This window comes from Sandaracinobacteroides sayramensis, from assembly GCF_022014495.1.
Taxonomy (GTDB): domain Bacteria; phylum Pseudomonadota; class Alphaproteobacteria; order Sphingomonadales; family Sphingomonadaceae; genus Sandaracinobacteroides; species Sandaracinobacteroides sayramense.
Window position 1 is genome coordinate 1 of sequence record NZ_JAKLSQ010000013.1, and the last position, 189,201, is coordinate 189,201.

The 189,201-nt window shown below is 67.2% G+C and carries 173 protein-coding genes, 2 tRNA genes and 2 riboswitches; of the genes, 73 read left to right on the forward strand and 102 right to left on the reverse strand.

The features are described 5' to 3' along the window. The 11 genes from L6Q21_RS10740 to L6Q21_RS10790 form a co-directional block, all read right to left on the reverse strand. Positions 1-2,328 (reverse strand): strawberry notch-like NTP hydrolase domain-containing protein (locus tag L6Q21_RS10740; protein ID WP_237830757.1); only part of this gene is annotated, 2,328 nt, incomplete at its 3' end. A gap of 282 nt (positions 2,329-2,610) precedes the next feature. After that, positions 2,611-3,441 carry a DUF7007 domain-containing protein gene (locus L6Q21_RS10745; RefSeq protein WP_237830758.1) on the reverse strand — a complete coding sequence of 277 codons (831 nt, stop codon included), beginning with the start codon at positions 3,439-3,441 and terminating at the stop codon, positions 2,611-2,613. Then, positions 3,438-3,938, reverse strand: coding sequence for a hypothetical protein (locus tag L6Q21_RS10750; RefSeq protein WP_237830759.1), 501 nt, complete (start codon positions 3,936-3,938; stop codon positions 3,438-3,440). Before L6Q21_RS10750 ends, L6Q21_RS10745 begins: the two co-directional genes overlap by 4 nt. 108 nt (positions 3,939-4,046) lie before the next feature. Next, a complete protein-coding gene (locus tag L6Q21_RS10755; protein ID WP_237830760.1) occupies positions 4,047-6,200 on the reverse strand; it encodes a ParB/RepB/Spo0J family partition protein in 2,154 nt (717 codons plus the stop codon). A 128-nt stretch (positions 6,201-6,328) separates the two neighbouring features. Further along, positions 6,329-7,285: an ArdC family protein gene (locus tag L6Q21_RS10760; protein ID WP_237830761.1), complete on the reverse strand. Its 957-nt coding sequence runs from the start codon at positions 7,283-7,285 to the stop codon at positions 6,329-6,331. A gap of 265 nt (positions 7,286-7,550) precedes the next feature. Next, positions 7,551-7,826 carry a hypothetical protein gene (locus L6Q21_RS10765; RefSeq protein ID WP_237830762.1) on the reverse strand — a complete coding sequence of 92 codons (276 nt, stop codon included), beginning with the start codon at positions 7,824-7,826 and terminating at the stop codon, positions 7,551-7,553. A gap of 82 nt (positions 7,827-7,908) precedes the next feature. Then, positions 7,909-8,160: a hypothetical protein gene (locus L6Q21_RS10770; protein WP_237830763.1), complete on the reverse strand. Its 252-nt coding sequence runs from the start codon at positions 8,158-8,160 to the stop codon at positions 7,909-7,911. Between the two features lie 154 nt (positions 8,161-8,314). After that, complete coding sequence (locus L6Q21_RS10775) at positions 8,315-8,755, reverse strand: DUF411 domain-containing protein (RefSeq protein WP_237830764.1); 441 nt, start codon at positions 8,753-8,755, stop codon at positions 8,315-8,317. A 70-nt stretch (positions 8,756-8,825) separates the two neighbouring features. After that, a complete protein-coding gene (locus L6Q21_RS10780; RefSeq protein WP_237830765.1) occupies positions 8,826-9,275 on the reverse strand; it encodes a DUF305 domain-containing protein in 450 nt (149 codons plus the stop codon). A gap of 186 nt (positions 9,276-9,461) precedes the next feature. Next, complete coding sequence (locus L6Q21_RS10785; protein ID WP_237830766.1) at positions 9,462-10,025, reverse strand: RNA polymerase sigma factor; 564 nt, start codon at positions 10,023-10,025, stop codon at positions 9,462-9,464. Beyond that, positions 10,022-10,462 carry a Spy/CpxP family protein refolding chaperone gene (locus tag L6Q21_RS10790; protein ID WP_237830767.1) on the reverse strand — a complete coding sequence of 147 codons (441 nt, stop codon included), beginning with the start codon at positions 10,460-10,462 and terminating at the stop codon, positions 10,022-10,024. Before L6Q21_RS10790 ends, L6Q21_RS10785 begins: the two co-directional genes overlap by 4 nt. A gap of 420 nt (positions 10,463-10,882) precedes the next feature. Here L6Q21_RS10790 and copC point away from each other — a divergent pair, with 420 nt between their 5' ends. Beyond that, positions 10,883-11,269 carry a copper homeostasis periplasmic binding protein CopC gene (gene copC / locus L6Q21_RS10795; protein ID WP_237830768.1) on the forward strand — a complete coding sequence of 129 codons (387 nt, stop codon included), beginning with the start codon at positions 10,883-10,885 and terminating at the stop codon, positions 11,267-11,269. A 3-nt stretch (positions 11,270-11,272) separates the two neighbouring features. Beyond that, positions 11,273-12,193 carry a copper homeostasis membrane protein CopD gene (gene copD / locus L6Q21_RS10800; RefSeq protein ID WP_237830769.1) on the forward strand — a complete coding sequence of 307 codons (921 nt, stop codon included), beginning with the start codon at positions 11,273-11,275 and terminating at the stop codon, positions 12,191-12,193. A 225-nt stretch (positions 12,194-12,418) separates the two neighbouring features. Here copD and cueR read toward each other — a convergent pair whose 3' ends face one another. Together cueR and L6Q21_RS10810 are read right to left on the reverse strand one after the other, a co-directional pair. Further along, a complete protein-coding gene (cueR, locus tag L6Q21_RS10805) occupies positions 12,419-12,832 on the reverse strand; it encodes a Cu(I)-responsive transcriptional regulator (RefSeq protein WP_237830770.1) in 414 nt (137 codons plus the stop codon). Continuing rightward, positions 12,829-15,195, reverse strand: coding sequence for a heavy metal translocating P-type ATPase (locus L6Q21_RS10810; protein WP_255696850.1), 2,367 nt, complete (start codon positions 15,193-15,195; stop codon positions 12,829-12,831). Before L6Q21_RS10810 ends, cueR begins: the two co-directional genes overlap by 4 nt. 156 nt (positions 15,196-15,351) lie before the next feature. Between L6Q21_RS10810 and L6Q21_RS10815 the strand changes: the two genes are divergently transcribed. The 4 genes from L6Q21_RS10815 to L6Q21_RS10830 all read left to right on the forward strand — a co-directional run bounded on the left by L6Q21_RS10815 (position 15,352) and on the right by L6Q21_RS10830 (position 18,905). Beyond that, the gene (locus L6Q21_RS10815; RefSeq protein ID WP_237830772.1) at positions 15,352-15,690 is read left to right on the forward strand and encodes a hypothetical protein; all 339 of its coding nucleotides are present in this window, start codon (positions 15,352-15,354) and stop codon (positions 15,688-15,690) included. 30 nt (positions 15,691-15,720) lie between these two features. Beyond that, positions 15,721-15,999 carry a hypothetical protein gene (locus L6Q21_RS10820; protein ID WP_237830773.1) on the forward strand — a complete coding sequence of 93 codons (279 nt, stop codon included), beginning with the start codon at positions 15,721-15,723 and terminating at the stop codon, positions 15,997-15,999. Between the two features lie 84 nt (positions 16,000-16,083). Continuing rightward, entirely contained in the window at positions 16,084-17,892 is a 1,809-nt protein-coding gene (locus tag L6Q21_RS10825) for a copper resistance system multicopper oxidase (RefSeq protein WP_237830774.1), read from the forward strand. Beyond that, entirely contained in the window at positions 17,889-18,905 is a 1,017-nt protein-coding gene (locus tag L6Q21_RS10830) for a copper resistance protein B (RefSeq protein ID WP_237830775.1), read from the forward strand. The genes L6Q21_RS10825 and L6Q21_RS10830 overlap by 4 nt, the downstream gene beginning before the upstream one ends. 331 nt (positions 18,906-19,236) lie before the next feature. Here the strand turns inward: L6Q21_RS10830 and L6Q21_RS10835 are convergent, their stop codons facing one another. After that, entirely contained in the window at positions 19,237-19,689 is a 453-nt protein-coding gene (locus L6Q21_RS10835; protein ID WP_237830776.1) for a MerR family transcriptional regulator, read from the reverse strand. A gap of 66 nt (positions 19,690-19,755) precedes the next feature. Between L6Q21_RS10835 and L6Q21_RS10845 the strand changes: the two genes are divergently transcribed. Next, a complete protein-coding gene (locus L6Q21_RS10845; RefSeq protein WP_336246241.1) occupies positions 19,756-20,607 on the forward strand; it encodes a cation efflux transmembrane domain-containing protein in 852 nt (283 codons plus the stop codon). A gap of 179 nt (positions 20,608-20,786) precedes the next feature. Continuing rightward, a complete protein-coding gene (locus tag L6Q21_RS10850; RefSeq protein ID WP_237830777.1) occupies positions 20,787-21,080 on the forward strand; it encodes a hypothetical protein in 294 nt (97 codons plus the stop codon). Positions 21,081-21,455: 375 nt separating this feature from the next. Here L6Q21_RS10850 and L6Q21_RS10855 read toward each other — a convergent pair whose 3' ends face one another. The 15 genes from L6Q21_RS10855 to L6Q21_RS10925 all read right to left on the reverse strand — a co-directional run bounded on the left by L6Q21_RS10855 (position 21,456) and on the right by L6Q21_RS10925 (position 38,736). Continuing rightward, complete coding sequence (locus L6Q21_RS10855) at positions 21,456-21,662, reverse strand: hypothetical protein (RefSeq protein WP_237830778.1); 207 nt, start codon at positions 21,660-21,662, stop codon at positions 21,456-21,458. After that, positions 21,659-24,169, reverse strand: coding sequence for a heavy metal translocating P-type ATPase (locus tag L6Q21_RS10860; protein ID WP_237830779.1), 2,511 nt, complete (start codon positions 24,167-24,169; stop codon positions 21,659-21,661). The genes L6Q21_RS10855 and L6Q21_RS10860 overlap by 4 nt, the downstream gene beginning before the upstream one ends. Before the next feature lie 61 nt (positions 24,170-24,230). Next, a complete protein-coding gene (locus tag L6Q21_RS10865) occupies positions 24,231-24,383 on the reverse strand; it encodes a hypothetical protein (protein ID WP_237830780.1) in 153 nt (50 codons plus the stop codon). A 118-nt stretch (positions 24,384-24,501) separates the two neighbouring features. After that, positions 24,502-25,104: a cation efflux transmembrane domain-containing protein gene (locus L6Q21_RS10870; RefSeq protein ID WP_237830781.1), complete on the reverse strand. Its 603-nt coding sequence runs from the start codon at positions 25,102-25,104 to the stop codon at positions 24,502-24,504. After that, a complete protein-coding gene (locus L6Q21_RS10875) occupies positions 25,101-28,319 on the reverse strand; it encodes an efflux RND transporter permease subunit (RefSeq protein ID WP_237830782.1) in 3,219 nt (1,072 codons plus the stop codon). Before L6Q21_RS10875 ends, L6Q21_RS10870 begins: the two co-directional genes overlap by 4 nt. Positions 28,320-28,333: 14 nt before the next feature. Then, positions 28,334-29,539: an efflux RND transporter periplasmic adaptor subunit gene (locus L6Q21_RS10880; protein WP_237830783.1), complete on the reverse strand. Its 1,206-nt coding sequence runs from the start codon at positions 29,537-29,539 to the stop codon at positions 28,334-28,336. Beyond that, positions 29,536-30,732 carry a TolC family protein gene (locus tag L6Q21_RS10885; RefSeq protein WP_237830784.1) on the reverse strand — a complete coding sequence of 399 codons (1,197 nt, stop codon included), beginning with the start codon at positions 30,730-30,732 and terminating at the stop codon, positions 29,536-29,538. The genes L6Q21_RS10880 and L6Q21_RS10885 overlap by 4 nt, the downstream gene beginning before the upstream one ends. Positions 30,733-30,847: 115 nt before the next feature. Beyond that, on the reverse strand, positions 30,848-31,222 hold the full coding sequence (locus L6Q21_RS10890) for a hypothetical protein (protein ID WP_237830785.1): 375 nt from the start codon (positions 31,220-31,222) through the stop codon (positions 30,848-30,850). 643 nt (positions 31,223-31,865) lie between these two features. Continuing rightward, on the reverse strand, positions 31,866-33,245 hold the full coding sequence (locus L6Q21_RS10895; protein ID WP_237830786.1) for a YncE family protein: 1,380 nt from the start codon (positions 33,243-33,245) through the stop codon (positions 31,866-31,868). A gap of 819 nt (positions 33,246-34,064) precedes the next feature. Further along, positions 34,065-34,141 (reverse strand) — tRNA-Arg (locus L6Q21_RS10900). 305 nt (positions 34,142-34,446) lie between these two features. Next, positions 34,447-34,947 carry a L,D-transpeptidase family protein gene (locus L6Q21_RS10905; protein ID WP_237830787.1) on the reverse strand — a complete coding sequence of 167 codons (501 nt, stop codon included), beginning with the start codon at positions 34,945-34,947 and terminating at the stop codon, positions 34,447-34,449. Beyond that, positions 34,944-36,017 (reverse strand): GTP cyclohydrolase II, encoded by a 1,074-nt coding sequence (gene ribA / locus L6Q21_RS10910; RefSeq protein WP_237830788.1) that lies wholly within the window; start codon positions 36,015-36,017, stop codon positions 34,944-34,946. The genes L6Q21_RS10905 and ribA overlap by 4 nt, the downstream gene beginning before the upstream one ends. Further along, on the reverse strand, positions 36,014-36,802 hold the full coding sequence (locus L6Q21_RS10915) for an exodeoxyribonuclease III (protein ID WP_237830789.1): 789 nt from the start codon (positions 36,800-36,802) through the stop codon (positions 36,014-36,016). Before L6Q21_RS10915 ends, ribA begins: the two co-directional genes overlap by 4 nt. 603 nt (positions 36,803-37,405) lie before the next feature. Next, on the reverse strand, positions 37,406-38,047 hold the full coding sequence (locus L6Q21_RS10920; protein ID WP_237830790.1) for a LolA family protein: 642 nt from the start codon (positions 38,045-38,047) through the stop codon (positions 37,406-37,408). Continuing rightward, positions 38,044-38,736, reverse strand: a complete 693-nt coding sequence (locus L6Q21_RS10925; protein WP_237830791.1) for an HAD family hydrolase — start codon at positions 38,734-38,736, stop codon at positions 38,044-38,046. Before L6Q21_RS10925 ends, L6Q21_RS10920 begins: the two co-directional genes overlap by 4 nt. A gap of 96 nt (positions 38,737-38,832) precedes the next feature. On the opposite strand from L6Q21_RS10925, the gene glmU reads away from it, so the two are divergent. From glmU to L6Q21_RS10960, 7 genes are all read left to right on the forward strand, one after another. Beyond that, positions 38,833-40,197 carry a bifunctional UDP-N-acetylglucosamine diphosphorylase/glucosamine-1-phosphate N-acetyltransferase GlmU gene (glmU, locus tag L6Q21_RS10930; RefSeq protein ID WP_237830792.1) on the forward strand — a complete coding sequence of 455 codons (1,365 nt, stop codon included), beginning with the start codon at positions 38,833-38,835 and terminating at the stop codon, positions 40,195-40,197. After that, positions 40,198-42,021 carry a glutamine--fructose-6-phosphate transaminase (isomerizing) gene (glmS, locus tag L6Q21_RS10935; RefSeq protein WP_237830793.1) on the forward strand — a complete coding sequence of 608 codons (1,824 nt, stop codon included), beginning with the start codon at positions 40,198-40,200 and terminating at the stop codon, positions 42,019-42,021. After that, positions 42,018-42,350: a tRNA-binding protein gene (locus L6Q21_RS10940; protein ID WP_237830794.1), complete on the forward strand. Its 333-nt coding sequence runs from the start codon at positions 42,018-42,020 to the stop codon at positions 42,348-42,350. Before glmS ends, L6Q21_RS10940 begins: the two co-directional genes overlap by 4 nt. A 99-nt stretch (positions 42,351-42,449) precedes the next feature. Then, entirely contained in the window at positions 42,450-42,764 is a 315-nt protein-coding gene (locus tag L6Q21_RS10945) for a hypothetical protein (protein ID WP_237830795.1), read from the forward strand. Between the two features lie 59 nt (positions 42,765-42,823). Further along, positions 42,824-44,164 carry a glutathione-disulfide reductase gene (gorA, locus tag L6Q21_RS10950; protein ID WP_237830796.1) on the forward strand — a complete coding sequence of 447 codons (1,341 nt, stop codon included), beginning with the start codon at positions 42,824-42,826 and terminating at the stop codon, positions 44,162-44,164. A gap of 249 nt (positions 44,165-44,413) precedes the next feature. Beyond that, positions 44,414-45,784: a class II 3-deoxy-7-phosphoheptulonate synthase gene (locus L6Q21_RS10955; protein WP_237830797.1), complete on the forward strand. Its 1,371-nt coding sequence runs from the start codon at positions 44,414-44,416 to the stop codon at positions 45,782-45,784. A gap of 152 nt (positions 45,785-45,936) precedes the next feature. Then, positions 45,937-47,316 carry a cytochrome P450 gene (locus L6Q21_RS10960; protein WP_237830798.1) on the forward strand — a complete coding sequence of 460 codons (1,380 nt, stop codon included), beginning with the start codon at positions 45,937-45,939 and terminating at the stop codon, positions 47,314-47,316. Here L6Q21_RS10960 and tgt read toward each other — a convergent pair. From tgt to phaR, 13 genes are all read right to left on the reverse strand, one after another. Then, a complete protein-coding gene (tgt, locus tag L6Q21_RS10965) occupies positions 47,297-48,421 on the reverse strand; it encodes a tRNA guanosine(34) transglycosylase Tgt (protein WP_237830799.1) in 1,125 nt (374 codons plus the stop codon). The genes L6Q21_RS10960 and tgt overlap by 20 nt on opposite strands. 4 nt (positions 48,422-48,425) lie before the next feature. Continuing rightward, on the reverse strand, positions 48,426-48,914 hold the full coding sequence (locus L6Q21_RS10970) for a DNA-deoxyinosine glycosylase (RefSeq protein ID WP_237830800.1): 489 nt from the start codon (positions 48,912-48,914) through the stop codon (positions 48,426-48,428). Then, the gene (queA, locus tag L6Q21_RS10975) at positions 48,911-49,921 is read right to left on the reverse strand and encodes a tRNA preQ1(34) S-adenosylmethionine ribosyltransferase-isomerase QueA (RefSeq protein WP_237830801.1); all 1,011 of its coding nucleotides are present in this window, start codon (positions 49,919-49,921) and stop codon (positions 48,911-48,913) included. Before queA ends, L6Q21_RS10970 begins: the two co-directional genes overlap by 4 nt. A 21-nt stretch (positions 49,922-49,942) precedes the next feature. Beyond that, a complete protein-coding gene (locus L6Q21_RS10980) occupies positions 49,943-50,662 on the reverse strand; it encodes a peptidylprolyl isomerase (protein WP_237830802.1) in 720 nt (239 codons plus the stop codon). Positions 50,663-50,703: 41 nt separating this feature from the next. Further along, positions 50,704-51,192 carry a pantetheine-phosphate adenylyltransferase gene (gene coaD, locus L6Q21_RS10985; protein WP_237830803.1) on the reverse strand — a complete coding sequence of 163 codons (489 nt, stop codon included), beginning with the start codon at positions 51,190-51,192 and terminating at the stop codon, positions 50,704-50,706. Positions 51,193-51,195: 3 nt separating this feature from the next. Then, on the reverse strand, positions 51,196-52,092 hold the full coding sequence (locus tag L6Q21_RS10990) for a polyprenyl synthetase family protein (RefSeq protein ID WP_237830804.1): 897 nt from the start codon (positions 52,090-52,092) through the stop codon (positions 51,196-51,198). Positions 52,093-52,105: 13 nt separating this feature from the next. Beyond that, positions 52,106-52,348, reverse strand: coding sequence for an exodeoxyribonuclease VII small subunit (locus L6Q21_RS10995; RefSeq protein WP_237830805.1), 243 nt, complete (start codon positions 52,346-52,348; stop codon positions 52,106-52,108). An 83-nt stretch (positions 52,349-52,431) separates the two neighbouring features. Next, the gene (locus tag L6Q21_RS11000; protein WP_237830806.1) at positions 52,432-52,980 is read right to left on the reverse strand and encodes a YceI family protein; all 549 of its coding nucleotides are present in this window, start codon (positions 52,978-52,980) and stop codon (positions 52,432-52,434) included. Then, complete coding sequence (locus tag L6Q21_RS11005) at positions 52,977-53,555, reverse strand: cytochrome b (protein WP_237830807.1); 579 nt, start codon at positions 53,553-53,555, stop codon at positions 52,977-52,979. Before L6Q21_RS11005 ends, L6Q21_RS11000 begins: the two co-directional genes overlap by 4 nt. Further along, positions 53,552-54,163 carry a YceI family protein gene (locus L6Q21_RS11010; RefSeq protein ID WP_237830808.1) on the reverse strand — a complete coding sequence of 204 codons (612 nt, stop codon included), beginning with the start codon at positions 54,161-54,163 and terminating at the stop codon, positions 53,552-53,554. Before L6Q21_RS11010 ends, L6Q21_RS11005 begins: the two co-directional genes overlap by 4 nt. Positions 54,164-54,360: 197 nt before the next feature. Continuing rightward, positions 54,361-55,110 (reverse strand): SapC family protein, encoded by a 750-nt coding sequence (locus tag L6Q21_RS11015; RefSeq protein WP_237830809.1) that lies wholly within the window; start codon positions 55,108-55,110, stop codon positions 54,361-54,363. A gap of 252 nt (positions 55,111-55,362) precedes the next feature. Then, a complete protein-coding gene (locus tag L6Q21_RS11020) occupies positions 55,363-56,763 on the reverse strand; it encodes an FAD-binding oxidoreductase (protein WP_237830810.1) in 1,401 nt (466 codons plus the stop codon). Next, positions 56,760-57,320 (reverse strand): polyhydroxyalkanoate synthesis repressor PhaR, encoded by a 561-nt coding sequence (phaR, locus tag L6Q21_RS11025; protein ID WP_237830811.1) that lies wholly within the window; start codon positions 57,318-57,320, stop codon positions 56,760-56,762. Before phaR ends, L6Q21_RS11020 begins: the two co-directional genes overlap by 4 nt. A 108-nt stretch (positions 57,321-57,428) precedes the next feature. On the opposite strand from phaR, the gene L6Q21_RS11030 reads away from it, so the two are divergent. The 8 genes from L6Q21_RS11030 to L6Q21_RS11065 all read left to right on the forward strand — a co-directional run bounded on the left by L6Q21_RS11030 (position 57,429) and on the right by L6Q21_RS11065 (position 64,770). Further along, positions 57,429-58,499: an alpha/beta fold hydrolase gene (locus L6Q21_RS11030; protein ID WP_237830812.1), complete on the forward strand. Its 1,071-nt coding sequence runs from the start codon at positions 57,429-57,431 to the stop codon at positions 58,497-58,499. 33 nt (positions 58,500-58,532) lie between these two features. Next, positions 58,533-59,705 carry an acetyl-CoA C-acetyltransferase gene (locus tag L6Q21_RS11035; RefSeq protein WP_237830813.1) on the forward strand — a complete coding sequence of 391 codons (1,173 nt, stop codon included), beginning with the start codon at positions 58,533-58,535 and terminating at the stop codon, positions 59,703-59,705. A 5-nt stretch (positions 59,706-59,710) separates the two neighbouring features. Continuing rightward, positions 59,711-60,403, forward strand: a complete 693-nt coding sequence (locus tag L6Q21_RS11040) for a hypothetical protein (protein ID WP_237830814.1) — start codon at positions 59,711-59,713, stop codon at positions 60,401-60,403. Positions 60,404-60,788: 385 nt separating this feature from the next. Beyond that, positions 60,789-61,322 (forward strand): GNAT family N-acetyltransferase, encoded by a 534-nt coding sequence (locus L6Q21_RS11045; protein ID WP_237830815.1) that lies wholly within the window; start codon positions 60,789-60,791, stop codon positions 61,320-61,322. 32 nt (positions 61,323-61,354) lie between these two features. Beyond that, positions 61,355-61,954 carry a DUF1285 domain-containing protein gene (locus L6Q21_RS11050; protein WP_237830816.1) on the forward strand — a complete coding sequence of 200 codons (600 nt, stop codon included), beginning with the start codon at positions 61,355-61,357 and terminating at the stop codon, positions 61,952-61,954. Then, complete coding sequence (locus L6Q21_RS11055) at positions 61,938-62,534, forward strand: CoA pyrophosphatase (protein WP_237830817.1); 597 nt, start codon at positions 61,938-61,940, stop codon at positions 62,532-62,534. Before L6Q21_RS11050 ends, L6Q21_RS11055 begins: the two co-directional genes overlap by 17 nt. 10 nt (positions 62,535-62,544) lie before the next feature. Beyond that, positions 62,545-63,741: a CCA tRNA nucleotidyltransferase gene (locus L6Q21_RS11060; RefSeq protein ID WP_237830818.1), complete on the forward strand. Its 1,197-nt coding sequence runs from the start codon at positions 62,545-62,547 to the stop codon at positions 63,739-63,741. A 45-nt stretch (positions 63,742-63,786) separates the two neighbouring features. After that, entirely contained in the window at positions 63,787-64,770 is a 984-nt protein-coding gene (locus L6Q21_RS11065) for an LLM class flavin-dependent oxidoreductase (protein WP_237830819.1), read from the forward strand. Here L6Q21_RS11065 and L6Q21_RS11070 read toward each other — a convergent pair. The 10 genes from L6Q21_RS11070 to L6Q21_RS11115 form a co-directional block, all read right to left on the reverse strand. Beyond that, entirely contained in the window at positions 64,743-65,063 is a 321-nt protein-coding gene (locus tag L6Q21_RS11070; protein WP_237830820.1) for a hypothetical protein, read from the reverse strand. The two genes, L6Q21_RS11065 and L6Q21_RS11070, sit on opposite strands and share 28 nt — an antisense overlap. Before the next feature lie 47 nt (positions 65,064-65,110). Next, complete coding sequence (locus tag L6Q21_RS11075; protein WP_237830821.1) at positions 65,111-66,274, reverse strand: alpha-hydroxy-acid oxidizing protein; 1,164 nt, start codon at positions 66,272-66,274, stop codon at positions 65,111-65,113. 74 nt (positions 66,275-66,348) lie between these two features. Continuing rightward, complete coding sequence (locus L6Q21_RS11080; protein WP_237830822.1) at positions 66,349-66,828, reverse strand: Lrp/AsnC family transcriptional regulator; 480 nt, start codon at positions 66,826-66,828, stop codon at positions 66,349-66,351. 407 nt (positions 66,829-67,235) lie between these two features. Then, positions 67,236-68,441, reverse strand: coding sequence for an ABC transporter permease (locus L6Q21_RS11085; RefSeq protein ID WP_237830823.1), 1,206 nt, complete (start codon positions 68,439-68,441; stop codon positions 67,236-67,238). Continuing rightward, a complete protein-coding gene (locus L6Q21_RS11090; RefSeq protein ID WP_418895824.1) occupies positions 68,442-69,167 on the reverse strand; it encodes an ABC transporter ATP-binding protein in 726 nt (241 codons plus the stop codon). After that, complete coding sequence (locus tag L6Q21_RS11095; protein WP_237830824.1) at positions 69,167-70,522, reverse strand: efflux RND transporter periplasmic adaptor subunit; 1,356 nt, start codon at positions 70,520-70,522, stop codon at positions 69,167-69,169. The genes L6Q21_RS11090 and L6Q21_RS11095 overlap by 1 nt, the downstream gene beginning before the upstream one ends. Continuing rightward, positions 70,519-71,913 carry an efflux transporter outer membrane subunit gene (locus L6Q21_RS11100; protein ID WP_237830825.1) on the reverse strand — a complete coding sequence of 465 codons (1,395 nt, stop codon included), beginning with the start codon at positions 71,911-71,913 and terminating at the stop codon, positions 70,519-70,521. The genes L6Q21_RS11095 and L6Q21_RS11100 overlap by 4 nt, the downstream gene beginning before the upstream one ends. Positions 71,914-71,976: 63 nt before the next feature. Continuing rightward, positions 71,977-72,855 carry a pyridoxal kinase gene (gene pdxY / locus L6Q21_RS11105; RefSeq protein WP_237830826.1) on the reverse strand — a complete coding sequence of 293 codons (879 nt, stop codon included), beginning with the start codon at positions 72,853-72,855 and terminating at the stop codon, positions 71,977-71,979. Continuing rightward, positions 72,852-73,604 (reverse strand): YggS family pyridoxal phosphate-dependent enzyme, encoded by a 753-nt coding sequence (locus L6Q21_RS11110; protein WP_237830827.1) that lies wholly within the window; start codon positions 73,602-73,604, stop codon positions 72,852-72,854. Before L6Q21_RS11110 ends, pdxY begins: the two co-directional genes overlap by 4 nt. A gap of 18 nt (positions 73,605-73,622) precedes the next feature. Then, a complete protein-coding gene (locus tag L6Q21_RS11115; protein ID WP_237830828.1) occupies positions 73,623-74,090 on the reverse strand; it encodes an Lrp/AsnC family transcriptional regulator in 468 nt (155 codons plus the stop codon). Positions 74,091-74,198: 108 nt separating this feature from the next. Here L6Q21_RS11115 and putA point away from each other — a divergent pair, with 108 nt between their 5' ends. Both putA and L6Q21_RS11125 read left to right on the forward strand, forming a co-directional pair. After that, positions 74,199-77,795 carry a trifunctional transcriptional regulator/proline dehydrogenase/L-glutamate gamma-semialdehyde dehydrogenase gene (gene putA, locus L6Q21_RS11120; protein WP_237830829.1) on the forward strand — a complete coding sequence of 1,199 codons (3,597 nt, stop codon included), beginning with the start codon at positions 74,199-74,201 and terminating at the stop codon, positions 77,793-77,795. Positions 77,796-77,909: 114 nt separating this feature from the next. Beyond that, complete coding sequence (locus L6Q21_RS11125) at positions 77,910-78,782, forward strand: pirin family protein (RefSeq protein ID WP_237830830.1); 873 nt, start codon at positions 77,910-77,912, stop codon at positions 78,780-78,782. Positions 78,783-78,844: 62 nt separating this feature from the next. Here the strand turns inward: L6Q21_RS11125 and L6Q21_RS11130 are convergent, their stop codons facing one another. Both L6Q21_RS11130 and amaB read right to left on the reverse strand, forming a co-directional pair. Then, on the reverse strand, positions 78,845-79,342 hold the full coding sequence (locus L6Q21_RS11130) for a GAF domain-containing protein (protein ID WP_237830831.1): 498 nt from the start codon (positions 79,340-79,342) through the stop codon (positions 78,845-78,847). A gap of 5 nt (positions 79,343-79,347) precedes the next feature. Beyond that, positions 79,348-80,886, reverse strand: coding sequence for an L-piperidine-6-carboxylate dehydrogenase (amaB, locus tag L6Q21_RS11135; RefSeq protein ID WP_336246242.1), 1,539 nt, complete (start codon positions 80,884-80,886; stop codon positions 79,348-79,350). Between the two features lie 121 nt (positions 80,887-81,007). Here amaB and L6Q21_RS11140 point away from each other — a divergent pair, with 121 nt between their 5' ends. Together L6Q21_RS11140 and L6Q21_RS11145 are read left to right on the forward strand one after the other, a co-directional pair. After that, a complete protein-coding gene (locus L6Q21_RS11140) occupies positions 81,008-81,346 on the forward strand; it encodes a gamma-glutamylcyclotransferase family protein (protein WP_237830832.1) in 339 nt (112 codons plus the stop codon). A gap of 1 nt (position 81,347) precedes the next feature. Continuing rightward, positions 81,348-82,244 (forward strand): bestrophin family protein, encoded by an 897-nt coding sequence (locus L6Q21_RS11145; protein ID WP_237830833.1) that lies wholly within the window; start codon positions 81,348-81,350, stop codon positions 82,242-82,244. Between the two features lie 86 nt (positions 82,245-82,330). On the opposite strand, the gene gdhA is transcribed toward L6Q21_RS11145, so the two are convergent. From gdhA to trxB, 4 genes are all read right to left on the reverse strand, one after another. After that, the gene (gdhA, locus tag L6Q21_RS11150) at positions 82,331-83,680 is read right to left on the reverse strand and encodes an NADP-specific glutamate dehydrogenase (protein WP_237830834.1); all 1,350 of its coding nucleotides are present in this window, start codon (positions 83,678-83,680) and stop codon (positions 82,331-82,333) included. A 152-nt stretch (positions 83,681-83,832) separates the two neighbouring features. After that, the gene (locus tag L6Q21_RS11155) at positions 83,833-84,510 is read right to left on the reverse strand and encodes a DsbA family protein (RefSeq protein ID WP_237830835.1); all 678 of its coding nucleotides are present in this window, start codon (positions 84,508-84,510) and stop codon (positions 83,833-83,835) included. A 598-nt stretch (positions 84,511-85,108) separates the two neighbouring features. Continuing rightward, positions 85,109-86,017: a LysR family transcriptional regulator gene (locus tag L6Q21_RS11160; RefSeq protein ID WP_237830836.1), complete on the reverse strand. Its 909-nt coding sequence runs from the start codon at positions 86,015-86,017 to the stop codon at positions 85,109-85,111. A 4-nt stretch (positions 86,018-86,021) separates the two neighbouring features. Further along, positions 86,022-86,978 carry a thioredoxin-disulfide reductase gene (gene trxB / locus L6Q21_RS11165; RefSeq protein WP_237830837.1) on the reverse strand — a complete coding sequence of 319 codons (957 nt, stop codon included), beginning with the start codon at positions 86,976-86,978 and terminating at the stop codon, positions 86,022-86,024. A 165-nt stretch (positions 86,979-87,143) separates the two neighbouring features. Between trxB and L6Q21_RS11170 the strand changes: the two genes are divergently transcribed. From L6Q21_RS11170 to L6Q21_RS11200, 7 genes are all read left to right on the forward strand, one after another. Next, on the forward strand, positions 87,144-87,638 hold the full coding sequence (locus L6Q21_RS11170; RefSeq protein ID WP_237830838.1) for an Lrp/AsnC family transcriptional regulator: 495 nt from the start codon (positions 87,144-87,146) through the stop codon (positions 87,636-87,638). Next, positions 87,628-88,605, forward strand: coding sequence for a pseudouridine synthase (locus tag L6Q21_RS11175; protein ID WP_237830839.1), 978 nt, complete (start codon positions 87,628-87,630; stop codon positions 88,603-88,605). Before L6Q21_RS11170 ends, L6Q21_RS11175 begins: the two co-directional genes overlap by 11 nt. A 3-nt stretch (positions 88,606-88,608) precedes the next feature. Next, positions 88,609-89,148: a 16S rRNA (guanine(966)-N(2))-methyltransferase RsmD gene (gene rsmD / locus L6Q21_RS11180; RefSeq protein ID WP_237830840.1), complete on the forward strand. Its 540-nt coding sequence runs from the start codon at positions 88,609-88,611 to the stop codon at positions 89,146-89,148. Between the two features lie 21 nt (positions 89,149-89,169). Then, on the forward strand, positions 89,170-91,494 hold the full coding sequence (locus L6Q21_RS11185) for an ATP-dependent helicase (protein ID WP_237830841.1): 2,325 nt from the start codon (positions 89,170-89,172) through the stop codon (positions 91,492-91,494). A gap of 45 nt (positions 91,495-91,539) precedes the next feature. Beyond that, a complete protein-coding gene (locus L6Q21_RS11190) occupies positions 91,540-92,148 on the forward strand; it encodes a DUF1345 domain-containing protein (protein WP_237830842.1) in 609 nt (202 codons plus the stop codon). A 409-nt stretch (positions 92,149-92,557) separates the two neighbouring features. Then, positions 92,558-94,297, forward strand: a complete 1,740-nt coding sequence (locus tag L6Q21_RS11195) for a DEAD/DEAH box helicase (RefSeq protein ID WP_237830843.1) — start codon at positions 92,558-92,560, stop codon at positions 94,295-94,297. Beyond that, positions 94,294-95,463, forward strand: a complete 1,170-nt coding sequence (locus L6Q21_RS11200) for a BaiN/RdsA family NAD(P)/FAD-dependent oxidoreductase (protein ID WP_237830844.1) — start codon at positions 94,294-94,296, stop codon at positions 95,461-95,463. The genes L6Q21_RS11195 and L6Q21_RS11200 overlap by 4 nt, the downstream gene beginning before the upstream one ends. A gap of 74 nt (positions 95,464-95,537) precedes the next feature. On the opposite strand, the gene L6Q21_RS11205 is transcribed toward L6Q21_RS11200, so the two are convergent. Next, positions 95,538-96,158: a PEPxxWA-CTERM sorting domain-containing protein gene (locus tag L6Q21_RS11205; protein WP_237830845.1), complete on the reverse strand. Its 621-nt coding sequence runs from the start codon at positions 96,156-96,158 to the stop codon at positions 95,538-95,540. A gap of 158 nt (positions 96,159-96,316) precedes the next feature. Between L6Q21_RS11205 and L6Q21_RS11210 the strand changes: the two genes are divergently transcribed. Beyond that, positions 96,317-97,873: a winged helix-turn-helix domain-containing protein gene (locus L6Q21_RS11210; protein WP_237830846.1), complete on the forward strand. Its 1,557-nt coding sequence runs from the start codon at positions 96,317-96,319 to the stop codon at positions 97,871-97,873. A gap of 9 nt (positions 97,874-97,882) precedes the next feature. Here the strand turns inward: L6Q21_RS11210 and L6Q21_RS11215 are convergent, their stop codons facing one another. Then, positions 97,883-100,018 (reverse strand): PQQ-dependent dehydrogenase, methanol/ethanol family, encoded by a 2,136-nt coding sequence (locus L6Q21_RS11215; protein WP_237830847.1) that lies wholly within the window; start codon positions 100,016-100,018, stop codon positions 97,883-97,885. A gap of 190 nt (positions 100,019-100,208) precedes the next feature. On the opposite strand from L6Q21_RS11215, the gene L6Q21_RS11220 reads away from it, so the two are divergent. Together L6Q21_RS11220 and cysK are read left to right on the forward strand one after the other, a co-directional pair. After that, complete coding sequence (locus L6Q21_RS11220; protein ID WP_237830848.1) at positions 100,209-101,462, forward strand: MFS transporter; 1,254 nt, start codon at positions 100,209-100,211, stop codon at positions 101,460-101,462. 11 nt (positions 101,463-101,473) lie between these two features. Continuing rightward, positions 101,474-102,394, forward strand: a complete 921-nt coding sequence (cysK, locus tag L6Q21_RS11225) for a cysteine synthase A (protein ID WP_237830849.1) — start codon at positions 101,474-101,476, stop codon at positions 102,392-102,394. Here cysK and L6Q21_RS11230 read toward each other — a convergent pair. Beyond that, a complete protein-coding gene (locus L6Q21_RS11230) occupies positions 102,358-103,200 on the reverse strand; it encodes a metallophosphoesterase (protein WP_237830850.1) in 843 nt (280 codons plus the stop codon). The genes cysK and L6Q21_RS11230 overlap by 37 nt on opposite strands. Positions 103,201-103,214: 14 nt before the next feature. Next, on the reverse strand, positions 103,215-104,654 hold the full coding sequence (locus L6Q21_RS11235; protein ID WP_237830851.1) for an aldehyde dehydrogenase family protein: 1,440 nt from the start codon (positions 104,652-104,654) through the stop codon (positions 103,215-103,217). Positions 104,655-104,809: 155 nt separating this feature from the next. Here L6Q21_RS11235 and L6Q21_RS11240 point away from each other — a divergent pair, with 155 nt between their 5' ends. After that, complete coding sequence (locus L6Q21_RS11240) at positions 104,810-106,414, forward strand: leucyl aminopeptidase (RefSeq protein ID WP_237830925.1); 1,605 nt, start codon at positions 104,810-104,812, stop codon at positions 106,412-106,414. 70 nt (positions 106,415-106,484) lie between these two features. Here L6Q21_RS11240 and L6Q21_RS11245 read toward each other — a convergent pair whose 3' ends face one another. The 5 genes from L6Q21_RS11245 to dapF all read right to left on the reverse strand — a co-directional run bounded on the left by L6Q21_RS11245 (position 106,485) and on the right by dapF (position 110,819). After that, positions 106,485-107,213: a PEPxxWA-CTERM sorting domain-containing protein gene (locus tag L6Q21_RS11245; RefSeq protein WP_237830852.1), complete on the reverse strand. Its 729-nt coding sequence runs from the start codon at positions 107,211-107,213 to the stop codon at positions 106,485-106,487. Positions 107,214-107,333: 120 nt separating this feature from the next. Then, positions 107,334-107,945, reverse strand: coding sequence for a septation protein A (locus tag L6Q21_RS11250; protein ID WP_237830853.1), 612 nt, complete (start codon positions 107,943-107,945; stop codon positions 107,334-107,336). Continuing rightward, positions 107,942-108,886 carry a signal recognition particle-docking protein FtsY gene (ftsY, locus tag L6Q21_RS11255; protein ID WP_237830854.1) on the reverse strand — a complete coding sequence of 315 codons (945 nt, stop codon included), beginning with the start codon at positions 108,884-108,886 and terminating at the stop codon, positions 107,942-107,944. Before ftsY ends, L6Q21_RS11250 begins: the two co-directional genes overlap by 4 nt. Beyond that, complete coding sequence (locus tag L6Q21_RS11260) at positions 108,883-110,028, reverse strand: radical SAM protein (protein ID WP_237830855.1); 1,146 nt, start codon at positions 110,026-110,028, stop codon at positions 108,883-108,885. Before L6Q21_RS11260 ends, ftsY begins: the two co-directional genes overlap by 4 nt. Next, positions 110,025-110,819: a diaminopimelate epimerase gene (gene dapF, locus L6Q21_RS11265; RefSeq protein ID WP_237830926.1), complete on the reverse strand. Its 795-nt coding sequence runs from the start codon at positions 110,817-110,819 to the stop codon at positions 110,025-110,027. Before dapF ends, L6Q21_RS11260 begins: the two co-directional genes overlap by 4 nt. A gap of 118 nt (positions 110,820-110,937) precedes the next feature. Between dapF and L6Q21_RS11270 the strand changes: the two genes are divergently transcribed. The 3 genes from L6Q21_RS11270 (at position 110,938) to L6Q21_RS11280 (ending at position 113,740) form a co-directional block, all read left to right on the forward strand. Next, a complete protein-coding gene (locus L6Q21_RS11270) occupies positions 110,938-111,216 on the forward strand; it encodes an acyl carrier protein (RefSeq protein ID WP_237830856.1) in 279 nt (92 codons plus the stop codon). 180 nt (positions 111,217-111,396) lie between these two features. Next, on the forward strand, positions 111,397-112,614 hold the full coding sequence (locus L6Q21_RS11275) for a type III PLP-dependent enzyme (RefSeq protein ID WP_237830857.1): 1,218 nt from the start codon (positions 111,397-111,399) through the stop codon (positions 112,612-112,614). Between the two features lie 76 nt (positions 112,615-112,690). After that, positions 112,691-113,740, forward strand: a complete 1,050-nt coding sequence (locus L6Q21_RS11280; RefSeq protein ID WP_237830858.1) for a 1,9-bis(guanidino)-5-aza-nonane synthase — start codon at positions 112,691-112,693, stop codon at positions 113,738-113,740. Positions 113,741-113,773: 33 nt separating this feature from the next. Here the strand turns inward: L6Q21_RS11280 and L6Q21_RS11285 are convergent, their stop codons facing one another. The 3 genes from L6Q21_RS11285 to L6Q21_RS11295 all read right to left on the reverse strand — a co-directional run bounded on the left by L6Q21_RS11285 (position 113,774) and on the right by L6Q21_RS11295 (position 117,174). Beyond that, positions 113,774-114,682 carry a DMT family transporter gene (locus L6Q21_RS11285; RefSeq protein WP_237830859.1) on the reverse strand — a complete coding sequence of 303 codons (909 nt, stop codon included), beginning with the start codon at positions 114,680-114,682 and terminating at the stop codon, positions 113,774-113,776. Further along, complete coding sequence (locus tag L6Q21_RS11290) at positions 114,682-115,860, reverse strand: class I SAM-dependent RNA methyltransferase (RefSeq protein ID WP_237830860.1); 1,179 nt, start codon at positions 115,858-115,860, stop codon at positions 114,682-114,684. The genes L6Q21_RS11285 and L6Q21_RS11290 overlap by 1 nt, the downstream gene beginning before the upstream one ends. Before the next feature lie 273 nt (positions 115,861-116,133). Beyond that, on the reverse strand, positions 116,134-117,174 hold the full coding sequence (locus L6Q21_RS11295) for a hypothetical protein (protein ID WP_237830861.1): 1,041 nt from the start codon (positions 117,172-117,174) through the stop codon (positions 116,134-116,136). Between the two features lie 295 nt (positions 117,175-117,469). Here L6Q21_RS11295 and sppA point away from each other — a divergent pair, with 295 nt between their 5' ends. Together sppA and L6Q21_RS11305 are read left to right on the forward strand one after the other, a co-directional pair. Beyond that, positions 117,470-119,347 carry a signal peptide peptidase SppA gene (sppA, locus tag L6Q21_RS11300; protein ID WP_237830862.1) on the forward strand — a complete coding sequence of 626 codons (1,878 nt, stop codon included), beginning with the start codon at positions 117,470-117,472 and terminating at the stop codon, positions 119,345-119,347. 37 nt (positions 119,348-119,384) lie between these two features. Then, positions 119,385-120,629 (forward strand): APC family permease, encoded by a 1,245-nt coding sequence (locus tag L6Q21_RS11305; RefSeq protein WP_237830863.1) that lies wholly within the window; start codon positions 119,385-119,387, stop codon positions 120,627-120,629. A gap of 2 nt (positions 120,630-120,631) precedes the next feature. Here L6Q21_RS11305 and L6Q21_RS11310 read toward each other — a convergent pair whose 3' ends face one another. From L6Q21_RS11310 to sdhC, 16 genes are all read right to left on the reverse strand, one after another. After that, a complete protein-coding gene (locus tag L6Q21_RS11310) occupies positions 120,632-121,261 on the reverse strand; it encodes a trimeric intracellular cation channel family protein (RefSeq protein WP_237830864.1) in 630 nt (209 codons plus the stop codon). 26 nt (positions 121,262-121,287) lie between these two features. Further along, the gene (lpdA, locus tag L6Q21_RS11315; RefSeq protein ID WP_237830865.1) at positions 121,288-122,679 is read right to left on the reverse strand and encodes a dihydrolipoyl dehydrogenase; all 1,392 of its coding nucleotides are present in this window, start codon (positions 122,677-122,679) and stop codon (positions 121,288-121,290) included. 62 nt (positions 122,680-122,741) lie between these two features. Continuing rightward, complete coding sequence (gene odhB, locus L6Q21_RS11320) at positions 122,742-124,034, reverse strand: 2-oxoglutarate dehydrogenase complex dihydrolipoyllysine-residue succinyltransferase (protein WP_237830866.1); 1,293 nt, start codon at positions 124,032-124,034, stop codon at positions 122,742-122,744. A gap of 10 nt (positions 124,035-124,044) precedes the next feature. Then, positions 124,045-126,885: a 2-oxoglutarate dehydrogenase E1 component gene (locus L6Q21_RS11325; RefSeq protein WP_237830867.1), complete on the reverse strand. Its 2,841-nt coding sequence runs from the start codon at positions 126,883-126,885 to the stop codon at positions 124,045-124,047. A gap of 149 nt (positions 126,886-127,034) precedes the next feature. Then, a complete protein-coding gene (sucD, locus tag L6Q21_RS11330; protein ID WP_237830868.1) occupies positions 127,035-127,919 on the reverse strand; it encodes a succinate--CoA ligase subunit alpha in 885 nt (294 codons plus the stop codon). 3 nt (positions 127,920-127,922) lie between these two features. After that, a complete protein-coding gene (sucC, locus tag L6Q21_RS11335) occupies positions 127,923-129,122 on the reverse strand; it encodes an ADP-forming succinate--CoA ligase subunit beta (RefSeq protein ID WP_237830869.1) in 1,200 nt (399 codons plus the stop codon). Between the two features lie 13 nt (positions 129,123-129,135). Then, positions 129,136-130,098 carry a malate dehydrogenase gene (mdh, locus tag L6Q21_RS11340; protein ID WP_237830870.1) on the reverse strand — a complete coding sequence of 321 codons (963 nt, stop codon included), beginning with the start codon at positions 130,096-130,098 and terminating at the stop codon, positions 129,136-129,138. A 129-nt stretch (positions 130,099-130,227) separates the two neighbouring features. Continuing rightward, a complete protein-coding gene (locus L6Q21_RS11345; protein ID WP_237830871.1) occupies positions 130,228-131,829 on the reverse strand; it encodes a DHA2 family efflux MFS transporter permease subunit in 1,602 nt (533 codons plus the stop codon). Positions 131,830-131,839: 10 nt separating this feature from the next. Continuing rightward, on the reverse strand, positions 131,840-132,883 hold the full coding sequence (locus L6Q21_RS11350) for an HlyD family secretion protein (RefSeq protein ID WP_237830872.1): 1,044 nt from the start codon (positions 132,881-132,883) through the stop codon (positions 131,840-131,842). A gap of 260 nt (positions 132,884-133,143) precedes the next feature. After that, positions 133,144-134,262 (reverse strand): cell division protein ZapE, encoded by a 1,119-nt coding sequence (gene zapE / locus L6Q21_RS11355; protein WP_237830873.1) that lies wholly within the window; start codon positions 134,260-134,262, stop codon positions 133,144-133,146. Continuing rightward, complete coding sequence (locus tag L6Q21_RS11360; RefSeq protein WP_237830874.1) at positions 134,259-134,699, reverse strand: PaaI family thioesterase; 441 nt, start codon at positions 134,697-134,699, stop codon at positions 134,259-134,261. Before L6Q21_RS11360 ends, zapE begins: the two co-directional genes overlap by 4 nt. Before the next feature lie 64 nt (positions 134,700-134,763). Further along, positions 134,764-135,570 carry an SPOR domain-containing protein gene (locus L6Q21_RS11365; protein ID WP_237830875.1) on the reverse strand — a complete coding sequence of 269 codons (807 nt, stop codon included), beginning with the start codon at positions 135,568-135,570 and terminating at the stop codon, positions 134,764-134,766. A 253-nt stretch (positions 135,571-135,823) separates the two neighbouring features. Then, positions 135,824-136,609, reverse strand: coding sequence for a succinate dehydrogenase iron-sulfur subunit (locus L6Q21_RS11370; RefSeq protein ID WP_237830876.1), 786 nt, complete (start codon positions 136,607-136,609; stop codon positions 135,824-135,826). Positions 136,610-136,619: 10 nt separating this feature from the next. Then, positions 136,620-138,434: a succinate dehydrogenase flavoprotein subunit gene (gene sdhA / locus L6Q21_RS11375; protein WP_237830877.1), complete on the reverse strand. Its 1,815-nt coding sequence runs from the start codon at positions 138,432-138,434 to the stop codon at positions 136,620-136,622. After that, positions 138,427-138,828, reverse strand: coding sequence for a succinate dehydrogenase, hydrophobic membrane anchor protein (gene sdhD / locus L6Q21_RS11380; RefSeq protein ID WP_237830878.1), 402 nt, complete (start codon positions 138,826-138,828; stop codon positions 138,427-138,429). The genes sdhA and sdhD overlap by 8 nt, the downstream gene beginning before the upstream one ends. Then, the gene (gene sdhC / locus L6Q21_RS11385) at positions 138,828-139,226 is read right to left on the reverse strand and encodes a succinate dehydrogenase, cytochrome b556 subunit (RefSeq protein WP_237830879.1); all 399 of its coding nucleotides are present in this window, start codon (positions 139,224-139,226) and stop codon (positions 138,828-138,830) included. The genes sdhD and sdhC overlap by 1 nt, the downstream gene beginning before the upstream one ends. Positions 139,227-139,565: 339 nt before the next feature. Between sdhC and pnuC the strand changes: the two genes are divergently transcribed. The 3 genes from pnuC to L6Q21_RS11400 are packed head-to-tail and all read left to right on the forward strand — an operon-like array spanning position 139,566 to position 141,600. Further along, positions 139,566-140,132: a nicotinamide riboside transporter PnuC gene (pnuC, locus tag L6Q21_RS11390; RefSeq protein ID WP_237830880.1), complete on the forward strand. Its 567-nt coding sequence runs from the start codon at positions 139,566-139,568 to the stop codon at positions 140,130-140,132. Then, on the forward strand, positions 140,129-140,641 hold the full coding sequence (locus L6Q21_RS11395) for an AAA family ATPase (protein ID WP_237830881.1): 513 nt from the start codon (positions 140,129-140,131) through the stop codon (positions 140,639-140,641). The genes pnuC and L6Q21_RS11395 overlap by 4 nt, the downstream gene beginning before the upstream one ends. A 5-nt stretch (positions 140,642-140,646) precedes the next feature. Next, a complete protein-coding gene (locus L6Q21_RS11400; protein ID WP_237830927.1) occupies positions 140,647-141,600 on the forward strand; it encodes a 50S ribosomal protein L11 methyltransferase in 954 nt (317 codons plus the stop codon). A gap of 62 nt (positions 141,601-141,662) precedes the next feature. Here L6Q21_RS11400 and ligA read toward each other — a convergent pair whose 3' ends face one another. Then, a complete protein-coding gene (gene ligA, locus L6Q21_RS11405; RefSeq protein WP_237830882.1) occupies positions 141,663-143,759 on the reverse strand; it encodes an NAD-dependent DNA ligase LigA in 2,097 nt (698 codons plus the stop codon). Continuing rightward, positions 143,756-145,906 carry a ComEC/Rec2 family competence protein gene (locus L6Q21_RS11410; protein ID WP_237830883.1) on the reverse strand — a complete coding sequence of 717 codons (2,151 nt, stop codon included), beginning with the start codon at positions 145,904-145,906 and terminating at the stop codon, positions 143,756-143,758. Before L6Q21_RS11410 ends, ligA begins: the two co-directional genes overlap by 4 nt. A 58-nt stretch (positions 145,907-145,964) precedes the next feature. Between L6Q21_RS11410 and gltX the strand changes: the two genes are divergently transcribed. Both gltX and L6Q21_RS11420 read left to right on the forward strand, forming a co-directional pair. Further along, positions 145,965-147,407 carry a glutamate--tRNA ligase gene (gene gltX / locus L6Q21_RS11415; protein WP_237830884.1) on the forward strand — a complete coding sequence of 481 codons (1,443 nt, stop codon included), beginning with the start codon at positions 145,965-145,967 and terminating at the stop codon, positions 147,405-147,407. Between the two features lie 58 nt (positions 147,408-147,465). Continuing rightward, the gene (locus L6Q21_RS11420; protein WP_237830885.1) at positions 147,466-148,749 is read left to right on the forward strand and encodes a citrate synthase; all 1,284 of its coding nucleotides are present in this window, start codon (positions 147,466-147,468) and stop codon (positions 148,747-148,749) included. Between the two features lie 143 nt (positions 148,750-148,892). Here L6Q21_RS11420 and L6Q21_RS11425 read toward each other — a convergent pair whose 3' ends face one another. Next, complete coding sequence (locus tag L6Q21_RS11425) at positions 148,893-149,258, reverse strand: winged helix-turn-helix domain-containing protein (RefSeq protein WP_237830886.1); 366 nt, start codon at positions 149,256-149,258, stop codon at positions 148,893-148,895. A 267-nt stretch (positions 149,259-149,525) separates the two neighbouring features. Between L6Q21_RS11425 and L6Q21_RS11430 the strand changes: the two genes are divergently transcribed. Then, entirely contained in the window at positions 149,526-149,804 is a 279-nt protein-coding gene (locus L6Q21_RS11430; protein ID WP_237830887.1) for an antitoxin of toxin-antitoxin stability system, read from the forward strand. Then, complete coding sequence (locus L6Q21_RS11435) at positions 149,801-150,082, forward strand: type II toxin-antitoxin system RelE/ParE family toxin (protein WP_237830888.1); 282 nt, start codon at positions 149,801-149,803, stop codon at positions 150,080-150,082. Before L6Q21_RS11430 ends, L6Q21_RS11435 begins: the two co-directional genes overlap by 4 nt. A gap of 93 nt (positions 150,083-150,175) precedes the next feature. Here the strand turns inward: L6Q21_RS11435 and L6Q21_RS11440 are convergent, their stop codons facing one another. Then, complete coding sequence (locus L6Q21_RS11440) at positions 150,176-151,234, reverse strand: sigma-54 interaction domain-containing protein (protein ID WP_237830889.1); 1,059 nt, start codon at positions 151,232-151,234, stop codon at positions 150,176-150,178. A gap of 353 nt (positions 151,235-151,587) precedes the next feature. Here L6Q21_RS11440 and L6Q21_RS11445 point away from each other — a divergent pair, with 353 nt between their 5' ends. The 3 genes from L6Q21_RS11445 to L6Q21_RS11455 all read left to right on the forward strand — a co-directional run bounded on the left by L6Q21_RS11445 (position 151,588) and on the right by L6Q21_RS11455 (position 154,147). After that, on the forward strand, positions 151,588-152,442 hold the full coding sequence (locus L6Q21_RS11445; protein WP_237830890.1) for a helix-turn-helix domain-containing protein: 855 nt from the start codon (positions 151,588-151,590) through the stop codon (positions 152,440-152,442). Positions 152,443-152,675: 233 nt separating this feature from the next. Beyond that, on the forward strand, positions 152,676-153,977 hold the full coding sequence (locus tag L6Q21_RS11450) for an FAD-dependent oxidoreductase (protein ID WP_237830891.1): 1,302 nt from the start codon (positions 152,676-152,678) through the stop codon (positions 153,975-153,977). A 93-nt stretch (positions 153,978-154,070) separates the two neighbouring features. Further along, positions 154,071-154,147 (forward strand) — tRNA-Pro (locus L6Q21_RS11455). A gap of 252 nt (positions 154,148-154,399) precedes the next feature. Here the strand turns inward: L6Q21_RS11455 and L6Q21_RS11460 are convergent. From L6Q21_RS11460 to L6Q21_RS11470, 3 genes are all read right to left on the reverse strand, one after another. After that, positions 154,400-155,758 (reverse strand): DUF1254 domain-containing protein, encoded by a 1,359-nt coding sequence (locus L6Q21_RS11460; protein WP_237830892.1) that lies wholly within the window; start codon positions 155,756-155,758, stop codon positions 154,400-154,402. A gap of 41 nt (positions 155,759-155,799) precedes the next feature. Continuing rightward, entirely contained in the window at positions 155,800-156,753 is a 954-nt protein-coding gene (locus L6Q21_RS11465; RefSeq protein ID WP_237830893.1) for a DUF1254 domain-containing protein, read from the reverse strand. Between the two features lie 135 nt (positions 156,754-156,888). Continuing rightward, on the reverse strand, positions 156,889-158,031 hold the full coding sequence (locus L6Q21_RS11470; RefSeq protein ID WP_237830894.1) for a hypothetical protein: 1,143 nt from the start codon (positions 158,029-158,031) through the stop codon (positions 156,889-156,891). A 209-nt stretch (positions 158,032-158,240) separates the two neighbouring features. Between L6Q21_RS11470 and L6Q21_RS11475 the strand changes: the two genes are divergently transcribed. Together L6Q21_RS11475 and L6Q21_RS11480 are read left to right on the forward strand one after the other, a co-directional pair. Then, the gene (locus tag L6Q21_RS11475; protein ID WP_237830895.1) at positions 158,241-159,035 is read left to right on the forward strand and encodes a DUF2092 domain-containing protein; all 795 of its coding nucleotides are present in this window, start codon (positions 158,241-158,243) and stop codon (positions 159,033-159,035) included. 31 nt (positions 159,036-159,066) lie between these two features. After that, entirely contained in the window at positions 159,067-159,636 is a 570-nt protein-coding gene (locus tag L6Q21_RS11480) for a hypothetical protein (protein ID WP_237830896.1), read from the forward strand. Between the two features lie 31 nt (positions 159,637-159,667). Here L6Q21_RS11480 and L6Q21_RS11485 read toward each other — a convergent pair whose 3' ends face one another. The 4 genes from L6Q21_RS11485 to L6Q21_RS11500 form a co-directional block, all read right to left on the reverse strand. Next, positions 159,668-160,273, reverse strand: a complete 606-nt coding sequence (locus L6Q21_RS11485; protein WP_237830897.1) for a response regulator transcription factor — start codon at positions 160,271-160,273, stop codon at positions 159,668-159,670. A 90-nt stretch (positions 160,274-160,363) separates the two neighbouring features. Then, positions 160,364-160,714 (reverse strand): DUF1622 domain-containing protein, encoded by a 351-nt coding sequence (locus L6Q21_RS11490; RefSeq protein ID WP_237830898.1) that lies wholly within the window; start codon positions 160,712-160,714, stop codon positions 160,364-160,366. 4 nt (positions 160,715-160,718) lie between these two features. After that, positions 160,719-161,162, reverse strand: a complete 444-nt coding sequence (locus L6Q21_RS11495) for a YidH family protein (RefSeq protein ID WP_237830899.1) — start codon at positions 161,160-161,162, stop codon at positions 160,719-160,721. After that, positions 161,159-161,581, reverse strand: coding sequence for a hypothetical protein (locus tag L6Q21_RS11500; RefSeq protein ID WP_237830900.1), 423 nt, complete (start codon positions 161,579-161,581; stop codon positions 161,159-161,161). The genes L6Q21_RS11495 and L6Q21_RS11500 overlap by 4 nt, the downstream gene beginning before the upstream one ends. Before the next feature lie 250 nt (positions 161,582-161,831). Between L6Q21_RS11500 and L6Q21_RS11505 the strand changes: the two genes are divergently transcribed. Beyond that, complete coding sequence (locus tag L6Q21_RS11505) at positions 161,832-164,195, forward strand: arylsulfatase (RefSeq protein WP_272492461.1); 2,364 nt, start codon at positions 161,832-161,834, stop codon at positions 164,193-164,195. An 80-nt stretch (positions 164,196-164,275) separates the two neighbouring features. On the opposite strand, the gene L6Q21_RS11510 is transcribed toward L6Q21_RS11505, so the two are convergent. Further along, positions 164,276-165,919: a sensor histidine kinase gene (locus L6Q21_RS11510; RefSeq protein WP_237830901.1), complete on the reverse strand. Its 1,644-nt coding sequence runs from the start codon at positions 165,917-165,919 to the stop codon at positions 164,276-164,278. Positions 165,920-166,106: 187 nt separating this feature from the next. Between L6Q21_RS11510 and L6Q21_RS11515 the strand changes: the two genes are divergently transcribed. From L6Q21_RS11515 to L6Q21_RS11525, 3 genes are all read left to right on the forward strand, one after another. Further along, a complete protein-coding gene (locus L6Q21_RS11515) occupies positions 166,107-166,910 on the forward strand; it encodes a transporter (RefSeq protein ID WP_237830902.1) in 804 nt (267 codons plus the stop codon). Between the two features lie 107 nt (positions 166,911-167,017). Continuing rightward, entirely contained in the window at positions 167,018-167,512 is a 495-nt protein-coding gene (locus L6Q21_RS11520; protein WP_237830903.1) for a hypothetical protein, read from the forward strand. 128 nt (positions 167,513-167,640) lie between these two features. After that, the gene (locus L6Q21_RS11525) at positions 167,641-168,012 is read left to right on the forward strand and encodes a hypothetical protein (RefSeq protein WP_237830904.1); all 372 of its coding nucleotides are present in this window, start codon (positions 167,641-167,643) and stop codon (positions 168,010-168,012) included. Here the strand turns inward: L6Q21_RS11525 and L6Q21_RS11530 are convergent. Next, positions 168,009-168,818, reverse strand: a complete 810-nt coding sequence (locus tag L6Q21_RS11530; RefSeq protein ID WP_237830905.1) for an ABC transporter substrate-binding protein — start codon at positions 168,816-168,818, stop codon at positions 168,009-168,011. The genes L6Q21_RS11525 and L6Q21_RS11530 overlap by 4 nt on opposite strands. Positions 168,819-168,912: 94 nt before the next feature. Next, positions 168,913-169,100, forward strand: a riboswitch (cobalamin riboswitch). A gap of 111 nt (positions 169,101-169,211) precedes the next feature. Here L6Q21_RS11530 and L6Q21_RS11535 point away from each other — a divergent pair. The 5 genes from L6Q21_RS11535 to cobS are packed head-to-tail and all read left to right on the forward strand — an operon-like array spanning position 169,212 to position 173,804. Beyond that, the gene (locus tag L6Q21_RS11535) at positions 169,212-171,101 is read left to right on the forward strand and encodes a TonB-dependent receptor plug domain-containing protein (protein ID WP_237830906.1); all 1,890 of its coding nucleotides are present in this window, start codon (positions 169,212-169,214) and stop codon (positions 171,099-171,101) included. 24 nt (positions 171,102-171,125) lie between these two features. Continuing rightward, complete coding sequence (locus L6Q21_RS11540) at positions 171,126-171,536, forward strand: DUF1636 domain-containing protein (RefSeq protein WP_237830907.1); 411 nt, start codon at positions 171,126-171,128, stop codon at positions 171,534-171,536. Then, positions 171,533-172,543 carry a nicotinate-nucleotide--dimethylbenzimidazole phosphoribosyltransferase gene (gene cobT / locus L6Q21_RS11545; protein WP_237830908.1) on the forward strand — a complete coding sequence of 337 codons (1,011 nt, stop codon included), beginning with the start codon at positions 171,533-171,535 and terminating at the stop codon, positions 172,541-172,543. The genes L6Q21_RS11540 and cobT overlap by 4 nt, the downstream gene beginning before the upstream one ends. Next, complete coding sequence (locus tag L6Q21_RS11550) at positions 172,540-173,094, forward strand: histidine phosphatase family protein (protein WP_237830909.1); 555 nt, start codon at positions 172,540-172,542, stop codon at positions 173,092-173,094. The genes cobT and L6Q21_RS11550 overlap by 4 nt, the downstream gene beginning before the upstream one ends. Beyond that, entirely contained in the window at positions 173,091-173,804 is a 714-nt protein-coding gene (cobS, locus tag L6Q21_RS11555; RefSeq protein WP_237830910.1) for an adenosylcobinamide-GDP ribazoletransferase, read from the forward strand. Before L6Q21_RS11550 ends, cobS begins: the two co-directional genes overlap by 4 nt. Here cobS and L6Q21_RS11560 read toward each other — a convergent pair. Genes L6Q21_RS11560 through L6Q21_RS11570 form a run of 3 tightly spaced genes read right to left on the reverse strand, consistent with a single transcriptional unit; the run spans position 173,789 to position 177,160 of the window. Further along, a complete protein-coding gene (locus L6Q21_RS11560) occupies positions 173,789-175,243 on the reverse strand; it encodes a cobyric acid synthase (RefSeq protein WP_237830911.1) in 1,455 nt (484 codons plus the stop codon). The two genes, cobS and L6Q21_RS11560, sit on opposite strands and share 16 nt — an antisense overlap. After that, positions 175,231-176,169 carry an adenosylcobinamide-phosphate synthase CbiB gene (cbiB, locus tag L6Q21_RS11565; protein ID WP_237830912.1) on the reverse strand — a complete coding sequence of 313 codons (939 nt, stop codon included), beginning with the start codon at positions 176,167-176,169 and terminating at the stop codon, positions 175,231-175,233. Before cbiB ends, L6Q21_RS11560 begins: the two co-directional genes overlap by 13 nt. Continuing rightward, a complete protein-coding gene (locus L6Q21_RS11570) occupies positions 176,162-177,160 on the reverse strand; it encodes an aminotransferase class I/II-fold pyridoxal phosphate-dependent enzyme (RefSeq protein ID WP_237830913.1) in 999 nt (332 codons plus the stop codon). Before L6Q21_RS11570 ends, cbiB begins: the two co-directional genes overlap by 8 nt. 58 nt (positions 177,161-177,218) lie before the next feature. Between L6Q21_RS11570 and cobU the strand changes: the two genes are divergently transcribed. The 9 genes from cobU to cobO all read left to right on the forward strand — a co-directional run bounded on the left by cobU (position 177,219) and on the right by cobO (position 189,094). Beyond that, entirely contained in the window at positions 177,219-177,740 is a 522-nt protein-coding gene (gene cobU, locus L6Q21_RS11575; protein WP_237830928.1) for a bifunctional adenosylcobinamide kinase/adenosylcobinamide-phosphate guanylyltransferase, read from the forward strand. Between the two features lie 55 nt (positions 177,741-177,795). After that, positions 177,796-178,022, forward strand: a riboswitch (cobalamin riboswitch). A gap of 196 nt (positions 178,023-178,218) precedes the next feature. After that, positions 178,219-180,132, forward strand: coding sequence for a TonB-dependent receptor plug domain-containing protein (locus tag L6Q21_RS11580; RefSeq protein ID WP_237830914.1), 1,914 nt, complete (start codon positions 178,219-178,221; stop codon positions 180,130-180,132). Beyond that, positions 180,132-181,025, forward strand: coding sequence for an ABC transporter substrate-binding protein (locus L6Q21_RS11585; protein WP_237830915.1), 894 nt, complete (start codon positions 180,132-180,134; stop codon positions 181,023-181,025). Before L6Q21_RS11580 ends, L6Q21_RS11585 begins: the two co-directional genes overlap by 1 nt. Next, positions 181,022-182,005 carry a FecCD family ABC transporter permease gene (locus L6Q21_RS11590; RefSeq protein WP_237830916.1) on the forward strand — a complete coding sequence of 328 codons (984 nt, stop codon included), beginning with the start codon at positions 181,022-181,024 and terminating at the stop codon, positions 182,003-182,005. Before L6Q21_RS11585 ends, L6Q21_RS11590 begins: the two co-directional genes overlap by 4 nt. Beyond that, positions 182,002-182,763: an ABC transporter ATP-binding protein gene (locus L6Q21_RS11595; RefSeq protein ID WP_237830917.1), complete on the forward strand. Its 762-nt coding sequence runs from the start codon at positions 182,002-182,004 to the stop codon at positions 182,761-182,763. Before L6Q21_RS11590 ends, L6Q21_RS11595 begins: the two co-directional genes overlap by 4 nt. 11 nt (positions 182,764-182,774) lie before the next feature. Continuing rightward, positions 182,775-183,743: a DUF6925 family protein gene (locus tag L6Q21_RS11600; protein WP_237830918.1), complete on the forward strand. Its 969-nt coding sequence runs from the start codon at positions 182,775-182,777 to the stop codon at positions 183,741-183,743. Continuing rightward, positions 183,686-184,771 carry a cobalamin biosynthesis protein CobW gene (gene cobW, locus L6Q21_RS11605; RefSeq protein WP_418895825.1) on the forward strand — a complete coding sequence of 362 codons (1,086 nt, stop codon included), beginning with the start codon at positions 183,686-183,688 and terminating at the stop codon, positions 184,769-184,771. Before L6Q21_RS11600 ends, cobW begins: the two co-directional genes overlap by 58 nt. Then, the gene (cobN, locus tag L6Q21_RS11610) at positions 184,771-188,505 is read left to right on the forward strand and encodes a cobaltochelatase subunit CobN (protein ID WP_237830920.1); all 3,735 of its coding nucleotides are present in this window, start codon (positions 184,771-184,773) and stop codon (positions 188,503-188,505) included. Before cobW ends, cobN begins: the two co-directional genes overlap by 1 nt. Beyond that, on the forward strand, positions 188,495-189,094 hold the full coding sequence (gene cobO, locus L6Q21_RS11615) for a cob(I)yrinic acid a,c-diamide adenosyltransferase (RefSeq protein WP_237830921.1): 600 nt from the start codon (positions 188,495-188,497) through the stop codon (positions 189,092-189,094). The genes cobN and cobO overlap by 11 nt, the downstream gene beginning before the upstream one ends. Positions 189,095-189,201: the final 107 nt, after the last annotated feature.

Here is a 189,201-nt window from a genome sequence, read left to right on the forward strand (position 1 = left end):
AAGGAAAACAAAAATGAATCCTGGACACCTTCGCATTATCGCGTCCTCGCGATTAGCTGTCTTATGCGCAGCTGCGCATAACGTCCGGAAAGCGCCGGCATAGGCGTCGTAGATGCCGATCTGGCCGGGCGTCAGCCTGTGTTCGAGCATCTCATATTCGACGCCGTCGAACGACAGCGAGCGGGCCGCATAGAGGCCGAGCGCCTTTAGGTCGCGTGCGAGAACCTCCATCGCCGCGACCCCGCCATCCTCGATCGCGGCGATGAACTCCGAGCGCGTCGAGAAGGGGAAGTCTTCACCGCCCCACAGGCCGAGGCGCTGGGCGTAGCCGAGGTTCTGCACGGTGGTCGCGCCGGTCGCCGAGACATAGACGATGCGGGCATTCGGCAAGGCGTGCTGGAGTCTGAGCCCGGCACGACCCTGTTGCGAAGGCACCTGATCGCCGCGCTCGCCTTTGCCACCGGCCGCATTGGTCATGGCGTGCGCCTCGTCGAACACGATCACGCCGTCAAAGTCCGCCCCCAGCCAGTCGACGATCTGCTGGACGCGGCTGACCTTCTCGCCGCGTTCCTGCGACCGCAGCGTGGCGTAGGTCGTGAACAACACGCCCGCATCGAGCCTGATCGGCGTGCCCTGGCGGAACCGGGACAGCGGCGTCACCAGCAGCCGTTCTTGCCCGAGCGCTTCCCAGTCGCGCATCGCGTCCTGATGCAGGGTCTCCGACCGGCTCACCCAGACCGCGCGGCGGCGGCCTTTGAGCCAGTTGTCGAGGATGATGCCCGCAACCTGGCGGCCCTTGCCGGCGCCGGTCCCGTCGCCCAACATCCAGCCACGCCGGAAGCGCACCGCGCTCTCGGCATCGTCTGGCGCGGCGGTGACGACATCCCAGGTCGGATCGACGCTCCACGATCCCGCCAGATGGTCGCCATGCGCTTCGCCCGCGAGAATGATGGATTCGAGCTGGGCATCAGACAATATGCCGTCAGCGATCAGCCGGGACGGCAGCAGCGGACAATAAGACGGCCTGGGCGGCGCGACCGAGGCCATCGCCGCCGACTGGACCAGCGGCGTGGGGTGCGGCTTCGCGCCAGGGATATGGATCGACTGGAGCCCATAGGGCTCATAGATCGCCTCGGTCAGCCGGCCGGCTTCGGCGGGAGTCCAGTCGATGGTCTCATAGGCCAGTTCGACGGCATCGGACGCGCTGACCGGAACCGGCGCGGGGACGGTCACGATACGCGAGCCTGTGAGCTTTGCCGTCATCGCCGGCAGGGCGATCGGCGTGGCGGGCGGCGGTGCATTGGGCGTGGGAGCGCGCGGCGGCATGAGGTCGAGCACCCAGCGTAGCAGCGTGGCGGTATCGGGCGCGACGCCCGGCGAGACCGGGAAGACCGTGAGGTCGTCGGCGGGGACGCGGTCGATCACGGTCAGCCGCGTGTCGATGGTGGTGCCGTGCTTCGCATAGACCCCGCCGTCGATCGCCGCCGAGAAGACCACGCGGCCGCGCTCCTGAAGTCGGAAAAAAGCTTCGGTCCAGGTGGGATTGTCGGGCGCGCAGCTTGCGCCGGTGATCGCGACCAGACGGCCGCCCGGCGCCAGACGCGCCAGCGCCGAGCCGATATGGCGCAGCGCTGCGTCCTTCATGGTGCGATCGACATGCGCAACCGCCGAGAATGGCGGGTTCATCAGCACTACGGTGGGAATCAGGCTCGCGTCCAGATGATCATGGATATGCGCGGCGTTATGGCGGGTGACGGCGCAGTCGCCGAACAGCCCCGCCAGCACCTCGGCGCGGATCTCTGCCAGTTCATTGAGGATCAGACGCGCGCCCCGGCTCTCGGCATGGACGGCGAGTAGCCCGGTGCCGGCCGATGGTTCCAGCACGACGTCGCCGGGCCGGATGGCGGCGGCGAGCGCCGCGACGACGCCGAGTCCGGCAGGCGTTGAGAATTGCTGCAATGTCTGGGAGGATTGGGATCGACGCGTGTGGGTCGGCAACAAGGCGCCGATCTTCTCGATCATCGCCAGCGCGGCTGCCGGAGAAGCGGATTTACGGAAAATCGCAGATCCGTATTTACGCAGGAACAGCACTTGCGCCGCCTCACAGGCGTCATAGACGGTCTTCCAGTCCCAGGTGCCGTCAGCATCGGAACCACCGAACGTCGCCTCCATGGCGAAGCGCAACGCACGCGCGTCGATGGCGCGGCCGCGTTCGAGGTCAGGCAGGATGAGATTGGCGGCGGCAAGGATCGCCTGGCCAGTCGCGGCGAAACCGGGCGCGGCAGGAAATAACGCCGCCGAACGGGTAGCGGATGCAGATGGAGTCATGAGAAATGTCCGAGGAGAGCGGGACTGGAGCAAGCCAGCGGATGCTCTCTCTCGATCCGGCAGGCTCGCCCCTTCCGGCCTGCCTCTTGCTCTGGTCGAGGCTCCAGCACCGCTAGCTATTGGCGTCGCCAGCGCGACGCTGTGCACACTCGATCAGTGGCACGAGCGGCCCTTGGCGTATCCACGCTGATGCCCTGAACGGGGCCGCGATGATGATGAAGCCGCCTGACACAAAAATCCGGGCGATCCCACGCTGGAGATCGCCCGGTTGATGTCTGACGTTTAGGCGGCGCTGGCGGTGGAACCATCCCAGGCCCGGTGCCGCTGTTCGTCGATCACGAATCCGTGCGGGCCCGCACGATACTCATCCTCAGGAACCAGAAACCGGCGACGGGTGGTTGCCGCACGGCCGCCCCCGAGTGTGGCGACACAATCCACGAACCCCGGCCGCTCCTTCGAGGTGATCGCCGAGATCACCACCCAGTCATGGGCGTGGGCCTCGTGGAAAAGCCGGCGATCATTGGCGAAGGATTCCCCTGATTCGAGGGTGCGGCCATGCACCGCCTCCCAGCACTCGGGATAATAGTCGCGCAGCGTGCGATCGGCGTGGCGACGCTCGCAATCGGTGAACAGGTCGGGAAAGCCGATGGCGACCTTGGCCCATTCGCAGTCTTCTTCATACCATCCGCCTGAAACGCGCAGCACGGTAGGCATCGCCGCATTGCGTGTCCGGTCGAGCTTGATCCCGCCATGGCTGGCGGTCGAATGGAAGGCCACGCCGTCGGCATAGATCTCGCTCGACTGCGCCATGCCCCAGGGTGTGGAGATTCGCTGACGATCCTCACGGCGGCCAAGCGTTCGAAGCTGGCGGCGATGTTCGGCGTTCTCCTCGACATGGGCGCGAAAGGTCGCTTCATCGGCGACGCTGGCTGACGCGCCGAAGACATTGCTTGTCGTCCATTGGTCGATCGGCCGGGTCAGACGCCAGCCGGTCGCCACCCTGAACCCGTTTTTCGCCGGGATAGCGATGAAGCCGATATCCTCGACCCGTGCAGCGAGATGGCCATCGGCGGAACGGCCAAAGACGGCGGCGATAGCATCACCCGCGTTCATGCCGCCCTCCCGATGTCTGGAAGGATGGCGTTCGCCTCGTCGCCGACGACCTCGAACCGGGCGTTCGAATAGCGATGGCTGGCGAACCAGCTTTGCGCGGTCGCCATGTCGGGCGCGAGGTGACGCAGTTCGTCCACGCCCTCCCACTGGGTGAGCACGCGTACCATCCCGTCTGTCGGTTGTTCTACGATCTCGAAATGCAGCGCGCTGGTGACATGCCAGGTCATCGTCACCACCATCACGATGACGCCGCCGCTGCCAAAATCGCCATGATGGAGTGTGAAGCCTTCCGGGATGGAATAGGTCGGCCGCACGATCGCCGGGGTCTTCTTGATCAGACGCCCGACGCCATTGTTGCGCTCCCAGGCGGCGAGTTTCTTGTTGAACCGGGCCGGCGGTCTCGGCTGGCCGTCGGAATAGCGCAGGAGCGCGCCGAGCGGCGCGGTGCGGATAAGATCGCTCAGCGCATTGGCGCCGAATATGCGTGGTGAAGTCATGGAATATCTCCAGATATGCAAAAGCCCGGCGCAATGGGCCGGGCTTCTGGTGATGGGTGTTGGAAAAGGGTGGCGGAGCGACCGGAGCCGCCCCGCCAGAGTGGGCGGCTATTCGGCTGCGATCGCATAGCCTTCGGACAGATCGTCCTCGTCAGCCGGTTGGTCGTCGTCCCCGCCGAGGAACGCGGGCAGTGCCTCGGCATCGGCATCGGCGGCCTCGTCCTGATCGACCGCCGCCGGATCGAACGCATCTTCGATCGCCGGCGTGCGGAGCGGTTCGGGCAACCAGTCCGCATCGGCCAGCAGGCGCTCGGCTTCGCGGGCCATGTCGCCCTTCTTGAGATGATCGATCAGGCCGGCCGTATGGTCGTCCCTGGCTTCGGCCACCGCGATCAGGATGCGCGGCTTGGCGACCCGGCCGAGATAATTCTCAACCGTCGGCTTCCAGCCCGCCGCCACCATGTCGAGACCGACCGCACGCGCCAGCACATGGCTGTGCGCGAGCCGCCGCTCGACGCCATGTGCCGAGACGCGGCCGTCATAGCGGCTGGTCGCCTCCCACAGCGCATTGACCCCGAACGCGGCGCAATGCGCGAACAGCGCCGCCTGATCGACGCCGTCGAGCAGCATCAGCGCGTCCCACAGGTCCTTGTCGGAATCGGGCAGCCGCTTCTCCCAGGCCTCATGGCGTGCGGCAATCGAGCGGGCCGATGAACTGTCCTTCATGCCCGGCGCCTGGTTCGCGAAGCTGGTGCGCGTGACCGAGATGCCGACACAGGATTCGGTGCGGCCATGATAGAAGCTGGACAGCACCATGGCATGCAACACGGCGGCGAACGCCGTCGAAGGACTGGCGGCGAACGCATCCTGCAAGGCAAGCGTGCGATGCGCGGTGAGTTCGGAGACCAGACGATCGGGCAGTGGCTTGATGATCTGCTCGTCATCATCATCCGGTTCGTCCACAGCGACCCCGCCGACCGTGACGACGGTGGATCGGGCAGCCGGCTGCTGCGGGCCGATCGGGTCGACGGACTGATCGCCCTCAGCCTCATCGTCGCCCGGTTCGGCGACCTGCGGTTCATCCTCGGCGCGGACCCAGCCCCGTTCAACAAAGAGCGACCCGTCGGTGTCGAGGCTGACGAAAGCGCCGGCGATACCTATTTCCCGCGGATCATAGGTCCTCGGCCGTTCGATCAGGCCCGCCAGTTCCTCATCGATCGCTTCGATCCGCGCCGCCACGTCCTCCGGCAGTTCCTCGACATCCTCATAGTTCGCCTCGATGGCGTTGCCCTCGGCGGTCAAGGCCTCGGCGCGCGCCGATTCCGCATCGGTGAGCGCCGCCGGATCGCTGTCGATCTCGCGCAGGCTGTTGAGATGGCCATAGGGCAGATCCACGGCCGCCGTGACCCACTTCCAGCCTTCGCCGCCGATCCGTTCGGCATCGGCCTGAAGCTTCGCAGCGACCAGCGTGTCGAGAAGCGCGGCGTCCTGAAGCCAGCCGCCATCGTCGGCCTCGAACAGGTCGCGCAGCACGCACCCGCCGGCCTCGGCATAGGCGTCGATGCCGACGAACAGCACCCGCTTGTCCGACGCGCGCACCGTGTTCTCGGTGAGGCGCGAGCGGATGAACGAGGATTCCTTGTTCCAGCTATGTGCGAGCAGCTCCCACACCTGTTCCTGACGGGCATGATCCTCGCTCACCGAGAAGGCCATCAACTGATCGAGGGTCATGCCGTCCTCGGCATAGATCTCGTGCAGCGCGGGCGACACCGACGCCAGCTTCAGGCGCTGGCGCACCACGGCGGGCGTGGTCATGAAGGTGGCGGCGATCGCCTCGATATCGTCGCCCTGGTCGACAAGGCGCTTCATGGAGCGGAACTGATCGAGCGGGTGCAACTGCTCGCGGTGCGTGTTCTCGGCAAGCGAGTCTTCCTCGGCCGAGATGGGATCGTTCGCATCCTTGACGATGCACGGCACCGGGGCGTTCTTCGCCAGCCGCTTGCGCTTCACCAGCAGTTCCAGCGCGCGAAAGCGCCGGCCGCCGGCAGGCAGATGGAACCGGCCGGTCTCCTGTCCCTCGTCATTGAGCGTCGGGCGGACGTTCAGGCTTTGCAGAAGACCACGCCGGGCGATGTCGTCGGCAAGCGCCTCGATCGAGACGCCGGCCTTCACGCGCCGGACATTGGACTGGGACAGGTCGATCAGATCGAGCGGGATGTCCCGCGCGCTGCTGAGGACGATCTTGGGGGCAGCTTTTGCCATGTCGGTTACTCCATGACGGGTCGCCGGGAGACTCTCTCTCGGCTGCAAGCCCGTCACAAAGCCGAAGGCCATCCCCTCACTCTCCCTCCGGCCTGGCCCCCGACGCCAGCGCTGGAAGGATGAGCACCTCACGCCGCCTTCCGCTGGATTTCCGCATCCGCGACCGCAGACTGATCGGCGGCGTCCTCGTCCCGGAAGTCGAGGAGGAAGTTGGCGGCCTTCGAGGCGGCTCTGGCGGCGCGGACGATGGCCCGATTGTCCTCGCGGATGATATCGAGCCAGGAGCCCAGGTAATCGGCGTGCCGGACGGTGGGCACGATACCGAGCGCGGCGCAGACGAAAGCACCCGCCATTTCCGCGATCAGCTCCTCGCGTCCATATTCCTTGGATCCGAACGCGCCGGTCTGATCGCGGTCGAGCCGGCTTCGGCCCCCGACCCAGTGCGATAGCTCGTGAAATGCCGTCCGATGCCAGTTTATGGGGTCGAAATATGCGTCCGGTCGCGGCACCTGCACATAATCCTGACCCGGAGCATAGAAGGCGCGGTCGCCGCCAATACGGAAGTCGGCGCCGGTCGCGGCGATCAGCGTCTCGGCTTCGGGCAGAATAAGCCCTTCGGGCAAGGGCGGCGGCGGAGCGGCGATCCGTTCGGGCAATCCCTCGCACTGGTCCGTCGAAAAGACGGTGTAGCGCTTGAGGAAGGGGATCGAGCCGGGTTCGCGGCCATTTTCGCTGGCGCGGCGCCGTTCGCTGTCCGGCGTGAAACGATGGGCATAGACGACAGTCGTGCCGTGCTCGCCCTTGCGGACATTGCCGCCCAGCGCGAGTGCCTGGCGGAAGGTCAGAAATGTGTTGGTTGAGAAGCCATTGGCGACCACGGTGTCCCAGAGGATCAGGATGTTGATCCCGGAATAACGATCACCGGTCTTGCCGTTGCGCGGCATGTCGAGGGACGCCTTCGACGTGGCCCAGGGCTGAACCCACGGCACCCGTCCGGCCTCTAGTTCGGCGATGATCTTGTCGGTGATGGACTGATAGAGGTCTGTCCGTTCGCCGTTGGTGCGAGATGTGGTGGTGCGCGCCATTGCGTTTCTCCGCGACGGGCCGGCATCGGGCCACTCCCTCTGCCTTTCAACCCGTCACGGATAATCCGGTCATCCTCTCACTCTCGGGGCGTTGCGGGGCGCCCCCGCTGATGGGGTATGCCCAGTTTGCGGCGGAGCGATCGCGTGCTGGCACGGCTGTCCAGACACCCGTCGCCCGCGCCCTCTGTATGGCGACGAAACAGGGGGCGTCCCGCCGCCACCGCCAGCCCGGCAATGATGCGACCCGAAAGCGCCGGGGCTGATTTTAGTCGGCCGATGGCATGGAATGACCATCATGCATGGACTTCATGCAATCAGCGGCATTCATCTTCATCATGTCGCACGAACAGTTCGCCATCTGTGCCTGATCAGGCACCCACACGCGCTTCTGCGCAGGGCCGGTAGCCCGCGGGCCGTATTGAGGCGCCGACTGCCACTCCCAATGCCCTTGAGGCGTGGTCGGGGCGTTGTCGGTCACCCATACGGGCGTGATGAAACTGAGGGCCGCCAGCAATGCGGCCGAAAGCAACTTCATAGTCATCACGAATATCCTTTGACTGAATGGAAACGGATCGGGTTCGGGGCGCGGTGCTGCCGCGTGCCGAACAAACGCGATCGGTCAATCAGCCAAGGTTCATGGGAGGATCGGGATCGGGGGCGAAGTTCTTGCCAGTGAGTACGATCGTCGCCGACCAGAAAATCGGCCTGCCGTGGATGTGAGGTGCCGCGAGGTTTCCAGGAAGATCGACCGCCATCAACGGCACGACGCACCCCATGGCGGCGATGCAATCAAGGGTGAGACCCTTGCATGGCTTTTCCTTTGGCGCCGGCTGTTGCATGGCAATCATGGCCATGCAATCCGCGTCCATCGCCATTGTCCTGGCCGGCGCGGTCGCGGGAACGCTGCGCGCATAGGCCCACTCAGCTCCGAAGAAGGCCGATCAGGGCTCCGATGAGGAGCAGCGAGGCAAGGAAACGCTTCACGATGGAATTTATCTATAACAACCCTGTCCTGACGGCAATCGCCGCCTATCCTTGATGCCGCGCATATATACGGGTGCCGTTGGAGCCAAAGGCCGTGACCACATAGGGATCGCCGCGCCGCCCCGGCACTTCCATTCCTGGCGATCCAATCGGCATTCCAGCGACAGCCAGTCCCGATACGCCTCTCGGGCGCTGGGCAAGCACCCGCTTCATGTCTGCGATGGGAACATGCCCCTCGAAGACCATGCCGTCGATGAGAGCGGTGTGACAGGAGGAAAGCGAGACAGGAACGCCACGCGCACGCTGAAGGGCGGATCGCTTCTGATCATCGACCATCCTGACAGGCCTGTCGAATTGCGTCCGGGCCTGGGCAGCCCATTGCTCGCAGCAGCCGCAACCTGGGTCGCGATGCACCACAATCGGTCCTGCCGCGCTCGCCGCCGTTGCGGATAGCATCAATGCCGCCGCAGCTAGATGAAATTTCATGCTCCGAGTCCTCTCATATTCCACGACCTTTACGCACCCGCGGCGCGGACCCCTCGAAATTTGTCGATTGTCAGTCGAGGCGATCGAGAATCGCCTTCATCTCGTCGATTTCCTGGCGTTGCGATGCGATGATTTGGCCGCATAGACGTTGGACTTCGCCATCGCGCAGATCCGCTTCACGGCACATCAGGATCGCGCCTGAATGATGGGGGATCATTGAACGCAGAAAGGCACGATCGCCGATCGTCGTCTGGATTCGGATCAAAGCAAACGAACCAAAAAAGGCGATCAACGACAACGTAATGATTGCGAGATTGGTCGCCCTCGAAGCGAACATGTGCTTCATCGCCAAGATCATTAGCACCACCATCGGCGCAATCATCATTAGCGTCATATAGAACATGTTGAGGTTGTTGTAGAAGCTGTCGAGCCCGTCGATCATGACGAACATAACGAGATACATGATGACACCGCTGACTAGGGTTTGCAGCATGAGACTGGCGTAGGCGTTTTTCATCATCGCGCTTCTGTCCTTGGCTATTCGGTTTGTCCCTGTCGAACCTGTCATTCCTTATGCGTCGTCGTACCCATCCTTCATGTCTTGCATCATCGCATGGTTCTCCGGCGCACCCGCCACCAGAGACGTCCCAGCGATCGAGGTTCGAAAAGTCCTGCCCGCATTTCCAGGGAGTACGCAGTGCCCGCCTCAACCCCTCAACATTTCTGCAAGCTTGGCACGGGCGCGATAGAGCCTGGTTTCCACGGCCTTCCCGCTAATCCCAAGCGCTCCTGCCGTTTCGGCCTGACTTAACTCCTCGATCGTGCGGAGTACGAGCACTTCTCGGAGATTGGACGGCAGTGTGCCGATAGCCGCCATCGTGCGTTCCAGTTCGTGTCGATCGGTCAGTTCGACATCGGCGCCTGCGGCGCCGTCCGCGATGTGCCACGCTTCTTCAATAGGGCGGGCAAAGGTAAAGAAACGGCGGACGGCGCGGCGTCGTGCCCAATCCCGCGCCTTGTTGATTGCAATGCGCGAGATCCATAGCCGAAACGGGCGTTCGCCATCATAGCTGTGTAAAGCCGAAAATGCGGCGATGAAACTCTGCTGGGTAAGGTCGACGGCGGCGTCCGCGTCACCGACATGACTGCGCAGCAAGCGGAACACGCTGCCTCGGTGACGCTGCATCAATTCACTATAGGCGAGTTGTCGTCCGCCCAACGCGAGCGCTGCCAGCTCGCCATCCGAGCAGGCGGCGAGATCGAGACTCACCGTTCCTTAGCCGTCAGCGCCTTGACTACTGTGGCGTCAAACTTGGCGGCCTGTTCAGGTGTGAGAACGGCCCGCATGGCGAAGATATGTTCAAGCGTTTCTTTCTGAAGCTCGCCCATCGCCTGATGTGAACGATGAATCGCAGCGCCAACAGCAGGACCATAACCATGTTCGGCCTGAATGGCATCGGCAAGCCTGGCATTATCAGCGCGCAACTCCAGCTCCAGTGCCTGCCTACGTATAGCGAAACGGCGCTCGATCTCGTCCATTTGCGTTTGCTGTGCGCGGTCGAGTTTAAGCTCATGGTGAAGCAAGGCGTGAAGTTCATTTTCGACTGGTGCCGGCCCTGCGATGAAGGCGCGGCCAATAAATGCGCCCGCTATCGCCGCGAGAAAGGCAATTACCGCGATGAGCAATAGACGACGACGGTCCGTCATTCGCTTGCGCCGAGAAGCGTCGAAGGAGCCAATGCCGGCGGTGCGCCGAGGGGGGCAATCGATGTGGTGCGAGTTTCATGTGTTGGTATCACTGAGCCAAACAATCCGATCGAGAGCGCAAGGACGGCCGCTATGCCGAAAGCCGTGCTCGGCAACGGAGTGCCATACCGTCGTTGGAAGATAACCGCTTCCATCACGGCGCCATCGATTTGTTCCAACCTGGGATTTACCGGAAGTTCTCTTAAGCGCCTGAGCGCCGCATCTATGTCCATCGTCTCACTACTCCCGCCCCAATCCGCCACATTACGCATGGCAGTTTACGCACAGTAGCGGAAAACCCCTCATCGCCAATCGGCGCTTGATAATGAGGGGTAAGCGGCCAGGCTGCGTAAAAAACATCGAGCCCGACGGAGATGTTCGATGAAGACAAAGACCACATTCGCAGCCCTGCTGGCAATTCTGTCAATCGGCCTGTCAACGCCTGCGCTGGCCCATCCCAAGCTCGTTAGCTCTACGCCGGCGGCCAGTGCGACGGTTGGCGCCACAAACCGCCTGACGCTTACATTCAGCGAGCGACTGATGCCGCGCCTGTCCGGTGTCGATCTTATGATGACCGGTATGCCGGGCATGGCAAACCATGCCCCGATGAAGATTGGTGGAGCGACAACTGCGGTTGGAGAGGATGGCAAGACGCTCATCGTGACCCTGGCGCGTCCGCTGACCGCTGGTAGCTACAAGGTCGACTGGCATGCCGTCGCAGCCGACACTCATCGGATTACCGGCAGCTTGACCTTTACGGTGCGCTGAAAAATGGACGGTTCGCTCGTCGCGATCCGCTGGTCTCTCTATGCGGATCTTGGACTGTTGTTCGGGTTGCTCCTCTTCGCGCTCTGTGCCCTGAAGGGGTCTGAGCGCGAGGAGTTGCTCCCGCTCCGCTGGTTGACAACAGCGTTGGCCGGGTTGGGTATCGTGCTGAGCGGCTTGAGCTTCGTTCTTGCCGTTGCCGCGATGCTTGGCGTCGATCTGAAGGACGTCGATCATGCCTCGGTCATGATGGTATTGACCGAGACGCCCGTCGGTTGGGCACTGCTCGCGCGTATATTGGCGCTGGCCATATTATGCGCTGCCGTTCATGCTCCCTGGGCGTTCCGGGGGGCCGGGATAACAATTCTTGCCCTTATTGCCGCTATCCCCGTCGCTAGCCTTGCCTGGTCAGGTCATGGAGCCGCGTCGGAAGGTCTCACCGGGATGGTCCACCTTGTCGGTGACATCCTTCATTTGCTTGCCGCATCGGCGTGGATTGGTGCCCTGGCCGCCTTTATCCTGATCCTGTCACGCCACTCCCCAATGTTTGAGCCGTTCGATACGGCACATCGTGCGCTTGCCGGTTTCGCCACTGCTGGCACGGTCATCGTCGGCTTGATCCTCGTGACGGGCCTTGTGAACAGTTACGCGCTGATCGGGCCGCAAAATATGTCGGGGCTATTCCAGAGTGCCTATGGCCGGCTGCTCCTCATCAAGCTCGTCCTTTTCGGACTGATGCTTGCGCTGGCAGCTAGTAATCGCTTCAGTCTGACCCCAGCACTGGCGACAGGAATCAAAGACGGCACCATGCAAGGAGCCGTGTCGCGGCTGCGTCGAAGCCTCTGGCTTGAAGTTGGCATCGGAATCCTCATCCTCGCTTTGGTCGCATGGCTGGGAACGCTGCTGCCACCAGCATCCGCAGGGTGAAGAGAAGCACCTCCAACAAGCGCGACGACCGGCGTTCGGTAGACGCCGGGCGCTCAAAAAGATCAGCTAATGACATCGGTTAATTGGGCACGCTGTACTGGCTCTGATTTCGCCGATCCTGTTTCATACACGAACGGCCGCCAGCGATTGCAGGTTGAGAGATGTCGCCCCGATTCCGGCAGCGGGGTCCAACACGCTCACCTACATTGTCTGTAGCCCAAAGCTTCACATGTTACTGACTGCACCGTCCGCGTCTCCCGATATACGCTCGATAATTGGACAGTCGGGCCGATCGTCGCCATGGCAACGCTCCGCCAGTTCCAGCAGCGTTTGGCGGAGCGCCTGAAGCGCCTCGGCCTTGCGGCCCAATTCTTCGGCGCGGGCAATGGCGAGGGCCTTGACCTCGGCGCTGGCGCGCTGGCTGTTGCTCCACAGCCCGAGGAGGTCGCGGATATCCTCGATTGGAAAGCCGAGATCGCGGGCATTGGCGATGAAGCGCAGGCAATGGACATCAGCATCGCCATAATCGCGATAGCCGCTGTCGCGGCGCGGCGGCGGCGGGATCAGGCCGATCTTCTCATAATGGCGAATCATCCGCTGCGAGACGCCGCTTGCCTTCGAGGCCGCACCGATTTTCACAGTCGAACCCGGTTGAGGCGCAGCGCGTTTGCAACGACGCTCACCGACGACAAGGCCATCGCGGCCGCCGCGATCATCGGCGAGAGCAGGATGCCGAAGAACGGATAAAGTAATCCGGCCGCGATCGGCACGCCCGCGGCGTTGTAAACGAAGGCGAAGAAGAGGTTCTGGCGGATGTTGGACATCGTCGCCTCGCTGAGCTGACGGGCTCTGACGATGCCGTTGAGATCACCCTTGAGCAGGGTCACGCCCGCGCTTTCCATGGCGACATCGGTGCCATGCCCCATCGCGATGCCCACATCGGCGGCCGCCAATGCCGGGGCATCATTTACCCCGTCGCCAGCCATGGCGACGACACGTCCTTCCTGCTTCAGCCGTGCGACGACGGCGGCCTTCTGATCGGGAAGTACATCGGCCTCGACGTGATCGATGCCGAGTTGGCGCGCGACCGCTTCGGCGGTCGTGCGGTTGTCGCCTGTCAGCATCACCACCTCGATGCCGTCGGCGCGCAGGGCGGCCAGCGCCTCGGGCGTCGTCGGCTTGATCGGATCGGCGATGGCGAAAATCCCGACGGCCCGATCGTCCAGCCCCATGAAGATGGCGGTCGCGCCATCACCGCGAAGCGCATCGGCCTCGGCGGCAAGCGGCGCGGTGTGGATTCCCGATTCCGCCAGGAAACGTGCATTGCCGAGCGTGACGCGCTTGCCCTCGATCACGCCCAGCGCGCCCTTGCCGGTGGGCGAATCAAAGTCGATGACGGACGGAATTTCGATGCTCCGGTCCGTCGCCGCGTCAACGATCGCCAACGCAAGCGGATGCTCCGACGCGCGCTCCACACCGGCGGCGATCCGCAGAATTTCCGCTTCGTCATATCCGTCTGCGGCGATGATCCGGGTGACGGCGGGCTTGCCTTCGGTCAGGGTGCCGGTCTTGTCGACAACCAGCGTGTCGACCTTCTCCATATGCTCCAGCGCTTCGGCATTCTTGATGAGGACGCCAAGCCCCGCGCCGCGCCCGACGCCGACCATGATCGACATCGGTGTCGCCAGTCCCAGCGCGCAGGGGCAGGCGATGATCAGCACCGAGACCGCCGCGATCAGCCCATGGGCAAAGCGCGGCTCCGGCCCCCAGACGCCCCATATCACGAAGGCGAGGATAGCGACCCCGATGACCACCGGCACGAACCAGCCGGAGACTTGATCGGCCATGCGCTGGATCGGCGCGCGCGACCGCTGCGCCTCGGCGACCATCTGGACGATGCGCGAAAGCATGGTGTCGCGCCCGACCTTGTCGGCGCGGATGACCAGCGCGCCGCTCTGGTTCATCGTGCCGCCGATCACCGTGTCGCCATCCGACTTGGTGACGGGCATGGATTCGCCGGTCACCATCGATTCATCGAGCGCCGAGCGCCCATCCTCGACCACGCCATCGACCGGCACCTTTTCACCCGGCCGCACCCGCAGCCGATCGCCCACCGCCACATCCTCCAGCGGGATTTCCGCTTCGCTGCCATCTTCGGCGATGCGCCGCGCGGTTTTTGGCGCAAGATTGAGCAACGCCTTGATCGCGCCGGAGGTGCGCTCACGCGCGCGCAGTTCCAGCACCTGACCCAGCAGCACCAGCACGGTGATAACGGCGGCTGCCTCGAAATAGACCGCGACGGTCCCGTCGGCGGCGCGGAAGGCATCCGGGAAGATACCCGGCGCCAGCGTCGCGACGACGCTGTAAGCCCATGCGACGCCGGTTCCCATCGCGATGAGCGTGAACATGTTTAGATTGCGGGTCTTCAGCGAAGCCCAGCCACGCTCGAAAAAGGGCCAGCCCGCCCACAGCACGACCGGCGTCGCCAGCGCGAACTGAATCCAGATCGACAGTTTCATGGGCACGAGATGATGCAGCGCCGGGAACAGATGCCCGCCCATTTCAAGGATGAAGACCGGGATCGCCAGCACGAGGCCAATCCAGAAACGGCGGGACATGTCGGTCAGTTCGGCGCTCGGCCCGGTGTCGGCGCTGACCATTTCCGGCTCAAGCCCCATGCCGCAGATCGGGCAGGCACCGGGATGATCCTGCCGGATTTCGGGATGCATCGGGCAGGTCCACATCGCGCCCGGAGGAGCATCGACGGCGCGGTCGGCCGCCGACTTGTTCAGATATTTTTCCGGGTCGGCGATGAACTTCTCGCGGCAGCCGGCGCTGCAAAAATGGTAGTCATGGCCGGCATGGCTTGCGTGATGCGTGGTGGTTTCGGGATCGACCGTCATGCCGCAAACCGAGTCGATGACCAGTCCAGCGGAATGCTTGTCGTGGCCACCACAACAACTGTGGCCCCCGGAATGAACGCTCTGATTCGACTCGGCCATTACACCGTCTCCTTCCATCGCACGGCAACATGCGAGCTTGACACTATGTCAGAGTCAATATGCACCTTGACCTTGCCATAATGTCAGGGCGCATTGAGAGTTCGAAAAGGATTCGAATCGTTGTCACCCGCGGCCCAACCATCCAGCAGGATTGTGGTGAAGTTGCTTTCGTCACTCCTGATCGCGCTTGCCATGCTCGTCTCGTCTGTATCCATGGCGTGCGGCATCGCAGCAGCTATGCCGCACGAGGGTGCGATGGAAGTGGCCTCGGCGGCGGGGCATTGTGCCGGCAGCGAGTCTCCCTCCGATCGTAAATCCTCCGAATCCGGCAAGCACTGCGCCGTTGCCTGCGCGGCGTTTCCGGCAATGCCCCCCTTTATCGACCAGCCAGATCAGCCAACAAAGACGCTGCATCCTATTGTGGGACCGCAACATCTCGCCGTGATCGCGCTTGAGGGAGAAACGCCGCCGCCGCGTATGACTCCGAGGAATTGAGGTTCATCCGCTTTCTTTCGGAGATTAGTCATGAAGTTGATAATTGCCGCGATCACGATGATGATCGCCACGCCTGCCTTCGCCCAGAGCGGCGCACCGGCCGATGTGCATGCCCAACACACCAGTCAGGGCGGAACGACCGGCCAAGGCAGGCATGAAGGCCACGATATGTCCAGCGGCTGCTGCGACAAGGGTCCCGATGGCAAAATGGCCTGCTGCGAGAAAATGAAGGCCGAAGGCAAGACGATGTCCCCTTCGGAGGCGCCTGCCGCCGATCTGCATGCCGGACATGGCATGGGTCAGCACTGATCGGACGCGAACCGGGAGGCGCCTTCTCGCCTCCCGGTCCATCCAGCACATAGAGGGCTCCCCGGTGGAGCCGAGGACAACATCATGACACAGACGATCGATCGACGATCCCTACTGCGTGCCGGCGCGGTCGGTGCCGCTGGACTGGGCTTTTCAGGCCTGTTTCCAGCCTGGGCGCAGACTGGCTCGTTGGGGCTGACGCCGCAGATGCCCACGCTTTCGGGTCAGGATATCCACCTCAAAATCGCGAACACACCTTTCACCGTTGGCGGGCGCACGGGTCATGCCGTCACAATGAACGGCGTGCTCCCAGCGCCGTTGATCCGTTTGCGCGAAGGGCAGAATGTTCGGCTCCATGTCGAAAATACGCTGGATGAGGACAGTTCGATCCACTGGCATGGACTGATCGTGCCATTCCAGATGGACGGGGTTCCCGGCGTCAGTTTTCCCGGCATCAAGCCGCGCACCACCTTCGTCTATGAGTTCCCGATCGTTCAGAGCGGAACCTACTGGTATCACAGCCACTCGGGCCTTCAGGAGCAGCAGGGCCATTACGGGCCGATTGTGATCGATCCGGCCGAACCCGATCCAGTCGCCTATGATCGCGAGCATGTGATCGTGCTCAGCGACTGGACCTTCCTGCATCCCCATCAGCTCGTCACCAAGCTCAAGGCGGAGGGCGGCTATTTCAATCGCCAGAGGCAGACGCTATTCGGTATGCTGCGCGGTGGTCCCGAAGAGAGCATGTCCGCGTCCGACCGCGCCATGTGGGGCAAGATGCGGATGGACCCCACCGACATCGCCGATGTGACGACCGCCACCTACACTTACCTTGTGAATGGCCATGGACCGCAGGAAAACTGGACGGGCCTCTTCCGACCCGGCGAACGGGTGCGGCTGCGCTTTATCAACGCCGCGACCATGACGATCTTCAATATCCGCATTCCCGGCCTGCCCATGACCGTGGTCAGCGCTGATGGGTTGAATGTCCGCCCGGTGGCCGTGGACGAATTCCAGATCGGCAATGCCGAGACCTATGACGTCATTATCCAGCCAACCGAGGACAAGGCGTTCACGCTCGTCGCGGAATCGATCGACCGGTCCGGCATGGCGCGCGCTACGCTCACGCCGCGCTTGGGAATGACCGCGCCCGTTCCACCGCTTCGCCCACGGCCGACGCTCACCATGAAGGATATGGGCATGGGCGGCATGGATCATGGTTCAATGGCTGGAATGGACCATGGCGCCATGGCCGGGATGGATCATGGTGCCATGGCCGCCGGGGCCAGCGCGGCGACAGCAGATCATGGCAGTTCCCACGCGATGGGCAGCATGAACATGCGCGACAAGTCTTTGGTGCCCGACAGCGTCAAGGTCGGTGTTGGCGTGGATGCCATCGCCATGTCACCGGTCGATCGCACCGGCGATCCGGGCGTCGGGCTGGAGAATGTCGGCCACAAGGTGCTGACCTACCGTGACCTCATGTCGCTCACCCCCAACCCTGACACACGCCCGCCGCAACGCACGATCGAGGTTCATCTCACCGGCAACATGGAGCGTTTCATGTGGTCGTTCGATGGCGAAAAATTCAGCGAGGGTGTCGAACCGATCCGCTTCGAGCGTAATGAGCGCGCCCGTGTCGTCCTCATCAACGATACGATGATGACCCACCCGATTCATTTGCACGGCCATTTCTTCGAGGTGGTGAACGGCCACACCGGCAGCTATCCGCGCAAGCACACGGTCAATGTGCTGCCCGGCGGCAAGGTCAGCTTCGACCTGACGGCGGATGCGCCCGGCGACTGGGCCTTTCACTGCCATTTGCTGCTGCACATGCACGCGGGGATGTTTCGCGTCGTCACCGTCCGTCCGCTTGAGGGAGAAGCAGCATGAAGTCTCTCCTGGGCATATTCCTCGTCGGGATAGCAACGCCTGTCCTGGCACAGCAGGATCATGGCGCCGCCGTGCAGCAGGAACCGGCCGAACCGCACGCTCAGCATCAGGTCGATGAGCCCGGTGGCGATCCGCATGCCGGGCACGACATGTCGCCGAAACCTTCCGAGCCGACAGATCCGCATGCCGGCCACCAGATGCCTTCGACCCCGGCAAAGGACGCGCACCAGGCTCATGCCGGGCATGAACCCGGCATTCCCGATCCGCCGGTGGCGCCGCCGTCCGCGGCGGCATTAGGTGGCCCCACTCATGCCGCTGATGCCGTTTTCGGCGTTGCGACCATGGCCCCCGCGCGCGAAACCGTTCGCAAGGAGCATGGCGATATCAAAAGCGGCATGATCCTGATCGATCAACTGGAAGCAGTCATTGGCAAGGGCAAGGACGGTTATGCGTGGAACGCGCAGGGCTGGTATGGCGGCGATATCGACCGACTCTGGGTCAAGACCGAGGGCGAGAGCCGCTTCGGCGAAAGTCTTGAAAGCGCCGAGGTGCAAGCGCTCTGGAGCCGTGCGCTCGACCCGTGGTGGAATCTTCAGGCCGGTATCCGTCAGGATTTTGGCGCGGGGCCTGATCGGACTTACGCTGTTGTCGGCGTGCAGGGCCTTGCTCCCTATTGGTTCGAAGTCGACGGGGCCCTGTTTCTCTCGGACAAGGGCGATGTCACCGCGCGGTTGGAAGCAGAATATGATCAGCGCTTGACCCAGAAGCTGATACTTCAGCCGGCGGCTGAGTTGAACTTCTCGGCACAGGATGTTCCCGAACTGGGCGTAGGCGCTGGTCTCACCACCGCCGAACTGGGATTACGGCTGCGCTATGAATTCGTGCCCGAGTTCGCGCCGTATGTCGGCGTGAAGTACGAACGCGCCTTTGGCGATACGGCGGATTTCCGGCGTGCCCGGGACGAGAAGGCGGGGGGATGGCAGCTCCTGATCGGAATCCGCTCCTGGTTCTGAAGAGGGTATCGTTTCAGGACCGGCCTGCCTCATTGAGACAGGCCGGTCCCGTGCCTTCAACCACAAGGCTTTGTAGTTTAGTATGGAAGTATCTGAGTGGGTGGGGACGTCAGAAGCGCGCGTGCAATTTCTGGATGGCGTGCTCGGTCGTCTAAAAAGCGCTCGACAATCTCGGCGCGTTCCAACGCTGGTTCGGATTCCAACCTAATATCAATGCACAACGTTCCCGTCTGGGCCGGGGCGCGACAAGCATTTCGCGTCACCTCCGGTCGACCCCTGACCCGCTTCGGAAGCTCATTGGCCCCTAATTCCACGTTCAAGGGTCGCGCGACTACCGACTACCAAATGTATTCGCGATATTCCTTCCACGGCCGAGCTTCGATAAGCCCTCCCCGACAGGGTTTGCTAACGTCTCGATCACACGGCACTCTGAAACCACGCCCCGGCTACACTCATCTACCATGCGAGAGAGTTCGTCCCGCAGCTTGAGTAAGCGGTCGATGCGTTCCTCGACCGCTTCAAGTTGCTCTCGCGCAATCTTGCTTGCATTTTCACAAGATGCTTCCGGCTGCTCCTGCAAGGCCAGAAGCGTCCGCACCGCTGAAAGATCGAAACCAAGATCGCGGGCATGGCGGATAAAGCCAAGCCGTTGCGCGTCGATCTGGCCATAGCTGCGTCTGCCGTTCGATTGGCGGACAGGTTGAGGCAAAACTCCGATGCGCTCGTAATAGCGGATTGTTTCGATGTTCACGCCTGAACGAACGGATAATTCGCCAATCTGCATTTTTTTCTCTTGCTCCTGTAGTCGCTACAGATTGTAGCACCCTCAGAACAGAGAATCGAGGAAGCCATGAGGACCAACGCCGACCTAATCCGCTATGCCGTCACTGGCATGGATTGTTCGTCCTGCGCCGCGAAGATCGAGGGCACGGCGCGTAAGGTCGAAGGCGTCCGGGATGTTAGCGTGTCGATCGCTACCCAGGTCATGACCCTCGATATCAATGATCCGGCAAAGAATCTGCGTCAGCTGGAGGCATCGGTGCAGAGCCTTGGTTATCAACTCGATCGTCTCGGCACTGCTCAGGGGGAGGATGATAGCCAAATTCCCGATCTGTCGCATGTCAATCCCGCTTACAAGCGCGCCTTGTGGATCGTCGTGCTGCTCAACGCAGGCTATGGCGTGGTGCAGATTGCAGGGAGTTTCCTGGCTGGATCTCAAGCCTTGCAGGCAGATGCTCTCGACTTCATTGGCGATGGTCTCATTTCTTTCCTGGGGCTAATTGCAATCGGATGGGGTCTAGTGGCGCGTGCCCGGGCAGCGCTGCTACAAGGCATTTTCCTGGCTCTGCTTGGCTTCGGCGTCATCGGCTCCACTGTTTATCGCGTGTTTGTCGAATATGAGCCGCAAACTTTGCTGATGGCTGGATTTGCGCTGGCGGCTTGCGTCGTAAACATTCTCGCAGCCGTAGTGCTGATCCCGCACAGGAAGGGCGATGCCAACGTGCGAGCCGTGTGGTTGTTCTCGCGCAACGATGCGATCGGAAATCTCGCGGTGGTCGCTGCGGCCGGCCTTGTCTGGTGGCTAGACACGGCCTGGCCCGATCTGCTCGTGGCGTTCATAGTCGCAGCACTGTTCCTGCAATCTGCCTGGTCGATCATACACGATGCGCGGCGAGAACTCGCACAGGTCGGCCGCGCATGAGAATGATCGGGAACAGCAACAGCCCAAACCGTTGGAAGAAAGCTTTGGGCTGCAGAACAAAAATGGCCAATCGGGGCAACACGTCACGGTTGCGGTCCAGGCTTTCAGATGACAGAAAGGGTATCAACGGCTATGGGAGATCCATGCTGCGCCGGAGCCTACTCCTTTTTTGCCTTCTGATGACGTCACTGGTTGTGTCGACGACGGTGCATGCCAGCGAGCTTTCAATCGCCGGAACGCTCGACTGTTCGGGCGAACTTCATACCGAAGGCGACGCGGACCAGTCACCTGGCGACTCCGATAGGGGGGTGCCGCACCATCATGGCAGTTGCCATGGCCATTGCCTTGTTGCCCCTGTTTCCGGCCCATCCCAGACCGTTATGGATGAGGCGTCGTCCGGGTTCCGTTTTCCGGCTTCCGATGCCTTTGCGCGATGGTCAATCGACCCCGCGTTACGACCTCCCAACGCCTGATTGATCTGTAAGCGGGTCGTCTGAGCCTCGCAATGCGAGGCGGCGAGCCTGATTCGTTTCAATCTGAAAAATCAACATGCACAGAATGTTTGCAGCTTTGCTGGCTGCCGCGTCTTGCGTCTCCGTGGCGCAGGCACAGGATATTGTCTCGGCAGTTCCCTCAGCGGGACCATCGCTTAGAATGTCGGCCGGTCGCTCGCTGCGCGCCGCCTAGGGAATGAACGTGCCATCGCATATCTCCGCGACGGATTGATCTGGAGCCTCTCTCCAGACGCTCAACCCGTCGCGAAATCCCGGCCTTCCTCTCACTCTCACGGAGGCGTTGCGGGCGGGCTGTGCGAGAACTCCCGCCTTGGTGAGCTGCCCCGGGGCCCTTCAGAGTCTCACGACCTCGCCAGCTTCCTTTGTGAAGCTCACCGGCGTGCGATCGAGAAGGTCGAGCACGGTTTCGGATAGCTGCGCCGGCGCGCCCCTCGAAGCCAACATCTTTGCCGCGATCGGTGAGGTAATCATCTGGATCACCGCGAAGAAGGCGGCAGGCACGGCGATTTCCGATGGCAGGCCGGACGCCGCCACGTTCACGGGTGCGCGCGGTCACGGTAGCCGAGAAGGCGCAGGGCGTTGAACACCACCAGGAGGGTGGAGCCTTCATGCAGCGCCACGGCCGGGCCGATCCCGAGACCAAGGACGGTCGCCGGCACGAGGAAGGCCACGATCCCGAGGCTGACCACCAGGTTTTGCAGGATGATGCGCCGCGTCTGCCGGCTAAGCCCGACGGTGAATGGCAGCTGCGACAGGTCGTCGCCCATGAGGGCCACATCGGCGGTCTCCAGAGCGACATCGGAGCCGGCGGCGCCCATCGCCACGCCCACAGTCGCGGTGGCCATGGCCGGTGCGTCGTTCACGCCGTCGCCGACCATAGCCACCTTCGCTTCGGCGCGCAGCTTCTTGATCGCGTCGACCTTGTCCTCGGGCATAAGGTCGCCCCAGGCTTCGGTAAGGCCGACCTGGCCGGCAATGGCCTCGGCCGCCTTCTGGTGATCGCCGGATATCATGATCATGCGCTTGACGCCGAGCGCACGCAGCACCTCAAGGGCGGGTCTTGCAGCCGCGCGGGGTGTGTCGAGCAACCCGATCACGCCCAGGTCGCGGTTTCCTTTTCGCACCACCATCAGCGTCCGGCCTTGATCCCGCAGCCGGGTCACCGCCGCCGCCGCTTCGCCGGTTAGCGGAGCCAGGCCATCCGCGCCGAACATCTCGGGCTTGCCGATCCAGACGGGCTCGCCGCCCAGCTGCGCTGTTACACCCTTGCCGGTGAGGCTTTGAAGAGCCGAAGCTTGAGGAATCGACGCGCCCTTGAGCCGCTCGGCGCCGTCTCGGGAGATCGCCGCCGCCAGCGGGTGGTCGCTCAGCCGCTCCACCGCGACGGCGACCGACAACAGCTCGGCCTCTTCCACGCCATCTAACACGGCGACATCGGTGATGCGCGGCTGGCCCTCTGTCAGGGTGCCGGTCTTGTCGAAGGCAATGGCGTCCAGCGAGCCCAGATTCTCCAGCGGCGCCCCGCCTTTGATCAGAACGCCCGCGCGGGCGGCGCGGGCCACGCCGGACAGGACGGCGCTTGGCGTGGCGATGGCGAGCGCGCAGGGGCTGGCGGCGACCAGCACCGCCATGGCGCGGTAGAAGCTGTCGCGGAACGGTTCGTCGACGACGACCCAGGCGAACAGCAGGACGAAGGCCAGCGCCAGGACCAGCGGCACGAAGATGCGCTCGAACCTGTCGGTAAACCGTTGGGTCGGGGATTTCTGGGTCTCGGCCTCGCTGACCATGCGCACGACCTTGGCCAAGGTGGTGTCGCTGGACTTGCGGGTGGTCTCGATTTCGATCGCGCCGGACCCGTTGATCGTGCCGGCGAAAACAACCGACGCCGCCCCAATCGAGGCCGGACGGGCGCGCGCCTCCCCGGGGTCGCTGACGGCCTGCTTGTCGATCGGCATGCTCTCGCCGGTGACCGGCGCCTGGTTGATGCTGGTCGACCCGGCGACCACGAAGCCGTCGGCGGGCAGGCGCTCGTTGGGCCGGACGATCACGATATCGCCGACCACCAGGTCCTCGACCGGGAGTTCGACCACCTGGCCGTCGCGGCGGACATGGGCTGTGCGCGGGGCGAGTTCGGCCAACGCCTCGATGGCGCGCTTGGCGCGTCCCATGGCGTAGTGCTCCAGCGCGTGGCCGAGGCTGAACAGAAACAGCAGCAGCGCGCCTTCCGCCCAGGCGCCCAACGCCGCCGCACCGGCGGCGGCGACCAGCATCAGGGTGTCGATCTCGAACCGCTTGCGCCGCAGATTCTCGATGGCCTCGCCGACGGTGAAGAAGCCGCCGAACCCGTAGGCCGTGAGATATAGGGCGAGCGGGAGCCAGGCGGGCAGGTCGGGCGCCAGCCATTCGAGGAGGAAACCAAAGGCCAGGGCCGCACCGCTGGTCAGCGCGAAGATGAGCTCGGTGTTGGGCCCGAGGAAGCCGCCATGGGCGTGACCGTGCCCGTCATCAGGACCGTGGCCATGGTCGTGATCCTCTCCGGGCGCATGCGCATGCTTGCGTGCATCCTTGCGCTCGGGCGTCGCGGCCGTCGTTCGCGCGAGCGGCGTGTCGGAGAAGCCCAGCTTGTGGACCGCGAGCAGGCGGTCAATCTCGGCGCGGTCCAGACGGTCGCGCTCAAACTCCAGGCGCACGGCGCCAGACGGGTCGACCACGGCCTCCAGCACGCCGGGATGCTCGGCCAGGACCGCCTCGATCGTCCGGGCGTGCCGGGCATGACGCACGCCGTCGAGCCAGCCCACCAGGTGGCCGTAGCGTCCGGTGATCTCGGCGCCGGCCGCCCGCGCCCGGCGGCGGACCTCGGCGAGGGTGAGCCGGTCGGGATCATAGTGGATGCACAGGCGCGAGGCGGCGGCGTCCTCGACCACATGGACCTCGGAGACGCCCGGTTCGTCGCGGAGCAGGGAGATGAGCCGCCCGACACAAGCGTCCGAGGCGTCGGGCGCGCCGGGCAAGAGGATCGGAAGGTCGAGTTTCATCGTGTCGGACATGTCGGGGCTCCGGGGCGGAGGATGTGTTCGCGGCGGCGGGCGGCGGCGGGCGGCGGCCGGGTCAGGGTGGCGGCCTATCAGACGCCGTCGGCGGCGCATGCGCGCTGCCGTGATGGCCCCACTCGATCCACAGGGCGCGCGCGGCCATGCCGAGCAGCAGGGCGAGGACGAAGATGACGGCTGCGATGACGGTCGCCGGCTGGGAACGCTTCATGGCCGGATCTCCTGTCGGCAGGAAAAGGCTTCGGACATCGCGCGACCTCCTGCTGACACCATAGCCATCGCGGCGCGATCCCGCGCCCGCTGCGGAGACCGCTGCCGACCCCGCCGATTCATGTCGCGTCTCGCTCGGCCGGTTCCGGGTGGGCGGCATCGCGAAGGATATCGACGCCGCCCTTGACGGCGATGGCGGCGACGAGGACGCCGACCACGAGGTCGGGCCAAGCCTGGTCCAGCCACATGACGAGGCCGCCAGCAACGAGGATCCCGCCGTTGGATGCGAAGTCGTTGAAGCTGAATGTCTCGGCCGCCCTCATGTTCACATCCTCGCTGTGCTGACGCTGGATCAGCAGAAGGCAGATCAGGTTCACGACCGCCGCAATGACCGCGAGCGCCATCATGGTAAGGCCGATCGGCTCCGCGCCGAACCACCAGCGCCGTCCGGCGTCGATCAACACGACCACGGCGAAGATCAGTAGCAGTACCCCGGAGAGCCGCGCCGCCCGTTGTTTCCAGATCATCGCACGGCCGATGGCGAGGAAGCTGACCAGATAGACGAGCGCGTCAGACGCATTGTCCAGCGCATTGGCGATGAGGGCGCTGGAATCGGCGGCGAGGCCGCCGATTCCGAGCATCACGAACAGACCCGCGTTGAGGAAAAGGACGACTAGCAGCGTGCGTTTCTCAATCTGTAACGATCCGTGACAGCAACTCATGCTTCTATCTCTGCTTTTCTTGGCTGCATGATCCGAGCAGCGAAGGTCGGCAATACCATGAGCGTCAATGCCGTAGCAGTTATTAGTCCGCCGATCACGACGGTTGCGAGCGGCTTCTGCACTTCCGCGCCGGCTCCATAGGCAAGCGCCATGGGGATGAAGCCGACGATCGCGACCAGCGCCGTGGTCAGCACCGCGCGCATGCGGCTGGACGCGCCCTGGATCGCAGCTTCATGCGGTGGCAGCCCGCCATCGATCCGTTCGCGAATCGCCTGCATCAGCACGAGCCCGTTCAGGGTCGCGACGCCGGAGACGGCGATGAACCCCACCGCCGCCGAGACCGAGAAGGGCATGCCCCTCAGCAACAGCGCAAGTGCACCACCGACCAGCGCAAGCGGCACGCAGGCGAACACCAGTCCGGCCTCCCTGAACGAGCCGAGTGCCATGAACAGCAATCCTCCGATCATCACGAATACCAGCGGCACCACCAGGCCCAGGCGTTGCTCGGCTCGCTCAAGATTCTCGAACTGGCCGCCCCAGTCGAGCCGCACGCCGGTCGGCAGCGCGATCTCTGCCACCTGTTTCTGCGCATCGGCGACAAAGCCGCCCAGGTCACGACCACGGACATTGGCCTGCACCACGACGCGGCGGCTGCCGTCGTTGCGGCTGATCTGGTTGGCGCCTTCCGACACCTGGATGCGGGCCACCGACGATAGCGGTACGGTGATCCCCGAAGGCGAGACGACCGGCAGGGCCGCGAGCGCCGCCGGATCGTCGCGCAGGGCGTCGGGCAGACGGACCATGACATCGAAGCGGCGGTCGCCCTCGAAGATCTGGCCGGCCTCTGTCCCGCCGATTGCGGTGGAGACCGCCTCGGAGACATCGGCCGCCGCAAGGCCGTAGTTGGCGGCGGCGAAGCGATCGACACTGACGGTGAGCGTTGGCAGACCCGTAGTCTGCTCCACGCGCACATCGGCGGCGCCCTCGGTCTGGCGCAGGGCGTTCGCCACCTGATCGGCGACCTCGTTCAGCGCGGCAAAGTCTTCGCCATAGACCATGACCGCAAGGTCGGTGCGCACGCCCGAGATCAGTTCGTTGAAGCGCAGCTCGATCGGCTGGCTGAACTCGAAGGCATTGCCGATCTGGCGCGCGGCCAGACCCTCGATCCGTTCGATCAGAGCCTCCTTGGTCAGGCCGGGGTCGGGCCAGTCGCCCTTGTCCTTGAGGATGATGACCGCGTCGGAGATGTTCGGCGGCATGGGATCGACCGCCGCCTCCGCCGTGCCGGTGCGCGAGAACATCGTCTCGATCTCCGGCTGTGCGGTGATCGCGCGTTCGAGCGCCATCTGCATGGCCAGAGACTGCTCAAGAGAGGTGGAGGGAACGCGCAGCGACTGCATGGCGATATCGCCTTCGTCGAGGGTGGGCGTGAACTCGCGCCCGAGGGTGGAGAAGGCGAGGACGCCGACCACTAGGGCGGCGACGGCCGAGACCGCCACCGTTCGCGGGCGGGCCACCCCGCGCCGGATAATGGGTTCGATTCGGCGACGCACCCAGCGCAGCAGCCGGGTTTCATGCTCCTCTGCCCGTCCCTCCGCATCGACATGGATCGTCTTGGGTTCGCGCACCAAGAGGGCCGCCATGGCGGGCACGAAGGTAAAGGAGAAGATGAAGGCGCCGGCCAGCGCCAGCATGACCGTCGCCGCCATCGGGATGAAAGTCTTGCCCTCTACCCCTTCGAGCAGCAGCAGCGGGGTGAACACCAGCAGGATGATGAGCTGGCCAAAGGCGGCGGGGCGCACCATCTTCCGGGCCGCGGCCGCCGCGACCTGAAGCCGTTCGATCCGGGTCAGCGCCCGGTTCAGTTCGATGCGCTTCTGGGACAGCATCAAGAGCGTGCTCTCGACGACGATCACCGCGCCGTCGACCAGCAGGCCGAAGTCGAGCGCGCCGAGGCTCATCAGATTGCCGCTGATGCCGAACCGGTTCATGCCGATGACCGCGAACAGGAAGCTGATCGGGATCATCAGCGCGGTGATCGCCGCCGCGCGGAAGTTACCGAGCAGTAGGAACAGCACCGCGATCACCAGCAGCGCGCCCTCGGTCAAGTTTTTGGCTACAGTCCCGATGGTGGCGTTGACGAGCGCGCTGCGGTCGAGGACCGTCACCGCCTCGATGCCCGGCGGCAGGGTGGGCCGGATTTCCTCCAGCCGTTCGCCAGCTGCCTGGGCGACGGTGCGGCTGTTGCCGCCCGCGATCATCAGCGCTGTGCCGAGCACCGCCTCATGCCCGTCGCGAGTGGCGCCGCCAAGGCGCGGCGCCTGGCCGATCTCGACAGTCGCCACGTCGGCGACGCGCACCACCAGGCCGCCGCGATTGACGACGGGCGCCTGAGCCAGATCCTCGACGGTGGAGGCCAGCGCGTCGGTGCGCACGGTCAAGGCTTCGCCCGCGCGGCGGATATAGCCAGCGCCCGTCTGATTATTGGCCCGGTCGAGCGCCTGAACCAGATCGCCGAGGCTCAGCCCATAGGCCGCGAGGCGCGCCGGATCGGGGCGGACCGCATATTCCTTCACATAGCCGCCGACCGTATCGACGCCGGCCAGACCGGCAGCGGTGCGCATCTGCGGCGCGATGATCCAGTCCTGGACGGTGCGCAGATAGGTCGCCCGGGCCTCGGGCGTGGTCAGCAACTCGCCTTCTGGCGTCAAATAGGCGCCGCCAGCCTGCCATCCTGGCTGGCCGGGACGCGCGAGGTTCTGGCTGTCGAACGGCACATAGTCGACCGTCCACATCAGCACTTCACCCAGCCCCGTGGTGATCGGAGACATGGCGGGCTCCACGTCATCCGGCATGGTCTCACGCGCGGCGGCCAGTCGCTCGGCCACCTGCTGGCGGGCGAAGTAGATGTCGGTTCGGTCGGTGAAGATCACCGTCACCTGGCTGAAGCCGTTGCGGCTCAGCGACCGGGTCGAGGTCAGGCCGGGAATGCCGGCCATGGCGGTCTCGATCGGATAGGTGACCTGGCGCTCGATCTGTTCGGGCGCCAGCGCCGGAGCGACGGTGGTGATCTGGACCTGCCGGTTGGTGATGTCCGGCACGGCGTCGATCGGAAGCCGGGTCAGATTGTAGAGGCCGATAGCGGCGATCAGGATCGTGATGGCGACGACAGCCCAGCGGAAGCGGACGGAAGCCTCGATGATGAATTTGAACATGATTCCAGCCTCCCTCAGTGCGCGTGTTCGGCTTCGCCCTTGGCCAGTTCGGCCTTGAGCAGGAAGGCGCCGGTTCCGGCGATGCGTTCGCTTCCCGTGAGGCCCCGGACGATCTCCGTGCGCCCGCCCGCCTGCCGGCCGGCAAGGACCGGCGTCGCATGGAAGCCGCCCGGAACCTGGACGAAGACGACCGTGGCCCCCTCGACCGTCTGGACCGCGTCGCTGGGCACGGTGAGCGCCCCTTGCGCATCGCCGGTGACGATAGCGCCGGTGACCGCGGAGCCGGCTGGCGGCAGGACGGCGCCCGACGGACGCGCCCGAATGAGCGTGGCGCCGCTTTGCGCGGCCGCGCCGGCGGCCACGCCGGTCACCACCGCGTCGAACTCTCCGGCCGGGCCGGTGACGCGTAGCGGCGAGCCGGCGCGAACCTGGGCCGCGAGCGCGGGCGGGGCGTTGAACACCAGCTCGACACGAGCAGGGTTGGTAACTTCCGCGACGACGCCGCCCTGGGGCACAAAGCCTCCCGGGCCGACCTGCACCGAGGTCACCACGCCCGAGATCGGGCTGGTGACGCTGAGGCGCCCGGATGCGTTGGGCGAACCGGCGGCGGCGGAGCGCGCCCGCGCCGCTCGCATGTTGGCCTCGGCGGTCAGCGCCTGCGCCCGGGACGCCTCGACCTCCTGACGGGCGACGATGCCCTGGTCGGCGAGGTTGCGGTTGCGCTGATAAGCGAGGCGCGCGGCTTCGGCGCCGGCGGCCGCCGCATCGGCGTCCGCCCGGAAGGTGGCGGCGTCACCGCTGACCAGGGTGGCGAGGGCCTGGCCGGCCCGCACCGATTGGCGCTGCGCGACGAGGCCCCGCTCGACGCCCCCCCCCACGGCGGCCGCGACCGCGGCGCGGGAATCGACCATCGGTTCGACCCGGCCGGATAGCTGTGTCTCCGCGCCGCCGCCGCGCCCCAGGGCGACAACGGTGATGCCGGCGGCCTGGATCTGCTCGGCGTCGAGGGCGACGAAGCCCTCGCGGACTTCCTCTTCCTCGTGTCCGGCTTCGCCTTCAGAGCGCGCGTGGCCATCCCCTTCACTGTGGGGGGCTTCAACCTGGGCGGTCTCAGGTCCGTCTGGGGTCAGGACGAAATAGCCCCCGATGGCGACGGCGAGCGCGAGAGCGGCGGCGCCGCCGATCAGCACGGGTTTGTCGGTCATGCGCTTGCGCATCATTGAGGTCCTTCGAAGGGGGCGCGGCCGTCCTGGCGCGCGAGGTCGATCTCGGCCCGGACGCGCGCGAGGCGGGCGTCCACGGCGGCGGTTCTGGCGCTGACGAGCGCGTTACGGGTGGCGCGAAGTTCGAGCTGCGAAATACGACCGGCCTCGAAGCCGATGCGCGAGAGCTGATAGGCCTCCTCGGCCGACGAGACGCCGGCGTCAGCCGCCCTGACCCGGCTGGCGGAGGCGGCCAGACGCGCCTCGGCCGCAGCGCGGTCCGCCTGGGCATCCAGGCGGGCACCGGCAAGCCGGGCCTCGGCCGCGTTATATTCTGCGCGGGCAGCGTCGATGTTGCCCCGGTTCCGGTCGAACAGCGGCAGGGGCATGCTCAGCCCGAAGAGGAAGGCGTTGGCGTTTTCCGCCTCGAAGCGGCGCACGCCCACAGTGGCGCTGATGTCGGGGCGCGCCCGAACCCGCTCGACAGCGATGCGGCGTTCGGCCGCCTCGCGTTCGGCTTCCGCGACACGGAGCGCCGGCGGCCCCTCGCTCGCGCTGGGGGCCGAGACCGGGGGCCGATCCAGCAGGCTGGCCGGGACGGAGGTCACGGGCGCGGGAAGCTGGGCGACGGCGGTCAGGCGGGCGAAGGCGGCGTCCCGTTCGGCCTGGGCTTCGTCCGCCGCGGCCCGTGCCGCTGCCGCTTCGCTTTCGCCCTGGATGCCGCGCAGCAGCGGTTCGCGACCTTCCTCGACGAGAACAAGGGCGGCGCGTGTATCGGCCAAGGTGAGGGTGAGGGTCTCGTCCGCAAGGTCCGCGCGGCGCTGGGCGGCCTCCGCTTCGGCATAGACGAGCGCGAGCCGGCCGGCGGCGTCCACATTCGCAAGGTTGCGCCGCAGGGCGGCAGTGTTCGCGTCCGCCCGGGCGGCGTCGATACGCGCTCCGCGCCGGCCAAAGAGTTCAAGGTCCTGGCTGACCGACAAGGTGGTGTCGGCGGCGCCGAAGCCGGAGAAGGGGCCGGAACCCAGCATGTTCTCCGCCTCGAGGGAGACAGTCGGATTGGGCCGCACCCGCGCCTGACGGACCCGCGCCTCGGCGGCCTCCTCAAGGGCGCGAGCCTCGGTCGCGACCGGGGTCTGGTCGAGCCGAGCCAGGAGCTGGGCGTAGGTCGGCGAGGGATCAGCCCAGGCAGGGCTGGAGAACGCCGCCAACACGGCGACGAGAGCGCAGCTGGCCGCAAGACGCGGCCGCTGGCGATGGAAAATAGGCATGGGTCATCATCCAATGGTCTGAAACGCGAAATGCGCCCGCGACGGCGCGGTCTCGCGATCAGGCCTTTGGAGGGCGCTTCAGACCTTCGGAGGCGTAGGAGGGCAGTGCATCGTCCACGAACGGCGTTCGATCTTCGCTTAGCGTGATGCTGAAAGTGTCGGTTCCGGAGCTGATCCGACCTACGCTGCCGTGGTGGCAATGACCGTGCGAACAGACCCCATGATTGCCGCCACGTTCCTCGGAATCACCGCTGCTGGCATTGTCAACTTCGACCTGGTCGGTCACCATATGCGCGGCTGCTATCGGACCTTCCGATGCGCAGGCTGCCGCATCGACGGCAGGCGCGACAAAGACCGCGAACAGCAGTGCAATCACGGCGTAGAGCGACAGCCAGGACGATTTTCTTACGGCCATGGCTTTCCATAGTCCCATCCGATCCTTTGCGCAACGCGTTGCTAGGTCGCAGAAGACATCTAAATGGGATCAAGAAGACAAAGATCATGCCCCACGGGGCGCCTTATACTACTGGTGCCCGTAGCGACGGTAAGCTGCCGACGTATCTGGCGCGGTAATGTCGCAATACATGGCGACCGGCTTGGGTCGGACTCTTCTGTGTGCAGATCGCTGTGAGCCACACACGCGGGCCAGGCGGCGAACTTTCACCCGCTGGAAAGTTTTCATATCCTGCGCACAGGCCATGATTGAGCCTGCCGTCTCCGGGCTAACCAAAGGCACTGGGCAGGGCCGACGCGTAGCGTTGTCAAGCACCGGCGCCGGAGGCAGTTGACGCGCAGATGCTCGATGGTTCGCGTGAGCAGTGCGATCTGCCCAGATGAAAGCGGACGATGTTATGCGCTATGTCAGAGATAGCGTCGTCGTTAATCACCCCATGATTTGCGATTTGCCGGATTCGGAGCAATGAGCAGCCCAAACTCGGCGAAATGGGGCACACGAAAGGCATCGATCACCCATGTGCGCGGCCTATCCATGGGTAGCCGGGTCCGTATGCGGAAAACTCATGGACAAGCTGGTCAGGCGCCAAAGCGTGGGACACCGGCCTCTGGCGCCCGGATTGTCATTTACTAGGTGCCCGCAAGCGGATCACATCCACCTTGCCGGCGTCCCCGCGATTTGCGACCCAGACATCACCTGTCTGCGGATCGATTGCGGTGTTGACGGGCTGCCCCGAAGTCGGGATGCGCAGCAGTAACGCAAGGCTGTTCGCATCATGCACGGCCACTTCCCGATCACCAAGGTTGGCCGAGAACACCAGGCCTCGCTGACCATCTATAGTCAGTGCGTTGGTCTGGCCCGCCTCGACGGACGCCAGTACCTCGCCGTAACTTGCACTCGCGGGATTGGCATCGATCGCGGAAATTCGGCCGCTCGGGCTGCCAAAGGAAGCGACATAGACCCGCTTCGTCACAGGATCATATTCCGGTCGGGCGTTGCTGCCGACATCCTGATCCAGGGTACGCATCAGATCCGCATTAAGTGTCAGGCTGGTGGCATCTGAGGTATTCACCGCATCTGCATCGAAAACATGTAGCTTCGGGGTTCTCAACGAGCCGACGTAGACGAGATTATGATCCTCGTCGATGGTGACCCCGATCACGCCGCCTTCAGCGGGGAGCGGCACGCGGGCTTCAACGGTCTTTGAGGGTAGATCCACGACAGCGATGTAGCCGGGAAGGCTGCTGCCTCCCATGTTGGTTACATAGGCTTTGTGCGTCCGTGAATTGACCACCACTCGGCGCATGCCCGCGAACGCCGGGCTACCATCGGGCAGCTGCCATACCCGATCGGCGTCAGTAGGTGCACCCTGCGACGCCCGGTAGATCACGAGGTGGCCACCATGGCCGTACGCCGGATCGCGACCGCGAACGGCTGTCGTGACGATGGTTGCATCAGGTTTGCCATCGGATGCGAATGTCTGGCTGTCAATGGCGACGCCATAGGGCGAGAAGGTCGTGCGCATTGACGTCTGCTGGGACACGGCTGGATCCGTCACAGAGGCCCAGTCCAGTGGCACCCGCTCGGTGCCCGAACCGTCGCTGCGGGTGAGGTCCAGATATGAATGCACTCCCACCAGCGATCTATCGGAAGAATTAAAGACGACCAGCTTCCCGCTGGCAGTGCGAACCACCCAGACACGACCCTCCGGATCGCGTTCTTCCGCGCGCCACGCGGCGTCCACCACGTAGACTAGGCCCGCATGCGGATCCAGCGCGAGCTGGAATCCATCGTTCACAGCCGAAGCGATTGATTCGACATGCCAACGCCAGCCATGGGACGTTTCGTTCCAGGCGGGAGAGTTATCCGCCTGCGGTTGCGCCCTCGTCGGCCCCGACACGCAAAGCCCGAAGGCGAGCGCTGCCGCCAGTGATAGGCCGAACGCCCTACGACCGAGACCTTGCTTCGGATACGCCGCGAGATTGTGCTTGCTAATTATCATTCCTGTTCTCCTTTCCCAAGGCCGCAGGTCGCAACTGACGCCCGACTGCGGGGGCCACTGTCATGCCCTGTTCCCGAGCTTTGCTTGAAGTTCTAAAGTATCCTGGGGTACATCACCCGTGCGATTGCCAATCGCCCACCACCTTATCATACTTTAAATGCGAATCGTTCACATTAGCAAATGTGCCGCAGGACTTATCATGAGTTTTGTCGTGTTGCGCAATGCCCGCCTTGCTGTGAGGGCGGAGACGGGTTCAGTCATAGCCATGCAACGATGTTACCCGGCAGCGCAGAATGTGAGAATTGCGTTGTCCTGCGGCGGACTTTGCGCTGCCTTGACCAAGGCTACCGGAGGACGGCGCAGAGCTGGCGTCCTGATACTGGCATCGTCCTTCCGATGTGGCTGATACCGTTGTCGCGCGTGTCGGCGCCGGTTGTGAAGAGCCTGCGCGCGTGGCTGGTGCGTCGCGGACGTCAAAGCCGCGAAGGAGGCTGGCCGCCGTTAACATCAGTAGCCCGGCATCACAGGGCCCTTGATGGCGAGCGGCTGTACTAGCCAATCGTGGTCCCGCGCCCCGCCCGACGTCGCTGCTACTCCGACCTCAAGGCAGACAGACCTATTGTGTCCCAGCCACGCGCCTCTGTTTTGAACCCTGGATTTTTGCTCACAGCACTGTGGTGAGAACCCGACGCCAGGAAAACCGTTGGAATTCAGATACATGGCTGAGAAACTAGGATTCGCTTGGTGAGTTTTTCAGAATGCAGCTACGCTTGGGCCGATCTGGACCCCTGCGTAAGTCACTAATATTTATGGAGATTTTGGCGCACCCGGCAGGATTCGAACCTGCGACCTACGCCTTCGGAGGGCGTCACTCTATCCAGCTGAGCTACGGGTGCTTGAGGCTAAAAGCCCTATGAAATCGATCGGGCCGGGTCAATCTGATCCCGGAATCCGTGGTGAGATTTTGGTGAGTTTAGTTCGCCCGGCCTTTCTTCACTCTTTCAACCCACGGAAAAATCTATACAAAAATCTTGCTTTGACGAGGGACCGTAGCCTTCGGAGGGCAGCGCTCTATCCAGCTGAGCTACGGGTGCAGCGCGGAAGCGGGCTAGTGCGGGCTTGAAGGCTGAAAGTCAAGATTCGCATCGCCTGCCCGTCAAAGAACATCGGGCTGCCTCCACCCCATATCCTCGGCTCTAGATCAGCCTATTTCGAAGGGCATGCCGGCCTTCAGCTTCGGCAGCATTTCCAGCATCCGCGCGGCATCGATCGCGATGCAGCCCTCCGTCGGGCTGCGGTCCGGCGATGTCAGGTGCCAGAAGATCGCGCTGCCCGCGCCCGGCACGACCGGGGCGCTGTTGTGGTTCAGCACCACGATCACATCATAGACATGGTCGTCGCGCCACAAGCGCTCGGCGCTGCTGCGCCAGGGATGCGCCACCGGGCGGTTGTAGAGCGGATCGGCCGGCGCGTCGCACCAGCCATCCCAGGGGCGCATCGAGCGCCAGGGCAAATCCATGGCCGGCGCCCGCACCCTGTCGGGCCGCAACAGAGCCCCCAGCAGCGCGTAACGCCCAAGCGGACTGGCACCATCCCCTTCGCGCTTGGCGGCCTCCGGCACCGCGCCGCTCTTGCCGATCGCACAGGGAATGCCGCGCCCCTCGAACCACAGTTCGCGGCGCGTGCTGTCCACCCGGATCATGAAAGCCTGTGGCCCTGCCGATCGCGCTTGGTGGCCAGATAATGCGCATTGTGGGGGTTTTCCCCGAACTGGTGCGGAACAAGCTCCACCACCTCCACCCCCTGCCCGACCAGCGCCTCGGCCTTCGCGGGATTGTTCGAAAGCAGCCGCACGCGCGAAACCCCCAGCGCCTTCAGCATGGCGCCGGCCAGATCGAAATCCCGCTCGTCCTCGCCGAAGCCCAGCCGCAGATTGGCGTCCACCGTGTCGAAGCCCTGATCCTGCAACTGGTAGGCGCGCAGCTTGTTCAGCAGCCCGATTCCCCTGCCCTCCTGCTGCAGATAGAGAAGGATGCCCCCCTCTTCGGCAATCCGGCGCACGGCCGCCCGCAATTGCGGGCCGCAATCGCATTTCAGGCTGCCCAGCACATCGCCGGTCAGGCAGGCGCTGTGCAACCGGATCAGCGGTTCGTCACCGGCCTTGCCGATCAGCAGCGCCAGATGCTCCGGGCCGCCGTCGCTCGGGCGGAAGGCCACCACTTCGGTATCCTCCGCCCCTTCCAGCGGCAGGCGGGCACGGCTGACGATGTGCAGACGCGGCGCCCGGCGCCAGGCCAGGATCGCCCCGGCGTCAGCCCGCAGATGATCGGCCTGCCCGCTCGTCTCCACCGCGAACAATGCCGGCAGCAGCGCCGCCCGCTTGGCAAGATGCAAAGCCGCGGTCGCAGCCCTGGTGGCATGCCCCGGTTCACGGGTCGGAAACGGGCCTTTGAAAGGGGTATCGAGATCGTCGACCGGGTCGGCCGTCGCGATGCTGGACAGCAGATCGTGCCAGGGCATGCGGTGGATGACGACCACCTCGGTGCCCGCCGCCGGGCGTTGGTTCAGGATGTTCAGCGTCGCCGCCCGCTCCGGCGTGAGCAGAAGATCCGCCCGCCCTTCCCGCTCCAGCCGCGCGAGGCTGTCGGCTGTCGCCAGTTCGGCGGCCAGGATGTCCAGCGCCACCGCCCCGTCCACCACGCGCACGATTTCCCCGCGCCTGAGATCGTCCAGGGCACGCGCGAGGGCGATGTCGCTGCCGGCGTCGCTCACAAGTCGAACTCGGCGATCAGCGGCACATGGTCGGAAGGGCGATCCCAGCCGCGTGCGGGCACCAGCGTCTCCAGCGCGCGCGCCGTCCCGAAAAGCTCGGGCGACACCCATATATGGTCCAGCCGCCGCCCGCGGTTGGAAGCGAGCCAGTCCTGCGCGCGGTAGCTCCACCAGGTGAACAGCTTTTCCGGGCGCGGCACGAAATGCCGGCCGAGATCGACCCAGTCATGGCTCTTCTGCAACTGCTCCAGCGTCTCCACCTCGATCGGCGTGTGGCTCACCACGTCCAGCAGCGCCTTGTGGTTCCACACATCCTCGGGGTGCGGCGCGATGTTGAAATCGCCCAGCAGGATCGAAGGCTCCTTCAGCGTGCCGGACCAGTCCGTCATGCGCTGCAGGAAGTTCAGCTTCTGCCCGAACTTCGGGTTGAAGGCGCGGTCCGGGATGTCGCCGCCCGCCGGCACATAGACATTGTGCAGCACCACGCCGTTCGGAAGCCGCGCGGCGATGTGCCGGGCCTCGCCGTTCGCCTGCCAGTCGTGGCGATAGGCCGGCTCCAGCGGCAGGCGGGACAGGATGGCCACGCCATGGTGCATGCGCTGGCCGGCCAGCAGGCGGTGGCGGAAACCAAGCCCGTCGAAGGCGGCGGCGGGAAAGCTGTTGTCCTCGCACTTGGTTTCCTGCAGGCACAGAATGTCTACGGAAGTGGTGTCCAGCAGCCGCTCGATCAGATGCGGCCGGGCGCGAACGCTGTTGATGTTCCAGCTTGCGATACGGATGGGCATGGCGCGGGAGATAGAATGCCCACGCCCGCGCGTCACGTCTCAAATACGTCCCGTAGCAAACAGACAAACCGCAAAATGGAGCATTGGATCGGTTCGATCAGAATCAGCCACTGCGTCACCCCGGGCTTGACCCGGGGTCCAGCCTTCTTTTGCACACGGCCGGGCCGTCAGGAAAGCTGGACCCCGGGTCAAGCCCGGGGTGACGGGAATTGGCAGAATGGCGCACCGCCAATTCAAATCGACCTAGTGGCAAATGTGGCGCGGAATAAAACGCGGGTAAGGCGAAACCGCCAGCCTCCTACGGGAGAGACAGGGCAAGAGAGACATAGCGTAATAGCCCGGAAACAAGTTGGCCCCCGCTCCGGGGGCATGGAGCGGGGGCCGTTTTATGCGTTCGTCACGCAGATGGCGCGTCAGACAACCGGGCAACAGGGGGCAAATCCCGATGGTCGACCTCACCAACATCCAGACAGTAGCAAGTTGAACCTTGCGGGCGCCTGAACAATTTCACATTCTGTCCACGGCCTGATTCTGTCAACGTATTTCCCGGTTTCCCGAGGCCGATAGGCACCGGATTGGTGGTGAATCGCCCGGTTTGAGCCGTCAGTTGGTCTTTCCGGGAATTCTCGAACGCGCTGGACGCGGATCGCGGAAGCGAAAGGCCGAATCCGCGACCGGCGGATTGAACTGCATGTTGCGCAATTCTACCACCGTCAGATTGTTCTGCGCATCGGTCACGCGCCAGCCGGTCAGGCTGAGGCCGCCCGGCGCCTGTCCATCCGGCTTCAGGAAAAACAGGATCCTGCCGAAATCCGGCCGCTTCGGGTCCTGCGCCTCCACCGCGATCTGGCCGGGCACGGGCGATTCCCCGGCCGGAAGCACGCGCGCGATTCGCGAAAGATCGGCCTTCGGGTCCAGCAGCACACCCAGCGGAGTCGAGCGAATCGGCCATTGCGAGACTTGCGAGACCTTGTAATCCACGAAGCTCAGCAATTGCCCGTCGGCCACCACCAAATGCCGCGCGTCATTGCCGTAATCGAAGCGAATCCGCCCCGGACGCTTCAACTGCATCCGGCCGCTCGCTACCCGCCCGTCGGCGGCTGTCTGGCGGAAATCGGCGGTGAGGCTGGTGGTCGCGGAAAGCGCGCGCTCCACATCCTTCAGCTCGGTGGCGGCGACCGCGGGCGAGAAAATCAGCGCAGCCGCGCCAAGGGCCAGCAGCAGCCGGCGGGAAAGGCTTGTCATGCCCCGCTCTTTTGCGCGCCGGCGTTGAACCCCGCTTGAATGCGCCCCAGCGCCGGCAGCAGCTCGGAATAATGGCCGATCAGCTCGTCCGCCCCCAGCGACTCCACCGGCTCGGTCGAATAGCCGAAGCTCACCAGCACCAGCGGCACACCGGCCGCCAGCGCCGTGTCGGCATCGGTCTTGCTGTCGCCCACGAAGACGGCCCGCTCGCCGCCGGCTTCGGCCAGCGTCTCGCGCAGATGCCGGGGGTCTGGCTTGCGCCAGGGCCGGGAATCGGCCCCCAGCAAGGCGCGGAAGCGGCCGCCCCAGCCCAGTTCCGCCACCAGCGACTCCGCCAGCGCCACCGGCTTGTTGGTGCAGATGGCCAGCTTCAGCCCCCGCCCCTCCAGTTCGTCCAGCACCCCTTCCACGGCGTCGAAGGGCCGGCTGTGAACGGCGATGTTCGCGCCATAATGCTCCAGGAAAGGTCTGACGCCGGCCTCCACCAGTTCCGGAGTCATCTCGCCGGTCGCCGCCAGCCCGCGCTCCAGCAGCTTGCGCGCGCCATGCCCCACCATGGCCCGCACGCCATCCGGGTCGATCACCGGGCGGCCGAGCGTCCGGAGCGCGTGGTTGAGGCTGGCGGTCAGGTCGTCGGCGGTGTCGACCAGCGTTCCGTCCAGATCGAAGATGATGGTATCGAAGGCCATGGCGCCGCTCCTAGCCGCCTGCGCCGGGCTTGCAAATGGCAAGCCATGCCCCTTCCCGGCTTTCCTCCGGGCAAGGGCTGTGGCAGGTGCGGCGCCATGGCCGAATCCCTTGCCTCCCCCGTCGCCGCCGTGATCCTCGCCGCCGGCAAGGGCACGCGCATGAAATCTGAAACGCACAAGGTGCTGCACCCGATCGGCGGCCGGCCGATGCTGATGCACCTGATGTCCTCGCTCGGCGAACTGCTGCCGCAGCGCACCTTGGTCGTCGTCGGCGACCGGGCCGAGCAATTGCAGGCCGCGCTCACGGGCACCGGCGCGGAACTGGTGGTGCAGCAGCCGCAGCTCGGCACCGGCCACGCCGTGCTGCAGGCGGTGGACGCCATGCCCGATTTCGCCGGCACCACGCTGATCCTCTTCGGCGACGTGCCGCTGCTCACCCCGGCCACGATGAAGCGGCTGCTGGAAGCGGTGGACCGGCCCGGCGGGCCGGACATCGCCGTACTCGCCTTCCGCACCGACACCCCCGGCGCCTACGGCCGGGTGATCGCCGACGCAGACGGCACGATGCACCGGATCGTCGAAGCCAAGGATGCGAGCGCCGAGGAACTTCAGGTCCGGCTCTGCAACAGCGGCCTGATGGCGGTCCGCTCCGAGCATCTGGGCGGGTGGCTGCGCGCGCTCCGCAACGACAACGCCGCCGGCGAATATTATCTGACCGACCTCATCGCGCTGGCCCGTGAATCCGGCAGGCGCGCCGTGGTGCTGGAAGGCAGCCCCGAGGAAGTGATCGGCGTCAACAGCCGCAACGAGCTGGCCGTGGCGGAAGGGCTGTTCCAGGCCCGCTACCGGCAGAATCTGATGGCCCTCGGTGTCACGCTGGTGGCGCCGGAAAGCGTCTTCTTCTCGCACGACACGGAAATCGGCGCCGACACGCTGGTGGAGCCCCATGTGGTCTTCGGCCCCGGTGTGCGCATCGCCGCCGGCGCCACCATCCGCGCCTTCTCGCATCTCGAAGGCGCCGAAGTCGCCTCGGGCTGCGAAGTCGGCCCCTATGCCCGGCTGCGGCCCGGCACAGTGCTGCACCAGGGCGCGAAGGTCGGCAATTTCGTCGAGACCAAGAAGGCGGTGCTGGGCGCGGGCGCCAAGGCCAACCATCTCAGCTATCTGGGCGACGCCGAGATCGGCGCCAAGGCGAACATCGGCGCCGGCACCATCACCTGCAATTACGACGGCTTCCTGAAATATCGCACGGTGATCGGCGAAGGCGCCTTCATCGGCTCCAACTCGTCGCTGGTCGCGCCGGTGAACATCGGCGCCGGCGCCATCGTCGGCGCCGGCAGCGCCGTCACGAAAGACGTGGAAACGGATTCGCTGACGCTGGTGCGGGCGCCACAGGAGTCGAAACCCGGCTGGGCCGCGCGCTTCCGCGCCCAGATGCAGGCCAGAAAGGACAAGCGTTAGATGTGCGGCATTGTCGGTATCCTGGGGCAGTCAGACGTCGCCCGAGAGCTTCTGGACGGTCTGAAGCGGCTGGAATATCGCGGCTATGATTCCGCCGGCATCTGCACCGTGGTCGATGGTGGCTTCGAACGCCGCCGCGCCGAAGGCAAGCTGAAGAACCTCGCCGCCAGGCTCGACGCCGAGCCGCTGAAGGGCCGGTCCGGCATCGCCCACACCCGCTGGGCGACGCACGGCGCCCCCACGGAAGACAATGCCCACCCGCACATCGTCGGCGACGTGGCGGTGGTGCACAACGGCATCATTGAGAATTTCAAGCCGCTGCGCGACGAGTTGCAGGCCGAAGGCCGCAAGTTCCTGTCGCAGACGGACACGGAAGTGGTCGGCCATCTGGTCGCGCGCGAGCTGGAATCGGGCAAAAGCCCGGTGGAAGCGGTCGCCGCCGTCCTCCCCCGCCTGCACGGCGCCTTCGCCCTCGCCCTCCTCTTCCGCAACGAGCCCGACCTGCTGATCGGCGCCCGCCTCGGCGCGCCGCTGACGGTCGGCTATGGCGAGGGCGAGAATTACCTCGGCTCCGACGCGCTGGCGCTCGCCGGCCTCACCCAACGCATCGCCTATCTGGAGGAAGGCGACTGGGTCGTCGTCCGCCGCCAGTCGGTCGAGGTGTTCGACCGCGAGAATAACCCCGTCACCCGCCCGGTGGTGTCGTCGGGCGTGTCGGCGGTGGTGAACGAAAAGGGCAATTACCGCCACTTCATGCAGAAGGAGATCCACGAGCAGCCGCTGGTGGTCGCTCAGACGCTGCAATCCTATCTGAAGCCGCTGGCCGGCGAAGTGGCGCTGCCGATCCCCGATTTCGACTTCTCCGGCGTGAAGCGGGTGCAGATCGTCGCCTGCGGCACCAGCTATTACGCCGGGATGGTCGCCAGCTACTGGCTGGAGAAGTTCGCGCGAATCCCGGTGGAAATCGATTTCGCCTCGGAATTCCGCTACCGCGAGCCGGTGCTGGAGCCGGGCGGGCTGGCGCTCTTCATCAGCCAGTCGGGCGAAACGGCCGACACGCTGGCGGCGCTGCGCCACGCCCGCAAAGAGGGGCAGAAGATCGCCGTGGTGGTGAACGTGCCCACCAGTTCCATGGCGCGCGAGGCGGACCTGCTGCTTCCCACCCACGCCGGGCCGGAAATCGGCGTCGCCTCCACCAAGGCCTTCACCTGCCAGCTTGCCGTGCTGGCGGCGCTCGCCGCCAATCTAGCCCGCGTCCGCGACCGTCTGACGGCCGAGGACGAGCGCGAGATCGTCGGCCAGCTCGCCGAGGCCCCGGCCGCGATGAACGCCGCGCTGGACCATGACGAGGCTGTGCTGGCCATAGCCCCGTTGGTCGCGAAAGCGCGGGACGTGCTCTACCTTGGCCGCGGCCCGGACTTCCCGATGGCCCTGGAAGGTGCGCTGAAGCTGAAGGAAATCAGCTATATCCACGCCGAAGGTTATGCGGCGGGTGAAATGAAGCACGGCCCGATCGCCCTGATCGACGAAGAGGTTCCGGTGATCGTGCTGGCCCCCTCCGGCCCCTATTTCGAAAAGACCGCCTCCAACATGCAGGAGGTGCGGGCGCGCGGCGGAAAGGTGATTCTGATTTCCGACAAGGCCGGGATCGAACTCGCCGGCGAAGGCTGCCTCGCCACGCTGGAAATGCCTGAAGTGCATCCGCTGATCGCGCCGCTGGTCTATGCCATCCCCATCCAGCTTCTCGCCTATCATGTGGCGGTGCTGAAGGGCACGGACGTCGACCAGCCGAGGAACCTCGCCAAGTCGGTCACCGTCGAGTGATCGATTTCGACGATTTCCTGAAGGTCGACATCCGGGCGGGCCGTATCCTCAGCGCCGAGCCCTTCCCGGAGGCGCGCAAGCCGGCCTACATCCTGCAAGTGGATTTCGGCCCGGAAATCGGCGTCCGCAAATCCAGCGCCCAGATCACCCATCTCTACCAGCCGGCGGACCTTATCGGCCGGCTGGTGGTGGGGGTGGTCAATTTCCCGCCGAAGCAGATCGGCCCGATCCGCTCGGAATGCCTCGTCACCGGCTTCCACGACGCCGATGGCCATGTCGTGCTGTGCGCGCCGGTCGGAGATGTGCCACTCGGCGCCCGCCTGCTTTGACGACTTTCGGCCGGTGCGGGAAAATCCGCGACGAAATGGCTTTTCCCGCTTCCAATTGCCGCCCCCTTTCCTACCTTCCGAAAGGAAAGTGAGCGTAGCATGACCCAATATCCCTTCTTGATCGCCCCTGCCCTGCTTCTGCTGGCGGGGCCCGCCGCCGCGCAGGAAAAGCCGCCCGTGAAGGTCGGTTCCGACTTGGTGGTGATCGGCAAGCCCTGCCCCGGCAGCAGCGTCGAATGCGCCGACCAGCAGTTGAAAGCCGCGGCGGAAAAGGCGCAACAGCAGGCGTCGGGCTCCTTCTCCGCGGTGCCGAACGCCAGTTCCGCCCCCAATGGTATCGGCCTCGTCACCCCGGCCGGCGCCAAGCTGCGGCCGGACTGGCCGGGCAATCAGCCGCCGCCAAATCCGCGCTGAATCCCTGGACCCCGACCGGAAGGCTGGCGACTCCCCCAGCGCCGGTTTAAGGATCGGCCATGGCTTTCGACTATGAGTATTTCGTCATCGGCGCCGGCTCCGGCGGAGTCCGCTCGTCGCGCATCGCTTCCGCTCATGGCGCGAAGGTCGCCATAGCCGAGGAGTATCGCGTCGGCGGCACCTGCGTGGTGCGCGGCTGCGTGCCCAAGAAGCTGCTGGTGATCGGCGCCCACTTCGCCGAGGATCTGGAAGACGCCGAACGCTATGGCTGGAAGATCGAGGGCAAGAGCTTCAACTGGCCAACGCTGCGCGACAATGTGCTGGCGGACGTCGACCGCCTCACCGCCGCCTATCAATCGACGCTGGACAGCCACAAGGTCGAAACCATCCTCGGCCGCGCCACGCTCGCCGGCCCCAACCGAGTCCGCGTCGACGACCGGGAAGTGACCGCGCGGCATATCCTCGTCGCCACCGGCGCCCGGCCGCAGGTGCCCGACATCCCGGGCGCCGAACTCGGAATCACCTCGAACGAGATCTTCCACCTGGAAAGCCTTCCGAAGCGCGCGATCATCTGCGGCGCTGGCTATATCGCCAACGAATTCGCCGGAATCCTGAACGAGCTTGGAGTGGAAGTCACCCTCGTCGTCCGCTCCGACACGCTGCTGCGCGGCTGGGACCGTTCGCTGGCGGACCGGCTGATGGCGATCTCCACCGAAAAGGGAATCCAGTTCCGCTTCAACACCCAGCCCGAGAAGCTGGAAAAGCAGGCCGACGGCAGCCTGCTGATGCATTGCAAGGGCGGCAAGGCGCTGGAAACCGACCTGCTGCTCTGGGCGGTCGGCCGCGTCCCCAACAGCGCCGGGCTGGGCCTCGAGGAACTGGGCGTCGAACTCGCCGACAATGGCGCCATTCCGGTCGACGCCGCCAGCCACACCGCCCTCCCCTGGCTGCACGCCGTCGGTGACGTGACCGACCGGCTGCAACTCACGCCCATCGCCATCCGCGAAGGCCATGCGCTGGCCGACAAGCTGTTCGGCAGCAAGGAGTGGACGGTGGACCATGACTGCGTGCCGTCCGCCGTCTTCAGCCATCCGCCGCTCGCCAGCGTCGGCCTCACCGAGGCGCAGGCACGCAACCAGCATGGCAATGTGAAGATCTTCACCAGCGATTTCCGGCCGATGAAAAGCGTCCTCGCCGGCCGCAACGAGCGCTGCCTCTACAAGCTGGTGGTCGATGGCGCGACCGACCGGCTGCTGGGCGCCCATATGATCGGCCCGGATTCGCCCGAAATCCTGCAGGCGCTGGCCATCGCCGTGAAGGCCGGCCTCACCAAGGCGCAGGTGGACCAGACGGTGGCGCTGCACCCCTCCATGGCGGAAGAACTGGTTCTCATGCGCTGAAGCATGGCCGATGCGGCAGTGGATCGGCTCGAATAAAACCCGCCGCCCCAACCCGTCACCCCGGGCTTGACCCGGGGTCCAGCTTTTTCCAGGGCACGACCCTCAAGGAAGCCCCCTGGCTCGAACCCGGGATAACCGGAATCGGCAAAACCGCTCCCAACCAATGCAAAGCACCCCATTGCCGCCGATGGCCTCTGCTTGCAGACATCCCTTGCGCTCACGACATTTGCGAGTCATGAGACGCCCCTTATGAGCAGGAAATGGACCCCGGAGAGCTGGCGGACCGCCGAAGCGCGGCAGATACCCCTTTGGCCGGACGCTGAAAAGGCAAAGGCCGTCGAAGCCGAGATGCGGAGCTTCCCGCCGCTCGTCTTTGCCGGAGAGACGCGCCAACTGACCGAGCGCTTCGCCGATGTCGTCGCCGGCCGGGCTTTCCTGCTCCAGGGCGGCGACTGCGCCGAAAGCTTCGCCGAATTCCACCCGAACAACATCCGCGACACCTTCCGGGTGCTGCTGCAGATGGCCGTCACCCTCACGTTCGCCAGCCATATGCCGGTGGTGAAGGTGGGCCGCATGGCCGGGCAGTTCGCCAAGCCGCGCTCGTCGGACATCGAGGAACTGGGCGGCGTCTCGCTCCCCTCCTACCGCGGCGACATCGTCAACGACATCGCCTTCGAGGAAACGGCCCGCATCCCCGATCCGGACCGGCAGAAGCGCGCCTATATGCAGGCGGCCTCCACGCTGAACCTGCTGCGGGCGTTCGCCACCGGTGGCTACGCCAATCTGCACCAGGTCCATAAGTGGAATCTAGACTTCGTCGCACGCTCCCCCTGGGCCGAGCGCTATTCCGAAGTCGCCAACCGCATCGGCGAAGCGCTTTCCTTCATGGAGGCCTGCGGCATCTCGCCCGACACCGTGCCGCAACTGAAGGGCACGGAATTCTACACCAGCCACGAAGCGCTGCTTCTGGGCTATGAGGAAGCCATGACCCGGCAGGACAGCCTGACCGGCCAGTGGGTCGACACCTCCGCCCATATGCTCTGGATCGGCGACCGCACCCGCTTCGAGGGCTCGGCGCATCTGGAGTTCCTGCGCGGCGTGATGAACCCGCTGGGCCTCAAATGCGGGCCGACCCTGAAGCCGGACGAACTCATCCGCCTGATCGACACGCTGAACCCGGCGAACGAACCCGGCCGCCTCACCCTCATCAGCCGTTTCGGCGCCGACAAGGTGGAAGCGCATCTGCCCGCCCTCGTCCGCGCCGTCCAGCGCGAGGGGCGGCATGTCATCTGGTCCTGCGACCCGATGCACGGCAACACGGTAAAGGCCGGCTCCGGCTACAAGACCCGGCCGTTCGACCGGATCCTCGCCGAAGTGCGGCAGGTGTTCGCGGTGCACCGCGCCGAGGGCAGCTTCATGGGCGGAATCCATGTGGAGATGACCGGCCAGAACGTCACCGAATGCACCGGCGGCGCCATCGCCGTGACGGACGAGGGGCTGGCCGACCGCTACCACACCCATTGCGACCCGCGCCTGAACGCCGGGCAGGCGCTGGAACTGGCCTTCCTGCTGGCGGAAGAACTCGCCGCCCACCGCAAAGGCCTGCCGAAAGCCGCCTGAGAACCTCCGCTGAAGGGGGCAAACCACTGTCCCCAACCTTCGTCACCCCGGGCTTGACCCGGGGTCCAGCTTCTGCGCCCCATCCCCAGAACCCAAAGCTTGCCACACCCAGATTATACGGATAGCCTCTCCGCAAAATCGGAGGAGAGGCCATGAACGCGCCCGTCAATCCCGGCGATCTCTACCCCGCAGACCTGAAGGTCCGTGGATTCGAGGATTTCGCCCATGTCCCCGGCCCGCAGCCGGCGCGCTCACGCACGTGGCGCACCATCCAGTTCCTGCGCGACCCGAAGGGCACGATCGAATGGCTGGCCGACACCTATGGCCTCGTCTTCCGGCGGCAGGATTATATGGGCTGGGGCGTCACCCTCCTCGGCCCGGAGGCGAATGAGCTGGTCCTTTTCAACAAGGACAAGATCTTCTCCTCGAAGCTCGGCTGGGACCCGGTGCTGGACATGGTGTTCCCCAACGGCCTGATGATGATGGATTTCGATCCGCACCGGAAGGACCGCAAGACCCTGTCTGTCGCCTTCAAGCCGGCGCCGATGAAGGCCTATCTCGGCGGGCTGAACGAAGGCATCGCCCGCCGCGTCGGCCAGTGGAGCCAGACCGACAGCTTCAAATTCTACCCCGCCATCAAGGACCTGACGCTGGACCTCGCGGCCGGCTCCTTCCTCGGCATCGCCTGGGGGCCGGAAGCGCAGAAGATTAACCAGGCCTTCACCGACATGGTGCGCGCCTCGGTCGCCATCGTCCGCCGGCCGCTTCCCTTCACCCAGATGCGCCGGGGCGTGAAGGGCCGGCAATATCTGTGCGACTTCTTCGGCCGCGAAATCCCCAACCGCCGGGGCAAGGAAGGCGATGATTTCTTCACCCAGTTCTGCAACGCCCGCGACGAGGACGGCAAGCTGCTGACCGATCAGGAAATCATAGACCATATGAACTTCCTGATGATGGCCGCGCACGACACGCTCACCTCCTCCATCACCTCCATGGTCTACCATCTCGGCCGCAACCCGGAATGGCAGGAAAAGCTGCGCGAGGAAGTGGACGGAGTCCGCGCCCGCCACGGCGACTCGCTCTCCTATGAAGCGCTGAGCGAGCTCGAACTGGTGGAAATGGCCTTCAAGGAATCGCTCCGCCTCGTGCCGCCGGTGCCGATGATCCCGCGCCGCGCGGTCAAGGATTTCGAGTTCCAAGGCTATCATATCCCCGCCGGCTCCGGCGTCGGAATCAACACGCTCTACACCCACCATATGGAGGAGCATTGGCCCGATCCCGAGCGCTTCGACCCGCTGCGCTTCACCACGCAGATGTCGGCCAACCGGCACAAATACGCCTGGGTGCCCTTCGGCGGCGGCGCGCATATGTGCCTGGGGCTGCACTTCGCCTATATGCAGGCCAAGGCGTTCTTCTTCCGCCTGCTGTCCGACCGGAGGATCGAACTGCCGCAAGGCTATGAATGCGCCTTCCACATGGTGCCGATCCCGCGCCCGAAGGACGGGCTGCCGGTCAGCCTCCCTCCCCGCTGAGCCGGCCGAGGCGTTCGCGCGCGAACGCCTCCACCCGCCCGGCGGCAATGGCGTCGCGCAGGCCCTGCATGAGCTGCTGATAATGCCAGATATTGTGCTGGGTCAGCAGCATCGGCCCCAGCATCTCCTCGGCCTTGATCAGATGGTGCAGATAGGCGCGGCTGTAATGCGCGCAGGTCGGGCAAGGGCATTCCGCGTCCACCGGCCCCACATCCTCGGCATGGCGGGCGTTGCGCAGGTTCAGCGTCCCGTCCATCACAAAGGCCTGCGCCGTCCGGCCGGAGCGGGTGGGCATCACGCAATCGAACATGTCCACCCCGCGCAGCACCGCGCCGATGATGTCGGAGGGCTTCCCCACCCCCATCAGGTAACGCGGCTTGTCCGCCGGCAGCAGGCCGGGGGCATAGTCCAGCACCCCGAACATCGCCTCCTGCCCCTCGCCCACCGCCAGCCCGCCGATGGCATAGCCCTCGAAGCCCACCTCGATCAGCCGCTCGGCCGATTCCCGGCGCAGATCCTCGAACACATTGCCCTGCTGGATTCCGAACAGCGCCGGCGCCGGATCGGCGAGAAAGGCCTCGCGCGAGCGCTTCGCCCAGCGCATCGAAAGCCGCATCGCCCGCGCCGCATCCTCGTGCGTCGCCGGATGGGCGATGCACTCGTCGAACGCCATCACGATGTCGGAGCCGAGCAGCCGCTGGATCTCCACCGAGCGCTCCGGGCTGACGAAATGCTTCGAGCCGTCGATATGCGACTGGAAGGAAACCCCCTCCTCGGCGATCTTCACCAGCGCCCCCAGGCTCATCACCTGGAAGCCGCCGCTGTCGGTCAGGATCGGCCCCTCCCAGTTCATGAAGCGGTGCAGCCCGCCCAGCCGCGCCATCCGCTCCGCCCCGGGGCGGAGCATCAGATGGTAGGTGTTCCCCAGAAGGATATCGGCGCCTGCCGCCCGCACCTGCTCCGGATGCATGCCCTTCACCGTGGCGGCGGTGCCCACGGGCATGAAAGCCGGCGTGCGGATATCCCCCCGGTCGGTGCGGATCACGCCGGTGCGCGCCCGTCCGTCGGTGGCGTGAAGATGGAAAGTGAATTGATTCAATTTCAACACTCTAGAGATAGGAACGCAGGCCGGCCCAGATCGCCCGCTTGCTCTCGAACGGCATCGCGGCATAGGCCGGGCTGCTCGATGGAAGCGGAATAAGGGCCGGATGCGCCGCGGCCAGTTGCCGGCTGCCTATACGATGGGCGGTGCCGCCGTTGAAGGCAATTGCGCGCAGGTCCGGCAGCCGCCGCACCAGTTCCGGCAGATCGTTGGCGGTGATGTCGCGCATGTCGGCGTCCAGGCTGCCCACCCTGCGCGCGGACTTCACGACATCCCACAAGCCGATCCCGCCCTCCCGCAACGCCCCCAGCCTGTCGGGATAGGCCAGCGCCACGAGCGGCCGGTCCAGCACGGCTTCCAGCAGCTTCCAGAACTGGTTGCGCGGATGGGCATAATATTCTCGCGCGGCCAGAGAGGCGGCACCCGGCAGGCTGCCGAGAATCAGCAGCCGCGCATCCCCGCGCACGGCCGAGGGGAAAGAGGTGGCGGCAGTCATGGCAGCAGCAGGGAAGAATCCCCATAGCTGTAGAAGCGATAGTCGGCTGCAACGGCATGGGCATAAGCGCCGCGCATCCGCTCCAGCCCCATCAGCGCGCTCACCAGCATGAACAGGGTGCTGCGCGGCAGGTGGAAGTTCGTCATCAGCCCGTCCACCGCCCGGAAGCGATAGCCCGGCGTGATGAAGATATCGGTCGTGCCGGTGAAAGGCTCCAGCCCGCTCGCCTCCAGCAGCCGCAGAGAGGTGGTGCCGATCGGGATGATCCGCCGCCCTTCCCGCTTCGCCGCCTTCAGCCGCGCCGACACCTCGTCCGGCACCCGCCCCCATTCGTGGTGCATCCGGTGGTCGGCGGTGTCGTCCACCTTCACCGGCAGGAAGGTGCCGGCGCCCACATGCAGCGTCACGGTTTCGCGCTGCACGCCTGCCGCTTCCAGCGCCGCCAGCAGCTCCGGCGTGAAGTGCAGCCCGGCGGTCGGCGCCGCCACCGCGCCATCCTCGCGCGCGAATAGGGTCTGGTAATCGGCCTTGTCGCGCTGGTCGATTCCGCGCTTGCGGGCGATATAGGGCGGCAGCGGCATGGTCCCGGCGCGCTCCAGCGCCACTTCCAGCGGCTCGGCGCTTTCGAAGCGCCAATGCACCTCGCCGCCCTCACCCTTGCTTTCCACCACCCCCGCCAGCGTCTCGCCGAACGCAACCCTATCGCCGCGCTTCAGCCGCCTGGAATTGCGCACGAAGGCCAGCCATTCCATCGGCCCCAGCCGCATGTGCAGGGTCACGTCGATCCGCGCTTCCCCCTTCAGCCCGGAAAGCTGCGCCGGAATCACCCGCGTGTCGTTCCCCACCAGCACATCGCCGGGCCTCAGCAGAGAGGGCAAGTCGCGCACCAGATGGTCGGAAAGCCCGTCCGCGGCCACGCGCAGCAGCTTCGCGCTGTCGCGCGGGCTGGCGGGGCGAAGCGCGATGCGGTCCTCCGGCAGGTCGAAATCGAAATCGTCCACGCGCATGGGCGGCCGTTCCGCCCGGCGTCAGGGCTTCGGCTCGGCCGGAGGCTGTTGCATCAGCTTCGCGGCTTCCGCCGCCAGCGGGTCGGCGTCAACCTTGGGGGCCGGGAAAACCGGAGGCGCCTTGTTGTCTGCGCCGATCGACGCCTGCAGGATGCGGCTGGGATTGGCCGGCGGTTCGCCGCGCTCGATCGCGTCCACCCACTGCATGCCGGAAATCACCCGGCCGAACACGGTATATTGCCGGTCCAGCTTCAGCATCGGCTGGAACATAATGAAGAACTGGCTGTTAGCGCTGCTCTCGTCGCTGGTGCGGGCCATGGAAACGGCGCCGCGCACATGCGGCGCCTCGTTGAACTCGGCGTTCAGCGCCGGCATGTCCGAGCCGCCCTGCCCCGTGCCCTTCGGGTCGCCGGTCTGCGCCATGAAGCCGTCGATCACCCGGTGGAAAAGCAGTCCGTCGTAAAAGCCGTTGCGGGTCAGCGTCTTGATCCGCTCCACATGATTGGGCGCGATATTCGGCCGCAACAATATGGTCACCCGCCCCCCGGTCGAGAGATCCAGATACCAGACATTCTCCGGGTCTACGACGGGCAGCACCCCCGTCACCCCGGCCACCGCCGGGCCGGCCGGAGAAGCCTGCTGCGAATCCGTCTCCCGCGGCGCGGATTCATGCGGAAGCTGGGCGGCGGCCGGCGCAGCGAACGAGATCGCAAAGGCGGCCAGAATCAGGCGGATAGGCATGGACGGCTTCTTCTCCGCCAAGGCTTTCGGGGGGCTGAACATCAACCGCCGGAACGCCCGATTCGCTCGCGCACCTCCAGCGCCATCTGCTCAGAGACGAATTTGTCGATAGCGCCGCCATAAGCGGCGATTTCCTTCACCAGCCGCGAGGCGATCGGCTGCAAGGCCACATCCGCCATCAGGAACACCGTCTCGATCTCGGAATTCAGCTGCTGGTTCATGCCGGCCATCTGGAATTCATATTCGAAATCGGCGACCGCCCGCAGCCCGCGCACGATGATGGAGGCGCCCTGCGCTTCCGCGAAATGCATCAGCAGCGCGTCGAAGGAGACCACTTCCACATTGTCGATATGGGCGATTTCGCGCTTCACCTGCGCCACCCGCTCGTCCAGCGTGAACAGCGGCGATTTGGACGGGTTGGTGGCGACACCGATGATCAGCCGGTCCACCAATTTGGCGCCGCGGCTGATGATGTCCATATGCCCCAGCGTGATGGGGTCGAAGGTTCCCGGATAGACACCGATGCGCATGGTTCAGCGATCCCGTTCGATGGCGAAGCGGGCGATGGCGCGGAGCAGGTCCGCCTCAGGCCCGAAGCCTTGCAGATGGTGGATGGCCTGGTCGATCAGCATTTCCGCCTGCGCCCGCGCGCGCTCGACGCTCAGCAGCGACACGAAGGTGGACTTGCCGGCGGCCCCGTCCTTGCGGAGCGCCTTGCCGGCGGCTTCCGGGTCGCCCTCCACGTCCAGCAGGTCGTCGGCGATCTGGAAGGCCAGCCCCAGGTCGCGCGCATAGCCGCGCAGCTTCAGCCGGGTCTGCGGCCCCACCTTGCCCATGATGGCGCCGGCTTCCACGGAAAAGCCGATCAGCGCCCCGGTCTTCAACTGCTGCAGTCGGGTGGTCGTCGGCAGGTCGAAGCGGGTCTTTTCCGCCGCCAGATCCATCATCTGCCCGCCGGCCATCCCGGCCGGGCCGGACGCCCGCGCCAGTTCCAGCACCAGTTCCGACCGCACGAACGGATCCTCATGCGTCGCTTCGTCGGCCAGCAATTCGAAGGCGACCGCGAACAGACTGTCGCCGGTCAGAACGGCAATCGCCTCGTCGAACGCCTTGTGCACCGTCGGCTTGCCCCGCCGCAGGTCGTCGTCGTCCATGCAGGGCAGATCGTCGTGGACGAGGCTGTAGACATGCACCGCCTCGATCGCCAGCGCCACGCGCATCGCCCGCTCGCGGTCGACGTTGAACAGGTCGCAAGAGGCCACCACCAGCAGCGGTCGCATCCGCTTGCCGCCGCCCATCACCGCATAGCGCATCGCCTCGTAAAGGCGGCCACGCGCATCCTCCGGCACGGCCAGCAGCCGGTCGAAGCGGGCGTCGATCGCCTCGCTGATGGCGTCCAGGGCGGGTTTCAGGGTCTGGCTCGCTTGCATGGTCTGGCGTGCGCTATCCGGCAAAGGGGGTCTCGGAAACGGGGCGGCCTTCGGGGTCGAGCTGAAGCTGGGCGATGCGCGCCTCGGCGGCGGACAGCTTCGCCTCGCAATGGGCGCGCAGCTTCTGCGCCTCCTCATAGAGGCTGATCGCCGCTTCCAGCGGAGCGTCGCCGGACTCGAGCTGCTTCACGATCGCTTCCAGCCGCTGCAGCGCGGCCTCGAAGCTCAAGCCGGAAATATCGTCGGTCCCTGCCATCTCGCCTCCCGCAAAGCCTGCCTTTGAACGGGGGGCGATGGCCGGTCAAGCCGCCAGCCTTCGGACAGGCGTCCGCAGCCGGTTTATTTCACGCGGGTGGCGCGGATATTCACCTTCACCGGAACCTTGAAACCGACCCATGTGCCGGCGGCATCGCTGTCCTGGCCGATGCGGAAGCTGCGCCGGTCGAGCACGGTCTGCCCCTGCATCACCGCCGTATCGCCGGTGATGTTCAGCGTGAACGGCAGGCTGACGGGCACGGAAACGCCGCGCATCGTCAAGGTGCCCTTGGCCAGATACTGCCCCGGCTTCACCTGGGTGATGCTGGTGGACTGGAACCGCGCCGTCGGCGTCTTCTTCACATCGAACCAGTCGGCGCCCGGCAGGCTGCCGTTCACCGTGCGGTCGGGCGTGGTGGCGGCCGCGAGGTCGATGGTCGCATCCACCTTCGCTTCGCCCGGCTTCGCCGGATCGAAACGGATATCGGCGGCGAACTTCGGGAATCTGCCTTCCACCTTCTGCCCGTTCCATTCGGCGGTGAAACCGATGGCGGACTGGGCGGGCACCACGGCCCACTGGCTGGCAGCGGCAGGGGCCGCCAGCAGGAACGACAAAGCGACGCGCGCGATCATGACGGCCTCCGAACCCAGGGCAGCATGCGCGCCAGCACATCGTCCCTGTCCCAGAAATGGTGCTTCAAGGCGCCGCCGACGTGCAGAAAGAACAGAAACGCCCCGAAGAAAGCCATCAGTTCATGGGCTTCGCTGGCGGCGCCCGCCGTTTCCTTGCTGCTGGCGATCGGCAGATGCGGCCATTCGAACAGCCCGAACCAGATGGTGGGGAACGCCAGCGGGCTGGCCGACACCATCACCCAGCCCGAAAGCGGCACCAGGATCATCACCGCATAGAAGCCCCAGTGGGTCAGCTTCGAAAGCAGCCGTTCCACCGGGGTCATGTGCGCGGGCAGCGGCGGCGCGCCGGCCACCAGCCGCACACCCAGCCGAACCAGGCTGAGCACCAGGATCGTAAGGCCGATGCTCTTGTGCAGCTGCGCGACGGTGAAGCCCAGTTGCCGGGTGGCGGGGTCGGCGGCGTTGAACAGATCCTCCATCAGCAGCCCGCCGACGAAATTGCCGATGAGCAGCAGCGCGATCAGCCAGTGAAGGGTGATCGCCGTGCGGCTGTAGCTGCTGATGGCGCGGCTCACTTCTTGAAGAACTCGGCTTCGATGATCAGCTTCACATCGTCGCCCAGCGCTCCGGCGAGATCGGTGGAACCGAAATCCGCCCGGTTGATGCTGCCCACGGCCGAGAAGCCCAGCGTCGGGATCTTGCGCATCGGATGCTCCTTGGCGCCGTTCAGCGTCACGTCCAGCGTCACCGGCTTCGTCACGCCCAGGAAGGTCAGGTTGCCGGTCAGCTTGCCGGTGGTGGCGCCCGTCGCCGTCAGCCCGGTCGACTGGAAGGTGATCTTCGGATGCTCGCCCGACTTCAGGAACTTGGTGGCGATCACCTTGTCGAAATCCTCCTTCTCCGGGAAGGGGAAGTCGGTGCGGACGCTGTTCGGGTCGATCGTCACCGTCACACTCGACTTCGTCGGGTCGGCGGGATTGAGGTTGATGACCGCGTCATAGGTGGCGAAACGGGCGGTATAGTTGGAAAGCCCGAGGTGCTTGATCTGCCAGGTCAGGCTGGCGTGCGTCTTGTCCAGCACATATTCGCCGGCCGGCACGGAAAGCGGTGCGGCCTGCGCCAGAACCGGGGCGGAAAAGCCGATCGCCGCGGCGACCAGAAGGGGCTTCAGGAAAGACGTCATCTCGATGCTGCTCCCGCAATTTGATTCGGTGGCGAAGCCTAACCTCCGATCCGCACCAGCGACAAGCTGCAATGGCCGCAAGCAATCCTTTCAAAAAAGAAAGCGATAGCCACAGTGTGTTTACAAAAAAGAAAAGCCCCGGCTTTCGCCGAGGCTTTGCTGGCCGCCCTTTTCCCGTCTGGAAAAGCGCTTCGGCCTCAGGCGTTGGCCTCGGGGTTCATCATCCCGAACAGCACGCGCATGTTCGAAAGCGAGAAGAGATGCGCATAGACGAGGCCCAGCATCCCGTTCTGCACCATCTTGCGGGCCTGGTCGCCGCGGATGTTCTGCAGCTTCTTCTCGTCGATCATGCGGAAGCCGGCGAAGGTGGCGGGCTGCTCCATTCCGGGGTTCTGGATCTGCGCCTGGCCTTCCATCAGCAGCTCCAGCTTCGCCAGCTCGTCCATGAAGCTCTTGGTGCGGGCGACCGCCTGCTCGAACTGCTCGCAGAAGGACAGGATCGACTTCGTGGTCTCGGTCGGCTGCTTCTCGGCGTCGAACAGCTTGTTCGCGCCTTCCGCCGTCACCACGCCGCTCTGGTCGTCGAACACCAGGCTCAGCACGTCGCTGTCGGGCGTCAGGCGGGCCAGCATGAAGGGGTGGCGGCGCAGATAGGCCGGCACATAGCTGTTTTCAGCCCACACACCCTTTTCGTCGACGAACAGATTCTCGCCTTCCTTCAGGCCGACCAGCGCCAGCGGCACGCTTTCCGGGCCGTCGGTGAAGACGATCGGATAATGGCGCTGCGCCATCACGAATTCGTCGACGGTGATGGGAATGGCGTGGGTCGGCTTGGCGAAGCTCAGTTCGGTGCGCTCGTTCAGACCCCAGTCCGCATGCAGGTCGGACGTGAGCGGAATCAGGTTCTGGTAGAACAGCGGAAGTTGCGCAGGCGGTTGGCTGGCCATGAAGTCTTTCCCGATACGAAAAGAGCGCCCACGGGGCGGGGGCGCCGTCGGCGGATGGCTCTAGCGCGGCTCTCCCGCCGGCGCAAGCAAGGGGAATGCAGTGCAGCAACGGGGCGCTCCAAACCACTGCACCCCGTCACCCCGGGCTTGACCCGGGGTCCAGCTTTTCCACGGCGCTCGAGGATGAAAGCTGACCCCCAAGTCAAGCCCGGGGCGACGAATAGCGCAACCCTCACTCTATAACAGATACGCTCAGACGAACAGCTTGCCGGGGTTCATGATCCCCAGAGGGTCCAGCGCCGCCTTCAACGCCCGCATCGCCGAAAGCTTGCCGGGATCGCCCAGCCGCGCCAGTTCGGCGGCCTTCAGCGTGCCGATCCCGTGCTCGGCGGAGATCGACCCCCGGTAGCGCGCGATCAGGTCGTGCAGCAGCCGGCGCGCCGCTTCCGCATTCGCCTCCACCCAGGGCCCGCTCTCCACCCCGGCCGGCGGCAGCAGGTTCCAGTGCAGATTGCCGTCGCCCAGATGCCCGAACACCAGCGGCCGGCTTCCGGGCATTTCCCGCGCGAACAGTTGAACCGCCTCGGCGTCGAAGGCCGCGATCCGCTCCACCGGCACGGAAATGTCGTTCTTCACAGACTTTCCCTCCTGCCGCTCGGCGATCGCCACATTCTCGCGCATCGCCCACAGCGCCTCGGCCTGGGCGCGCGAACCAGCGAGCACCGCATCCAGCACATCTCCGGCTTCCATGGTGCCGGCCAGCAGCGTCTCCAGCGCTTCGCGCGACGCCTCCACCTCCATCAGCACATGAAAGGCGCTGCGAGTCTCCAGCGGCGCGCGGCTGTCGGGCAGCTGCCGCAAAACCAGCGCCAATGTGTCGGCGGACAGCAATTCGAAGCTCTCCACCCGCTCCCCCAGGCCGGAGCGCAAACGCGCCAGCAACTGCAACGCCGCTTCCGCCGAGGGCACCGCCGCCCAGGCAGTGGAAACATCGGCGAACGCCGGCGCCAGCTTCAACGCCACGCGCGTCACCACCCCCAGCGTTCCCTCGGCGCCGATCAGCAACTGCTTCACATCATAACCGCTGTTGTCCTTCCTCAGCGCCGAAAGCTGGTTCAGAACCGAGCCGTCCGGAAGCACCGCTTCCATCCCCAGTACCAGGCTGCGCATCGGCCCATGGCGCAACACCTGCACTCCGCCGGCGTTGGTCGAGACCAGCCCGCCGACCGTCGCGCTGCCCTTCGCGCCTAAAGACAGGGGAAAACGGCATCCGGCCCGCTCCGCCGCGCCCTGCACGTCGGCCAGAATGGCCCCGGCTTCGGCGCAAAGGCTCAGCCCGCGCGCGTCGACATCGGAAATGCGGTTCATCCGCCGCATGGAAAGCACCACGCTTAGCCGGGCGAGGTCCGCTTCCGGCACGCCGCCGCCCACCAGCCCGGTGTTGCCGCCCTGCGGCACCAGCCCCACCGAATGCGCGCCCGCCCAGCGAACGATATGCTGCACATCCTCGGTGCTGCGCGGCAGCAGCAAGGCCAGCGCCTGCCCACGCTTCTGTCCGCGCCAGTCCAGCAGATGCGGGGCAAGTTCATCGGCTCCCGTGCGGACGATATCCGCCGGAAGCCCGGCCAGAATCGCCTCCGGCGCCGAACTCATTCCTTGGCGAGCTTCTCGATCTTCGCCTGCAGCGCCTGCAATTCCGCCTTCAGCGCCTTCACATCCTCGGCGGGCGCCTCGGTGGCGGCGCCGGTCGCGGCGCCGGGATTGCTCCACATGCCGGTGGCGGCCTTCATCATCGCCATATTCTGCCGGGCCAGCGCCTCGAACGGGTTGGAGCCGCCGGCCATCATCCCCATCATCGTGTCGCGCACCTGTTCCTGGTTGCGGCGGAAGGCTTCCATCGAGGCTTCCAGATAATGCGGCACCATCGCCTGCATCTGGTCGCCGTACATCGAGATCAGCTGCCGCAGGAAGCTGACCGGCAGCAAAGTCGTGCCCCGATTCTCCTCCTCCACGATGATCTGCGTCAGCACATTGTGGGTGATATCGTCGCCGCTCTTGGCGTCCACCACCTTGAACTCGCGGCCGGCGCGGGTCATCACCGACAGATGCTCCAGCGTGATATAGCTCGAGCTTTCCGTGTCATAGAGGCGCCGGTTGGCGTATTTCTTGATGATGACGGGCTCGGCGGTGGCGGCTTGGGGGCTCGGCATGGCGATCCAGTTCTCGAAAGAGTTGACCAGGAAAGAGTTGACCAGACGATTATGACGCGGGATTTAGCATGTGCAACATGACCCGGCAAATATCTGGTGCTGCGCAACATGGCTGACATGGGAAAAGCGAAGAAAAGCCGGGAGCGCGGCCCGCATCCGCTGCCGCTTTTCCTGACGCTCCTGTCCCGCCGCCTCGGCGCCGAGCCCGATCGTCTGCAAGCCGCGCTCGAAGGGCTTCAGCGCTACCAGCAGGCGCCGGCGCTTCCCGCGCAGCCTCCGCTGCAGCCGGCCGCGCGACGCGGCGGCGTGCGCTTGCTGCGCGTCGGCGGACCGGCAGACCGCCCGCCGCTGGTGCTGATTCCCTCGCTCATCAACGCCCCCATCGTCCTCGATCTGGCGCCGGGGCGCTCGCTGGTGCGGTATCTCGCCGAAAGCGGCCACAATGTCTTCCTGCTGGACTGGGGGCAGATGGGGCCGTCCGAGCGGCGACTCGGCCTCGCCGGCCTCGTTTCCACCCGCCTCCTCCCGCTTATCGAGAAGTTGGGCCCGAAAATCCACCTGGCCGGCTATTGCCTCGGCGGCACGCTGGCCCTCGCGGCCGGGCAATTGCTGGGCGCGCGCCTCGAAAAGCTCGCCCTCATTGCCGCCCCCTGGCATTTCGCCGGCTTCTCGCCGGAGGCCCGCCGCGCCGCGCTGGAGAACTGGCGCACGGCCCGCCCCATCGGCCAGCGCCTCGGCGCCGTTCCGGTAACCCTGCTGAACCCGCTCTTCTGGGCGCTGGACGAGGAAGCGGTGGTCGCCAAGTTCGAAGCCCTCGCCCGCCGCCCGCCCGGCGACCCCGGCATCGCCTGGTTCGCGGCGGTGGAGGACTGGGCCAGCAGCGGCGCCCCCATTCCCCTTCCAGCCGCCCGCGACCTCTTCCTCTCGGGCTTCGGCAACGACCGGATCGGCCGGGGCCTCTGGCGCGTGCGCGGCCAGCCGATCCGGCCCGAAGCGATCTCCGCCCCGATCCTCGACTTCGGCGCCACGAAGGACAGGATCGTCCCCCGCGAGGCCCGTATCCGCGCGCCCGGAGTCGAGCGCCGCGACGTCGATTCCGGGCATGTCGGCATGATCGTCGGCTCGGGCGCCCGGGATGCGCTCTGGCAACCGCTTTCAAACTGGCTGCACGATCGCTAGATGACAGCCGACATTTCCAGAAAGGTTCCTGACATGACCGAAGTTGTGATCGCCGCCGCCCGTCGCACAGCCGTCGGCAGTTTCCTCGGAAGCTTCGCCACCCTCCCCGCGCACGAACTGGGCCGCGTCGCCATCGAGGCGGCGCTGGCGGACGCGGGCGTCGACGGCGCCGACGTCGGCGAAGTCATCCTGGGCCAGGTGCTGACCGCCGGGCAGGGCCAGAACCCCGCCCGCCAGGCCTCGATCGCCGCCGGCGTGCCGCAGGAAGTGCCGGCCTGGGGTGTGAACCAGGTCTGCGGCTCGGGCCTGCGCGCCGTCGCCCTGGCGGCGCAGGCGATCCGCAACGGCGACGCCAGCGTGATGGTCGCCGGCGGGCAGGAGAATATGTCGCTCAGCCAGCACGCGCAGGCGCTGCGCGCCGGGCAGAAGATGGGCGCGCTGGAACTGGTCGACACCATGATCAAGGACGGCCTCTGGGACGCCTTCAACGGCTACCACATGGGCGTCACCGCCGAGAACATCGCCGAGCGCTACCAGATCGGCCGCGAAGCGCAGGACGCCTTCGCCACCGCCTCGCAGAACAAGGCGGAAGCCGCGCGCAAGGCCGGCCGCTTCGCCGCCGAGATCGCCCCGGTCACGATCAAGACCCGCAAGGGCGAAACAGTGGTCGATCAGGACGAATATATCCGCGAAGGCGCCACCCTCGAAGCCATGGCCGGGCTGAAGCCCGCCTTCAAGAAGGACGGCAGCGTCACCGCCGCCAACGCCTCGGGCCTGAACGACGGCGCCGCCGCGCTGGTGCTGATGTCGGCGGACGAAGCCGCCCGGCGCGGCGCCCCGGTGCTCGCCCGCGTGAAAAGCTGGGCGTCGGCCGGAGTCGACCCGGCGGTGATGGGCCTCGGCCCGATCCCCGCCTCGCGCCTCGCCCTGGAAAAGGCCGGCTGGACGGTCGCCGACCTCGACCTCGTCGAAGCCAATGAAGCCTTCGCCGCACAGGCGCTGGCGGTCGGGCAGGAACTGGGCCTCGACCCCGAGAAGCTGAACGTCAACGGCGGCGCCATCGCCATCGGCCACCCGATCGGCGCCTCGGGCGCGCGCGTTCTCGTCACGCTGCTGCACGAAATGGGCCGCCGCGACGCGAAGAAGGGCCTCGCCACGCTCTGCATCGGCGGCGGCATGGGCATCGCGCTCACCGTCGAGCGCTGAAAGGCATGAAGCCTGTCGGGCAGGAAATGGCCGCCGGCGAGGCGGTGGCGGGCACGGCCGCCACCGCCGCCGCGCGCACCGGCGGCCCGGCGCGGCCGGGCGAGGGGGGGGCGGCCCGGCCCCCCCCCGCCGCCGCGCGCACCGGCGGCCCGGCGCGGCCGGGCGAGGGGGAGACGATCCTCTGGCAGGGCCGGCCGGCGATGCTCACCCGCAAGCTTCTGGAACTGATCGGCTTCCTGCTGCTGCTCGGCCTGCTCAGCTGGTTCGCGCTGGAGCTGATCCGCCCTCATCTCGCCGGCTCCGCCTTCGCCGGCCAGCCGACGGCGGGCGCGGTGCCGCTGGTGCTGGGCATGGTGCTGGGGATGATGCTGATCATCGCCCTTCCCGTCTGGCTGCGCTCCAGCGCCCGGGCGCGGGCGCGCTACATGCTCACCAACCGCCGGGCGCTGGTCTGGCTGGGGGACAGGATCGTCGGCGAGGCCCTGCTGTTCGGCGCCGACATGCGGGCCAGCGGCAACGAGGTCAGCTTCGAGGCCAGCCGAATGGTGCTGAGCTGGCGCCTGAAGGACGAAGGCGCCGACCGCCTGCGCTTCGAGCAGATCCCGGACGCGCTCGCCGTCGCGGCGCTGGCCGAGGAACATGGCGCCCGCTGGCTGGACAGGCCGGAAACCCCGCCTGGGAACGGCCCGGACGCCTGAGGCATACGCCAGCCGGCCGGCCATCCGTCAGCTTGAACCTGATACACCAACACCCGTCACCCCGGGCTTGACCCGGGGTCCAGCTTCTCCACGCCCTCGAACGCTCGAAGAACAAAGCTCCCCGCTCACCCCCGAGCGACGCAGCGTCGAATCCGCTCCAACCCACCCCACCACAAGCTCTTTTCTTTCCGCCCCGAAGCGCTTATATCGCCCCCACCATGCAAGGCCACGCTTTCAAACGGGACATGCTTCGACGCGGCTGACCGCCGTGCGCCTTCCTTTTGCCGGGGGCAGCGCGGCGGGCGGGTGGCTGGCGGCCATCCGGTGGGGGCGAAAGTCTCCGTTTCTTCACTCCCCCAACATTCTGTGGAAATATCCCTGCCGCATGGACACGCCCGTGGACTTTCTATCGCACGATTCCGTCGACCCTCAGGCCGTCACCGGCCTGCTCGACCTTTGCTTCGGCCCCGCCCGAATGAAGCGCACGGCCTCGCTGCTGCGCGCCGGCGCGCCGCGCATCGAAGCCGCCAGCTTCGTCGCCACCCAGAGCGATGCCCTCGTCGGCAGCGTCGAATGCTGGGAGGTGGAGTGGCGCCACCCGCAGGCCACGCGGCGCATCGCGCTGCTCGGCCCGCTGGTTTCCCATCCGGACCGGCGCGGCGAGAAGATCGGCGCCCGCCTCATGGACCTGGCGCTGGCCGAGCTGGACAAGTCGCGCCTGCCCGTGATGCTGATCGGCGACCAGCCCTATTACGGCCGCTGGGGCTTTTCCGCGCAGCACACCGGCGAGTGGATTCTCCCCGGCCCGGTGGACCGCGACCGGCTGCTGCTGCGCACCCGCATCGGCCACCGGCTGCGCGGGCCGGCGACGGTCGGGGCGCAAGGCCCGAATACCGGCCGGGAGAGCGCGGCGGCTTGACGCTGCCCTGAGGGCGGCCCATTCCGGCTTCCATGGCCGCCCCGGTTGACACCATACGCCCCGAAGCGCTCGACCTGTCGCAGGCTTCGCTTGCCGACATCGCCCGCGCCGTGGCCGAAAAGCGCCTCCCTCCCGTCGAGCAATGGAACCCCGGCCATTGCGGAGACAGCGAGATGCGAATCCGCGCCGACGGCACATGGTTCCATCAGGGCACGCCCATCGGCCGCGCGGCGCTGGTGAAGCTTTTCTCTAACATCCTCCGGCGGGAAGCGGATGGCGGCTATGTGCTGGTCACCCCGGTCGAGAAACTCTCGATAGAGGTGGAAGACGCCCCCTTCCTTGCCGTCGAGGCGACGAGCGAAGGCGAAGGCCGCTCCCGCACCCTCGCCTTCCGCCTCAACACCGACGAGATCGTCATCGCCGGCCCGGCCAACCCGCTGCGCCTCGAAACCGCGGCCGACGGCACCCCGCGCCCCTATCTGCACGTGCGCGGAACCCGCGACCGGCCTCTGGAGGCGCTCGTCAACCGCCCGGTCTTCTACCAGCTCGCCGATCTGGCGCTGGCGGAACAGGAAAGCGGCGGGCCGCTCGGCCTCTGGAGCGGAGGCGCATATTTTGCCTTCGCTGATTGAACGAATCCGCACCAGCCTCGACAGGCCCATCGCCCCGAAGCTGCGCGGCGATCAGGATTTCGGCGAGCATGGCACCCACCCGCCGGCCGGCCTGCTGGTTCCGGCCGCCGTGCTGGTGCCGATCATCCCCGCGCCGCAGCCGAAACTGCTGCTGACGACGCGCACGCCCCACCTGCGCAGCCACGCCGGGCAGGTGGCCTTCCCCGGCGGCCGCATAGACGACACGGACGACGGCCCGGTGATGGCGGCGCTGCGCGAAGCGGAGGAGGAAGTCGGCCTGCCGCCCGCCTCGGTGCAGGTGCTGGGCCTCTCCGACCCTTATCGCACCGGCACCGGCTATGAAGTGCGCCCGGTCGTCGGCCTGCTCCCGGAAACGCTGGACCTGAAGGCCAATCCGGCGGAAGTGGCCGATGTCTTCCAGGTGCCGCTGGAATATGTGCTGGACCCGGCCAACCACCACCTCCGCGAGGCGGAATGGCAGGGGAGGATGCGCCGATACTACAGCATAGAGTGGGACGGCCGGCTGATCTGGGGGGCGACGGCCGGGATGCTGGTCAATCTGGCCGGGCGGCTTGCATGACCAGGCCCGCATGACCCGGCTCGACCCCGCGCTCTGGATCGAAAAGCCCGGCTTCCGCCGCCTGCTGAAGGTGCTGCGGGCGGATGCCGGGGAAACCCGGCTGGTGGGCGGCTCGGTGCGCGACTGGCTGCTCGGCCAGCCGGCGGCCGACATGGACCTCGCCACCCGCCTGACGCCGGAGGAAGTGATGGCGGCGCTGGAGGCGGCCGACATCCGCGCCGTCCCCACCGGGCTGAAGCATGGCACCGTCACCGCCGTCTGCGGCCAGACGCCCTATGAAATCACCACGCTGCGTCGGGATGTCGAGAGCTTCGGCCGCCACGCCGAAGTCGCCTTCACGCAGGACTGGCGCGACGACGCCGCCCGGCGGGACTTCACCATCAACGCCCTCTACGCCGACCCGCTGACCGGCGAAATCCACGACTGGTTCGGCGGCCTCGAAGACCTCGCCGCCCGCCGCGTGCGCTTCATCGGCGCCCCTCTCGAGCGGATCGCCGAAGACCATCTGCGGATCCTGCGCTTCTTCCGCTTCTCCGCCCGCTTCGCCCCCACGCTAGACCCGGAGGGGCTGGAAGCCTGCGCCCAGCGCGCCAACGACCTGATGGCCCTCTCGCGCGAGCGGATTCGCGACGAGCTGCTGAAGCTGCTCGCCCTCCCCACCCCCGTGCCGACGCTGGCGGCCATGCTGGAACAGAATATCCTGCGCCCGGTTCTGCCGGAAATCGAAGCCGCGCGCCTCGCGGACCTCGGCGCCCTCATCGAAGCCGAAGCGCAAGCCCATGTCGCCGGAGACGGCCTTCGCCGCCTCGCCGCCCTGCTTCCAGCGGACCCGAAGCTGGCCGCCGAAATCGGCGCGCGGCTGAAGCTCTCCAACGCCGACAAGGCCCGCCTCACCCACGCCGCCCGCCGCGAACCCACGCCCCAAGACCCGCGCGCGCTGGCCTACTCCATCGGCCCGGATTCGACCCTGGACCGCCTGCTCCTCACCCACGACCCGCGCGCCCACCACTGGGCCGGCCCGCTTTGCGCCTATGTCCGCCCGCGGCTGCCCGTTTCCGGCAAGGATCTGATCGCCATGGGCCTTCCCCCCGGCCCCGCCGTCTCCCGCCGCCTCGCGGAAGTGGAGCGACGCTGGGTGGAATCCGGCTTCCCGGCCGACCGCAACCGCACGATGGCCATAGCCCGCGAAGTGATGGGAATCCGCTGAACAAAGCCCCTCCCTTTTCCTGTCTCGCCACCCCATATCCCCCGAATGCGGCTTTCCATCCTAGACCAGTCCTCCATCGCCGAAGGCGCCACCGGCGGCCAGGCGCTCCTCAATTCCATCGAACTGGCGAAACTGGGCGACAAGCTCGGCTACCACCGCTTCTGGATGGCGGAACACCACGCCACCCCCGCTCTCGCCTCCGCTTCCCCGGAACTGATGCTGGCGGCGATCGGCCGCGAAACCGAGCATATCCGGCTGGGCACCGGCGGGGTGATGCTGCCGCACTATTCCCCGTTCAAGGTGGCGGAGAGCTTCTCCATGCTCGCCGGCCTGCTGCCGGGCCGCATCGACCTGGGCCTCGGCCGCGCCCCCGGCTCCGACCAGCTGGCCGCCTATGCGCTGCAGCAGGATCGCCGCCAGCGCGCGCCCAACATCTTCCCGGAACAGCTCGGCGAGCTTCTCGGCTATCTGGACGGCGACCTTCCATCCGATCACCCCTTCCGCCACCTCGCGCAAACGCTCCCGGGCGGCGCGGAGCATCCGGCGATCTGGGTGCTCGGCTCCAGCCCGGACAGCGCCCGCCTCGCCGGCGCCATGGGGCTTCCCTATTGCATCGCCGACTTCATCGCCGGCGAAGTCCCGGAACTGGCGCACCTCTACCGCGAAAGCTTCCGCCCATCGCCCCGCGCGGCCCAGCCCGAACTCATCGTCTGCTGCTGGCTGGTCGCCGCCGACAGCGACGAGCGCGCCCACTGGCTCGCCGCCCCCTCGCGCATGCTGTTCGCGCATCTCACGCAAGGGCGGCTGATCGCCGTGCCGCATCCGGACAAGGCCACCGAATGGCTCGCCGCCAACCCCAGCCCCATGCCCGGCAACCGCTGCCCCATCGTCGGCACGGCGGCGGAATGCCGCGCCGCCCTCCAGCGCAAGCAGGCGCTTTACGGCGCGGACGAGATGATGCTGGTGAACATCCTGCACGACCATCGGGACCGGATGGAAAGTTACCGCCTGATGGCGCCCTCGGCCTGAGGCGCCGCACCGCGCGGATTGCAGCGCACCAGCGCCACATCCTCCAGCGCGAAGATATGCGTCCACTCACCGCGGCGGGTGCTGGCCTCGGCAATGCCGCCCTCCACCCGCAGCGCCAGCACGGCGCGCACCACCCCGCCGCCGCGCAATTCGATGTCCAGCGTCTCCGCCCGCGCCGATTCCAGCGCCGCCCAGCCGCGCGCCAGCAGGGTGCGGCCGACGCAATCCCGCCCCCGCGCCTCGCCCCAATCCGCCACCCCTTCGCGGAATCTCCGATGTCCGGACAGGTCCATGCCGCCTCCCTGCTTCCGCAGGCGGTTACGGCACGGTGGCCGAAGCCCTAAACCCGCCGCACCGCGCCTGCCCGGCGCACATCGGCGATCGTCGGCCAGCCGTTCACCGCCATCATCAGGTCGGCCTCCGCCAGGATGGAGCGCAACACATGCGCCGCCCCATCGGCGCCGCCCAGCGCCAAGCCATAGCTGTAGGGCCGCCCCACCCCCACGGCGGTCGCACCCAGGGCCAGCGCCTTCACCACATCCGTGCCGGAGCGCACGCCGGAATCGAACAGCACCGGCACATCGCCGGCCGCCTCCACCACGCCCGGCAGCATGTCGATGGCGGCGATCCCGCCGTTCGCCTGCCGCCCGCCATGGTTGGAGCAATAGATGGCGTCGATCCCGGCATCCACCGCCCGCCGCGCGTCGTCGGGATGGCAGATGCCCTTCAAGGCGATCGGCAGGTTCGTCAGGCTCCGCAGCCAGCCGAGATCGTCCCAGGTCAAAACCTTCCCGAACAGGCTCGCCCACAGCATCATCGCCGAGCGCAAATCCTCCTCCGGCTTCTTCCCCAGAAGCTCGCGGAACACCGGGTCGCCGAAGTAATTCCGCAGCACATGCCCGCGCAGTTGCGGGAAGTTGGAGGCATTGAGGTCGCGCGGCCGCCACCCGGTCACCCAGGTGTCCAGCGTCACGATGATCGCCTTGTAGCCGGCGGCTTCCGCCCGCCCGACAAGGCTCGCCGCCAGTTCCGGATGCTTCGGCGTGTAGAGCTGGAAGAAGGCCGGCGTCTCGCCCGCGGCCTTCACCACTTCTTCCAATGGATCGTTGGTCAGCGTCGAGACCGCAAGCGGCACCCCGGTGATCGCAGAGGCCCGCGCCGCCGCCAGATCGCCATGCCCGTCCGGCGTGCAGAGCCCCGTCACCCCGATCGGGCTCATGAACAGCGGCGAATGGAGCTTGCAGCCGAACAGCTCCACCGAAAGGTCGCGGTTGGTGCAATCGACCAGCATGCGCGGCACCATCCCCCAGTCCCGAAAGGCCAGCGCGTTCAGATCCTGCGTATGCTCGTCGCCGCAACCCCCTTGCACATAGTTCAGCAGGAAGGGCGGCATGGCGGCTTCCGCCCGCGCCTTCAGACTCGCGAAATCGACGGGATAGCGCGGCACGACACCGCCAAGGCCTTCGAAATAGATTTCGTTCTGATAGTCGCCGAAATGCGCCATGCCGCTTCCTCCCTCGTTGCCGAACGAAGCATCGGCGATTGCCGCGCCACACTCAATGCCGTGCAAATGACAGGTTATCGTCCCAGCCGAAGCGGCCGGCGGGACGCGCTCTCGTCCACCGCCGTGCGGATGGTGATCAGCGTCCGGAACCCCTGCACGCCATTCTCCTCGCCCAGGGCGCGGCGGGTGAAGCGGTCATATTCCTCCATGCTGCCCACCTGCACCCGCAGCAGGAAATCCTCCTCCCCGGTCACTTCCCAGGCGCCGGTCACTTCGGGGTGGAGGCGGATTTCCCGGTGGAAGGCATCCATCCGCCGCGGCCCGGATTGCCCCATCCGCAGCAGCACATGCATCGTCAGCGCCGACCCCGTCAGCGCCGGGCTGACGATGGCGACATCGGCCACGATCACCTTCTCCTCGCGCAGCCGCCGCAGCCGCCGCAACACCGCGGACACGGAAAGCCCCACCTTCTGCGCCAGCTCGCGCGCCGGCTGCTGGTTGTCCTGCCGCACCAGTTCGATCAGCCGCCGGTCGAATTCGTCGAGGTCGATCATTTTTCGCATGAAATGCAGCATAGCGCGAAATAGCGTCGCCGTATCCGCGAAAATAGGCGCCTATTATCGCAATCGAGCGGGTAGAAAATGGCCGTCCATCCACCTCCCAACGGAGCCGACCAGATGTCGCAACCCACTCGGAAAACCGGCCTTTTCGGCCGGATGCTGTCGCTTGCCCTCGAAACGTCGAGAGCAGCCGTCGCCGTCCACTACCGTGCGCCCTGGGCGCAAGGCAGCCGGCGCGGGAAAGCCGCGCACTAGGTTAAGAACCCATAGAAGCAATGGAATATATTTTCCGTCATCCCGGGCTTGACCCGGGATCCCGCCTCTTCCCCACGTCGGCGGAAAAGCCGGACCGCGGGTCAAGCCCGGGGTGACGAAGGGAAATATGTCTCCCCAAGCTGACGCTATTCGTGCCTGAGCGCGTCGATCGGGTTCAGGTTCGCCGCCCGCCGCGCCGGGAAATAGCCGAACACCACCCCGATCAGCGCCGAGACCGCGAAGGCGATGATGTTGATCTGAGCGTCGAACGTCCAGGGCACCTGCATCAGCGGAGAAAGCAGCGCGATCGCCAGTTGCGCCAGCACCAGCCCGATCAGCCCGCCGATGCAGGACAGCACCACCGCCTCCACCAGGAACTGCAACAGCACCTCGCGGGAAACCGCGCCGATCGCCAGCCGGATTCCGATCTCGCGCGTCCGCTCCGTCACCGACACCAGCATGATGTTCATGATGCCGATGCCGCCGACCACCAGCGAGATCGCCGCCACCGCCGCCACGATCCGCGTCAGCAGCGTGGTCGTCCCCGTCATGGTGTCGGAAATCTGCTTCGTGTCGAAGATGTTGAAATTATCCTCCTTGCCGTCCAGCTTCCGCCGCTCGCGCAGCAGGTCGGAAATGGCGGACTGCACCTGCTCGGTCGAATAGGCGTCGTCCACGCCCACCAGGATCGCCGACACGTCCTGATTGCCGGTGAAACGGCGCTGCACCGTCTTGATCGGCATGATCACCACATCGTCCTGGTCGCCGCCGAACCCGGCCTGCCCGCGTTTCGACAATATGCCGACGACGTCGCAGCTGATGTCGCGGATACGGAACCGCTGGCCCACCGCATCGCCGCCCCGGAACAGATTTTCGCGAACCGTGTTGCCGATGATGCAGACCGCCTTGCCCGCCTCTTCCTCGGCCTCGGTGAAGCCACGCCCCTCGGCCAGCGGCCAGGGCTGGACGATGAAATAGGCACTGGTCGTGCCGTTGATCGTCGTCGACCAGTTGGTCCCCTCGAAGATCGCCGTCCCGCTGGACTGCACCTGCGGCGCCGCCGCCTTCACGCCGGCGATCTGCTGTTCGATCGCCGTCACATCCGCCATCTCGAAGTTGGGCGGGCGCGGCCCGCCGCCGCCGCGCCCGAAGCCTTGCCCCGGGCGGATCTGCAGGATGTTGGTGCCCAGCGAGGCGATCTGGTTCTGCACGGCGGCCGTCGTCGCATTGCCCAGCGTCACCATCGTCACCACGGCGGCGACGCCGATCACCACGCCCAGCACCGTCAGGAACGAGCGCAGCAGGTGCCGCTGGATGGACCTCAGCGCGAGGAGGAAAATGGTCCCAAGCATCTAGCCCGCCACCCTTTCGCCATGGCCGTTGCTGTCGATCCGCTCGATCAGCCCGTCGCGGAAATGCACGACCGTGCGCGCGAACTCCGCCATGTCCGGTTCGTGCGTCACCATCAGCACGGTGATTCCGCCGGCGTTGAATTCCGTCAGCAATTCCATGATCTCGCGCGAGCGGGCGGAATCGAGGTTCCCCGTCGGCTCGTCCGCCAGCAGCACCTCCGGCCGGGTGACGATGGCGCGGGCGATCGCCACCCGCTGCTGCTGCCCGCCGGAAAGCTCGCCCGGCGTATGGTCCCACCAGTCCTTCAGCCCCACCTTGTCCAGCGCCTCCATGGCGGCGTCCCGCCGCTCGGCCCGGCTGTCGCCGCGATAGACCAGCGGCAGCTCCACATTCTCCAGCGCGCTGGTGCGCGCCAGCAGGTTGAAGCCCTGGAACACGAAGCCGAAATATTTCCGCCGCAGCAGCGCCCGCTGGTCGCGGTCCAGCGTCTCCACATGATGGCCATGGAACAGATATTCCCCGCCCGAAGGCACGTCCAGGCAGCCGAGGATGTTCATCGTCGTCGACTTGCCGGAGCCGGACGCCCCCATGATGGCGATGAAATCCCCCCTGGCGATCTCCAGGTCGACGCCCTTCAGCGCCTGGAAGGCGTTCGGCCCCTCGCCGTATACCTTGGTGATTCCGCGCAGGGAGATCAGCGGGGGGGAGATCAGCGGAGAAGCCATCACCCGCCGGCCTTCGGCGCACCGCCCGCCGCCGGCCGGCTGCCACCCGCCTGCGCGCCGGAAAGCTGGCCGGTGATCACCTCCTGCCCTTCCTGCAGCTCGCCGGAAAGCACTTCCGTCACCGAACCGTTGCTGTCGCCCGTGGTCACGGTGATTTCCCGCGGCTGCCCGGCGGCGTCCTTCACGAACAATGTCTGCTGCGCGCCGCGCCCGCTGGTCGCGGTGCGGGTTCCGGTAGCCCGGCGCGGCCCGCGCGGCATGATGGCGCTGGCGATCCCGCCCTGCTGCTGGCCGCCCGTCGCTTGCGCGGTCGCCGGCTTGAAGCGGAAGGCGGCGTTCGGCACCAGCAGCGCATTCTCCCGCCGCGTGGTCACGATATCGGCGGTCGCCGTCATCCCCGGCCGCAAGGTCTGCTCGCGGTTGTCGACGGTGAGCAGCGCGGTATAGGCCACCACCTGCCCGGTCGTGCTGCTGCTGGTCGTGGAACTGCTGCTCTCGTTGAAACCGAGGTTCACCCGCCGGATGTTGGCCGGGAAGCGCCGGCCGGGGAAGGCGTCCACGGTGAAGGTGGCGTCCTGCCCTTCCTTCACCTCGCCCACATCCGCCTCGTCGATCGAAACCTGCAATTCCATCTGGCTCAGATCCTCGGCGATGGTGAACAGCACCGGCGCGTTCAGCGAGGCCGCCACCGTCTGCCCCGGCTCGATATCGCGGGACAGCACCACCCCCGTCACCGGCGAGTAGATGCGCGCCTTGGAAAGATTGGTCTCGGCCGAGCCGAGCGCCGCCTGCTGCGACACCACCTGCGCCCGGGCCGAGGTCAGCGAGGCCGAAGCCCGCCGCTGGTCGGCGCGGGCCGAATCCATCTCCGTCTTCGAAGGCACCTTCCCGCCCGACAGCCGGGACACCTCCTCATGCCGCGCCAGAGTCGCATTCGCCTGCGCCAAAGTCGCCTCCGCCTCGGCCACTCCGGCCTGCGCGGCGGCCAGGCTGGCGCGCGCCTGCTTCACCGAATCCTGCAGCCGCGAGGTGTCGAGCGAAGCCAGCAACTGCCCGCGCTTCACCTCGTCGTTCACATCCACGAACACCTGGGTGATGAGGCCGGACTGTTCCGAGCCGACATCCACCTGGTTGATCGGCTTGATGTTCCCGGTCGCCGACACGGTCACCGTCAGTTCGCCGCGCTCGGCCTTGTCGGTCACATAATGCACCGCATCCGAAGGGCCGAAGAAGCGATAGCCCAGCCACAGCGCCAGCAGCAGCGCCAGCGCCGCCAGGCCCCATTTCAGCCACTTCACCCAGGGCTTGGCGGCCTTGGCGCCCAGAAACTCGTCCAGCGTCTCGTTCGTCGTCATCTGCCGCTTCCGTCCATCGTCTGCCAGCCGCCGCCAAGGGCGTTGTAAAGCTGCACCACCGCCAGCGCTTCCTCGGCCCGGCTGCCGGCCAGGCTGTTGCTCGCCGACAGCAGCGATTGCTCGGCCGTCAGCAAGGTCTGGAAATCCGTCAGGCCGGACTGATATTGCAGCCGCGCCAGCAGGGCGCTGTTGTTCGCCGCGTCTGCGGCTTCCGCGAACTGCCCGGTCCGCCGCTCGGCGGCCTGCCCGGCCACCAGCGCATTCTCCACATCCTCCAGCGCCCCCAGCACCGTCTGCCGATAGGAGGCGAAGGCCCCATCCACCGCCGCCTGCTGTGACCTCATCTGGGACCGCCGCGCGCCACCGTCGAAGATCGTCTGGCCAAGGCTGGCGAACAGCGCGCCGGTCACGATGTCGAACAGACCGCCAGGCCGGAGTGCGCTGGTGCCGATATTGCCGCTGATCCCGAGGGACGGCAGCAATTGCGCCTCTGCCACGCCGATCCGGGCGGTGGCGGCGGCAAGGCTGCGCTCTGCTCCCAGCACATCCGGCCGCTGCCGCAAGGTGTCGGCGGGGATGCCCGCCGAAATCCCCGCCGGCGGCTCGGGGATGGGCGCCGGCGCCTCCAGCGCCTGCGTCGCCGCGCCGGGCGCCTGCCCGGTCAGCACGGCAAGACGGTTGAGCGCGCCCGCCAGATTGCCTTCGATCGCCGGGATAGAGGCCTCGGTCTGCGCCAGCTGCACCCGCGCCTGCTGCTCGTCGAGCGACGACACCAGCCCCGCCTGCACCCGCCAGCCGGCGATGTTCCGGTTCTCGCGCTGGTGGCCGACATTGGCCCCGGCGATCCGCAACTGCTCCTGCGCCAGCCGAAGCTGGATATAGTTGGTCACCACCTCGGCGACGATCGCCACGCGCACCGAGGCGAGGCTGTAGCGGCTCGCCGCCTCATCCGCCCGCGCCGCCTCCACGCCGCGCCGCGTGCCGCCGAACAGATCGGCCTGCCAACTGGCATCCAGCCCCAAAGAGAAGCTGTTGTTATCGCCGCTGGAACTGTTGAAATTCCGCCCGCCGCCGGCGCTCGCCCCCAGGGAAGGCAGCAATCCCGCGCCGGCCTGCACCGAGGCCTCGCGCGCCTGCCGCAGCCGCGCTTCGGCCTGCGCGATGTCCAGATTGGCGGCGACCGCCTGCTCCACCAGCGCGTTCAGCGCCGGATCGCCGAATCGAGTCCACCAGTTCGCCAGCTCCGCCTCAGCCAATGGGGCGGCTTGCCGCCCGGCATAGGAAGCCGGAACGCCCAGATCGGCGCTCAGCGGCGCCTTGTAGTCAGGCCCGGTCGCACAACCGGCAACGCCAAGAGACAGGAAAACCGCCAGCCCCAGGGGTCTTTGCATCGACTGCTTCATCCTTTCCGAGGCCGGCTCAGACTGCGCCTTACCCAATGCATACGCCAGAATTCACGCCAATCCCCTGCCCTCTGCGGAAATTTGCGACAAGCCGCCAATGCTTTCCGGCCTCAACGCTGGGGCCGCAGCCAAAACGTCCGCCAAGGCCGTCTCCACCGGCATCTCGGCCCAGGGCGCAAGCGGCGTGCGCTCCAGCATGGCAAAGGTCACCGCCATCGCCCGCGCGGCGGCCGCCGGCAGCGCGGCACCTTCCGCCAGTTCCGCCGCCAGCACGCCGGTGAAGAAATCGCCCGTGCCCGCCGGCCGCACCGGCAGCCGCGCGGTTTCCACCGCAGACGCTTCCACCCCGTCCAGCACCAGCGCCCGCAGCCGCTCGCCGGACGCGCTGCCCCCCGTCACCACCATGTCGCGAAAGCCCGCGCCCCTGAGCGCCGCTAGCAGTTCCAGCCCGGCAGCCCCCTCGCCCACCCCGGCCAGCAGCCGCGCCTCCCAGCCGTTCGGAGTGGCGACCGCCGCCAGCGGAACCAGCCGCTCGCGAAAAACCTCCAGCAGAGCCGGGTCGGTGAAACCGCCCAGATCGTCGTCGCCCAGCACCGGATCGCAGACATAGAGCAGCTTCGGATTCCGCCGCAGCGCCCGCTCCACGAACCCGGCCACAACGTCGCCGGTTTCCGGCCGGCCCATATAGCCCGTCACCAGCACGGCGGCTTCGTCCACCAGCCCGCGCTCCTCCACCCCCAGCAGCAGGTCGGCCACCAGTTCCGGCTCCAGCAGCCGCCCGCGCATGCTTGGGTAATGCGGATGGTTGGAAAGCAGGGTCGTCGGCACCGCTGTCACTTCGGCGCCATGGATTCGCATCGCCGGCACCGCCGCCGAATTGCCGACATGGCCGAACAGCACCTGGCTCTGGATGGAAATGATCCGAGTCACCCCGCCAGCTCCGGCCAATAGTCGCTGTCGGGCGTCGGCCGCCTGCCGAAGATCGCCTGCCCCACCCGCACGACCGTCGCCCCCCGCTCGACCGCCAGTTCGAAATCCCCGGACATGCCCATGGAAAGCCCGGCCCAGTCGGAAATCGCCGGCCCCTCCTGCCGCAGCCGCTCCCGCAAGGCCGCCAGCCGGTCGAAACAGGCCGCCACCCGCGCCATGTCGTCCGAGAACAGCGCCAGAGTCATCAGCCCCTGCACCTGCAGCCGCCCGAAGGCCGCCAGTTCCCGGCAGAAGCCTATCACCTCGTCGGGCGGCAGACCAAACTTGCTCGCCTCGGCAGAGGTGTTCACCTGCACGAACACCTCCAGCGTCCGGTCCTCCACCTCCAGCCGCCGCTCCAGCGCCTCGGCCAGCTTCAGGCTGTCCAGCGCCTGGAACTCCTCGGCGAAGCGGGCGACATATTTCGCCTTGTTCGTCTGCAAATGCCCGATCACGCTCCAGCAGACCGGCAGGTCGGCCATCGCCTCGGATTTTTCCAGCGCTTCCTGCACCTTGTTCTCGCCCAGCCGCTGCATGCCGGCCGCGACAGCCGCCCGCAGCCGTTCCACCGGCACCGTTTTGCTCACCGGCAGCAATCGAACGCCAGCCACATCCCGCCCGACCCGCGCGCAGGCGGCGGCGATCCGCCCGTTCACCGCCTCCAGCGCCGCGCGGAACTGCGCCACCTCGGCCTCATATACTGCTTTCAATCCGCTCGCTCCTGCCCGTCAGATCGCCAGCCGCCCTTCGCGCACCGTCTCCATTGCAACGAAAGTGGAGGTGCTGGCCACATGCGGCAGGCTGGATATCTTCTCCCCCAGCACCCGCCGATAGGACCTTATGTCCGCCGTCCGCACCTTCAGCAGATAGTCGAAACTGCTGGCGATCATATGGCATTCCTCGATCTCGGGCACCCGCAGCACGGCGGTGTTGAACTCGCCCAGCGCCTTCTCCCGCGTGTCCGACAGCTTCACCTCGGTGAAGGCGACATGCTCCTTCCCGAACTCCGCCGGATCGACGATGGCGCGAAAGCCGCGGATCACCCCGCTCTCCACCAGCCGGCGCAGCCGAAGTTGTGTCGGAGTCTTGGAAAGCCCGATGCGATCGGCAAGCTCCGTCACCGTCATCCGGCCGTCGGCCAGCAAGGCTTCCACGATCTTTCGATCGAACTCGTCCAATTCTCCAGAACGGCTCATTTCAGGGCGCCATGTAGCATGTCATTGTTCGTCTATATGGACAAAATCCCCATAAAAACACAATAATCGGACCTGATCGAACTTCTCCGCCATGCTATTATCCGCCCCATGACCAGCGCCTTCAGCTTCAGCCGTTTCGCCCCGCCCGTCGCCGCCCCCACGCCGCTCCGGCAGGCGATCACCGCCGCCTACCGCCGGCCGGAGGCGGAGTGCATGGCGCCGCTGATCGAAGCTGCGACTCTGCCGCCCGAAAGTCGCAAGGCGATCGCCGCCACCGCCCGCAAGCTGGTCGAGCAACTCCGGCGCGACGGACAGGTCAGCGGTGTCGCCGCGCTGGTGCAGGAATTCTCCCTTTCCAGCCGCGAGGGCGTGGCCCTCATGTGCCTAGCCGAAGCCCTTCTGCGCGTGCCCGACAGCGCCACGCGCGACGCCCTCATCCGCGACAAGGTCGCGCCGGGAGACTGGAAGGCGCATGTCGGCGGAGACCGCTCGCTGTTCGTGAACGCCGCCACCTGGGGCCTGATCGTCACCGGCAGGCTCACCTCCAGCGTCAACGAGAACGGGCTGGGCGCCGCCCTAACCCGGGTCATCGCCCGCGGCGGCGAGCCGGTGATCCGCAAGGGCGTCGAACTCGCGATGCGGATGATGGGCGAGCAGTTCGTCACCGGCGAGACCATCGACGAGGCGCTTGCCCGCGCCCGCGAACTGGAAGCGCGCGGCTTCGGCTATTCCTACGACATGCTGGGCGAAGCGGCGATGACCGCCGCCGACGCCGACCGCTACAACCGCGACTATGAAAACGCCATCCACGCCATCGGCAAGGCGTCGGCCGGGCGCGGCGTCCATGGCGGACCCGGCATTTCCATCAAGCTCTCCGCCCTCCACCCCCGCTACGCCCGCGCCAAGGCGGAGCGGGTGATGGCGGAACTGCTGCCGCGCGTGAAGGCGCTCTGCCTCTTGGCCAAGCAGCACGACATCGGCCTCAACATAGACGCCGAGGAAGCCGACCGCCTCGAACTCTCGCTCGACCTGCTGGAAGCCCTCGCCCTCGACGCCGACCTCGCCGGCTGGCAGGGCCTCGGCTTCGTGGTGCAGGCCTATGGCAAGCGCTGCCCCTTCGTCCTCGACTATCTGACAGACCTCGCGAAGCGCGCCGACCGCCGCATCATGGTCCGCCTCGTGAAGGGCGCCTATTGGGACGCGGAGATCAAGCGCGCGCAAGTGGACGGCCTGCCCGGATTCCCCGTCTACACCCGCAAGCTGCACACCGACATCGCCTATGTCGCCTGCGCCCGGAAGCTGCTGGCGGCGCGCACCCATATCTTCCCGCAGTTCGCCACCCACAACGCCCAGACGCTTGCCACCGTCCACCATCTGGCGGGGCCGGATTTCCAGATGGGTGATTATGAATTCCAGTGCCTGCACGGCATGGGCGAGCCGCTCTACTCGCAGGTGGTCGGCGCGGAGAATCTCAACCGTCCCTGCCGCATCTACGCCCCGGTCGGCACGCACGAGACGCTGCTAGCCTATCTCGTCCGGCGGCTCTTGGAAAACGGCGCCAATTCCTCCTTCGTGAACCGCATCGCCGATGAGGAAGTGCCGGTCGCGGAACTGATCGCAGACCCGGTCGATCTCGCCCGTGCCCTGCCCAATCCGGGCGCCCCGCACGAGCAGATCGCCCTCCCCCGCGACCTCTACACCGGCCGCCGCAACTCGCTCGGCCTCGACCTGAGCGACGAAGGCGTGCTGGAGAAGATCGGCGCCGCGCTCGAAGCCTCCACCCTTGAAAGCCGGACGGCCGGCAACCCGGCCAACCCTTCCCGCCCGGTCCTCAACCCCGCCGATCACCGCGACCGGGTGGGCCTCGTCCATGAACACAGCCCGGAAAGCGCCCGCGCCGCCGTCGCGGTCGCCGCCGCCAGCGGCTGGGCCGACATCCCCGCCGCCGAGCGGGCGCAAAGGCTGGAACGCGCCGCCGACCTCATGGAAAGCCGCACACTCGACCTCCTCGGCCTCATCATGCGCGAGGCCGGCAAATCGCTGCCCAACGCCATCGGCGAAGTGCGCGAGGCGGTGGACTTCCTGCGCTATTACGCCGCCGAAGGCCGGCAGAAGCTGACGGCGGCGCACAAGCCCATCGGCCCCGTCGCCGCCATCAGCCCGTGGAACTTCCCGCTCGCCATCTTCACCGGGCAGGTCTCGGCGGCGCTGATGGCCGGCAACGCCGTCCTCGCCAAACCGGCCGAGGAAACCCCGCTCATCGCCGCCGAGGCGGTCGCCATCCTGCACCAGGCCGGCGTGCCCGCCGACGCGCTGCAACTGGTCGCCGGCGACGGCCGCATCGGCGCGGCGCTGGCCGGCGCGCCCGACACCGCCGGCGTCCTCTTCACCGGCTCCACCGAAGTCGCCCGCCTGATCCAGAGCCAGCTTGCCGAACGCGCGCAAGGCCGGGCCATCCCGCTGATCGCCGAGACCGGCGGCCAGAACGCCATGATCGTCGACACCTCGGCGCTCACCGAACAGGTGGTGGCCGACGTCATCGCCTCGGCCTTCGACAGCGCCGGCCAGCGCTGTTCCGCTCTCCGCCTCCTCTGCCTGCAGGAGGAAGCGGCCGACCGCACGCTCACCATGCTGAAGGGCGCGCTCGCCGAACTTTCCGTCGGCCCGACCGACCGCCTCTCCCGAGACATCGGCCCGGTCATCACGGCGGACGCCCGCGACGGGATCGAAGCGCACATCGGCCGCATGGCGCAATCCGGCGCCGCCATCACCCGCTTGCCGCTCGGCGCGGACTGCGCCAACGGCACCTTCGTCGCGCCGACGATCGTCGAGATCGCCGACATCCGCCAGTTGCAGCGCGAGGTGTTCGGCCCGGTCCTCCACGTCCTGCGCTACCGCCGGGAAAAGCTCGGCGAGCTGATCGAGGCGATCAACGGCACCGGCTACGGCCTCACCTTCGGCCTGCAAACCCGGCTCGACGAAACCATCGAGGAAGTGACGTCGCGAGTCCACGCCGGCAACCATTATGTGAACCGCAACATCATCGGCGCCGTGGTCGGCGTGCAGCCGTTCGGCGGCCGCGGCCTCTCCGGCACCGGCCCGAAGGCCGGCGGCCCGCTCTACCTCGGCCGGCTGGTCAGCGGCCCGGCCTTCACGCTGCGCGGCACCCGCATCGCCGACCCGGCCCTCACCGACCTCGTCGGCTGGCTGGAAGCGGAAGGCGAAGCCGGCGCCATCCGCCGCTACGCCGAGGCTTCCGCCTTCGGCGCCGAGCAACTGCTCGCAGGCCCGGTCGGCGAGGACAACCACTACCGGATCGAGCCGCGCGGCCCGATCCTTCTCCGCCCCACAACCCGCTCCGGCTTCCTCGACCAGCTCGCCGCCACGCTCGCCACCGGGAACGACGCCGTCGCCGAACTGCCGGCGGACCTCCGCCCGCTGCTGCGGCAACTGCCGAAGTCCGTCACCGCTCGCATCCGCGACGACGCCCCCGAACTCGCCGGCGCGCTGGTCGAAGGCAATGCCGAACAGGTGCGCGCGGCCCTCACTGAACTCGCCGCCCGCCCCGGCCCGCTCATCCTCGCGCAGACCGCATCACCCGGCGAAACGGGCAGCTACCGGGTGGACTGGCTGGTGCATGAAGTCTCCACCTCCATCAACACCACGGCGTCTGGGGGTAACGCCACGCTGATGGCCATCGCCTGATCCTACCAAATCTGAAACGCTGAATTGATATCCCTTCTGTTTTGTAACCGGCCAGCAACCCCCATCTGGCCGGTAACAGCAGCGGTCCCCCGGCCGCCGCATGGGAGAACAGCGATGCAAAAAGCGATCATCGGCCGCTACGGCAACAACCGCGGCCACTGGGTGGGCGACGGTTTCCCCGTCCGCTCGCTCTTTTCCTACAGCAACGAGGGCAGCACGCTCGGCAGCCGCATCAGCCCCTTCCTTCTGCTCGACTATGGCGGCCCCTGGCTGTTCGAGCCGACGGAGGACCGGCGCGGCGTCGGCCAGCACCCGCACCGGGGCTTCGAAACCGTCACCATCGTCTACGACGGCGAAGTGGAGCACCGCGATTCCACCGGCAACGGCGGGATCATCGGCCCGGGCGACGTGCAGTGGATGACGGCGGCGAGCGGAATCCTGCATGAGGAATTCCACTCCCCCGGCTTCGCCCGCACCGGCGGCCCGTTCCGCATGGTGCAGCTGTGGGTGAACCTGCCCGCGAAGGACAAGATGGCACCCGCCGGCTATCAGGCCATCCTCTCGTCGCAAATCCCGGTGGTGCAACTGCCGGAGGGCAAGGGCCATGTGCGGATCATCGCCGGCAAGTTCGGCGGCGACAAAGGCCCCGCCCGCACCTTCACGCCCATCAACATGTGGGACATGCGGGTGAAAGGCGACGCCGATGTGACGCTCGACCTGCCGGAAGGCCACATGGCCCTGCTGGTGGTGCTCGGCGGCCACATCAGCCTCGAAGGCGGCCAGACGGTGGGCGAAGCGGAAGTGCTGCACCTCTCGACCGAGGGGGACAGCGTCAGCTTCCACGCCGACGGAGACACGACCCTGCTGGTGCTGACCGGCGAGCCCATCGACGAGCCCATCGTCGGCTACGGCCCGTTCGTGATGAACAGCGAGGCGGAAATCCAGAAGGCCGTCAGCGACTACCAGAACGGCCGCCTGGCCAACTAGGAAGAAAGGCCCCTCCCCTTCAGGGGAGGGGTTGGGGTGGGGGCGTGCCAAACGCCCCCACCTCACCAATCCGAAGCCGAAACCAGCCGCACCATCAACCGCTCCAACCCCGCCAGATCCCCATCCGAAAACCGCCCCACCAAAGGGCTGTCCAGATCCAGCACCCCGAACACCCGCCCCTCGCGCCGCAACGGAATCACCAGTTCCGACCGCGAAGCCGCATCGCAGGCGATATGCCCGGGAAACTCGTGGACATCCGGCACCAGCACCGCCCGCTCCTCCGCCAGCGCCGTGCCGCAAACCCCGCGCCCGCGCGCGATCCGCGCGCAGGCCGGCTTCCCCTGAAACGGCCCCACCACCAGATCGCCGGAGCCTTCCTCCAGCAGATAGAATCCCGCCCAGTTGAGATCGGGCATCTGCTCGAACAGCAGCGCCGCGCAATTGGCGAAATTCGCCATCCAGTTGCGCTCGCCGGCCAGCAGCCCGCCCATCTGCTGCCCCAGTTCGCGATAGAAATCGGCGCCGCCCGGCGCATGCGCAATCCTCACCGCTTCATACATCGCCCTCACCCTTCCACATCGAAGCGCACGCCCTGCGCCAGAGGCATGCGGTCGCTGTAATTGATCGTGTTGGTGGCCCGCCGCATATAGGCCCGCCAGGCGTCCGAGCCGGACTCGCGCCCCCCGCCCGTCTCCTTCTCGCCTCCGAACGCCCCGCCGATCTCCGCGCCGGAGGTGGCGATGTTCACATTGGCGATGCCGCAATCCGATCCGGCGGCGGAAAGGAAGCGCTCCGCTTCCTGCAGGTCGCGGGTGAAGATCGCCGAAGACAGCCCCGGCCCCACGCCGTTGTTGAGGGCGATGGCCTCCTCCAGCGCGCCATAAGTGACGACATAGAGGATCGGCGCGAAAGTCTCCTCCAGCATCGGCCCGGCCTGCGCCGGCATTTCCACCAGCGCCGGCCGGCGATAGACGCCGGGGCGCTCTACCACCTCGCCGCCATGCACGGTGCCGCCCAACGCCCGCGCCGCCGCCAGCGCCTCCGTCATCCGCTCGCCGGCCGCCGCATCAATCAGCGGCCCCACCAAAGTCCCGGCCTCGCGCGGGTCGCCCACCACCGCGCTCGCCCAGAGCCTTTTCAGCCGCGCGACCAGTTCAGCCGCCAGCGTCTCATGCACGATCAGCCGCCGCAAAGTCGTGCAGCGCTGCCCGGCCGTGCCCATGGCGGCGAAGGCGATCGCCTGCGTCGCCATCTTCAGGTCGGCCGAAGGCGCCACGATCAGCGCGTTGTTGCCGCCCAGTTCCAGCAGGCCGCGGGCGAAGCGCGCCGCCAGCTTCGGCCCCACCGCCCGGCCCATCGCCGTGGAGCCGGTCGCCGACAGCAGCGCCACCCGCCGGTCCTCCACCAGCGCATTCCCCACTTCCGGCCCACCGATCAGCAGCCGGCTCAACCCCGGCAACGCCGGCTCGCCGGTCTCGTCCGCGAACCGCCGCGCCGCCCGCTCGAACAGCGCCTGCACCGCCAGCGCCGTCAGCGGCGTCTTTTCCGAAGGCTTCCACAGCACCGGATCGCCGCAGACCAGCGCCAGCGCCGCGTTCCAGCACCAGACGGCGACGGGAAAGTTGAAGGCGGAGATCACCGCCACCGGCCCCAGCGGATGCCAGGTTTCCATCATCCGGTGCCCCGGCCGCTCGGTGGTCATGGTCAGCCCGTAAAGCTGGCGCGAAAGCCCCACGGCGAAGTCAGAGATGTCGATCATCTCCTGCACCTCGCCCTCCCCTTCGGAGAGGATCTTGCCGGCCTCCAGGCTCACCAGCCGCCCCAGCCGCGCCTTCTCCCGCCGCAACTCGTCGCCGAAAATCCGCACCAGTTCGCCCCGGCGCGGCCCCGGCACCAGCCGCCAGGCGCGGAAAGCCTCCGCCGAAAGCGCCAGCGCCTCTTCCACTTCGGCCGCCGTCGCCACCGGCACATGCCCGATCAGCGCCCCGTCTATGGGCGATGTCGCGGCGATCCGGCCATCGCCTTCCCCTTCCAGCGCGATACCGAAATGGGCCATCAAGGCCCGCGCTTCCCCGGCGGGCGGCTGCAAGGCGGTGTCGGTCAAACGGGCATCCTTTCCTGTTCCGCCTCCAGATGCCGCTTTCCGGCCGGATTCGCCACCTTGCATCGAACCATGGCCGCGCTATGCCGCGATGCAGCACCCACCACGCCTCAGGAAAACGCCCATGCGCGATCAACTGCTCTTCTCCTACGGCACGCTCCGCCAACCCGAAGTGCAGCAAGCATTGTTCGGCCGCCCGCTCGAAGGCGCGGCGGACGCGATGACCGGTTGGCGCACGCGCATGATCGAAGTGACCGACGCGGACGTGATCGCCAAAAGCGGCACCCGCTTCCACCCGCTGGTCGAGCGCAGCGAAGCGCCGGGCGACAAGGTGGAAGGCATGGCGTTCGAGGTAACGCAGGCCGAATTGCTCAGCGCCGACGCCTATGAAGTCGATTACCAGCGTCTCGAAGTCGATCTGCTATCCGGCCGCAAGGCCTGGTTCTACGGCGCGAAATCCTGAGATGATCGTCCGCCCGAAACCCGGCCTGCGCGAAATCCTCTTCGCGCTGAACGGCTCGATCCTGCCGCGGATCGCCGGCCGCCTCGCCACCATCGCCGCCGTCTCGCTGATCGCCATCCTCGCCGCCCGCCAGCATCCCGGCGTCTTCGGCGAAATCAGCGCCATCCCCTTCACGCTGATCGGCATCGCGCTCTCCATCTTCATGAGCTTCCGCAACAACGCCTGCTACGACCGCTGGTGGGAGGGGCGCAAACTCTGGGGCGCCCTCATCATCGCCGCCCGCTCGCTGGCGCGGCAGACCTCGACGCTTCAGCCCGAAGACCGCCGCCCCATCCTCACCGGAGTCGCCGCCTTCACCGCCGGCCTCGCCGCCCGCCTGCGCGAGGCCGACGAGCACGCCGCCATCGCCAGCCACGCCCCGCCGGGTGAATGGGAAAGCGCCCCCAACCCCACCGACAGCCTGCTGCAAGGCATCGGCCGCCGCTGCCTGGAACTGCTGCATCAGGGCCGGATCGGCGCCATCCACCATTCGCTGCTGGAAGGGCAACTGGTCGCTTTGTCCGAAGTGCAGGCCGGGTGCGAACGGATCGCCACCACGCCCATCCCTTTCGCCTATTCGCTGCTGCTGCACCGCACGGCGCATATCTTCTGCCTGGCGCTGCCCTTCGCGCTCGCCGGCACGCTCGGCTGGTGGACGCTGCTGCCGGTGCTCCTCGTCAGCTACACCTTCTTCGGCCTGGATGCGCTGGGCGACCAGCTCGAAGACCCGTTCGGGCTGGAGCCGAACGACCTGCCGCTCGACGCGATGAGCCGCCTCGTCGAGCGGGAGATGCTGGCGGCAAGCGGCGAAGCGCAACTGCCCCCCGCTCTCGCCGCCCGGCACCATGTCCTGACCTAGGCCCAGGGCTCATATTCCCTGTCGTTTCGTCACCCCGGGCTTGACCCGGGGTCCAGCTTTTTCCGCTGGCGCCAAGCTCCAAGCCTTCAGATCACCCCCAGCGAGCGCATCGCCTCCGCCACCCGCACGAAGCCGGCGATATTGGCGCCCAGCACATAATCGCCCGCCGCCCCATATTCCTGGGCCGTCTCGAAGCAATTGTCGTGGATGTCGCGCATGATCTGCGCCAGCCGCGTCTCCGTCTGCTCGAACGACCAGCTGTCGCGGGAGGCGTTCTGCTGCATTTCCAGCGCGGAGGTGGCGACTCCGCCGGCATTCGCCGCCTTCCCCGGCGCGAACATCACCCCGGCCGCCTGGAACAGCCCCACCGCCTCCGGCGTGGAGGGCATGTTCGCCCCCTCGCCCACGGCGATCACGCCATTGCCGATCAGCGCCCGCGCGTCGCGCGCCGTCAGTTCGTTCTGCGTGGCGCAGGGCAGCGCGATGTCGCACGGCACATCCCAGATGGAGCCGCCGACGATATGGTGCGCGCCTTCGCCGCGCATCCGCGCATATTCCGAAAGCCGCTCGCGCCGCACCTCCTTCACTTCCCGCAGAAGCTCCAGGTCGATGCCCTGCTCGTCCAGCACATAGCCGCCCGAATCCGAACAGGCGATCACCGTGCCGCCGAACTGCTGCGCCTTCTCGATGGCATGGATGGCGACATTGCCGGAACCGGAAACGACGACCTTCTTGCCTTCCAGCCCGTTGCCGCGCGCGGCCAGCATCTGCTGCACGAAATAGACGAGGCCATAGCCCGTCGCCTCCGTCCGCGCCCGCGAGCCGCCATAGGCCAGCCCCTTCCCCGTCAGCACGCCCGCCTCATAGCGGTTGCTCAGCCGCTTGTACTGGCCGAACATATAGCCGATCTCGCGGCCCCCCACGCCGATGTCGCCGGCGGGCACGTCGGTATATTCGCCCAGATGCCGGTGCAGCTCGGTCATGAAGGCCTGGCAGAAGCGCATGATCTCGCCGTCGGACCGGCCGCGCGGGTTGAAGTCGGAACCGCCCTTGCCGCCGCCGATCGGCATTCCGGTCAGCGCGTTCTTGAAGATCTGCTCGAACCCCAGAAACTTCACGATCCCGAGGTTCACGGAAGGGTGGAAGCGAATCCCCCCCTTGTAGGGCCCCAGCGCCGAGTTGAACTGCACGCGGAAGCCGCGGTTGATCTGCACCTGCCCGGAATCGTCCACCCAGGGCACGCGGAAGATGATCTGCCGCTCCGGCTCGCAGATGCGCTCGATCAGCGCCTGATGGGTGTAATCGGGGTGCTTGGCGACGACCCGCCCCAGGCTTTCCAGCACCTCATGCACGGCCTGATGGAACTCCGCTTCGCCCGCGTTCCGGCGCAACACTTCATCCAGAACGGGCTGCAGCTTCTCATCAATCTTGCTCAAAACAATCTCCAAACGACAGAAACCGGCGCGTCTGTGGGCCAATCGGGCGGTGTTTCGCAAGCCGGAGCCTCGAAATTCCGCAGAATCTGCGAAAATCCGCCGAAAAAGCCTGCGGCGCCCCAATGGCGCGAAAACCCTTGCCGGCGGGCGAATCAGCGGCCGGCCGCCTTCGCATCCTGGCGCGCCTCCGCCACCGTGCTGCGCAATGTGGCAAGATCGGCAGCTCCGGGTATCAGATAGTCGTTCACCAGCAGCGCCGGCGTGCCGCTGATACCCAACATCCCGGCGTAGCGATGGGTGCGCGCCAAAGCCTGCTCGATCTCGGCGGCGTTGCGCTTCTGGTCGGCCTGCAGCCGCGCCCAATCCACGCCGGCCCGTTCGGCCGCCGCTCGAATCCCTTCGGAGGTGATGCGCCCCCGGGTGGCCATCAGCGCGTCGTTGAAGGCCGCATGCCGGCCCTGGTAACCCGCCGCGATCGCCGCCCGCGCCGCTTCCACGCTTTCCGGCCCCAGGATCGGCCAGTCGCGATAGACGATTTTCACCTTCGGGTCCTCGCGGAGAAGCGCCTGGAGCGGCGGGTGCATCCGCCGGCAATAAGGGCATTGGTAATCGGAAAAGACCACGATCGTCACATCGGCCCCCTCAGGCGCCACGACCGGCGCCACCGGATCGCTGCGCATCGCCTGCAACAGCCGCTGCGCCTCCTGCGCTTCCGCAAGCTTTCCCCTATCCGCCTGCGCATCGGCGGCAGTCGATGCTCCCAAGGGAATCGCCAGCGCCGCCAGCCACATACCGAACAGACCGGCAACAGCCGACGGCTTCATCCGCATTCTGATATCCCCGCAAACCTCTTCCGCCAAAACCCGGCGGCGGCGCCGCTTCTGCCCAAGCCCCGGCCGAAGGGCAAAGGAAAGATATCTGCGAAGCAAAAGCGAAGAGAGGAAAGATAAGGCGATTATGCAGCTTACCAACCCACGGCAATTGTGCGGGTCGCCGGCCTGACACCGGACATCTCCAACAGCCGTCACCCCGGGCTTGACCCGGGGTCCAGCTTTTCCGCCGGCGCAGCGCTTGAGGAAGACAGCGGGACCCCGGGTCAAGCCCGGGGTGACGAGGGCGTTTCACAGCCCCCGCTTCCCACCGGAACCGACGTTCGCCGCCCGGGTTTGCAAACAGCCCAATCACCAAAGAAAAAGGCCCGGTGGAGCAAGCTCTAACACCGGGCCTAGATTTTTCGGTCGACCTCCGAGGGAGGGAGGGAGAGTGGTGGTCGACCAGACCAGGCGCCTCGGGGAGGAGTGAGGAAACCCGGCCGCGCTGCAACGCAGCAACAATCTCTATGTAGGACAGGCCGAATTTTTGTGCAAGTGCGAAGAAGCAAGGGCAGCCATGCAGATTATGCATGACGACGCGAAGGCAGTTCCCCGCTCAGGCCACCCCATCCCCCAGGTTCAGCGGGGTCATCCGCTCGATCAGAAAGTCCCTCAGCGCCGACACCCGCACGGAGCCGCGAAGCTCCGACGCATAGACGAAATAGGTCTGGAAAACGGCGCCCTGCAATTCCGGCAGCAAAACCCGCAGCTTGCCCGAATGGTGGATCAGATAGGTCGGCAGCGCGGCAATGCCGATTCCCGCTTCCACCGCCTGCAGCACCCCGAAGCTGTTGTTGATGGAAAGCCCCGGATCGCGCGCCGGGCCGTCATGCCCCAGTTCCAGCGCCCAGTTGATCGAACGCAGATAGGCCGGCGCCTCCGGCCCATAGGCGATCAGCCGGTGCGTCAGCAGTTCGTCCTGCGTCTTCGGCTCGCCATGCCTCGCCAGATAGGCTTCGGACGCGCACAGCCGGTGGCGGATGCTCGCCAGGGGCCGCTGGATCAGGTCCGCCTGGTGCGGCTTGTGGAAGCGGATGGCGCAATCCGCCTCATGCCGCGCTAGGTCGCGCTCCTCGTCGGAAAGCACCAAGCTCACCCGGATATCCGGGTACATGTCCAGGAAGTCCTTCAGATGCTTGGGCAACCAGGACGATCCGAAGCTCACCGTCGTCGTCAGCTTGATCTCGCCGGTCGGGCGGTTGCGAGTCGCCTCGATCGAGCTTTTCGTCCGCTCGATCTCGTCCGCCATCCGCGCGGTGGTGAAGCGGAGCTGTTCCCCCTCGTTCGTCAAGGCCAGCCCGCGCGCGTGGCGGTGAAACAGCTTCGCGCCCAGCGATTCCTCCAGCGCGATCACCTGCCGGCTCAGCGCCGGCTGCGACAGCTTCAGCCGCCGCGCGCCTTCGGTGAAGCTTCCGGCCGAGGCAACCGCGTGGAAAAGGCGCAGCTTGTCCCAGTCGATCGGCATGGCGTCAGGCCGCCTCCCGCGTCTCGTGGGCGGCGCCATGCGCCAGGAATCGCTCGGCCTCCAGCGCCGCCATGCAGCCCATCCCGGCCGCCGTCACCGCCTGCCGGTAGAGCTTGTCGGTCACGTCTCCGGCGGCGAACACGCCGGGCACGTCGGTGCGCGGCGTCCCCGGCTCGACGAGGATATAGCCCTCCTCGTCCATGCGAAGCTGGCCCTTGAAGATCTGCGTCGCCGGGTCGTGGCCGATGGCGACGAACAGCCCGTCCACGTCCAGCGCACGCACCGCCCCCGTCTGCGTGTCGGTCAGTTCGATGGCGGAAACGCCATCCTCGCCGCGCACGTCGCTGACGGTCGCGTTCCAGACCATTTCCACCTTCGGATTGGCGAACAGCCGCGCCTGGTTGGTCTTGTCGGCGCGCAGTTCGCCGCGGCGGTGGATCAGGGTCACCTTGCTGGCGAAATTGGTCAGGAACATCGCCTCTTCCACGGCGGTGTTGCCGCCGCCCACCACCGCCACATGCTTGTTGCGGAAGAAGAAACCGTCGCAGGTGGCGCAGGCGGAAACGCCCTTGCCGCGCAGCCGCGTCTCGTTCGGCAGCCCCAGCCAGCGGGCGCTGGCGCCGGTGGCGATCACCACCGTCTCCGCCTCGATCACCAGCCCGCTGTCGGCGACCGCCACGAACGGCCGCTTCGAAAAATCGACGGAAGCGACGATGTCGGAGATGATCTCGGTGCCCACATGCTCGGCCTGCGCGCGCAGCTTCGCCATCAGCTCCGGCCCCATGATCGCGGTTTCGCCCGGCCAGTTCTCCACATCGGTGGTGATAGTCAGCTGGCCGCCCGGCTGCAGGCCTTCCACCAGCACCGGGTTCAACATGGCCCTTGCGCCATAGACCGCCGCCGTATAGCCGGCCGGCCCCGATCCGATGATGAGAAGCTTGGTCCGCTTGACGTCGCCCATGGACAATCCTTTCGCAATCGACTTAAGCGGCCGCCGGGCAGACCGCAAGCGTTCAGAAAAACCCTGCTAACGCCCTCCCCTTTCCGGATCTTCGCCGCAATTCATTTGCGTAGCCGCGCAATTTTATTATATTTTCCACCTCGTTTTCGGAGCCTTCTGCTTTTCATGAATCGCCCCCATCAACTTGACCAGATCGATCTGGAGATTCTGGCGCATCTTCAGGCCGACGGCCGGATGACCAATGTAGACCTCGCGCAGAAAGTGGGGCTGACGGCGCCGCCCTGCCTGCGCCGCGTGCGGGCGCTGGAAGAGGCGCAGGTGATCCGCGGCTACCACGCCGACCTGTCACCCGGAGACCTCGGCTGGTCGATCACCATTTTCGCCATGGTCAGCCTGAAGAGCCAGGCGGAAGAGGATCTGAAGGCCTTCGAAGCGCATGTCGCCGGCCTCCCCGAAGTCCGCGAATGCCATATGCTGAACGGCGAGATCGACTTCATCCTGAAGCTGGTCGCCAGAGACCTGCCCAGTTTCCAGAGCTTCCTCACCGGCAAGCTGACGAGCGCCCCCAATGTCGCCAGCGTCAAGACCTCGCTGACGATCCGCACTTCCAAGTCGCTGATCGGCGTGCCGGTCCAGGGCGGGCAAAGCCATGCCGGATAAGCGCCCGCCCGGCGGCCCGGGCAACACCGGCGGCCCCCGCAAGCCGGGCGGTCCGCGCAAACCCGGCGGCCCCGCACGCGGCCCGTCCGCCCGCCGTCCGCGCGCCGGCGCCACGGCGGAAGCGCGCGAGAATCCCGGCGCCCGCCGCTCCTCGCGTCCACAACGCTCGCCGACGGCGCGCGCGCAACTGGCCCCGGCGAAGCCCGCCGGCAGCGGAGACCGCATCGCCAAGCTGCTGGCCCGCGCCGGCGTCGGCTCGCGGCGTGACATCGAACGGATGATCGCCGAAGGCCGCGTGGCGATAGACGGCAAGCCGCTGGAAACCCCCGCCACCATCCTCACCTCCCTCGCCGGAGTCACGGTGGACGGCAAGCCCGTCGCCGAGGCGCAATCGACGCGGCTGTTCCTGTTCCACAAGCCCGCCGGCTTCCTGACCGCCGCGCGCGACCCCGCCGGCCGGCCGACCATCTACGACGCGCTTCCCCCGGGCCTCCCCCGCCTCGTGCCCGTGGGCCGGCTGGACCTCAACACCGAAGGGCTGCTGCTGCTCACCAACGACGGCGAGCTGAAGCGGGCGCTGGAACTCCCCTCCAGCGAGGTGCCGCGCACCTACCGCGTCAGGGCGCTGGGCGAAGTCCGCCAGCAGGATCTGGAGGCGCTGGCGCTGGGAGTCACGCTGGAAGGCGTGCGCTATGGCCCGGTCGACGCCTCGGTCGACCGCCGGGCGCGGGCCGAAGGCGCCAATATCTGGCTGACCATGACGCTCGCCGAAGGCAAGAATCGCGAGGTCCGCAAGCTGTGCGAAGGCATGGGGCTGAAGGTCAGCCGGCTGATCCGCACCGCCTATGGCGCCTTCACGCTGGGCGAACTGCCGGCGCGCGGGGTGGAGGAAGTGCCGTCGCTGCAAGTCTCCAACCTGCTGCGCGGCCTCACCCGCCGCCGCCCCGCCCCCCGGCCGGAGCGCTGAGCCATGCGCATCGTTGCCGGACGCTGGCGCTCGCGCCCGCTCGAAACCCCTGTCGGCGCCACCACCCGCCCCACGGCGGACCGCGCGCGCGAAACCCTCTTCTCCATGCTCACCAGCCGGCTGGGCGGTTTCGAGGGGCTGCTGGTGCTGGACCTGTTCGCCGGCTCCGGCGCGCTGGCGCTGGAAGCCCTGTCGCGCGGCGCGGCGCGGGGCTTTCTGGTGGAACGCGATCCGGCCGCCCGCCGCGCGATTGAAAGCAATATCGCGAAACTCGGCGCCGAAGCCCGGCTGATCGGCCACGATGCTTGCAGCCTGCCCCCCGCCCCCGCGCCGGCCGACCTCATCTTCCTGGACCCGCCCTATGGCGAGGGGCTTACCACGAAGGCGTTGCAATCGGCGCTGACCATGGGCTGGGTGGCGCCGCACACTTGGATTTCGGTCGAAACCGCGCGCGGGGAGGAACTGGACACCCCCGGTTTCGAACCCGAAAGCACGCGCGGCGTCGGCAAGGCCGAACTGCATCTGTTGCGCCCCAAGGCATGAGTTCGCTATCTGTTCCCTGAAATGGCATCCCCTCCCGTTCCAAACCACCCCTGGCTTCAGGGCCTGAACCCGCCGCAACTGGAGGCGGCGACCGCGCTCGACGGCCCGATCCTGGTGCTGGCCGGAGCCGGCACCGGCAAGACCAGGGCGCTGACCGCCCGCCTCGCGCAGATTCTCGCCGAGCGCCGGGCCTGGCCTTCGGAAATCCTCGCCGTCACCTTCACCAACAAGGCGGCGGCGGAAATGCGCCAGCGGCTGACGGCGCTGGTAGGCCCGGCCGCCGAGGGCATGCCCTTCGTCGGCACTTTCCATTCGATCGCCGCGCGGATGCTCCGCCGCCACGCGGAACTGGTGGGCCTGCGCTCCAACTTCACCATCCTCGACACCGACGATGTGCTGCGCCTGCTGAAGCGGATCATCGTCGAGGCGGGGATAGACGAGAAGCGCTGGCCGGCCCGGCAATTGTCCGGCCTCATCGACCGCTGGAAGAACCGCGCCGAAACCCCTGATAAAGTGCCGCAAGGCGAAGCCTTCGCCTTCGCGGACGGGCGCGGGAGCGAGCTTTACGCCGCCTATCAGGCGCAGTTGCTGACGTTGAACGCCGCCGATTTCGGCGACCTGCTGCTGCACATCATCAACATATTCGAAGCCCATGCCGATGTGCTGGCCGACTGGCAGCGCCGCTTCAAATATGTGCTGGTGGACGAGTATCAGGACACCAACGCCGCGCAATATCGCTGGCTGACGCTGCTGGCCGCGAAATCGAAGGGCGGGCAAGGCAATATCTGCTGCGTGGGCGACGACGACCAGTCCATCTACAGCTGGCGCGGCGCGGAAGTTGCCAATATCCTGCGCTTCGAAAAGGATTTTCCCGGCGCGAAGACTATCCGTCTGGAACAGAATTACCGTTCCACCCCGCACATCCTCGCCGCCGCCGCGCATGTGATCGCCCACAATCAGGGCCGGCTGGGCAAGACGCTGTGGACCAGCCTCGATTCCGGCGAAAAGGTGCAGGTCACCTCCATCTGGGACGGGCCGGAGGAAGCGCGGCTGGTGGGCGAGAAGATCGAGCGGCTGCTGCGCGAAGGCGTGCAGCCCTCCGACATCGCCATATTGGTGCGCGCCAGCTTCCAGACGCGGGAGTTCGAGGACCGCTTCATCTCCATCGGCCTGCCCTACCGGATCGTCGGCGGTTTCCGCTTCTACGAGCGCGCCGAAATCCGCGATGCGCTGGCCTATCTGCGGCTGGTGGCGCAGCCGGACGACGGCCTCGCCTTCGAGCGGATCGTCAACGTGCCCAAGCGCGGGCTGGGGGACAAGGCGCAGTCCACCATCCAGGCGCACGCGCGCTCGACCGGGCTTTCGCTGCCGGCCGCCGCACAAGCCATCGTCGAGACCGAGGAACTGTCCCCCGCCGCCCGCCGCTCGCTGGCGGAACTGCTGGCGGGCCTCAGGCGCTGGCGCGGGCAGATCGACCAGCTCGATCAGGGCGCGCTGGCGCAGGCGGTGCTGGAGGAATCCGGCTATGTCGCCATGCTGGAGGCCGACCGCAGCGCCGAGGCCGCCGGGCGGCTGGACAATCTCGCCGAACTGGTGCGCGCCATGGAGGGCTTCCCTGATCTTCAGGCCTTCCTCGAACATGTCTCGCTGGTGATGGAGAATGACCGCACCGACGCCGAGGCCAAGGTGACGATGATGACGCTGCACGCGGCGAAGGGTCTGGAGTTCGACCATGTGTTCCTCCCCGGCTGGGAGGAAGGGCTGTTCCCCAGCCAGCGCTCGCTCGACGAAGGCGGCGCGGCGGCGCTGGAGGAGGAGCGGCGGCTGGCCTATGTCGGCATCACCCGCGCCCGGCGGCGCGCGACCATCCTGCACGCGCAGAATCGTCGGGTCTATGGCCAGTGGACCAGCGCCATCCCCAGCCGCTTCCTCGCCGAGCTTCCGCCCGAGCATGTGGAAATGCATTCCACGCTGACCGGCGGCGCCAGCCTGTGGCGCGCCGCCACCCAGAACGACGACCCCTTCGCGCATCTGGAGCGCGGCAAGGGGCGCGGCCCCGGCTGGGAGCGCGCCAGCGCCCGCAGCGGCGAGTGGGCGAACGCCACTTCCGGCGGCCTCAACCGCCAGACCGCCGCCCGCCCGGCGCGCACCGTCACGCTGGACGCCCGGCCGCTGTCCTCCACCGTCGGCGGCGTGGCCCGCACCGACCTGCGCGTGGGGGACCGGGTGTTCCACGCCAAGTTCGGCATGGGCACGGTGAAGGGGCAGGACGGCAACAAGCTGGAGATCGAGTTCGACCAGGCCGGCACGAAGATGGTGCTGGACAGTTTCGTTTCCCCGGGCTGAAATGGGCGGGTGAGCAAGGGCTTCACAGGCTTTCTCGGAAGGCGGGTGGCGCCCCCGCGCTTCCTCGCCTTTCTGCTGGCGCTGCTGCTGGGCGTCGGCGCGCTCCGGGCCGGCGGACAGGACTGGGCGCTCAGCTTCGTGCTGGGATTCGATCTGGCGGCGCTGCTGTTCCTGCTGCTGGCCGCCCCGCTGCTGGGCGTCCGCGACATCGGCCAGCTCCGCCGCCACGCCGAGGACAATGACGCCAACCGGCCCGTGCTGCTGATGGTGACGGCGGTCGCCATGCTGGCGATCCTGCTGGCGCTGGTGCAGCTGCTGCCGAGCGCCGCTTCCGCCACCGACAAGCTGTTGATCATCGCCACGCTGGCGCTGGCATGGCTGTTCTCCAACAGCATCTATGCCCTTCATTACGCTCATCTTTATTACCGGAAGGACCGGGACGGCGAAGGCGGGCTGGGCTTCGCCGGCGAGCGGCCGCCGGACTATGGCGACTTCGTCTATTTCGCCTTCACGCTGGGCATGACCTTCCAGACCAGCGACACCTCGGTCAAGACCGCCGAGTTCCGCCGCGCCGTGACATTGCATTCGCTGGCGGCCTTCGTCTTCAACCTGGGGGTGGTGGCCTTCACCATAAACGTCCTCGGCTCGCGCTGAGAGGATAACCATATCGGTTGTTCCACGTGGAACATTCTCCTACACTCCGGTTCGAGGCCCTTGGATCGGGAGCGCATATTCCTTTCCCCTTCGTCACCCCGGGCTTGACCCGGGGTCCAGCTTTTTATGCCGGCACCGCGTGCGAGGAAGAAAGCTGGCCCCGGGTAAAGTGCGAAGTGATGGCAAATAAATCAATGGGTTGCACAGGTTCCCAGCCCAGGCCGCGATCCTGCGGGGAAATCCCCGCCCGGCGGCTGGCGCCGGCGGCCGCTTTGCTGTAAGGCGCTCCGCGCGCAGGCCCTTGTTGCAGTCCATCTGCCGGAGAGCCTGCCCGTTTTTCCGTTCCCAACAGGATTGGCCGCCGGAACCCCGTTCCGGCCACCGCCGCAGCCGTATCGAGCCCGTTCCAATGCCCTTTTCCGCCCTTCCCGCCCCCATCGCCCAGGCGCTCGCCGCGCGCGGCTATGCCGCGCCGACCCCGGTGCAGGCCGCCGTGATCGACGCCGACGCCGAGCGCGACCTGCTGGTGTCCGCCCAGACGGGTTCGGGCAAGACCGTCGCCTTCGGGCTGGCCATCGCCCGCCAGTTGCTGGCCGGCGACAACGCCATGCCCCCGGCCGGCGCGCCGCTGGCGCTGGTGATCGCGCCGACGCGCGAACTCGCCCTGCAGGTCAGCAAGGAACTGACCTGGCTGTTCGGCGAGGTGCGCGCCCGAATCGCCACCTGCGTCGGCGGCATGGACGCGGTGCGCGAGCGCCGCACGCTGCAGCATGGCGCGCATATCGTGGTGGGAACCCCCGGCCGGCTGCGCGACCATCTGGAACGCGGCGCGCTGGACCTGTCGGCGCTGATGTTCGCCGTGCTCGACGAGGCCGACGAGATGCTGGACATGGGCTTCCGCGAGGATCTGGAAGAGATATTGGACGCCACCCCGCCCGAGCGGCGGACGCTGCTGTTCTCCGCCACCATGCCGCGCCCGATCGTGGCGCTGGCCAGGCGCTACCAGAAGGACGCGCTGGCGATCTCCACCATCGACGAGCGCGAGGGCCATGGAGACATCAGCTATCAGGCCGTCGCGGTGGCGCCGGCCGACATCCAGAATGCGGTGGTGAACCTGCTGCGCTTCCACGAGGCGGAGACGGCGATGCTGTTCTGCGCCACGCGCGAGAATGTGCGCCGGCTGCACACCGCGCTGGTGGAGCGCGGCTTCGCCGCCGTGGCGCTTTCGGGCGAGCACAGCCAGAACGAACGCAACCAGGCGCTGCAGGCGCTGCGCGACGGCCGGGCGCGGGTGTGCGTTGCGACCGACGTGGCGGCGCGCGGGATCGACGTGGCGACGCTGAGCCTTGTGATCCATGCCGAGCTGCCGCGCGACCCGGACGTGCTGAAGCACCGCTCCGGCCGGACGGGGCGCGCCGGGCGCAAGGGCACGGCCGTGCTGGTGGTGCCCTATCCGCACCGCCGGCGGGTGGAGAGCATGCTGCGCGGCGCCCGGATCGACGCCGACTGGGTGGAAGCGCCGACGCCGCAGGAAATCCATGCGAAGGACCGGGAACGGCTGCTGGCGGCGCTGATGGAGCCGGTGGAAACCAGCGACGAGGAACGCGACATGGCCGCCCTGCTGCTGGAGCAGCGCGGCGCCGAGGATATCGCGGCGGCGCTGGTGCGGGCGCACCGCGCCAAGCTGCCGGCGCCGGAGGAACTGGTCGACCTGTCGGCGGAAGGCGCGATGAAGGCGCATCACCGCGCCGGGTTCGAGGATGTGGTGTGGTTCCGCATGGACATCGGCCGCCGGCAGCGCGCCGACGTGCGCTGGATCCTGCCGCTGATCTGCCGGCGCGGGCACATCACCCGCAACGAGATCGGCGCCATCCGCATTTCCGCCGGCGAAACGCATTTCCAGGTGCCGCGCGCCATCGAGGCGAAGTTCCGCGCCGCCTTGCAGCGCACCGCGCGTGAAGGCGCGGAGGACGAGACCGGCATCCGCATCGAGCGCGCGCCGGAGCAGGGACCGCAGGCGGAACAGCGGCCGAAGCCGCACAAGCTGCACGCCGCCAGGCCCTGGCGCCCCGAAGGCCCGAAGACCGCCGGGCCGAAACCGGCCGGCCCCAAACCGGGCGGCAAGCCGAAGAAGCCGCGCGGAAAATGACCTTCGACGCCATCATTCTGGGGGCGGGCGCCGCCGGATTGATGTGCGCGAGTGTCGCCGGCCAGCGCGGGCGCCGCGTGCTGCTGCTGGACCATAATGCGGCGCCCGGCGCCAAGATCCTGATCTCCGGCGGCGGGCGCTGCAACTTCACCAACCTCAGGGCGACGGCGGAATGCTATCTTTCCGCCAACCCGCATTTCGCCCGCTCGGCGCTCAGCCGCTACAGCCCCCGCGACTTTCTCGATCTTGTCGAGCGTTACGGGATCGCCTGGCACGAAAAGACGCTGGGGCAATTGTTCTGCGACGGCTCGGCGCGGCAGATACTGGCGATGCTGCTGGAGGAATGCGCCATCGGCCGGGTGGAAACCGCCTTCGGCACCCCGGTTTCGGACGTGGCGCATGCGGACGGGCGCTTTCGCCTGACCTTCGGCGGCCGGGTAGCGGAAGCGCCTGCCCTGGTGCTGGCGACCGGCGGGCCTTCCATTCCGAAGATGGGCGCCAGCGGCCTGGCCTATGATCTGGCGCGGCAATTCGGGCTGAAGGTGGTGCAGCCGCGCCCTGCCCTCGTGCCGCTGACGCTCAGCGGCGAGGAGGCGCTGTTCCGCGATCTGTCCGGCGTCTCCGCCCCGGTCGTCGCGCGGGCGGGCGGGGTGGCGTTCCGCGAGGCGGCGCTGTTCACGCACCGCGGGCTTTCCGGCCCGGCGATCCTGCAGATTTCCTCTTACTGGACGCATGGCGAGGAGATCGGCATCGACTTCCTGCCGGATGCGCCGCTCGGCTGGCTGGCGGCGGCGAAGCGGGCGCAGCCCAGGGCGTCGCTGAAGCGGATTCTGGGGGAGCATCTGCCGGAACGCCTTTGCGCCGCCTTGCTGGAGCGGCTGGGCGTCGGCGGCGATCTCGGCAACCTGCCGGACCGGCTGCTGGCGGAAACGCAGGCGCGGCTGGCCGACTGGCGCTTCCGCCCGAACGGCAGCGAGGGCTTCGCGAAAGCCGAAGTGACGGCCGGCGGCATCGCCACCGACGGGCTTTCGCAAAAGACGATGCAGGCCAGCCGCCTGCCCGGGCTCTACGCCATCGGCGAGGCGGTGGATGTGACCGGCTGGCTCGGCGGCTATAATTTCCAATGGGCCTGGGCCAGCGCCCAGGCCGCCGGCCAGGCGATCTGATGTTTTGAGACGGCCCGCCCGAGACAGGATGCCGTGGCCCTGACGACCGGGCCACGGCGCCCCGGGGCAGGCCGCTAGCTGGCGCAGGCCTGCACGCGGCGGCGGCGGACGGCGGCGCCCACCAGGCCGAAGCCGCCGATCATCATCGCCCAGCTCGCCGGCTCGGGAATTCCCGGCGCCGTCAGGCTGCCCTCGAAGGTGAAGTTGCCGAAGCTGGCCGGCTGGCCTTCATAGCCCCCGAAAGCGACCGTGCCGATCGCGGTGATCCAGCCGCTGGCATCGGCAAAGCGGCCCGAGCCTCCGGTGATCGTCAGATAATTGACCACATCGAACAGGCCCGGCGTTTCGGTCACGGTAAGGACGCTGTAGTCCGTGCCGAAGATGCTGCCGCCGCTGGCGAACGTCCATTCGAAGACGCCGTCGAAGGTCGTGCCCGGCGGGGGGGCGGCGATGCAATGGGTGGCGGTATAGGTATATTGCCCGAGGTTCGACGTGCCGCCGGCCGTGTAGAGATCGGGGCCGAAATTCAGCTCCAGGCCGCCGCCGCAGGCGGCGCTATTGACGCCGGGCGGCGTGATGTTGTGGCGGGTTCCCGACAGGCCGATGGTGCCCGCGAAGGCGGGAGCCGCCATCAGCAAGCTCCCCAAAAGCGCCGTCGCCCCCAACGGCCCGAATCCGGTTTTGCGTTTCATCATCAGCTTACCTCCTGTTGGCACATGCCCCGGCATGGGCCGGATGCGCGTCGAGACTGGTTTGCCGGAGGGGCGAATGCCATGATGGGCATCTGACGGATTTCTGATATTCTCCTGACCGACGGGTGGAAAACGGGAGGCCGAGGGGAAACATGCAGGGAATGCCGCCCTCCGCGCGCAGGCGCATCGAGCCGGCCAGACGCGCGCGTCTCGCTTTGGGCGACCTGCATCTGCTGCCGCCCGAGCGGAGCGTCGCCGGGCCGGCGGGAACGGTGCAGGTGGAGCCGCGGGTGATGCAGCTGCTGCTGGCGCTGGCCGACGCGAAAGGCGAGGTGGCGCCGCGCGAGGCCTTGCTGGAGCAATGCTGGGACGGAGTCGTGGTGGGGGACGATTCCCTGAACCGGGCGATTGCCGGCGCGCGCCGCGCGCTGAAGGACGCCGGCACGGCCTGCGTGGCGATCGAGACGATCCCGAAGCTGGGTTACCGATTGCTGGCCGAGGACCTGCCGCCGGTTGCAGAGCCCGCCCTTGAGAGCGGCAAAGGCCCGGTCGCGCGCCGGGCCCTGCTGGCGGGCGGCGTGGCCCTGGGGCTGGCGGGGGTTGCGGGCGCGCGGTTCCTGTGGCGCCGGCCGGCGGCCGGCGATCCACGCGTGGAGGCGCTGATCGCCGAAAGCGACCGGGCGCTGCGGCTGGCCATACCGGAAGCGAGCCAGCAGGGAGTCGGGCATCTGCGCGAAGCGGTGGCGCTGGATCCCGGCCACGCCCCGGCCTGGGGAAAGCTGGCCATGGCGCTTCAGCAGGCGGCGCAATTCTCGCCGCCCGGCCCCATGCTGAAGCTGAAGGAAGAAGCGCGGCAGGCGGCGGAGCAGGCGCTGAGGCTGGAACCGGGCCTGCTGGATGCGCGCGCGGCGCTGGCGGCGCTGCTGCCATTGTTCGGCCATTGGGGCGAAGCGGTGGCGGCGCTGGAAGAACTGGCGGCCGAAGCCCCCGGGCATCTGCCGACCAAGGATGCGCTGGCCTTCGCCCGGGCGAGTTCCGGGCTGATCGGCCTGCATTACCCCTTGCGGCGGGAGACGGTGGCGTCCGACCCGATGCACGCCGGCTATAATTTCCGTTCCATCTATGGGCACTGGATGGTCGGCAATGTGGCCGAGGCCGACCGGGCCGGCGCGCGCGGGCTGGATCTGTGGCCCCGGCATTTCGCGACCTGGCTGGCGCGCTACACCGTGTTCGCCCACACCGGCCGGGCGGACCGCGCCCTGGCCATGGTGCTGGACGAAGGCACACGGCCTCGGATGTCGCCGGCCTTCCTGCATCTCAGCGAAGGGCTGGCGCGGGCGCTGGCGGACGGCGATTCCGCCTCGCGCGCGGCGGCGGCCGAGGCGCAGCTGCAAAGCGTGCGGCAGGAAGGCCCTATCGCCGCCGTGCAGGCGGCGATAGGGCTGGCGGCGCTGGGGGAAATCGACGGCGCCTATGACGTCGCCGAAGCCTATCTGCTGGAACGCGGCAGGCTGATGGTCGCGACGAGCTGGCGGCCCGGTCAGACCCGGCACAACGACGCCCAGCGGCGCCACACCAATTTCCTCTTCCTGCCGATGATGGGGGACTTTCGCGCCGACCCGCGCTTCGCCGGACTGGTGCGCGACATGGGGCTGGCGCGCTTCTGGCGGGAAAGCGGCCACCGGCCGGACTATCTGGGCGGCGCCCCCCTTCCCTGAGCTATCGCCTCATTTTCCGTCCGGCGCGTTCAGGGACTGGTGGACGACATAGGCGCGGATGGCTTCGGAATCGGCCGGACTCAAGAGCTTCGCGAAGCCGACCATGCCGTTCGACGCCCGCGACCCATGCCTCACCACGTCGCTCCAGGCTTCCGCGTCGCCGGTGGTCGGCGCCCAGCGCAGGTCGGGGAGCACGCCCGAGCTGATCGCCATCGGGCCATGGCAGACCATGCAGTTGCGGCTGTAGGCGACGAAGCCGCGTTGCAGCATGGCCGGGTCGCCGAAGGCGGCTGCCTGCGGCTCGCGCCTGACCGGGAGCAGGCCATGATCCGGCACGCTGCCCTGCGCGCCCAGCTTGAAGGCGATGACGCGGCCGAGGTTCGATTGCACGGCCTTGTCGAACAGGAAGCCGGCGGAAAGCGCATAGGCCCCGCCCCAGCCGCTGGCGACCGCCAGATATTGTTCTCCGTCCAGCTCGTAGGTGACGGGCGGCGCGGCGATTCCCGCCTTCACATTGTGGCGCCAGAGCGGCTTGCCGGTCGCCGCGTCATAGGCGACGAGATCGCCGCCCACGAGCCCCTGGAAGACGAGGCCCGAGGCGGTGGAGAGCACGCCGCCGTTCGAAGGCGTCGGCTGCTCGACCGTCCAGCGGGCTTCCTGCCGCACCGGATCCCAGGCGATGAGACGCCCCTTGTAGGCGGCGCGCAGGCCCTTCAGCGTCGCCGGGTCGAGCGGATCGACCGTCATGCCCTCCTCGAAGCCGAAGCCGGTGTTCCACTTCGTGCGCGGATCGGCCTTCGACTTCGGCGCATAGCCCTGCGGCAGCTCCTGCGCCGGGATGTAGGCGAGCTTCAGCTCGGGGTTGTAGGCCATGGGGTGCCAGTTGTGGCCGCCCTGCGGGCCGGGGAGCAGCAGGCTGCTGCCCGATACCGGCCGCGCCGTCGCGGTTTCGACCGGGCGGCCGTTGGCGTCGAGCCCGGTCGTCCAGTTCTGCGGGACATAGCCCTTGCCGGACAGGAACTGGCCGCTGCGGGCGTCCAGCACATAGAAGAAGCCGTTCTTCGGCGCCTGCATCACCACCCGGCGGGGCGCGCCATTCTCGCCCAGCGGCAGCTCGGCGAGGATGATCGTCTGCGTGGCGGTATAGTCCCAATTGTCGCGCGGGGTGGTCTGGAAATGCCATTTGTAGCGGCCGCTGTCCGCGTCCACGGCGACGATGGAGGAGAGGAAGAGATTGTCGCCCCGCCCGTCCGGGTCGCGCAGCTGCGCGTTCCAGGGCGAGCCGTTGCCGACTCCGAAGACGATCTGGTCGTTTTGCGTGTCGTAGACGATCGAATCCCAGACGGTGCCGCCGCCGCCATCCTTCGTCCATTGGCCGTTGCGGCCCCAGCTTGCATTGGCGAGGCTGGCGAAGATCCGGTCCGAGGCGGCGCCGTCCGGCTGCATCTTCGGGTTGGGCACGGTGTAGAAGCGCCAGACGAGCTTGCCGCTTTTCACGTCATAGGCAGACAGATAGCCGCGCACGCCCAGTTCCGCGCCGCCATTGCCGATCAGCACCATATCCTTCACCACGCGCGGCGCGCCGGTGACGGTGTAGGGCTTCGAGCGGTCGACCGTCTGCACCGACCAGATGCGCTTTCCGCTCTTCGCGTCGATCGCTTCCAGCCGGCCGTCGATCACGCCGAGGAACAGCACGCCGTCCTTGATGGCGACCCCGCGGTTCACCACGTCGCAGCAGGCGTCGACCCCCACTGACCTGTCGGCGCCCGGATCATACACCCAGAGCTCCTGCCCCGTCCTTGCGTCGAGCGCGTGCAGGATCGACCAGGAGGAGGTGACATACATCACCCCGTCGTGGACGATGGGGGTGGCTTCGATGCCGCGGTTGGAATTCAGATCGTAGGTCCAGGCGACTCCGAGCTGCGCCACATTGGCGGGGGCGATCCCCTTCAGGCTGGAGTGGCGCTGCTCGTCGTAGGTGCCGCCGTAGGTGAGCCATTCGGCGCCGGCCGATCCGGCCCTGGCATATACATCCTCCTGCGGGCCCGTGGCTTCGGCCTGCGGCTGTTCCGCCTTCGGATTGCAGGCGGCAAGCGCCAGCGCGGCGGCGAGCACGGGAATCGAGACCCGGTTGCTGAGCGGCATGTTTTTCTCCCCTTGCGCGGCGTCTGCCTCTCCCAAGACGGCGCCGCTTTCCCTGCGGATTTCCTGCCATGAAGAGAGCCGCCGCAGAAGCTTCACATTCTGCGAGGAGCGGGCCGGACTCCGGCCTGCTTTCGCCGCCGCAAGTGGAATAGCGTTTGAGGCCGGGCGGCGCGGCTGCTAGCCGGGCGGCGTGACCGACGAACCGCCCTCGCCTTTCCGATATCCCGCCTTCCGCGCCTTCTTCGTGGCGAAGCTGGGCTCTACCCTTGCCCAGATCATGATGGTGGTGGTGATCGGCTGGCAGGTCTACGACATCGCGCGGCAGACCATGCCCATCCGCGAGGCGGCCTTCCTGCTGGGCCTCGTCGGGCTGGCGCAGTTCCTGCCGGTGTTCCTGCTGAGCCTGGTGGTGGGGGTGATCGCCGACCGGGTGGACCGGCGGGTGATCGCCCGGGCGGCGGTGGCGCTGGACCTGGCCTGCGCGGTGGCGCTGGCGCTGCTGGCGGCTTCCGGTTCCACCCTGCTGTGGCCGCTGTTCGCGGTGGCGGTGCTGTTCGGGGTGGCGCGGGCCTTCGCCTCGCCGTCCCTGTCGGCGCTGGCGCCCAATCTGGTGCCGCCGAATGTGCTGCCCACCGCCATCGCCTGGAATTCGATCGGCTGGCAGTCCGGCGCGGTGCTGGGACCGGTGATCGGCGGGCTGGCCTACGATCTGGGGCCCGCGGTGCCCTATGTGGTGGCGGCCGTGCTGCTGGGCGTGGCGCTGGTGGCGCTGTTCCGGATTCCGCCCGTGCGGCTGCCGGCCTCGACCGGGGCGAAAGGCATGGCGGCGGTGAAGGAGGGGCTGGACTATGTGCGCGGCAACCGCATCGTCTTCGGCGCCATTTCGCTGGACATGTTCGCGGTGATCCTGGCCGGGGCGACCGCCATGCTGCCCATCTACGCCCGCGACATCCTGCATGTGGGGCCGGCGGAGCTGGGCTGGCTGCGGGCGGCGCCCGCCGTGGGGGCCGGGCTCGTCGCGCTGTGGCTGACGCGCAACCCGCTCGGCAGCCGCGTGGGGCAGAAGATGTTCGTGAACGTGGGGCTGTTCGCGATCGCCACCATGGTGTTCGGCTTTTCGACGCATCTCTGGCTTTCGATCGGCGCGCTGTTCGTGCTGGGGGCGGCGGACATGGTTTCCGTCTATGTCCGTTCCTCGCTGATCCAGTTGCACACCCCGGATTCGATGCGCGGGCGGGTTTCCGCCGTGTCGCTGCTGTTCGTCAGCGCCTCCAACGAGCTGGGCGAATTCCGCGCCGGCGTGATGGCCGCCGCCATCGGGCCGATGGCGGCGACCGTCGGCGGCGGCCTGCTGGCGTTGATCGTGACCATCCTGTGGGCCAGACTGTTCCCCGAATTGCGGGATGCGGACCGGCTGGACGTTCCCGAAACCCTGAAAGGCTGAGGAGAAGAGACATGCGCGCCGCGAACATATTGGAAACCATCGGCAACACCCCGCATGTGCGGGTGTCGAAGCTGTTCCCGAACGCCGAAGTCTGGATCAAGAGCGAGCGGCAGAACCCCGGCGGCTCGATCAAGGACCGGATCGCGCTGGCGATGATCGAGGATGCGGAAAAGACCGGCGCGCTGAAGCCCGGCGGCACCATCATCGAGCCGACCAGCGGCAACACCGGAATCGGCCTGGCCATGGTGGCGGCGGTGAAGGGCTACAGGCTGGTGCTGGTGATGCCCGAAAGCATGAGCCTGGAGCGGCGGCGGCTGATGCTGGCCTATGGCGCCACCTTCGACCTGACGCCGCGCGAAAAGGGCATGAAGGGCGCGATTGCCCGCGCGCTGGAACTGGTGGAGGCCACCCCCGGCGCCTGGATGCCGCAGCAGTTCGAGAATCCCGCCAACATCGACGTGCATGTGCGGACCACGGCTGAGGAAATTCTGGCGGACTTCCGCGACGAACCGCTGGACGCGGTGGTTTCCGGCGTCGGTACCGGCGGCCATATCACCGGCGTGGCACAGGTGCTGAAGGCGGCCTGGCCGAAGCTGAAGGTGTTCGCGGTGGAGCCGACGCTTTCCCCGGTGATTTCCGGCGGGCAGCCGGCACCGCACCCGATTCAGGGCATCGGCGCCGGCTTCATTCCGGGCAATCTGAAGACCGAGCTGCTGGACGGGGTGATCCAGGTGGCCGCGGACGACGCGAAGAAATGGGCGCTGAGGTCCGCGCGGGAGGAAGGGATGCTGGTGGGTATTTCCTCGGGCGCGACGCTGGCGGCGATTTCGCAGAAGCTGGCCGAGCTCGGCGAAGGCGCGAAGGTGCTGGGCTTCAACTACGACACCGGCGAGCGCTATCTTTCCGTGCCGGAGTTCCTGCCCGTCGAATAAAGGCTGATCTCGACGATTTCGGGCGGCACCCCATAGCGGATGGGAAGCAAGGTGGTGCCGACCCCGGAACTGACGAACAGCGGCCAGCCGTTCACGGTGCAGAAGCCGCGCAGGCAGAGCGGCTTGCCGCCATGGAGATCGCCCAGCGAGCCGATGAGCGGCAGGATTACCTGCCCGCCATGGGTGTGGCCGGCCAGCGCCAGCACGGGATTGGGCGGGCGGGCGGCGTAAGTCAGGAAATCCCCCTCGTGGATCAGCAGCAGGATGGGCCTCTTCGGCGAGATTCCCTCGAGCGCCTTCCCCGGATCGGCGCCATGGGTAGCGGAATTCAAGCCGACGACGACCAGCGGGCCGATATCCACATGCGCATTCACCAGCAGCTTCGGCGCGGTCTGCCGCGCCATGACCACAGGCGTCCATTTCGGTTCGTCATGGTTGCCGAGCACGGCATAGACGCCGAGCGGCGCCTCCAGCGCGGCGAGCGGCGGCAGCGCTTCTTCCAGCCAGGAACGCGGCTTGTCGAACAGCTTGCCGCCCATATAGTCGCCGGTCAGCACGATGAGGTCGGGCTTCAGCGCATTCGCCTGGCTGACGATCCTGTTCAGCCGCCGCGTGCGCATGTCCGGATAGCCATAATGGGTGTCGGTGATGTGCAGCACGCGGATTTCCCGGCCCGCGGGCAGGCCTTCCAGCGGCAGGCGCAGCTTCACCACCTCGGGCGGGCGGGTGGCGTTCCAGAACCCCACCCCCAGAAAGAGGAGCGCGAGCGCCGCACATGCGGCGAGCGCCCGCGCCAGCAATCTCATGCGAATCTTTTTTCCTATTCGGCTGCTTCCGCCGCCTTCCAGCCGATCACGGCCTTCACTTCAAGGAAATCCGTGAAACCATGGTCACCCCATTCGCGACCGTTGCCCGATTGCTTGTAGCCGCCGAAGGGGGCCATGAAATCGGGCGAGGCGGCGTTCAAAATAACCTGCCCCGCGCGCAGGCGCCGCGCCACGTCGCGGGCCTCGGCTTCCGGCCCCTGCACATAGGCGGCAAGACCATAGGGGGTGTCGTTGCCCTCCTCGATCGCCTGTTCGAGATTGTCGTAGGCGAGCATGGCGAGCACCGGGCCGAAGATTTCCTCCCGCGCGATGGTCATGTCGTTTGTCACGTCGGCGAAGACGGTGGGCTTCACATAATAGCCCTTGTCCAGCCCCTCCGGCCGGCCGGGGCCGCCGGCGACGAGGGTGGCGCCTTCGTCGATGCCCTTCTGAATCAGGCCCTGGATCTTGTTGAATTGCGCTTCGGAGACGACCGGGCCGAGCGTGTGGTTGCCGTTCGGATCACCGACCGTCAGCCCCTCGGCGGCGGTTTTGGCGATGGCTTTCGCCTGCTCCATCTTCGCCGCCGGCACGAACATGCGGCTGGGCGCGTTGCAGCTCTGGCCGGAGTTCATCATCATCCGCTGCACGCTGCCCGCGACCGCCTTCTGCAGGTCGGCCGTGTCGAGCACGATGTTCGGCGACTTGCCGCCCAGTTCCTGGCTGACGCGCTTCACCGTGGGGGCGGCGTTGCGCGCCACCTCGATCCCGGCGCGGGTGGAGCCGGTGAAGCTCACCATGTCGACGAGCGGGTGGCTGGAAATGGCGGCGCCGACCGTGGGTCCGTCGCCGTTCACCAGGTTGAACACACCCTTGGGCACGCCGGCCGCGTGCAGGATTTCCGCGAACAGGATGGCGTTGAAGGGCGCCACTTCCGACGGCTTCAGCACCATGGTGCAGCCGACGGCCAGCGCCGGCGCCACCTTGCAGGCGATCTGGTTGATCGGCCAGTTCCATGGCGTGATGAAGCCGCAGACTCCGATCGGCTCCTTGGTGATGAGGGTGCCGCCGCGCTCCTCGTCGAATTCATAATCCTTGAGGACGGCGATCGCCGTCTGGAAATGCGCGACTCCGAGCGCCGCTTGCGCCTGCGACGCCAGCCAGGCGGGGGCACCCATTTCCTCGGTGATGGCGGCGGCGATTTCCGGATAGCGCTTCTGATATTCGCCGGCGATGGCGGCGAGCAGGTCCAGCCGCTCGGCGCGGCTGGTGCGGCCGAAGCTCTGGAAAGCCGTGTGAGCGGCCTTGGCGGCCTTGGCGACATCGGCCGCGCCACCCATCGCGATCCGCCCCATCGGCGCTTCCGTCGCCGGGTTGATGACATCGAGCAGCGTCGAGCCCGGAGCCGGGTCGACCCACTGGCCGTCGATGTAGAATTGCTTTGCCTCGCGCATGACGGAACTCTCCCCAGAAAATGCATCCGCCTGACGCTACTGCAACTGAGCGGCGCTCGAAACCCCCAAAGGCGGACAGGTTCCGGAACGGCTTGGCAGGCTTTGCCGGCGTTGCTAGTCAATCATGTGACAATATCACAGGAGACGATTTGACGATGCGCACCTTCCCTGCCCTCGCCCTGCTTCTTGCAAGCGTTGCCCTCACCGCCCCGGTTTCGGCGCAGGAACGGGTGAGCGTCGGGTCGGGCGTGGCGCCGTCGACGCGGGCGAACAGCGCCGAGCGGCCGATCCGCTTCGCCGCCGAGGTGCCGGCCGGGGCGTCGCTGGTGGTGCCGGTGGCGGGCAAAGGGGAAACCGGCGGGGAAATCGCCCGCGCCGCCGCCGGGCTGCCGGCCGCGACCGTTTCCGCGATCGAACAGGCGGCCGCCGCCGCCCGCTTCGAGGCCGCGCCGCTTTCCACGCTGAAGCTGCACGGGATCGGCGGCCATCCGGCCATCCTTCTGGTCGGGGTCGAGCCCGGAACCGCGCCGAAGGAAAGCGCGCTGGCCGATGCCGGCGGCAAGGCGATCCAGGCGCTGCGCGACGAGCCGCACCCAATCGCCATCCTGACCGGCGGGCTCGCCGCCGGGTCCGCCCCCTATGTCGCCTATGGCGCGCAACTGGGGCAGTATCGCTATGACCGGCTGAAGTCCGCGCCGAAGGCCATTCCGACCCAGGCCGTGACGGTGGTGACGGCGGATTCCAGCGCGGGCGCGGCCTATGCCGCCGATCTGGCGCATCTGGCTTCCAGCGTGCGGCTGGCGCGCGATCTCGTCACCACGCCGGCGAACGAGCTTTACCCTGAGACCTTCGTTTCCGCGGTGCAGGCCGAGCTGAAGGGCGTGCCCAATGTGAAGGTGACGGTGCTGGACGAAGCGCAGATGCGGGCGCTGGGCATGGGCAGCCTGCTGGGGGTTTCGCAAGGCTCGCGGCGGCCGGCGCGGCTGCTGGCGATCGAATATCGCGGCGCCGGCAATGCCGCGCCGATCGCGCTGGTCGGCAAGGGGATCACCTTCGATACCGGCGGCATTTCCATCAAGCCGGCCGCCGGCATGTGGGAAATGAAGGGCGACATGTCCGGCGCGGCGGCCGTGGTGGGGGCGGCGATCGCGGCGGCGAAGCGCGGCGCGCGGGCGAATGTGGTGGCCGTGGCGGCACTCGCCGAGAACATGCCCGACGGCAACGCCCAGCGCCCGGGCGACGTGGTGCGCACCATGAACGGCCAGACGGTGGAGATCACCAACACCGATGCCGAAGGCCGGCTGGTGCTGGCGGACGCGAACCAGTGGGCGGCGCGGCAATATAAGCCGGCCGGGATCGTGAACATCGCCACGCTGACCGGCGCGATCGTGGCGGCGCTGGGCGAGGAATATGGCGGCCTGTTCGCCCGCGACGAAGAGCTTGCCAGCCGCCTGACGGCCGGCGGCGCGCGCGTCGGCGAGGATCTGTGGCGGATGCCGATCCACTCCAGCTATGCCGAGGACATGGCGAGCGAGATCGCCGACATCCAGAATTCGAAGCAAGGCGGCCGGGCGGGCGCCGGCACGGCGGCGCATTTCATCAGCTTCCTGACGCCGCAGCCCACGCCCTGGGCGCATGTCGACATGGCGGCGATGGATCGGGCGGACAGCGCCCTTCCGACCGTGCCCAAAGGCCCGCGCGGCTATGGCGTTCGCCTGCTGGACCAGCTCGTGCGGACATATGAAACCCCGCGGCCCTGAGGCCGCGGGGTTAAAAGCCGGAAGCTTCGGGAAAGGGGCGGCTCGGTCAGGGCCGCCCCTTTCGCTTCAATCAGGCCTCCACGGCCCGGCGGCGGCGGGCAGCCGCGCCGATCAGGCCGAAGCCGGTGATCAGCATCGCCCAGGTGGCGGGTTCCGGCACGGCGCCATTGGCCGTGATCGAATCGATGCGATAGCCTTGGCCGACCTGGCCCAGATAATTGGCTTCGCCGCCCACGCGGGTGGTGAAGAGGAACTGGGTGAAGGCAGCCGTTTCGTTGAGGAACGTCAGCACCGTGGTGCCGCTGTTGGCGCTGCTGTTCACGAAGCTGGCGGCGCCGCCGAGGCCGTTGGCGATGGTGCCGTCGAAGCCGAGCGAAGTCAGCGAGCCGTCGGCGTTGACGCCGAAGATCTGCAGCGTGTCGTTGGCGTCGATGTAGGAGAGCTTCAGGCCCGAGATCGAGACGCTCTTGTTGGCGGTGACCAGCAGGGCTTCGCGGTTCTTCACCTGGTTGGTGTCGACCTGCGGAGCGGAAGCGCCGCCCGCCACGCCGATGCCCGGGGCGGTGACCGAAACCAGCGCGTTACCGACCAGTTGCGATAGGCTGGTGAGCGTGTTCGGCACGGCCGTGAAGGTGTGCGCGGTGACGGTCAGCGTGATGTCGTCGGCGCTGCGGACGACCGAGGCGACGTTGGTGGTGGCGCCGCCGAACAGCACGGTCGCGGCATGCGCGGGCGCGGTGGCCGCGAGCGAAAGCAGAAGCAGCGACGCGACACGGCCGCCAGCCGGAAGATTGAACATGAGGATTTCCCTGTCAGCGGCCAGCCGGAATAGCGGGCCGCCGATGGCATTAGCTTTGCGCCGGCGCCGGCCGCAAAGAATTAGAATGTTAATATCCGTTAGGTTACGTCGGTTTACAATTCAATCTTCGGCCTGGCTGCCGTTATCGTCTTTCTTCTTGTCGTCGAGCTTCAGTCCATGCCGCATCAGCATCGGCGCCTGGGCGATGGCGAAGACGAAGGTGAGGAGCGTGTCGCCCCAGAGCTTGAAGTGCAGCCAGATATCCGTCGGGAAGAAGCGCCAGAAGATTTCGTTGAGCAGGGCCAGCACGAGGAAGAAGAAGGCCCAGCGCCAGGCGAGCAACTCCCACCCGCGTTCGGTGAGGCCTTCGTAGATGGTGCCCAGAATGGATTTCAGATAATTGCGCTTGCGCAGCAGGCCGAAGAACAGAATCGCCGACAGGATCAGGAAGACGATGGTCGGCTTGATCTTGATGAAGGTCTCGTCTTTCAGCCACAGCGTCAGCCCGCCGAAGACTCCGACCAGCAGCGCCGAGAACCAGGTCATCGCGGGGATGCGTCGGATGAGCAACCAGGCGGCCGCCATGGCGATGGCGGTCGCCGCCATGAAGGCCGCCGTGCCGACATAGATGTCGAAGCGGGAATAGGCGGCGAAGAAGATGAGGAGCGGGCCGAAGTCGACCGCCAGCTTCTTCCAGCCCGTGAGTTCGGGCGGGGCGGCTTTTTCCGTCATGCACTGGCTCCGGTAAGGGCGGCGGCGAAGGCCTTTGCGTCGAACGGGCGCAGGTCCCCCAGCTTTTCGCCGACGCCGATGGCGTGGATCGGCAGGCCGAACTTCTCCGCCGCTGCGACCAGCACGCCGCCGCGCGCCGTGCCGTCGAGCTTGGTCATGACGAGGCCGGTGACTCCGGCCACTTCGCGGAAGATCTCGATCTGCGAGAGCGCGTTCTGGCCGGTGGTGGCGTCGAGGACGAGGATGGTGTCGTGCGGGGCGCCCGGCGCCTGCTTGCCGAGCACGCGGCGGACCTTCGCCAGCTCGTCCATCAGCCCGGACTTGTTCTGGAGGCGGCCGGCCGTGTCCACCAGCAGCACGTCGCGGCCCGAGGCGCGCGACTGCTCCATGGCGGTGAAGGCGAGGCCCGCCGCATCCGCGTCCGGCTTGCCGGAAATGACCGGGATGTCGAGGCGGCTGCCCCAGACCTTCAACTGTTCGACGGCGGCGGCGCGGAAGGTGTCCCCGGCGGCCAGCAGCACGGCGTAGTCGTCTTCCTGGAAATTGTGCGCGAGCTTGGCGATGGTCGTGGTCTTGCCGGTGCCGTTCACGCCGACGACGAGGATGGTGTGCGGGCGCGGGAAAGCGGTGACGAGCAGCGGCTTCGCCAGCGGCTCGAGGATGGTGGCGATCTCGTCGGCGGCGACCTGGCGGACGCGGGCCATGTCGATCTCGCCGGCGAGGCGGGCTTCGGCGAGCTTCGCGACGATCCGCGCGGCGACCGTGGGGCCGAGGTCGGCGGCGATCAGCGCATCTTCGACCGATTCCAGATCCTCGGCCTCAATGCGGCCGCCGCCGACCATGAAGCTGAGATTCTGCCCCAGCTTCTCGGACGAACGGGCGAGGCCGGCGCGCATGCGCTGGAGCCAGCCGGTCTTTTCGGTGACGTCTTCGCCGCTCATTCGGCCAGCACTCCATTTTCGATTCTCCGGGCGCTGGCTTCGACCAGCGCGCCGCGTGGATATGGTTGCCGGAAGCGCAGCTTCAGGCCATGCGGCGTGAGGCCCGAGGCACCTTCGCTCACCACTTCAACAATCGACTTCAAATATCGTTCCTGAAAACATTTATGCCGTTCATTCGCTGATTCGCGCAGGCTCGCCGCGCGGCTTTTCGCGGTGGCGGGCGGCACTTGCGGCATCCGCGCGGCAGCCGTGCCGGGGCGCGGCGAGAAGGGGAAGACATGGGCGTGGACGAGGTCGCAATCGGCGATCAGCGCCAGGCTGTTCCGATGCGCCGCCTCGCCTTCGGTGGGGAAACCGGCGATGAGGTCGGCGCCGATGGCGATGTCCGGCCGGGCGCGCTTCAGCCGCTCGACGAGGCGGATGGCGTCGGCGCGGGCGTGGCGGCGCTTCATCCGCTTCAGGATCAGGTCGTCGCCCGATTGCAGCGACAGATGGATGTGCGGCATCAGCCGCCTGTCGGTGAAGGCTTCCAGCAGCGCTTCGTCCGCCTCGGCGGCGTCGAGCGAGGAGAGGCGCAGGCGCGGCAGGACCGGCACCTGCGCGAGGATCGCATGCACCAGTTGGCCTAGCGTCGGCTTGCCGGCGAGGTCGTGGCCGTAGCTGGTGGTGTCGATCCCGGTCAGCACCACTTCGTTCACGCCGTGCGCCGCCAGCGCCGAGACGCGGGCGACGACATCCGCGAGCGGTGTGGAGCGCGACGGGCCGCGCGCGAGGCGGGTGACGCAGAAGGTGCAATCATGGTCGCAGCCGTCCTGCACGGCGACGAAGCCCCGGCTCTGGCGGGTGGAAATGGCGGGCGGCGTCCCTTCCCTGCCCCAGGTTTCGGGCTGGAATTTGAGGGCGTTGGGAATGATCTTCGCCAGATCGGCGAAGCGCCCCGGATCGAGGGTGGCGGCGCAGCCGGTGACATAGACCGGGCCGCTGGCGGCCGCGGCGCGGACGGCGGCGCGGGCGTCGCGCACCGCTTCCGCCGTGACCGCGCAACTGTTGACCACCGTGGCGCCGGCCGGGGCGAGCGCTGCAAGCGCGTCGCGTTCGGCGAGGTTGGAACGGCAGCCGTGCGTGATGACGGCGGCGCTCAAAGCGGCGTTTCCCCGCTGAAGCTGGTGGCGACGGCGCCGGTCATCGAAAGCGTGCCGGCGGAGGTTTCGGCGATCAACAGGTCTCCGCCTGGAAGGGAGACGGTCGCGGCCGGCTCGACCAGCCCGCGCCGGCGGGCGGCGGCGAAGGTGGCGCAGGCGCCCGAGCCGCAGGCCATGGTGAGGCCGGCGCCGCGCTCCCAGACGCGCAGGCGGATATGCGCGCGGCTGACGACGCTGGCGAGGTTGACGTTCACCCGCTCGGGGAAGATCGGGTCGTGCTCAATCTCCGGGCCGAGGGTTTCGAGCGGGACCGAATCCGTGTCGGGCACGAAGAAGACGGCGTGCGGATTGCCCATGGAGACGGCCGTGGGGCGTTCCAGTTCGCCCCAGCCGAGCGGCATCTCGCGCGTGTCCATGGCGTAGGCGAGCGGGATTTCCGCCCAGTCGAAGCGCGGCGCGCCCATGTCGACGGCGATGCCCTGCCCGGCCTGTGTCGCGGTCAGGATTCCGGCCGCCGTCTCGATGCGGGCGTTGCCGCCCAGCAGCGCCGCGACGCAGCGGGTGGCGTTGCCGCAGGCGCCGGATTCGCTGCCGTCCGGATTGTAGATGCGCATGAACACATCGGCGTTCGGCGAGGGCTCCAGCCGGATGAGCTGGTCGCAGCCGATTCCGAAGCGCCGGTCCGCCAGCAAGCGGACACGCTCGGCGGGCATGGGGATTTCGGCTTCGCGCGCGTCGAAGATGGCGAAATCATTGCCGAGGCCGTGCATCTTGAGGAAAGCGGTGCGGATGAAAGGGCTGCCCATGGGGTTGCGCTTCTATGGGGCGCGGCCTCCGGTTGCAATGGCGGCGGCGGGGGAGTAAGGCGCGCGACCTTGAAGGGCGCGAGCGCGCCCGCCGAAAGGGACCATGGCCAGCTTGACCGCCGCAACCGACGATCTCGTGAAGGAACTCGCCAGCGTGCTGGGCGAGGCGCTTTCGCTTGGCGACGAGGTGACGGCCGGGCTGACGCGCGAAACCCTGCTGTTCGGCAACCTGCCGGAGCTCGATTCGATGGCGGTGGCGACGGTGCTGACGGCGCTGGAGGACAGGTTCCAGATCCTGATCGACGACGACGAGGTGTCGGGCGAGCTGTTCGAGAGCATCGGCTCGCTCGCCGACTTCATCGCCGCCAAGCGCCGGGGCTGAGCCTTCGGGGAACGCCTGCGCAACGGGCCATTCGTCGGCCTGCGCCAACCCTCTGGCGACTTGTCACAATTTTCCCCTTTACATGGGGGGCAAGCGACCCCATATGCGCGCTCCGCTGCCCCATGGGACTTCCACCGCAAGGCAGTCGATTCTGAAACTGCACCCCGGAGGTCCCTTGAATTGCACAGCCATCATAACGCGCTTCGGGTAGCCCGCGAGCTGCAACCGGCAGCTCCCGTGACCCTCGTCCGCCCTGACGCCGCGCTGAACGCGGCCCGTTTCTTCACCTCGGCTTTTCCGGGGAAGAGCTTCTATGCGGTGAAAGCGAACCCTTCGCTTCACCTCATCGAGACGCTGTGGGCCGGCGGAATCCGCCATTTCGACGTCGCCTCGATCACCGAGGTGCGGCTGGTGCGCGGCGCCCTGCCGTCCGCGACGCTCGCCTTCATGCATCCGGTGAAGGCCGAGGAAGCGATTGCCGAAGCCTATCACACGCATGGCGTGCGGATCTTCAGCCTCGACACCCATGAGGAACTGCAGAAGATCGTGCGCGCCTGCGCGACGGACGGGGTTCCGGCCGACGACCTGACGCTTTGCGTGCGGCTGAAGGTGTCGTCCGCGCATTCGAAGCTGAGCCTGGCTTCCAAGTTCGGGATCGGCGTGGCCGATGCCCCTGCCCTGCTGCTGGCCGTTCGGCAGGCGGCGGATTCGCTGGGCATCTGCTTCCATGTCGGCTCGCAGGCGATGAGCCCTGCCGCCTATGCCGACGCCATGGCCTTCGTGCGCGCGGCGATCGTGGAAGCCGGCGTGACGGTGGACGTGATCGATGTCGGCGGGGGCTTCCCCAGCCGCTATCCGGGCATGGAGCCGCCGCCGCTCGAAACCTATTTCGCGGTGATCGAACGCGCCTTCGAGGCGCTGCCGATCTCCTACTCCGCCGAGCTCTGGTGCGAGCCGGGCCGGGCGCTGTCCGCCGATTACGCCAGCGTGCTGATGCGGGTGGAGAAGCGGCGCGGCAACGAGCTTTATGTGAACGACGGCGCCTATGGCTCGCTGTTCGACGCCGCGCATGTCGACTGGCGCTACCCGGTGAGGCTGGTGCGCGCCGACGCCTCGGAAGCGGATGTGGAAGAATTCGCCTTCTATGGCCCAACCTGCGACGACATGGACCATATGAAGGGCCCGTTCCTGCTACCCTCCGACGTGAAGGCGGGCGATTATATCGAGGTCGGCCAGCTTGGCGCCTATGGGCAGGCCATGCGCACGGGCTTCAACGGCTTCGGCGAAGGCGCGACCGTGGCGGTCAGCGACGAGCCTATGACTTCGCTGATCCCGGCCGGCGGCGTGCCGCAGGTGCCCGGCAATGTCGTGCAGCTTGGAGTTGCGGCCCGCCACTGAGGCGGCCAATCTGATGTCATGAAACTAACCCCCGCCGCTGCTAGCGGTGGGGCCGGTTTCGCTATTGGAGATGAAAATGAGCGAGCAAATCAACGCGCAGCGTAAAGCCGAGCTTCTGTCGAAGACCGTCGAGCATATCGACATCAAGAGCTTCGACGCCCGGCCGATCATCGACCAGATGGCGAACATGAGCTTCACCAGCCGCGATCTCGCGCGCGCCACCCGCATCTACAACCAGATGCTGGAGGACAAGGACTGCACCGTGTGCCTGGTGATCGCCGGCTCCACCTCGGCCGGCGGCTGCATGGACCTTTATGCCGAACTGATCCGCTCCAACATGGTGGACGTGGTGATCGCGACCGGCGCCACCATCGTCGACATGGATTTCTTCGAGGGCCTTGGCCACAAGCATTATCAGGCGCTGGAAATCCCGGACGACGACACGCTGCGCTCGCTCTACATCGACCGCATCTACGATACCTATATCGACGAGGAGCAGCTTCAGGACTGCGACCACACCATCGGCGAAATCGCCAACAGCCTGGAACCGAAGCCCTATTCCAGCCGCGCCTTCATCCGCGAGATGGGCAAATATCTGGTGGAGCATGGCAAGAAGGAGAACAGCCTCGTCAAGCTCGCCTATGAGCATGACGTGCCGATCTTCTGCCCGGCCTTCGTCGACAGCTCGGCCGGCTTCGGGCTGGTGAAGCACCAGGTGGACCGGGCGAAGGAAGGCAAGCCCTATATGGTGCTGGACGCCATCGCCGACTTCCGCGAACTGACCGACATCAAGATCAAGGCCGGCACCACCGGCCTGCTGATGATCGGCGGCGGCGTGCCGAAGAACTTCATCCAGGACACGGTGGTGTGCGCGGAAATCCTCGGCCATGACGATGTGGAAGTGCACAAATATGCCGTGCAGATCACCGTGGCCGATGTGCGCGACGGGGCCTGTTCGTCCTCCACGCTGCAGGAAGCGGCGAGCTGGGGCAAGGTGAACACCGGAATCGAGCAGATGGTGTTCGCGGAAGCCGGTTCGGTGATGCCGCTGCTGGCCTCCGACGCCTATCATCGCGGCGCCTGGAAGGATCGCGCCAAGCGCGGCTGGGCGAAGCTGTTCGGCTGAGATCAAAGCCCCCTCCCCTTAGCGGGAGGGGCTTCACCCGAGAGATTGCGCGGGCGGAACGTTCTTCTCGCGGCTGAGGCGGTATTCGCGCCAGACGGTGTAGAGGCCGGAACTGGCGATCAGCCCGCCGCCCGCCAGCGTCGCCCAGCCGGGCACTTCCGACATCAGCAGCCAGCCGAAGGCGATCGCGCCCAGCAGTTGCAGATAGTCGAACGGCATCAGCACCGAGACCGGCGCATGGCGCAGCGAGCTGGTCATGCCGATCTGCGCGACGATCCCCGCCGCTCCGCCGCTCAGCAGCAGCATGAGGGTCGGCCCGTCGTGCCATTTGCCGAAGAAGGGCAAGGAGAGGCCGCTGGTGACGAAGGCCAGCGCCATGAACCAGAAGACGACCGCCGCGACATTCTCCCCACGCATCTGGCGGACGGCGATGGTGACGCCCGCTGCCCCCAGTGCGCCGAGAAGCGCGAAGACGAGGCCGGCGAGCGGCAGCGCCTGATGCGCATGGCCCGGCTGGGTGATGATGGCGACTCCCGCGAAGCCGCAGATCACCGCGAACCAGCGGTGGCGGCCGACCTGCTCGTGAAGGATCAGGAAGGAGAGGATGGTGGCGAAGACCGGCGCCATGAAGCCGATGGTGGTGATTTCGGCGAGCGGCAGCAACGTCAGCGCCTGGAAAGTGCAGAGGATGGCTACATTGCCGAGGACCGCGCGGCCGGCGTGCGTCATCGGACGCTTCGTGCCGAGTGCCGAAAGGCCCGGACCGAGCAGAACCCAGATGAGAAGCACCGGGATGGCGACAAGCGCGCGGTAGAACAGCAGTTCGGGGGCGCTGGCGCCCCGGTCGGTCGCCAGCTTGAAGAGCGCCCCCATCACCGAGAAGCTGGTGGCGGAGAGGATTCGAAGCGCGATTCCCAGCCGGTATCCGCTGAGCGCCGCCATCAGCGCCGGAACTCGGCTACCAGCTCCACATGCGTGGACCAGCGGAATTGCGCGACCGGCCAGAGGCGGCGGAGCCTGTAGCCGCCCTTAGCCAGCATCTCCGCATCGCGCGCGAAGGTGGCGGGGTTGCAACTGACCGCCGCCACCACCGGCACCCGGCTGAGCGCCAGTTGCCCGGCCTGGGCCTGCGCGCCGGCGCGCGGCGGGTCGAGCACCACGGCGTCGAAGGCGTTCAGTTCGTCTGCCGAGAGCGGCTTGCGGAACAGGTCCCGGTGCTGGGTTTCGATTGCGGCGCCGCTGCGGCGGGCGGCGGTTTCCAGCGCGCGGATCGCCGGGCCTGTTCCGTCGGCCGCCGTCACCCGCGCCTTCATCGCCAGCGGGAAGCTGAAGGTGCCGCAGCCGGAGAAGAGGTCCGCCACGCGCTTCGCCTTGCCGACGATCGACCGGACGGCGGAGACCAGCGCCGCCTCCCCGTCCGCGGTGGCTTGCAGGAAGGCCGCCGGCGGAAGCGTCACATCCGCTTCGCCCATCCGAACCGATGGCGCTGCGCGTGTGGCAAGGGTTTCGATGCCCATTGGGCCTTCGATCGAAAGTCTTGCCAGATCATGCTGTTCGGAAAATTCGTTCAGACCTTCGATTACCGGAAGGCTGTTCGCCTGCAGGTTGCCGAGCAGCAGGTCCACGCCATTGTCGGTGAGCGTCGGCGTGACGGCGATCGCCGAACGCTCGCCCAGATGCGGGGCCAGCAGCGCCTTCAGCGGCCGCAGCAGACGGAAGAGGCCTGGGTGCATGACCGGGCACTCTTGCAGGTCGACGATCCGGTGTTCGCCCGCGGCGTTGAAACCGAGCCGCACCTCGCCATCGGTGCGAGTCGCCCGCAAGGCCGCTCGGCGGCGGGCGCCGGGCGGTGAGATATGGGTGGCCTGCACGTCCTTCGGCGCGACTCCGGCACGGGCCAGCGGCTCCAGCACACGGTCCCGCGCGAAATCGGCGAGCAGGGAATCCGGCACATGCTGAAGCTGGCAGCCGCCGCAATCGCCATAGTGGCGGCAGGCCGGCGCCTGACGGTTGGGGCCTTCCACCAGCGCGCCATCCGATTCGATCCGGTCCCCCGGAACCGCGCCCGGAAAGTGCCGGCCATCGGCGGTTACACCATCCCCACGAGCGGCTAGTCGCAAAATTGTAACACTTGTATTGACTGGCGAGTCAGGCATAAGGAATGCGCAATTGCCCGGGGGCTGCTGGCAAGGCAAGATAAACAAACTCAGAGATCCAACGCCCGATGGGACAAGTCATTTCCAAATTCTCGAGCTTCGGCGCCGTGGCTGTTCTTTTGCTTCCCGGCGCCTGTGCGCCGGCGCCGCTCTATGCGCCTAGCGGGACGCACAAGGGGGTTGTGACCGTGGGCGAAGTGCCGCGCGACGCGCGGGGCGAACCCGTATGGTCGGCGATCAGGCCGGTTCCGGAAGGCGCGCCGACCACGCCGGCGGCAGAGCCCGCAACAGCCGCGCCCGAAGCGCCCCCCATGCCGCCGAGAGCATGACGAGGAAACTGCCGATCAGCAGCGCCGTGAGTCCGAAGGCGGCCGCCACCTCGCCCGCCGAAAACAGGCCCTGCAGGCTGTAGAGCACGTAAATGAGCGCCGACACCAGCAGCGCCCGGCGATCTATCGCCAGGGCGACGAGCGTGAGGAGCGCATAGACCGCCAGCACGATGGCCGCCGCGAGCGGGCCGGAATCGAGTCGCATCACGCCGGCATAGGCGAAGATGGGGTGCACGATCAGCGGCGCCGCGAGCAGATGCAGCCAGAAGGCGATGTCGGTGCTGCGTGTGAGGCGCGCCCTGTCCTGCATGTCGAACCACATGGCGGCCGCGAAGATGAGGAAGCCCGACAGCAGGGCGGCGGCGAGCAGGGCGTTCTCCCCGCCCGAGAGCGCCCCCGTCAGCGCGATCAGCCCGACCGCCGATGTGGCGGCGCCAGCCGCGAGCGTGATCGGCACACGGAAGCGGCGCCAGTGCAGCGCGGCAGCACCGGCCGCGACGAGGCCCGAGACGAGAAATGGCGCGAAGAAGGCGGTTGTGTGGCCCGTCAGCCTTGCCTGGGCCAGCGCCGTGCCCCAGTGCCCTCCCCCGCCGAGAAGCTGGAGGATGGTGGCGAAGACCGCTCCGACGAAGCTCAGCAGCAGCAGGATGGAGGGCAGAGCCATGCGCCGGCGGCGGGTGAAATATTCGGCGAGCGCCCAGCTCAGCGCGGCGACTCCGACCGGGCCGAGGGCGCCGGGGAGCAGGCTGCCGGCGGCGAGCAGCAGCAGGATGCAAGCCAGGCTGACGAAGATGTCGTTGAAACCCGTGAGCAGGCGGAAGCTTTCATTGTCCGGCCCGGCGGCGCCTTCGGCCCGGGCGGCAAGGAAAGCCAGCAGCCTGTCCCGCGAGCGGGCGTCGAGCACGCCGGCATCGACAGCGGCATCGAGATCGTCGCGGCGGATATCCATGACTGAAAACTTCTGCCCGATCAGTCTCTCAAGTCAACCGGGCGACGTAGAATGCACGGGCTGATTGTTTCGCGCGCCCCTGCGTCACCCCGGGCTTGACCCGGGGGCCAGCTTTCTTTTTCCAACGCCTGGCCAGAGAAAAGCTGGACCCCGGGTCAAGCCCGGGGTGACGGGGGGTTTGTTGTTGGGCGAGCTGCTCAACTGCTCCACCGCGCTGCTCGATCGGCAGCCGACAGCCCCTCTTTCCTGCGCGGCCCGGCGATGGCAGTAATGGCGGTGTGAAGGAGTTTCCCGAATGACGTTTCTGAAAAGCGCCTGGGCGTTTCTGGTGGGCGTGAAGGATGCGCTGGTCCTGCTGGCGATGCTGCTGTTCTTCGGCCTGTTGTGGGCCGCCTTTTCCTGGCGCTCGCCCGCGATCGTGGTGCCGGACGGGGGCGCGCTCAACATCGAGCTGGACGGGCTGCTGGTCGACCAGGCAAGCGATCCTTCGCCGCTGGCGCTCGTCTCCGGCGAGGAGGTGATCCCGGAAACCGAAACCGCGGCGCTGGTGAAGATGATCGACACCGCGGCCGAGGATCCGGCCATTTCCATGATCACGCTGGACCTCGACAGCTTCCTGGGCGGCGGGCTCGCCAATCTGGAAAGCGTGGGGGCGGCGCTCGGCCGCTTCAGGGCGAAGAACAAGGAAGTGGAAGCCTGGGCGACCGCTTATGGCGACGACAGCTATTATCTGGCCTCGCACGCGAGCAGCATCGGCGTTTCGCCGATGGGCGCGGTGATGCTGCGCGGCACGGGTGGCAGCAACCTCTATTTCAAGGACGCGCTCGACAAGCTGAAGGTGAATGTCGAGGTGTTCCGGGTGGGCACCTACAAGAGCTTCGTCGAGCCCTTCACCCGCAACGACAGCTCGCCCGAGGCCAAGGCCGCCGACCAGATGCTGGCGGACGATCTTTGGGCGGGCTGGCGCGCGGGCGTTCAGCGCCAGCGGCCGCAACTGGATGTGGCGGCGCTGCTGGAAAGCTGGCCGGCGCGCATCGCCGGCGCCAACCGCAACCAGGCGGAACTGGCGAAGGACGTCGGGCTGGTGGATCTGGTGGTGGACGAGGCCGAGTGGCGCGGCAAGCTGGTGGAGCGGCTGGGGACGGGCGACGAGCCCGACGTTCCCGGCGACTACAAGCGGATCAGCGGCCGCGATTACTGGCTGGCGAAGCGGCCACTGACGCAATCGGGGCCGGCGGTCGCGGTGGTGCGCGTCTCCGGCGCGATCGTCGATGGCTCCGCCCCTCCCGGTCAGGCGGGCGGCGACACCATTGCCGGGCTGATCGACAAGGCGACGGCCGACAAGAATGTGCGGGCGCTGGTGGTGCGGGTGGATTCGGGCGGCGGGTCGGCGCTGGCCAGCGAGAAGATCCGGCAGGCGATGCAGCAGGCGCGGGCGCGCAAGATGCCGGTGATCGCCAGCTTCGGGCCGGTGGCGGCGAGCGGCGGCTACTGGGTGGGCGCCGGCGCCGACATGATCTTCGCCAGCCCGTCCACGGTGACCGGCTCGATCGGCGTGTTCGGAATCATCCCGACCTTCGAGGGCACGCTCGACAAGCTGGGGATTTCGACCGACGGCGTGCGCACCACGCCCTTTTCCGGCCAGCCCGACGTGGTGGGTGGGTTGAACGAGCCGACGCGCGCCCTGATCCAGGGCAGCGTGAAAGACATCTATGCCCAGTTCCTGACGCTGGTTTCGACATCGCGCAAGCTGCCGGTGGCCGAGGTGGAGAAGATCGCCGAAGGCCGGGTCTGGTCCGGCACGCGGGCGAAGGAGCTGAAGCTGGTCGACCAGTTCGGCGATCTGGACGCGGCCGTGGCCGAAGCCGGCAGGCGGGCGGGAATCGAAGGCAAGCCGCAGGTGAAGGAAATGCGGCCGGATCAGCCGCTGCTGCTGCAGTTGCTGGGGCAGTTCGAAGGGCAGGCCAGCCAAGCGGCGCCGCGCGACGCCATGGCGACGATGGTTCTGGCCAGCCGCATCCGCGCCGCTTCGCAGGTTTCGGAAGCGCTGACGGTGGCGAATGGCGCAAGCGTGCAGGCCAGTTGCATGGGGTGCAGCGCCTGGCGCCCGGCGCCGCCGCGCAAGCCGGCGCAGCCGGAATGGCGGGCGCTGCTGAAGGGACTGGTCGACTGACGCCGCGCCTCACCCCGGCGGCCAGGGATTGAGCGGATTGAGGCGCAGCATCGGGCCGTTCGGGGCGGCGCTGATCGTGTTCAACGGCATCATGGGCGCCGGCATCTTCATGCTGCCCGGGCTGGTGCACGGCGAATTCGGCGCCTTCGGCCCCTATCTCTACCCGCTGTTCGGCCTCGTCATGCTGGTGATGCTGCTGCCGCTGGCGGCGGCCGCCGCGCGCTTCGATGTGAGCGGCGGGCCGGTGGCCTATGTGGGCACCGCCTTCGGGCCGTTCGCCGGCTTTCAGGCCGGCTGGCTGTTCGCGCTGGCGAAGCTGACGGCGCTGGCGGCCAATGCCAATGTCTTCGCCACCTATCTGACGGGCTTTTTCCCCGCCCTCAATGCCGACATCGCCGAGCCGCTTTCGATCCTGCTGCTGATCGGCGTGCTGACGGCCGCCAATGTGGTGGGCGTGAAGCAGTCTCTTCGCCTGCTGGGGGCGGTTTCGGCGCTGAAGCTGCTGCCGCTGGCGGCGCTGGCGCTGGGCGCGCTCTGGATGTTCGGCCCTGCCCTGCCGGCGCCCGGGCCCATCCCGCCGCTTTCGAAGCTGGAGGCCAGCGCGCTGATCCTGCTCTACGCCTTTGTCGGCTTTGAAAACGCGCTGGTGCCGGCGGGCGAAACGCGCGACGCGCGGCGCACCATTCCAAGGGCGCTGGTGCTGACGCTGCTGCTGACGACGGGCTTCTACATGCTGATCCAGTTCGGCTTTCTGGCGGCCGACCCGGCGCCATCCGATGCGCCGATGATGGCGATGGGGGCGAAGGTGGCCGGCCCTTTGGGGGCCGGGCTGGTGACCGTGGCCGCGCTCGCGTCTCTGGCCGGCAATCTGCACGGAAATATCCTGGCCACACCGCGGCTTCTCTACGCCATGTCTGAGCGCGGCGTGTTGCCGGGCTGGTTCGGGCGGGTGAACGCGCGATTCCAGACTCCGGCCAATGCCATCATCGCCTTTTCCGGCCTCGCCCTGCTGATGGCGCTGACCGGCAGCTTCGTCTGGCTGGCGGTGCTCGGGACGATCGCCCGGCTGTTCCTGTTCCTACTGGTCTATGCCAGCCTGCCGAAGCTGCGCGCCGATGCCGGGGAAAGGGCGTTGCCCGGCCCCGGCCTGTCGGCGGCGCTGGCGCTGGCGACCGGCCTTTGCATCTGGGCCATTGCCCAGACACAGGCGGATGCCTGGGCGATGCTGCTGGGCTGTGCGGCGGTTGGAACGCTGCTGTATGCGGCTGCGAAGCGGCGCTGATTTCAGCCGGGATGGATGGGGAGTTTCCAGCCCCAGATGAGAGCGCTGGCGCGGATGGCGAAGGCGATCGCCGCCCCTGCCCCGCCCGCGACCCAGCTGTGGAGGCCGAAGCCGGCTGCCAGCAGCACCGTGGCGGCCGCGCCCGCGATGGCGGCCGTCACATAGATTTCGCGCTGCATGAGAACGGAAGGCTGGCCGGCCATCATATCGCGAATGATGCCGCCGAAAGTGGCGGTGAGGACGCCCATCAGCGCCGCCGGCACCGGATCGACTCCGAAGCTGAGCGCCTTCAGCGAGCCGAAGGCGCAATAGGCGGACAGGCCCAGAGCGTCGAGCCAGCGCAGCGGCTTGCCGGGCCATTGCTCGGTGCGCAGGATCCAGACCGCCAGCGTCGCCACCAGGCAGACCGCGACGAACCAGCCATGGCCCATCCAGAAGACCGGGGCGCCGATCAGAAGGTCGCGGACGGTGCCGCCGCCCATTCCGGTCATCCCGGCGAAGAAGGCGCAGGTAACGAAATCCTGCCGGACGCGGGCGGCGACCAGCGCGCCGGTGACCGCGAAGATGAAGACGCCGACATAGTCGAGCGCGAGGAATACCCGCTTCAGATGCTCGAAAGCCTCGGCGTCCAAATCAGGCCTGAATCACAGACGGGCGATCAGATGTGGATCGGCTTGCCGGTGACGGCCATCGCCGCTTCCTTCAGCGATTCCGCATGCGTCGGGTGGGCGTGGCAGGTGAGCGCGATGTCCTCGCTGGAGGCACCCATTTCCATCGCCAGCGCCGCCTCGGCGATCAGCGTGCCGGCGAGGCGGTTGACGATCCAGACGCCCAGCACCCGGTCCGTCTTCGCGTCGGCGATCACCTTCACGAAACCGTCCGTGTCCTGGTTGGTCTTGGCGCGGCTGTTGGCGAGGAAGGGGAATTTGCCCACCTTCACTTGGCCCTTTTCCTTCGCCGCTTCCTCGGTGAGGCCGACGCCGGCGATTTCCGGCATGGTGTAGACGACCGACGGGATCACCTCATGGTTCACATAGCCGGTGAGGCCGGCGATGTTGTCGGCGACGGCGACGCCTTCATCCTCCGCCTTGTGGGCGAGCATCGGGCCGGGGGTGACGTCGCCGATCGCCCAGATGCCGGGCACGGAAGTGGCGAGATGATGGTCGACCTCGATCTGGCCGCGCGGGTTGGTGGCAAGGCCGGCCTTTTCCAGCGCCAGCCCCTCGGTGTTGGGGCGGCGGCCGATAGCGACCAGCACCACATCGGCTTCCAGCGTGCTGGCTTCGCCGCCGGCCGCCGGTTCGAGGGTGAGCGTGGCGCCCGACTTGCTGGCCTTCACCGAGGTCACCTTGGTGCCGGCCTTGAACTCCAACCCCTGCTTCGCCAGCAGCTTAGCGCTTTCCTTGCGGACTTCGCCGTCCATGCCGGGGAGAATCTGGTCGAGATACTCCACCACCGTGACCTTGGCGCCGAGGCGGCGCCACACCGAACCCAGTTCGAGGCCGATCACGCCGCCGCCGATGACGACGAGGTGGCCGGGCACCTTCTTCAGGCTGAGGGCGCCGGTCGAATCGACGATCACGCCCTTTTCATTGTCGATCTCGGCGCCGGGAAGCGGCGTGACCGAGGAGCCGGTGGCGATGACGATGTTCTTCGCGCTGTGGGTTTCGCCGCCGACCTGGATGCTGGTCTTCGATTCGAAGCTGGCCTGGCCCTTCAGCCAATCCACCTTGTTCTTCTTGAACAGGAAGGCGATGCCGTCCGTCAGGCCCTTCACCGACTTGTCCTTGGAGGCGAGAAGCTCCTTATGGTCGATGCTGGCGCTGGCGGTGATTCCGAACTTCTTCAGATGCCCGCCCGAGACTTCCTCATAGAGTTCGGAGGCGTGCAGCAGCGCCTTCGACGGAATGCAGCCGACGTTCAGGCAGGTGCCGCCCAGCGTCTCGCGCGATTCGACGCAGGCCGTCTTCAGGCCGTTCTGCGCGGCGCGGATGGCGGCGACATAGCCGCCGGGGCCGGCGCCGATCACGATCACGTCATAGTCGGCCATAATCTTGTCCTCGGGCTTTCGTTCAGCGTCTGGCGGCCCCGGCTTTCGCCGGGGCGGTTGGATCAAAGGTCGATGACGAGGCGCGTCGGGTCTTCCAGCGCTTCCTTCACCCGCACGAGATAGGTGACGGCTTCGCGGCCGTCGATCAGGCGGTGGTCGTAGCTGAGCGCCAGATACATCATCGGGCGGGCGACGATCTGGCCCTTCACCACCACAGGCCGCTCCTCGATGCGGTGCATGCCGAGCACGGCCGATTGCGGCGGGTTGATGATCGGCGTGGACATCAGGCTGCCGAACACGCCGCCGTTGGAAATGGTGAAGGTGCCGCCCTGCATCTCCTCGAGCTTCAGCTTGTTGTCGCGGGCGCGCTTGCCGAAGTCGGCGATTTCCAGCTCGATCTCGGCGAAGCTCTTGGAATCGGCGTTCTTCAGGATCGGCACGACGAGGCCGCCGGGGCCGGACACCGCGACACCGACATCCAGATAGTCGTGGAAGACGATCTCGTCGCCTTCAATGCGGGCGTTGACCGAGGGCACGTCCCGGGCGGCGAGCGCGCAGGCCTTCACGAAGAAGGACATGAAGCCCAGCCGCACCCCATGCTTCTTCTCGAACGCCTCCTTGTAGCGGTTGCGAGCGTCCATCACCGCCGTCATGTCGACGTCGTTGAAGGTGGTGAGGAGGGCCGCCGTGTTCTGCGCCTCCTTGAGGCGGCGGGCGATCGTCTGCCGGAGGCGGGTCATGCGCACGCGCTCTTCGGCGCGGGCGGGCGCGCCGGAACTGGCAACGGCAAGCGCCGCGCCCTTCACCTTCGCGGTGCCGGCTTCGATGGCGGCAAGCACGTCCCCCTTGGTCAGGCGACCATCCTTGCCGGTGCCGGTGACGCTGGCGGGATCGAGATTATAGGTTTCGACGAGCACGCGCACGGCGGGGGCGATTGCCTCATAGGCCGGAGCGGCAGCGCCTTGCGCGGGGGCGCCGGCGCTGTTGGCGGCGGCCGGCACCACCTCGGGCGTGGGCTTGCCGGGCTCGCCGGTCGCGGGGCCGGCTTCGCCATCGGGGGAATGCGCGGCCGCCGGCACCGCCGGGCTGATCGGCGCGGTGGTCGGCTTCGGCGCTCCGGCCGCGCCGGCTTCCAGCGTCGCGATGACGGCGCCGACCGTCACCGTATCGCCTTCCTGGAACTTCAGCTCGGTGAGGACGCCGTCGGCCGGGGCGGGCACTTCCACCGCGACCTTGTCGGTCTCCAGGCTGACGATCGGCTCGTCCGCCTTCACCTGATCGCCCGCCTTCTTCAGCCACTGGCCGATGGTGGCCTCGGTAACGCTTTCACCCAGCGCCGGAATCACAACGTCCATGATCGTCCTCTCAGGCGGCCTTGGTGGCCGACGATTTCAGGCTGGAGCGGATGGCGGCGCGGACCGCCTTCTTGTCCTCTCCCAGCGCTTCGTGAATGAGCTTCGTCTGTTCGGCGGCGTGGCGGCGGGCAAGGCCCGTCGCCGTCGCGGCGGCGGCGGCGCGGCCGGCGTAGACCGCGCGCTGGCCCAGCGCTTCCTCGATCAGCGGATCGACGAAGAACCAGGAACCGGCGTTCTTCGGCTCTTCCTGGCACCAGACCACCGTTTCCAGATTGGCGAAGCGCTTCGCATATTCCGCGACCGTGTCGCCCGGGAACGGGTAGAGCTGTTCCACCCGCAGGATATAGACATCCTCGCGCCCCTGCGCGTCCCGCTCGTCCGCCAGGTCGTAATAGACCTTGCCCGAGCAGAGGATCAGCCGCTTCACCTTCGCCGGATCGACCGTCGCCTGGTCGTCGAGGCAGCGGTGGAAGCTGGAGCCCGCGCCCATGTCGGCGAGCGTCGACACCGCCCGCTTGTGGCGGAGCAGCGACTTCGGAGTCATGATGATGAGCGGCTTGCGGAACGGCCGCAGCATCTGCCGGCGCAGGATGTGGAAATAATTGGCCGGCGTGGTGCAGTTGGCGACCTGGATATTGTCTTCCGCGCAAAGCTGCAGATAGCGTTCCAGACGCGCCGAGCTATGCTCCGGCCCCTGCCCCTCATAGCCGTGCGGCAGCAGCATCACCAGGCCGTTGGCCCGCAGCCACTTGGCTTCGCCCGAGGCGATGAACTGGTCGATGATGACCTGCGCGCCGTTGGCGAAGTCGCCGAACTGCGCTTCCCAGAGCACCAGCTTGCGCGGATCGGCCATGGCATAGCCATATTCGAAGCCAAGCACGCCGAACTCCGACAGAGGGCTGTCATAGACTTCGAAATCGCCGCCCAGATCGTTGAGCGGGATATATTTCTGCCCCGTCTTCTGGTCGACCCAGACCGCGTGGCGCTGCGAGAAGGTGCCGCGCCCGGAATCCTGCCCAGACAGGCGCACGCCATAGCTGCCGCTCGACGGATTGCCCACCAGGGTGCCGAAGGCCAGGCTCTCGGCGGTCGCCCAGTCGATCCCCTCGCCGGCCTCGATCGTGACGGCCCGAGCCTTCACCACCCGCTCCAGCGTGCGGTGCATGTTGAAGCCTTCGGGAACCGTGTGCAGCTTCTGCGCGATGGCGCGGAGCGCATCCTCGGCGACGCCCGTTTCCGCCGAGCGGCGGGCCGTCACCGGATCGGCCGGCTGGTGCAGGCCCTGCCAGCGGCCGCCGAACCATTCCGCCTTTTCAGGGCGGAAGCTGGAGGCCGCCTCGAAATCGGCTTCCAGCCGGTCGACGAAGGCCTTTTCCATCGCCGCGACTTCGTAGGCCGTCACATGGCCTTCGGCCACCAGCCGCTCGCCATAAAGGGTGGCGACGGATTTGTGGTCGCGGATCTTCGCGTACATCAGCGGCTGGGTGAAGGCCGGCTCGTCGCTTTCGTTGTGGCCGAAGCGGCGGTAGCACCACATGTCGATCACCACGTCGCGGTGGAACGCCTGGCGGAATTCCGTCGCCACCTTGGTCGCGAAGGTGACGGCTTCGGGATCGTCGCCATAGACGTGGAAGATCGGCGCCTGCACCAGCTTCGCCACGTCCGACGGATAGGGGCTGGAGCGGGCGAAGGCGGGGCTGGTGGTGAAGCCCACCTGGTTGTTGACGATGAAGTGCAGCGTGCCGCCCGAGGAGTAGCCGGGGACGCCGGAGAAGCCGAGGCATTCGGCGACGATGCCCTGCCCAGCGAACGCCGCGTCGCCATGGAGAAGCACCGGAAGCACCTGATTCTGCAGATCCTTCCAGGCGGCTTCGGTCACGCCCTTCAGCCGCTGCGTCGCGCGCGCCTTGCCCAGCACCACCGGGTTCACGGCTTCGAGGTGCGAGGGGTTCGGCGCCAGCGACAGGTGCACATGGTTGCCGTCGAACGCCCGGTCGGTCGAGGCGCCCAGGTGGTATTTCACGTCGCCCGAGCCGCCGACATCGTCCGGGTTGGAGCTGCCGCCGGAGAATTCGTGGAAGATCACCTTGAACGGCTTCTGCATCACATTGGCGAGCACGTTCAGGCGGCCGCGGTGCGGCATGCCGATGACGATTTCGTTGACGCCCTGCGCGCCGCCCACCTTGATGATGGATTCGAGCGCCGGGATCGCCGCTTCGCCGCCTTCCAGGCCGAAGCGCTTGGTGCCGACATATTTGCGGGCGAGGAACTTCTCGAACTGCTCGGCTTCGATCAGCTTGTTGAGGATCGCCTTCTTGCCTTCGGGCGTGAACTGGATCTCCTTGTCGCGGCCCTCGAAGCGCTCCTGCAGGAAGCGGCGCTCCTCCACATCGTTGATGTGCATATATTCGAGGCCGACATGGCCGCAGTAGTTGCGGCGCAGGATTTCCACCAGCTCGGCGACGGTGACGGTTTCGAGGCCGCCGAAGAGGCCGCCGATGAAGACGGTGCGATTGGGATCGGTGAGGCCATGATATTCCGGCGTCAGGTCCGCCGGCATGGGACGCTCGGCGAGGCCGAGCGGATCGAGGTTCGCCGCGAGGTGGCCGCGCACCCGATAGGTGCGGATCAGCATCGTCGCCTTCACCGTGTCTTGCGCGGCGCGCTTCGCATCCTCGGAGCTGGCGGCGGGGGCGGGCTTGCCGGACGCCCTGGCGACGGCGGCGGCGGCCTTGCCGGGAAGGCCCGCGTCTAGCGCGAGCGTCAGCTCGTCGTCCGGGGTGAGGGGCCAGTCTGGCCGCGCCCAGCTTGGGCGTGGCAGGGTGTCAGGGTATCCCTGCTCGTCTTGCATTTCTGATCCTCTTGGGCCGTATCGAAGCGGAGATAGCGGGACTGTTCCGCTATCTCAACCGCCTACTCACCCGCATGGCAGCCATGCCGCCAAACTCAAGCGAAATCCCGCCCGGTTTTCGCCGGGCGGGATTTTGGGCGGGGTTTTCCTCAGCCTTTCAGCACTTGCTTCAGCGTGCGCCCCAGTTCGGACGGGCTGGGGCTGACGGTGATCCCGGCCGCTTCCATGGCCGCGATCTTGTCTTCCGCCTTGCCCTGGCCGCCCGAGACGATGGCGCCGGCGTGGCCCATGCGGCGGCCCGGAGGCGCCGTGGTGCCGGCGATGAAGCCGACCATCGGCTTCTTGCGCCCGCGCCTCGCTTCGTCCTGCAGGAACTGCGCCGCTTCCTCTTCGGCCGAGCCGCCGATTTCGCCGATCATGATGATAGACTTGGTCTCGTCGTCGGCCAGGAACAGCTCCAGCATGTCGATGAAGTTGGTGCCGTTGACCGGGTCGCCGCCGATGCCGACCGCCGTCGTCTGGCCGAGGCCTTCGTTCGTGGTCTGGAACACGGCTTCATAGGTGAGCGTGCCCGAGCGGGAGACGACGCCGACCGAACCCTTGGAGAAGATGCTGCCCGGCATGATGCCGATCTTGCACTCGCCGGGCGTCAGCACGCCGGGGCAGTTCGGGCCGATGAGGCGCGACTTCGAGCCTGTGAGCGCCCGCTTCACCGGCACCATGTCGAGCACCGGAATGCCCTCGGTGATGCAGATGATGAGCGGGATTTCCGCGGCGATCGCTTCCAGGATCGCGTCGGCCGCGCCGAACGGCGGGACATAGACGACGGAGGCGTCGGCGCCGGTCTTTTCCCGGGCTTCGAGCACGGTGTCGAACACGGGGAGATCGAGGTGGGTCGAGCCGCCCTTCCCCGGCGCCACGCCGCCCACCATCTGCGTGCCATAGGCGATGGCCGCTTCGGCGTGGAAGGTGCCCTGCTTGCCGGTGAAGCCCTGGGTGATGACCTTGGTGTTCTTGTTGACGAGAATGCTCATGGGTCAGGCCGCCTTCTTGACTTCAGCCACGATCTTGCGGGCGGCGTCGCCCAGATCGTCCGCGGAGACGATGGGGAGGCCCGAGTTCGCGAGGATTTCCTTGCCGAGGTCCACGTTCGTGCCTTCGAGGCGAACGACGAGCGGAACCGCGAGGTTCACTTCCTTGGCGGCGGCGATGATGCCTTCCGCGATGATGTCGCAGCGCATGATGCCGCCGAAGATGTTGACGAGGATGCCTTCCACCGCCGGATCGGCGAGGATCAGCTTGAACGCCGCCGTCACCTTCTCCCTGGATGCGCCGCCGCCGACGTCGAGGAAGTTGGCCGGCTCGGCGCCGTTCAGCTTGATGATGTCCATCGTCGCCATCGCAAGGCCGGCGCCGTTCACCAGGCAACCGATGTTGCCGTCGAGCTTGATGAAGGCGAGGTCGTACTTCGAAGCCTCGACTTCGGCCGGGTCTTCCTCGGTCAGGTCGCGCAGTTCGACGAGATCGGGGTGGCGGCCGAGCGCGTTCGAGTCGAAGCCGACCTTGGCGTCCAGCACCATCAGCTTGCCGTCGTCGGTGACGGCGAGCGGGTTGATCTCGATCTGCGAGGCGTCGGTGCCGATGAAGGCGGCGTAGAGCTTGGCGGCGGTGTCCTGCGCCTGCTTGGCAAGGTCGCCCGTCAGGCCCAGCGCGGCCGCGACCGAGCGGCCGTGGTGCGCGCCCCAGCCGGTGGCCGGGTCGATGGTGAAGGTGCGGATCTTTTCCGGCGTGTCGTGGGCGACGGTCTCGATGTCCATGCCGCCTTCGGTCGACGCGACGCAGGCGACGCGGCCGATGGCGCGGTCGACGAGGAACGCCAGGTAGAATTCCTTGGCGATGTCCACGCCGTCCGTCACATAGAGGCGGTTCACCTGCTTGCCGGCTTCGCCCGTCTGGATGGTGACGAGGGTGTTGCCCAGCATCTCGGCGGCAGCGACGCCCACTTCCTCGGACGATTTGGCGAGGCGGACGCCGCCCTTGGCTTCGGCCGGCAGTTCCTTGAACTTGCCCTTGCCGCGACCGCCGGCATGGATCTGCGCCTTCACCACATAAAGCGGCCCGGGCAGCTGCTTGGACGCTTCGACCGCTTCTTCGACGGTGAAAGCGGCGATGCCCTTCGGAATGGGCACGCCCCATTTGGCGAGCAGTTCCTTCGCCTGATACTCATGGATATTCATGCTGTCGTCCCCCTCAAGCCAGCGTCGGGTCGATGGCCTTGCAGGCCACCAGCAATTCCTTGACGGCGTCGACCGAGACCTGGAAATTGGCCTTGGCTTCCGCCGTCAGTTCGATCTCCACGATCTTTTCCACGCCGCCCGCGCCGATCACCACCGGCACGCCGACATAGAGGTCGTCGACGCCATATTGGCCGGTCAGGTTCACGGCGGCTGGAAGCACGCGCTTCTTGTCCTTCAGATAGGCTTCCGCCATCTCGATGGCGCTGGTGGCGGGCGCGTAGAAGGCGCTGCCCGTCTTCAGCAGGCCGACGATCTCGCCGCCGCCCGAGCGGGTGCGCTGGACGATGGCGTCGATCCGCTCCTTGGTGGACCAGCCCATCTTGATGAGGTCGGGGATGGGGATGCCGGCGACGGTGGAATATTCCACGACCGGCACCATGGTGTCGCCATGGCCGCCCAGCACGAAGGCGGTCACGTCCTTCACGGAGACCTTGAACTCGTCGGCCAGGAAGTGGCGGAAGCGGGCGGAGTCGAGCACGCCCGCCATGCCGACCACCTTTTCATGCGGCAGGCCGGAGAATTCGCGCAGCGCCCAGACCATGGCGTCGAGCGGGTTGGTGATGCAGATCACGAAGGCGTCGGGCGCGTTCGCCTTGATGCCTTCGCCGACCGCCTTCATGACCTTCAGGTTGATGCCCAGCAGGTCGTCGCGGCTCATGCCCGGCTTGCGGGCGACGCCGGCCGTCACGATGATGACGTCGGCGCCGGCGATGTCGGCATAATCGTTGGAGCCCTTGAGGCTGGCGTCGAAGCCTTCCACCGGGCCGCACTGCGCGAGGTCGAGCGCCTTGCCCTGCGGCACGCCCTCCACCACGTCGAACAGGACGATGTCGCCCAGTTCCTTGGCGGCGGCCAGATGCGCCAGCGTTCCACCGATATTGCCTGCGCCGATAAGCGCGATCTTGCTGCGTGCCATGATAGTCCTTCTGCAAGGAAAGTGTTGCAAGTGCGCGGCAGGCGATAGACCCGGCCTTTCCCCAGCGTCAACCGGGCCTTTGGTCTTTGTCTGCCACAACCGCTGCAGAGGAGGCAGGGAAAGCGGCCTTCAATGCGATTCCGGGCGCGGATCGGCGAAAGTGCCGGGCTTGCGGAGGAACAGCGGAATCAGGCTGCTGACGACGAAAATTACACTTAAGATCAGAAATGCATCGGCAATCGCCATCACCAGCGCTTCGCGGCGGATGGTTTGCGCCAGCGCCCGCACGGCGAAATTGTCCGGATCGGCAAGCCCGCGCGCCATGGCCATGTTCGCCATATTCTCCAGCCGTTCGGCGATTTCCGCCCGGCCCGGATTCGCCGACTCGGCCAGCCGCGCCTGATGGAAGTTCGTTCGGACCTGCAGGATGGTGTTGATGATGGCGATCCCCGCCGCGCCGCCCATGTTGCGCATCAGCGTGAAGAGGCCGGTCGAATCCTTGATCTCGGCCTGCGGCAGGGTGGCGAAGGCCATGACGCTGACCGAGACGATGCAGAACATCAGCCCGACGCCGCGCAGGGCCTGCGGCAGGAACAGCTCGTGGAAGCGCCATTCATGGGTGATGCCGATCGTGAGCGCGGTGGAGGCCGCCAGCAGCAGGAAGCCGATGGACGCCAGCAGCCGCACGTCGATGCGGGAGGATAGGAAGCCGGCGAGCGGCGCCCCCAGCGCCATGAAGAGCCCGGTCACGAAGACGGTGGTGCCGATCTGCTCGGGCGAGAGCTGGCCGACGCGGCCGAGGAACAGCGGGTAGATATAGACGAGGCCGTAAAGCCCGATCCCCAGCACCGCGCCCATCCAGGCCCCGCCGGCGAAGTTGAGGTTGGCGAAGGGCTTCACGGAGATGATCGGCTCGGCCGCGTGGCGGATCCGCCACCAGAGGAGGAAAGCCGCCATCACCACGGCCGCGCTCATGTTGCGGATCGCCTCGTCCTCGAACCATTGGCGCCGGGCGCCGTCCTCCAGCACGAACACCAGCCCGCCGCAGACGAGGGAAAGGGCGATGAGGCCGGGAATGTCGATTCGCTTCAGCAGGCTGTGATCCGGCTTGTCCGGCAGGCGGACCAGCAGGAACACGCCCAGCGTGATGAAGATGCCCGGAACGAGGTTGATGAGGAACAGCCAGTGCCAGGACATGAAGCCCGTCAGCCAGCCGCCCAGCGCCGGACCGATGGTGGGGGCCAGCGTGACGATGAAGCTGATGGCGACCGTCACCTTCATCTGCCGCTCGCGCCCGAACATCAGGAAGGCGGCGGCGTAGACGGTGGGGATCATCGCCCCGCCGACGAAGCCCTGGAAGGCGCGCGCGGCGATCATCCCCTCGATGCTGGTCATCAGCGCGCATGTTAGGCTGGCGAGCGTGAAGCCGGCGCAGGACAGCACGAAGAGCATGCGGATTCCAAGCGCGCGGGACAGGAAGCCCGAAAGCGGGATCATCACCACCTCGGCGATGAGATAGGCGGTCTGCACCCAGGCGATCTCGTCGGCGGAGGCGGACAGGCCGGCCTGGATCTCGCCGAGCGAGGCGGCGACGATCTGGATGTCGAGGATGGCCATGAACATCCCGAAGGCCATCAGGATGAAGGCGATGAAGGAGGCGGTATCGGGCTTTGCGGAGGGGCTGGCCGCAGCCGGCGGCGCTTCGCCCGGTGCCGCTTCGGCCGCGCTCATTCGGCCGCCGTCATTCGCCGGGCTGGCGCCGGAGGTCCACGCTGACCTTCGCGGAAATGCCGGGAACCATGCGCATCCCCTCCGGCAGCGGCTGGTCGAGCACGATCTTCACCGGCACGCGCTGCACTATGCGGGTGAAGTTGCCGGTCGCATTCTCCGGGGGAATGATCGAGAAGCGCGAGCCCGACGCCGGCGAGAAGCTGTCGATCCGGGCTTTGAGCGGCGAGTCGGGGAAGGCGTCCAGCGTGACTTCGGCCGGCATTCCGGGCTTCATGCCGGCGATCTGCGTTTCCTTGAAATTGGCGACGAGATAGGCCTCGTCCACCGGCACCACCACCAGCATCTGCTGCCCCTGCCGCGCGAACTGGCCGGGGCGCACGCTGCGGTTGCCGACGACTCCGTCGAACGGGGCGCGGATTACGGTGTTCTCGAGGTCCAGCCTTGCGGCTTCGCGCTGGGCGAGCGCCGCCTTCTGCGCCGCCCCTGCCCCGCCCGCCGAGCCGGACGCCGCCTGGCGGCTGGCGGTGGCGGCGGCGATTCCGGCGCGGCGTTCGGCGACGAGAGCGGAGGCGGAAGCGGCCTCGGCCCGGCGCTGGTCGACGGTGGCGCGGGTGGCGAAGCCCTGCGCCAGCAGATTCTCCGCCCGTTTCGCATCCGCCGCGGCGCGCACCGACTGGGCTTCGGCGGCGCGCAGCGCGGCCTGGGCCTGGGCGATGGCGTCGGCTTCGGCGACGACGCGGGCGCCGGCGGCGCCGCGTTCGCGGGTCAGCCGTTCCACATCGGCTTCCGCCTTGGCGAATGCGGCGCGGTAGTCGGCGTCGACGATGTGGACCAGCGGGTCGCTGGCCTTCACCGGCTGGTTGTCCTTCACGTCGACGGTGGCGACATAGCCCGGCACCTTGGCGGCGATCACGGCCATGTCGGCTTCGACATAAGCGTTGTCAGTCGATTCCCAGTGCCGCCCTTCGAGCCACCACCAGAGGCCGAAGGAAACGGCCAGAAGGGCAACAATGCCTAGGAGGATGGGAAAGACGCGGTTTCGGGCCTGTTCCATGCGGCCGTAGGTATGCGGCACCGGCCATGCCTACAACTTCAGCAAATATGCTAGGCTTCATGTTCCTGCGGCATGGGCCGCCGCCCGATCATGCCTGGGTTTGTAACCCGTAGACCTATATGTTTTCCGTCATCCCGGGCTTGACCCGGGATCCCGCTTTCCGACCAGCGTGGGAAGAAGCTGGATCCCGGGTCAAGCCCGGGATGACGGAGAGGAAGCTGGGTGACGAAGGGGATCGGAGGCCCCAAGCCAGAGGCTGGTCAGACCCTCAGGCCATGGCCTTCGGCGAGATAGTCCGCCGACTGCATCTCCATCAGCCGGGAGACGGTGCGGTCGAACTCGAAGCGGCCGTCGCCTTCCAGATAGAGCTGCTCCGGCGGGGCGTCGGCGGCGATCAGCAGCTTGCAGCGCCATTCGTAGAGCGCGTCGACGAGGGTGATGAAGCGGCTCGCCTCGTTGCGGTTCTCCGGGCCGAGCCGGGGCACGCCGACGAGGATCACCGTATGATAGGTGCGTGCAACCGCCAGATAATCGGCTGCGCCCCGCGCTTCGCCGCACAGTCGCCTGAAGGAGAAGACGGCGACGCCCTTCAGGCTTTTGGGCACATGCAGCAGCCGCCCGCCGCCGACGTCGAGATCGTGGGAGGGGACATTGGCGCGGTCCTCGACCGGGAAATCCGTCAGGCGGAAGAACAGGTTGGAAAGCGCCTGCGTCGCTTCCGGGCCGTTGGGGGTGTAATAGGTGGGCATTCCGCCCATGCGGTGCAGGCGATAGTCGGTCGGGCCGTCCAGCGTGACGATTTCCAGCTCGGTTTCGAGAAGGGCGATGAAGGGCAGGAACAGCTCGCGGCTGAGGCCGTCCTTGTAGAGATCGCGCGGGGGGCGGTTGGAGGTGGCGACCACCGTGACGCCCGACGCCATCAGCGCCGTGAACAGGCGCGAGAGGATCATCGCGTCGGCGATGTTGTTGACCTGAAGCTCGTCGAAGCAGAGCAGCCTCGCCTCATCCGACCAGCTTTTCGCCACCGCCGGGATCGGGTCGCCGGGGTCGGACTGGCGGTGGGCGAAGATGCGGGCGTGGGTTTCCAGCATGAACTGGTGGAAGTGGATTCGCTTGCGCGGCTCCACCGCGACATGGGTGAAGAAAAGGTCCATCAGCATGGACTTGCCCCGCCCTACCCCGCCCCAGAGGTAAATGCCCTTGGGCGCCGCTGGAGCTTCGCCCCCGAACAGCTTGCCGAACAGTCCCTTGCGCGGCGGAGGCCGTTCCAGCGCGTTCGCCAGACGGTCCAGCCGGGCGGCCACTTCGGCCTGCGCCGGGTCGGTCTTCAGTTCGCCGGCCTTCACCAGCGCTTCATAGGCGGCGCTTATGCGGCTCACGGGCGTCTCTGCACCTTGCGCAGCAGGCCGTGCCATTGGCAGACCAGCGTTTCGCCATCGTCCTGCGTCAGCGTGCCCGCCACCCAGATCAGCTTGCCGGTTTCCCGGACGATGTGGCCGCGCCCTTCCAGCGGCTTGCCGACGATCCCCGCGCCGAGGAAATCGGTGGCGCATTGCACCGTGACCGCGCCGGTATGGCCTGGCAGGTGGCGCACGGCGGCGAACATCGCGACATCGATGAAGGCCATCAGGAAGCCGCCGTGCAGGAATCCGAGATAGTTGGAATGCCGGTGCCCGGTTTCGATGACCGCCAGCACGCCCGGCGGCTCGTCGCGGTAGTGGATTTCGCCCAGAGTGTCCACGAAGCGGCCCTCGGGCTGCGGGTGCCACAGCCTCCAGCCCTTCCACGGCCCTTCTTCGATCGGTGCGCCTGCCATGGGGCGGGCGTAGCGGCCGTGCGGCGGGCTCGCAACCTCCTTCAAAGCATGAGGGGCAGCTATGTCAGGCCGGGCGGACCGGCAGGCAGTCGAAGCCGGCGGCGGAGGCGTGGGCGCACAGGCGGATGGCGTCCGCCTGATTCTCCACGCCCTTCACTTGCAGGCGGGTGAGCGGCTTTCCGGGGACGGGCTCGAAATGCGGGCTGAGGCCGCCCAGTTCCGGGCTGCGGGACTTGATATCCGCCCACGCCCGCTCGGCGGCGGCCGGGCTGCCGAAGGCGCCGAGCTGGATTCGCCAGCCCGCCGGGATCGTGCCGGCCGGCGGCGCGGCCATCACCCCCATCCGCGCCGTGCGCGCAGCCAGTTGCGGCGGGGCGGTGAAGGGATGGTCCAGCCGGGCCAGCGCTTCGCCGGCCCAGGCCTGGCGCTCGTCCGGGGTGGCGGCGATCGCCTGCTTCACCACCTGCGCCGCCGCGTCGCAGAAGCCCGCCTGCGCCGTGGGCGAGGCGAAATGGTTGTAGAGCTTCGTCATGTCGGTATCGAGGGCGCGCTGCCAGTTGCCGCCTTTCGCGCGATACTGGGCGGAGAGGGCGTCGTAGGATTGCGTCAGAAGCGCCTTCTTGGCCTTCAGAAATTCATTATAGTCGGACGCGAGCGCCGGGCCGACGCGCTGGGCGCAGGAGAGCGCCGCGACATTCAGGCCGGCGCGGACGTGCCAGACGGTTTCCAGCGGATCGAGATTCTGGTGGATCGGGGAAAGCGGCGCCGGTGCAGGCGCCGGGCGCGCGGGTTCCAGGGCCGGCGCGGGCGCGCGGGTCGAGCAGGCGGCGAGCAGCGCGAGTGTGGCGGCGAGCGGGATGTGGCGGCGCATCTGGTTCCCCTGTTGGTTGCGCCGACATTGGCGGGCGTTCGGGGTTCCGGCAAGGCGATTGCGCGCGGGCGGACGCGGCCGGCGGCCAAGCCGCCGAGTTCGCTTGAGGGTTGAAGAACATGCAGAAAAGAAAAATCCCGGCTGAGCCGGGATTCGTCGGACTGGACGGCGATAGAGATTGCCGTCTCAGCCGGCCGCGCCTTCGGCGAGTCTGCGAGTTAGCGCTGCGCGCTAATCGCAGCCGCCTTTCGGCTTACACCGCGCGCGTCACCATCATCTTCTTGATCTCCGCGATCGCCTTCGCCGGGTTCAGGCCCTTGGGGCAGACATTCGCGCAGTTCATGATCGTGTGGCAGCGGTAGAGGCGGAACGGATCTTCCAACTGGTCCAGCCGCTCGCCGGTCATCTCGTCGCGGCTGTCGGCCAGCCAGCGATAGGCCTGCAACAGGATCGCCGGGCCGAGGAAGCGGTCGGAGTTCCACCAGTAGCTGGGGCAGGACGTGGAGCAGCAGGCGCACAGGATGCACTCGTAGAGGCCGTCCAGCTTGGAGCGGTCCTCCGGCGACTGCTTGCGCTCCTTCAGCGCCGGCTCCGGAGTCACCGTCTGCAGCCAGGGCTTGATCGAGGCATATTGCGCGTAGAAATGCGTCATGTCGGGGACGAGGTCCTTGACGACATGCATGTGCGGCAGCGGGGTGATGCGCACATCGCCCTTCACATCGTCGATCGCCAGCGTGCAGGCGAGCGTATTAGACCCATCGATGTTCATCGCGCATGAGCCGCAGATGCCTTCGCGGCAGGAGCGGCGGAAGGTCAGCGTCGGGTCCAGCTCGGACTTGATCTTGATCAGCGCGTCGAGGACCATCGGCCCGCAATCGTCGAGGTCGATGTCGTAGCTGTCGTAGCGCGGGTTCTGCCCGTCGTCCGGGCTCCAGCGGTAGATGCTGAAGGTCTTGACGCGCCTGGCGCCGGACGGGGCCGGGAACGCCTTGCCCTTGCCGGTGATCCTGCTGTTCGCGGGGAGTTGGAACTCAGCCATTAGGGACCCCTTAGTAAACCCGAGCCTTGGGTTTGATATATTCGACCTCTTCGGTCAGCGTGAACTGGTGCACGGGGCGATAGTCGATCTTCACCGCGCCGCCGTTGCCGCCCCAGCCTTCGAACCAGTTGATGCTGTGTTTCATCCAGTTCTCGTCGTCGCGGTTGGGATAATCCTCATGCGCGTGGGCGCCGCGGCTTTCCTTGCGGTTTTCCGCGCAGGTCATGGTGGAAACCGCCTGCGACATCAGATTGTCCAGTTCCAGCGTCTCGATGAGGTCGGTGTTCCAGATCAGCGTCCGGTCCTCGATGCCGACGTCCTGCAGGCGCTTGTTGACTTCGCCCATCTTCACGACGCCTTCGGCCAGCAGCTCGCTGTCGCGGAAGACGGCGGCGTGCCTCTGCATCGTGTGCTGCATTTCCAGCCGGATCTTCGCCGTCGGCGAGCCGCCCTTCGCGTTGCGATAATGGTCGAGCCGCGACAGCGCGAGATCGGCCGAATCCTGCGGCAGCGGCCTGTGCGCGCCGTGCGGCTTCAGATTGTCCTTCAGATACAGACCGGTCGCCCGCCCGAAGACCACGAGGTCGATCAGCGAGTTGGAGCCAAGCCGGTTGGCGCCGTGCACCGAGACGCAGGCCGCTTCGCCCACCGCGAACAGGCCGGGCACCACCACTTCCGGGTCGTCGCCGACCTTGGTGACCACCTGCCCGTGATAATTGCAGGGAATTCCGCCCATGTTGTAGTGGACCGTCGGCGTGACTGGCAGCGGCTGGCGGGTGAGGTCCACGCCGGCGAAAATCTTGCCGCTTTCGGTGATTCCGGGCAGCCGCTCGTGCAGCACCTTCGGGTCGATATGGTCGAGGTGGAGGAAGATATGGTCCTTGTTGGGGCCGACGCCCCGGCCTTCGCGCATCTCCATCGCCATCGAGCGCGAGACGACGTCGCGGCTGGCGAGATCCTTGGCGCTGGGGGCGTAGCGTTCCATGAAACGCTCGCCCTCGGAGTTGGTGAGATAGCCGCCCTCCCCGCGCGCGCCCTCGGTGATGAGCACGCCGGCGCCGTAGATGCCGGTCGGGTGGAACTGCACGAACTCCAGATCCTGCAGCGGCAGGCCGGCGCGCAGCACCATGCCGCCGCCGTCGCCGGTGCAGGTGTGGGCCGAGGTGGCGGAGAAATAGGCGCGGCCATAGCCGCCCGTCGCCAGCACCACCGCATGGCTGCGGAAGCGGTGGATCGAGCCGTCGGCCATGCAGATGGCGATGACGCCACGGCATTCCGGCCCGCTGGGGCCGTTTTCCATGATCAGGTCGATGGCGAAATATTCGATGTAGAAGTCCGCGTCATACTTCAGGCTCTGCTGGTAGAGCGCGTGCAGCATGGCGTGGCCGGTGCGGTCGGCCGCGGCGCAGGTGCGCTGCACCGGCGGGCCGGCGCCCATGTTCTGCATGTGGCCGCCGAACGGGCGCTGGTAGATGCTGCCGTCGAGATTGCGGCTGAAGGGCACGCCGGCATGCTCCAGCTCGTAGACGGCGGCCGGGGCTTCGCGCACCATATATTCGATCGCATCCTGGTCGCCCAGCCAGTCCGACCCCTTCACGGTGTCGTACATGTGCCAGGTCCAGTGGTCCGGCGAATTGTTGCCGAGGCTGGCGGCGATCCCGCCCTGCGCCGCCACCGTGTGGCTGCGGGTAGGGAACACCTTGGTGATGCAGGCCGTCTTCAGGCCGGCTTCGGCCGAGCCCATGGTGGCACGCAGGCCCGAGCCGCCGGCGCCGACGACGACCGTGTCGTAGGTATGGTCGATGATCTTGTAGGCTTCAGGCACGCACGCCTCCGAACGCGATGATCAGCACCGAGAAGGCGGCGACGGCCGCGATGCCGAAGATGAAGAAGTTGAGGACGATGATGGCGAGCAGCTTCAGGCCTTCGGAATGGACATAATCCTCGATCAGCACCTGCACGCCGAGCCGGGCGTGCCAGAAGGTGCTGACGATGAGCAGAAGCAGCGGCACCGCTACCAGCGGCGAGGAAATCCAGGCGAGCACGCTCGACCGGTCGAAGGAGGGGAGGAGGATCAGCGAGGCCAGGAACCAGACCAGCAGGATGAGGTTGCTGGCGGCGGTGACGCGCTGCAGCCACCAGTGGTGCACCCCGCTCTTGGCGGAGCCGAGGCCACGGACCCGCTTCAGGCCCGACGCGCTGTTGAAATCGGTCGCCATCAGAAAACCCCCGGCCCGGCGAAGTGGAAGACCGCCCAGAAGGCGACGGTGAGCAGCACCGAGCCGATCCAGACCCAGGTGGCGCTGAGCTTCGAGACGCCGAGCTGGTAGCCCCAGCCCGAGTCCATCGCCAGGTGGCGGACGCCGGAAAGCAGGTGCTGGAAGGCGGCCCAGCTCAGGCCGATCCAGATGATCCAGCCGAAGACGCTGCCGGCGAAGGCGGAGAAGGTGGCATAGGCTTCCGCCGAGGTGGCGGTGGCGGCAAGCCACCAGGCGAACAGCGTGAGCCCCGCGAACACCAGGCCGTTGCCGGTGATGCGGTGGGCGATGGACGTGATCGCATGCACCCGCCATTTCCAGATGGACAGGTGCGGCGAAAGCGGTCTGTTGTCAGCCATGCCGGCGAAATCCCCTTGGTCTCTTTGCGGCCTCCATTGATCGGAAATCGTGCGCCATGCAACAGTCGAGGCGCTCCAAGGGCGGAGCAGCGACTTTTCCATATCAGTTATGCGCTGAACGCATAGCTTGGCCGCATCGCCAATTGTCGGGCCGATCGACAGGCCGGCGCGTAGCGCAACGGCCGGCTTGCCTTCGTCCGCAGGCTCGCGCATGCATCGGGGCAACAAGCAAAAGATTCTCAGGGTCGCAACGCATATCCGAACTTCTCTCCCCCCTGGCTTCAGCCTCGCCTCGGACCTGACGGCCCGGCAATCCGGCTTGGGGTGGAGCGCCGGCGGGTGAGCGCATCCCTGGAAATTCTGGCCGCCGGGCTGTTGCTGGCCAATGTGTGGCTGGTCGCCCGCCGGTCGCTTTGGAACTATGCCTTCGGGATCGCGGCGGTTTCGCTTTACGCCTGCGTCTTCTGGGAAGCGCGGCTCTATGCGGTGTTCGGGCTGCAATTCCTGTTCCTGGGGCTGAACATCTATGGCCTTATCAACTGGCGGCGGGCGCGGGACGCGGAGGGCGGCGTGCCGGTCGTGCGGATGACGGGCCTGGAGAAGGCCTCGACGCTGCTGGGCGTTCTGTTGCTGGCGGCGGCCGTCGGCTGGCTGCTGGTGCGGACGACCGACGCCGCCAGCCCATTCTGGGACAGCCTGGCGACCGCGCTTTCGCTTTCGGCGCAATATTGGCAGGCGCGGCGGCGGGTGGAGACCTGGGGGCTGTGGGCGCTGGTGAATCTGGTGTCCGTCGGCCTCTACGCAACGCAGGCGCTCTGGGCTACAGCGGCCGTCTATGCGGCGCTGCTGGCGGTCGCATTCTATGGGTGGCGGGCCTGGAAACGGGCGGCGAACGGGGACGGATGATGTTGAGGGTGACGCTTTCGGGCGTGGAATCGGTCGGCAAGTCGACGATGGCCGCAAGGCTCGCGAAGCATTTCGGCGGCATCCTGATCCTGGAGTTCGGGCGGACCTACACCGAGCAGCTCCGCCGCAACCTGACGCTGGAAGACCATTATGCCATAGCCGAGGGGCATGAGATCGCCGCCGATCAGGCCGCCAGCGCCAGCCCGCGCCTGCTGGTGGAAGACACCGACATCGTGATGACGACCGCCTGGACGACGATGCTGTTCGGCGGCCGCGACGCGATATTGTCCAGCCGCGACAGCCGCGCCGACCTGCATCTGCTGCTGTGCCCCGACGTGCCCTTCGTGGCGGACAAGGTGCGGATGTTCGGCGACCCCGCCGAGCGGATGCGCTTCCATTCCATCGTGCTGGAGGAATTCGCCGCGCGCGGCCTGCCCTTTGTGCAGGTGGAAGGGCTTTGGGAGGCGCGCTGGGCGACCGCCGTGAAGGCGATCGGCGCGCGGCTTTGACCTCCATGCTGGCCACCCTGCCCTGCACCCGGGCCGAGGCGGACGCCGCCGCGCTGATGGACGAGCCCTTCCCCGGCTTCGACCCAGCGCCGACGCTGGCGGCGGCCGAGGATGGGGAGAGCTGGGAGCTGCGCCTCTATTTCGAGGGCGAGGCCGATCCGGACATGCTGGCGGCCTTTCAGGCTCTGGCGCCTTCCTCCGGGCTGGCGCCGTTGGTGGGGCCGGTGCCTGATCTCGACTGGGTGACGCTGTCCCAGGCCGGGCTGGAGCCGGTGAGCATCGGCCGTTTCCATGTGCACACCGGCGAGCGGGCGGGCAGCGCGAGGCCCGGGCAATGGCCGATCCGCATCGACGCCGGCCTTGCCTTCGGGACGGGACAGCATGCGACGACCGCCGGCTGCGTGGCGATGGCGACGCGGCTTTCGCGGGTGGCGGCGAAGCGCAATGTGCTGGACGTGGGGACGGGCTCCGGGCTGCTGGCGTTTGCCGCGCACAAGCTGTTCCCGCAGGCGCGGCTGACGGCCGCCGATCTCGATCCCGTCGCGGTGAAGGTGGCGGTGGAGAATGCGCGGCTGAACGCCGTGCCGCTTGGGCGCGGGCGCGGGGCCATCGCCCTGCTGCCGGCGCCGGGAGTGGAGCATCCGCTGATCGGCGCGCGGGCGCCCTATGATCTGGTGTTCGCCAATATATTGGCCGGGCCGCTGGTGGCGCTGGCGCCTTCGCTTTCCGCCGTGGTGGCGCGCGGCGGGCATCTGATCCTGGCCGGGCTGTTGCAGCCGCAGGCGGCGAAGGTGATCGCCGCCTATCGGGCGCAGGGGCTGCGGCTGGTGGATCGTTCGCCGCGCGCCGAGTGGCCGGTGCTGCTGTTCCGCAAGGAGAAGCCTGCGAACCGGCGGGCGGCGATGCGCGGGGCAAGGCGGGAGACCGCCGGGCGCGGGTGGCAGATCGACAGTTTGTAAGAACCCACCGAGTTCCGTCACCCTGGGTTTGACCCGGGGTGACGGGTGTGAGTGGGGAGTGGTTAGCTTTCCAGGATTTGGTGCCACTCGGCTTCCGAGATCACTTCCACCCCGAGCGCTTCCGCCTTGGCGCGCTTCGAGCCGGCGTCGGCGCCGGCTATCACCAGATCGGTTTTCGCGCTGACACTGCCGGCGACGCGGGCGCCCAACGCTTCGGCGCGGGCCTTGGCCTCGTCCCGGCCCATGGTTTCCAGCGTGCCGGTGAACACCAGGGTCTTGCCGGCCACCGGGGAGTCGCGGGTTTCGAGGCGCACTTCGGACGGTCGCGCTTCCTTGACCAGATCATGGACGAGGTCGCGGTTGTGCGGCTCGGACCAGAAGTCGGCGAGCGCCGAGGCGACTTCCGGGCCGACGCCCGAGACTCCGACCAGCGCCGCCCGGTCGGTCGCGACGCGGCGCCAGTGCTTTTCCTCCGTCTCGCCCAGCGCCGGTTCCGGGGCATGCGCGACCAGCCTGTCGAGCAGCGCTTCCACATTTTCCCATTTGTTGGCGGCCCGCGCGATGTCCCGCGCGGTGACTTCGCCGACGTGGCGGATTCCGAGGCCGAAGAGCAGCCGGTCCAGCCCGACTCCGCGCCGCGCCTCGATGGAGGCGAGCAGATTGGCGACGGATTTCTCCTTCCAGCCCTCGCGCTGCATCAGCTCCCCAGCGTGGTTGTGCAGCCGGAAGATGTCGGCGGGGTTGGCGATCCAGCCCAGCGCCAGAAACGCCTCCAGGCTCTTGCCGCCCAGCCCGTCGATGTCGACGGCGCGGCGGGAGACGAAGTGGCGCAGCCGCTCGTAGCGCTGCGCCGGGCAGATGAGGCCGCCGGTGCAGCGGCGAACCGCCTCTCCATCCTCGCGCACGGCGAGGCTGCCGCATTGCGGGCAATGGTCCGGGAAGAGATATTCGGCGCGGGCGTCGTGGGCGGCTTCCTCGCCCGTCCAGCCGAGGATCTGCGGAATCACGTCTCCGGCGCGCTGCACTTCCACCCTGTCGCCCACGCGCACGTCGCGGCGGCGGATCTCATCCTCGTTGTGCAGCGTGGCGTTAGTGACGACCACTCCGCCGACCGTCACCGGCTTCAGCCGCGCGACCGGGGTGAGCGCGCCGGTGCGGCCCACCTGTATGTCGATCGCCAGCAATTCGGTGACGGCGCGCTCGGCGGGGAATTTGTGCGCCAGCGCCCAGCGCGGGTGGCGGGCCACCTGCCCCAGCCGCTCCTGCCAGGCGAGGCTGTCGACCTTGGAGACGAGGCCGTCTATGTCGTAGCCGAGCCCCGGGCGGGCGGCCTGCAGGGCGCGATAGGCTTCCAGCACTTCGGTCATGGATTCGACGCGGATCAGAGTCGCGGAGACGGGGAAGCCGAAGGCGCGCAGCCGCTGCATCGCTGCATATTGGGTGGTGGCGAGAGCGGCCGACAGTTCGCCCCAGCCATGGGCGTAGAAGGCGAGCGGGCGGCTGGCGGTGACGGCGGAGTCGATCTGGCGCAGCGACCCTGCCGCCGCGTTCCTGGGATTGGCGAAGACCTTGCCGCCCGAGGCTTCCTGCGCGGCGTTCAGCGCGTCGAAGGCTTCCCAGCGCATGTAGATTTCGCCGCGCACTTCCAGAATGTCGGGGGCGTCGTCCGGCAGCGTCAGCGGGATGTCGGGGACAGTGCGCGCGTTGGCGGTCACATCCTCGCCCACCGCGCCGTCGCCGCGCGTGGCGGCGTGCAGCAGCCGGCGGTTCTCGTAGCGAAGCGACAGCGAGAGGCCGTCGATCTTCGCCTCTGCCGTGAAGGCGAGCGGTTCCGCCGGCGGCAGGTTGAGGAAGCGGCGGACGCGGGCTTCGAATTCCAGCGCCTCCTCGTCCGAAAAGCCGTTGTCGAGGCTGAGCATGGGCCGGGCGTGGCGGATCTTGCCGAAGCCCGAAGCCGCCGCCGCGCCGACGCGATTCGAAGGGGAATCGGCGCGGACGAGATGCGGGAAACGGGCCTCCAGCGCCTTGTTCTCGGCCATCAGATCGTCGAATTCGGAATCTGAGATAACCGGTGCATCATTTTGATAATACAGGCGGCTATGCTCTTCTATGAGCCTCGCCAGTTCGGCCAGCCTCTCGGCGGCGGCAGCTTCAGTCATTCCGTTATCACGCCCGTCCATTCTGTTTTCCCTAGCAGGCGCGGGCGCATTCCGGGAGGGGCTGCGGGGCTCCAGGGCTGATCGCCGGCGCGGGCGCCGACGCTGGCGAGCGCGGCGCGGCGGCTGTCGATCGCCACCGCCCCCATCGGGCGGAGCGCCGGCGGGTCCAGCCGGAGCCAGCGCGGGGCGCAGATTTGCGGCAGGCCGGCGGGGGATGTGACGATGTCCGCCGCGCGGCAATGGGCGGCGAGTTCCGGCGTGCGCGGTGGATAGTCGAGGAAGGCCAGCAAGGTGAGGCCGCCTTCGAGCGGCACGCGGCAGGCCATTTCGTTGCAGCGCGCGCCGGGAAGATCGGCGAAGCGGGCGCTGGCGGCGGCGGCGGTCTGCTCGGCCCAGTTGCGGACGGTGAAGCCCTCGCGGTGGCCCCGCAGCGTGTGGAGCCTGCCTTCGCGGAGGATTCCCGCCTGCCGGCCGTCGGCGCTGACGAACAGGTCGGGGCGCGGGGCGAGGGCCGCCATCAGCATGCCGGCGAGGATCAGCGGCGCCCCGGCCCAGCGCAGGCGCCCTTCCAGCAGCAGGAAGATGAGGCCGCCGGCCGCCAGCGGGAACAGCGCCGATTGCGGGATCGCCGGCAGTTGCAGCGAGGCGCCCGGCCATCCGGCGACGGTGAGGCCGATGGCCGCCAGCGCCTCCAGCGCCGGGCGCAGCAGCGGCGTTACCAGATGGCCGAGGCCGAAGGGCGCGAGGAACAGCCAGGCCGCCAGCAGCGGCATGATGAGGAAGCTGGTGAGCGGGATGGCGGCGAGGTTGGCGACGACTCCATAGGCCCCCGAGCGGCCGAAATGCGCCAGCGCGATCGGGGTGAGGACCAGTTCGGCGGCGAGGCCGGTGAGGAGAAGAGCGGCCGCGAAACGGGCGAGTTTCGGCAGAATGCCCTCCTCCGGCTGCGGCGCCAGCCGCCGGCCGAGCGGCGAGCGGGCCAGCGCCACCAGCGCGATGACGGCGGCGAAGCTCAACTGGAAGCTGGGGTTCAGCAGCGCCTCCGGGCGGGCGAGCAGGATCAGGAAAGCGGCGAAGGCGATGAGGCGCGGGGCGAGCGGGTCGCGCCCCAGCATCAGCGCCGCCAGCACCACCCAGGCGGCGATGATCGAGCGCACCGCCGGCAGGTCGGCCCCCGAAAGCAGGGTGTAGGCGGTTCCGGCCACGCCTGCGCCGATGGCGGCCAGCTTCGGGACGGAAAGCCGAAGCGCCAGCCAGGGCGATAACGCCAGCAGCCGTCTCAGCAGCCACATCGCCCCGGCGACGACCACGGCGATATGGTAGCCGGAAACGGTGAGGATATGCGCAAGACCGGACACGCGCATCGCCTCCAGCAGGGGCGGGCGGATTCGCCCCTGCTCACCAACGGTCAGCGCGACGGCGATGGCGCCGGCGTCTCCGCCCAGGCTTTCGACGATCGCGCTCTCCAGATGCTGGCGCAGCCGGTCGAACCGGGCGGCGCCTTGGGACGGGGAGGAGAGGATGACGGGCGGGGCCAGCGCCCGGCCGCTGGCGGAAATGCCTTCGAACCAGGCGCGGCGGGAGGGGTCGTGCCCGCCGGGCACGGCTGGACCGGGAATGGGGCCAAGCGTGGCCTCGACCCGGATGCGGGCGCCGGGCGTCAACCCTTCGGGCAAGGGCGCCTTCAGGGACAGGCGGACGGTGACGGCAGGGTCCATCGCGCTGAAGTCGCGGCGCAGGTGCAGGGAATAGCGCTCGCCGCCCGCCTGCGGCTCCAGCGACTCGACGGTGCCGGTGATCGGCGCGGCCGTGAGGCGGTGGTAGAGGCGCGGTTCGGCGACGCGGGCGCTGCGGATATCGGCGGCGAGCAGGCCGAACGCCAGAAGCAGGCCCATGGCGACGACCGCGCGGCGCGCCGTCGCCTGAAGCGCCAGACCGGCGAAGGCCAGCGCGAAGGCCAGCAGCAGCGCGACCTGCCGCTCCACGTTCAGCGGCAGCAGGAACCAGAGGGCGATTCCCGCCCCCAGCGCCACGGGGGCGAACAGCGGCAACTGCCGCCGCTCGGCTTCCAATATGTGTGAGAGGCGGGCGCGCCAGCCGCCTATTGCAGCCGGCTTTTGCCCTTCGCCCGCGATGATGCTAGCCACCCGCCGTTTTCAGCCCCGTTTCATGGGCCGACCCCGGCCGCAGCTTTCGGATTCCTCGATGCCAGACGCAAGCGATTCCATCCTTCCCGACTATCAGGGCCTGCCGCGCCCGGTGACGCGCTTCGCCCCCTCCCCCACCGGCTATCTGCACATTGGCGGGGCGCGGACGGCGCTGTTCAACTATCTCTATGCGCGCCGGCACGGCGGCACCTTCCTGCTTCGGATCGAGGATACCGACCGGGCGCGCTCTACCGAGGATGCGATCGGCAAGATCCTGGACGGCATGGCCTGGCTCGGCCTCGACGCCGACAGGCCGCCGCTTTTCCAGTTCGCCCGCGCCGACCGGCACGCCGCCATCGCCCATCGCCTGCTGGCCGAAGGCAGGGCCTATCGCTGCTATGCGACGGCGCAGGAGCTGGAAGCGATGCGCGAGGCGCAGAAGGCAAAGGGATTGCCGCAGCGCTACGACGGGCGCTGGCGCGGGCGCACGGACTGGCCGGAGGGGCAGCCCTATGTCGTGCGGCTGCAGGCGCCGCAGGATGGCGAGACGGTGATCGACGACCAGGTGCAGGGCCGGGTGCGGCAGGCGAACGGCGAGCTCGACGATTTCGTGCTGCTCCGCTCGGACGGGACGCCCACCTATATGCTGGCGGTGGTGGTGGACGACCATGACATGGGCGTTTCGCATGTGATCCGGGGCGACGACCATCTGACGAACACGTTCCGGCAACTGGCGCTGATCCGCGCGCTCGGCTGGCCGGAGCCGGTTTATGCGCATGTGCCGATGATCCACGGGCCGGACGGCGCCAAGCTTTCCAAGCGCCATGGCGCGCTGGGGGTGGAAGCCTATCGCGACGAGATGGGCATCCTGCCGGAAGCGCTGGAGAATTATCTGCTTCGGCTGGGCTGGGCGCATGGCGATACCGAGCTTGTCGCCCGCGCAGAGGCGGCGAAGCTGTTCGATCTGGATGGCGTCGGCCGCTCGCCGGGGCGGTTCGACCTGAAGAAGCTGGAAAGCGTGAACGCGCATTATCTGAAGCTGGCCGACAATGGGCGGCTGGCCGGGCTGGCCGCGCCGCGCATGGAAGCGCTTCTGGGGCGGGAATTGAGCGACTCGCAGCGCGATCTGCTGCTTCGCAGCATGGATGAGCTGAAGCCGAGGGCCAAAAACCTCAATGAGTTGGCAGGGTCGGCCCTGTTTCTCGTTCGCAGCCGCCCGCTTCCCATGGACGAAGGCGCCGCAAAGTTGCTAGACGACGCCGGCCTCAAGCTCCTTGGCGAGGTGAAGGCGGCGCTGGAAGCCGCGCCGCAGTGGGAGCGGGAGGCGCTGGAAGCGACCGCAAAGCAGGTCGCCGAGGCAGCCGGACTGGGGTTGGGCAAGGTGGCGGGGCCGCTTCGGGCGGCGCTCACCGGCCAGACGGCCAGCCCCAGCGTGTTCGCCATCCTGGCGCTGCTGGGCCGGGAAGAAAGCTTGGGGCGCATCACGGATGCGCTGAAATGAGGAACAGGCCGCCCCTTCCATGGGGGTCGATGCCAAACGGGTGCGGAAAGGTGCAGGAATGAGCGAACTGGCCAAGATCACGCTGGGCGACAAGAGCGTCGACCTTCCGGTGAGGGACGGCAGCATCGGCCCGCAGGTGGTCGATATCCGCAAGCTTTACGGGCAGACGGGGGCCTTCACCTTCGACCCCGGCTTCACCTCCACGGCGTCCTGCGAATCCGCCATCACCTATATCGACGGCGACGAAGGCGTGCTGCTGCACCGCGGCTACCCGATCGAGCAGCTGGCCGAGAATTCCAGCTTCATGGAAGTCGCCTATCTGCTGACCGAGGGCGAGCTTCCGACCGCCGAGGATCTGAAGCGCTTCGAATACACCATCAGCCGCCACACGATGGTGCATGAGCAGCTTCTGCAATTCTACCGCGGCTTCCGCCGCGACGCGCACCCGATGGCCATCATGTGCGGCGTGGTCGGCGCGCTTTCCGCCTTCTACCACGACTCGACCGACATCGACGATCCGAAGCAGCGGATGATCGCCAGCAACCGGCTGATCGCCAAGATGCCGACGATCGCCGCCATGGCTTACAAATATTCGGTGGGCCAGCCCTTCGTTTACCCGGATAACTCGCTTTCCTACACCGGCAACTTCCTGAAGATGACCTTCGGCGTGCCGGCCGAAAGCTATCAGGTGGACCCGGTGATCGAGCGGGCGATGGACCGCATCTTCATCCTGCACGCCGACCATGAACAGAACGCCTCCACCTCGACGGTGCGTCTGGCGGGTTCTTCGGGCGCCAACCCGTTTGCCTGCATCGCCGCCGGTATCGCCTGCCTGTGGGGGCCGGCGCATGGCGGCGCGAACGAGGCGGCGCTGAACATGCTGCGCGAGATCGGCCGGCCGGAGCGCATCCCGGAATATATCGCCCGCGCCAAGGACAAGGACGACCCGTTCCGGCTGATGGGCTTCGGCCACCGCGTCTACAAGAATTACGACCCGCGCGCGACGGTGATGCAGCAGACGGCGAAGGAAGTTCTGGAGAAGCTGGGCGTCACCGATCCGGTGTTCGACGTGGCCCGCGAACTGGAGCAGATCGCGCTGAAGGACGAGTATTTCGTTTCGAAGAAGCTGTATCCGAACGTCGATTTCTATTCAGGCATCATCCTGTCGGCGATCGGCTTCCCGACCAGCATGTTCACCGTGCTGTTCGCGCTGGCCCGCACCGTCGGCTGGGTGGCGCAATGGAACGAGATGATCGGCGACCCCGAGCAGAAGATCGGCCGCCCGCGCCAGCTCTACACGGGTTCGCCGCGCCGGGATTATGTGGCGATCGACAAGCGCTGAGGGGTGTGCGTTCACTTATAAGGTCGGGGCGCTGCCCCGACACCCCGGCAGGGCGCCGCGCGCCCTGCACCCGCTCAAACCAACCTCAGAAACGCCGATACAGTTAAGAGAAAGCAAATCGCTAAAAATTAGCAAAAAATGAATTATAAATGAATTCCAAGTTCTTGGAAATCATTTTTCAACTCTTCATGCTCTTCATTTATTTTTTCTATATACTCCAACCCCTTATTAGTAATTCTATATTGATCATAATCAATCTTCTCCACGTATCCCCTTCCACATAAAGAAGATTTTTCACTTGGCCTCAGATTATTATTAATTCTAATTCGCCATCTTGACTCGTTCGGCCTTTTTTCATTTTTTCCTTTATCATAATTTGTTAATTCTAAATTTTTTTTAAGTTCCGCCTCCAATTTAGAAGTTGAGTATATATTTCCATCCTTCATTATTCTCAGCATTTCGTGCTTGAAATAATCTCCTGCGGCCTTTTCTTCATTTTTTGAACTCATTTCACCGCACCTTTCATATATTTTACAGAACAAAAATCCTTTTGGGTTAGAATTGTATAAAATTTCTCCTAATTTTCAATAGGAAATCCGGGGACAATATACTTAACTCGATCGACAGTGGAACTGCGGCGGGAGCAATGCCGCGCTGTGCTTCCGGCACGCCACCGCCTCCTTTAAGAAACGCCCAGACTGGTGTGTGGTGATCCTATCTTGCAGCGATTGGTATGGCAACGTATATACGATGTCATTATCGACGGAGGTGCGATCATGGCGAAGGAAGCCGTTTTCACGATGAAGCTGGAAGCCGACCTGCGGGCGGACTTCATGGCCGAAACCGAATCCCTGCATCGCCCGGCCTCGCAGGTCGTGCGCGAACTTATGCGGGAGTTCGTGGAGCGCCAGCGCCACAAACGGGCGCATGGCCTGTTCGTCGAGCAAAAGGTGGCGGTGGCGCGTGAGTCGATGCAGGCGGGACACGGCCATGACCATGATGAGGTCGAAGCGGATTTCGCCGGCCGCCGTGCGCGGATCGCCGACCAGGCGTGAAGGTCCGGTGGACGCCGGAGGCGCGGCAGGACCGTGCGGACATATGGGACTATCTGGCCGCACGCGATGAGAAGGCAGCCGTTCGGATCGACGGCCTGATAAGCGAGGCCGTCGCCCAGCTCGCCGATTTCCCGATGCTGGGCCATGAGGGCGAAGTGGCTGGAACCCGCGAACTCACGCCGCACAGCAGCTACCGATTGGTCTATGAGATAGACAGCGACACGGTTTGGATTCTCACGGTCATTCATAGCAGACGCCAGTGGCCACCATTGCGCTAGCGTGGCGCGTGCCGGCAATACGGCCTTCCTGGCTGCGAGGGTGAAAGTGATTGGTGAGACACCAAGGGGACAATGAGGTGTAGCCAGCTGCTTTCACGCCGCCTCATTCGCCGCTTTCAGCCCCATCCGCTTCATTTTCTCCACCAGCGTCGTCCTGTTCAGGCCCAGCAGGCGGGCGGATTCGGCGATCGTGCCGTTGGAGGCAGCCAGCGCCTGCGCGATCAGAGTAGCCTCCGCTTCCGCCAGCAGGCTTTTCAGCGCCATCGGCTTCAGGCCAAGGCTGTCCGCCTGCAACCGGGCCGCCAGATCAGCCGGGCGGGGTGTCGGAGTTGCGCCCTGCCCTGTCAGCCATTGCGGCATCAGCCGGCGGCGGGGGTGAAGCAGGCGAGTGACGGCTTCGGCATTCAGCGCATGCTCGCCAAGGGCCAGTGCGCGCTCGACAAGGTTGCGAAGCTCGCGCAGGTTTCCGGGCCAGTCGTGCGCGGTCAGCATGGCAAGGCCGCATTCGCTGAGAAGCAGGCGCTGCCTCGAAACGGCCGCGAAATGGGTTATGAGGGCCGGAATATCCCCCACGCGGGCCGCAAGCGGCGGCAGGTCCAGCCAGACGACAGCTAAGCGCCAGTAGAGGTCGGCGCGGAAACGGCCTTCGGCGACCGCCTGCTCCAGATCGACATTGGTGGCGGCGACCAGCCGGAAATCGACCGGAACCGGCCTGCTGGCGCCCAGACGCTGGACTTCGCGGCTTTCCAGCACCCGCAGCAACTTCACTTGCAGCGGCAGCGGCAGGTCGCCGATTTCGTCCAGGAACAAGGTGCCGCCATTGGCGGCTTCCAGGCGGCCGATCCGGGCTTTGCTGGCGCCGGTGTAGGCGCCGGCCTCCGCGCCGAACAGTTCCGCCTCGGCCAGTTCATGCGGGATGGCGCCGCAGTTCACCGCTTCGAACGGGCCGCCCGCGCGCGAGCTGGCGGCGTGCAGCGCGCGGGCGGCGTTTTCCTTGCCCGTGCCCGACGGCCCCGTGATTAGAACCGTCGCCTCGGCGGAGGCGACACGCGCGATCGTCTCCCGCAACTGGCACATGGCCGGCGACGTGCCGATCAGATCCGCCGACACGCGCTGGCGGGCGCGGCCGGGCTGGAGTGGAATCTCTCCCATCCCCGTCCTTTCGCCCGGGCGCTGCCTGTGCCCGGCCCTTCCCCGGCCACGGCGCGCCCGGGTGCGGTGAGCAACCCGTTTTGCGGCCGGCTTTTCACGAGCCGACCTGAAACCGCGGCCATCGGCACAAGCCCGACAGCCGTTGACCACAAAGGCGGATCGTTCGCGCGGCTTGACCTTTCGGCCCCGCCGGGAGACGGTGCGCCCCGGGTCGGCGGAGGTGTTGGCATGGCTTTCCTGAAAGCTTGAGGCCGGCAACGTCCGCTCTGGGGGGGAATGCGGGGCGATCATGCCGGATGCCGCCTGCCCTACCGGGGGAAAATCGTTTTTTTCCAACGGACAAGGGCCTGCAATTGGCGGACTATCAACTATCCGAAACGGACCGTTCCCCGGCCGTGGGGCTGAAGATTCTGGCGGCCGGCACCTCCTTGCCGCTGGCCGGGCTGTCGCGATTCCTGGTGGACGCGATTCCGGCCGTGGGCGGCGCGGCGCTGGTGGAGGCCGTCGAACGGGCGCGGCCGGACATTCTGCTGATGGATGCAGAGTTGGCCGACGCGCGGCTGGCCGCGCTTCTGGCGCATCCCTCGCACGCCGGGATGCCGGTGCTGCTGCGGACGGCGGACGGCGACGCGGATCTGGCCGGGCTGCTGCTGCAGGCGCCGCTGCACTTTCTGGAAGCCGACAGCGACGCGGCCGCCATCCGGCGCGCCGTGGAGGAACTGGCGGAAGGGCTGCAACATCATGCGGCCGACGCCGGCTCCCGCTTTGGCGGCGACGGCCGGATCGAGGCGCTGAAGCGCGACGCCGAGCGGGTGGCGGCGGCCCTTGCCGAACTGGTGGCGAGCCGGCCGGAATCGGCCGCACGGCCGGTGGATGCCGCGCGCATCCGCGCCCATATCCGCGCCCGGCGCCTGCGTGAGCGTTTCTTTCCCGCCGAGCTGTTCGCGGACCCGGCGTGGGACATGCTGCTGGATCTGGCCGCCGCCCGGCTGGAAGAACGGCCGGTGAGCGTGTCGAGCCTGTGCATCGCCGCCAACGTGCCGACGACGACGGCGCTGCGCTGGATCAAGAATCTGAGCGACACGGGTCTGCTCAGCCGGTCGGCGGACCCGGGCGATGCGCGGCGCGCCTTCATCGCCCTTTCGCCGGAGGCTGCGAAGGCGATGGATGCCTGTCTGGATGCCGTGCTGAATCAACCTGGGCAGTGACGGGCCTCAGTCGGTTCGTATGGATCGAGTTCGTTCGTCACCCCGGGCTTGACCCGGGGTCCAGCTTTTCTGCTGGCACTGCGGGTGAGGAAGAAAGCTGGACCCCGGGTCAAGCCCGGGGTGACGAGGTGGGGAAGGGAATGGGCTTTCCTGCGAACTGGCCCACTGCCCGATGATGCGGGCGGTTGAACAGCCAGCGATTTGCGGCCAACCTTGACCCCGGGAGGATCGACATGCGCACCATGGCAATCGTGGGTTCCGGGCCGGCCGGCTTCTACACCGCGGAAGCGGCGCTGAAGGCGTTCGGAGAGGATGTCCGCATCGATATCATCGACCGGCTGCCGACACCCTATGGGCTGATCCGCGCCGGTGTGGCGCCCGACCACCAGTCGATCAAGGCGGTTTCCCGCCGCTATGACCAGGTGGCGGCGGACGAGCGGGTGCGTTTCCTCGGCAATGTGCGGGTGGGGGAGGATGTCGGCGTCGGGGAACTGACCGCTTTCTACGACGATGTCGTGCTGGCGGTGGGGGCACCGCAGGACCGGCCGCTGGGCATCCCCGGCGACGATCTGCCGGGCGTGCTCGGCTCGGCCGCGTTCGTGGGCTGGTACAATGGCCATCCGGACTTCAAGGACCTGGAGCCGCCGCTCGACACCCAGGCCGTGGTGGTGGTGGGCAATGGCAATGTCGCCATCGATTGCGCGCGCATATTGGCGAAGACAGTGGACGAGTTGCAGGCCAGCGACATCGTCAACCATGCGCTGGAGCCGCTCTCCCGCTCGGAGGTGCGGCAGGTGCATGTGCTGGGGCGGCGCGGGCCGCATCAGGCCAGTTTCACGCTGAAGGAAGTGGGCGAACTGGGCGAGCTGGAACGGGCGACGCCGCTGGTGCGGATTGGGGATTTTCCGCCCGAGACGGAGGATGCAGCGCTGGAGACCGGGCAGCGCCGCGTGGTGGAGGTGTTGCGGCGCTTCGCGGCGCGGGGGCCGGACGCCTCCCGGCCGGTGACCTTAAGCCTGGATTTCTTCCGGCGGCCGGTGGCGGTGCTGGGGCATGGGCAGGTGGAAGCGCTGGAGGTGATGAAGACCCGCGTCGACGAAAATGGGCGTGCGGTGGACACAGGCGAGACAGAGATCATCCCCTGCGGCATGATCGTGGCGGCGATCGGCTATCGCACGGCCTCCATCCCCGGTGTTCCGTTCGACGAGCAGGCCGGGCGCTTCGTGAACGAGGCGGGATTGATCGCGCCCGGCTTGTGGTGCGTCGGCTGGGCGCGGCGGGGGCCTTCGGGCACCATCGGCACCAACCGGCCGGACGGCTTCGCCCTTGTGGAGCGGATCGCGAAGGAAACGCTCGCCGGCGACAAGCCGGGCCGGGCGGCGCTGATCGCCCTGCTGGCCGAGCGGCAGGTGCCGGTTTCCGATTTCGACGACTGGCGGAATATCGACGCGCTGGAGGTCGCCCGCGCGCGTGCGGGCGCCCCGCGCGAGAAGATCGTCGAGCTTTCGGAATTAAGAGCGCTGTTCGAAGGTTGAGGGCTGTTTGGCGGCGGCCTTTCCCGCCGATCTTTTTTTGGCCGCTGCCGCTTGACGCGGCTGGGGCACGCGACTATCCCGCCCGCCTCGGCCCGGGGAATAGCTCAGCCTGGTAGAGCGCTGCCTTCGGGAGGCAGAGGCCGGAGGTTCGAATCCTCTTTCCCCGACCAGCTTCTTTCAGGAAGTCAGGTAGCCGGTTTCTTCCGGAATTATGCGCCTTCGCGCCCGTGCACGAGATTTTACTGAAATCTCTATATTCCACGCTTATGCATTGAATATAGACAACAACCCTCAGCCCGCTGCCAGCAGTCTGAATGGCATGTGCGTGCAGAAAGGGGCGCGCAAATATCTTGCACGCCCCTGCCCTGTTCCGGCCTGTCGCGGCGGTTGCCGCCCTCAGGCGTCTGTATCGCGCGAGCGCCTCAGAGCCGTTTCAGCGGCGGTTGCGTCCAGCGGCCATCCAGCGCTTCCGCCTTCGGCCAGTAAAGGCGCAGCGTCGTCCAGAAAGGCCCGGCTGGCACCGGAAGCCAGTTCGACTGGCTGTCGGCCTCTGGCGCCTCGTTCTGGAGGAGCAGGGTGATGCCGCCGTCCGCATCGCGCTTCAGCCCGGGAAGCATCGGCGAGTTGATCAGATAGCGGTCCAGTTCATTGGCGTAGAGCAGGCTTTCCGGAAGCTGGTAGACCGTCAGCGACCAGAAGGCGTTCACCGGCGGCAGCTTGTCCGCTTCCAGCTTCAGCGCATATCTGGCGCGCCCATCCAGCGCCTCGCCGGCGGAATCCACGAAATAGGCCGGGTAGATCGCCTCTTCCTTGGAATTGCCGTAGATGCCAAGCACCGCCGACGCCATGCGGTTCATATAATTGTTCCGCAGGAACTCCCGCGTGCCGAAGCCGTCGGCGGAGCTGAGCTTTCCGGTGTCAACATTGTCGCGCTTGTGCGCTTCGAACGCCTTCCAGCCGTCCGCGATCCCGTCCTGCACCGCCTGCTGCAGTTCGGGCGAAAGCGTGGAGAAATCGAAAGCCTGACCCGGACGAATGCCGATCTTCGCGAACCGCGCGCGCAGGTCCGTTTCAGACGGGTGGGTCGGGCAGAAGGTCAGGGCGAAGTTCAGCACATGGAAGAAGTCGGGCGAACTGCGCTGCTCTTCGGGCGACAGTGGGCTGGCGAAATCGGTGGCCGGCACGGCTGCTGGCGCCGGCTGGCCCAGATATTCCGACAGGGTCCGCACCTTGTAACCAGCCTGGATCTTGCGGACATTTTCGATGTCGCCCGGATTGAGGAGTTGGGTGCGGTAGAAGACGAAGGCGATTTCGGTTTCCGAACGGATCACCTTGCGGATTCCCGCCGGGGTATCGCCCTGCCAGCCCGGCCCGACCAGCAGATAGTCGCCAGCGCCATTGCCGGTCGCGCGGCTGCCCACATAGTCGAAGTTGAAGGTGTAGAGGTCGATGAACTGGAGCGAATAATAGCGCCCTTCATCCACCTCCGGCACGCTCAACACCAGCGGTTCAGCGCGGAGGTCGGCGCCGAGCTGGGAATAGGGCGTGTCGGAATTGGGGGTCTGGATCGCCTTGTCTTCGGGCGTGAAAACGCGGCCGACATTGTTCAGCTGGTTCCAGGGCGCCTTATAGTCCGGGTTCTGCCGGTCGACGAAATAGGAGTGCAGGATCCGGTAATTGTCGACGATGGGGAAACCATAGACAAAGGCCTCTGCGGCGATCGCGCGGACCTCGGCGGGTTTCAGCGACGGGTCTATCAGGGAGTTTTTCGGGCTGCTCATTTCGGTTCGCTTTCCTGTGCTGACGGAAGGGAAAAGCCTTTTCAGGCCAGCGGCTTCGCCACCGGGAAGACGAAGCTTCCGTCGAGGATTTCCGGGCGCGGGCGATAGAGCCGGACCATATAGTTCCAGCCGGGCATGATCGGCAGGATGTTATCCCCTTCGCTGCCGCCGAAGCGGATGCGGATCTTGCCGTCGGCGGACTTCTTCGCCGTGAGATTGTTGAAGGTGTAATGGTCGAGGTCGTTCTTCTGGTAATAGCCTTCGGCGTTGTAGAGGCTGACCGACCAGAAGCCGTCGACCGGTACGTCCCCCACCACCAGTTCGTGGACGGTGCTACCGTCGTTCTTCTCGGGCGTGACGTTCAGATAGAGCGCTTCGCTTGGCGGATTGGCGCCCCAGCCCAGCGCCGAGCCGATCAGGAAGCGCACCGGGTCCACATCCTCGCGCTTGCCATACATGCGGTTGGTGTCGGGCATGGTCTCGGCCAGCGTCAGCAGGGCGCTGCGCACCATATTCTGGCTTTCCGAATCCCAGTTGGGGATTTCGAAGCTGCCAAGCGCAGTCAGTTCCAGTTGGATACCGTCCTGCACGGCATGGGCGGCGGCGACGTCCGCCGGGTCGGCGGGGTTCACCAGCGTGCGGACGGCGGCGACGACATAGCGCGTGCCCATCTTTTCCCGCGTCAGTTCATGGCGGCCGGCGCCATAGAAGACGCCATAGGTATATTGGTCCTCGTCGATCAGTTGCAGGGAAACGAAGCGGTCGCCGGTTTCCGGCAGGGTGATCGCCGCCGGGCCTGCGTCCAGGTCGATCACCACCGAGGAATAGAGGGTGTCGCGGTTGAGGCGGATGACCGACTGCTTGTCGAGCGGGGCCACTTCGCGGGTATGGTCGAACTTGCCGAAGCCGCCGTTCTTGACGACGTTGGAGAAGTAAAGATCGGATTCCGCGCGCGAGAAATTCTCCGGCGTGACCGGAATGCTGCCTGCTGCCATGTGCCTGCTCCCTTGTTGAACCTCTGGCGGACGATGCGCCTGTGGTGCCTTTCTTCTGGGACGGGTGGAGACTGACGGGAACGCTGCAACCACCTGCGGCGGCACCGTAGAATTACGCGTGTGGGGCCGCCGCCGTTACAGCCCGCCCGGAATGAGATCGAGCGGTGGAAGCTCCGCCAGCGCGATGCGCAGCAATTGTTCCAGCGGCACCTGCAGGAACACCAGCAGCAACAGCGGGGCGCCGGCCGAAAGCACCATCGCGGCGATTCCCCATGGCCGGATGGGCAGGAAGCGCATGTCGGTGACGGTTGCGTGCACGGCGCCGAAATCCGCCAGCGCCGAGGGGTTGGGGCTTTGCAACTGCTCCGCCGGAGGCATCGGGTTCGACACCCAGCTTTCCTCGAAGGCGCGGGAAAGGCTATGCCCGATCAGCGCGTAATCGAACAGGCCGTTCCTTTTGCTGCGCAGCAAAAGCGGCGTCGTCAGGAATAGCGGCAGTAGCAGCAACAGGGGGTAGATGACCACATAGCCGACGAGGGGGAGTATCAGATCCCCGACCGTTTCGCCCAGATGGGCGATCCGGTTGGCGGCGCTGCCTGCCATCATGAAACCGCCGGCCACGAGCAGCGGTGAAAGCCTTTGCTGCACGAAGCCCAGATAGCCGAGGCCACCGGCGCCGTCCGGATGCGCCGGGTTCAGCCTTGGCCGTAGGAAGCCGAGGCTGCCCAGCAGCACCAGCCACAGCAACAGCCGCCACAGCCACAGCAGCATCAGCAGGCGGAAAATCGGCAGGAAAAGGAAGCAATACCAGCCGCCGGCGAGGTTGAGTTTACCAGAGGCGGAATAGCCCCACCCCTCCAGCCCCCGAAGCGGGCCGGGCAGCCAAGGTTGCAGCAGGGCGCCAGCGAAGGCGACAAGGATCATCCCCGCGATGACGACACGGTTGCACCTGAGGCGCCTCAGCCTCGCCGCCCAGCGGCGTTGCCGCGCCAGATTCGCGCCGGAGAGCAGACCCGCCCGCTCCGGATGGTCTAGCGCGCGGTCGATCATCGAGTCGAAAAGCGGCAGGGTTGCGAGCAGCAGCGGCATGGCGACCAGAATGCGCGAAAGCGCCGCATAATCGCGCTGAAGCGGCACGTCCAAACCTGCACTCCAGTCGGCGAGCGCGAAAAGCGGCGCGCCAATCCCGAGTGTGAGCAGCAACGCGAGGCAGGCCGAAGAGCGCCAGGACTGCTCCACGGCTTCATCGCTCCAGCGCGGACATGACTTCAGGAACATGGCCGACCTTATTCTGCATCTGCGCGTTTCGCGCCCTTATGGTCCCCCGAGCGGATGCCGGCAGCGGCAATTCGGCGGCCCGGGACCAGGTAATTCTACGGTTCGTTTGCCGGTAGTTCAGGCGTGGCGGCGGGGCTTGGGCGGACATAGGCATGGCCATGAACCGACCGGCGTTCAGGGGAGCCCGGCGTTCGAACAGGAGGAATCCGATGCCCAACCCCAGTTTCAGGGCCTTGCTTGCCTGCGCCGCGCTGCTCGGCGGCCTTTCCCCGCTCTCGGCGCAGACAGCGCCCGACGGCGCGGCTTCGCTCGTCGGCCCGGTGCAGTCGGTCGCCGTGCTCGAGCCGGAGGCGGCGCAGGCGCTCGACCGCATGGGCGCCTATTTGCGCAATCTCAATCGCTTCGAAGTCACGTCCGACGCCAATGTCGACATATTGTTCAGCGGCGACCAGAAGCTGCAATTCGCGCAGCGCACCACTTATCTGGTGCAGGCACCGCGCTGGATGCGGGTGGATATCCGCACCGACCGGCAGCATCGGCGCATATATTATGACGGCCAGACCATCACCTTCGCCGGGCAGAAATCGCAGAAATATCTGAGCCTGCCGCAAACCGGAACCATCGCCGAAGTGCTGACCCAGGCGTCCGACCGCTTCGGGATCGAATTCCCGTTGCAGGACCTGTTCCGCTGGGGCGACCCGTCTTCCAACGTGGAGCCGCCCAAGTCTGGCTTCCGCGTCGGTGATTCGGAAGTGGATGGGCAGCCGGCCGGCCATTATGCCTTCCGGCAGGATGGCGCCGACTTCCAGCTCTGGATCGGCAAGGACAAGCCGCTGCCCTTGAGGATGGTGGTGACGAACACGGAAAATCCGGCGCAGCCGCAGTTCAGCACCGTCTTCCGCTGGAACATGGAGCCGCGCTTCGGTTCGACCGACTTCAGCTTCAAGCCTGAATCCGGCTGGCAGGCGATCGACCTGAAAGCGCTGAAAGACGGCGCGCGCTGAGGCGCTGGCCAATCCACAGAAAGGATATCCCATGCCGAGATTTGGTCTTGTGATCGGCGCGGCCGCCCTTGCCGCGACATTCCTCACCCCCGTCACCACCGCCTTCGCCCAGCCGGCCGGCGCGAAGGCCCGTCCCGCTGCTGCGGGTAAGGCCCGCACCCCCGGCGCCTCCAAGGCGCGACCGCCGCAATCGGTCACCCGTCCGAAAAAGCCCCAGGGTGCGACCCGCCCTGCGCCGAACCGGCCGAATCGCGGTGGCAACAACATTACTGCCGGCAACACGGTGGTGGTGGCGCCCGGCCGGCCTTCGAACGGCTATTACGACAATGGCAATTACCACCCGCCGCGCGACTGGGACGATGACGACGACGATTTCCTGGAATTCGTCGGCAAGACGGCAGCCATCACCGCCGGCGCCAGCGCCGTCACCGCGGTGATCGGCGCCGTGGTCGACAGCAAGCCCAAGGACCCCGGCTGCCAGGAAATCGTTTCCAACGGCCAGACTTACCTGAACTGCAATGGCACCTGGTATCAGGCGGTTCCGCCAGCCGGGGCGCAACAGGCGCAGCCGCAATATCAGGTGGTAGCGCCGCCGCAGTAAAGCGCTGCGTCCCTCGTGGCCGGGCGGCTTATCAGGCCGTCCGGCCGACGAGGCCCAGTTCCTCGGCCTTGCGGACCAGTTCGATGCTGTTCCGCACAGAGAGGATCTGCATCAGGATCTGCCGGTGCGCCTCCACCGTGCGGACGGACAGGTCCAGCCGGTAGGCGATTTCCTTGGACCTGAGGCCGGTGGCCAGCAGGTCCAGCACTTCCTGCTGACGGGCGGTGAGCCTTGGCACCTCCGTCCGCCCCAGCACATGGCCGAGCAGCGACGGGCTGACAAAGAGACCGCCACGGCGGACCTCCGCCATCGCCCGCAGCAATTCGTCCGCCGCCGAGCTTTTCAGCACATAGCCATTGGCCCCCGCCTTCAGCGCCGCGTCGACGACTCCGGGTTCCGCGTGCATGGTCAGGAAGATGACCGGCGCGCCGACGCCCGCCGCCCGCAGGGCCTTCAGCGCCTCCACCCCGCTCATGTCGGGCATGCTGATGTCGGAAAGGATGATGTCGGTGGGGCCGGCGCTAGCGGTTCGGATCAGCTGCTGCCCGGTGGTTACGATCTCGACCACCTCATATTCGCCCTTCAGGATGCGGGCGATGGCCTCGGCCACCATCCTGTGGTCGTCCGCGATAAGCACTTTCGCACGCACGGGCGCGATTTGCGGATTGTCTGAAAGCCCCATGGGCTTTCTGTAAACGGCCCAGCGGCGGCTGCCAATCGCCTCCACTCAGCTGACGTCCCGCACGTCTTTTACATCCTTCTCCAGGAAATAGTTGAGGAAGGTGCGGATGGCCGCCACTGCGCCAAGCTGGGCGATGGCTTCCCAGCCGGGGGCGATCGCCGATTCCAATATGTCCGCCCCCAGTTGCAGCGTCAGCGCCGCGATCAGCCAACGGGCATAGTCCAGCCAGATGCGACGGATGGCGGCAGCCTCGGGCTGTTCTGCGCCAAGCCGGCGCAGCAGCAGCCGGGCGACATCCAGAAGCAGCGCCAGCGTCGCCCCGGCGACGAACAGCAGCGCGAGGAACTGGATCAACAGGATCGCCACCTCGCTCGCCTGAAGCAGCAGTTCCGACACCGGCCTAGAGCCCGAACAGGATATGGGCGATGGCGAGGATACCGATCAGCAGCAGCGCCAATGCCGTCAGCAGCGTGAGCGAAATCGGATAGGGGCTTTTGCCGGTGATCAGCCCGTCGTCCGCCATCTTCTGCCTTTCCCCGCGCAGAAAGGCCATGAACTGAAGATGATAGAGGATGCCGAACGCCAGCATCACCGTGCCCAGCCCCACCAGCGAGCCGCCGAAGATCTGCGGCGCGCGGGCGGCGATCTCTGCGTCGAGCGCCTGCAGCGAGGTGAAGGCCTGGTTGATGGTGAAGCCGAAGCTGATCAGCGACAGCGAGGTCCGGATAACCGACATCAGCGTGCGGTCGGCGCTCATCCGCGTGCGTTGGAAACTCATCCCCGTCCGCCGCGACGAGAGAATGGTGCCGACGTCGGGCAGCGGATTGTTTTCCGGCGCCGTCATGGGCGCGTCTCCCGCCCAGCCTTTCGCGCCATCCACGCGGCGGCGATCCGCCGGACCGGGCCGCGCAGCAGCAGATAGGGCAGGAAGGCCAGCGCAAAGGCGATGACGATCGCCTCCCCCACATAGCGGAAGCTGCCGAAGGTCTTCATCTGGTAGAAGAAATCGAGGAGGAGGCCGAGGAACAGCACCCGCGCCGTGGCGTTCAGGCCTTCCTTCAGCGCGCCGCGCCGTTCGTCGGCATTGGTGGCGATCAGCGCCAGATAGGGGTCGCGCCCGGCCTTCGCGTCGCGGATGCCGTCGCGGATCGCCAGCAGCGAGGAGACCGTCGGCTGCATCAGGAAACGCAGCGCGAACGGCCCGTCCGGGCGCGACATCAGATCCTGCCAGAAGCGGCTGGCCTCCTGCACGATATAGTCCATCACAACCTCCTCATCGCTGGCACCGCATGTGCCGGCGGGCGACGACCGGCCGGAAGCGTAGTTCCACGCCGCGCGGCAGGTGGAATTACGGGCCGCGGCCGTGCGGCATGGCGGACCTTGCTGTTTCTACGGTGTGGGCCGCCGCGAAACTGCGCTGGCGGGCGCAGCAGTGGCGATGGAACCCTCGCGGATGTCGGCAGGGCATTCCGACCCGCCGGCTTCGCCATCGTTTCAGAATTGGGAGAGCCCCATGAGCAGCACAGGCAAGCAACCCCTCAACCGGCACGTCCTGCCGATCCCGCATGTCGACCGGCCTGCCTTCACCCCTTACGACGCGCGCGACGCGCAATATGAGCCGATCGCTCCACTGGCCCCGCCGGCCGGCGCGCCCAACATCCTGCTGGTGCTGCTGGACGATGCGGGCTTCGGCTCCTCCACGGTGTTCGGTGGGCCTTGCCGCATGCCCCGGCTGGAGCGACTGGCGGGCCGCGGACTGCTCTATTCGAAATTCCACACCACCGCGCTTTGCTCGCCGACGCGCGCGGCGCTGCTGACCGGGCGCAACCACCATACGGTGAACATGGGGGCGATCACCGAGATCGCCACGTCGGCACCGGGCAAGACTTCGGCCCGCACCAACGATTGCGCGCCGCTCGCCGAAACGCTGAAGCTGAACGGCTATTCCACCGCGCAGATCGGCAAGTGCCATGAAGTGCCGGTGTGGGAAACCAGCCCGATGGGGCCTTACGAGCATTGGCCGCTGGGCAGCGGCTTCGAATATTTCTTCGGCTTCCTCGGCGGCGAGACCGACCAATATTATCCGACGCTTTATGAGAACCTCAACCCGGTGGAGCCGGCCGGCAAGCCCGAGGACGGCTACACGCTGAACGAGGAACTGGCAGACAAGGCGATCGGCTATCTGCGCCGCCGGCAGGCGCTTGCACCCACCCGCCCGTTCTTCATGTATTATGCGCCGGGCGCAACGCACGCCCCGCATCATGTGCCGGCGGAATGGGCCGACCGCTACAAGGGCAAATTCGACAAGGGCTGGGACAGGCAGCGCGAAGAAACGCTGGCGAAGCAGATCGAACTGGGAATCGTGCCGGCCGACACGAAGCTGACGCAACGGCACGAAGGCCTTCCCGGCTGGGAGGAGACCGACCCGGAGATGCGCCCCGTCTATGCCCGGCAGATGGAACTCTACGCCGGCTTCATGGAGCAGACCGACCACCATATCGGCCGGGTGATCGACGAGTTGCAGGCGCAGGGCGAACTCGACAACACGCTGATCTTCTACATCGTCGGCGACAATGGCGCGAGCGCCGAGGGCAATATCCACGGCACCTTCAACGAGATGATCGCGCTGAACGGCCTCGATCTGGAAACGCCCGAATCCATCCGCGAGAAGCTGGACCTGCTGGGAACGGCGGAATCCAGCAACCATTATTCCGCCTGCTGGGCGCACGCCATGAACACGCCCTTCCAATGGACGAAGCAGGTCGCTTCCCACTATGGCGGCACGCGCAACGGCATGGTCGTGCACTGGCCCGAGCGGATCAAGGCGAAGGACGGCGTACGCGACCAGTTCTTCCATGTGATCGACATCGCCCCCACCATCCTGGAAGCCGCCGGCCTGCCGGAGCCGAGCGTGGTGAACGGGGTGACGCAAAAGCCCTATGAAGGCATCAGCCTGGCCTACAGCTTCGACGACTTTAAGGCCCCTGAGCGGCACAGCACGCAATATTTCGAGATGCTGGGCAATCGCGGCATCTACCATCAGGGCTGGACGGCGGTGACCAAGCACCGCACCCCCTGGGAAACCGGCGAAACCGTGCTGCTGCCGTTCGACGAGGATGTCTGGGAACTGTATGACACCAATGTCGACTTCAGCCAGTCCAACGATCTGGCGAAGGTGCATCCGGAAAAGCTGAAGGAGCTTCAGCGCCTCTGGCTGATCGAGGCGGTGAAGCACAATGTGCTGCCGCTGGACGACCGGGCAGCCGAGCGGGCTGTGCCGGAAATCGCCGGACGGCCGGTGACCGTGCAGGGCAATTCGCAGCGCCTGTTCCAGGGCATGCGAATTCCGGAAGGCACGATGGTGAGCGTGAAGAACCGCGCGCACGCCGTCACCGCCGCCATCGCCGTGCCGGAGAAGGGCGCGGCGGGCGTCATCTGCGCCGTCGGCGGCTCGACCGGCGGATGGGCGATCCATGTGCAGGATGGCCGGCTGGTCTATACCTATAACTACTTCGGTCTGGATCGCACCTCCATCCGCTCCGACAAGCCCCTCGGCGCCGGCGAGCAGGAAGTGCGGATGGAGTTCGCTTATGCGGGCGAAGGCCTGGGCAAGGGCGGCAAGGTGACGCTGTTCGTGAACGGCGAGGCGGTCGGCTCCGGTGCCGTCGAGGCGACGATTTCCGGCGCATATACGGCGAGCGAGACCTTCGACGTGGGGCTGGATTCCGGCTCGCCCGTCACCCCCGATTATCCGGCGACGGGCAATGGCTTCACCGGCCGGATCGACTGGTTGCAGATCGATGCGGGGCCGCTGAACCCGAAGCATGAAGCCGAGGAATATCGGCTGAAGCTGGCTGTCGCCCGCGGCGTGCAGTAAACGCACTGAGGCCAGTCGCGGCAATGGCCGGCACCGGCGCCGTCAAATCGGCGCCGGTGCTTTCCGGCAATTGGTGACGGTCAGGGCAAGGGCAGCGTCACCGTCAGCCGGACGCCGGTCTTCAGCCCCTCGATGTGCAGCCGGCCGCCAAGCGGCTGGAGGCGGCTGCGCATGGAGGCGAGGCCGACGCCCGCGCGCTCTTCGAACCAGGCGGAAGGCCGCCCGCGCGCCGTCCGCCCGTTGTCGGTCACCGCCAGCAGCAATTGCCCCGCGACCGGGGCTGCCTTCAGCTGCACTTCGGTCGCTTCTCCATGGCGCAGCGCGTTCGCCAGCGCTTCCTGCCCGATCCGCAGCAGCGCATGCCTTGCTTCCTGCGGCAACCCGTCGACGACCGGATCGACCTCAGCCTCGACGCTGAGGCCGGAGCGCCTAGAAAAGGCCTCGGCGAACTGCCCGAGCGCGGAGGACAGAGTGCGGCCTTCCAGCTCGCGCGGCATCAGCAGCAGGGAGTAGCTGCGCAGTTCGTTCAGCGCCTTCTCGATCGAATCTCCCAGCGCTGCCGCCGTCCTGCTGCCCTCCCCTTCGAGCGCCTTCGCTTCCAGCAAGGCCCCCGTCAGATGCTGCATCGTCGAATCGTGCAGTTCGCGGGCGATCTTGCGACGCTCCTCGTCCTGGCTGCCCTGCAATTGCTGGGAGAGGCTGAGCACTTCCTGATGCGCCTCGTCGACGGCATCCTCGATCGACAGCACTTCCCGGCGGAACAGGCGGAACGCCACCCAGCCGGCCGCCGCCAGAAGCAGCGCTGCCAGCCCCAGCCGGAACATGAGGTCGCGCAACGGCGCGTCGAGTTCCGTCCGGTCCAGCGAGGCGACCGAGGTCCAGTGGGTGAAGGGCGAGCGGTGCACGGCCAGCGCCACCTCCCGGCCGTCGATCACAACATTCGTGCGACTGGCGTAGGAGTTTGCGAAAATGCCCTCTTTCAACTGCCTGAACAGCCCCGGCGGGATCGGCGGGGCCGGCACCGCCTCCTGCGGCGAAACCTTGATCAGGCCCTGGCGAAACCAGTCGGCGATCCAGATGGTCATGGCCGGATCGAACCGGTGCGAACGGATGATACGCTCGAAGCGCGCGTCGCCGATGACAGTGCAGAGATAGAGCGGCGCTTCGCCGGGCGCGCGCTGAAGAGCGATATTGACGGTGACGGCACTTATCTTCAGCTGCACGCCATAGAAGCGCGGCGTGACGATGAAGCGCTTGGCATCCAGCTCGGGGAAGAAGCCCTTGGCGGGCTTGTAGTCCGCGACCGGCGGCAGTTTCGTGCCGAAGGGAAAGCGCGAATGCAGCAGCAAGTCGGTCCTGTCGAACAGGATCAGCCAAGTGTCGTCCGGAATGGCGGTGCCTTGCAACTGGGCGTGAAACGCGCGCAGATCGTTGCGGACCAGCGCTGGCGAGGAGGCGAGCCCCACCAGCAACGCCCTTTGCCCCTCCACCTCCCGGTCGAGCGACTGGGAAAGCTGGAAGGCGGTGTCGTCCAGCTGGCGCAGCCTTTCCGCGCGCAATTGCCAGGCGCCGATCAGCGAGACGGCGGCCGTCACAAGAAAGGCGACGCCGATGAGGGCCAGCAGCGGCAGCACCCAGGGAAGGATCGACGGCGGGGCAAGGACTTGCTGCCCCGATGCAGAGGCGCGCACGCGTTCATCGGATTTCCGGACGCCAGCGGGCATCAGGCAGACGCCCCGCAATGACCAGATGGGGTCGATTCCACCTGTGCCCTCCCCCCGGCGCGGCCGGACCGCGCTACTGTCCGAACCCTGAGGCAGCAGATTTACGCAGTCGCCGCCGGTAGTTCCAGCATTATCTCGCGCCCGCAACGCGCGCAGGATTCCCCGGCAGATTGAGAGGGGATTGACGATGCGGTTCGGGAAACGGGCAATGGGCGCGGCGGCCTTGCTGGGTTTCGCCACCCTGCCGCAGTCGGCGGACGCCGACACGGCGGATCTGGCGAAGGAGCTGGCAAACCCGATCGGCTCGCTCATCAGCCTGCCGTTCCAGCTGAACTACGACGCCAACATCGGGCCGAACCGGGATGGCGAGCGGCTGGTGCTGAACATCCAGCCGGTGGTGCCGATGCAGGCGGGAAGCGACCTGACGCTGATTTCCCGGACGATCCTGCCCGTCATCTGGGCCTGGGATCCGGCCCCTGGCGTCGACAGCCGCTTCGGCCTGGGCGACATGCTGCAAAGCTTCTTCTTCAGCCCCAACAGCAGTGGCGGGCTTATCTGGGGCGCCGGCCCCGCCCTTACCATCCCGACCGGAACCGACCGGCTGCTTTCCGGCCGGAAATGGCTGGCGGGGCCGACGGCGGTCGCGCTCAGCCAGACGGGCGGGTGGACGATGGGAGCGCTTGCCAACCATCTCTGGTCGTTCGCGGGCAGCGCGGATGCGCGAGAACGCAGCGAGACCTTCGTGCAGCCCTTCCTGAGCTACGCCACGGCCGGCGGCACCACCTATGCGCTGTCGGCCGATTTCACCCACGACTGGAAGCTCGGCACGACGGTGATGCCGATCAACGCCAATGTCTCGCAACTGACCGCTTTCGGCCGGCAGCCCGTCAGCATCGGCGGCGGGCTGCGCTGGCATGCCGTCACCACCCAATCGGCGCCGCACGGCCTGGGCGGGCGCCTGACATTGACCTTCCTGTTCCCCGGCCAGTGAAAGCCCGATGGCGATGATGCAGCACATCCTTCAGCCCAGATGCCGGTTGCGGGCAAATGCCCGGAAACAGGCAATCGCCGCCCGGCACATCGGTTAGGTTTCCGCCCATGCACGAAGCCGCGCCAAAAGCCGTCGATCCCGGGCATCTCGCCGGACGTCCCTTTCCGGCCCTGCGGGCAAATGGCACCTGCGCCGAGCAGCCGGATGTTCCACTGGCCTTCGCAAAGCAGTTGGTGGAGCAGATCTGGCTCTTCACCACCGAGGGCGTGGAGGACATAAGGGAAATCCATATCCTGCTGATCGTGCGCCTGATCGCCGCCGAGCGTTCCGCCAGCGAAACCTCCGGCCGCAACGGCCGCGCCGCCAGCCTCACAGCCTCCTGCCGCACCATTGCCCGCGCGGCGCAACTGCCGCGCGAAACCGTGCGGCGGCGGGTGAAGGCGCTGGTCGACAAGGGTCTGCTTGTGCACTCCGGCGGCGGAGTGCTGCCGTCCGACAAGCTGCTGCGCCAGCATGAAGCGCTGGAAGCGCCGCTGCTGCGGCTGGTGGATCGGCTGACTCTGGACCTCAGCCGACGGCAAGCGGCCAACCGCGCGGAATAACGTGCCACGGCCCGTCGCCGCGCGGCGTTGGTTCGTCGATTTCTCTATTGCGAATAGTTCGCATTAATTTTATCCACTTTCCGAAGCGGCGCCGGGCGCCATTCCTGTCAACGGCCAGGGGCGTAACGATGGCGACCATCTCGGAAATTCACGGCAGGGACGCCTTGCTGACGGCCGCTGCCCGCTGCTGGAGCGCCGCGCGGGGAATCGGCGCCGCGCCGCAGCCGCGCCTGCACCATCTGCTCGCGCCGTCGGACTGCGGGGTGCTGGCGCCCGTGCTCGACAGCCTGATGCGGCTTCTGGAGGCGGCGCTCGGGCGCCCTTTCGCCGCCGGCGGCCGCTCGGGCATGTCGGGCGACGAGCGGTTGCTGATCGCCCTGATGAACGGTTCGGCGAAGGGGCGTTCCTGCGGCAATTGCCCCGAGGGTGTGGCGCGGGCGCTCGATTGCGCCATCTGCTCGACCAGGATCATGCTGGGCCTGGCGCTGGCGCGCGGCTAGCGCCCCGGCTTCAATTGCGCGGAAAGGCTGGCGACGGCATCGGCATAGGCCGGGCCGCCGCATACCGTCCACGCCTGCGGAATCCGGATGCGGGGAATATCTGCCAGGATCGGATGGTGCAGCATTTCCGTTCCCTGGTCGATCACATGCTCGCTGGCGCTTTCGACGATCAGATAATCCGGCCGGGCGCGGGCCATCTCCTCCAGACCGATCCGGGCGAGCGAAGGCTTGCCCAGCCGTTCGGCGAGGTTGCGCAGGCCGACGCGGCGCAGCATCTCGTCCACCAGCGTGCCGGTTCCGGTCAGATAGCCCCGGCGCTGGTAATAGGCGGCCGTCGCCCCCGCGCCGCCGTCGCGCGGCACCGCGGCCAGCCGCCGATCCATCTGCGCCACCAGCGCCTCCCCCCTTTCGGGGTAGCCGACGGCGGCGGCGATCTGCCGGACCTGCGCGACGATATCGGCATAGCTTTCCGCCGAGGGCAGGTCGACGGTGGCGATCTCCCGGCCGCGCAATTGCGCCATGGTTTCCCGGCGGCGGAACGGGCTGGCGATAATGAGGTCCGGCCGGAGCGCCAGCACCTCTTCCGCCGATCCGCGGCTGATCGGCACATGCGCTGCCTTTTCGGCTTCCGCCGACATCTGCGGATCGCGGGCGAAGCGCGTGAGGGCGGCGATCTGCCCCGGGTCGGCCAGCGCCAGCAGATACTGGTCTGCGCAGAGGTTCAGGGAGACGATCCGCTGCGGCCGTTTCGGGGGCGCGGCCGCCAGCAGAAGGGGCATGGCCAGAAGCAGGAAGAGCATGCGCATGCCCGGCCTTTGCCGCGAAGCCGGCGCCGGCGCCAGATAGCCCGCGCAGATACCCGCCCCGATACCTTCGTTGACGCGCGGCGCTTCCGGCCCCTATGGCGGCCGCGCGACAGGTTCCCCGCGAAGGGGATTGAAACGGGAACGGGGTGCGAACCCCCGGCTGCCCCTGCAACTGTAAGCGGAGAGCCGGCTGCCACAGACCATTGGGGTTCGCCCCGAGAAGGCGGCAGCTACGGCAGAGACCCGCGAAGCCAGGAGACCTGCCCGTCGCGGTCGTCTTTTCACCGGCCAGGGTGCGCCGGCGGAAACGGGATTTCCCGCACGGCGGCAGTTCAACCTCTCCGGCGTTCGCGCGCCGGGGTGCCGGCCTGTGGGGACTGCATGCGCGCAAGAATGGCTTTCGGGCTTTTGCTGGGGGTTTCCCTGCAACCCGCCCACGCGGAAACGGACGGGGAGATATGGGTGACCGCCGCGCGCGACAGCGTGCCGGCCGAACGGCTGCCGGCGGCGCTGACGGTGCTGGACAAGGCACGGATCGACCGGGCCGGGGACTTCGCCGTCGCCGACCTGCTGCTGCGCACCCCCGGCGTCAGCCTTTCGCGCAACGGCGGATATGGCACCGCCACCTCGCTGAGGATTCGCGGCGCGGAAAGCGACCAGACCGTGGTGCTGATGGACGGCGTGAAGCTGAACGACCCTTCCTCGGCCGGCGGCGGCTATAATTTCGCCCATCTGATGGTGGGCGATGCCGTCCGAATCGAAGTGTTGCGCGGGCCGCAGTCCATCCTCTGGGGCAGCCAGGCGATCGGCGGGGTGGTCAGCGTGGAAACGCCCCTCCCCTCGCGGGCGGTGGAGGCCAGCGTCGACCTGGAAGCCGGAAGCCGGCAGACGGTCAGCGCCCGGGCGGCGCTTGGCGAGCGGCGCGGGCCGCTTTCCATCCGCATCGCCGCGCAGAGCTTCAGCACCGCCGGCATTTCCGCCATCGGTCCGGAATTCGGCGGGCGCGAGCCGGACAGCTACAGCAACCGGTCTCTGAGCGGGCGCGCCGTGCTGGAACTGGCGCCGAACGTGCGGGCGGATGTGCGCGGCTATCACTCCAGCGGCCGGACGGAGATCGACGCCGTGCGCGGCGACAGCGCCGAATATGCCCTTTCGCGTGAATCCACCGGCTACGCCGGGCTGGCATTCGACCTGCTGGACAGCCGCTGGCGCAACCGGCTGGGCGTCAGCCGCACCGCGACCGACCGCGACAATTACGACCCGGCGCGGGAAAGGCGGCAGAGCTTCGACGCGCGCGGCACGAACGAACGGCTGGAATATCAGGGCAATCTGTCGCTGGGCGCGGTCGAGGCGCTGTTCGGCGCGGAGCGGGAGATCAGCCGCTTCCGCAGCGTTTCGCCGCCCGCCGCCCTCTCCCGCCCGGTGCCGGAGCCGGCGCGTGGGCGGGCTGCCGTGGAGAGCGTCTATGGCCAGTTGTCCGCGCAGCCTTTTTCCGGCCTGACGCTGACCGGCGGGCTGCGGCACGACGGGCATGATGGGTATGGCGGGCAGTTGCTGGGGGCGGCGGGCGCGGTCTGGACGACGCCGCTTGGCGGGTCGCTGCGTGCAAGCTGGTCCGAAGGCTTCAAGGCGCCGACGCTCTACCAGCGCTTTTCCGAATATGGGAATGCCGCGCTGGAACCCGAACAGGCCAGAGGCTGGGAAGTGGGGGCCGAGCAGCCGCTGGCGGATGGGCGCCTGCTGCTGGGGGCGAACTGGTATGAGCGGCGCTCGTCGAACCTGATCGTCTTCATGCCCTGCCCGGCTTCCACCAGCGAGCCATTGTGCTTCGTTCCAGGTGGCGCAGAGCAGCGGCGTTCGGGCTATTATCAGAATGTCTCCAGAGCCTTCGCCAAAGGGCTGGAAGCGATGGCGCGAGTCCGCGCCGGAGCGTTCCTGCTGGAAGGCCATTATGACCTTTCCGTCTCCGAGGATCGCGCGACCGGCCTGCAACTGCCGCGCCGGCCGCGCCATGGCTGGCATCTGGGCGCCAGCTATCTGCCGGCCTCCGGCCTCGCCCTGGGCGGGTCGGTGCGGGGCGTGGGGGAGACGTTCGACAACGCCAGCCACGGCATTCGGTTGAAGCCCTACACCCTTGTCGACCTCCGCGCCGAACTGCCGCTGTCGCCCGAGGTGCGGCTGGTGCTGCGCGCCGACAATGTTTTCGACACGGACTATCAGACCGCCTACCGCTACGGCACGCTGGGGCGCAGCGTTTACGCCGGCGTGCGCGGCCGCTTCTGAACGGGGAAGGACAAGGAAGACCGCATGGCGCTGATCCCGGTGAAAAACGGCCCGGCCGTGGTGGTGTGCAGCCGATGCCGCCTTTCGGCCGAAAGTTCGGAAGGGCCGGACGGGCGCAGGGGCGGCGCCCTGCTGGCCGAGGCGGTCGCCCGTCTGCACGCGGACGACCCCGCCTATGCCGATGTGGCGGTGCAGGAAATGCCCTGCCTCTTCGCCTGCCGCGACCATTGCACCGTGCTGCTGCGCGCGCCGGGCAAGATCGGCTATGTGCTGGGCCGGTTCGAGCCGACGGAAGAGGCCGCCCGCGCCATATTGGATTTCGCCCGCGCCTATGCGGCGAGCGAAATCGGCCAGGTGCCATTCCGCGACTGGCCGGAGGGGGTTAAAGGCCATTTCCTGACCCGCCAGCCGCCCGAAGGGTATATCGTCGAATGAGCCGTTTTTCCGACCCGAGCGATGTTGCGGCGCTGCTTGCCCGGTTGCCTGAGCCCTGCGGCCCTTCCCGCGCGCAAGCGGCGCGGCGGCAGCAGCAGTTGACGAAGCCGCCCGGCTCGCTGGGGCTGCTGGAGGAAATCGCCCTGTTCTTCGCCGCCTGGCAACAGGCGGAAAAGCCTGGGATTTCCGCCGGCCGGGCGCTGGTGTTCGCCGGAAATCATGGTGTGACGGCACGCGGCGTGAGCGCCTTTCCGGCTTCGGTGACGGCGCAGATGGTCGCGAATTTCGCCGCCGGCGGCGCGGCGATCAATGCGCTGGCCGCGAGCGCCGGCCTGTCGCTGGCGGTGGTGCCGCTGGAACTCGACCGGCCGACGGCGGACTTCACGCGCGAGCCGGCCATGAGCGAGGCCGAATGCCTCGCGGCGCTGAACGCCGGGGCCGGGGCCGTGGGCGACGCAGAACTGCTGGTGCTGGGCGAAATGGGGATCGGCAACTCCACCGCCGCCGCCGCGCTGGCCGCCGCCAGTTTCGGCGGCGACGGCGCAAGCTGGGTTGGGCCGGGAACGGGAGTCGATGCCCATGGCCTCGCCCGCAAGGCGCAAGCGGTGGACGATGCTTTGGCGACCCATGCCGGCGAACTGCGAACGCCGTTCGAGATATTGCGGCGGCTGGGCGGGCGCGAGATCGTGGCGATCGCCGGCGCCGCCATCGAAGCCCGGTTGCGGCGCATTCCCGTGCTGCTGGACGGCTTCATCTGCACCTCCGCCATCGCCCCTCTCGCGGTGACGGCGCCCGAGATCGCCGACCATTGCCTTGCCGCCCATGTCTCGGCGGAACCGGGGCATGCCGAATTGTTGCGGCTGTTGGGGCTGAACCCGATCCTGTCGCTGGAGATGCGTCTGGGCGAAGGCAGCGGTGCCGCCGTGGGCGCCTTGGTGGTGAAGGCCGCCCTTGCCGCCCATTCCGGAATGGCGACCTTCGCGGAAGCCGGCGTTTCCAGCGGGTGAGCCATTTCCCGCTTTACCTGATGCGCCATGGCGCGCCCGAACTGACGGGACGGCTGCTCGGGCATCTGGACGTGCCTGTGACGTCGGCCGGGGCGGAAGCCTGCCGTGCGCGCGCGGCCGGGCTGGAGATCGGGCGATTGTGGTCGTCCGATCTCCAGCGCGCGCAGGTAAGCGCGCAAACCCTGGGCACGCCCGGAACCGACCCGCGCTGGCGCGAACTGGATTTCGGCCTATGGGATGGGGTGGCGCCAGCCGACCTCGACCGCCAGGCGCTGAGCGCCTTCTGGGCCGATCCCGAAGCCAATGCGCCGCCGGGCGGGGAGCGCTGGTCGGAGTTGATGCAACGGGTGGGATCGGCGCTCAAAGACCTGTCGCCCGAACCCACGCTGATCGTCACCCATGGCGGGCCGATGCGGGCGGCCCTGTGCCATTTGCTGGAGATCGACCTGCAAACGGCCTGGCGTTTCGATTTGCCCTACGCCGCGCTTCTGGCCTTTTCCGTGGAGGCGGAACGCCCCCGCCGGGCGCAGTTGACGGGGCTGCTGGCGTGAAGGGGCTGTTCGCGGCGCTGGCCTTCCTGACCCGCCTGCCTACGCCGCGCGGCTGGGGCGATGTGGAATTCGCCCGCGCCCTGCCCTTCTATCCTGTCGCGGGGCTGGTGGTCGGCGCCTTCGTCGCGGCGGCTGGCTGGGCTGGCGGCCTTGTCGACCCCTGGCTCGGGGCGCTGCTGGCCTTGCTGGCCTGGGTGGCTCTGACAGGGGCGCTGCATCTGGACGGGCTCGCCGATCTGGCGGACGGGCTGGGCGCCGCGCATGGCGACCGCGAGCGGTTGCTGCGGGTGATGGCCGACCCGCATATCGGCAGCTTCGGTGTCGTGGCGCTGGTGCTGCAACTGCTTGCGAAGCTGCTTTTGCTGCAGCTTTTGCTGCAAGGCGGATGGGTGTTGCTGCTGGCCGTTCCGGCAGTGGCGCGGCTGGGGCCTTTGCTCTGGGCGAAGCTGCTGCCGCCACTCAAGGCTTCGGGATTGGGCGCGGCCATTGCCCGAGGGACAAGTTGGCCATTGATCGCAGGGTGGCTGGTGGCGCTGGCTGCAACGGCGCTGTTCCTGCCGCCCTTGCTCGCGGCGTTCCTGCTGCTGCCGGCGCTGGCGCTGTGGTTCCGGGCGAAGCTCGGCGGCATGACCGGCGACGCCCATGGCGCCGGGATCGAGTTGATGGAAAGCGCCCTGCTGCTGGCCGCCGTGCTTTACCTGCGGTTCTGAGCGATCCGCAGCATCGCATCGAGATCGAGTTCAGCCTCCAGTTGCGCGGCGATTTCGTCGAGCGCGGCTTCGATGTCGGCGCGGTGATCGGGGCCTGAGGCTTGTGCGCCGAGCCGCGCCAGCCAGACGGCGCGTTGTTCCGGACGGCCCAGAAGCCCGTGCACATAGCTGCCCACCACTAGCCCGTCGGCGCTGGTCGCGCCTTCCGTGCGGCCGTCCGCCAGCCGGCCCGCCGGCCGGGCGCGATCCGGTCCTTCGGTTTCGCCCAGATGGATTTCATAGCCGTTGAAAGGCGCGCCCTGAGCTTCGCCCTGCACTTCGGACAGCTTTTTCGTGCCCGTCAGCCGCGTCTCCACGTCCAGCAGGCCCAGCCCTTCCACGCTGCGCGGCGGGCCTTCCAGGCCGAGTGGGTCGGACAGGCGCCGGCCCAGCATCTGATAACCGCCACACAGCCCCAGGATCGGACGTCCGCGCCGATGGTGGGCCTTGATGTCGATGTCCCACCCCTCGCCGCGGAGGAAGTCGAGGTCTGCGAGCGTCGCCTTCGACCCCGCAAGCACGATCCAGTCCACATCCGGGATGGGCTGGCCCGGCGGGACCATCCGCACATCCACCGCCGGCTCCAGCTTCAGCGGATCGAGATCGTCGAAATTCGCGATCCGCGAGGTGATCGGGCAGGCGACGCGCACGCGCCCTTCGCTGGCGGCTCGCGGGCGTTCCAGCACCACCGCATCCTCGCTGGGCAGGCGGCGCGCCGCGGCCAGCCAGGAGACGATCCCCAGCGGCGCCCAGCCCGTGCGCATGGCGATGGCCTGCATCCCGTCGGCGAACAGCGCGGGATCGCCGCGGAACTTGTTGACGAGGAAGCCCTGGATCATCGCCGCATCGGCCGGATCGAGGATCGCATGGGTGCCGACCAGCGAGGCGATCACCCCGCCCCGGTCGATGTCGCCCACCAGCAGCACCGGCACATCGGCGGCGCGGGCGAAGCCCATGTTGGCGATGTCTCCGGCGCGCAGGTTGATTTCCGCCGGCGAGCCGGCGCCCTCCACCAGCACGAGATCGGCTTCAGTGGAGAGGAGGCGATAGCTTTCCAGCACCTCCGGCAGCAGCCCTTCGCGCCCCTCGCGCCAGCGGGCGGCCCTGAGCGTGCCGCGCACCTGCCCGCGCAGCACCAGTTGCGACGTGCGGTCCCCTTGCGGCTTCAGCAGCACCGGGTTCATGTGCACGCTGGGGGGAACCCGGCAGGCAAGCGCCTGCGTCGCCTGGGCGCGGCCGATCTCTCCGCCATCGGCGGTGACGGCGGCGTTGTTGCTCATATTCTGCGGCTTGAACGGGCGGACGATGAGCCCCCGGTTGGCGAACGCCCGGCACAGCCCCGCCACCAGAACGGACTTGCCGACATCGGAGCCGGTGCCCTGCAGCATCAGGGCCGCCATGCCGCAACCCCCATCAAGGCCCAAAGCCACAAGCAGGCGCGCAGATAAATGCCGAGCGCCCGCCTGAGGTCGGCGGCGCCGGCCACGCGCCCTTCCGCGCCGATCCAGGGTTTTTGCTGCACCTGCCCGTCATAGGAAATCGGCCCGGCGAGCGCCACGCCCAGCGCCCCGGCCATCGCCGCTTCCGGCCAGCCGGCGTTGGGGGATGCGTGCTGGCCGTGATCGCGCCAGAGTGTCCGCCAGCCCCGTCCGCCGGCCAGGCAGATGAGGAGGCCGGAGAGGCGGGCCGGAAGCAGGTTCGCCGCGTCGTCGATCCGCGCCGCCGCCCAGCCGAAGGCCCGCCAGCGGTCCTCGCGATGGCCGATAAGGCTGTCGGCGGTGTTGATCGCCTTATAGGCCCAGACGCCCGGCAGCCCCAGAAGCAGCAGCCAGAAGGCCGGCGCCACCACCCCGTCGCAGAAGCTTTCGGACAGGGTTTCGATCCCGGCCCGGGCCACCCCGGCCTCGTCCAGCGCTTCGACATCGCGGCCGACGACCATCCCCACCTGCGCGCGGGCGACCGGCAGGTTGTCGGCCTCCAGCGCGTCGGCGACAGGGCGGACATGCTGCCACAGGCTGCGCTGCGCCAGCGCCGGCCAGGCGAGGACGGCGATGCCCAGCCACCACCAGCGGCCGAGCCACAGCCGGGCCAGGGCTTCCAGCGCCAATCCGGCCGCCGCCGTGCCGGCGATCAGCAGCAGCATCAGCAGCAGGCCATGCAAGCGCCGGCCGCTGGCGGAAAGCGCGGGGCGATTCCAGCGCCCCTCCCACCAGCCGATGATCCGGGCGAAGGCGCCGACCGGGTGGCCGATGCGGGTGTAAAGCCCGCGCGGCCAGCCAAGGGCCACGTCGAGCGCCAGCGATGCGAGCGCGACGGGCTCAGCCATGCGCAAGGGCCTGCCGGAGCCGCGAAAGCGCGTCGTCATCCGCCGGCAGGCCGAAACGCAGCCAGTCGGGCTGGTGCTCGAACGGGCGCGCCAATATGCCCGCGCGCGCAAGGCGGCGGAAAATGGCGCGGGCGTCCTGGTGTCGCACCAGCCGGAATAGCGGGCAGGCGCCATCGCCGGCCAGCCCATGCTGCGCCAGAAGCGCATCCAGCGCCGCCGCCTGCCGGCCGAGGAAAGCCTGCGTCTGCGTAATCCAATCCCGGTCGCGATAGGCGGCCGTTCCCCAGGCGATGGCATGGGCGGAAACCGGCCAGTCGCCGAGCAGCGCCCGCAGCCGCTGGATCACGGCCGGCGGTGCGATCGCGAAGCCAAGCCGGAGCCCGGCCAGACCGAAGAATTTGCCGAAGGAGCGCAGCAGGATGACTGGCTCTTCGCCGTGCAGATGGGGTGCCAGGCTGGAGCCGGGCGTTGCGTCGGCGAAAGCTTCGTCCAGCACCAGCCAGCCGCCCTGCCCCACGATATCCAGCAATTCCGCCCGGCCGAGCAGATGGCCTTCAGGATTGGAGGGGTTGGCGAACAGGAGGTTGTCGCCCTGCCGCAAGCTCTTCGCAACGTCCGCAAGACTGACCGCCCCGACTGCGGCTTCCAGATGCGAGGCATAGCCTGGAACCACCGCAAGAAGCGGCGCGCGGGGAAGCAATTGCGGCAGCAGGCGGATCAGCAGGTCGCTGCCGGGAACCGCCGCCACACGCTCGGGCGAGGTGCCGAACCAGTCGGCGGCGGCGGCCTCCAGCCCGCGCAGCGCCGCCATGGTGGGCAAGGCACGCGCATCCGGCTGCGGCAGATCTGGCGGAGACCATGCGCGCGGATTGATTCCGGTGGAGAGGTCCAGCCACGGGCGCGGACTGTCCGGAAACAGGCGCATGGCCTCGTCCAGACGCCCTCCGTGGCGCCAAAGCTCGGCCAGACTGTCCGGAATCCCTTGCGTCATGTGCGTCCAAATCGCCATTCAGGCCGGGAACAGCAAGCAGGAAGCGCCGATGCCCGTCATGCCCCGAAAGATTCTCGTGCTGGGCGGCGCCCGATCGGGCAAGAGCCGGCGGGCGCAGGCGATCGCCGAAGGGCTCGGCCCCCGGCGGCTGTTCATCGCCACGGCTGAAGCCTTCGACGATGAGATGGCGGAGCGCATCCGCCGCCACCGGGCCGATCGCGACGCCAGCTGGCAAACGGTGGAAGTGCCGCGGGACTTGCCCGGCGCCATCCTGGCCCAGGCGACGGCCGGCCGGCCCATTCTGGTCGACTGCCTGACGCTATGGCTTTCCAACCTGCTGCTGGGGGACGCCGATCTGGAAACGGCGGGAGAGGCGCTGGCGCAGGCGGTTTTGGAATGCGCGGCGCCTCTGGTGATGGTTGCGAACGAGGTTGGCTTCGGCATCGTGCCCGAAAATGCGCTGGCCCGCCGCTTTCGCGATGCCGCCGGACGGCTGAACCAGCGGATCGCCGCCGCCGCCGACACGGTGGAACTGGTGGTGGCCGGCTTGCCGTGGCCCCTGAAGGGGCCGACGGAATAGATTTGCGCCCGGCGGCGATTCCGCTATGGGCGACCTCGGGCAAGGCCTAGCCTTGCCCTCGAATGATCGCGCCGGTGCCTCGCGAGAGGCTTAAAAGGGAATGCGGTGCGGGGCCTTGCCCCAAATCCGCGGCTGTCCCTGCAACTGTAAGCGGTGAGCGAGACGCACATGGCCGGGGCGAAAGCCTCGCCAGCCACTGGGAACCCTGTTTCAGGCCCCGGGAAGGCGTGTGTCGAGCCTTGACCCGCGAGCCAGGAGACCTGCCGGCGCCGTCGCTCATTGCCCCGGTCCAGGGATTGGCCAAGGCACGGAGGTTCTTCCGTTCGAGCGACAGCATCCGCGCGGCCAGGGGCCGTGACGGCGCTGGCTGCTCGGGCACCGCGTTCGCCCGAAGCGACCGGCGTTCGCGTTCGCCCGACAGCGGGCGGACAGCCCCATCCGCGTTTTCCGATGAAGCGACGCGGTGGGAATGAAGAATATGCTGAAGGGGACAATTTCCTTGCTGGCGGTCGCCGTTGCGGCCCCGGCGATCGCCGCAGCCGAGGCGCCCGACGCCATCGTGGTGACGGCCTCGCGTTCGGGCGACGGCACGAAGCTCGCCAACCTGCCGGCCTCGGTGACGCTGATCGGCAGCGAAGACCTTGTGAACCGCCAGACGCGCATCCTGTCGGACGTGCTGCGCGACGTGCCGGGCGTGGCGGTCAGCCGCACCGGCGCCATCGGCGGCCTGACGCAGATCCGCGTGCGCGGCACCGAGGGCAACCATGTGCTGGTGATGATCGACGGCATCAAGGCCTCTGACCCCTATCATGGCGAATATGATTTCGGCACGCTGATCGCCGACGAGACCGCCCGCGTCGAAGTGCTGCGCGGCCAGCAGTCCTCGCTTTACGGCTCGGACGCGATCGGCGGCGTCATCCAGTATATCACCCTGACCGGCCGGGAGGCGCCGGGCTTCAGCGCGCGGGTGGAAGGCGGAAGCTTCGGCACCGTTTCCGGCGGCGCGCGGGCCGCCGGCTTCACCGACAGCTTCGACTATGCGGTTTCCGCGTCGGCCTATCGCACGGACGGCACGCCGACGGCGCGCCACGGCACGCGCGATGTCGGCTCAACCAGCGTCGGCGCCAGCGCCAAGCTGAACTGGACTCCTTCGGAAATCCTGAAGTTCACCGCCGTCGGCCGCTACAGCTACACCGACGCCGACACCAACAACAGCGAGAGCGACCCCACCAGCCCCTGGTTCGGCTACACCGTCGACAGCCCCGGCGTGCATTTCGTAAACAAGGCCTTCTACGGGCTGGCCCGCGGCGAGCTGACGCTGGCCGACGGCCGCTGGACCAACGCGCTGACCGCGCAGATCGCCGACACCCGCCGCCGTGGCTATGATGAGGACGGCTTCGACTATGGCAACAACGGCCGCCGCTACAAGGGCGCCTTCGAATCCGCCTATCGCTTCGGCAATGAGGCGATCGAGCACCGGCTGACCGGCGCCGTCGATTTCGAGCGCGAGGAATTTCAGAATCTGGTGGATTCGCCCTATGCCTTCACCGGCTGGCGCTCCACCAGCAACTGGGGCCTCGTCGGGCAATATGAGCTGGACGTAAACGACGCCTTCTTCGCCGGCGCCAGCATCCGCCACGACTTCAACAACCGCTTCGCCGATGTGACGACCTGGCGGGCGCAGGCCGGCTATCGGCTGCCGATGGGGCTTCGCGTTCGCGGCGCCTATGGCACCGGCGTCAAGAACCCCGGCTTCTTCGAGCTGTTCGGCTATTCCGACGGCAAATATATCGGCAACCCGAACCTGAGGCCGGAAAAGTCCAAGGGCTGGGAAGCCGGTATCGATCAGGTCTTCGGCGACGGGCTGGCGACCATCGGCGCGACCTACTTCGATTCCCGCCTGACGGACGAGATCTACACCAGCTATCCGCCGCCGAACTATGTCGCCACGCCTTCGAACCGCACGACAAAATCGAAGCAGCAGGGCGTGGAATTCTTCCTGTCGGCGAACCCGCTGCAGCAGATCCGCTTCGACCTCGCCTACACCTGGCTGAAAGCCCGGGAGAATGGCGTGGAGGAAGTGCGGCGGCCGAAGCATGTCGGCAGCCTGAACCTCACCTACCGGAGCCTTGACGAGCGTTTCTCGACCACCTTTACCGCCCGCTACAACGGGCGGCAGACGGACGTCGCCTACACCGACCCGAGCTGGATACCGGTGCGCGTCAGCCTGAAGGAATATGTGCTGGTCAATCTGAACGCCGAATACCGGCTTTCGGAGGCCTTCACCCTGTTCGGACGGGTGGAGAATCTTCTCGACGAGAATTACGAGGAGGTGTTCAGCTTCGCGACGCCCGGCCGCGCCGTCTATGGTGGCGTGAAGGCCCGCTTCTGATGCGCTTGCGGCCGGCTTTCCCCGCCCTGCTCGCCGCCCTGCTGGCGGCCGGCTGTGGCGGGCGGGAGCCGGCCGTGCCGCCGGCGGTTGCGAAACCGCTTCGGGTGATGAGCATGAACCAGTGCACGGACCAGATCCTGCTGGCGCTGCTGCCGCCCGAGCGCATCGCCTCCGTCACCTGGCTGTCCCGCGACCCCGGCGGCTCGCTGATGGCGGATGCGGCGAGGCGCGTGGGCGTGAACCATGGGCAGGTGGAAGAGCTGCTGGCGCAGAACCCCGATCTGGTGATCGCCGGCACCTACACCACACCGGCGTTGCGCGGGATGCTGAAGCGGCTGGGCTATCCGCTGATCGAGGTGGATCATGCCAACAGCCTGGACGATGTGCGGCGCATCACCCGCGAGATCGCGGCCGCCGTCGGCGAAGAGGCGCGGGGCGAGGCGCTGATCGCCGACATGGACGGGAAGTTCGCCGAGCTGGCCCGCGATCCCGGCCCGCCGATCCGCGTCGTCGCCTGGGACAGGACCGGCTTCGCCGCCGGCGAAGGCACGCTTTACGATGTGATCCTGGAAGCCGCCGGCGCCCGCAATCTCGCGCGCGGGCCGCAGGTGGCCGGCTATCGCCGCCCGGATATGGAAGTGCTGCTGGAAACGCAGCCGACGCTGCTGGTGCAGGGCTCGAACGATGCGAAGGCCTCCAGCCTTGGCGACGATGTGATGCGGCACCGGCTGGTGAAGCGGCTGTGGGGAGACCGGACGCTGTTCATCCGCCAGGCCTATTATGTCTGCGGAACGCCGATGGTGGCGGACGCGGCCATTGAATTGCGCGCGCAGTTGCGCGAGGCGGCGGCGCGCACCGGCGACCTGCCGCCGGGCCGGATGCCCGAGGCATGAACCGCTGGCTGATCCCGCTGTTGCTGCTGGCGCTTCTGCTGCTGTCGGCGATTTCGCTGCTGGCCGGCACCATATGGCTTTCTCCGGCTGAGACGCTTGCCGCGCTGCTGAACCCCGGCCCGGACCTCATCGAACTGGCGATCACCGAGGTGCGTCTGCCGCGCCTCGTGCTGGCATTGCTGGTGGGGGGGATATTGGGCCTGTCGGGCGCCGTGCTGCAGGGTTTGCTGCGCAACCCGCTGGCCGAGCCGGGGCTGCTGGGGGTGTCCTCTGGCGCGTCTCTGGGGGCGGTGATCGCGCTTTACTATGGCTTTGCCGCCGGCTTCACGCTGGCGACGCCGCTGTTCGCGCTGCTGGGCGCGCTTTCGACCATCAGCATCGCCCTGCTGCTGTCGCGCAGCGGCGGCACGCTTTCGCTGATCCTGGCCGGCGTCGCCGTGTCCACCATCGCTTCGGCGGGGGTCAGTCTGGCTCTGAACCTCGCGCCCAACCCCTTCGCCGCTTATGAGATCATGACCTGGCTGATGGGCTCTTTGAGCGACCGGAGCTGGGAGCATGTGGCGCTTGCCGCCCCCTTCATCCTGTTGGGCGGCCTGTTGCTGCTGCTGACGGCGCCCGCGCTCGACGCGCTGACCCTTGGCGAGCGGCAGGCGGAAAGCCTCGGCGTCGACCTCGGGCGCACCCGCCTGCTGGCGCTGTTCGGGACGGCGCTGGGGGTGGGCGCGGCCACGGCGGTTACCGGCGCCATCGTCTTCGTCGGGCTCGTGGCGCCGCATCTGGTGCGGCCGCTGGTGCGCCACCAGCCGGGCGCGGTGCTGGTGCCGGCGGGACTGGTGGGCGCCATCATCGTGCTGGCGGCGGACATCGCCACGCGGCTGTTGCGGGTGGGGCCGGAAATCAAGCTGGGGGTGTTCATCTCGGTGATCGGTGCGCCCTTCTTCCTGTGGCTGGTGCTGCACCTGCGGAAGACCTCGCCATGATCCGCCTGCGCGAGGTGCGCGTGGAGCGCGGCGGCAAGCCGGTTCTGCAGGGCGTGAATGCGGGCTTCGGCGCCGGGCGGCTCACCGTGGTGGTCGGCCCCAATGGCGCGGGCAAGTCGACGCTGCTGGATGTGGCGGCCGGCTTGCTGAAGCCGAGTGCCGGGCGGGTGGAACTGGATGGCGCGGACATTTCCAGCCTGTCGCTGAAGGAACTGGCGCGGCGGCGGGCCTATCTGCCGCAATCGCCGCGTGTGGACTGGGCGATCAGCGTGGAGCGGGTGGTGGCGCTGGGGCTGACTTCCCGGCTTCCGGCCTTCGGCGCCCTGCCCGCCGTCTGGCGGCCGAGGATCGATTCCGCACTGGAGCGGCTGGACCTGCTGCACCTGAGGGAGCGCCCGGCAACGCAGCTTTCCGGCGGCGAGCTGGCCCGGGTGATGCTGGCGCGCGCCACCGTCGGCGAGCCGGAAATCCTGATCGTCGACGAGCCGACGGCCGGGCTGGACCCGCGCCATGCGCTGGATGCGGGCCGGCGGCTGCGGGCGCTGGCGGACGCCGGCTGCACCGTGGTGGTGGCGCTGCACGATCTCGATCTGGCGCTGCGGATTGCCGACGAGGCGGTGGCGATGAAGGACGGCCATGTGGCGGCCGAAGGGCCGGCCGAGGACATTTTCACCGACGATGTGATGGCGGCGCTCTACGACGTGCCGGCGCGCGTGCGCCGCGACTCGGACGGCGCCAGCATCCGCTTTCTGGGTTGAGGGACATGCCGATGCAGCCAGCCGAATTCGCCCTGATCGCCGACCTGATCGAAGATCCGCTGAACGGCTGGAGCATCGGCAGCTTCGGCGTGGTGGGGGAGTTCCTGCGCGATGCGGACGAGCCCGCGAAGCTCGACCGGGGCACGGATTTCATCGAAGTGGTGACGGCGCGCGGGGGCATGCGCGCGGTGGACGCCGGGCTTTCGGGCGTGGCGTGGGACAGCCTTTCGGCCGACGGTGAAAGCTGGGGGCATGCGCTGGCCTTCTGCCGCCCCATGCCCGCCGAGGGGCCGAGCGTTGTGCGCGACCTTGGTGTGGATAGCGACGCGCTGCGGCCGGAGGAGCGTGGGCTCCGCCTGTTCGACCTGGGGCTTGGTTGCGGCCATGTCTCGATGGCGGTGCGCACGCAGGATGCCGCGCTGATCGCGGCGCTGGAAGCGGCCGAGGGGCTGCCGACCCTGTCCATCCCCGGAATCATGCCGCTGTTCGTGGAAACGCAGCCGCAGCGAATCCTTCTGTCTCCGGCGGGGCGGATCGAGATTTTCCAGCCCATCCCGCCGCCGGACGGCAAGAGCCCGGAAGGGCCGCACACGCACCTGCTGCCGAAGCTGGCGGCGAAGAACCGCCCGCATTCGGCGAACACCCCCATTCCCGAAGGCTGGCAGTCGCTGCTGTCCATGCACCCCAAATCCCCCTGGCGGACGATGCTGGGCGAACGGCACCCCTTCGAGCCGGAGACGGACGCCGCCTTCGCTCCATTGCTGGATCGCTTCGGGCTGGCGGACGACAAGGACGTCGAGCGGCGATTGCGGGCCGCCCTGGACGCGGACGCCCTGCCCTGGCCCGACAGCCGGCGCGGGCGGCACAAGGCGCGAATCCTGCTGCGGCGGCTGCACGCCGCCGGGGATCCGCGCGCGGCGCAATGGCGGGCGCTCCACGACCGGGCGCCGATCGAAATCGAGGAAGGAGAAGAGGCGTGAAGATTCCGGCAACGGTGGTGACGGGCTTTCTGGGCGCCGGCAAGACCACGCTCATCCGCCACATCCTGCAGAATGCGCAGGGGCGCCGGCTGGCGCTGGTGATCAACGAGTTCGGCGATGTCGGCGTCGACGGCGAGCTGGTGAAGGGCTGCAACGACGCCGCCTGCCCGGAGGAAGATATCGTCGAGCTGGCGAACGGCTGCATCTGCTGCACCGTCGCCGACGATTTCCTGCCCACGATGCAGAAGTTGCTCGACCGGCCGAATCCGCCCGAGCATATCATCATCGAGACCTCCGGCCTCGCCTTGCCGAAGCCGCTGGTGAAGGCGTTCCAGTGGCCCGACATCCGCACCCGTGCGACGGTAGACGGGGTGATCGCGCTGATCGACGCCGACGCCGTCGCCGCCGGCCGTTTCGCGACCGACGAGGCAGCGCTCGCCGCCGCGCGGGCCGCCGACCCCAATCTCGACCATGATTCGCCGCTGGAGGAATTGTTCGAGGACCAGTTGGCGTCGGCCGACATGGTGGTTCTGAACAAGGCCGATCTGGTGTCGCCCGAGGCGCTGGCGCGGGTGGAAGCGGACATCGCCGGCGAAATCCGCCCCGGCGTCCGCATCGTGCGCGCGGCGCATGGCGCGGTGGATGTGGGGGCGCTACTGGGGATCGTGGCGGCGGCCGAGGACGATCTCGACGCCCGCCCGTCGCACCATGATTCCGAACCGGACCATGACCATGACGACTTCACCAGCTTCGTCGCCTCCGGTGGCGAGGTGGCCGATGTGGAGGCGCTGATCGCCGGCCTTGGCGAAGTGATCCGCGCGCACGACATCTTGCGGATCAAGGGGTTGATCGCGGTGGAGGGCAAGCCGATGCGGCTGGTGACGCAGGCCGTGGGGCCGCGCATCCAGAGCTATTTCGACCGCAACTGGAACGCGGGCGAACCCCGGCGTACGGCGCTGGTGGTGATCGGCCAGACCGGCCTCGACGAAGGCGCGATCCGCGAGGCGCTGGCGGCGCTGATCGGCTGATGCATCTGCTGACCGCCACCCCTGGCGCCATTGCCAACGGTGACGAGGCGATCGACCTCGACCAGTCGCCCGGGGACATGGTGCTGCTGACGGTGGCGGACAGCGACCTCGCCTGCTTCGCCGACGCGGCGGAAGCCCTGCACACCGGCGAGGACGGGCGGCCGAGCCTGCGGCTGGTGAATTTGCTGCAACTGCTGCACCCCTATTCGGTCGATCTCTATGTCGAGAAGGTGATCGCCCATGCGCGCTTCGTCTGCGTCGTGCTGCTGGGAGGCAAGAGCTACTGGCCCTATGGTGTGGACGAGATCGCGGCCATTGCGCGGGCACGCGGGATCGCCTTCGCGGCGATCGCCGATGGCAGCGAGCCGGACCCGGCGCTGGCGGCCGCCTCGACCCTGCCGGCCGATGTGCTGGACCGCTTGCGGGACTATCTGCGGCAGGGCGGCGTGGCGAATGCCCGCAACTTCCTGAAGACCGCCGCGCGCCTGACCGGTGGCGACCTCGGCGAGCCGGAAGCGCCGCTGCCGCTGGCCGACGCCGGGCTTTATCTGAAGGGCGTGGAACGCCCGACGCTCACCGACCTGCGCGATGGATGGGTGGAGGGCCAGCCCACCGCGCTTTTCGTCTTTTACCGCGCCTTGCTGGCGGCGGGCACGCTGGAGGCGCCGGAGCGGGTGATCGAAGGCTTGCGGGCGGAAGGGCTGAACGTCGCCGCCGTGCAGGTGCGCAGCCTGCGCGAGCCGTTCGCGCGCGACCTGCTTTCGGGCGCGATCGAGGTTCTGCGGCCGGATGTGATCCTGAACGCCACCTCTTTCGCCGCCTCCACGCCCGGCGAGGCGCGCGCGCCTTCGGTGCTGGAAGAAGCCGATTGCCCGATCCTGCAACTCGCCTTCGCCGCCGGCGAGGAAGCGGAATGGGCGGGGCGGGCGCGCGGCCTGTCTCCGCGCGATCTGGCGATGAACGTGGCGCTGCCGGAAGTGGACGGGCGCATCTTCACCCGCGCCGTAGCCTTCAAGGCGGCACGGGCTTTCGACCCCCGCACGCAATGCGGGATATTGGCGCCCAAGGCAGTGGCCGACCGGGTGCGGTTCGTGGCGCGGCTGGCGGCCAATTGGGCGCGGCTGCGCCGCACGCCGGCGGGCGAGCGACGGGTGGCCATGGTGCTGGCCAATTATCCGAACCGCGACGGCCGGATCGGCAATGGGGTCGGGCTGGACACGCCGGCCAGCGCCGCCCATGCCATCGCGGCGCTCGGAGCGGCGGGCTATGATGTCGGCGGCGCCCCGACGGATGGGCGGGTGCTGATGGAGAGGCTGCTGGCCGGCCGCACCAACGATATGAGGTCGGTGAGGCGGGCCTCCGAGCTGCTTCCCCTTTCCCGGTATCGCGCACATTTCGACAGCCTGCCGACGCCGGCCAGAACCGCAATTCTGGAGCGTTGGGGGCCGCCCGAGGCCGACCCTTTCGTGCGAGACGATGCCTTTCATCTGGCCGTGCACCGCTTCGGCCGGCTGGCGGTCGCGGTACAGCCGGCGCGCGGCTACAATATCGACCCCAAGGAAAGCTACCACGATCCGGCCTTGCCGCCGCCGCACCATTATCTGGCCTTCCACCTCTGGCTGGAAAATGGCTTCGGCGCGCAGGCGGTGGTGCATGTCGGCAAGCATGGCAATCTGGAGTGGCTGCCGGGGAAGGCGCTGGCGCTGTCGGGAAGCTGCTTCCCGGAAATCTGCGCCGGGCCGGTGCCGCAGCTTTACCCCTTCATCGTCAACGACCCCGGCGAAGGCACGCAGGCCAAGCGGCGGATCGGCGCGGTGATCCTGGACCATCTGACACCGCCCTTGACCCGCGCCGAATCCCACGGCCCGCTGAAGCAACTGGAAGCGCTGGTGGACGAATATTATCTGGCCGCCGGAATGGACCCGCGCCGGCTGAAGCGCCTGCAGGCGGAGATACTGGACCTCGCCCGCGCGCAGGGGCTGGACTCCGATGCCGGCATGCAGGGCGACGGCGAGGAAGCGCTGGCGGCGCTCGACAATTATCTCTGCGACCTGAAGGAGATGCAGATCCGCGATGGGTTGCATATCTTCGGTCGCTCGCCGGAAGGGAGATTGCGCCGCGACCTGCTGGTGGCCTTGGCGCGGGCGCCGCGCGGCTATGATCGGCCGGGGCAGATGTCCCTGCTGCGCGCGCTGGCCGACGATCTGGGCCTTGGCTTCGACCCGCTGGATTGCCGGCTGGGCGACCGCTGGGATGGCCCGCGCCCGGCCGCGCTTGCCGGGGTGGATACGGCACCCTGGCGGACGGTGGGGGACACTGTGGAGCGGCTGGAACTGCTGGCCGCCGCCACGGTCGAAAGCGGCGGTGTCGGGCCGCTTTCCGATGCGGTGGCGAACGACATGCGCGGCGATCTGGCGCCAAGGGTGGATGCCTGCGGGCAAGCGGAAATGGCCGCGCTGCTGGCCGGGCTGGACGGGCGTTTCGTCGCCCCCGGCCCCTCCGGCGCGCCGACGCGCGGCCGGCCGGACGTGCTGCCGACCGGCCGCAACTTCTATTCGGTGGACACGCGCGCCGTTCCCACTAACACCGCCTGGGATCTGGGGCAGCGCTCGGCCGAACTGATCGTCCGGGATTATGTGCAGCGCGAAGGCCAGTATCCGAAGGCGATCGCGCTTTCCGCCTGGGGCACCGCCAATATGCGCACCGGCGGCGACGACATCGCGCAGGCGCTGGCGCTGATGGGGGTTCGGCCGCGCTGGGAGTGGACCTCCGGCCGGGTGACCGGCTTCGAGGTGATGCCGCTCGCTGAACTGGGGCGGCCGCGCGTCGATGTGACCCTGCGAGTCTCCGGCTTCTTCCGCGACGCCTTTCCCGAGCAGATGGACCTGATCGACAGCGCCGCCCGCGCCGTGCAGGCACTGGACGAGCCGGAGGCGGACAACCCCGCCGCCGCCCGCGCGAAAGCGGAGGCGCTGGAACTGGAGCAGGAGGGGGTGGAGCCGAAGCTCGCGCGGCTACGCGCCGGATCGCGGGTGTTCGGTTCCAAACCCGGGGCCTATGGCGCCGGCTTGCAGTCGATGATCGACGAACGCTTGTGGCACCAGCGCGCCGATCTGGCGGAGGTCTATCTGGACTGGGGCAGCTATGCCTATGGCGGCGGGCAGCAGGGCGAAGGCGACCGCGCCCTGTTCGCCCGGCGGCTGACGGGCATCGACGCCGTGGTGCAGAATCAGGATAATCGCGAGCACGACCTGCTGGACAGCGACGATTACTACCAGTTCGAAGGCGGGATCGCGGCGGCAATCGAGCATCTCTCGGGCCGAGCGCCCGTCAGCTATCACAACGACTTGAGCCGCCCGGAGCGGCCGGTCGCGCGTCGGCTGGAGGATGAGATCGGCCGGGTGGTGCGCGCGCGGGTGACGAACCCCAAATGGATCGCCGGGGTGATGCGCCATGGCTACAAGGGCGCGTTCGAGATCGCCGCTTCCGTCGACTATCTCTTCGCCTTCGCGGCCACCACCGGAGCCGTGAAGAACCATCATTTCGACGCCGTCCACGCCGCCTTCATCGAGGATGAGGCTGTGCGCGCCTTCATGGCCGACGCCAATCCGGCGGCGCTGCGGGAGACGGCGGCGCGGCTGGCCGAGGCCTTGCGGCGCGGCCTGTGGCAGCCCCGTTCCAACAGCGCCGGCGTGCTGCTCGCCCGGCTTTCAGGAGAAGATCATGCGGACTGAAGCCGAACATAGCGCGAAGATGGCCAAGCGGAAGGCCGCGCACGACCGGATCGTCGCCGGCAAGACGGTGGAGAAGGGGCTGGTGATCGTCCACACCGGCAAGGGCAAGGGGAAGACGACGGCGGCGCTCGGCATGGTGGTGCGGGCCATCGGCCATGGCATGAAGGTGGGCGTGGTGCAGTTCGTGAAGGGCGCCATGGAAACTGGCGAGGCGGCGGTGTTCGCCCACTTCCCCACTGTGGAGTTCAAGCCGATGGGCGAAGGCTTCACCTGGAACACGCAGGACCGCGCCCGCGACATCGAGGTCGCCCGCGCCGCCTGGGAGGAGGTGAAGCGGATGATCGCCGACGACAGCTACGACATGGTGCTGGCCGACGAACTGAACATCGTGCTGCGCTACGATTATCTGCCGGTGGAGGAGGTTCTGGAGGCGCTCGCCGCCAAGCCGGAGGCGACGCATGTGCTGATCACCGGCCGCAACGCCCCCGAGGCGCTGATCGAAGCGGCCGATCTGGTGACGGAAATGGTATTGGTGAAGCACCCCTTCCGGGAGCAGGGGGTGAAGGCGCAGGCGGGAATCGAGTTTTAGGTCGGGAGCCGATGCAAGCCCTTGCCATCCTGCTCTATTGTCCCGTCACCCCGGGCTTGACCCGGGGTCCAGCTTCCAGCGCCGTGCTCGCGGAAAAGCTGGACCCC

What these genes read in the sequence shown, in the direction of transcription:
- L6Q21_RS10860 (WP_237830779.1), bottom strand. Translation starts at nt 24,169, where the DNA reads ATGTCCGACACGATGAAACTCGACCTTCCGATCCTCTTGCCCGGCGCG.
- L6Q21_RS10770 (WP_237830763.1), bottom strand. Translation starts at nt 8,160, where the DNA reads ATGGCGATGGACGCGGATTGCATGGCCATGATTGCCATGCAACAGCCG.
- L6Q21_RS11175 (WP_237830839.1), top strand. Translation starts at nt 87,628, where the DNA reads ATGCCGGATAAGCGCCCGCCCGGCGGCCCGGGCAACACCGGCGGCCCC.
- L6Q21_RS11420 (WP_237830885.1), top strand. Translation starts at nt 147,466, where the DNA reads ATGAGCGAACTGGCCAAGATCACGCTGGGCGACAAGAGCGTCGACCTT.
- L6Q21_RS10875 (WP_237830782.1), bottom strand. Translation starts at nt 28,319, where the DNA reads ATGTTCAAATTCATCATCGAGGCTTCCGTCCGCTTCCGCTGGGCTGTC.
- L6Q21_RS10920 (WP_237830790.1), bottom strand. Translation starts at nt 38,047, where the DNA reads ATGACAAGCCTTTCCCGCCGGCTGCTGCTGGCCCTTGGCGCGGCTGCG.
- L6Q21_RS11400 (WP_237830927.1), top strand. Translation starts at nt 140,647, where the DNA reads ATGCTGGCCACCCTGCCCTGCACCCGGGCCGAGGCGGACGCCGCCGCG.
- L6Q21_RS11510 (WP_237830901.1), bottom strand. Translation starts at nt 165,919, where the DNA reads ATGCCCGCTGGCGTCCGGAAATCCGATGAACGCGTGCGCGCCTCTGCA.
- sucC (WP_237830869.1), bottom strand. Translation starts at nt 129,122, where the DNA reads ATGAATATCCATGAGTATCAGGCGAAGGAACTGCTCGCCAAATGGGGC.
- sdhC (WP_237830879.1), bottom strand. Translation starts at nt 139,226, where the DNA reads ATGGCTGACAACAGACCGCTTTCGCCGCACCTGTCCATCTGGAAATGG.
- L6Q21_RS11280 (WP_237830858.1), top strand. Translation starts at nt 112,691, where the DNA reads ATGAGCGAGCAAATCAACGCGCAGCGTAAAGCCGAGCTTCTGTCGAAG.
- L6Q21_RS11170 (WP_237830838.1), top strand. Translation starts at nt 87,144, where the DNA reads ATGAATCGCCCCCATCAACTTGACCAGATCGATCTGGAGATTCTGGCG.
- L6Q21_RS11215 (WP_237830847.1), bottom strand. Translation starts at nt 100,018, where the DNA reads ATGCCGCTCAGCAACCGGGTCTCGATTCCCGTGCTCGCCGCCGCGCTG.
- L6Q21_RS10915 (WP_237830789.1), bottom strand. Translation starts at nt 36,802, where the DNA reads ATGCCCATCCGTATCGCAAGCTGGAACATCAACAGCGTTCGCGCCCGG.
- L6Q21_RS11045 (WP_237830815.1), top strand. Translation starts at nt 60,789, where the DNA reads ATGGACACGCCCGTGGACTTTCTATCGCACGATTCCGTCGACCCTCAG.
- sucD (WP_237830868.1), bottom strand. Translation starts at nt 127,919, where the DNA reads ATGAGCATTCTCGTCAACAAGAACACCAAGGTCATCACCCAGGGCTTC.
- L6Q21_RS11100 (WP_237830825.1), bottom strand. Translation starts at nt 71,913, where the DNA reads ATGCAAAGACCCCTGGGGCTGGCGGTTTTCCTGTCTCTTGGCGTTGCC.
- L6Q21_RS11205 (WP_237830845.1), bottom strand. Translation starts at nt 96,158, where the DNA reads ATGATGAAACGCAAAACCGGATTCGGGCCGTTGGGGGCGACGGCGCTT.
- L6Q21_RS11590 (WP_237830916.1), top strand. Translation starts at nt 181,022, where the DNA reads ATGAACCGCTGGCTGATCCCGCTGTTGCTGCTGGCGCTTCTGCTGCTG.
- L6Q21_RS11090 (WP_418895824.1), bottom strand. Translation starts at nt 69,167, where the DNA reads ATGGCTTCTCCGCTGATCTCCCCCCCGCTGATCTCCCTGCGCGGAATC.
- L6Q21_RS10830 (WP_237830775.1), top strand. Translation starts at nt 17,889, where the DNA reads ATGAAGTCTCTCCTGGGCATATTCCTCGTCGGGATAGCAACGCCTGTC.
- L6Q21_RS11030 (WP_237830812.1), top strand. Translation starts at nt 57,429, where the DNA reads ATGGCTGACATGGGAAAAGCGAAGAAAAGCCGGGAGCGCGGCCCGCAT.
- L6Q21_RS10845 (WP_336246241.1), top strand. Translation starts at nt 19,756, where the DNA reads ATGAGGACCAACGCCGACCTAATCCGCTATGCCGTCACTGGCATGGAT.
- L6Q21_RS11235 (WP_237830851.1), bottom strand. Translation starts at nt 104,654, where the DNA reads ATGCGCGAGGCAAAGCAATTCTACATCGACGGCCAGTGGGTCGACCCG.
- L6Q21_RS11585 (WP_237830915.1), top strand. Translation starts at nt 180,132, where the DNA reads ATGCGCTTGCGGCCGGCTTTCCCCGCCCTGCTCGCCGCCCTGCTGGCG.
- L6Q21_RS10750 (WP_237830759.1), bottom strand. Translation starts at nt 3,938, where the DNA reads ATGACTTCACCACGCATATTCGGCGCCAATGCGCTGAGCGATCTTATC.
- L6Q21_RS11460 (WP_237830892.1), bottom strand. Translation starts at nt 155,758, where the DNA reads ATGAGCAGCCCGAAAAACTCCCTGATAGACCCGTCGCTGAAACCCGCC.
- L6Q21_RS10995 (WP_237830805.1), bottom strand. Translation starts at nt 52,348, where the DNA reads ATGGCAGGGACCGACGATATTTCCGGCTTGAGCTTCGAGGCCGCGCTG.
- L6Q21_RS10865 (WP_237830780.1), bottom strand. Translation starts at nt 24,383, where the DNA reads ATGAAGCGTTCCCAGCCGGCGACCGTCATCGCAGCCGTCATCTTCGTC.
- L6Q21_RS11570 (WP_237830913.1), bottom strand. Translation starts at nt 177,160, where the DNA reads ATGACGCAAGGGATTCCGGACAGTCTGGCCGAGCTTTGGCGCCACGGA.
- L6Q21_RS11080 (WP_237830822.1), bottom strand. Translation starts at nt 66,828, where the DNA reads ATGATCGACCTCGACGAATTCGACCGGCGGCTGATCGAACTGGTGCGG.
- L6Q21_RS11075 (WP_237830821.1), bottom strand. Translation starts at nt 66,274, where the DNA reads ATGGCGCATTTCGGCGACTATCAGAACGAAATCTATTTCGAAGGCCTT.
- L6Q21_RS10970 (WP_237830800.1), bottom strand. Translation starts at nt 48,914, where the DNA reads ATGACTGCCGCCACCTCTTTCCCCTCGGCCGTGCGCGGGGATGCGCGG.
- L6Q21_RS11145 (WP_237830833.1), top strand. Translation starts at nt 81,348, where the DNA reads ATGATCGTCCGCCCGAAACCCGGCCTGCGCGAAATCCTCTTCGCGCTG.
- L6Q21_RS10780 (WP_237830765.1), bottom strand. Translation starts at nt 9,275, where the DNA reads ATGATGAAAAACGCCTACGCCAGTCTCATGCTGCAAACCCTAGTCAGC.
- cobO (WP_237830921.1), top strand. Translation starts at nt 188,495, where the DNA reads ATGCGGACTGAAGCCGAACATAGCGCGAAGATGGCCAAGCGGAAGGCC.
- L6Q21_RS10890 (WP_237830785.1), bottom strand. Translation starts at nt 31,222, where the DNA reads ATGGGACTATGGAAAGCCATGGCCGTAAGAAAATCGTCCTGGCTGTCG.
- rsmD (WP_237830840.1), top strand. Translation starts at nt 88,609, where the DNA reads ATGCGCATCGTTGCCGGACGCTGGCGCTCGCGCCCGCTCGAAACCCCT.
- L6Q21_RS11430 (WP_237830887.1), top strand. Translation starts at nt 149,526, where the DNA reads ATGGCGAAGGAAGCCGTTTTCACGATGAAGCTGGAAGCCGACCTGCGG.
- L6Q21_RS11500 (WP_237830900.1), bottom strand. Translation starts at nt 161,581, where the DNA reads ATGGACTATATCGTGCAGGAGGCCAGCCGCTTCTGGCAGGATCTGATG.
- L6Q21_RS10835 (WP_237830776.1), bottom strand. Translation starts at nt 19,689, where the DNA reads ATGCAGATTGGCGAATTATCCGTTCGTTCAGGCGTGAACATCGAAACA.
- L6Q21_RS11530 (WP_237830905.1), bottom strand. Translation starts at nt 168,818, where the DNA reads ATGCGCATGCTCTTCCTGCTTCTGGCCATGCCCCTTCTGCTGGCGGCC.
- gltX (WP_237830884.1), top strand. Translation starts at nt 145,965, where the DNA reads ATGCCAGACGCAAGCGATTCCATCCTTCCCGACTATCAGGGCCTGCCG.
- L6Q21_RS11035 (WP_237830813.1), top strand. Translation starts at nt 58,533, where the DNA reads ATGACCGAAGTTGTGATCGCCGCCGCCCGTCGCACAGCCGTCGGCAGT.
- L6Q21_RS11015 (WP_237830809.1), bottom strand. Translation starts at nt 55,110, where the DNA reads ATGGCCAGCCAACCGCCTGCGCAACTTCCGCTGTTCTACCAGAACCTG.
- L6Q21_RS10870 (WP_237830781.1), bottom strand. Translation starts at nt 25,104, where the DNA reads ATGAGTTGCTGTCACGGATCGTTACAGATTGAGAAACGCACGCTGCTA.
- L6Q21_RS11115 (WP_237830828.1), bottom strand. Translation starts at nt 74,090, where the DNA reads ATGAGCCGTTCTGGAGAATTGGACGAGTTCGATCGAAAGATCGTGGAA.
- L6Q21_RS10755 (WP_237830760.1), bottom strand. Translation starts at nt 6,200, where the DNA reads ATGGCAAAAGCTGCCCCCAAGATCGTCCTCAGCAGCGCGCGGGACATC.
- L6Q21_RS11520 (WP_237830903.1), top strand. Translation starts at nt 167,018, where the DNA reads ATGCACGAAGCCGCGCCAAAAGCCGTCGATCCCGGGCATCTCGCCGGA.
- copC (WP_237830768.1), top strand. Translation starts at nt 10,883, where the DNA reads ATGAAGACAAAGACCACATTCGCAGCCCTGCTGGCAATTCTGTCAATC.
- L6Q21_RS11210 (WP_237830846.1), top strand. Translation starts at nt 96,317, where the DNA reads ATGCCGCCCTCCGCGCGCAGGCGCATCGAGCCGGCCAGACGCGCGCGT.
- L6Q21_RS11070 (WP_237830820.1), bottom strand. Translation starts at nt 65,063, where the DNA reads ATGGACCTGTCCGGACATCGGAGATTCCGCGAAGGGGTGGCGGATTGG.
- L6Q21_RS11475 (WP_237830895.1), top strand. Translation starts at nt 158,241, where the DNA reads ATGCCCAACCCCAGTTTCAGGGCCTTGCTTGCCTGCGCCGCGCTGCTC.
- L6Q21_RS11130 (WP_237830831.1), bottom strand. Translation starts at nt 79,342, where the DNA reads ATGTATGAAGCGGTGAGGATTGCGCATGCGCCGGGCGGCGCCGATTTC.
- L6Q21_RS11595 (WP_237830917.1), top strand. Translation starts at nt 182,002, where the DNA reads ATGATCCGCCTGCGCGAGGTGCGCGTGGAGCGCGGCGGCAAGCCGGTT.
- lpdA (WP_237830865.1), bottom strand. Translation starts at nt 122,679, where the DNA reads ATGGCCGACTATGACGTGATCGTGATCGGCGCCGGCCCCGGCGGCTAT.
- L6Q21_RS11395 (WP_237830881.1), top strand. Translation starts at nt 140,129, where the DNA reads ATGATGTTGAGGGTGACGCTTTCGGGCGTGGAATCGGTCGGCAAGTCG.
- L6Q21_RS11535 (WP_237830906.1), top strand. Translation starts at nt 169,212, where the DNA reads ATGGCTTTCGGGCTTTTGCTGGGGGTTTCCCTGCAACCCGCCCACGCG.
- L6Q21_RS11140 (WP_237830832.1), top strand. Translation starts at nt 81,008, where the DNA reads ATGCGCGATCAACTGCTCTTCTCCTACGGCACGCTCCGCCAACCCGAA.
- L6Q21_RS11450 (WP_237830891.1), top strand. Translation starts at nt 152,676, where the DNA reads ATGCGCACCATGGCAATCGTGGGTTCCGGGCCGGCCGGCTTCTACACC.
- L6Q21_RS11505 (WP_272492461.1), top strand. Translation starts at nt 161,832, where the DNA reads ATGAGCAGCACAGGCAAGCAACCCCTCAACCGGCACGTCCTGCCGATC.
- glmU (WP_237830792.1), top strand. Translation starts at nt 38,833, where the DNA reads ATGGCCGAATCCCTTGCCTCCCCCGTCGCCGCCGTGATCCTCGCCGCC.
- L6Q21_RS10850 (WP_237830777.1), top strand. Translation starts at nt 20,787, where the DNA reads ATGACGTCACTGGTTGTGTCGACGACGGTGCATGCCAGCGAGCTTTCA.
- queA (WP_237830801.1), bottom strand. Translation starts at nt 49,921, where the DNA reads ATGCGCGTGGACGATTTCGATTTCGACCTGCCGGAGGACCGCATCGCG.
- L6Q21_RS11060 (WP_237830818.1), top strand. Translation starts at nt 62,545, where the DNA reads ATGACCCGGCTCGACCCCGCGCTCTGGATCGAAAAGCCCGGCTTCCGC.
- L6Q21_RS11440 (WP_237830889.1), bottom strand. Translation starts at nt 151,234, where the DNA reads ATGGGAGAGATTCCACTCCAGCCCGGCCGCGCCCGCCAGCGCGTGTCG.
- L6Q21_RS11360 (WP_237830874.1), bottom strand. Translation starts at nt 134,699, where the DNA reads ATGGCAGGCGCACCGATCGAAGAAGGGCCGTGGAAGGGCTGGAGGCTG.
- L6Q21_RS10760 (WP_237830761.1), bottom strand. Translation starts at nt 7,285, where the DNA reads ATGGCGCGCACCACCACATCTCGCACCAACGGCGAACGGACAGACCTC.
- L6Q21_RS10765 (WP_237830762.1), bottom strand. Translation starts at nt 7,826, where the DNA reads ATGACTATGAAGTTGCTTTCGGCCGCATTGCTGGCGGCCCTCAGTTTC.
- sppA (WP_237830862.1), top strand. Translation starts at nt 117,470, where the DNA reads ATGACGTTTCTGAAAAGCGCCTGGGCGTTTCTGGTGGGCGTGAAGGAT.
- L6Q21_RS11365 (WP_237830875.1), bottom strand. Translation starts at nt 135,570, where the DNA reads ATGCGCCGCCACATCCCGCTCGCCGCCACACTCGCGCTGCTCGCCGCC.
- L6Q21_RS11285 (WP_237830859.1), bottom strand. Translation starts at nt 114,682, where the DNA reads ATGGCGGCGCTCAGCGGATACCGGCTGGGAATCGCGCTTCGAATCCTC.
- L6Q21_RS10980 (WP_237830802.1), bottom strand. Translation starts at nt 50,662, where the DNA reads ATGCCTATCCGCCTGATTCTGGCCGCCTTTGCGATCTCGTTCGCTGCG.
- cobN (WP_237830920.1), top strand. Translation starts at nt 184,771, where the DNA reads ATGCATCTGCTGACCGCCACCCCTGGCGCCATTGCCAACGGTGACGAG.
- L6Q21_RS11470 (WP_237830894.1), bottom strand. Translation starts at nt 158,031, where the DNA reads ATGTTCCTGAAGTCATGTCCGCGCTGGAGCGATGAAGCCGTGGAGCAG.
- L6Q21_RS11185 (WP_237830841.1), top strand. Translation starts at nt 89,170, where the DNA reads ATGGCATCCCCTCCCGTTCCAAACCACCCCTGGCTTCAGGGCCTGAAC.
- L6Q21_RS10895 (WP_237830786.1), bottom strand. Translation starts at nt 33,245, where the DNA reads ATGATAATTAGCAAGCACAATCTCGCGGCGTATCCGAAGCAAGGTCTC.
- L6Q21_RS11600 (WP_237830918.1), top strand. Translation starts at nt 182,775, where the DNA reads ATGCAGCCAGCCGAATTCGCCCTGATCGCCGACCTGATCGAAGATCCG.
- L6Q21_RS11245 (WP_237830852.1), bottom strand. Translation starts at nt 107,213, where the DNA reads ATGTTCAATCTTCCGGCTGGCGGCCGTGTCGCGTCGCTGCTTCTGCTT.
- L6Q21_RS10820 (WP_237830773.1), top strand. Translation starts at nt 15,721, where the DNA reads ATGAAGTTGATAATTGCCGCGATCACGATGATGATCGCCACGCCTGCC.
- phaR (WP_237830811.1), bottom strand. Translation starts at nt 57,320, where the DNA reads ATGCCGAGCCCCCAAGCCGCCACCGCCGAGCCCGTCATCATCAAGAAA.
- L6Q21_RS10775 (WP_237830764.1), bottom strand. Translation starts at nt 8,755, where the DNA reads ATGAAATTTCATCTAGCTGCGGCGGCATTGATGCTATCCGCAACGGCG.
- L6Q21_RS10825 (WP_237830774.1), top strand. Translation starts at nt 16,084, where the DNA reads ATGACACAGACGATCGATCGACGATCCCTACTGCGTGCCGGCGCGGTC.
- gorA (WP_237830796.1), top strand. Translation starts at nt 42,824, where the DNA reads ATGGCTTTCGACTATGAGTATTTCGTCATCGGCGCCGGCTCCGGCGGA.
- L6Q21_RS11155 (WP_237830835.1), bottom strand. Translation starts at nt 84,510, where the DNA reads ATGCGGATGAAGCCGTCGGCTGTTGCCGGTCTGTTCGGTATGTGGCTG.
- L6Q21_RS11350 (WP_237830872.1), bottom strand. Translation starts at nt 132,883, where the DNA reads ATGGAACAGGCCCGAAACCGCGTCTTTCCCATCCTCCTAGGCATTGTT.
- L6Q21_RS11540 (WP_237830907.1), top strand. Translation starts at nt 171,126, where the DNA reads ATGGCGCTGATCCCGGTGAAAAACGGCCCGGCCGTGGTGGTGTGCAGC.
- coaD (WP_237830803.1), bottom strand. Translation starts at nt 51,192, where the DNA reads ATGCGCATCGGTGTCTATCCGGGAACCTTCGACCCCATCACGCTGGGG.
- sdhD (WP_237830878.1), bottom strand. Translation starts at nt 138,828, where the DNA reads ATGGCGACCGATTTCAACAGCGCGTCGGGCCTGAAGCGGGTCCGTGGC.
- L6Q21_RS11495 (WP_237830899.1), bottom strand. Translation starts at nt 161,162, where the DNA reads ATGACGGCGCCGGAAAACAATCCGCTGCCCGACGTCGGCACCATTCTC.
- trxB (WP_237830837.1), bottom strand. Translation starts at nt 86,978, where the DNA reads ATGGGCGACGTCAAGCGGACCAAGCTTCTCATCATCGGATCGGGGCCG.
- L6Q21_RS11295 (WP_237830861.1), bottom strand. Translation starts at nt 117,174, where the DNA reads ATGGATATCCGCCGCGACGATCTCGATGCCGCTGTCGATGCCGGCGTG.
- cbiB (WP_237830912.1), bottom strand. Translation starts at nt 176,169, where the DNA reads ATGGCTGAGCCCGTCGCGCTCGCATCGCTGGCGCTCGACGTGGCCCTT.
- mdh (WP_237830870.1), bottom strand. Translation starts at nt 130,098, where the DNA reads ATGGCACGCAGCAAGATCGCGCTTATCGGCGCAGGCAATATCGGTGGA.
- putA (WP_237830829.1), top strand. Translation starts at nt 74,199, where the DNA reads ATGACCAGCGCCTTCAGCTTCAGCCGTTTCGCCCCGCCCGTCGCCGCC.
- glmS (WP_237830793.1), top strand. Translation starts at nt 40,198, where the DNA reads ATGTGCGGCATTGTCGGTATCCTGGGGCAGTCAGACGTCGCCCGAGAG.
- L6Q21_RS10810 (WP_255696850.1), bottom strand. Translation starts at nt 15,195, where the DNA reads ATGGCCGAGTCGAATCAGAGCGTTCATTCCGGGGGCCACAGTTGTTGT.
- L6Q21_RS11095 (WP_237830824.1), bottom strand. Translation starts at nt 70,522, where the DNA reads ATGACGACGAACGAGACGCTGGACGAGTTTCTGGGCGCCAAGGCCGCC.
- odhB (WP_237830866.1), bottom strand. Translation starts at nt 124,034, where the DNA reads ATGGACGTTGTGATTCCGGCGCTGGGTGAAAGCGTTACCGAGGCCACC.
- L6Q21_RS11525 (WP_237830904.1), top strand. Translation starts at nt 167,641, where the DNA reads ATGGCGACCATCTCGGAAATTCACGGCAGGGACGCCTTGCTGACGGCC.
- L6Q21_RS11250 (WP_237830853.1), bottom strand. Translation starts at nt 107,945, where the DNA reads ATGACGGAAAAAGCCGCCCCGCCCGAACTCACGGGCTGGAAGAAGCTG.
- L6Q21_RS11230 (WP_237830850.1), bottom strand. Translation starts at nt 103,200, where the DNA reads ATGAGATTGCTGGCGCGGGCGCTCGCCGCATGTGCGGCGCTCGCGCTC.
- L6Q21_RS10925 (WP_237830791.1), bottom strand. Translation starts at nt 38,736, where the DNA reads ATGGCCTTCGATACCATCATCTTCGATCTGGACGGAACGCTGGTCGAC.
- L6Q21_RS11480 (WP_237830896.1), top strand. Translation starts at nt 159,067, where the DNA reads ATGCCGAGATTTGGTCTTGTGATCGGCGCGGCCGCCCTTGCCGCGACA.
- L6Q21_RS10745 (WP_237830758.1), bottom strand. Translation starts at nt 3,441, where the DNA reads ATGAACGCGGGTGATGCTATCGCCGCCGTCTTTGGCCGTTCCGCCGAT.
- L6Q21_RS11345 (WP_237830871.1), bottom strand. Translation starts at nt 131,829, where the DNA reads ATGAGCGCGGCCGAAGCGGCACCGGGCGAAGCGCCGCCGGCTGCGGCC.
- L6Q21_RS11240 (WP_237830925.1), top strand. Translation starts at nt 104,810, where the DNA reads ATGCGCACCTTCCCTGCCCTCGCCCTGCTTCTTGCAAGCGTTGCCCTC.
- L6Q21_RS10880 (WP_237830783.1), bottom strand. Translation starts at nt 29,539, where the DNA reads ATGATGCGCAAGCGCATGACCGACAAACCCGTGCTGATCGGCGGCGCC.
- L6Q21_RS11465 (WP_237830893.1), bottom strand. Translation starts at nt 156,753, where the DNA reads ATGGCAGCAGGCAGCATTCCGGTCACGCCGGAGAATTTCTCGCGCGCG.
- L6Q21_RS10945 (WP_237830795.1), top strand. Translation starts at nt 42,450, where the DNA reads ATGACCCAATATCCCTTCTTGATCGCCCCTGCCCTGCTTCTGCTGGCG.
- L6Q21_RS11425 (WP_237830886.1), bottom strand. Translation starts at nt 149,258, where the DNA reads ATGAGTTCAAAAAATGAAGAAAAGGCCGCAGGAGATTATTTCAAGCAC.
- L6Q21_RS11560 (WP_237830911.1), bottom strand. Translation starts at nt 175,243, where the DNA reads ATGGCGGCCCTGATGCTGCAGGGCACCGGCTCCGATGTCGGCAAGTCC.
- cobT (WP_237830908.1), top strand. Translation starts at nt 171,533, where the DNA reads ATGAGCCGTTTTTCCGACCCGAGCGATGTTGCGGCGCTGCTTGCCCGG.
- cobW (WP_418895825.1), top strand. Translation starts at nt 183,686, where the DNA reads ATGGCGGGCGCTCCACGACCGGGCGCCGATCGAAATCGAGGAAGGAGA.
- cobU (WP_237830928.1), top strand. Translation starts at nt 177,219, where the DNA reads ATGCCCCGAAAGATTCTCGTGCTGGGCGGCGCCCGATCGGGCAAGAGC.
- ligA (WP_237830882.1), bottom strand. Translation starts at nt 143,759, where the DNA reads ATGACTGAAGCTGCCGCCGCCGAGAGGCTGGCCGAACTGGCGAGGCTC.
- L6Q21_RS11010 (WP_237830808.1), bottom strand. Translation starts at nt 54,163, where the DNA reads ATGACGTCTTTCCTGAAGCCCCTTCTGGTCGCCGCGGCGATCGGCTTT.
- L6Q21_RS11515 (WP_237830902.1), top strand. Translation starts at nt 166,107, where the DNA reads ATGCGGTTCGGGAAACGGGCAATGGGCGCGGCGGCCTTGCTGGGTTTC.
- L6Q21_RS11050 (WP_237830816.1), top strand. Translation starts at nt 61,355, where the DNA reads ATGGCCGCCCCGGTTGACACCATACGCCCCGAAGCGCTCGACCTGTCG.
- L6Q21_RS11040 (WP_237830814.1), top strand. Translation starts at nt 59,711, where the DNA reads ATGAAGCCTGTCGGGCAGGAAATGGCCGCCGGCGAGGCGGTGGCGGGC.
- L6Q21_RS11125 (WP_237830830.1), top strand. Translation starts at nt 77,910, where the DNA reads ATGCAAAAAGCGATCATCGGCCGCTACGGCAACAACCGCGGCCACTGG.
- cysK (WP_237830849.1), top strand. Translation starts at nt 101,474, where the DNA reads ATGCGCGCCGCGAACATATTGGAAACCATCGGCAACACCCCGCATGTG.
- L6Q21_RS11195 (WP_237830843.1), top strand. Translation starts at nt 92,558, where the DNA reads ATGCCCTTTTCCGCCCTTCCCGCCCCCATCGCCCAGGCGCTCGCCGCG.
- L6Q21_RS11370 (WP_237830876.1), bottom strand. Translation starts at nt 136,609, where the DNA reads ATGGCTGAGTTCCAACTCCCCGCGAACAGCAGGATCACCGGCAAGGGC.
- L6Q21_RS10905 (WP_237830787.1), bottom strand. Translation starts at nt 34,947, where the DNA reads ATGATCCGGGTGGACAGCACGCGCCGCGAACTGTGGTTCGAGGGGCGC.
- L6Q21_RS10990 (WP_237830804.1), bottom strand. Translation starts at nt 52,092, where the DNA reads ATGCAAGCGAGCCAGACCCTGAAACCCGCCCTGGACGCCATCAGCGAG.
- L6Q21_RS11580 (WP_237830914.1), top strand. Translation starts at nt 178,219, where the DNA reads ATGCTGAAGGGGACAATTTCCTTGCTGGCGGTCGCCGTTGCGGCCCCG.
- L6Q21_RS11325 (WP_237830867.1), bottom strand. Translation starts at nt 126,885, where the DNA reads ATGCAAGACGAGCAGGGATACCCTGACACCCTGCCACGCCCAAGCTGG.
- L6Q21_RS11085 (WP_237830823.1), bottom strand. Translation starts at nt 68,441, where the DNA reads ATGCTTGGGACCATTTTCCTCCTCGCGCTGAGGTCCATCCAGCGGCAC.
- L6Q21_RS11200 (WP_237830844.1), top strand. Translation starts at nt 94,294, where the DNA reads ATGACCTTCGACGCCATCATTCTGGGGGCGGGCGCCGCCGGATTGATG.
- L6Q21_RS10790 (WP_237830767.1), bottom strand. Translation starts at nt 10,462, where the DNA reads ATGACGGACCGTCGTCGTCTATTGCTCATCGCGGTAATTGCCTTTCTC.
- copD (WP_237830769.1), top strand. Translation starts at nt 11,273, where the DNA reads ATGGACGGTTCGCTCGTCGCGATCCGCTGGTCTCTCTATGCGGATCTT.
- L6Q21_RS11160 (WP_237830836.1), bottom strand. Translation starts at nt 86,017, where the DNA reads ATGCCGATCGACTGGGACAAGCTGCGCCTTTTCCACGCGGTTGCCTCG.
- L6Q21_RS10960 (WP_237830798.1), top strand. Translation starts at nt 45,937, where the DNA reads ATGAACGCGCCCGTCAATCCCGGCGATCTCTACCCCGCAGACCTGAAG.
- L6Q21_RS11065 (WP_237830819.1), top strand. Translation starts at nt 63,787, where the DNA reads ATGCGGCTTTCCATCCTAGACCAGTCCTCCATCGCCGAAGGCGCCACC.
- L6Q21_RS11270 (WP_237830856.1), top strand. Translation starts at nt 110,938, where the DNA reads ATGGCCAGCTTGACCGCCGCAACCGACGATCTCGTGAAGGAACTCGCC.
- ftsY (WP_237830854.1), bottom strand. Translation starts at nt 108,886, where the DNA reads ATGAGCGGCGAAGACGTCACCGAAAAGACCGGCTGGCTCCAGCGCATG.
- L6Q21_RS11020 (WP_237830810.1), bottom strand. Translation starts at nt 56,763, where the DNA reads ATGAGTTCGGCGCCGGAGGCGATTCTGGCCGGGCTTCCGGCGGATATC.
- L6Q21_RS11000 (WP_237830806.1), bottom strand. Translation starts at nt 52,980, where the DNA reads ATGATCGCGCGCGTCGCTTTGTCGTTCCTGCTGGCGGCCCCTGCCGCT.
- L6Q21_RS10955 (WP_237830797.1), top strand. Translation starts at nt 44,414, where the DNA reads ATGAGCAGGAAATGGACCCCGGAGAGCTGGCGGACCGCCGAAGCGCGG.